This is a genomic window from Nitrospirillum amazonense (assembly GCF_007828045.1).
Classification (GTDB): Bacteria; Pseudomonadota; Alphaproteobacteria; order Azospirillales; family Azospirillaceae; genus Nitrospirillum; species Nitrospirillum amazonense_C.
The window spans coordinates 223,361-444,349 of sequence record NZ_VITN01000003.1 but is presented as its reverse complement, the minus strand read 5'-3'; the positions used below and the strand labels follow the sequence as shown (position 1 = coordinate 444,349).

223 protein-coding genes, 7 tRNA genes, 1 other RNA gene and 1 pseudogene (2 of these 232 only partly in view) are annotated in these 220,989 nt (G+C 68.0%); 127 read left to right on the top strand and 105 right to left on the bottom strand.

Going from position 1 to position 220,989, the window contains the following annotated elements:
* Nucleotides 1–403: the 3' portion of a TonB family protein gene (locus FBZ89_RS07455; RefSeq protein WP_145749353.1), read on the top strand. It extends 1,358 nt beyond the left edge of the window; the window shows 403 of its 1,761 coding nt (coding positions 1,359–1,761); the start codon falls outside the window, past its left edge; the stop codon is at nt 401–403.
* 192 nt (nt 404–595) lie between these two features.
* Nucleotides 596–1,090, top strand: a complete 495-nt coding sequence (locus FBZ89_RS32030; RefSeq protein ID WP_145749352.1) for an energy transducer TonB — start codon at nt 596–598, stop codon at nt 1,088–1,090.
* Between the two features lie 15 nt (nt 1,091–1,105).
* On the opposite strand, the gene recR is transcribed toward FBZ89_RS32030, so the two are convergent.
* From recR to ffs, 4 genes are all read right to left on the bottom strand, one after another.
* Nucleotides 1,106–1,714, bottom strand: a complete 609-nt coding sequence (recR, locus tag FBZ89_RS07445) for a recombination mediator RecR (RefSeq protein ID WP_145749351.1) — start codon at nt 1,712–1,714, stop codon at nt 1,106–1,108.
* Between the two features lie 266 nt (nt 1,715–1,980).
* Entirely contained in the window at nt 1,981–2,304 is a 324-nt protein-coding gene (locus tag FBZ89_RS07440; protein WP_088870677.1) for a YbaB/EbfC family nucleoid-associated protein, read from the bottom strand.
* 3 nt (nt 2,305–2,307) lie between these two features.
* Nucleotides 2,308–4,269 (bottom strand): DNA polymerase III subunit gamma/tau, encoded by a 1,962-nt coding sequence (locus FBZ89_RS07435; protein WP_145749350.1) that lies wholly within the window; start codon nt 4,267–4,269, stop codon nt 2,308–2,310.
* A 93-nt stretch (nt 4,270–4,362) separates the two neighbouring features.
* An RNA gene (ffs, locus tag FBZ89_RS07430) (signal recognition particle sRNA small type) lies at nt 4,363–4,460 on the bottom strand.
* A 132-nt stretch (nt 4,461–4,592) separates the two neighbouring features.
* On the opposite strand from ffs, the gene nudC reads away from it, so the two are divergent.
* Entirely contained in the window at nt 4,593–5,555 is a 963-nt protein-coding gene (gene nudC / locus FBZ89_RS07425; protein WP_342780584.1) for an NAD(+) diphosphatase, read from the top strand.
* A 30-nt stretch (nt 5,556–5,585) separates the two neighbouring features.
* Complete coding sequence (locus FBZ89_RS07420; RefSeq protein ID WP_145749348.1) at nt 5,586–6,002, top strand: phage tail protein; 417 nt, start codon at nt 5,586–5,588, stop codon at nt 6,000–6,002.
* A 35-nt stretch (nt 6,003–6,037) separates the two neighbouring features.
* Here FBZ89_RS07420 and FBZ89_RS07415 read toward each other — a convergent pair whose 3' ends face one another.
* The 3 genes from FBZ89_RS07415 to FBZ89_RS07405 all read right to left on the bottom strand — a co-directional run bounded on the left by FBZ89_RS07415 (nt 6,038) and on the right by FBZ89_RS07405 (nt 8,149).
* Nucleotides 6,038–6,436, bottom strand: a complete 399-nt coding sequence (locus tag FBZ89_RS07415; RefSeq protein WP_211115134.1) for a hypothetical protein — start codon at nt 6,434–6,436, stop codon at nt 6,038–6,040.
* Nucleotides 6,437–6,689: 253 nt separating this feature from the next.
* Nucleotides 6,690–7,469, bottom strand: coding sequence for a histidinol-phosphatase (gene hisN, locus FBZ89_RS07410; protein ID WP_145749347.1), 780 nt, complete (start codon nt 7,467–7,469; stop codon nt 6,690–6,692).
* Between the two features lie 140 nt (nt 7,470–7,609).
* Nucleotides 7,610–8,149 (bottom strand): c-type cytochrome, encoded by a 540-nt coding sequence (locus FBZ89_RS07405; RefSeq protein WP_145749346.1) that lies wholly within the window; start codon nt 8,147–8,149, stop codon nt 7,610–7,612.
* Between the two features lie 273 nt (nt 8,150–8,422).
* Between FBZ89_RS07405 and FBZ89_RS07400 the strand changes: the two genes are divergently transcribed.
* The 3 genes from FBZ89_RS07400 (at nt 8,423) to FBZ89_RS07390 (ending at nt 11,116) form a co-directional block, all read left to right on the top strand.
* Nucleotides 8,423–9,205: a 3-deoxy-manno-octulosonate cytidylyltransferase gene (locus tag FBZ89_RS07400; RefSeq protein WP_145749345.1), complete on the top strand. Its 783-nt coding sequence runs from the start codon at nt 8,423–8,425 to the stop codon at nt 9,203–9,205.
* A gap of 81 nt (nt 9,206–9,286) precedes the next feature.
* Nucleotides 9,287–10,171 (top strand): prephenate dehydratase, encoded by an 885-nt coding sequence (locus FBZ89_RS07395; RefSeq protein WP_145749344.1) that lies wholly within the window; start codon nt 9,287–9,289, stop codon nt 10,169–10,171.
* A 12-nt stretch (nt 10,172–10,183) separates the two neighbouring features.
* Nucleotides 10,184–11,116: a 2-hydroxyacid dehydrogenase gene (locus FBZ89_RS07390; RefSeq protein WP_145749343.1), complete on the top strand. Its 933-nt coding sequence runs from the start codon at nt 10,184–10,186 to the stop codon at nt 11,114–11,116.
* Here FBZ89_RS07390 and FBZ89_RS07385 read toward each other — a convergent pair.
* From FBZ89_RS07385 to FBZ89_RS07355, 7 genes are all read right to left on the bottom strand, one after another.
* Entirely contained in the window at nt 11,110–11,853 is a 744-nt protein-coding gene (locus FBZ89_RS07385; protein WP_145749342.1) for a cyclic nucleotide-binding domain-containing protein, read from the bottom strand. The genes FBZ89_RS07390 and FBZ89_RS07385 overlap by 7 nt on opposite strands.
* Nucleotides 11,854–12,008: 155 nt before the next feature.
* A complete protein-coding gene (locus tag FBZ89_RS07380) occupies nt 12,009–12,386 on the bottom strand; it encodes a response regulator transcription factor (RefSeq protein WP_145749341.1) in 378 nt (125 codons plus the stop codon).
* 125 nt (nt 12,387–12,511) lie between these two features.
* Nucleotides 12,512–13,156, bottom strand: a complete 645-nt coding sequence (locus FBZ89_RS07375) for a response regulator transcription factor (protein WP_145749340.1) — start codon at nt 13,154–13,156, stop codon at nt 12,512–12,514.
* A complete protein-coding gene (locus FBZ89_RS07370; RefSeq protein WP_145749339.1) occupies nt 13,146–14,696 on the bottom strand; it encodes a PAS domain-containing sensor histidine kinase in 1,551 nt (516 codons plus the stop codon). Before FBZ89_RS07370 ends, FBZ89_RS07375 begins: the two co-directional genes overlap by 11 nt.
* A gap of 127 nt (nt 14,697–14,823) precedes the next feature.
* Nucleotides 14,824–15,693: a C40 family peptidase gene (locus FBZ89_RS07365; protein ID WP_145749338.1), complete on the bottom strand. Its 870-nt coding sequence runs from the start codon at nt 15,691–15,693 to the stop codon at nt 14,824–14,826.
* A gap of 6 nt (nt 15,694–15,699) precedes the next feature.
* Nucleotides 15,700–16,131, bottom strand: coding sequence for a MarR family transcriptional regulator (locus tag FBZ89_RS07360; RefSeq protein WP_145749337.1), 432 nt, complete (start codon nt 16,129–16,131; stop codon nt 15,700–15,702).
* A gap of 220 nt (nt 16,132–16,351) precedes the next feature.
* Nucleotides 16,352–17,779, bottom strand: coding sequence for a leucyl aminopeptidase family protein (locus FBZ89_RS07355; RefSeq protein ID WP_145749336.1), 1,428 nt, complete (start codon nt 17,777–17,779; stop codon nt 16,352–16,354).
* Between the two features lie 186 nt (nt 17,780–17,965).
* On the opposite strand from FBZ89_RS07355, the gene FBZ89_RS07350 reads away from it, so the two are divergent.
* A complete protein-coding gene (locus FBZ89_RS07350) occupies nt 17,966–18,643 on the top strand; it encodes a glutathione S-transferase family protein (RefSeq protein ID WP_145749335.1) in 678 nt (225 codons plus the stop codon).
* Between the two features lie 4 nt (nt 18,644–18,647).
* Here FBZ89_RS07350 and FBZ89_RS07345 read toward each other — a convergent pair whose 3' ends face one another.
* Nucleotides 18,648–19,691, bottom strand: a complete 1,044-nt coding sequence (locus tag FBZ89_RS07345) for a TAXI family TRAP transporter solute-binding subunit (protein WP_246172079.1) — start codon at nt 19,689–19,691, stop codon at nt 18,648–18,650.
* Nucleotides 19,692–19,929: 238 nt separating this feature from the next.
* Nucleotides 19,930–20,556 (bottom strand): PAS domain-containing protein, encoded by a 627-nt coding sequence (locus tag FBZ89_RS30755; RefSeq protein ID WP_186457241.1) that lies wholly within the window; start codon nt 20,554–20,556, stop codon nt 19,930–19,932.
* A 35-nt stretch (nt 20,557–20,591) separates the two neighbouring features.
* Between FBZ89_RS30755 and FBZ89_RS07335 the strand changes: the two genes are divergently transcribed.
* Nucleotides 20,592–21,248, top strand: coding sequence for a glutathione S-transferase family protein (locus FBZ89_RS07335; RefSeq protein WP_145749333.1), 657 nt, complete (start codon nt 20,592–20,594; stop codon nt 21,246–21,248).
* A 24-nt stretch (nt 21,249–21,272) separates the two neighbouring features.
* Here the strand turns inward: FBZ89_RS07335 and FBZ89_RS07330 are convergent, their stop codons facing one another.
* Nucleotides 21,273–22,034: an SDR family NAD(P)-dependent oxidoreductase gene (locus FBZ89_RS07330; RefSeq protein ID WP_145749332.1), complete on the bottom strand. Its 762-nt coding sequence runs from the start codon at nt 22,032–22,034 to the stop codon at nt 21,273–21,275.
* A gap of 247 nt (nt 22,035–22,281) precedes the next feature.
* Between FBZ89_RS07330 and FBZ89_RS07325 the strand changes: the two genes are divergently transcribed.
* The 6 genes and pseudogenes from FBZ89_RS07325 (at nt 22,282) to FBZ89_RS07300 (ending at nt 27,363) form a co-directional block, all read left to right on the top strand.
* Nucleotides 22,282–24,222, top strand: coding sequence for a di-heme-cytochrome C peroxidase (locus FBZ89_RS07325; RefSeq protein WP_145749331.1), 1,941 nt, complete (start codon nt 22,282–22,284; stop codon nt 24,220–24,222).
* A gap of 135 nt (nt 24,223–24,357) precedes the next feature.
* Nucleotides 24,358–25,641, top strand: coding sequence for a hypothetical protein (locus FBZ89_RS07320; RefSeq protein WP_145749330.1), 1,284 nt, complete (start codon nt 24,358–24,360; stop codon nt 25,639–25,641).
* A 2-nt stretch (nt 25,642–25,643) separates the two neighbouring features.
* Complete coding sequence (locus FBZ89_RS07315; protein ID WP_211115133.1) at nt 25,644–26,258, top strand: T6SS immunity protein Tdi1 domain-containing protein; 615 nt, start codon at nt 25,644–25,646, stop codon at nt 26,256–26,258.
* A gap of 13 nt (nt 26,259–26,271) precedes the next feature.
* Nucleotides 26,272–26,532, top strand: a pseudogene (locus FBZ89_RS07310) (suppressor of fused domain protein); the annotation flags it as partial.
* Between the two features lie 19 nt (nt 26,533–26,551).
* Nucleotides 26,552–26,995: a hypothetical protein gene (locus FBZ89_RS07305; RefSeq protein WP_145749328.1), complete on the top strand. Its 444-nt coding sequence runs from the start codon at nt 26,552–26,554 to the stop codon at nt 26,993–26,995.
* Complete coding sequence (locus FBZ89_RS07300; protein WP_145749327.1) at nt 26,992–27,363, top strand: hypothetical protein; 372 nt, start codon at nt 26,992–26,994, stop codon at nt 27,361–27,363. The genes FBZ89_RS07305 and FBZ89_RS07300 overlap by 4 nt, the downstream gene beginning before the upstream one ends.
* 12 nt (nt 27,364–27,375) lie before the next feature.
* On the opposite strand, the gene FBZ89_RS07295 is transcribed toward FBZ89_RS07300, so the two are convergent.
* The 3 genes from FBZ89_RS07295 to FBZ89_RS07285 all read right to left on the bottom strand — a co-directional run bounded on the left by FBZ89_RS07295 (nt 27,376) and on the right by FBZ89_RS07285 (nt 30,428).
* Nucleotides 27,376–28,002 (bottom strand): ParA family protein, encoded by a 627-nt coding sequence (locus FBZ89_RS07295; RefSeq protein WP_145749326.1) that lies wholly within the window; start codon nt 28,000–28,002, stop codon nt 27,376–27,378.
* Nucleotides 28,003–28,039: 37 nt separating this feature from the next.
* Nucleotides 28,040–29,728, bottom strand: coding sequence for a CYTH and CHAD domain-containing protein (locus FBZ89_RS07290; protein WP_145749325.1), 1,689 nt, complete (start codon nt 29,726–29,728; stop codon nt 28,040–28,042).
* A 115-nt stretch (nt 29,729–29,843) separates the two neighbouring features.
* The gene (locus FBZ89_RS07285; protein WP_186457240.1) at nt 29,844–30,428 is read right to left on the bottom strand and encodes a hypothetical protein; all 585 of its coding nucleotides are present in this window, start codon (nt 30,426–30,428) and stop codon (nt 29,844–29,846) included.
* Between the two features lie 338 nt (nt 30,429–30,766).
* Between FBZ89_RS07285 and FBZ89_RS07280 the strand changes: the two genes are divergently transcribed.
* Nucleotides 30,767–31,963, top strand: a complete 1,197-nt coding sequence (locus FBZ89_RS07280) for a phosphoglycerate kinase (protein ID WP_145749323.1) — start codon at nt 30,767–30,769, stop codon at nt 31,961–31,963.
* A gap of 210 nt (nt 31,964–32,173) precedes the next feature.
* The gene (locus FBZ89_RS07275) at nt 32,174–33,028 is read left to right on the top strand and encodes a hypothetical protein (RefSeq protein WP_145749322.1); all 855 of its coding nucleotides are present in this window, start codon (nt 32,174–32,176) and stop codon (nt 33,026–33,028) included.
* 37 nt (nt 33,029–33,065) lie between these two features.
* On the opposite strand, the gene FBZ89_RS07270 is transcribed toward FBZ89_RS07275, so the two are convergent.
* Nucleotides 33,066–33,779, bottom strand: a complete 714-nt coding sequence (locus FBZ89_RS07270) for a M48 family metallopeptidase (protein WP_246172078.1) — start codon at nt 33,777–33,779, stop codon at nt 33,066–33,068.
* Nucleotides 33,780–34,505: 726 nt separating this feature from the next.
* Between FBZ89_RS07270 and glpK the strand changes: the two genes are divergently transcribed.
* The 4 genes from glpK (at nt 34,506) to FBZ89_RS07250 (ending at nt 39,553) form a co-directional block, all read left to right on the top strand.
* Nucleotides 34,506–35,993, top strand: a complete 1,488-nt coding sequence (gene glpK / locus FBZ89_RS07265; protein WP_145749321.1) for a glycerol kinase GlpK — start codon at nt 34,506–34,508, stop codon at nt 35,991–35,993.
* Between the two features lie 270 nt (nt 35,994–36,263).
* Entirely contained in the window at nt 36,264–37,208 is a 945-nt protein-coding gene (locus FBZ89_RS07260) for a retropepsin-like aspartic protease (RefSeq protein WP_145749320.1), read from the top strand.
* A 105-nt stretch (nt 37,209–37,313) separates the two neighbouring features.
* Nucleotides 37,314–38,393, top strand: coding sequence for a retropepsin-like aspartic protease family protein (locus tag FBZ89_RS07255; RefSeq protein ID WP_186457239.1), 1,080 nt, complete (start codon nt 37,314–37,316; stop codon nt 38,391–38,393).
* Between the two features lie 176 nt (nt 38,394–38,569).
* On the top strand, nt 38,570–39,553 hold the full coding sequence (locus FBZ89_RS07250; protein ID WP_186457238.1) for a retropepsin-like aspartic protease: 984 nt from the start codon (nt 38,570–38,572) through the stop codon (nt 39,551–39,553).
* Between the two features lie 189 nt (nt 39,554–39,742).
* On the opposite strand, the gene gltB is transcribed toward FBZ89_RS07250, so the two are convergent.
* Both gltB and FBZ89_RS07240 read right to left on the bottom strand, forming a co-directional pair.
* Nucleotides 39,743–44,314 (bottom strand): glutamate synthase large subunit, encoded by a 4,572-nt coding sequence (gene gltB / locus FBZ89_RS07245; protein WP_145749413.1) that lies wholly within the window; start codon nt 44,312–44,314, stop codon nt 39,743–39,745.
* A 21-nt stretch (nt 44,315–44,335) separates the two neighbouring features.
* Complete coding sequence (locus FBZ89_RS07240) at nt 44,336–45,784, bottom strand: NAD(P)-dependent oxidoreductase (protein ID WP_145749317.1); 1,449 nt, start codon at nt 45,782–45,784, stop codon at nt 44,336–44,338.
* Between the two features lie 455 nt (nt 45,785–46,239).
* On the opposite strand from FBZ89_RS07240, the gene FBZ89_RS07235 reads away from it, so the two are divergent.
* A complete protein-coding gene (locus FBZ89_RS07235) occupies nt 46,240–47,055 on the top strand; it encodes an undecaprenyl-diphosphate phosphatase (protein ID WP_145749316.1) in 816 nt (271 codons plus the stop codon).
* 217 nt (nt 47,056–47,272) lie between these two features.
* Here FBZ89_RS07235 and FBZ89_RS07230 read toward each other — a convergent pair whose 3' ends face one another.
* On the bottom strand, nt 47,273–48,277 hold the full coding sequence (locus FBZ89_RS07230; protein ID WP_145749315.1) for a complex I NDUFA9 subunit family protein: 1,005 nt from the start codon (nt 48,275–48,277) through the stop codon (nt 47,273–47,275).
* Nucleotides 48,278–48,587: 310 nt separating this feature from the next.
* Between FBZ89_RS07230 and FBZ89_RS07225 the strand changes: the two genes are divergently transcribed.
* From FBZ89_RS07225 to ptsN, 9 genes are all read left to right on the top strand, one after another.
* A tRNA-Leu gene (locus FBZ89_RS07225) sits at nt 48,588–48,674 on the top strand.
* Nucleotides 48,675–48,957: 283 nt separating this feature from the next.
* Nucleotides 48,958–49,044, top strand: a tRNA-Leu gene (locus FBZ89_RS07220).
* 146 nt (nt 49,045–49,190) lie between these two features.
* Nucleotides 49,191–49,802, top strand: a complete 612-nt coding sequence (locus tag FBZ89_RS07215; RefSeq protein ID WP_145749314.1) for a ribonuclease D — start codon at nt 49,191–49,193, stop codon at nt 49,800–49,802.
* Between the two features lie 228 nt (nt 49,803–50,030).
* Nucleotides 50,031–50,843: an LPS export ABC transporter periplasmic protein LptC gene (gene lptC, locus FBZ89_RS07210; protein WP_186457237.1), complete on the top strand. Its 813-nt coding sequence runs from the start codon at nt 50,031–50,033 to the stop codon at nt 50,841–50,843.
* The gene (locus FBZ89_RS07205; protein WP_145749312.1) at nt 50,840–51,889 is read left to right on the top strand and encodes an LptA/OstA family protein; all 1,050 of its coding nucleotides are present in this window, start codon (nt 50,840–50,842) and stop codon (nt 51,887–51,889) included. Before lptC ends, FBZ89_RS07205 begins: the two co-directional genes overlap by 4 nt.
* A complete protein-coding gene (gene lptB / locus FBZ89_RS07200; RefSeq protein ID WP_145749311.1) occupies nt 51,886–52,695 on the top strand; it encodes an LPS export ABC transporter ATP-binding protein in 810 nt (269 codons plus the stop codon). The genes FBZ89_RS07205 and lptB overlap by 4 nt, the downstream gene beginning before the upstream one ends.
* A gap of 61 nt (nt 52,696–52,756) precedes the next feature.
* Nucleotides 52,757–54,292, top strand: coding sequence for an RNA polymerase factor sigma-54 (gene rpoN, locus FBZ89_RS07195; RefSeq protein WP_145749310.1), 1,536 nt, complete (start codon nt 52,757–52,759; stop codon nt 54,290–54,292).
* A gap of 138 nt (nt 54,293–54,430) precedes the next feature.
* A complete protein-coding gene (hpf, locus tag FBZ89_RS07190; protein ID WP_145749309.1) occupies nt 54,431–55,075 on the top strand; it encodes a ribosome hibernation-promoting factor, HPF/YfiA family in 645 nt (214 codons plus the stop codon).
* A 202-nt stretch (nt 55,076–55,277) separates the two neighbouring features.
* Complete coding sequence (gene ptsN, locus FBZ89_RS07185) at nt 55,278–55,736, top strand: PTS IIA-like nitrogen regulatory protein PtsN (protein WP_088870640.1); 459 nt, start codon at nt 55,278–55,280, stop codon at nt 55,734–55,736.
* Between the two features lie 159 nt (nt 55,737–55,895).
* On the opposite strand, the gene ubiG is transcribed toward ptsN, so the two are convergent.
* Nucleotides 55,896–56,639 carry a bifunctional 2-polyprenyl-6-hydroxyphenol methylase/3-demethylubiquinol 3-O-methyltransferase UbiG gene (gene ubiG, locus FBZ89_RS07180; RefSeq protein WP_145749308.1) on the bottom strand — a complete coding sequence of 248 codons (744 nt, stop codon included), beginning with the start codon at nt 56,637–56,639 and terminating at the stop codon, nt 55,896–55,898.
* A gap of 340 nt (nt 56,640–56,979) precedes the next feature.
* On the opposite strand from ubiG, the gene FBZ89_RS07175 reads away from it, so the two are divergent.
* The 10 genes from FBZ89_RS07175 to leuC all read left to right on the top strand — a co-directional run bounded on the left by FBZ89_RS07175 (nt 56,980) and on the right by leuC (nt 70,732).
* A complete protein-coding gene (locus FBZ89_RS07175; RefSeq protein WP_145749307.1) occupies nt 56,980–58,215 on the top strand; it encodes an aspartate kinase in 1,236 nt (411 codons plus the stop codon).
* Between the two features lie 171 nt (nt 58,216–58,386).
* Nucleotides 58,387–59,484: an NAD(P)H-dependent flavin oxidoreductase gene (locus FBZ89_RS07170; RefSeq protein WP_246172077.1), complete on the top strand. Its 1,098-nt coding sequence runs from the start codon at nt 58,387–58,389 to the stop codon at nt 59,482–59,484.
* A 155-nt stretch (nt 59,485–59,639) separates the two neighbouring features.
* The gene (gene ptsP, locus FBZ89_RS07165; RefSeq protein WP_145749411.1) at nt 59,640–61,847 is read left to right on the top strand and encodes a phosphoenolpyruvate--protein phosphotransferase; all 2,208 of its coding nucleotides are present in this window, start codon (nt 59,640–59,642) and stop codon (nt 61,845–61,847) included.
* Between the two features lie 162 nt (nt 61,848–62,009).
* Nucleotides 62,010–63,233, top strand: a complete 1,224-nt coding sequence (locus tag FBZ89_RS07160; RefSeq protein WP_145749306.1) for a helix-turn-helix domain-containing protein — start codon at nt 62,010–62,012, stop codon at nt 63,231–63,233.
* Entirely contained in the window at nt 63,233–64,834 is a 1,602-nt protein-coding gene (locus FBZ89_RS07155; RefSeq protein ID WP_186457236.1) for a GH39 family glycosyl hydrolase, read from the top strand. Before FBZ89_RS07160 ends, FBZ89_RS07155 begins: the two co-directional genes overlap by 1 nt.
* Nucleotides 64,835–64,974: 140 nt before the next feature.
* Entirely contained in the window at nt 64,975–66,111 is a 1,137-nt protein-coding gene (gene ispG / locus FBZ89_RS07150; protein WP_088870635.1) for a flavodoxin-dependent (E)-4-hydroxy-3-methylbut-2-enyl-diphosphate synthase, read from the top strand.
* Between the two features lie 177 nt (nt 66,112–66,288).
* Complete coding sequence (prfA, locus tag FBZ89_RS07145; protein ID WP_145749305.1) at nt 66,289–67,374, top strand: peptide chain release factor 1; 1,086 nt, start codon at nt 66,289–66,291, stop codon at nt 67,372–67,374.
* A 20-nt stretch (nt 67,375–67,394) separates the two neighbouring features.
* The gene (gene prmC, locus FBZ89_RS07140) at nt 67,395–68,273 is read left to right on the top strand and encodes a peptide chain release factor N(5)-glutamine methyltransferase (protein ID WP_145749304.1); all 879 of its coding nucleotides are present in this window, start codon (nt 67,395–67,397) and stop codon (nt 68,271–68,273) included.
* Between the two features lie 323 nt (nt 68,274–68,596).
* The gene (locus FBZ89_RS07135; protein ID WP_145749303.1) at nt 68,597–69,052 is read left to right on the top strand and encodes a DUF4167 domain-containing protein; all 456 of its coding nucleotides are present in this window, start codon (nt 68,597–68,599) and stop codon (nt 69,050–69,052) included.
* Nucleotides 69,053–69,322: 270 nt separating this feature from the next.
* Nucleotides 69,323–70,732, top strand: coding sequence for a 3-isopropylmalate dehydratase large subunit (gene leuC, locus FBZ89_RS07130; RefSeq protein ID WP_145749302.1), 1,410 nt, complete (start codon nt 69,323–69,325; stop codon nt 70,730–70,732).
* A gap of 65 nt (nt 70,733–70,797) precedes the next feature.
* On the opposite strand, the gene FBZ89_RS31875 is transcribed toward leuC, so the two are convergent.
* Nucleotides 70,798–70,932, bottom strand: a complete 135-nt coding sequence (locus FBZ89_RS31875) for a hypothetical protein (RefSeq protein WP_281292006.1) — start codon at nt 70,930–70,932, stop codon at nt 70,798–70,800.
* Between the two features lie 45 nt (nt 70,933–70,977).
* On the opposite strand from FBZ89_RS31875, the gene FBZ89_RS07125 reads away from it, so the two are divergent.
* Entirely contained in the window at nt 70,978–71,433 is a 456-nt protein-coding gene (locus FBZ89_RS07125) for a GFA family protein (protein WP_145749301.1), read from the top strand.
* A gap of 20 nt (nt 71,434–71,453) precedes the next feature.
* Here the strand turns inward: FBZ89_RS07125 and FBZ89_RS07120 are convergent, their stop codons facing one another.
* Nucleotides 71,454–71,999, bottom strand: coding sequence for an NUDIX hydrolase (locus FBZ89_RS07120; RefSeq protein ID WP_145749300.1), 546 nt, complete (start codon nt 71,997–71,999; stop codon nt 71,454–71,456).
* Between the two features lie 206 nt (nt 72,000–72,205).
* On the bottom strand, nt 72,206–72,694 hold the full coding sequence (locus FBZ89_RS07115; protein ID WP_145749299.1) for a DUF1178 family protein: 489 nt from the start codon (nt 72,692–72,694) through the stop codon (nt 72,206–72,208).
* Between the two features lie 142 nt (nt 72,695–72,836).
* On the opposite strand from FBZ89_RS07115, the gene FBZ89_RS07110 reads away from it, so the two are divergent.
* A complete protein-coding gene (locus tag FBZ89_RS07110; protein WP_145749298.1) occupies nt 72,837–73,442 on the top strand; it encodes a class I SAM-dependent methyltransferase in 606 nt (201 codons plus the stop codon).
* Between the two features lie 68 nt (nt 73,443–73,510).
* On the opposite strand, the gene FBZ89_RS30750 is transcribed toward FBZ89_RS07110, so the two are convergent.
* Complete coding sequence (locus FBZ89_RS30750; RefSeq protein WP_186457234.1) at nt 73,511–73,915, bottom strand: hypothetical protein; 405 nt, start codon at nt 73,913–73,915, stop codon at nt 73,511–73,513.
* A gap of 338 nt (nt 73,916–74,253) precedes the next feature.
* Here FBZ89_RS30750 and FBZ89_RS07100 point away from each other — a divergent pair, with 338 nt between their 5' ends.
* Entirely contained in the window at nt 74,254–75,072 is an 819-nt protein-coding gene (locus tag FBZ89_RS07100) for a hypothetical protein (RefSeq protein WP_145749297.1), read from the top strand.
* Nucleotides 75,073–75,092: 20 nt separating this feature from the next.
* On the opposite strand, the gene FBZ89_RS07095 is transcribed toward FBZ89_RS07100, so the two are convergent.
* A complete protein-coding gene (locus tag FBZ89_RS07095) occupies nt 75,093–75,941 on the bottom strand; it encodes a tetratricopeptide repeat protein (RefSeq protein WP_145749296.1) in 849 nt (282 codons plus the stop codon).
* Nucleotides 75,942–76,129: 188 nt separating this feature from the next.
* On the opposite strand from FBZ89_RS07095, the gene FBZ89_RS07090 reads away from it, so the two are divergent.
* A complete protein-coding gene (locus FBZ89_RS07090; RefSeq protein WP_145749295.1) occupies nt 76,130–77,026 on the top strand; it encodes an SDR family oxidoreductase in 897 nt (298 codons plus the stop codon).
* On the opposite strand, the gene FBZ89_RS07085 is transcribed toward FBZ89_RS07090, so the two are convergent.
* Nucleotides 77,014–77,745: a hypothetical protein gene (locus FBZ89_RS07085; RefSeq protein ID WP_145749294.1), complete on the bottom strand. Its 732-nt coding sequence runs from the start codon at nt 77,743–77,745 to the stop codon at nt 77,014–77,016. The two genes, FBZ89_RS07090 and FBZ89_RS07085, sit on opposite strands and share 13 nt — an antisense overlap.
* A gap of 171 nt (nt 77,746–77,916) precedes the next feature.
* The gene (locus tag FBZ89_RS07080) at nt 77,917–78,588 is read right to left on the bottom strand and encodes a glutathione S-transferase family protein (protein ID WP_145749293.1); all 672 of its coding nucleotides are present in this window, start codon (nt 78,586–78,588) and stop codon (nt 77,917–77,919) included.
* Nucleotides 78,589–78,658: 70 nt separating this feature from the next.
* On the opposite strand from FBZ89_RS07080, the gene FBZ89_RS07075 reads away from it, so the two are divergent.
* Entirely contained in the window at nt 78,659–79,141 is a 483-nt protein-coding gene (locus tag FBZ89_RS07075; RefSeq protein WP_342780583.1) for a GNAT family N-acetyltransferase, read from the top strand.
* Between the two features lie 48 nt (nt 79,142–79,189).
* On the opposite strand, the gene FBZ89_RS07070 is transcribed toward FBZ89_RS07075, so the two are convergent.
* The gene (locus FBZ89_RS07070; protein WP_145749408.1) at nt 79,190–80,455 is read right to left on the bottom strand and encodes a polyhydroxyalkanoate depolymerase; all 1,266 of its coding nucleotides are present in this window, start codon (nt 80,453–80,455) and stop codon (nt 79,190–79,192) included.
* A gap of 491 nt (nt 80,456–80,946) precedes the next feature.
* Here FBZ89_RS07070 and recQ point away from each other — a divergent pair, with 491 nt between their 5' ends.
* From recQ to acnA, 5 genes are all read left to right on the top strand, one after another.
* Nucleotides 80,947–82,998, top strand: a complete 2,052-nt coding sequence (recQ, locus tag FBZ89_RS07065; RefSeq protein WP_145749292.1) for a DNA helicase RecQ — start codon at nt 80,947–80,949, stop codon at nt 82,996–82,998.
* Between the two features lie 279 nt (nt 82,999–83,277).
* Nucleotides 83,278–83,352 (top strand) — tRNA-Thr (locus tag FBZ89_RS07060).
* Between the two features lie 178 nt (nt 83,353–83,530).
* Nucleotides 83,531–84,229, top strand: a complete 699-nt coding sequence (gene phoU / locus FBZ89_RS07055) for a phosphate signaling complex protein PhoU (protein ID WP_186457233.1) — start codon at nt 83,531–83,533, stop codon at nt 84,227–84,229.
* Nucleotides 84,230–84,995: 766 nt separating this feature from the next.
* Nucleotides 84,996–85,634: a TerC family protein gene (locus FBZ89_RS07050; RefSeq protein WP_145749290.1), complete on the top strand. Its 639-nt coding sequence runs from the start codon at nt 84,996–84,998 to the stop codon at nt 85,632–85,634.
* 363 nt (nt 85,635–85,997) lie between these two features.
* A complete protein-coding gene (gene acnA / locus FBZ89_RS07045; RefSeq protein ID WP_145749289.1) occupies nt 85,998–88,706 on the top strand; it encodes an aconitate hydratase AcnA in 2,709 nt (902 codons plus the stop codon).
* 93 nt (nt 88,707–88,799) lie between these two features.
* Here the strand turns inward: acnA and FBZ89_RS07040 are convergent, their stop codons facing one another.
* From FBZ89_RS07040 to FBZ89_RS07030, 3 genes are read right to left on the bottom strand one after another with little or no spacing between them, the layout of a single operon-like run.
* Nucleotides 88,800–89,090, bottom strand: coding sequence for a hypothetical protein (locus tag FBZ89_RS07040; RefSeq protein ID WP_145749288.1), 291 nt, complete (start codon nt 89,088–89,090; stop codon nt 88,800–88,802).
* 8 nt (nt 89,091–89,098) lie between these two features.
* A complete protein-coding gene (locus tag FBZ89_RS07035; RefSeq protein ID WP_145749287.1) occupies nt 89,099–90,499 on the bottom strand; it encodes a hypothetical protein in 1,401 nt (466 codons plus the stop codon).
* A gap of 38 nt (nt 90,500–90,537) precedes the next feature.
* Nucleotides 90,538–91,614, bottom strand: coding sequence for a hypothetical protein (locus FBZ89_RS07030; protein WP_145749286.1), 1,077 nt, complete (start codon nt 91,612–91,614; stop codon nt 90,538–90,540).
* Nucleotides 91,615–92,388: 774 nt separating this feature from the next.
* Between FBZ89_RS07030 and FBZ89_RS07025 the strand changes: the two genes are divergently transcribed.
* Nucleotides 92,389–94,644, top strand: coding sequence for an ATP-binding protein (locus FBZ89_RS07025; protein WP_145749285.1), 2,256 nt, complete (start codon nt 92,389–92,391; stop codon nt 94,642–94,644).
* Between the two features lie 42 nt (nt 94,645–94,686).
* On the opposite strand, the gene FBZ89_RS07020 is transcribed toward FBZ89_RS07025, so the two are convergent.
* Genes FBZ89_RS07020 through FBZ89_RS07010 form a run of 3 tightly spaced genes read right to left on the bottom strand, consistent with a single transcriptional unit; the run spans nt 94,687 to nt 96,633 of the window.
* A complete protein-coding gene (locus tag FBZ89_RS07020) occupies nt 94,687–95,406 on the bottom strand; it encodes a periplasmic heavy metal sensor (protein WP_145749284.1) in 720 nt (239 codons plus the stop codon).
* The gene (locus FBZ89_RS07015; RefSeq protein ID WP_145749283.1) at nt 95,403–95,963 is read right to left on the bottom strand and encodes a hypothetical protein; all 561 of its coding nucleotides are present in this window, start codon (nt 95,961–95,963) and stop codon (nt 95,403–95,405) included. The genes FBZ89_RS07020 and FBZ89_RS07015 overlap by 4 nt, the downstream gene beginning before the upstream one ends.
* 10 nt (nt 95,964–95,973) lie before the next feature.
* The gene (locus tag FBZ89_RS07010; protein ID WP_145749282.1) at nt 95,974–96,633 is read right to left on the bottom strand and encodes an RNA polymerase sigma factor; all 660 of its coding nucleotides are present in this window, start codon (nt 96,631–96,633) and stop codon (nt 95,974–95,976) included.
* Between the two features lie 447 nt (nt 96,634–97,080).
* Between FBZ89_RS07010 and FBZ89_RS07005 the strand changes: the two genes are divergently transcribed.
* The 4 genes from FBZ89_RS07005 to phoB all read left to right on the top strand — a co-directional run bounded on the left by FBZ89_RS07005 (nt 97,081) and on the right by phoB (nt 102,964).
* Nucleotides 97,081–99,366, top strand: coding sequence for an NADP-dependent malic enzyme (locus FBZ89_RS07005; protein ID WP_145749281.1), 2,286 nt, complete (start codon nt 97,081–97,083; stop codon nt 99,364–99,366).
* 284 nt (nt 99,367–99,650) lie between these two features.
* Nucleotides 99,651–101,159 carry an ATP-binding protein gene (locus FBZ89_RS07000; protein ID WP_145749280.1) on the top strand — a complete coding sequence of 503 codons (1,509 nt, stop codon included), beginning with the start codon at nt 99,651–99,653 and terminating at the stop codon, nt 101,157–101,159.
* Nucleotides 101,160–101,399: 240 nt separating this feature from the next.
* Nucleotides 101,400–102,164 carry a phosphate signaling complex protein PhoU gene (gene phoU / locus FBZ89_RS06995; RefSeq protein WP_145749279.1) on the top strand — a complete coding sequence of 255 codons (765 nt, stop codon included), beginning with the start codon at nt 101,400–101,402 and terminating at the stop codon, nt 102,162–102,164.
* A 95-nt stretch (nt 102,165–102,259) separates the two neighbouring features.
* Nucleotides 102,260–102,964, top strand: coding sequence for a phosphate regulon transcriptional regulator PhoB (gene phoB, locus FBZ89_RS06990; RefSeq protein ID WP_004272237.1), 705 nt, complete (start codon nt 102,260–102,262; stop codon nt 102,962–102,964).
* An 86-nt stretch (nt 102,965–103,050) separates the two neighbouring features.
* Here phoB and FBZ89_RS06985 read toward each other — a convergent pair whose 3' ends face one another.
* A complete protein-coding gene (locus FBZ89_RS06985; protein ID WP_145749278.1) occupies nt 103,051–103,440 on the bottom strand; it encodes a hypothetical protein in 390 nt (129 codons plus the stop codon).
* A 32-nt stretch (nt 103,441–103,472) separates the two neighbouring features.
* Nucleotides 103,473–104,678, bottom strand: coding sequence for an FAD-dependent oxidoreductase (locus tag FBZ89_RS06980; RefSeq protein ID WP_211115132.1), 1,206 nt, complete (start codon nt 104,676–104,678; stop codon nt 103,473–103,475).
* Between the two features lie 183 nt (nt 104,679–104,861).
* Here FBZ89_RS06980 and FBZ89_RS06975 point away from each other — a divergent pair, with 183 nt between their 5' ends.
* The 5 genes from FBZ89_RS06975 (at nt 104,862) to FBZ89_RS06955 (ending at nt 109,986) form a co-directional block, all read left to right on the top strand.
* Nucleotides 104,862–105,671 (top strand): AraC family transcriptional regulator, encoded by an 810-nt coding sequence (locus FBZ89_RS06975; RefSeq protein WP_246172075.1) that lies wholly within the window; start codon nt 104,862–104,864, stop codon nt 105,669–105,671.
* Nucleotides 105,672–105,784: 113 nt separating this feature from the next.
* Nucleotides 105,785–106,639 carry a class I SAM-dependent methyltransferase gene (locus tag FBZ89_RS06970; protein ID WP_246172074.1) on the top strand — a complete coding sequence of 285 codons (855 nt, stop codon included), beginning with the start codon at nt 105,785–105,787 and terminating at the stop codon, nt 106,637–106,639.
* Between the two features lie 2 nt (nt 106,640–106,641).
* Complete coding sequence (gene ubiB, locus FBZ89_RS06965; RefSeq protein WP_145749276.1) at nt 106,642–108,180, top strand: 2-polyprenylphenol 6-hydroxylase; 1,539 nt, start codon at nt 106,642–106,644, stop codon at nt 108,178–108,180.
* 284 nt (nt 108,181–108,464) lie between these two features.
* Nucleotides 108,465–109,469: an aspartate-semialdehyde dehydrogenase gene (locus FBZ89_RS06960; RefSeq protein ID WP_145749275.1), complete on the top strand. Its 1,005-nt coding sequence runs from the start codon at nt 108,465–108,467 to the stop codon at nt 109,467–109,469.
* Between the two features lie 256 nt (nt 109,470–109,725).
* Nucleotides 109,726–109,986 carry a hypothetical protein gene (locus FBZ89_RS06955; protein WP_145749274.1) on the top strand — a complete coding sequence of 87 codons (261 nt, stop codon included), beginning with the start codon at nt 109,726–109,728 and terminating at the stop codon, nt 109,984–109,986.
* Between the two features lie 206 nt (nt 109,987–110,192).
* On the opposite strand, the gene FBZ89_RS06950 is transcribed toward FBZ89_RS06955, so the two are convergent.
* The 4 genes from FBZ89_RS06950 to FBZ89_RS30745 all read right to left on the bottom strand — a co-directional run bounded on the left by FBZ89_RS06950 (nt 110,193) and on the right by FBZ89_RS30745 (nt 114,304).
* Nucleotides 110,193–111,146, bottom strand: a complete 954-nt coding sequence (locus FBZ89_RS06950) for an acetyl-CoA carboxylase carboxyltransferase subunit alpha (protein ID WP_145749273.1) — start codon at nt 111,144–111,146, stop codon at nt 110,193–110,195.
* A gap of 125 nt (nt 111,147–111,271) precedes the next feature.
* A complete protein-coding gene (locus FBZ89_RS06945) occupies nt 111,272–112,315 on the bottom strand; it encodes a site-specific tyrosine recombinase XerD (RefSeq protein ID WP_145749272.1) in 1,044 nt (347 codons plus the stop codon).
* Between the two features lie 5 nt (nt 112,316–112,320).
* Nucleotides 112,321–113,865, bottom strand: coding sequence for a hypothetical protein (locus FBZ89_RS06940; protein ID WP_145749271.1), 1,545 nt, complete (start codon nt 113,863–113,865; stop codon nt 112,321–112,323).
* A 298-nt stretch (nt 113,866–114,163) separates the two neighbouring features.
* A complete protein-coding gene (locus FBZ89_RS30745; protein WP_157999514.1) occupies nt 114,164–114,304 on the bottom strand; it encodes a hypothetical protein in 141 nt (46 codons plus the stop codon).
* A gap of 416 nt (nt 114,305–114,720) precedes the next feature.
* Here FBZ89_RS30745 and FBZ89_RS06935 point away from each other — a divergent pair, with 416 nt between their 5' ends.
* The 3 genes from FBZ89_RS06935 (at nt 114,721) to FBZ89_RS06925 (ending at nt 117,075) form a co-directional block, all read left to right on the top strand.
* Nucleotides 114,721–115,317, top strand: coding sequence for a shikimate kinase (locus FBZ89_RS06935; protein ID WP_145749270.1), 597 nt, complete (start codon nt 114,721–114,723; stop codon nt 115,315–115,317).
* Complete coding sequence (gene aroB, locus FBZ89_RS06930; RefSeq protein WP_145749269.1) at nt 115,314–116,426, top strand: 3-dehydroquinate synthase; 1,113 nt, start codon at nt 115,314–115,316, stop codon at nt 116,424–116,426. Before FBZ89_RS06935 ends, aroB begins: the two co-directional genes overlap by 4 nt.
* Before the next feature lie 85 nt (nt 116,427–116,511).
* A complete protein-coding gene (locus FBZ89_RS06925; protein ID WP_145749268.1) occupies nt 116,512–117,075 on the top strand; it encodes a DUF2889 domain-containing protein in 564 nt (187 codons plus the stop codon).
* Nucleotide 117,076: 1 nt separating this feature from the next.
* Here FBZ89_RS06925 and FBZ89_RS06920 read toward each other — a convergent pair whose 3' ends face one another.
* A complete protein-coding gene (locus FBZ89_RS06920) occupies nt 117,077–117,349 on the bottom strand; it encodes a BolA family protein (protein WP_145610651.1) in 273 nt (90 codons plus the stop codon).
* Nucleotides 117,350–117,531: 182 nt separating this feature from the next.
* Between FBZ89_RS06920 and FBZ89_RS06915 the strand changes: the two genes are divergently transcribed.
* The 3 genes from FBZ89_RS06915 to cobT all read left to right on the top strand — a co-directional run bounded on the left by FBZ89_RS06915 (nt 117,532) and on the right by cobT (nt 121,104).
* Nucleotides 117,532–118,110 (top strand): J domain-containing protein, encoded by a 579-nt coding sequence (locus tag FBZ89_RS06915; protein ID WP_145749267.1) that lies wholly within the window; start codon nt 117,532–117,534, stop codon nt 118,108–118,110.
* A 97-nt stretch (nt 118,111–118,207) separates the two neighbouring features.
* Entirely contained in the window at nt 118,208–119,200 is a 993-nt protein-coding gene (cobS, locus tag FBZ89_RS06910; protein WP_050898122.1) for a cobaltochelatase subunit CobS, read from the top strand.
* A gap of 17 nt (nt 119,201–119,217) precedes the next feature.
* Nucleotides 119,218–121,104, top strand: coding sequence for a cobaltochelatase subunit CobT (gene cobT / locus FBZ89_RS06905; protein WP_145749266.1), 1,887 nt, complete (start codon nt 119,218–119,220; stop codon nt 121,102–121,104).
* 69 nt (nt 121,105–121,173) lie between these two features.
* On the opposite strand, the gene FBZ89_RS06900 is transcribed toward cobT, so the two are convergent.
* Nucleotides 121,174–121,725: a hypothetical protein gene (locus FBZ89_RS06900; RefSeq protein ID WP_145749265.1), complete on the bottom strand. Its 552-nt coding sequence runs from the start codon at nt 121,723–121,725 to the stop codon at nt 121,174–121,176.
* Between the two features lie 211 nt (nt 121,726–121,936).
* Between FBZ89_RS06900 and murI the strand changes: the two genes are divergently transcribed.
* Entirely contained in the window at nt 121,937–122,821 is an 885-nt protein-coding gene (gene murI / locus FBZ89_RS06895) for a glutamate racemase (RefSeq protein WP_145749264.1), read from the top strand.
* Here murI and FBZ89_RS06890 read toward each other — a convergent pair.
* The 7 genes from FBZ89_RS06890 to FBZ89_RS06860 form a co-directional block, all read right to left on the bottom strand.
* A complete protein-coding gene (locus tag FBZ89_RS06890; protein WP_145749263.1) occupies nt 122,818–123,522 on the bottom strand; it encodes an RES family NAD+ phosphorylase in 705 nt (234 codons plus the stop codon). The two genes, murI and FBZ89_RS06890, sit on opposite strands and share 4 nt — an antisense overlap.
* A complete protein-coding gene (locus FBZ89_RS06885) occupies nt 123,494–123,880 on the bottom strand; it encodes an MbcA/ParS/Xre antitoxin family protein (RefSeq protein WP_145749262.1) in 387 nt (128 codons plus the stop codon). The genes FBZ89_RS06890 and FBZ89_RS06885 overlap by 29 nt, the downstream gene beginning before the upstream one ends.
* Before the next feature lie 82 nt (nt 123,881–123,962).
* A complete protein-coding gene (gene nadC, locus FBZ89_RS06880; protein WP_145749261.1) occupies nt 123,963–124,820 on the bottom strand; it encodes a carboxylating nicotinate-nucleotide diphosphorylase in 858 nt (285 codons plus the stop codon).
* Entirely contained in the window at nt 124,817–126,472 is a 1,656-nt protein-coding gene (locus FBZ89_RS06875) for an L-aspartate oxidase (protein WP_145749260.1), read from the bottom strand. Before FBZ89_RS06875 ends, nadC begins: the two co-directional genes overlap by 4 nt.
* A gap of 77 nt (nt 126,473–126,549) precedes the next feature.
* Nucleotides 126,550–127,560 (bottom strand): quinolinate synthase NadA, encoded by a 1,011-nt coding sequence (nadA, locus tag FBZ89_RS06870; RefSeq protein ID WP_145749259.1) that lies wholly within the window; start codon nt 127,558–127,560, stop codon nt 126,550–126,552.
* Nucleotides 127,561–127,987: 427 nt separating this feature from the next.
* Nucleotides 127,988–129,178 (bottom strand): class I SAM-dependent rRNA methyltransferase, encoded by a 1,191-nt coding sequence (locus tag FBZ89_RS06865; protein ID WP_145749258.1) that lies wholly within the window; start codon nt 129,176–129,178, stop codon nt 127,988–127,990.
* Between the two features lie 102 nt (nt 129,179–129,280).
* Entirely contained in the window at nt 129,281–129,751 is a 471-nt protein-coding gene (locus FBZ89_RS06860; RefSeq protein ID WP_145749257.1) for a hypothetical protein, read from the bottom strand.
* A 326-nt stretch (nt 129,752–130,077) separates the two neighbouring features.
* Here FBZ89_RS06860 and FBZ89_RS06855 point away from each other — a divergent pair, with 326 nt between their 5' ends.
* Nucleotides 130,078–130,764: a Crp/Fnr family transcriptional regulator gene (locus tag FBZ89_RS06855; RefSeq protein WP_088872405.1), complete on the top strand. Its 687-nt coding sequence runs from the start codon at nt 130,078–130,080 to the stop codon at nt 130,762–130,764.
* A 240-nt stretch (nt 130,765–131,004) separates the two neighbouring features.
* Complete coding sequence (locus FBZ89_RS06850; RefSeq protein WP_186457231.1) at nt 131,005–133,053, top strand: methyl-accepting chemotaxis protein; 2,049 nt, start codon at nt 131,005–131,007, stop codon at nt 133,051–133,053.
* A gap of 5 nt (nt 133,054–133,058) precedes the next feature.
* Here FBZ89_RS06850 and FBZ89_RS06845 read toward each other — a convergent pair whose 3' ends face one another.
* Entirely contained in the window at nt 133,059–133,877 is an 819-nt protein-coding gene (locus tag FBZ89_RS06845) for an alpha/beta fold hydrolase (protein ID WP_246172073.1), read from the bottom strand.
* 160 nt (nt 133,878–134,037) lie between these two features.
* On the opposite strand from FBZ89_RS06845, the gene rlmN reads away from it, so the two are divergent.
* The 3 genes from rlmN (at nt 134,038) to FBZ89_RS06830 (ending at nt 136,003) form a co-directional block, all read left to right on the top strand.
* On the top strand, nt 134,038–135,252 hold the full coding sequence (gene rlmN, locus FBZ89_RS06840) for a dual-specificity RNA methyltransferase RlmN (RefSeq protein WP_145749254.1): 1,215 nt from the start codon (nt 134,038–134,040) through the stop codon (nt 135,250–135,252).
* 247 nt (nt 135,253–135,499) lie between these two features.
* Complete coding sequence (locus tag FBZ89_RS06835; protein ID WP_145749253.1) at nt 135,500–135,772, top strand: hypothetical protein; 273 nt, start codon at nt 135,500–135,502, stop codon at nt 135,770–135,772.
* A gap of 6 nt (nt 135,773–135,778) precedes the next feature.
* The gene (locus FBZ89_RS06830) at nt 135,779–136,003 is read left to right on the top strand and encodes a hypothetical protein (protein ID WP_145749252.1); all 225 of its coding nucleotides are present in this window, start codon (nt 135,779–135,781) and stop codon (nt 136,001–136,003) included.
* A 1-nt stretch (nt 136,004) separates the two neighbouring features.
* Here the strand turns inward: FBZ89_RS06830 and FBZ89_RS06825 are convergent, their stop codons facing one another.
* Nucleotides 136,005–137,342 carry a HipA domain-containing protein gene (locus FBZ89_RS06825; RefSeq protein WP_145749251.1) on the bottom strand — a complete coding sequence of 446 codons (1,338 nt, stop codon included), beginning with the start codon at nt 137,340–137,342 and terminating at the stop codon, nt 136,005–136,007.
* On the bottom strand, nt 137,339–137,641 hold the full coding sequence (locus FBZ89_RS06820; RefSeq protein ID WP_145749250.1) for a helix-turn-helix domain-containing protein: 303 nt from the start codon (nt 137,639–137,641) through the stop codon (nt 137,339–137,341). Before FBZ89_RS06820 ends, FBZ89_RS06825 begins: the two co-directional genes overlap by 4 nt.
* A gap of 220 nt (nt 137,642–137,861) precedes the next feature.
* Between FBZ89_RS06820 and FBZ89_RS06815 the strand changes: the two genes are divergently transcribed.
* Nucleotides 137,862–139,073, top strand: coding sequence for an argininosuccinate synthase (locus FBZ89_RS06815; protein WP_145749249.1), 1,212 nt, complete (start codon nt 137,862–137,864; stop codon nt 139,071–139,073).
* 163 nt (nt 139,074–139,236) lie between these two features.
* Nucleotides 139,237–139,578 (top strand): hypothetical protein, encoded by a 342-nt coding sequence (locus FBZ89_RS06810; protein ID WP_145749248.1) that lies wholly within the window; start codon nt 139,237–139,239, stop codon nt 139,576–139,578.
* A 131-nt stretch (nt 139,579–139,709) separates the two neighbouring features.
* On the opposite strand, the gene FBZ89_RS30740 is transcribed toward FBZ89_RS06810, so the two are convergent.
* The 3 genes from FBZ89_RS30740 to FBZ89_RS06800 form a co-directional block, all read right to left on the bottom strand.
* Nucleotides 139,710–139,880 carry a hypothetical protein gene (locus FBZ89_RS30740; RefSeq protein ID WP_186457230.1) on the bottom strand — a complete coding sequence of 57 codons (171 nt, stop codon included), beginning with the start codon at nt 139,878–139,880 and terminating at the stop codon, nt 139,710–139,712.
* Between the two features lie 139 nt (nt 139,881–140,019).
* Nucleotides 140,020–140,340, bottom strand: a complete 321-nt coding sequence (locus FBZ89_RS06805; protein WP_246172071.1) for a DUF167 domain-containing protein — start codon at nt 140,338–140,340, stop codon at nt 140,020–140,022.
* Between the two features lie 4 nt (nt 140,341–140,344).
* Nucleotides 140,345–140,653 (bottom strand): YggT family protein, encoded by a 309-nt coding sequence (locus tag FBZ89_RS06800; RefSeq protein ID WP_198924909.1) that lies wholly within the window; start codon nt 140,651–140,653, stop codon nt 140,345–140,347.
* Between the two features lie 254 nt (nt 140,654–140,907).
* Between FBZ89_RS06800 and FBZ89_RS06795 the strand changes: the two genes are divergently transcribed.
* Nucleotides 140,908–140,983, top strand: a tRNA-Ala gene (locus tag FBZ89_RS06795).
* 153 nt (nt 140,984–141,136) lie between these two features.
* Here the strand turns inward: FBZ89_RS06795 and FBZ89_RS06790 are convergent.
* The 5 genes from FBZ89_RS06790 to FBZ89_RS06770 form a co-directional block, all read right to left on the bottom strand.
* Nucleotides 141,137–141,784 carry an acyloxyacyl hydrolase gene (locus FBZ89_RS06790; protein ID WP_145749247.1) on the bottom strand — a complete coding sequence of 216 codons (648 nt, stop codon included), beginning with the start codon at nt 141,782–141,784 and terminating at the stop codon, nt 141,137–141,139.
* A 129-nt stretch (nt 141,785–141,913) separates the two neighbouring features.
* Entirely contained in the window at nt 141,914–142,603 is a 690-nt protein-coding gene (locus FBZ89_RS06785; RefSeq protein ID WP_145749246.1) for an ABC transporter permease, read from the bottom strand.
* Nucleotides 142,600–143,310: an ABC transporter permease gene (locus tag FBZ89_RS06780; protein WP_145749245.1), complete on the bottom strand. Its 711-nt coding sequence runs from the start codon at nt 143,308–143,310 to the stop codon at nt 142,600–142,602. The genes FBZ89_RS06785 and FBZ89_RS06780 overlap by 4 nt, the downstream gene beginning before the upstream one ends.
* A 379-nt stretch (nt 143,311–143,689) precedes the next feature.
* Nucleotides 143,690–144,577 (bottom strand): transporter substrate-binding domain-containing protein, encoded by an 888-nt coding sequence (locus FBZ89_RS06775; protein WP_145749244.1) that lies wholly within the window; start codon nt 144,575–144,577, stop codon nt 143,690–143,692.
* 86 nt (nt 144,578–144,663) lie between these two features.
* Nucleotides 144,664–145,464 (bottom strand): ABC transporter ATP-binding protein, encoded by an 801-nt coding sequence (locus FBZ89_RS06770; RefSeq protein ID WP_145749243.1) that lies wholly within the window; start codon nt 145,462–145,464, stop codon nt 144,664–144,666.
* Nucleotides 145,465–145,779: 315 nt separating this feature from the next.
* Between FBZ89_RS06770 and FBZ89_RS06765 the strand changes: the two genes are divergently transcribed.
* A complete protein-coding gene (locus FBZ89_RS06765; RefSeq protein ID WP_145749242.1) occupies nt 145,780–146,751 on the top strand; it encodes a hypothetical protein in 972 nt (323 codons plus the stop codon).
* Between the two features lie 160 nt (nt 146,752–146,911).
* On the opposite strand, the gene FBZ89_RS30735 is transcribed toward FBZ89_RS06765, so the two are convergent.
* From FBZ89_RS30735 to mtgA, 4 genes are all read right to left on the bottom strand, one after another.
* The gene (locus FBZ89_RS30735) at nt 146,912–147,064 is read right to left on the bottom strand and encodes a hypothetical protein (RefSeq protein WP_186457229.1); all 153 of its coding nucleotides are present in this window, start codon (nt 147,062–147,064) and stop codon (nt 146,912–146,914) included.
* Nucleotides 147,065–147,074: 10 nt separating this feature from the next.
* Nucleotides 147,075–148,979, bottom strand: a complete 1,905-nt coding sequence (gene feoB, locus FBZ89_RS06760) for a ferrous iron transport protein B (protein ID WP_186457228.1) — start codon at nt 148,977–148,979, stop codon at nt 147,075–147,077.
* A complete protein-coding gene (locus FBZ89_RS06755; RefSeq protein ID WP_246172070.1) occupies nt 148,976–149,281 on the bottom strand; it encodes a FeoA family protein in 306 nt (101 codons plus the stop codon). The genes feoB and FBZ89_RS06755 overlap by 4 nt, the downstream gene beginning before the upstream one ends.
* Nucleotides 149,282–149,515: 234 nt before the next feature.
* The gene (gene mtgA / locus FBZ89_RS06750) at nt 149,516–150,271 is read right to left on the bottom strand and encodes a monofunctional biosynthetic peptidoglycan transglycosylase (protein ID WP_246172069.1); all 756 of its coding nucleotides are present in this window, start codon (nt 150,269–150,271) and stop codon (nt 149,516–149,518) included.
* On the opposite strand from mtgA, the gene FBZ89_RS06745 reads away from it, so the two are divergent.
* Nucleotides 150,270–150,920, top strand: coding sequence for a glutathione S-transferase family protein (locus FBZ89_RS06745; RefSeq protein WP_145749240.1), 651 nt, complete (start codon nt 150,270–150,272; stop codon nt 150,918–150,920). The two genes, mtgA and FBZ89_RS06745, sit on opposite strands and share 2 nt — an antisense overlap.
* A gap of 22 nt (nt 150,921–150,942) precedes the next feature.
* On the opposite strand, the gene FBZ89_RS06740 is transcribed toward FBZ89_RS06745, so the two are convergent.
* Both FBZ89_RS06740 and FBZ89_RS31170 read right to left on the bottom strand, forming a co-directional pair.
* Nucleotides 150,943–151,368: a hypothetical protein gene (locus tag FBZ89_RS06740; protein ID WP_145749239.1), complete on the bottom strand. Its 426-nt coding sequence runs from the start codon at nt 151,366–151,368 to the stop codon at nt 150,943–150,945.
* Nucleotides 151,365–152,732, bottom strand: coding sequence for a hypothetical protein (locus tag FBZ89_RS31170; RefSeq protein ID WP_211115131.1), 1,368 nt, complete (start codon nt 152,730–152,732; stop codon nt 151,365–151,367). Before FBZ89_RS31170 ends, FBZ89_RS06740 begins: the two co-directional genes overlap by 4 nt.
* Before the next feature lie 232 nt (nt 152,733–152,964).
* Here FBZ89_RS31170 and FBZ89_RS06730 point away from each other — a divergent pair, with 232 nt between their 5' ends.
* Nucleotides 152,965–155,850 carry an ATP-dependent DNA helicase gene (locus FBZ89_RS06730; protein WP_145749238.1) on the top strand — a complete coding sequence of 962 codons (2,886 nt, stop codon included), beginning with the start codon at nt 152,965–152,967 and terminating at the stop codon, nt 155,848–155,850.
* Nucleotides 155,851–155,992: 142 nt separating this feature from the next.
* On the opposite strand, the gene FBZ89_RS06725 is transcribed toward FBZ89_RS06730, so the two are convergent.
* On the bottom strand, nt 155,993–156,211 hold the full coding sequence (locus FBZ89_RS06725) for a hypothetical protein (RefSeq protein ID WP_145749237.1): 219 nt from the start codon (nt 156,209–156,211) through the stop codon (nt 155,993–155,995).
* A gap of 277 nt (nt 156,212–156,488) precedes the next feature.
* On the opposite strand from FBZ89_RS06725, the gene FBZ89_RS06720 reads away from it, so the two are divergent.
* From FBZ89_RS06720 to FBZ89_RS06620, 23 genes are all read left to right on the top strand, one after another.
* Entirely contained in the window at nt 156,489–156,848 is a 360-nt protein-coding gene (locus FBZ89_RS06720; RefSeq protein WP_145749236.1) for a DUF952 domain-containing protein, read from the top strand.
* A complete protein-coding gene (locus FBZ89_RS06715) occupies nt 156,848–157,915 on the top strand; it encodes a quinone-dependent dihydroorotate dehydrogenase (RefSeq protein WP_145749235.1) in 1,068 nt (355 codons plus the stop codon). Before FBZ89_RS06720 ends, FBZ89_RS06715 begins: the two co-directional genes overlap by 1 nt.
* A gap of 151 nt (nt 157,916–158,066) precedes the next feature.
* Nucleotides 158,067–159,302: an EAL domain-containing protein gene (locus FBZ89_RS06710; RefSeq protein WP_145749234.1), complete on the top strand. Its 1,236-nt coding sequence runs from the start codon at nt 158,067–158,069 to the stop codon at nt 159,300–159,302.
* Between the two features lie 18 nt (nt 159,303–159,320).
* Nucleotides 159,321–160,223: a TIGR01459 family HAD-type hydrolase gene (locus tag FBZ89_RS06705; RefSeq protein ID WP_145749233.1), complete on the top strand. Its 903-nt coding sequence runs from the start codon at nt 159,321–159,323 to the stop codon at nt 160,221–160,223.
* Between the two features lie 164 nt (nt 160,224–160,387).
* Nucleotides 160,388–161,542, top strand: a complete 1,155-nt coding sequence (locus tag FBZ89_RS06700; protein ID WP_145749232.1) for a DUF2807 domain-containing protein — start codon at nt 160,388–160,390, stop codon at nt 161,540–161,542.
* A gap of 147 nt (nt 161,543–161,689) precedes the next feature.
* Complete coding sequence (locus FBZ89_RS06695; protein ID WP_145749231.1) at nt 161,690–163,447, top strand: sensor histidine kinase; 1,758 nt, start codon at nt 161,690–161,692, stop codon at nt 163,445–163,447.
* Between the two features lie 47 nt (nt 163,448–163,494).
* Nucleotides 163,495–163,770: a hypothetical protein gene (locus FBZ89_RS06690; RefSeq protein ID WP_145749230.1), complete on the top strand. Its 276-nt coding sequence runs from the start codon at nt 163,495–163,497 to the stop codon at nt 163,768–163,770.
* Between the two features lie 95 nt (nt 163,771–163,865).
* A complete protein-coding gene (locus FBZ89_RS06685) occupies nt 163,866–165,743 on the top strand; it encodes an ABCB family ABC transporter ATP-binding protein/permease (RefSeq protein WP_145749229.1) in 1,878 nt (625 codons plus the stop codon).
* 81 nt (nt 165,744–165,824) lie between these two features.
* Entirely contained in the window at nt 165,825–166,850 is a 1,026-nt protein-coding gene (gene meaB / locus FBZ89_RS06680; protein ID WP_145749228.1) for a methylmalonyl Co-A mutase-associated GTPase MeaB, read from the top strand.
* 2 nt (nt 166,851–166,852) lie between these two features.
* Complete coding sequence (locus FBZ89_RS06675; protein WP_145749227.1) at nt 166,853–167,350, top strand: DUF6265 family protein; 498 nt, start codon at nt 166,853–166,855, stop codon at nt 167,348–167,350.
* Between the two features lie 44 nt (nt 167,351–167,394).
* Entirely contained in the window at nt 167,395–167,655 is a 261-nt protein-coding gene (locus FBZ89_RS06670; RefSeq protein ID WP_145749226.1) for a hypothetical protein, read from the top strand.
* Nucleotides 167,656–167,657: 2 nt separating this feature from the next.
* Complete coding sequence (locus FBZ89_RS06665; RefSeq protein ID WP_145749225.1) at nt 167,658–167,924, top strand: type II toxin-antitoxin system RelE/ParE family toxin; 267 nt, start codon at nt 167,658–167,660, stop codon at nt 167,922–167,924.
* A gap of 165 nt (nt 167,925–168,089) precedes the next feature.
* Nucleotides 168,090–168,386 carry a 50S ribosomal protein L28 gene (gene rpmB, locus FBZ89_RS06660; protein WP_145749224.1) on the top strand — a complete coding sequence of 99 codons (297 nt, stop codon included), beginning with the start codon at nt 168,090–168,092 and terminating at the stop codon, nt 168,384–168,386.
* A 145-nt stretch (nt 168,387–168,531) separates the two neighbouring features.
* On the top strand, nt 168,532–169,332 hold the full coding sequence (locus FBZ89_RS06655; RefSeq protein ID WP_145749223.1) for a queuosine precursor transporter: 801 nt from the start codon (nt 168,532–168,534) through the stop codon (nt 169,330–169,332).
* Nucleotides 169,333–169,367: 35 nt separating this feature from the next.
* Entirely contained in the window at nt 169,368–170,645 is a 1,278-nt protein-coding gene (gene tgt, locus FBZ89_RS06650) for a tRNA guanosine(34) transglycosylase Tgt (RefSeq protein ID WP_145749222.1), read from the top strand.
* Nucleotides 170,646–170,751: 106 nt separating this feature from the next.
* On the top strand, nt 170,752–172,359 hold the full coding sequence (locus FBZ89_RS06645; RefSeq protein ID WP_145749221.1) for a lysine--tRNA ligase: 1,608 nt from the start codon (nt 170,752–170,754) through the stop codon (nt 172,357–172,359).
* A 57-nt stretch (nt 172,360–172,416) separates the two neighbouring features.
* The gene (locus tag FBZ89_RS30730; RefSeq protein ID WP_186457227.1) at nt 172,417–172,671 is read left to right on the top strand and encodes a hypothetical protein; all 255 of its coding nucleotides are present in this window, start codon (nt 172,417–172,419) and stop codon (nt 172,669–172,671) included.
* 3 nt (nt 172,672–172,674) lie between these two features.
* Nucleotides 172,675–172,848, top strand: coding sequence for a type II toxin-antitoxin system RelE/ParE family toxin (locus FBZ89_RS30725; protein ID WP_186457226.1), 174 nt, complete (start codon nt 172,675–172,677; stop codon nt 172,846–172,848).
* Nucleotides 172,845–172,973, top strand: a complete 129-nt coding sequence (locus FBZ89_RS30720; RefSeq protein WP_186457225.1) for a type II toxin-antitoxin system RelE/ParE family toxin — start codon at nt 172,845–172,847, stop codon at nt 172,971–172,973. The genes FBZ89_RS30725 and FBZ89_RS30720 overlap by 4 nt, the downstream gene beginning before the upstream one ends.
* A 33-nt stretch (nt 172,974–173,006) precedes the next feature.
* Nucleotides 173,007–174,017 carry a low-specificity L-threonine aldolase gene (gene ltaE, locus FBZ89_RS06635; RefSeq protein WP_145749219.1) on the top strand — a complete coding sequence of 337 codons (1,011 nt, stop codon included), beginning with the start codon at nt 173,007–173,009 and terminating at the stop codon, nt 174,015–174,017.
* A 96-nt stretch (nt 174,018–174,113) separates the two neighbouring features.
* Nucleotides 174,114–174,773 (top strand): MarC family protein, encoded by a 660-nt coding sequence (locus FBZ89_RS06630; RefSeq protein WP_186457224.1) that lies wholly within the window; start codon nt 174,114–174,116, stop codon nt 174,771–174,773.
* Nucleotides 174,774–174,786: 13 nt separating this feature from the next.
* Nucleotides 174,787–175,290 (top strand): hypothetical protein, encoded by a 504-nt coding sequence (locus tag FBZ89_RS06625; RefSeq protein WP_145749217.1) that lies wholly within the window; start codon nt 174,787–174,789, stop codon nt 175,288–175,290.
* A 54-nt stretch (nt 175,291–175,344) separates the two neighbouring features.
* Entirely contained in the window at nt 175,345–177,063 is a 1,719-nt protein-coding gene (locus FBZ89_RS06620; RefSeq protein ID WP_145749216.1) for an acyl-CoA dehydrogenase family protein, read from the top strand.
* Between the two features lie 51 nt (nt 177,064–177,114).
* Here the strand turns inward: FBZ89_RS06620 and FBZ89_RS06615 are convergent, their stop codons facing one another.
* Both FBZ89_RS06615 and pspF read right to left on the bottom strand, forming a co-directional pair.
* On the bottom strand, nt 177,115–179,394 hold the full coding sequence (locus FBZ89_RS06615; RefSeq protein WP_246172068.1) for a transglycosylase domain-containing protein: 2,280 nt from the start codon (nt 179,392–179,394) through the stop codon (nt 177,115–177,117).
* A gap of 379 nt (nt 179,395–179,773) precedes the next feature.
* Nucleotides 179,774–180,853, bottom strand: a complete 1,080-nt coding sequence (gene pspF, locus FBZ89_RS06610; protein WP_145749215.1) for a phage shock protein operon transcriptional activator — start codon at nt 180,851–180,853, stop codon at nt 179,774–179,776.
* A gap of 247 nt (nt 180,854–181,100) precedes the next feature.
* Here pspF and FBZ89_RS30715 point away from each other — a divergent pair, with 247 nt between their 5' ends.
* The 7 genes from FBZ89_RS30715 to FBZ89_RS06580 all read left to right on the top strand — a co-directional run bounded on the left by FBZ89_RS30715 (nt 181,101) and on the right by FBZ89_RS06580 (nt 184,358).
* Complete coding sequence (locus FBZ89_RS30715) at nt 181,101–181,271, top strand: hypothetical protein (RefSeq protein WP_157999463.1); 171 nt, start codon at nt 181,101–181,103, stop codon at nt 181,269–181,271.
* 14 nt (nt 181,272–181,285) lie between these two features.
* Nucleotides 181,286–181,957 carry a phage shock protein PspA gene (gene pspA, locus FBZ89_RS06605; protein WP_145749214.1) on the top strand — a complete coding sequence of 224 codons (672 nt, stop codon included), beginning with the start codon at nt 181,286–181,288 and terminating at the stop codon, nt 181,955–181,957.
* Between the two features lie 7 nt (nt 181,958–181,964).
* On the top strand, nt 181,965–182,195 hold the full coding sequence (gene pspB / locus FBZ89_RS06600; protein WP_040845458.1) for an envelope stress response membrane protein PspB: 231 nt from the start codon (nt 181,965–181,967) through the stop codon (nt 182,193–182,195).
* On the top strand, nt 182,192–182,728 hold the full coding sequence (gene pspC, locus FBZ89_RS06595; protein WP_145749213.1) for an envelope stress response membrane protein PspC: 537 nt from the start codon (nt 182,192–182,194) through the stop codon (nt 182,726–182,728). The genes pspB and pspC overlap by 4 nt, the downstream gene beginning before the upstream one ends.
* A 233-nt stretch (nt 182,729–182,961) precedes the next feature.
* Entirely contained in the window at nt 182,962–183,198 is a 237-nt protein-coding gene (locus tag FBZ89_RS06590; protein WP_138918615.1) for a hypothetical protein, read from the top strand.
* Nucleotides 183,199–183,212: 14 nt separating this feature from the next.
* Nucleotides 183,213–183,428 (top strand): hypothetical protein, encoded by a 216-nt coding sequence (locus FBZ89_RS06585; protein ID WP_040845461.1) that lies wholly within the window; start codon nt 183,213–183,215, stop codon nt 183,426–183,428.
* 108 nt (nt 183,429–183,536) lie between these two features.
* Nucleotides 183,537–184,358, top strand: a complete 822-nt coding sequence (locus FBZ89_RS06580; RefSeq protein WP_186457223.1) for a substrate-binding periplasmic protein — start codon at nt 183,537–183,539, stop codon at nt 184,356–184,358.
* Between the two features lie 60 nt (nt 184,359–184,418).
* Here FBZ89_RS06580 and FBZ89_RS06575 read toward each other — a convergent pair whose 3' ends face one another.
* Nucleotides 184,419–185,084 (bottom strand): 3-oxoacid CoA-transferase subunit B, encoded by a 666-nt coding sequence (locus FBZ89_RS06575; RefSeq protein ID WP_145610706.1) that lies wholly within the window; start codon nt 185,082–185,084, stop codon nt 184,419–184,421.
* 12 nt (nt 185,085–185,096) lie between these two features.
* Nucleotides 185,097–185,801 (bottom strand): CoA transferase subunit A, encoded by a 705-nt coding sequence (locus tag FBZ89_RS06570; RefSeq protein ID WP_145610707.1) that lies wholly within the window; start codon nt 185,799–185,801, stop codon nt 185,097–185,099.
* A gap of 213 nt (nt 185,802–186,014) precedes the next feature.
* On the opposite strand from FBZ89_RS06570, the gene FBZ89_RS06565 reads away from it, so the two are divergent.
* The 3 genes from FBZ89_RS06565 to FBZ89_RS06555 all read left to right on the top strand — a co-directional run bounded on the left by FBZ89_RS06565 (nt 186,015) and on the right by FBZ89_RS06555 (nt 187,477).
* Nucleotides 186,015–186,701: a MarC family protein gene (locus tag FBZ89_RS06565; RefSeq protein ID WP_145749211.1), complete on the top strand. Its 687-nt coding sequence runs from the start codon at nt 186,015–186,017 to the stop codon at nt 186,699–186,701.
* Nucleotides 186,702–186,803: 102 nt separating this feature from the next.
* Nucleotides 186,804–187,058 carry a FitA-like ribbon-helix-helix domain-containing protein gene (locus FBZ89_RS06560; RefSeq protein ID WP_145749210.1) on the top strand — a complete coding sequence of 85 codons (255 nt, stop codon included), beginning with the start codon at nt 186,804–186,806 and terminating at the stop codon, nt 187,056–187,058.
* Nucleotides 187,055–187,477 carry a type II toxin-antitoxin system VapC family toxin gene (locus FBZ89_RS06555; protein ID WP_145749209.1) on the top strand — a complete coding sequence of 141 codons (423 nt, stop codon included), beginning with the start codon at nt 187,055–187,057 and terminating at the stop codon, nt 187,475–187,477. The genes FBZ89_RS06560 and FBZ89_RS06555 overlap by 4 nt, the downstream gene beginning before the upstream one ends.
* Here FBZ89_RS06555 and FBZ89_RS06550 read toward each other — a convergent pair whose 3' ends face one another.
* The 4 genes from FBZ89_RS06550 to FBZ89_RS06535 are packed head-to-tail and all read right to left on the bottom strand — an operon-like array spanning nt 187,478 to nt 189,794.
* Nucleotides 187,478–187,918, bottom strand: a complete 441-nt coding sequence (locus FBZ89_RS06550) for a gamma-butyrobetaine hydroxylase family protein (RefSeq protein ID WP_145749208.1) — start codon at nt 187,916–187,918, stop codon at nt 187,478–187,480.
* Between the two features lie 11 nt (nt 187,919–187,929).
* The gene (locus tag FBZ89_RS06545) at nt 187,930–188,115 is read right to left on the bottom strand and encodes a Trm112 family protein (RefSeq protein WP_040845462.1); all 186 of its coding nucleotides are present in this window, start codon (nt 188,113–188,115) and stop codon (nt 187,930–187,932) included.
* Nucleotides 188,116–188,155: 40 nt separating this feature from the next.
* Nucleotides 188,156–188,821, bottom strand: a complete 666-nt coding sequence (locus FBZ89_RS06540) for an LON peptidase substrate-binding domain-containing protein (RefSeq protein WP_145749207.1) — start codon at nt 188,819–188,821, stop codon at nt 188,156–188,158.
* A 40-nt stretch (nt 188,822–188,861) separates the two neighbouring features.
* On the bottom strand, nt 188,862–189,794 hold the full coding sequence (locus tag FBZ89_RS06535; RefSeq protein WP_145749206.1) for a thioredoxin family protein: 933 nt from the start codon (nt 189,792–189,794) through the stop codon (nt 188,862–188,864).
* 294 nt (nt 189,795–190,088) lie between these two features.
* Here FBZ89_RS06535 and FBZ89_RS06530 point away from each other — a divergent pair.
* From FBZ89_RS06530 to FBZ89_RS06520, 3 genes are all read left to right on the top strand, one after another.
* Nucleotides 190,089–190,163, top strand: a tRNA-Gly gene (locus FBZ89_RS06530).
* Nucleotides 190,164–190,262: 99 nt separating this feature from the next.
* Nucleotides 190,263–190,337 (top strand) — tRNA-Gly (locus FBZ89_RS06525).
* Nucleotides 190,338–190,576: 239 nt separating this feature from the next.
* Nucleotides 190,577–191,827, top strand: a complete 1,251-nt coding sequence (locus tag FBZ89_RS06520) for an MFS transporter (RefSeq protein WP_211115130.1) — start codon at nt 190,577–190,579, stop codon at nt 191,825–191,827.
* A 19-nt stretch (nt 191,828–191,846) separates the two neighbouring features.
* Here the strand turns inward: FBZ89_RS06520 and FBZ89_RS06515 are convergent, their stop codons facing one another.
* The gene (locus FBZ89_RS06515) at nt 191,847–192,743 is read right to left on the bottom strand and encodes a LysR substrate-binding domain-containing protein (RefSeq protein WP_211115129.1); all 897 of its coding nucleotides are present in this window, start codon (nt 192,741–192,743) and stop codon (nt 191,847–191,849) included.
* Nucleotides 192,744–192,878: 135 nt separating this feature from the next.
* On the opposite strand from FBZ89_RS06515, the gene FBZ89_RS06510 reads away from it, so the two are divergent.
* A complete protein-coding gene (locus FBZ89_RS06510; RefSeq protein ID WP_145749203.1) occupies nt 192,879–193,268 on the top strand; it encodes a tautomerase family protein in 390 nt (129 codons plus the stop codon).
* Between the two features lie 24 nt (nt 193,269–193,292).
* Complete coding sequence (locus FBZ89_RS06505; protein WP_145749202.1) at nt 193,293–193,694, top strand: hypothetical protein; 402 nt, start codon at nt 193,293–193,295, stop codon at nt 193,692–193,694.
* On the opposite strand, the gene FBZ89_RS06500 is transcribed toward FBZ89_RS06505, so the two are convergent.
* Entirely contained in the window at nt 193,685–194,503 is an 819-nt protein-coding gene (locus tag FBZ89_RS06500; RefSeq protein WP_145749201.1) for an SDR family NAD(P)-dependent oxidoreductase, read from the bottom strand. The two genes, FBZ89_RS06505 and FBZ89_RS06500, sit on opposite strands and share 10 nt — an antisense overlap.
* 128 nt (nt 194,504–194,631) lie before the next feature.
* Between FBZ89_RS06500 and FBZ89_RS06495 the strand changes: the two genes are divergently transcribed.
* Nucleotides 194,632–195,297, top strand: a complete 666-nt coding sequence (locus FBZ89_RS06495) for a TetR/AcrR family transcriptional regulator (RefSeq protein ID WP_145749200.1) — start codon at nt 194,632–194,634, stop codon at nt 195,295–195,297.
* Between the two features lie 35 nt (nt 195,298–195,332).
* On the opposite strand, the gene FBZ89_RS06490 is transcribed toward FBZ89_RS06495, so the two are convergent.
* The 3 genes from FBZ89_RS06490 to FBZ89_RS06480 all read right to left on the bottom strand — a co-directional run bounded on the left by FBZ89_RS06490 (nt 195,333) and on the right by FBZ89_RS06480 (nt 197,804).
* On the bottom strand, nt 195,333–196,331 hold the full coding sequence (locus FBZ89_RS06490) for a transporter (RefSeq protein ID WP_145619794.1): 999 nt from the start codon (nt 196,329–196,331) through the stop codon (nt 195,333–195,335).
* A 165-nt stretch (nt 196,332–196,496) separates the two neighbouring features.
* Nucleotides 196,497–196,916: a CopD family protein gene (locus tag FBZ89_RS06485; protein ID WP_186457222.1), complete on the bottom strand. Its 420-nt coding sequence runs from the start codon at nt 196,914–196,916 to the stop codon at nt 196,497–196,499.
* A gap of 132 nt (nt 196,917–197,048) precedes the next feature.
* Nucleotides 197,049–197,804: an SDR family oxidoreductase gene (locus FBZ89_RS06480; protein ID WP_145749197.1), complete on the bottom strand. Its 756-nt coding sequence runs from the start codon at nt 197,802–197,804 to the stop codon at nt 197,049–197,051.
* Nucleotides 197,805–197,940: 136 nt separating this feature from the next.
* On the opposite strand from FBZ89_RS06480, the gene FBZ89_RS06475 reads away from it, so the two are divergent.
* The 3 genes from FBZ89_RS06475 (at nt 197,941) to FBZ89_RS06465 (ending at nt 200,477) form a co-directional block, all read left to right on the top strand.
* The gene (locus FBZ89_RS06475; protein WP_145749196.1) at nt 197,941–198,858 is read left to right on the top strand and encodes a LysR family transcriptional regulator; all 918 of its coding nucleotides are present in this window, start codon (nt 197,941–197,943) and stop codon (nt 198,856–198,858) included.
* A gap of 66 nt (nt 198,859–198,924) precedes the next feature.
* Nucleotides 198,925–199,479, top strand: a complete 555-nt coding sequence (locus FBZ89_RS06470) for a flavin reductase family protein (protein WP_145749195.1) — start codon at nt 198,925–198,927, stop codon at nt 199,477–199,479.
* Nucleotides 199,480–199,580: 101 nt separating this feature from the next.
* Nucleotides 199,581–200,477, top strand: a complete 897-nt coding sequence (locus tag FBZ89_RS06465; protein WP_211115128.1) for a DMT family transporter — start codon at nt 199,581–199,583, stop codon at nt 200,475–200,477.
* Nucleotides 200,478–200,483: 6 nt separating this feature from the next.
* Here FBZ89_RS06465 and FBZ89_RS06460 read toward each other — a convergent pair whose 3' ends face one another.
* Nucleotides 200,484–201,353, bottom strand: a complete 870-nt coding sequence (locus FBZ89_RS06460; RefSeq protein ID WP_145749193.1) for an NAD(P)-dependent oxidoreductase — start codon at nt 201,351–201,353, stop codon at nt 200,484–200,486.
* A gap of 25 nt (nt 201,354–201,378) precedes the next feature.
* Complete coding sequence (locus tag FBZ89_RS06455) at nt 201,379–202,089, bottom strand: SDR family NAD(P)-dependent oxidoreductase (RefSeq protein ID WP_145749192.1); 711 nt, start codon at nt 202,087–202,089, stop codon at nt 201,379–201,381.
* A 262-nt stretch (nt 202,090–202,351) separates the two neighbouring features.
* On the opposite strand from FBZ89_RS06455, the gene FBZ89_RS06450 reads away from it, so the two are divergent.
* A complete protein-coding gene (locus tag FBZ89_RS06450; RefSeq protein WP_145749191.1) occupies nt 202,352–202,690 on the top strand; it encodes a GIY-YIG nuclease family protein in 339 nt (112 codons plus the stop codon).
* Here FBZ89_RS06450 and FBZ89_RS06445 read toward each other — a convergent pair.
* The 3 genes from FBZ89_RS06445 to FBZ89_RS06435 form a co-directional block, all read right to left on the bottom strand.
* Complete coding sequence (locus tag FBZ89_RS06445) at nt 202,683–203,009, bottom strand: hypothetical protein (protein WP_145749190.1); 327 nt, start codon at nt 203,007–203,009, stop codon at nt 202,683–202,685. The genes FBZ89_RS06450 and FBZ89_RS06445 overlap by 8 nt on opposite strands.
* A 4-nt stretch (nt 203,010–203,013) precedes the next feature.
* Nucleotides 203,014–203,721, bottom strand: a complete 708-nt coding sequence (locus FBZ89_RS06440; protein ID WP_145749189.1) for a glutathione S-transferase N-terminal domain-containing protein — start codon at nt 203,719–203,721, stop codon at nt 203,014–203,016.
* Between the two features lie 141 nt (nt 203,722–203,862).
* Nucleotides 203,863–206,340, bottom strand: coding sequence for a glycoside hydrolase family 31 protein (locus FBZ89_RS06435; RefSeq protein ID WP_145749188.1), 2,478 nt, complete (start codon nt 206,338–206,340; stop codon nt 203,863–203,865).
* Between the two features lie 237 nt (nt 206,341–206,577).
* Here FBZ89_RS06435 and FBZ89_RS06430 point away from each other — a divergent pair, with 237 nt between their 5' ends.
* A complete protein-coding gene (locus tag FBZ89_RS06430) occupies nt 206,578–207,429 on the top strand; it encodes a pirin family protein (protein ID WP_145749187.1) in 852 nt (283 codons plus the stop codon).
* 140 nt (nt 207,430–207,569) lie between these two features.
* Here FBZ89_RS06430 and FBZ89_RS06425 read toward each other — a convergent pair whose 3' ends face one another.
* Both FBZ89_RS06425 and FBZ89_RS06420 read right to left on the bottom strand, forming a co-directional pair.
* The gene (locus tag FBZ89_RS06425) at nt 207,570–207,779 is read right to left on the bottom strand and encodes a helix-turn-helix transcriptional regulator (RefSeq protein WP_145749186.1); all 210 of its coding nucleotides are present in this window, start codon (nt 207,777–207,779) and stop codon (nt 207,570–207,572) included.
* Nucleotides 207,779–208,174 carry a hypothetical protein gene (locus FBZ89_RS06420; RefSeq protein ID WP_145749185.1) on the bottom strand — a complete coding sequence of 132 codons (396 nt, stop codon included), beginning with the start codon at nt 208,172–208,174 and terminating at the stop codon, nt 207,779–207,781. Before FBZ89_RS06420 ends, FBZ89_RS06425 begins: the two co-directional genes overlap by 1 nt.
* A gap of 350 nt (nt 208,175–208,524) precedes the next feature.
* Here FBZ89_RS06420 and FBZ89_RS06415 point away from each other — a divergent pair, with 350 nt between their 5' ends.
* Nucleotides 208,525–208,995 (top strand): hypothetical protein, encoded by a 471-nt coding sequence (locus tag FBZ89_RS06415; RefSeq protein ID WP_145749184.1) that lies wholly within the window; start codon nt 208,525–208,527, stop codon nt 208,993–208,995.
* A gap of 76 nt (nt 208,996–209,071) precedes the next feature.
* Nucleotides 209,072–209,148: transfer RNA gene (locus tag FBZ89_RS06410), tRNA-Arg, on the top strand.
* Between the two features lie 165 nt (nt 209,149–209,313).
* Here FBZ89_RS06410 and FBZ89_RS30710 read toward each other — a convergent pair.
* The 8 genes from FBZ89_RS30710 to FBZ89_RS31455 all read right to left on the bottom strand — a co-directional run bounded on the left by FBZ89_RS30710 (nt 209,314) and on the right by FBZ89_RS31455 (nt 216,108).
* Entirely contained in the window at nt 209,314–210,498 is a 1,185-nt protein-coding gene (locus FBZ89_RS30710; RefSeq protein ID WP_211115127.1) for an HNH endonuclease, read from the bottom strand.
* A 253-nt stretch (nt 210,499–210,751) separates the two neighbouring features.
* Complete coding sequence (locus FBZ89_RS06400; protein WP_145749182.1) at nt 210,752–210,943, bottom strand: hypothetical protein; 192 nt, start codon at nt 210,941–210,943, stop codon at nt 210,752–210,754.
* Nucleotides 210,940–211,161, bottom strand: coding sequence for a hypothetical protein (locus tag FBZ89_RS06395; RefSeq protein WP_145749181.1), 222 nt, complete (start codon nt 211,159–211,161; stop codon nt 210,940–210,942). Before FBZ89_RS06395 ends, FBZ89_RS06400 begins: the two co-directional genes overlap by 4 nt.
* Nucleotides 211,161–211,949, bottom strand: coding sequence for a PDDEXK family nuclease (locus tag FBZ89_RS06390; protein ID WP_145749180.1), 789 nt, complete (start codon nt 211,947–211,949; stop codon nt 211,161–211,163). Before FBZ89_RS06390 ends, FBZ89_RS06395 begins: the two co-directional genes overlap by 1 nt.
* 113 nt (nt 211,950–212,062) lie before the next feature.
* Nucleotides 212,063–213,427, bottom strand: coding sequence for a VapE domain-containing protein (locus tag FBZ89_RS06385; RefSeq protein WP_145749179.1), 1,365 nt, complete (start codon nt 213,425–213,427; stop codon nt 212,063–212,065).
* 839 nt (nt 213,428–214,266) lie between these two features.
* A complete protein-coding gene (locus FBZ89_RS06380; RefSeq protein WP_145749178.1) occupies nt 214,267–214,851 on the bottom strand; it encodes a recombinase family protein in 585 nt (194 codons plus the stop codon).
* A 624-nt stretch (nt 214,852–215,475) separates the two neighbouring features.
* Nucleotides 215,476–215,631: a hypothetical protein gene (locus FBZ89_RS30705; RefSeq protein ID WP_186457221.1), complete on the bottom strand. Its 156-nt coding sequence runs from the start codon at nt 215,629–215,631 to the stop codon at nt 215,476–215,478.
* A gap of 222 nt (nt 215,632–215,853) precedes the next feature.
* Nucleotides 215,854–216,108, bottom strand: a complete 255-nt coding sequence (locus tag FBZ89_RS31455; protein WP_246172067.1) for a hypothetical protein — start codon at nt 216,106–216,108, stop codon at nt 215,854–215,856.
* A gap of 463 nt (nt 216,109–216,571) precedes the next feature.
* Here FBZ89_RS31455 and FBZ89_RS06370 point away from each other — a divergent pair, with 463 nt between their 5' ends.
* Nucleotides 216,572–216,841, top strand: coding sequence for a hypothetical protein (locus FBZ89_RS06370; protein WP_145749176.1), 270 nt, complete (start codon nt 216,572–216,574; stop codon nt 216,839–216,841).
* 131 nt (nt 216,842–216,972) lie between these two features.
* Here FBZ89_RS06370 and FBZ89_RS06365 read toward each other — a convergent pair whose 3' ends face one another.
* Together FBZ89_RS06365 and FBZ89_RS06360 are read right to left on the bottom strand one after the other, a co-directional pair.
* On the bottom strand, nt 216,973–217,386 hold the full coding sequence (locus tag FBZ89_RS06365; RefSeq protein WP_145749175.1) for a hypothetical protein: 414 nt from the start codon (nt 217,384–217,386) through the stop codon (nt 216,973–216,975).
* A 31-nt stretch (nt 217,387–217,417) separates the two neighbouring features.
* Nucleotides 217,418–218,803, bottom strand: coding sequence for a tyrosine-type recombinase/integrase (locus FBZ89_RS06360; protein WP_186457220.1), 1,386 nt, complete (start codon nt 218,801–218,803; stop codon nt 217,418–217,420).
* A gap of 399 nt (nt 218,804–219,202) precedes the next feature.
* On the opposite strand from FBZ89_RS06360, the gene FBZ89_RS06355 reads away from it, so the two are divergent.
* Entirely contained in the window at nt 219,203–219,433 is a 231-nt protein-coding gene (locus FBZ89_RS06355; RefSeq protein WP_145749173.1) for a hypothetical protein, read from the top strand.
* A 62-nt stretch (nt 219,434–219,495) separates the two neighbouring features.
* On the opposite strand, the gene FBZ89_RS06350 is transcribed toward FBZ89_RS06355, so the two are convergent.
* The 3 genes from FBZ89_RS06350 to FBZ89_RS06340 all read right to left on the bottom strand — a co-directional run.
* Nucleotides 219,496–219,846: an STY0301 family protein gene (locus tag FBZ89_RS06350; RefSeq protein ID WP_145749172.1), complete on the bottom strand. Its 351-nt coding sequence runs from the start codon at nt 219,844–219,846 to the stop codon at nt 219,496–219,498.
* Nucleotide 219,847: 1 nt separating this feature from the next.
* Nucleotides 219,848–220,291, bottom strand: coding sequence for a BPSL0067 family protein (locus tag FBZ89_RS06345; RefSeq protein WP_145749171.1), 444 nt, complete (start codon nt 220,289–220,291; stop codon nt 219,848–219,850).
* Nucleotides 220,292–220,417: 126 nt separating this feature from the next.
* A protein-coding gene (locus tag FBZ89_RS06340) for a S9 family peptidase (protein ID WP_211115126.1) crosses the window boundary here: on the bottom strand, nt 220,418–220,989 show its end. Its footprint extends 1,444 nt past the window's final position; 572 of the gene's 2,016 nt are visible here — the last part of the coding sequence; its start codon lies beyond the right edge, outside the window — the gene reads right to left on this strand; its stop codon occupies nt 220,418–220,420.

The following is a 220,989-nucleotide window of genomic DNA, read 5'->3' as shown; positions in this document are numbered from 1 at the left end:
CGCGCAGCTGCGCACCACCGGGCAGCCAGTGGCCGCCTGGACGGCCTACCGCCAGTATTTCGGCCGGCCCGCCGGCGCCCCGCCGCCCGATGACGAGCCCGTGGGGGCGGCGGTGGACCCCGCCTCGCTGGTGGCGCCGGGCCAGGCCCCGGCGACCGGCGCCCACCGTAAGCAACCCAAGGCCTGGCTGCGCTTCTGGTGCGGCGCCAACGGCCAAATCCTGACGCCCAGCCTGTTCCGCAGTTCCGGCAACCCGCACCTGGACGCCGACCTGATAACCCAGGCGCGTTCCGGCAAATGGCGCTGCCTGACCTATCAACGCCCCGGAACCCACACCGCCGTTCCCGCCTGGGGGTTCTTTCCCTACAGCGGCCCGGCGCCGGAGGTCGGCGCACGGAAATAGGACCGGCCAGCGCCTTCCTCGACCTTCTTCGACCCGCCAACCCCGCCTGGACCCATGCGCCTCCACCACACGCTCGCCCTTTCCGCCCTGATCCTGCTGCCGGCGCGCCCCTGAGAGCGCTCATTTATCCGGCGACAGCGCACCCCACTTCTGCAACCATCGCCCTAACGGGTTCATGGCTTGGGGAAAGTCATGCGGACAAGCGCGGGGCATGCGGTTCTCAGTGGGATGATGGTGGTTTTGGCTTTGTGGCCATTCAGCCCGTCTCCGTCACGGGCGCAGGCGGCGGAAAGGGTTTTTCTGCCGGTAATTCCACCATTCATGGTCATCGACTTCGAGTATGCAACACCCACCACCTTCCAACCACCTTTACGGCCCCTCACCAGGATTGATCCGGAGTCCTTTCGCCGCTTTCCTCCCACTTATCCAGCGGCGGCGATAAAGCGGAGCGAGGAAGGTAGGGTGGTTTTCATTGCCTTCTGTAACGCAAAAGGCCGCGTCTATAATGCCAGGGTCGTAGAAAGCAGTACTCACGATCAATTGGATGCAGCCCTGGTAAAGGCCGCACGATCCCGCCGGTGGCGATGCACCCCAGCCGTGGAAAATGGCCAAGCGGTCCCATCTGCTACGGTAAAATTGGCCTATCGCTTCCGACTTCCCGATGACGGCAAGAGCCAGCATCGATAGCCGCTCCGTCAGCCCTCACCCCAACGTCCGCCGCGCCCTTAAGGCGGCGGTGAGGGTGCCGTCGTCCAGGTAGTCCAGTTCACCGCCCACGGGGACGCCGTGGGCCAGGCGGCTGATGGCGACATTCAGGCCGGAGAGGCGATCGGTCAGGTAGTGGGCGGTGGTCTGGCCGCCGGCGGTGGCGTTCAGGGCCAGGATGACCTCGCGCACCGGCGTGCCGTCCGTCCCCTGGGCCACGCGGGCCAGCAATCCCGGCACGGCCAGGTCATCGGGGCCGATGCCGTCCAGCGCCGACAGGGTGCCGCCCAGCACATGGTAGAGGCCGCGATAGGCGCCCGTGCGCTCCAGCGCCCAGAGGTCGCCCACCTCCTCCACCACGCACAGGGTGGCGCGGTCGCGGGCGGGGTCGCGGCAGACGCCGCAGGGGTCCACCGTGTCCAGGTTGCCGCAGACGGGGCAGGTGCGGATGCGGGCGGCCGCCCCGGCCAGCGCCTCGGCCAGCGGGTCCATCAGTTGTTCGCGCTTCTTGATCAGATGCAAGGCGGCGCGGCGGGCCGAGCGCGGGCCCAGGCCCGGCAGGCGCGACAACAGCTGTATCAGGCGGTCGATTTCAGGGCCGATCATGGCCCCAAGATAGGGGCTGTGCCGGCTTTGTTCCAGCGGGGAAAAAGGCCATCGGCACGAGATAGGCTCGTGCCGCTGTAGCCCGCGACTGCGGGCGCCGGAGCGAGTACCGCAGGGCGCAGTGAGGAAGCCAAGGGCGCGGATGCGCCCGCCCGGCGTTTGAGGGGCATTTGAGAGGTCACGATCAAATGCCGCACATATAAGAACGCCGGGCCCGTCGCCAGGCCCGGCGTTCAAAACCACAACACCCTGACAGGTGGCGCCGATCAGAACGGCAGCTTCATGCCCGGCGGCAGCTTCAGGCCGCCCATGAGCTTGTTGGTCTCTTCGGCGATGTGCGCCTCGACCTTGCCCTTGGCGTCGTTGAAGGCGGCGACCAGCAGGTCCTCCAGCACCTCGATGTCCTCGGGGTCCACGACGGACTTGTCGAGCTTCACCTTCTTCAGCTCGCCCTTGCCGTTGACCACGACGCGGACCATGCCGGCGCCGGACTGGCCGTCGGCCTCGATCTCGCCCAGCTTGCCCTGCATTTCCTGCATCTTGGCCTGCATCTGCTGGGCCTGCTTCATCATCTGGCCGATGTTCTTCATGGCCTAAAAATCTCCTTCCCAGTCGCCGTCGCTCATATCGGGCGGCGCATCGAAATACGGGTTGTCCGGGGCATCCATACCGCCATCGCCGTAAGAAGGGAAGGCGGGGGTGAGGGCGGCCTCCTCGGCGGCGGCCTTGGCTGCCGCCGCGGCCACCTGGTCCAGGTCGCGCACCGCCGCCATCCTGGCGCCGGGGAAAGCGGCCATCAGGGCCTGCACCAGGGGGTTGGCCGCGGCCTGTTCGCGGGTGCGGTTCTCCGCCGCCCGGTCCTGGTCGCTGAGCGTGGGTTCGCCGGGGGCGCTGGAGACGGTGACGATCCAGCGCCGCCCGGTCCATTCCGTCAGCAACTGGCCCACGCGGCCGGCCAGGTTGGGCACGGCCATGGCGGTGGGCCGCAGCTCGATCAGCCCCGGCTCGAACTTCACCAGGTGGACCATGCTCAACAGGTTGCCCTGCAGCATGCCCTCGCGCCGGGTGCCGAACAGCTCCGCCACGTCGCGGAAGGATTTGGGATCGGCCGGGGGCAGATCCGGCACCGGTTCCACCGCCGGGGTCGGGGCCACCGCAGGCGCCACCTTGACCGCGCCAGCCAAGCCGCCGCCCAAGCCGCCACGGAGCACAGCCATGGGCGCGCCACCGCCGTTCGCGACGCCGCTGGACAGGGACGTGCCCCGCGCCGTGGCGCCACCGCCGCCGTTGCCCCCCAGGGAGCCGCCGCCCATCGGCGCACCGCCGCCATTCCCACCCGTGGCGGGCACGCCGCCCTCCATGAGCTTGCGCACCAGGTCGCCGGGGCTGGGCAGGTCGGCGGCGTAGGCCAGGCGGATCAGCACCATTTCCAGGGCCTGCATGGGCACCGGGGCCTGCTGCACCTCCGACAGGCCCTTCAGCAGGATCTGCCAGGCGCGGGCCAGGGCGGGCATGCCCAGCTTGGCCGCCAGGTCGCCGCCGCGCACCCGCTCCATCTCCGGGATGCCCTGGTCCTGGGCGGTGCCGGGAACCACGCGGGCACGGGTCAGGAAATGGGTGAAGTCCAGCAGGTCCTGGGCGATGACCACCGGGTCGGCGCCGCGCTTGTGCAAATCGTCCAGCACGGCCAGGGCGTCGGCCGGCTTGCCCGACAGGGTCGATTCGAACAGGTCCACCACCAGGGTGCGGTCGGCCAGGCCCAGCATGTCGCGGACCTGAAGCCCGGTCACGGCACCACCGCCCAGCGCGATGGCCTGGTCCAGCAGCGACAGGCCGTCACGCACCGAGCCGTCGGCCGCGCGGGCGATGAGGCTCAAGGCCTCCGCCTCCACCGGTACCGACTCCTGCTCGGCGATGCGACCGAAATGGGCCTGCAGCGTGCCCTGGTCCACCCGGCGCAGGTCGAAGCGCTGGCAGCGCGACAGCACCGTCACCGGCACCTTGCGGATCTCAGTGGTGGCGAAGACGAACTTCACATGCGGCGGCGGCTCCTCCAGCGTCTTCAGCAGCGCGTTGAACGCGTTGCGCGACAGCATGTGGACCTCGTCGATGACGTAGACCTTGTAGCGGGCGCCGGCCGGGGCGTAGCGCACGCCCTCGATGATCTCACGGATGTTATCGACCGAGGTGTTGCTGGCGGCGTCCATCTCGATGACGTCGACGTTGCGGTCCTGCGAGATGGACACGCACTGCTCACACACGCCGCAGGGGCTGACGGTGGGGCCGCCCTGGCCGTCGGGGCCGACGCAGTTCAGGGCGCGGGCGATGATGCGGGCGGTGGTGGTCTTGCCCACGCCGCGCACGCCGGTCAGCATATAGGCCTGATGGATGCGCCCCGACTGGATGGCGTTGCGCAGGGTGCGCACCAGGGCGTCCTGGCCGATCAGCTCATCGAAATTGCGCGGGCGGTACTTGCGGGCCAGGACGCGGTAGACGGCGTTCCCGGCGGGGGCGGGGGACTCGGCGTCGGGGGAAAGCGTGCTCTGATCGGTCACGGGATCGCTCAACCCTTCCGGCACTGGCTGCCGCCGGCCATGTGCGGGCCGGACCTTGTGACCGGCCAAAAGGCGGCGTTCAGATTTTATGAGGTGGGAGGCTGGACATGCGACCCGCGCCGAAACTCGTTACGGCTGCTTCCTTCCGGACCTGACCGGGTTGGCGAGGGACACGTCCGCCGCCAACCTCCCGCCGCCATATATCGGCATCGACCCACCCCATAGCAAGTGAAAAGGCGGCAGGGCCGCCCCGCCTGTTCCGATGCGCCCGCGACCCGGGGTGGCCTTGCCCCCTCCGGTTGGTCATGAGACGAATGGTGATCATGACGAACCGGTCCCAAAACAACTTCTACACCGGCGCCGGCCTGGACCGCGCCACCGTCGCCCGCAAGCAGGCCGACTGGCTGGCCCAGCGCCTGGCGGCACCCGAAAGCCGTTTCCTGGCCGTCTGGCGCGGCCAGTTCCTGGTGGCATCGCCGCCGGAAGGGGCCGAAACGCCGGAGGGGCCGCCGGTCCGGCCCGTCTACCTGGACCCGGGCAGCCCGTGGTGGCGCGAGGCCGCGACGCTGGCACCTGCCTTCCTGGGCGTGGAGGGCGACGTCGCCCATTTCGCCGTCGATCTGTCCAGCCTGGAGGAAGGCCATCCCCACCTGCTGGGCCTGGGCACGCCGACGGAGCTGCGCACCCTGGCCCACCAGGTGGACCGGCCCACGGCCAGCCTGCTGGCCTATGTGCGCGGCCTGCTGGGCTGGCACCAGCGCCACCGCTTTTGCGGCGTCTGCGGCACCGTGACCGAGGTGATCGAGGGCGGGCACGTCCGCCGCTGCACCAACCCCGACTGCAAGACCCTGCACTTCCCCCGCACCGATCCGGCCGTGATCATGCTGGTGCATGACGGCGACCGCTGCGTCATGGGCCGGCAGGCCCGTTTCGGCCAAGGCATGTATTCCACCCTGGCCGGCTTCGTCGAACCGGGCGAAAGCCTGGAGGAGGCGGTGGCGCGCGAGGTGATGGAGGAGGCGGGCATCCAGGTGACGGACGTGCGCTATCAATCCTCCCAGCCCTGGCCCTTCCCCTCCTCCCTCATGCTGGGCTTCCACGCCCGCGCCGTGACCACCGAGCTGAAGGTGGATTTGGAGGAGCTGGAGGACGCGCGCTGGTTCAGCCGCGACGAGGTCTACCAGGCCAGCCTGCGCCGTGGGCCCCTGGATGGGTCCTTGCGCCTGCCGCCGGCCGACAGCATCGCCCGCCGCCTGATTGAGGATTGGCTGGCCGGCGACGTGTGAAACGCGAACCGATTCGGGGGGGAAGGCATCATGTCGGGCGAGACGCAAACCAGCACCTGGCCGCTGCCCAAGTTCTATTTCTCGGCCCAGCTGGGCGGCACCGTCACGGCCACGTTCCAGGAAGTGACCGGGCTGGACACCGAGGCCACCCCCGCCGCCACAATGCCGGGCTCGCGCAAGGTCGGAAACGTCACCCTGCACAAGGGCCTCTTCGCGAACGACACCGCCCTGTGGGACTGGTTCAACCAGATCAAGCTGAACACCATCGCGCGCAAGACGGTGGTGATCAATCTGTTGGACGAAACCGGCGCGCCCAAGAGGGTCTGGACCCTGGACAACGCCTGGCCGACCAAGATCACCGGCACGGACCTGAAGTCCGAAGGCAATGAGGTGGCCGTGGAGTCGGTGGACATCGCCTATGAGACGATGGTGATCTCCGCCCCGTAAGCGTCAGCCAGCGTGGCCTGGTACCTGGCTGATCTTCATCGGCCTGGTGCGGAGCATGCGTAGGCATCGGCATAAGGCTTGGCGAAGCAAGCGGCCAAACCATCTACGACACTCATGTTCATCGGCCAGGATGACGGCGTCATGGTGGCACCCGACTCCGGTGGCGGCGGCGGAACGTGGCTCAGACGGTCGCGCGCCGCCAGCAGGGTCGATAGGTCACGGCGCAGGAAAGCCAGGGTGGCATCGACATAAGCGTTCCAGGCCTGGGCCCGGGACGTGTCCCTCATGTCGCGTGACTGGTCCAGCAAAGGGAGGGCGCCAGCGGTATCACCCGCCATGGCCCGCAACTGCCCCTCATGCCAATATAGGATACGGGCGGGCTCCTGGGGGTGGACAGCCCGGTAATCGCGCAACAGGTCGGCGGCCGCCGTCATACAGCCCGGCTTATCCGCGATAGGGCGCCACCCCCCGTTCATATCCTGGTCGAATGCCTGCCCATCCAGCGCCAACAGCGCTGAGCGATCGGGAACGCAGGCGTCGGCAGCAGTGGCATCGGCAGCAAGCGCGAATCCCCCCACCATTGGCAAGCCAGGAAAGGGAACCGATACCAGCAGCAAGGCCAGGCGCAACGCTCTCATGTGAATACCATCAACGCGATTGATGGTGGCGATACTAACCCAAAAGGTGTCAGCCACCCATGATGGCCAGCGCCTCGGCGTGCGCCCGGGCGTCGCCGGAGGCCACGACCTCACCCACCGCGCCCAGCACCAGGTCGCGGCCCTGCCAGTCGGTCATGCGGCCGCCGGCGCCCTCGACCACCGGCACCAGGGCGGCCCAGTCCCAGGGCGCCAGGTCGCGCTCCACCGAGATGTCCAGCCAGCCATTGGCAACCTGGGCGTAGCCATAGCAGTCGCTGCCGTAGACGACGTAGCGCGAGGCGGCTTTCAACTGGGCGAAGCGCTCCGCCTCCACGCCCTTGAACATGTCGGGGCTGGTGGTGGTCACCGTCGCCTCCGCCAGGGTGGCGCAGGCGCGGGTGCGCACGGGCGTGCCGTTGAAGCGGGTGGGATATCCCGCGCCACCGATCCACCGCTCCCCCAGGATGGGCTGGTCGATGACGCCCAGCACGGGACGGCCATGGCGCAGCAGGCCGATCAGGGTGCCGAAGATGGGCCGGCCGGTCATGAAGCTCTTGGTGCCGTCGATGGGGTCCAGCACCCAGACATACTCCCGGTCCAGACCGTGGGTGCCCAGTTCCTCGCCCAGGATGCCATCGTCGGGGCGCTCGGCCGCCAGGATGGCGCGCAGCGCCTCCTCCGCCTGGCGGTCGGCGATGGTGACGGGCGTCAGGTTGGACTTGGCATCGATCTCCACGTCCGCCCGGAAATAGCGGCGGATGACGGCACCCGCCGACTCGGCCATGCGATGGGCCAGGGCGATGAGGTCGTCGGACACGGGCGAGGTCATGGGGCGCTTCCTGGCTTGGGACTGGCTGGGGCACATGCAAAGAGGGGCGGCCCCGGCTGGGACCGCCCCTGCTTTTATACCGGAGAGGCCGCCGCCTCAAACCCAAGGCGGCCGGCTATCCCTTAAGCGCACCCGCCCTGTCAGGGCAGCGGGGCCGGGCTGTCGGCCTGGCTGCGCAGATAGGCGATGACGTCGGCGCGGTCCTTGACGGACTTGAAGCCGGCGAAGGTCATCTTGGTGCCCGGGGCGTAGGTCTTGGGGCTGGCCAGGAACTCGTTCAGCTTTTCGTAGTCCCAGGTGCCGCCCAGCTTCTTGATGGCGTCGGAGTAGGCGAAGCCCTCCATATGGCCCTGCTTGTTGCCGATGATGCCCCACAGGTTGGGGCCCACCTTGGCCGGGCCGCCCTTGTCGAAGGTGTGGCAGGCCTGGCAGACCTTGGTCAGCTTGGCGCCGTTGTCGGCGCTGGCGCCGGCCAGCAGCGGGCTGACCGGGTCCGGCTTGGCCGGTGCCGCCGGCTCACCACCCGCGGCCGGGGCCGCCTCAACGCCTTCGATCTTGTACACGTTCTCGGTCAACATCGTCGGGTGCACGGCCTTCTTGGCGATGAACCCCGCCAGCAGGGCGATCAGCGCGCCCAACAGAATGGCCATGGAAATCTTGTTGAAGAAGCTACCCGCCATCAGATCAAGCCCTCATGTCCCACGCTGTTTGCCATTCGCGTGCTGGTTATGGTTCCTGCGCGTCCACGTTAACGCCAGGTGGTGACGCTTGTCGATGCCCGGGGCCGTTATGGTCCGGCCATCACTCTCCCAAATTCCGGGCGACGATAAGCGGCCTGTTCAACCAGGGCAAGATAGTTCGGCGCCCTGCCTGCAAACCGGCTTGACCATGGGAGGTAAATGTCGCACGCCTGCCCCAGCCATGAGCCAAATCAAATCGTAGGCCGAAGCCCCATGTCTTCAAGCCCCGCCGTCTTTCCCGTGGGCGCGCCCAAAGCCCCCATCGTGATCATTCCGGCACGGATGGCCTCCACCCGCCTGCCCAACAAGCCGCTGGCCGACATCGGCGGCGCGCCCATGATCGTGCAGGTGTGGCGGCGCGCGGCGGAGGCCGACATCGGCCCGGTGCTGGTGGCGGCGGCGGAAAAGGAAATCGTCGAGGCGGTGCGCGACGCCGGCGGCCAGGCGGTGCTGACCGACCCTGACCACCCCTCCGGCTCCGACCGCATCCACGAGGCGCTGCGCCTGGTGGACCCGGAGGGGCGGCACGACGCCGTGGTCAACGTCCAGGGCGATTTGCCGACGGTGGAGCCGGCCACGGTGCGCGCCGCCTTCGGCCCGCTGGCCAATCCGGCGGTGGACATCGCCACCCTGGCGGTGGAGATCACCGTGGAGGAGGAGCGGCACAACTCCAACGTGGTCAAGGCTGTGGTCGAGCTGGCGCCCGGCGCCCGCGTGGGCCGCGCCCTGTACTTCACCCGTACCACCAGCCCCTGGGGTGCCGGCCCGCACCATCACCACATCGGCCTGTATGCCTATCGTCGCGAGGCCCTGGCCCGCTTCGTCGCCCTGCCCCCCGCCGCCTTGGAGCAGCGCGAGAAGCTGGAGCAGCTGCGCGCGCTGGCCAACGGCATGCGCATCGACGTGGCGGTGGTGGACGCCGTGCCCCTGGGCGTGGACACGCCGGAGGACCTGGAACGCGCCCGCGCCCTCATCGGCCGCATAGGCGCCCCCTAAAACCAACGGCATGAGATTCCGGCTCATGCCGTTGTAGGATGCGGTCGCGCCGTCAAGGGGCGGTCCAAGAAAGGGAAAACAATGTCCAGCAGTGAGCGGGGCGCGGAGAACACCATCGCCTACCAGGGGGCGCCGGGCGCCAATTCCGACATGGCGTGCCGCCAGGTGTTTCCGGACATGGCTCCCCTGCCCTGCTACTCGTTCGAGGACGCCTTCGCCGCCGTGACGGAGGGCCGCGCCCGCCTGGCCATGATTCCCATCGAGAATTCGGTGGCCGGCCGCGTGGCCGACATGCACCACCTGTTACCCCAGGGCGGCCTGCACATCATCGGGGAGCATTTCCAGCGCGTGGTCCATTGCCTGGTGGCGCCCAAGGGGGCGACCATCGCCGGCCTGAAACAAGTGCATTCCCACATCCAGGCGCTGTCGCAGTGCCGCGGCTATCTGCGCGCCCACGGCATGGCGCCCATCACCCACGCCGACACCGCCGGCGCGGCCGCCGACGTGGCCACGTGGGGCGACCCGACCCAGGGGGCTATCGCCTCGGAACTGGCAGCGCAGATTTACGGGTTGGAGGTGCTGGCGCGCGGCATCGAGGACGCGGAGCATAACACCACCCGTTTCCTGATCCTGTCGCGGGAGCCCAAGCCGGCGCCGCGCGGGGCGGGCCCCGTCATCACCAGCTTCGTCTTCCGCGTGCGCAGCGTGCCGGCGGCCCTGTACAAGGCCATGGGCGGATTCGCCACCAATGGCGTCAACATGACCAAGCTGGAAAGCTACATGGTGGGCGGCCGCTTCACCTCCACCCAGTTCTACGCCGACGTGGAAGGCCACCCCGAGGACCGGCCCCTGCGCTTGGCGCTGGAAGAGCTGGACTTCTTCGCCCGCGAACTGAAAATCCTGGGCGTCTACCCCGCCCACCCCTTCCGCTCCGAAAGCAGCCAGCGCGACGACGGGCAGGATTAAGGAGCCTTCCCGATGGCCCTGCTGTTCGTCTCCGCCCACGATCATGCCGAGGACTGGGCGAATGAGTTGAACGCCCAATTGCCTGAGCTGGATGTACGCGTATGGCCGGACGGCATGGGCGACCCGGCGGAGATCGACTATGCCCTGGTCTGGAAGCCGCCGGCGGGCCTGCTGGCCAGCCTGCCCAAGCTGAAGGTCATCTTCTCGCTGGGCGCCGGAGTTGACGCCCTGCTGGCCGATCCCACCCTTCCCGACCTGCCCCTGGTGCGCATGGTGGAACCGGGCCTGACCGAGGGTATGACCGAATATGTCTGCCTGCACGTGCTGCGCTGGCACCGCGACGCCCCCCTGTTCGAGGCGCAGCAGCGGGCGGGGCAGTGGAAGCAGCTGACCCATCAGCACCTGGCGCGGGAGCGCAAGGTGGGCATCCTGGGCCTGGGCGCCCTGGGCAGCGACGCGGCGCATGCCCTGAAGGCCCTGCGCTTCGATGTGGCGGGCTGGAGCCGCTCGCCCAAGCAACTGGACGGCATCGCGACATATCACGGGGCCGGGGGCCTGGCGCCCTTCCTGGCGCGCACGGACATCCTGGTCTGCCTGCTGCCCCTGACGGCGGACACGGAGAACATCCTGGACGCGGGCCTGCTCGCCCAGTTGCCCCGGGGTGCCGTGGTCATCAACGCGGCCCGGGGGCGCCATCTGGTGGAGGAGGATCTGCTGGCGGCGCTGAACAGCGGCCACCTGGCCGGTGCCACGCTGGACGTGTTCCGCACCGAACCGTTGCCGGCCGACCATCCCTTCTGGACCCACCCTAGGGTGACCGTCACCCCCCACGTCGCCGCCATCACCCAGGCGCGCACGGCGGTGGAACAGGTGGTGGGCGGGCTGAAGCGCCTGGCCGCGGGCCAGCCGCTGATCAACCTGGTGGATCGGCGGCGCGGCTATTGAATGAGGCTGGACTGGCCGCCGCCTTCCGACAAATCGATCAAGGCCTCGACATCCACCAATTCCACCATCTGGTCGGGCAACAGCCGGACGAGGTGGGTGGTCTTGAGCTTGGTGAAGGCGCGGGAGACCGTTTCCATGGTCAGCCCCAGGAAATCCGCAATGTCGGTGCGGGTCATGGGCAGCGAGATGCGGCAATGGTCCTCAGGTTCGGGCGTTACCCGCCGGGCCTGGCGCAACAGAAAGCTTGCCAGCCGCTCCGGCGCTGTTTTGCGACCCAACAACAGCATCTGCTCCTGCGCCACCTGCAGTTCGGTCGCGGTGGCCGCCAGCAGGCGCAGGCGCAATTCGGGATCCCGTTCCAGCAGCGTGTCGAACTGCGTGCGGGACAGGCGCCGCAAGGTCACGGGCGTGACGGCCTCGGCGGAATAGAGATAGGTGCCGCCCATGGCCAGCCCCAACATGTCGCCGGGCTGCAGGAAGCCCACGATCTGCCGCCGGCCGTCAGCCATCATACGCAGGATGCGGACCATGCCGGAGGTGATGATGCGCACGCTGCTGGCCGTGTCGCCTTCCGAAAAGATCACTTGGTCCCGGCTGTAGGTGGAGGCCTCGTCCGCCCAGGGGGCGAACGGGCCGGCGGATGCGGCCCGGCTGGCGGACGGCGCCGACAGGGCGTTGAAGACGGCCAGGCTGGGCTGGCGGGCGGCGGCCGGGGCGGTGGCGAGCGATGGCGTCATCTGGGGGCTCCCGTTCGTGTCGGGCCTGAACCAGCCCGTCGTCGTTCCATGGGAGGACGGTAGCGCCTGACGTTCCACCTGATGAGTTCGGTCTTCTACCTACGTAAAACCCCTTATGGGCGTAAAACCCCTTATGGGCGCACAACCACGGTCCCTCAGGCGGGGCCGCCCAGCAGCAGCCGCAACTCATCCAGCAGCCGGCCGGTATCGACGGGCTTGTCCAGGAAACCGGCCACCCCCGCCCGAAGGGCCCGGTCGCGCGTCTCCGCCTCCATATTCGCGGACATCATCAGGACAGGCACGTCGCGCAGCAGGGCGCGGTGCCCCTCAACGAACTCGACGCCCGTCATGTCGGGCATATGCTGGTCAAGCAGCAGGCACCCCGGACCGCCATCGAAATCGGCGGCGAAGTCACGGCAAGAGGCGTGAAGATCAACCTCGAAGCCGTACAGCCGTAGCAGGAACTTTAAGGAGTCGCGGACGGACTCGTCGTCATCGACGATATGGATCCGTCCCGCCGCGATCTCGGCCACATCACATCTCCTAGAGGCGTTACACCAGCGGCGGTGATGCCAACCCCGCCACCCCCAACGTTAAGGTGTCGGCGCCTACTGGAGTAATAAGGGTTTCCCCGTATTCCGGCCGGGTTTGACGCGGATCAACCCGCGTCCGGGCGAATACCTGCCGCCAGCGCCAGCCGCACCAGATGGGACAGGCTGCCGGCGCGCATCTTCTCCATCACCCGGGCGCGGTGGATTTCAACGGTGCGCGGGCTGATGGACAGATCGAAGGCGATGATCTTGTTGGGCTTGCCATCGACCAACCCCCGCAACACGTCCAATTCCCGCGGCGTCAGCGCGTCCAGGCAGGCCAGCGCCTCCGGCGACGGCGTCTCCGCCCCGGCAGAGGAGGAGTCCGCGTCGGCCATGGCACGGGGCCGGGACAGCGCCGACTGGAGGGATGCGAGCAGCGTCTCCTCCTCGAACGGCTTCTCGATGAAGTCCAAGGCCCCGGCCTTCATCGCCGCCACCGCCAGGGGGACGTCGCCATGGCCGGTCATGATGATGACCGGCAGGGTGGATCCCCGCGCGACCAGCCGTTCCTGGACCTCCAGCCCGCTCAGGCCGGGCATGCGCACATCCACCACCAGGCAGGCGCAGCGCGCGGGCGCGTCGGAGTCCAGGAACTCCAGGGGTGAGGAAAAGACCGCAACCTGGTAGCCCGACGCCATCAGCAACAGCCGCAGCGAATCCCGCACGGCGGCATCGTCATCCAGCACGGCGATGATCGACTCAGGCGTCATGGTTTCTCTCGGTCTCAGGCAGCAGGGGCAGCGTGAAACGGAAGGTCGCGCCGCCGTGTTCATTACGTTCGGGCCACAGCCGCCCGCCATGGGCCTCGACGATGGACCGGCTGATCGACAGCCCCACCCCCATGCCCCGTTCCTTGCCGGAAACGAAGGGCTGGAACAGGCGGGCCATGGTGGCGTCATCCAGCCCATGGCCGGTATCAGCCACAGCGATCTCCATGAACCCCGCCCCGTCCGGGGCCGTCGCGGGGGCCGTCGCGGGGGCCGTCGCGGGGACCGCGATGGGGGCCGCCGTGATGGACAGGATGCGTTCCGGCTGGCCTTCCATAGCCTCGACCGCGTTGCGGATGAGGTTGAGCAGCACCTGTTGGATCTGGATTTTGTCGATGACGGCGCGAAGGTCCTGCCGCTGCAGGCGCAATTCCATGCGCACGCCGCTTTCCCGCGCCCCGACCAGGGCCAGGGCGGCCGCCTCTTCGATCAGGCCATCCAGGCTTTCCGCACGCCGGTCGGTGCCGCCCTTGGCGATGAAGTCGCGCAGCCGCCGGATGATCTGCCCGGCCCGCAGGGCCTGCGCCGACGCCTTTTCCATGGCCTCCCGCGCCAGGGGCATGTCGACGGTTTCCGGCCGCTCCAGCAGCCGCAGGGACGCCTTGATGTAATTGACCACCGCCGTCAGCGGCTGGTTCAGCTCATGTGCCAGGGCCGACGCCAACTGCCCCATGACGCTGACCCGACCGACGTGCAGCAGTTCCGCCTGCAACTGCTGCAGCCGCCGCTCCACCGCCTGGTGTTCCGTCAGGTCGTGGACGAAGCCGGTGAACAGGCGCTCGCCCTCCAGGTCCACGGCACCGACCGCCAGTTCCATGGGGAACACGGTTCCATCGCGGCGCTGGCCGGAGACGATGCGGCCGACGCCGATGATGCGCTTCTCCCCCGTGGCGAGGTAGCGGGCGATGTACTGGTCGTGCTGCTCCCGGTAGGGCGAGGGCATGAGCATGCTGACGTTCCGCCCCTGCACCTCCGCCTCGGCATAGCCGAACAGGCGCTGGGCGGCCGGGCTGAACGAACGGATCAGCCCCTGTCCATCGATGACGATGAGGGCGTCCGGGATGGTCTCGATGATGGAGGCCAGGCGCGCCTCGCGGTTGCGCAAGGCCTGTTCCGCCGCCCGCCGGTCGCTGATGTCGCGGATGATGCCGATATAGGCCGTCGGCCCGTCCTGCAGCGCCTCGCCCACCGACAGTTCCATGGGGAAGGTGGTGCCGTCCCGGCGCAGGCCCGTGGCCTCGCGGCCGATGCCGATGATCCGTTTTTCCCCCGTGGCGCGGTAGCGGGCCAGATACTGGTCGTGTTCGCCCTGGTAGGGGGCGGGCATCAGCATCTTGACGTTACGGCCCATCACCTCCGCCGCCGTCCAGCCGAACAGGCGTTCGCAGGCGGGGTTGAAGGATAGTATCGTACCCTGGCCGTCGATGACGATCACGCCATCGGGCACGGTGTCCATCAACGCGCGGAAGTGGGGTGACAGCATGGGGGTCTCCGTTCGTCACACCATATGTCGTGATCCGAACGTTTCCCATCCCTAACAATTCCCCATCCCGAGCTGAGGTGGAAATGCATCGGAATGTTCGCCGAAAGCGTGCCCCCGGGGGGCGCCCTCACCCCAGGCGCTTCACCGCCGTGACGCCCTTGCCCGCCGCCGCCCGCGCCAGGACGTCGGCCAGGGGTTCGCGCACCGTGGCCATGTGATGGGCGTTGGCGTGCACCAGATGGGTTTCATCCGCCATGATGCCGACATGGCCGGGGAAGAACACCAGGTCGCCGCGCTGGTAGGCGTGGCCGACGCCATCGGCCGAAACCAGGGTGCCCAGGGCCGCCTGCTGCTGGTCGCTGTCGCGCGGGCACGGCAGGCCGGCGGCATCCAGCGCCAGCTGGACCAGGCCGGAGCAATCGATGCCCACGCTGGTGCGGCCGCCCCACAGATAGGGCGTGCCCAGCAGGCGCAGGGCGGTGTCCACCGGGTCGGCTTTCAGGGAACCGATCTCCGCCACATGGACCAGGGGGACCCAGCCGCCGCCAGCCACGCCGGCGAAGCCGTTCTCCACCTCCACCACGCACAGGGGCGCGCCCAGGCTGATCATGTCCAGCGGCGGGGTTTTCAGGTCCGGCTCGGGATGGAAGAAGCTGCGCAGGGCCGTCAGCTTGTGCGTCGGCTCCGCCAACTCGTCATCCAGGGCCTCCAGCTGCAGATAGCCGACATAGCCGTCGGTGGCGTTCTGGCCCCAGACCCAGCCATCCTTCTCCTCGAACACCGTGAACACCTCGCCGAACAGCAGCTGGGTGGACTGGCGGGCGGTGAAGGTGGGTTCTTCCTTCAGGCTGACGTAGCCGGCGCGCACCTGGCAGGGCACGCCATCGACATAGCGCTCGGCCGTGACCTTGCCGTAAAGGTGGGCGGAGGCGAGGTCGGAACGGTAAGGGTTCACGCGCGGGTCTAGGGCCGGCGTGGTCTTCGCTTTGCTGGACATCTCACATCATACCGGCGCTGAAACCGGCTCCGAAGCTGACGGGGGGGCGACGGGGGTCGCGGCGGCCGGCCGGGATGCCGCGGCGCGTGCCCCGTCCAATGCGCCCTGCACGGCGCCCGCGTCAATCACCATCTGCCCGAACTCATGCAGGAAGACGGAGCCCTTGACCGTGCGCTGGACCAGGACGTTGCGCCGATCCTCCGCGTCCCGCTTGCGCTTGGTGAAGCCCAGGCGACCCAGCCGGTCCAGGGCGCGGGTGATGGCGGGCTTGGACACGTTCAGCGTCGCCGCCAGGCCGCGCACCGTGTGGGGCGGTGGGGTCATGTAGACGGTCAGCAGCAAAGCCAGCTGGCGGGCCGAGAGATCCGGGCTGGCGGCCCGCACGCTGGCCACCAGCGCGCCGCGCCAGAGTTCCAGGGCTTCGAGATTACGCGACATGATGCCCCCCGCATCCGGAAACGTTTATCCGGCCCGCCCGTTGTTCCGGCCCGCCGTCATTCCGACAGCGTATCGGCCAGCCGCAACTGTCGGGAGTGTGCCGAAAGTCCCGCCCAGCGGCAAGGGCCTGCCACCCCCGAAGGGGTAGCGGAACGCTACATAATTATTTTTTATCCAAGCCGGCGCCTCCCGGTCGTTTCCCGGGAGGCGCCGGAGGATTTCAGGCCTGGGCCGGGTACCGGCGGCTCAGCATGGCGAAAGCGGCGCGCAGGCCCATGGCCTCACCCCCCTCCGGCCGGCCGGGCTTGGCGCTGGCGTTCCAGGCCATCAGGTCGATGTGGGCCCAGGGCGTGCCCTTGGTGATGAACCGCTCCAGGTACAGGGCCGCGGTGATGGCGCCGCCATAGCCGCCGCCGGGCGCGTTGTTCAGGTCGGCGATCTTGCTGTCCAGTTGCTTGGCGTAGCCCTGCCACAGCGGCATGCGCCACAGCGGGTCGCCCGTTTCCTTGGCGGCGGCCAGGATGTCGTCGGCCAGCTGGTCGTCGTTGGCGAACAGGGCCGGCAGCTCGGTGCCCAGCGCGATGCGGGCGGCGCCCGTCAGGGTGGCGAAGTCCAGGATCAAGGCGGGCTTGGTGCTGTCGGCCTCCGCCAGGGCGTCACACAGGATCAGGCGGCCCTCGGCGTCCGTGTTGCCGATCTCCACCGTCAGGCCCTTGCGGGTGGTGATGATGTCCATGGGGCGGAAGGCGTTGCCGGAGATGGCGTTCTCCACCGCCGGCACCAGCACGCGCAGGCGCACCGGCAGCTTGGCCGTCATGACCAGGCGCGCCAGGCCCAGCACATGGGCGGCACCGCCCATGTCCTTCTTCATCAGCAGCATGCCGCCCGCCGCCTTGATGTCCAGGCCGCCGCTGTCGAAGCACACGCCCTTGCCCACCAGGCAGACCAGCGGGTTGGCGGCGTCGCCCCAGGTGAGGTCGATGAAATGCGGCTTCTTGTCCGCCGCCCGGCCCACGGCATGGACGGTGGGGTAGTTGTGGGTCAGCAGGTCGTCGCCGACGATGACCGAGACCTCGGCGCCGAACTCCGCCCCCAGTTCCTTCGCGGTGGCGGCCAGGTCGGCCGGCCCCATGTCCTCCGCCGGGGTGTTGATCAGGTCGCGCACCAGGTAGACGGCGCGGGCCATGCTGTCCACGGCATGGGCGTCGGCACCAGCCGGCAGCACCAGGCGCGGCAGGTCCTTCGTCGCCTTGCGGTACCGGGTGAAGCGGTAGCTGGCCAGCGCCCAGCCGATGGCGGCGGCCGTCGCCTGCTCGGGCGTCAGGCTGTCGTCCAGAGCATAGCTGGCCAGGGCATAGCTGGCACCGCCGCCCTTGGACGTTTTAGGGCCCGCCGGCAGCGTCGTCGGCAGGCCGGCGAAACTCCACAGATCCAGCGTCTCGCCCACCCCCACCAGCACCCGGTCCAACCGGCCGTCGGCCGAGGGCAGCAGCGCGGTGGCGCCCGGCTCGGCCGTGAAGCCGACGCTGCGCACCCAGGCGGCGGTGGCGGCCGGGGCGGTTTCCAGCCAGGCGTCCAGCCCATCCTTGCGCACAGGGATCAGGGTGACGGTATCGGCGGCCTTCTGGGCCAGGAAGCAGGACAGCACGGGTGGAACCTTTCGGCTTCGGAAAGTCAGGCGCGCAGGGTTCCACATCCCAAGCCCGGTTTCAAACACCCGGTTTCAAACAGGACGGTGCCGGGTGCGACGCCCCTGGCGCGGGGCGCCGTCGCCCGCTACCCTTCCGCCCCCACCCTATGGCCCCTGCCTCCCGCCCGACGCTGAGGAAACCCCATGTCCGCCGACCTGACCCTGATCCTGGGCAGCAAGACCTATTCCTCCTGGTCGCTGCGCCCCTACCTGGCGCTGCGCCACGCCGGCCTGGCCTTCGAGGAGGTGGTGATCCCCCTGCGGCAGGCGGACAGCAAGGCGCGCATGCTGGCCCACAGCCCGGCGGGCAAGGTGCCGGCCCTGATCCACCACACGGGGCCCCACCGCGCCGCCGGCGGCGACGTCACGGTGTGGGACAGCCTGGCCATTTGCGAATACGCGGCCGAACTGGCGCCCGAAGCCCGGCTGTGGCCACGGGACCAAGCCACCCGCGCCCACGCGCGCTCCATCAGCGCCGAGATGCACGCGGGCTTCATGGACGTGCGCCGCAACCTGTTCATGGATCTGGCCCGCACCATCGACCGTCCGGAACGGCTGGCCAAGGCCGCCGGGGACATCGCCCGCATCCAGGCCATCTGGGCCGATTGCCTGGACCGGCATGGCGGCCCCTTCCTGTTCGGCGCCTTCGCCATCGCCGATGCCATGTACGCGCCCGTGGTCACCCGTTTCCAGACCTGGAAGGTGCCGCTGACCGAAGCGTCCCAGGCCTATGCCGCCGCCATCGAGGCCCTGCCCGCCATGAGGGACTGGCGCGCGGACGCGGCGCGGGAGACGGTGGTCTTGGACATGTTGCTGGATTAAGGGCTCAGCCCGACGTGGCCAGCGTCACGTCGAAGCCCTGCTCCCGGTAATAGCGCGCGGCCCCCGGGTGCAGGGGCACGGCCAGGCCGGTCAGCGCCGCTTCCTTGCGGATGCTGTCGCCCCGGGGATGGCCCGCCACCAGCAGGCGATGGGTGTTGGGGTGCCACAGCGCCTTGACGATGCCGTAGGCCAGCTCATCCGGCAGGGCGGTGGTGGCCAGCCACTGGGCGCCCACGCCCAGGGTCTTGGTCTCCGGCACGCCGACATAGGCGCCGTCCCCGCCGATGGTGGTCTCGGTGAACAGGGGCAGACCGGGGCTGAGGCGCGGCAGACGGGCGTCGATAATGGAGATGAGGCGCACCGGCAGGCGCGCCGCCACGTCGGCCACCGCCGGCAAGGGGTAGCCGCCAATGATGAAGAAGGCGTCCAGCTGGCCCGAGGCCAGGCGGTCCCCGGCCGTGCCGGGGTTCAGGTAGAAGGGCTGCACCGTCTTTTCCGACAAATCGTGCGCCTGCAGGATCAGCAGCGCGGTGGGCAGGGTGCCGGAGCCCTTCTCGCCCAGGGCCACGCGCCGGCCCTTCAGGTCGTTCACCGTCTTGATGGGACTGTCGCCCCGCACCACCAGGTGCACCGTCTCACTGTACAGGTTGGCCAGGGCCCGCAGCTCGGTGAAGGGCGGCTTGCCGGCGTAGGGGCCCTTGCCCTTGTAGGCCAGGAAGCCGATGTCGGCCTGCACCAGCCCCGTCTCATACCGGGCGGCGCGCAGGGCCTCGATATTCTCCACCGCGCCGGAGGTGGTCTGCGCCACGGCGATGACGCCGGGAATGCCGCAGCTGCCGCCCCGGTCGCAGCCCGGGCTGCCCGGCGGGTTGCTGATGGCGTTGGCCAGGATGCCGCCGATGGGAAAGTAGGTGCCGCCGGTGGTGCCGGTGCCAATGGTCAGGAAGCGGATGGATTCAGCGTGGCCGCCCCGGCCGCCGCCGCCCCACCCCAGCCCAGCCGCCGCCAGGGCGCCGACGGCACCCACCAGAATATGTCGGCGCGGCACAGGGCGACGCGAGGATGCCGCGGACGCCTCGCGGCCCTCCCCCGGTGACGGGGCCCCTTCCGGCGGCGGAAGGGGGGACCGGGTGTGCGGTGCCTCAGACACGGGAGAACATCCTTCGACGGACGGCGCGGCGGCGCCCCGCATGGGGCGCTATCCGGGTAATTATTATCGCGCTGGAGGTGCATTTCGCGCAACGTTCGAATGCCGCGGCCGCACACTTCCTTCGGCCACTGTGGCCTTAAAGCGCCACCAGCCGCAATTCGCGCCGCAGCAGCCGGGCACGATCCTGGAATATCCGCAACCGCACCTTGAAGTTCTCCGGCGTCGGTTGGTAGTGCATGACGATGGCCAGCCGGTCCAGGCTGCCGTCGGCACCCTGGAAGGGCAGGCCGATGCGGGGCACATGGTACATCACGCCCTCGTCCGTGCCCACCTGGTCCTGGCCGAAGATGGGCTGGGCATCGCGCACGATGGCCGCCTGGAACCCCAGCGCCGCCTCCAGCATGTCAGGCGGATAGAATTCATCAAAATAGCGGCCCGTGGGGTCGCTGCCGGCGGCCAACGCGGAAAGGGAGCCACAAAACACCACCCGCACCCGGCCATCGGCGCGGAAGGCGGTGGTCACCGCCAGGTGGGGCAGGAAGCTGTCCGGCACCGCCGCCAGATCCAGTGCCGCCGAGGGCGGCGGCACGGCCCCGCCCCCCAGCCCCCGCCACCACGCATAGGCATGGGCGATGGGGCCGTCGGGCAATTCATCGGCACCGATGAAACCCGCGATATCCGGCAAGGGTTGGCAGGCATTCAGTGGCATAATGGAATGACCATACCGTCCGGCCCCGCTGACCGCCAGCAGCAAGACCATCATGCCTGGTCCACCTTTACGGTTAGAGGAGACAGCCCTTGAAACTTTACGGCGCCGCCCTGTCCCCCTATTCCGCCCGCGTCGTGCTGGCCATCCGCGCCAAGGGCCTGGCAATCCCCCTGGTGGAGCCGCCCGGTGGCCAGAAATCGGCCGCCTTCCAGGCCATCAACCCGCTGGGCAAGACCCCGGTGCTGGACGCTGATGGCGCCCACATCCTGGAGTCCGCCGTCATTTGTGAATTTTTGGAGGATGCGTTCCCCAAGCCAGCGCTACTGCCGGCCGATCCGGTGGCGCGGGCGGCCCAGCGCACGGTGGCGCGCCTGCTGGACCTGTATGTCCTGCCGCCGCTGTTGTCGCTGATGGCCCAACGGGCGACGGCCCAAAGCGGCGATGCCGGCGGCGGCGCCAACCGGGTGGCAGAGCTGACGCGGGGGCTGGACGCGCTGGAGGTGGTGGTGGAAAGGGGCGCGCTGCCGGCTCCCTCTCCAGGCACGCTGAGCCTGGCCGATTGCGCGCTGGCCCCCACGCTGATCTTCCTGGCGCGCTTCCTGCCCCGCTACACGCCACAGGACATGCTGGAAAGGCGGCCGGCGCTGGCGGCCCTATGGACCGCCTACGCCGCCCACCCCTTGGTCACCCCCATCGCGCGGGAAATGGAGGACGCGCTGGAGGCGTTCCGCCAGCGGCGGGGCTAACGCCCCAACCGCCATTGCGGAGCCTTACTTCGCGTTCATTCTGACCGCGCCATCCAGGCGGATGGTCTCGCCGTTCAGCATGACGTTGCGGACGATGGTCAGGGCCAGTTCCGCGTATTCCTCCGGCTTGCCCAGGCGCTTGGGGAAGGGGATGGAGGCCGCCAGGCTGTCCTGCACCTCCTGCGTGAAGCCCGCCACCATGGGGGTCCAGAAGATGCCGGGGGCGATGGTCATGACGCGAACGCCCACGCGGGCCAGTTCACGGGCGATGGGCAGGGCCATGGCGTGCACGCCGCCCTTGGACGCGCTGTAGGCGGCCTGGCCCACCTGGCCGTCGAAGGCGGCGACGGAGGCGGTGTTGATGATCACGCCGCGCTCGCCATCCTCCAGCGGGTCCAGCGTGCTCATGTCGGCGGCGGCCAGGCGCAGGATGTTGAAGCTGCCGATCAGGTTGATCTCGATGACCTTGCGGAAGGCGTCCAGGGCCAGCGGACCCTCGCGGCCCAGCACGCGGCCGGCGGTGGCCACGCCGGCGCAGTTCACGGCGATGCGGGCGGCGCCATGGGCCTCGCGCGCGGCGGCGATGGCGGCGGTGGCGCTGTCGGCGCTGGTGACGTCGCAGCTGAGCGCCAGGCCGCCGATCTCGGCGGCAACCGCCTCGGCCGCGGCCAGGTTCACGTCCAGCAGGGCCACCTTGGCGCCCTCGGCCGCCAGCCGGCGCGCTGTGGCGGCGCCCAGACCCGAACCACCGCCGGTGATGATGGCGGCAACACCTTGAACCTGCATGCTTCTCTCCCAATGGTTAGGCGGGTGACCAGTCTTCCCCGGCTTTTACCCGCCTTTCTGGCAAGGATGGGGGCCCGCGTCCAGCGGGCATCCGGCACGCCGGCTGTGCGTGGAACCAAATGCGACACCGTGCGCAACGGGGCGCACGCATACGCACGGTTGAAAAAACCCCTTGCCATTCCGTACGGCACGGCGCAAAGGCACGGACGGGGACCAAAGCGCGATGACGGCGATGGGGGACGGTGCCATGCGGGTTTTCAATGCGCGGCGGCGCATGGTGGCGGCCTTGGCCGGCCTGGGTCTGCTGGCGGCCGGCCATGCCGGGGCGCCCCCGGCACAGGCGGCCACACCCGCCCCCTTTCCCACGGCGCAGGCGCCCGAGGTGGTGCACCTGCTGGAACAGAACTGGCCGCAATCGGTGCGCGAAGGCTTCTACACCACCAGCCAAGGCTCGCAGCTGATGCCGTACGGCTGGTTCAAGGCGCTGGAGCGGCCGGCCTCGACCGAACTGTTCTTCGCCGACCGGCTGGCCCGCTTCAACTACCTGCCCAACGACGTCTCGGCGCAGAACCCGGAAGGGCTGCCCGTCGGCTTCGCTTTGGACCGGGGCACCGGTCCCACCTACATCGGCATGACCTGCGCCGCCTGCCACACCCGGCAGATCACCTACAGGGGCACGGCCTTGCGCGTGGACGGCGGCCCGGCCGACGCCGATTTCCAGGGCTTCCTGGTGGAGCTGTCGGCCGCCCTGGCCGATACGGTGTCTGACCCGGCCAAGTTCAACCGTTTCGCCGCCCGGGTTGGCGGGGACAAGGCCGCGCTGAAGGCCACCCTGGCCGCCTTCTCCACCGCCTGGGGAACGTTCTTCAGCGCCGCCCTGGACGGACAGGCCTGGGGCCCGGCGCGGCTGGACGCCTTCAGCATGATCTTCAACCGCCTGACCGGCCTGGATTTCCGCGTGCCCGCCAACGTGCTGCCGGCCCATGCCCCGGTCAGCTACCCCTTCCTGTGGAACGCCCACCAGCAAGATGCGGTGCAGTGGAACCTGTCCGCCCCCAACGGCAACTACATCAAGGCGCTGGCCCGCAACACGGGTGAGGTGCTGGGCGTGTTCGGCGCGCTGAACGTCTGCGTCGCCGGGAAGGATATCGCGGGCAAGGCCTGCCCGGGCGACCGGCGGCGCTTCGCCTCCAGGCTGTTCCCCCACATCCCCTTCTACGACAGCTCGGTCAGCGTGCCGGGCCTGATGAAGCTGGAATGGGCCATCACCCAGCTGGCGCCGCCCGCCTGGCCGTCCACCGTCTTCGGCGCAATCGACGCCGGCAAGGCGGAACAGGGGCGCCAACTGTTCAACGAGGTCTGCGCCGACTGCCACCACATGACCCGGGCGGCCCTGAGCCAGGACGTCTGGCCGGTCATGGACCAGCGCCCCACCGATACCGACCCGACCACGTACCGCAACGCCCTGCGCTGGGCGAAGACCGGGCCGCTGCAAGGCACCCGCGCCCTGCTGTTCGGCGACGGCGGATCGGTCAGCGTGGGCGACATGCCGGCGGAGGCCCAGGCCGTCAGCGTCCTGACCAACGGCGTCATCGGCAGCGTGGTCAACGGCCTGCTGAACCAGAAGGGCGGCACGCTGAACCATGACGACTACGCCAACCTGGGCCTGACGCCGCTGAGCCTGATCAAGCTGGCCATCGACCAGAAGACCGGCTCGGTCAACGATGTCGAGCAGGCCATGGGCCCGGCCTTCAAGGCCGTGCCGCCCGCCGGCCCGCCGGCGCACAAGACGTCCTGCGTCACCGGCGACGGTGCCGCCGGCGACCAGACACCGCCGGTCTATGAGGCACGACCCCTGTTCGGCATCTGGGCCACCGCCCCCTACCTGCACAACGGGTCCATCCCCACCCTGTGGGGGGTGCTGAAATCCGCCGCCCGGCCGAACGCCTTCGCCGTGGGCGCCCGGGAGTTCGATCCCGTCCAGGTGGGCTACGTCAGCGCCCTGGGCACGTCCGGCACCGCGCAAACTTGGGTCTACGACACCACCCTGCCCGGCAACTGCAACCGCGGCCACGACGATTATCGCCGTGCCGACGGCACCCAGCTGACGGACGATCAGTTGTGGGCCGTCCTGGAATTCCTGAAGATGCTGACCACCAAGGACCAGCTGTGGCGCAGCGTGTACTGAGGTAAGGGGGCGCCACCGAGCCCTATGCCGGGCGGCTTACCCCTGAGGGAAAGCCCCTCATCCGGCCCCTTTCCGTCCCCCGTCGCCGCCTTAGTTCATCCGCCGAGGCCGGCTGAACCAGAGGCGGGAGGGGCGGTGCCTGACAGTTTTTCCAGCCACGCGCCCTTCGCGGCGGCGCCCGGCCAGGCCATGCCCGGCTGGGTGGAGGCCACCGTTCCCGAGGGGCGCCTGCTGATCGGCCCCACCCTGGCCGTGCCCGCCGGCATGCGGCGCTATGCCATCACCGTGCCCTTCCGCCCCTGGCAGGACGGCCGCGTCGTCCAGGCCCTGAACAGCCTGGATGACATTGGGCGCCAGCGGTTGCGCCTGGTGGTGGACGGCGTGGACCATCGCTGCAGCACCGGGCAGTTGATGGCCCGCGTCATGGCCGATTTCACCAACGGCAGCCTCACCGCCTATCTCATCCCCCACGCCACGCCGCCCATATCCCCGCCCACCACGCCCCCGCCCCACCCCACGCTGCAGGGGGAGCAGGACGGCGACCCACCGGGCCAGCCGGCGCAATGGTCGATGATCCAGCGCGTGGTCGGCATGCTGCGCCGCAGCATCCCCTACCTGCCGCGCGACATGCAGCAGGCGGCGAAAAGCCTGTTCACGCTGGAGACGCTGTACTGGCTGGCGGGCTTCCTGGCCGCCTGGGCGGTGGGCCACGCCGCCGGTTATGGCGAGGCCATCGACGTCATCCTGTTGGGCGTGGGCTATGCCATGGTGGGCTGGTCGGTGTTCGGCGGCCTGAACGACCTGGGCCACGGCGTGGCCATGGCCACCACCGCCAAGACCGAGCACGACCTGGACGAGGCGGCGAAACGCACCGCCGCCGGCCTGACCGTGCTGACCATCAACGCCCTGATCGTCCTGATCGCCAAGGTGAAGCCGGCCTCCGGCGGCAAGCGCCCGCCCGTGGTGGAGGAAGAACCGCCGCCACCGCCACCGCCGCCAGACCCGCCGGTGAGGCCGGTTGAGCCGCCACCACCTCCACCGCCTCCCTTGAAGGCGGCCACCTCGGAAACGGAGGGGGTTGATTTGGCTTTAAAATACAAGCCAGGATGGACTGATGCTCAAAAAGCTGAAGCCGACGCCAAGGTTCAGCTCCTTAACGACGCGGACACCGTTGTTACGCGAAACTACACACGCAGCGGAACTTCCGCCTCCAGCCGATATCGCAGCGCCGGAAATGATATTCCGGCCAATAGCGATATTGACCACATGGTTGACCTTCAACTTGGCGGCGAAGATACACTAAGAAACATGTGGCCTTTGGATTCTAGCGTAAATCGCAGCCTCGGGTCCCAGATTCACCACCAGATAAAGAATCTTCCCGATGGTACTAAAATCGACAATGTCACAATTGGAGACTAATAGTGTTTGATAAGTTCAAAAAACACTTCCAGCGTGACAATCAGGCCATCGCCGGAGATGTCGCAGGCGTGACGACGTCCGATCCGATGATGCAAGAGTTCTTCAAAGAGATTGGCGGATTATCCTTTAAGTCCGGCCTTTATCGCACCCTGCATCCAACCCATGTGGGGGACTGGAATGCCCGTGTGCTAGCCGCCTTTCCCGCATTCAAAGGCCGCATTCTCTGTTTTGCGTATGATTGGCTCGGGCGGGCTTTCGCGCTCGACGCCGCACGCCTTGAGGACAAGAAGCCCGGGGTGATCCTGTTCGAGCCGGGCACCGGGGAGGCCATGGAAATTCCCGCCAATTTAACCTCCTTTCACGAGGCCGAACTCATCGACTACGGCGACGCTGCATTGGCCGAGAGCTTCTACAGGCAATGGCGGGCATCTGGCGGATCACCGCCAGCCTATGATCAGTGCGTGGGATATCGCAAACCGCTGTTCCTTGGTGGAGCCGATACTGTAGATAATCTGGAAACCTCCGATCTCGACGTCTACTGGCACCTTGCCGCGCAGTTGATCCGAAAGACCCGCGCCCTTCCGTCCGGAACGCCGGTACACCTCAACCTCACCTAAGGGGGAAGGGCACACGGTTTTGCGCCAGCTCTCCAACACGGCCAAGACCACGGCCTCCGCTTTCGGCGTCGAGAAGCCGCCGGTCCTGCGCGTGTGGGGCGACGGCTTCAGATCAAGGAAAATTGCGGATCGAACCACCGCCTGGCTGCTGGCGGTTCCGGTCTCAAAGAAAGAGATCGAGTACGCGGCAGCAAACGGCCCCGCTAAGCTGGAAAAGCTGTTCGCCGAACGCGATACCGACATCTATAACTTGAACCGGCTGTCCGTCGACTAGAGGAACACGCGAGTCTTGAATGGCGGCGGATGACGATCAATTCCAAGTTTGGCTAATGGACATGGAGGACGCTATCGGGCGTTTCCTTCAGTCCATACCAACCGAAACCGCCGCCCGACTGGATTACTCCCCTGAATCACTCGACGTGATCGAAAGGCATGCCCTGGGCACGTACGCCACGATCGACGACATCAAGAAGCGGAGCGAAGCCAAAACCATCGACGGCATGGCACGCTATGTCGGCCAGGTGTTCCGCAAGCACTTCGGCGGAAGCTGGATCATCGACGTCTCCGATAGGAAGAACACATTTCACGGCCTCCCCCAGCTGTCGGGCATGAAGGGGCAGCGGACGGCATCCTGCCCGCTGACCTTGGTGACGGCATCAACTGATCGGCGGACCGGGAGGTTCATTCGAACGGTGTTCGAGAACTACCGCCAGAGAATCGCGCAGGCCCCGGAATGAACGACGCGGCATCGGCGCTGGTCATCGACCTCGCGCGGGAATTCATCGCCTTCCTGAACAGCCACAGCCCCGGCTGGATCAAAGGCTATTACCGGTTTCGGGCGGAGGAGGGCCGGCATGGTGCCAACGCCTCCTATACCACCGCTTCGGATGTCCTGCTCATCGGCGCGGTGAGGGCCAGCGCACTTTACGCCACGATGAACGAAATGGCGGCTGCATTGCTCCGCGCCCTGGAGAGGGAAACGGGTGTCTTCCTACTGACGGTGGACGCCGGCGCTCAATACGACATCCAGTTCGACTGGGATGATCTGGATCGGTGGCGGATCACCAAGCTGGACGGCGGCACGGGCCTGCCAGTGGGGGCGTGACGCCCCCGCCCCTTAGCTCGGATCCTCGATGAACGCGATCAAGGGGGCCCAGTCCTGGCGCAGGTCGGCCAGGCGCTTGGCCTTCTGGTCGAACAGGCTGAGGCCGGCGGCGGCCGCGTCGGGGTAGGCCTGGCTGTCGCGCAGGCGGGTCACCACGCGGTGGCCCACCGTGCCCAGGAAAGTGTCCAGCCGGTCGGCGGCGCGGGTGCGGGCGCGCACGCGGTTGCCCACCACCGCCACGGCCTTGCGGCTTTTACGGATGGGCTTCAGCTCGTCCAGCTTCTTCAGAAAGCGTTCCGTCGCCTGCTCGTCGAACGCGCCGGGCAGCAGGGGCAGCACGATCACGTCGGCCTCGGCCACCAGCTGCTCCACCTCCTTGGGCTTCAGGGCGGCGGGCGCGTCGATGACCAGCACCTCCGCCCCCTTGGGCACGCTGTCGATCTCCTTGGTCCAGTCCAATGCTGCGATGACTGGGGCGGTCACCGGCCGGCGGGCCAGCCAGCCCAGGGACGATTTCTGCCGGTCAACGTCGGCCAGGACGGTCTGACGGCCGGTGGCGGCGAAGGCGGCGGCCAGGTGGGTGGCGACCGTGGTCTTGCCGACGCCGCCCTTGATGTTGGCCACGAGAATGGAAAGCATGGGGTGCCAGTTCCTTGAGATACAGCGATAAGGAGGGTCAGGAGGGCGGGTGCGGCCAGTGGTCCACCGGCGTCCAGAAGGGGTCGGCGTCCAGGAAGTCGTCCACCGCGCGGCAGAGCGCCTCCTCCCCCACGGCCATGTGGGCGGCGTGCCAGCCCAGCACCAGGCCGGCGCCCATGTCCCAGCCGGCCATATCCCCACCGGTGGGGCTCACGTCCTTAGCGGCGGCCAGGTCGGCCCGCAGCTCGCGGATCAGCGCGTCCATGGTGGCGACGTCGTTCAGATGGCCCAGCCCGTCCTGCAGGCCGGACAGCCGCTCCAGATACTTGCGCACGGCCTTCTGCGGGTACAGCTCGCGGAAGAAGTCCACGGCGTAGCGCAGCTTCTTCATGGCGATGCGCAGGCCATGGCGGGCGGGCGCGTCCAGCCGGGCGAAATGACGGCTGCGCTTCGCGGCACGGTGGCGCTGGCGGGTCAGCACGGCGTCGGCGAAGGGCAGCAGCGGCTGGCCCAGCCAGGCCAGGCGGTCGGCCGGGGCATCGTCGCGCCAGCAGCGCCCATCCACCCAGCGGCCCAGGGTCAACAGCAGCTCGGTATAGCCCGGGCCCGACACGGCGGCCCGCGCCGCGGTATGGCCCCGGCCCCGCGCACCCTGCGCCGCCACGGCCAGCGCCCGCAGGCTTTCCTGCTCCGGCATCGCCGTGGTCACCGGCGCCAACAGTTCATCCAGGAACACGTCCCAGGAACGGGCGGGACCCACGGCGTCGGCCAGGCCCTTCAGCGCCACCTTCAGGGTGGCGGCCTGGGCCTCGGGCAGGATGGCCTTGAACAGGGTGAGGGCGGAGCGCAGGCGCCGCACCGCCACCCGCATCTGGTGCACACCCGACGGGTCGCCGGCCAGCACCGCGCCCTCGTTCGCCGCCATGTGGTGCAGGCAGGCGCGGGCGACCCCGGCCAGCGCCGCCTCGACCGTGTCGTCGGGATGGAAGTTCAGGGGGCCGGCCTTCACCGCCTTGGGCGCCGCCGCCTCCCCCTGTGCCAGGGCGTAGCCGCGCTCCGCCTTCGTGCGCAGTTCCAGGCGCAGGGGCACGGCCCGGTGCAGGGCCAGCGCCAAATCATAGAGCACGCGGCGGTCCTGGCCGGCGGCCAATTCCAGCTCCAGCTCCGCGATCGGCTCTTCCCGGCCATCGGCCGCGCGGGTGACGCCCTGGTCCACCGCCACGTCCACCGCCAGGCCGGCGGCCAGGGGCAGGGTGCGGGTCCAGCGCTTGACCTCGTTGCTGAAGACGGGGCCCAGGCGGCGCAAGTCCACACCGTCCAGCAGGGCCTGGGCGGCGGCGTCGGTGAAGGCCTGGGGCACCAGATGCCCGTCAGGCGCCGGGATTTCCCATTCCGACCGGGCCAGGGCCATGCCCCCGCCGGCTGATGGGCCCTTCAGCGTCTGCACCACCTTTCCCGCGCCCTGGGGCCCCGAATGGCGCAGGCGCAGGCTGATGCCCCGGGCGGCGAGATCGCCCCCCGGCGTGTCGAAATAGGTGTTGCGCAGCGTCTTGGTGACGGCGCGCGGGCCGGCCAGAACCGGCGCCGTCTTCAGCCGGCCGAGATGCCGGGGATCGACCGCCAGCTTCAGCTCGATCTCCTGCGGGGCGGCCGCGGGCACGGAAACGGGCGCACCCTCCGCCGGATGGGCGGGGGGAACGGGTGACGTCGACGGGGATTCGGGCATCTAGGCGGGGTCCGGCATTGCCAGGGGCGGCGGCCGCTGGGGCGCGCCCTTGTCCCCCAACGCTATAGGACGCCCCGCACGGCGACAATATGGTGAATGGTTAAACTTTGAGCGCTCACAGGTGGCCGTGGCGCACGATGGCCAGGTTGATGGCCAGGTGCACCACCACCGTCAGCACGAACCACAGCGTGCGCGCCGCCGGATATGTGGCCCGCACCGCCCACAGCTGGCCGAAGGACAGCGCCACGTGCAGCAGGCTGGGAACCGAGCGTGCCACCAGCACCGTGCCCAGGGCCAGCAGCGGCGGGAAGCCCAGGCTGAGACAGTGGACATTGCCGGCGGCGCACAGCGGCAGCATGCCACGCGCCAGCGCCCAGACGGCGACGCCCAGCTCCCACGCCGCCCAGGCGTAGCCGGCGCTGACCGCCGCCCGGGTGTCGCGGTTGCTGAGCGACAGCAGCAGGTAGCGCCCCGCCTCCTCCACGCAGGCCCCCAGGATCAGCAGCAGGGTCACGGGGCCGACATGGCCGCCGGACAGGCCCAGGACGCCCATGTCACGGGCGGCCCAATCCTCCATGGCCGTCACGCCGGGCAGGACCAGCAGGCCGGCGGCCAGCACCCGGCCCTCCAGCACGCCGCGCCGCGCCAGCACCAGGGTCACCAGGGCCAGGACGATCAGGAACAGGATGTAATAGATCACGCGGCGCTTCCCCATGCCGTTTCAGTACGTGGCATTTGATCGGTCATGATCAAATGCCCCCTCAGTCGCCGGGCGCCAGCATCCGCTGGCTTGGCTTCCTCAATTTCCAGTCCGCTGACGCTCCCCGGAAATTTCCGGCGGCCGCAGTCGCGGCCTACAGCGGCATGAGTTGTAATCTCGTGCCGCTGACACTTGAGCCCTGATGAGGTAACGCGGGCTCCGTCTTTCGGCCAGAGGGGTGTAACGGGCGGCCTGTGCGGTTGCAACAGGGTCCCGCCTATGCTTCCTTGGCCCCGTCTCACGCCATTCCACCTTGATACGGGCCGGGAACCGACGCCATGACTTTCAAGACCCTAGACGATATCGCCCCCGCCAGCCGCACCGTGCTGGTCCGCGCCGACCTCAACGTCCCCGTGCAGGATGGCCAGGTCACGGACGCCACCCGCCTGGTCCGTCTGGTCCCCACCTTGAAGGAACTGGCGTCCAAGGGCGCCAAGGTCGTCGTCCTGTCGCACTTCGGCCGGCCCAAGAACGGCCCGGACGAGAAGAATTCCCTGCGCCAGGTGGTGCCGACCCTGTCGGATGCCCTGGGCGCCCCGGTGGCCTTCGCCGGCGACTGCATCGGCAAGCCGGCGCAGGACGCCATCCGCGCCCTGGAAAAGGGCCAGGTGCTGGTGCTGGAAAACCTGCGCTTCCACGCCGGTGAGGAGAAGAACGATCCCGCCTTCGCCGCCGAGCTGGCCAAGCTGGGCGACATCTACGTCAACGACGCCTTCTCCGCCGCCCACCGCGCCCATGCCTCGACCGAGGCCCTGGCCCGCCTGCTGCCGGCGGCCGCCGGCCGCCTGATGCAGGCCGAGCTGGTGGCCCTGTCCAAGGCCCTGGGCCAGCCGCAGCGGCCGGTGGCCGCCGTGGTCGGCGGCGCCAAGATCAGCACCAAGCTGGACCTGCTGCTGAACCTGGTGGGCAAGGTCGACATCCTGGCGCTGGGCGGCGGCATGGCCAACACCTTCCTCTACGCCCAGGGCGTGGACGTCGGCGCCTCGCTGGCGGAGAAGGACATGGCCGACCAGGCCCGCGCCATCCTGGCCAAGGCCGAGGCCGGCGGCTGCCAGATCCTGCTGCCCAAGGACGGCGCGGTGGCCAGGCAGTTCAAGGCCCACGCCCCCTCGCGCATCGCCGCCCCCGGCGACATCGCCGCCGATGAGATGATCCTGGACGCCGGCCCCGCCACGGTCACCTATTACGGCGAGAAGCTGGCCACCGCCAAGACGGTGGTGTGGAACGGCCCCATGGGCGCCTTCGAGATCGAGCCCTTCGACGCCGCCACCAACGCCGTGGCCAAGATCGTGGCCGACCTGACCAAGGCCGGCACCGTCCTGTCCGTGGCCGGCGGCGGCGACACCGTCGCGGCCCTGGAGCATGCCGGCGTGGCCGACGCGTTCAGCTACATCTCCACCGCCGGCGGCGCCTTCCTGGAATGGCTGGAAGGCAAGGAACTGCCCGGCGTGAAGGCGCTGGAAGCGGCGGCTTAAGGCTTCAGAAGAAACGCAACCCATGGCATGAGGTCCTCCTCATGCCATGGGTTCAATAGCGACAGCAGGGCGACCAAGAAATTTTCTAATTCCTGCGGCGCAATAAAGAGAAAGTGCCCCACAATCAAAACCTATGGGTGTATTTTGATGGCGCCGCACCGCAAATTGGAATACACGTATTAGGATATCCAGCATCACTGGAGGTCCTAAATGCGGGTGCAATTCATGATTGGGCTTGCGGCAGCGGGTGCCTTGGCCTTAGTGAGCGGTTGCGGGACGACCAGCCTCTTTTCTAATCTTTCAAATGGCGGTCCGGTTATTGACGATAGCGTCTGGCTCTTTCAATCCAACACAACTGGGACGAAAAGCTCTCAGATGGTTGAAGACTCTGGTTATCTGCCTGCCGCATGCGCCACAAGCATTCAATCATCAGCCGATAATCCAGCCATCCAAGCGTGCGCCTGGGCATTAAAACAGCTAATTGATGTAAGGTTCCAACACTACGCCGACAGCTTGATGACGGCCTTTAATGATGGAAACACATTAGTCGACGTTGCCAATATTGGTTTGGGCTCCGCTGGTGCGTTGACTGGAGGAACGACATCCCAAATATTAAGCGCAATCATGGCGGGACTCACCGGTACTCAGGCAAAAGTCAACAGCGACATCTTATACTCAAAATCAATCCACCTTATAATAGCCCAGATGATCAAGGACAGAGCAAATCAAGAAGCAGTATTTCTTGCAAGAGTCGATAAATATACCAACATGTGGCAGGCGGCGAATGATTTGCTAATCTACACACAAGCAGGAACATGGACGCACGCAGTAGTACAAATGCTAAATGATAGCGCAGCGCAGACTGTTGACTGCCAACAGCAGACACAAAATGCGAGAATCGCATCGGCGGATGGCGGCAGTTCAGCTGTCATAAAAGCGCTGGCCGGTCAAGGCACCGGAGAGACGAGCGGAAATTCACAGACGGCGGGCGATGGGTTAGAAAGATCGACCAAATGCAAACTTTCCGGCAGCGCCATCATACAAGCCGCAGCTAAATCTAAATAATAGCCCTCTATTTTTTGAACACTCATAAGACAATAAATCACCCATAGCGGTGAAGCCGGCCCCCGTGCGCTTTCAACCACGCGCGGGGCTTGTCCACGTCGCCGGCCAGCACTGCGCACAGGGCCCAGAAGTTGGGACCGTGGTTCATCTCCTTCAGGTGCGCCACCTCGTGCGCCACGACGTACGCGACGATCTGCGGCGGGGCCAAGATCAGGCGCCAGGAATAGCTGATGCGGCCGGTGGCGGAGCAGCTGCCCCAGCGGCTGCGGGTGTCGCGCACGGAAACGCCGCTGGCGCGCAGGCCGGCGCGGGCCGCCGTTTCCGCCGTCAGGGCCGACAGGTGGCGCCGCGCCTCCGCCTTCAGGAAATCGGTGACGCGGCGGTTCAGGAATTCCGCCTCCCCGCCCACGCGCAGCTCCAGGCCGGCCAGCCCCTCGACCAGGCGGGCGCCGCCCCGGCGGCCGGGGTCGTGGTGAATGATGGCGGACCGGCCCAGCAGGGGCACGGCCATGCCATCGACAAAGGGTTGGCGCGGCGGCAGGGCGGCCAGGCGGGCGTTCACCCAATCTAGGTGGCGGCCGACGAAGCCCGCGACCTCGGCGTCGCCCACGCGGGGCGGCACGGTCACGCGCACGGTGTCGGTGGCGCCATCGACCTTCAACGACAGGCGGCGGGCGCGCGGGCTGCGCCGCACCTCAACCGGCTGGTCGATGCCGGCGACGCGCAATTGCGATACGGTGGTCGGCGCCACCCGCGCCTTCGTCCTGGTTCTCGGCGCGGGCTTTTTCGGGGCCGTCAGCCCCATGCCGCGCAACAGGCCCATCAACCCCATTGGTCCCGGCCCCTCGACATCCTTCGGCGGCCACACCAAGGACCCGCCCTCACCTCTATATACGGGGTCCCGGCACGGCGCGCACCCCCATATGCGTCGCCGCTGGCGTGAATGGGGTTGGGCGGATGACCGCCGCGACGCGACTGGGGGGATTGAAGGGGTCGTCGGCGCGCCCGGGGCCGGCCCCATAAAAGCGAACCCCCGTGCCGGTCAGGGCAACGGGGGTTCTGTTGGCTTCAGCGAAGCTCAGATAGTCCATCGAGCGATACACCGGTCAGAAACCGGCATTAGCTACCGCTATATGTGTGGAGCTGTCACACAGCTCATACAGTACGCGTCGGTGGAGTCATGATTTGACACACCCTCCTGGTTACGGGCAACACATCGAATACTGCGTGCATTCGACGATTTACCTGATCTGGTGGGCTAATCTGGTTTCTGATGCCTCCTGAGTGCTTCGGTAAGACAGATGGTGCGCCTGTTACAGTTCGGCGTCAACCCCATTACGCAGCACTTTTCGCTCCCCTTCTGGATAGCTTTTCCGGGTCCCACCGTTGACAGGTCGGTGCCCGCGACGCACCGTCGGCGTACCGCGCACGGGCGGCCGACCGCCGCGATAACAAGACCTTGAGGGAGGGGCCCGCCATGCCCGCCGACCTGATCCTGGCCATCGACCAGGGTACCACCTCCACCCGCGCCATCCTGTTCGACGCCGCCGGCCGGCCCCTGGCCACGGCCCAGCGCGAGCTGCCGCAGCATTGCCCCGCCGACGGCCAGGTGGAGCATGATCCGGAGGACATCTGGCGCGACACGGTGGCGGTCTGCCGGGGGGCGGTGGACAAGGCCGGGGTGGAGGCCACCCGCGTGGCCGCCATAGGCATCACCAACCAGCGCGAAACCACACTGGTGTGGGACCGCCGGACGGGGGAAGCCCTGCACCCCGCCATCGTCTGGCAGGACCGCCGCACCGCCGGCCTTTGCCAGGCCCTGCGGCGGGAGGGGGCGGAGGCCATGGTGAGGCAGCGTACCGGCCTGCTGCTGGACCCCTATTTCTCCGCCACCAAGCTGGCCTGGATCCTGGATACCGTCCCCGGCGCCCGGGCGCGGGCCGAGGCGGGGGATCTCGCCTTCGGCACCATCGACTGCTTCCTGCTGTGGCGCCTGACCGGCGGCCAGGTGCACGCGACCGACGCCACCAACGCCGCCCGCACCCTGCTGTTCAACCTGCAGACCCTGGACTGGGATCCGGAGCTGTTGCGCCTGTTCGGCATCCCGGCGGCGGTCCTGCCCCGGGTGCTGGACAACGCCGGGTCCTTCGGCGTCGCCAGCGCCGACCTGCTGGGCCGGCCCGTGCCCGTGCTGGGCATGGCGGGCGACCAGCAGGCCGCCGCCATCGGCCAGGCCTGCGTGGGCCCCGGCATGATCAAGAGCACCTACGGCACCGGCTGTTTCGCCCTGATGAACATCGGCGACACGCCGCGCCCGTCCAACCACCGCCTGTTGACCACCCTGGCCTACCGCCTGGACGGCCGCGCCAGCTACGCGTTGGAGGGGTCGATCTTCGTGGCCGGGGCGGCGGTGCAATGGCTGCGCGACGGGCTGCGCCTGATCCCCGACGCGGCATCCAGCCAGGGCCATGCCCGGGCGCTGGCCGACACCGGCGGCGTCTACCTGGTGCCGGCCTTCACCGGCCTGGGCGCGCCCTATTGGGACCCCGACGCGCGCGGCGCCATCCTTGGCCTGACGCGCGACAGCGGCATCAGCCATATCGTGCGCGCGGCCCTGGAGTCCGTCTGCTATCAGACCCGCGACCTGATGGACGCCATGGCGGCCGACAGCGGCTGCGCCCTGACAGCCCTGCGCGTGGACGGCGGCATGGTCGCCAACGACTGGCTGATGCAGTTCCTGGCCGACCAGCTGGACCTGACGGTGGAGCGGCCGGCGGTGACGGAGACGACGGCCCTGGGCGCCGCCTTCCTGGCCGGCCTGGCGGCGGGCCTGTTCCCCAGCCTGGACGCGATATCCACCCTGTGGCGGGAGGAACGGCGCTTCGAGCCCGCCGCCGACCCGGCGGCGCGGGAGCGCTTGTATGACGGCTGGAAACGGGCGGTGGGCCGGGTGCGCAGCGCCTGACCCAGACTGCGGCATTTTGTCGCGAACTATCGCTTTACGTACAAATTTACGGCGGCATCCTTACACCATCATTGCAAACGATGGCGCCGAAACCCATGCGGGGGAGCGGCCAGGGTGGGGACCCCGGCCATCATCAGCGAGGTGGGGGCAATTTTGGTTTGCTTGTTGGGGCGCGTGGCGGCCATCGCGGGAATCGCTTTAGCCGGGGTGCTGTGTTCTTGCTTACCGGGGGTCACCGGCACCGCCCGGGCCGCGGAGGCCCAATGCACCTTGAGCCGGTGGATCGTCCCCATCGTCATGGAGGGGAACCAGCCCCTCATCCCGGGTGAGATCAACGGGACGCCCGTCAAGTTCCTGATCGATACCGGCGCCAACGACAGCTTCATCCTGCAAGGCGCCGCCAAGCGCCTGGATCTGCCCAAGGGCAGGCTGCGCGGCTACGCCTACGGCGTGGACGGCAAAAGCGAGATCAACGACACCATCATCAAGACGCTGACCCTGAATGGCGGCAGCGCCAGCGATGTGCCCATGACCATCGCTGGCCAGGGAAATAACCTGGGCCACCCCGACGTGGTCGGCGTGTTGGGGGAGCGTTTCTTCAGTCATTATGATGTCGAGTTGGACTTCGCCCACAGCCGCATCGTGCTGTACACGCCCCATAACTGCGCCGACGCCAATCTCAAGACCTGGGAGGGCGACTACTCGGTGGTCGCCATCCGCCGTATGACCTCTTTCCTGCCGCAGGTCATCCTGGATCTGCAGATCAATGGCGCCCCGATCCAGGCCCTGCTGGACACCGGCGCCTACTATTCGGTGCTCACCATGGATGCCGCCAAACGGTTGGGGGTGACGCCGGACTCCCCCGAAGCCAGGCCGGTGGGCGCCGCCAACGGCGTCAACGGCAAGCAGGTCTCCACCTGGATCGGCGCCTTCGACAGCTTCAGTCTGGGCGACGAGACCATCCGGCATCCCAAGATGCGCTTCGGCAATCTGCGTGGCGGCTATGAGTCCTTCAACGCGCGCGACGCGATGACGGAGGCCGGCATGCAGATGCTGCTGGGCGCGGACTTCTTGCGCAGCCACCACGTGCTGATCGCCCACAGCCAGCACCGGCTGTACTTCAGCTATGTGGGCGGCCCCGTGTTCCAGACGGACGCGCCGCCGCCTGCCGCGACGGCGCCCGTCGCCCCAGCGGCCGAGCATCAAAACGAGTAGCGTACTGGCCTACACCGGGCGCGGGCGCACATAGTCAACGGCAACGCGAATAGGAACCCTGGAAACCGGGGTGGGGGAACGGGTGACATCATGGATATCCGGGCGATGACGACGAAAATGCGCGCGGGCGCGTCGATACTGGCTTTGTCGGCGTTGGCCATCTTGTCACTGGCCGCCACAGCCCAGGCGGCCTCCTCCTGCAAGCTGGCCCAGGTCGCGGCCATTCCCCTGGAAATGGACGGCAATACACTGCTGGCCCGCGTCGCCATCAACGGCAAGCCTGTCCACATGCTGATCGACACCGGGGCCTGGATGTCGGTGCTGAATCGGTCGTCGCTGGCCCCCTTGGGTCTGAAGGCGGTGGACGCGCAAGGCGAGATGATCGGCGTCGATGGGACCAGCCGGCTGCTGCAGACCACGATGGACAGCCTGGAACTGGGCACTTGGCGTGGCCGCGACGTCCGCGTCTATGTCGGCGGCTATGGGTCCCTGGGGAGCGATACCGTCGGCGCCCTGGGCATGGACCTGCTGGAACGCTACGACATGGAGTTCGACCTCGCCCACAACCTGCTGAACCTGTTCAAGCCGGAGAAGTGCGACAAGGACATCCTGGCCTATTGGTCGAACAGCTACAACGTCACCGCCATGGACGACGTGCGCGGCAACCGCGCCCGTATCCGCGTTCCCGTGCTGGTCAACGGCCAGACCGTGCATGCCGAGTTGGACAGCGGCGCCAGCATCACCGTGCTGGATGAGGGCGTGGCCCGGCGCGTGGGCGTCGATGTCGTCGCCGGTGATGGCGCGAAAGCGGGAAACATACAGGGCGCCAACGGCTATACCGTCGAAACCCATATCGGCACCTTCGACAGCTTCAGCATCGGCGATGAAACCATCCGCCACGCCAAGCTGCGCGTGACCGACCTCTACAACCGTGTCGGCACGACCTATGTCGGCAGCCGCCTCAGCACCTCCTACGGCGACACCGACATGTACCTGGGCGCGGATTTCCTGCGCAGCCATCGCGTCTATATCGCGTCCAGCCAGCGCAAGGTCTACTTCACCTACCAGGGCGGGCCGGTGTTCCAGGTGGTGGGCCCGGCTTTGAGCCCGGCGTCCCGCGGCACCCAGGCGGACGAGGAGACGGAGCCGTCCGCCGGCCCCACCAAGAAGGCCCAAGGTCAATAGCGACGGCGACCCATTTCCCGTCGGGAGCGCTTGATCCCCACACTGTTTGCGTGCACTCCTGTTGGTGCATAAATGCGAATACCGTTGGCTGACAGGGTGGGAAACGGATGCGCGTCATATCCAGGGCCGTACTTGCAGGGGCCGCGCTAGCAGGGTTCACCCTCGCGGCCCTGTCCATGATCGGTGGAGCGAGGACCGCCCGGGCCGCCGACACCTGCCAGATGATCAAGTCGGACAGCCTGCCGGTGACCATGGATGGCAACCAGCCACTGGTGAAGGTGGAGATCAACGGCCACCCCGTCTATTTCCTGGTCGACACCGGCGCCGCCCTCAGCATGATCCTGCGCAGCAAGGCGGAGGAATTGGACCTACCGGGCTTCAGCGGCCGCAACGGCACGCTGAGCGGCGTGGGTGGGCGCAGCGACATCCAGACCACGCTCATCAAGACCTTCACCCTGGGCAAGCAGACGGTCACCGACATGGCCCTGAACCTGGCGGGGGAGCGCAGCCTGGGCCGCGACGACGTCGTGGGCCTGCTGGGCGAGGATGTGTTCCGCAAGTTCGACGTGGAACTGGACCTGGCACACGACATCATCAACCTGTACCAGCCGCGCGGCTGCGAGAACGCCTTCCTGGGCTTCTGGTCGGACGCGGCGATGACCGCCGACATCCACACGGTGAACCCGCAGAACCCCCATATCGTCATGGACGTGACCTTGGGCGGCCAAGCGCTACTGGCCATGCTGGATAGCGGTGCCACCCATTCGGTCCTGTCGTCGCAGGCGGCCGCCCGCATCGGCGTGACGCCCGAGACGCCGGGCGTGGTCATGGCCAACGCCGCCCGAGGCGTGGGCGCCAAAACAGTGCAGGAATGGGTGGGGGTCTTCGACGGTTTCACCCTGGGGGATGAGACCATCAAGCACGCCAAACTGCGCTTCGGTGATCTGTTCGGCAGCGGGACCTTTACAGATAGCGGATCGCGTGTCGCCCGCACCACCCAGGCCAACACGGACATGCTTCTGGGCGCCGACTTTCTGCGCGCCCACCATGTCCTGATCGCCCACAGCCAGAACAGGCTGTACTTCACCTACAACGGCGGCCCGGTGTTCCAGGTTACCGGCCCGGCCCTGAAGCGCGCCGGGGCCGACACCGCTGAGTGATCCGGCCCCAGTTCCCAAAAGAAAAACCGCCACCGGAATTCCTCCCGGCAGCGGTCGCGTTTTCCGGGGGGCGGTGGTGGCCTCGGATGAGACCCCGTGCCCCCTCTCCTTCGTCCCTCTTCGTGGGGCTCCCTTCGCGGGAGGCGCCCCGGCCCGAGGACCGGGGCGCCCAAAGGCGTGCTCGTTACCTTACTCCGCGCTGAGCGCCTGCGGCGGGACGACGGGCACCGCCAGGCGGTGCAACATCTCCTTGGGCACGACCTGCCAGAAGTGGCCGCGCACCAGCGGCCAGTCGTTCAGCAGGGTCATGGCCCAGCGGCTTTGCGTCCGCGCCACATGCTCCTCGATCAGGGACACCAGCATGTCCTCGTAATGCTGGACCTCGATGCGCTGGTAGATGACGCTGTCGGGGTTGATGTGCAGCGGCAGGGTGCCCGTCTGGTCATAGACGAAGGCCATGCCGCCGGTCATGCCGGCCGCGAAGTTGTCGCCCACGCCGCCCAGGATGACCACCATGCCGCCGGTCATGTACTCGCAGCCGTTGGAGCCGCAGCCTTCCACCACCACCGTGGCGCCGGAGTTGCGGACGGCGAAGCGCTCACCCGCCTGGCCGGCGGCGAACAGCTTGCCGGCCGTGGCCCCGTACAGCACCGTGTTGCCGATGATGGTGTTCTCGTTCGACTTCAACGGCGTGGCCGTCATGGGCCGGACGATGATGGTGCCGCCCGACAGGCCCTTGCCGACATAGTCGTTGGCGTCGCCGAACACCTCCAGGGTCAGGCCCTGGACGGCGAAGGCACCCAGGGACTGACCGGCGGAGCCGCGCAGCCGCACCGTGCAGTGACCGGGCTGCAGGCCGCTCATCCCGAACTTGCGGGTGATCATGGCCGACATCCGGGTGCCGATGGCGCGGTGCGTGTTCTGGACGTTGTAGGCCAGCTGCATCTTCTCGCCGTCGTCGAACAGCTGGCGGGCGTCGCGGATCATCTGGGCGTCCAGTGTGTCCGGCACCTCATTGCGACCCACCTGGGTGCAATACCGCGCGCTGTCGCCAGCGGGGTCGGCCTGGGCCAGCAGCGGGTTCAGGTCCAGGTCGTCCAGGTGGACGGCGCCGCGGCTGACCTGGTGCAGCAGGTCGGTGCGGCCGATGACCTCGCGCAGGGTGCGGAAGCCCAGGCTGGCCAGGATCTCGCGCACCTCTTCCGCCATGAAGCTGAACAGGTTCACGACCTTTTCCGGCGTGCCCACGAACTTCTGCCGCAGGCTTTCATCCTGCACGCACACACCCACCGGGCAGGTGTTGCTGTGGCACTGGCGCACCATGATGCAACCCATGGCGATCAGGCTGGCGGTGCCCACGCCGAACTCCTCCGCCCCCAGCATCGCCGCCATGACGATGTCGCGCCCGGTCTTCAGGCCGCCGTCGGTGCGCAGGGTGACGCGATGACGCAGGCGGTTCAGCGTCAGCACCTGCTGCACCTCGCTGAGGCCCATTTCCCACGGGAGCCCCGCGAACTTCACACTGGTCTGGGGCGAGGCGCCGGTGCCGCCGACATTGCCCGACACCAGGATGACGTCGGCGCCGGCCTTGGCCACGCCGGCGGCGATGGTGCCGATGCCCGAGCGGCTGACCAGCTTCACGCAGACCTTGGCGTCCGGGTTGATCTGCTTCAGGTCGTAGATCAGCTGCGCCAGATCCTCGATCGAATAGATGTCGTGGTGCGGCGGCGGGCTGATCAGCATGACGCCGGGCGTGCTGTGCCGCAGGCGGGCGATCAGTTCCGTCACCTTGAAGCCGGGCAGTTGCCCGCCCTCGCCGGGCTTGGCGCCCTGGGCCACCTTGATTTCGATCTCGCGGCACTGGTTCAGGTATTCGGCGGTGACGCCGAAGCGGCCCGACGCCACCTGCTTGATGGCGGAGTTCCAGTTGTCACCATTGGCGTCCGGCTTGAAGCGCGCCGGATCCTCGCCGCCCTCGCCGCTGTCGGACTTGGCGCCGATGCGGTTCATGGCGACGTTCAGCGTGCCGTGCGCCTCGGGGCTGAGGGCGCCCAGCGACATGGCCGGGGTGATGAAGCGCTTGCGGATGGCGGTGATGCTCTCCACCTCGTCCACCGAGACCTTGCCCTTGGACGGGCGGAAGTCCAGCAGGTCGCGCAGCTGCAGGGGCGGGCGCTTGTGCACGCCTTCGGAGTAGCGCTTGAAGGTGGAATAGCTGTCGTTGGACACCGCCTGCTGCAGCAGGTGGATCAGGCCGCCTTCCCAGGCGTGGCGGTCGCCGCCCTTGCGGAACTTGTAGAAGCCGCCGATGGGCAGGGCCACGACCTCCTCGTTCCAGGCCAGGGCGTGCTGTTCCAGAACGTCCTTCTGGATGCCGACCAGGCCCAGGCCGGAGATGCGGCTGATCATGCCGGGGAAGTGCTCGGCCACCAGCGAGCGGGACAGGCCCACCGCCTCGAAGTTCAGGCCGCCGCGATAGCTGGAGACGATGGAGATGCCCATCTTGGACATGATCTTCAGCAGGCCTTCGTTGATGGCCTTCTTGTACCGCTCCAGGCACTTTTCCAGGGGCATGTCGCCGAACAGGCCGCGCCGCTGGCGGTCGGCGATGGCCTCCTGCGCCAGGTAGGCGTTGACCGTGGTGGCGCCCACGCCGATCAGCACGGCGACATAGTGCACGTCCAGGCACTCGCCCGCCCGCACGTTCACCGAGGTGAAGGTGCGCAGCTGCTGGCGGATCAGGTGGGTGTGGACGGCACCCGTGACCAGGATCATGGGCAGGGCGGCGCGGCCGGGGCCCATGGCCTCATCCGTCAGGATCAGGTGGGTGGCGCCGCCGCGCACCGCGTCCTCCGCCTCCTGCCGCACGCGGCGCAGGGCGTCGGTCATGGCGAACTCGCCGCCCTCGGGATCGAAGGTGCAGTCGATCTCCGCCGCCGTGTCGCCCATGTAGCGGCGCATGGCGGTGAATTCCGCCGTCGTCAGGACGGGGGTCTCCAGCTGCAGCAGGCGGGTCTGGCTGTCATCCTCGTCCAGGATGTTGCCCAGGTTGCCCAGCCGCGTCTTCAGGCTCATCACCCGCTGCTCACGCAGGCTGTCGATGGGCGGGTTGGTCACCTGGCTGAAGTTCTGCCGGAAATAGTGGTGCAGGCCCCGGTAGCGGTCGGACAGCACGGCCAGGGGGCTGTCGTCGCCCATGGAGCCCACGGCCTCCTTCGCGTCCTCCACCATGGGGTGCAGGATGGTCTCCACATCCTCCATGGAGATGCCGTAAGCCACCTGGCGGCGGCGCAGCTGGTCGCGGCTGAGCTCGGCCGTGGCGGCGGGCGCCCCCTTCACCAGGTCGTCCAGCACCGTGATGTGGCGCACCCAGCTGCCGTAGGGCTTGCCGGCGGCCAGGGTGTCCTTGATCTCGCGGTCCTTGTAGAGGCGGCCCTCCGCCAGGTCCAAGGCGATCATCTGCCCGGGCCCCAGGCGGCCCTTTTCCTGCACCGAATATTCCTCGACCTTGGTCATGCCCGTCTCGGAACCGGCGATCAGCAGGCCGTCGCCGGTGACGACGTAGCGCATGGGGCGCAGGCCGTTGCGGTCCATGCCGCCCACGACCCAACGGCCGTCATACATGGCCAGGGCGGCCGGGCCGTCCCACGGCTCCATCACCGCGTTGGCGTAGCTGTACAGGTCGCGGTGGTTCTGCGGCATGGTCTCGCGGTCGGACCAGGCCTCCGGCACCAGCATGGTCTTGACCATGGGGGCGGAGCGGCCGGAGCGCACCAGCACCTCGAACACGGCGTCCAGGCAGGCGCTGTCCGACCCGCCGGCGGGGATGATCGGCTTCACGTCCTCGATCAGGTTGCCGAAGATCTCGTGACCCATGCGGGTCTCGTGCGCCTTCATCCAGTTGACGTTGCCGCGCAGCGTGTTGACCTCGCCGTTGTGCGCCAGCATGCGGAAGGGCTGGGCCAGCCACCAGGTGGGGAAGGTGTTGGTGGAATAGCGCTGGTGGTAGATGGCGAAGTTGGACTCGAAGCGCTCGTCCAGCAGGTCCGGGTAAAAGGACGTCAGCTGTTCCGCCAGGAACATGCCCTTGTAGATGATGGAGCGGCAGGACAGCGTGCAGATATAGAAGTCGCTGATGCTCTCCGCCTTCACCGCCTTCTCGATGCGGCGGCGGATGACGTAGAGGTCACGCTCCAGCTGGTCTTCCGGGATGTTGCGCGGGTTGCCCACCATGATCTGCTCGATCTCGGGGCGGGTGGCGTTGGCCTTCTCGCCGATGATCTCGATGTTGATGGGAACCTGGCGCCAGCCGTAGATGGTGTAGCCGAACTTCAGGATTTCCGTCTCGACGATGCAGCGGCAGCGCTCCTGCGCCTCCATGTCGGTGCGGGGCAGGAAGACCTGACCGACCGAGATCAGCCCGTCGGGCGGCAGGTGGCCGCTGCGGGCCACATGCTCACGGAAGAAGCTCTGCGGGATCTGCAGATGGATGCCGGCGCCGTCGCCGGTCTTGCCGTCGGCGTCGACGGCGCCGCGGTGCCACAGGGCGCTGAGCGCCTCCACCGCCTTCTCCACGACGGAGCGGCGGGGCTTGCCGTCGATGGCCGCGACGAAGCCCACGCCGCAGGCGTCATGCTCCATCTCCGGCGACCAGACGTGCGCCGCTTCCAGGCGGGCGGCGCTGGCACGGTAGCGCTCGACGAACTCGGCGCCAGTCTCGGTTCCATTGGAAGCGGAAAGGGGGCTGCCGTTCTCGATCATCTCGCTCATCTTCAATCCCCCTTACTCGGCGGCCAGCGGCGCGGCGGCGGCGCGGGCGGTGATATAGTTATGGATGCCGGCGGCGGCGTCGCGGCCGTCGCGGATGCCCCAGACGACCAGCGAGGCGCCGCGCACGATGTCGCCGGCGGCGAACACACCCTCCAGGTTGGTCATCAGGGTGCGCGGATCGGCCATGACGGTGCCCCAGCGGCTGACCTTCAGGCCCGGCTCGCCGAACAGGGTGGGCAGCGGCTCGGGATCGAAGCCCAGGGCCTTGATCACCAGGTCGGCCTCCAGCGTGAAGGCGGAGCCCTCGATGGGCTGCGGCGTCTGCCGGCCGGAGGCGTCGGCCACGCCCATGTGCATGCGGTGGGCGCGCACGCCCGTCACCTGGCGGTCGCCCAGAAAGGCGTCCGGGGCGGCCTGCCACACGAACTCCACGCCCTCTTCCTCGGCATGGGCCACCTCGCGCTGGCTGCCCGGCATGTTGGCGCGGTTGCGGCGGTACAGGCACTTCACCGACTTGGCGCCCTGGCGGATGGCGGTGCGCACACAGTCCATGGCGGTGTCGCCGCCGCCGATCACGACGACGTTCTTGCCCTTGGCGTTCAGGCGGCCGTTCTCGAAATCCACCACCGTGTCGCCCAGGCCGGTACGGTTGCTGGCGGTCAGGTAGTCCAGCGCCGGGACGATGCCGTCCACGCCGCTGCCCGGGCCTTCCAGTTCACGCGCCTTGTAGACGCCGGTCGCGATCAGGATGGCGTCGTGCTGGACGCGCAGCTGGCCCAGCGTGGCGTGGCGGCCGACCTCGAAGCCCAGGTGGAAGACCACGCCGGCGTCGGCCAGCAGCTTGGCCCGGCGCTCCACCACCTCCTTCTCCAGCTTGAAGCCGGGGATGCCGTATATCAGCAGGCCGCCGACGCGGTCGTAGCGGTCGTAGACATGCACCTGATAGCCCTTGCGGCGCAGCTGGTCGGCGGCGGCCAGGCCGGCGGGGCCAGCGCCGATGATGCCGACGCTCTGCGAGCGCTCGCGCACCGGGGCGGCCGGCTTCACCCAGCCGCGTTCCCAGGCGGTATCGGTGATGTACTTCTCGACGGCGCCGATGGTGACGGTGCCGTGGGTCGATTGCTCGATGGTGCAGTTGCCCTCGCACAGCCGGTCCTGCGGGCAGATACGGCCGCAGATCTCAGGGAAATTGTTGGTGGCCTGCGAAACCTCGTAGGCCTCTTCCAAGCGGCCCTCGGCGGTCAGCTTCAGCCAATCGGGGATGTTGTTGGAGACGGGGCAATGCACCTGGCAGAAGGGCACGCCGCACTGGGAGCAGCGCGAGGCCTGGGTGGCCGCCTGGTCGTCCGCGAAGCGGGCGTAGATCTCATCGAAATCCCGCCGGCGCAGCGCAGGCTCGCGTTTGTCAGGCATCTGCTGGTCCGTGTGGACGAACTGGAGCATCTGCTGCTTCTGCGCCATGGCCTTTATCCTTCGTGCTCTGCCCCGACGGCCCGTGCGGTGGCCGGCGGAGATGTTCCCCGTCTCGCCCGCGCCGCAGCGGAAGGCCGCCGGGTCATGGGCTTGCGCACAAGCGGGTGCGCCGAGTTCATATAAGTCGTTACGCCCCATCGCTCCAGCACTTTTTTCACGTTAGGTCAGGTTGGTTGTCTTATTGTGCATCGGGCGTATGACTCAGGTGTGGAAAAGCGGTGACTGCTCCATTCGCATTCGCAGTATATAGTACTCATCTGTTTACCATATTCATGTAGTCAATTGATTCACATTGAAACATGTAAGGGCAATCCCGGTCATACGATGGCCTCCGCTTCCCCAAGCGGCTGTCGCCGCCCGGCACGACCGCTGCTATAAGCAGGCTGCCATCCAGCGGCCGGGTCCCGTCCGGCCGCCCAATCGCCCCTAGACGTTGAGGCGCCATGTCTTTTTTGCAGACCCTGATCTTCGCGATCATCCAGGGCATCACCGAGCTTTTCCCCATCAGCAGCGTCGCCCACGGGGTGCTGACGCCCTTCCTGCTGGGCTGGGGTCTGGACCAGGCCTTCCTCAAGGAACACTTCCTGCCCTATCTGGTGATGCTGCACCTGGGCACGGCGGCGGCCCTGCTGGTGTTCTTCTGGCGCGACTGGGTCAACCTGCTGGCGGGCGTGATCAAGGGGGGCCCGGACCGCCGCGTGCTGGCCCTGCTGGTGGTGGGCACCATCCCCGCCGCCATCCTGGGACTGGCCTTTGAGAAGGTGCTGCGCGCCGCCTTCAGCGACCCGTTCAACGCCGCCATCTTCCTGATCGTGAACGGCTTCCTGCTGTTTTTTGGTGAGCGGCTGCGCGGCCGGGGCGAGCGCACGCTGGCCGACCTCAGCTTCGTCCAGGCCCTGATGATCGGCCTGGCCCAGTCGCTGGCCCTGATCCCGGGCTTCTCCCGCTCCGGCGCCAGCATGGTGGCGGGCTTCTGGGCCGGCCTGAAACATGAGGAGGCGGCGCGCTTCTCCATGCTGCTGGCCACCCCCATCATCGCCGGCGCCAGCCTGCTGGTGGTGCCCAAGATGCTGCGCCAGGCCGAGGGCGACGTGATCCAGAGCGCGCTGGTCGGGGGCGTCGTGTCCGGCGTCTGCGCCCTGGTCGCCGTCTGGGCGCTGATGCGCTGGTTCAAGCGCAACGAGATCGACGCCATGCGCCCCTTCGCCTTCTACTGCTGGGCCCTGGGCGCCGTCGTGTTAGGCATGATTTATATTTAAAGGAGCTCAACGCTCCGAATCGTCAGCGAAAAGGGCGCCTCCCCACCCGGGAAGGCGCCCTTTATCTTATTTTCTGAAGCTCATACCAGCGGCATGAACCCCATGCCGCTGTAGGATGCGACCGCATCCGCCGCAGGTTTACGGGGAGCGAACTGGACTGGAAACCGAGGAAGCCAAGCCGCCGGATGGCGGCGCCCGGCGCCTGAGGGACACTTAATCAATAATGCGTGCCGTGGGCGTCGATCTTGGTCAGCACCGGCAGGGACGGACCCTGGCGATGGCTGTCGTAACGGCCGGCCAACTGGAAGCGATCCAGGTAGGTCGGCAGGATCACCTCGGCGGCAGTGGGCGCGATGCCCAGGTCGGCCAGGCCCGGCAGCGTGCCGGACAGGACGTTGTCGCTCTTCAGCAGGGTCACCTGGTCGCGGGTCAGCGGCTTGCCGGGCACCATCTCCAGAAAGGCGGCCTGCAGGCTGGCCAGGCCCCAGGGCAGGGACACCAGGCGGGTCTTGCGGCCGGTCAGGTCCAGGACCAGCTGGATCAGTTCGCGGAAGCTGTAGGCGCGGGGGCCGCCCAGCTCGAAGGTCTTGCCCTCGGCGCCGGCGCGGGTCACGGCGTTGATGATGGCATCGGCCACGTCACCGACATAGACGGGCTGGAAGCGGGTGGCGCCGCCGCCGATCAGCGGGACGAAGGGCAGCGTCTTGGCCATGCCGGCGAAGCGGTTGAAGAAATTGTCCTCGGGCCCGAAAATCACGCTGGGGCGCAGGATGGTGGCCTCGGGGAACACGGCGCGGACCGCCTGCTCCCCCGCCGCCTTGCTGCGGGCGTAGGCGGAGCGGGAGTTGGCGTCGGCGCCCAGGGCGGAGACATGCACCAGGCGGGCGACATCGGCCCCCTTGGCCAGGCGGGCGATGCGGCCGGCGGCCTCGGCATGCACCAGGTCGAAACGCTGGCGTCCGCTCTCGGCCAGGATGCCCATCAGGTTGATGACGACGTCGGCGCCCTGGATGGCGCGGGCGACGGAGGCGTCGTCGGCGATGTCCACGGCCATGGGGACGATCTGGCCCACGGCGCCGTTCATCTTGAGGAAGGCGGCCTCGCCCGGGTGGCGGGCGGGCACGCGGATGACGCAGCCCGTCTTGGCCAGGCGCCGGATGACATGGCGGCCGATGAAGCCGGCCCCGCCGAACACGGTGGCGATACGAATGCTAGTGCCCATCCTCTTAGACCCTCTGCCCACTAAACGAATGACCCGCCGGACCTGTTGGTTCCGACCATCGCCACATGCGGGCGGGTGACCGGGGCCGGCGGCGGCCGGAGACCCAAGCTTATAGCGAAGCCCGCGGGCCAGGGCTAGGCGCTTGGCCAAGGCCTGAAATGCAAGGAGGAGGACGCGCCCATGCACGGGTGTGCGCGGGCGTGGCGGGACGCCGGACGCCCCTTCCCGTGCCCCTGGACCAAAAACGAAAAAAGCCAAAAGAAGCGTATTGACAGGCCCTGGCCATAATCGTACTTAGGCGGCCCGCGCTGCCCAGGTGGCGGAATTGGTAGACGCGCAGGTTTCAGGTACCTGTGGCAGAGATGTCGTGGAAGTTCGAGTCTTCTCCTGGGCACCAATTACAGCGCGGGTTCAACGCAGGGCCGCCGTGTTCCAAATGGAACCGGCGGCCCGCGGCGTTTCTGGGGTCCGCTGACGCATCGGACCGTCCATCCTTCCCGTCGAATACCTGCCGGGCCGCCTCTCTCCCTCATCCTGGCCTCCCTCATCCTGGCCGAGCGGTTCGGCGTCGCGCACAGGATCGTCCCCGCGCTTGGGCGCCACCGTCGAGAAAATTCAAAGGTGCCAAAAGAAGGGTGTTGACAGGCCCCGGCCATAATCGTACTTAGGCGGCCCGCGCTGCCCAGGTGGCGGAATTGGTAGACGCGCAGGTTTCAGGTACCTGTGGCAGAGATGTCGTGGAAGTTCGAGTCTTCTCCTGGGCACCAATTCAGCGCGGGTTTAAGGTCGCAGGGCCGCCGATGTTCCGATGGAACGCCGGCGGCCCGCGGCGTTTCTGGGGTTCGCTTTCGCGGGCGCCCCTGGCGCCGGCGGGCCTTCCTCGGCAGCCCCTCCAGCATGAAGGACCGGTTTGATGCCCATCGATCTCTATGACGGCGATTTGCCCGACGGCCTGGACCTGGGCCCGGTGGTGGCCATCGACACCGAAACCATGGGGCTGAACCCGCACCGCGACCGCCTGTGCCTGATCCAGCTGTCGTCCGGCGACGGCCGCTGTCACCTGGTGCAGCTGCGCCAGGGCCAGTACGACGCCCCCAACCTGAAGCGCCTGCTGACCAATCCGGAGCAGCTGAAGCTGTTCCACTTCGCCCGCTTCGATATCGCCGTGCTGAACCAGTACCTGGGCGTCGTGACCGCCCCCGTCTACTGCACCAAGATCGCGTCCAAGCTGGTGCGCACCTACACCGATCGCCATGGCCTGAAGGATCTGTGCCGCGACCTGCTGGGCGTGGAGCTGTCCAAGCAGCAGCAGTCGTCCGACTGGGGTGCGGAGGAGCTGACGGCCGAGCAGCTGAAGTACGCCGCCTCCGACGTGCTGTACCTGCATGACATCAAGGCGAAGTTCGACGCCGTGCTGGCCCGCGAAGGCCGCACCGAGCTGGCGCAGGCCTGCTTCCGCTTCCTGCCGCACCGCGCCCTGCTGGACCTGAGCGGCTGGGACGAGCCGGATATTTTCGCCCACTGAGGCGCCCGTTGAGTCGCCCCTTGGGGGGATGTGCGGGCCGCCTTTCCCTTTCTTCCCATCCCGCGCGGGCGCGCCGCATGGGTGGGTGGCGCGCCGGCCCCCTGGAAAAAGGGACGGCGCATGACGATTTGACCGTGGAATCCCGGCTCAGTTAGATTGGGCCTCAACCGGTGGCGGTGGCCGCCGGACATGCCTGCGCCACAATTGGTGGCCAAACCCCGTGGAACCATGACCCTGCCCCCCCCTTCAGAAAACCCCGGCGCCGACAACGGCGACGCGGGCGGGATTCGGCAGCCGGCACCCCCGGCCGGTTCCGCGCCCCCATCCGGCCGTGCCCCGGACCAGCGCAGCCAGGAGCAACGGGGGCGGGGCGCCAGCGCCCGGCACACCCGCCGCGTCAACCAGGCCAAGGTGGTGTTGCCCACCCTGGCCGGCCTGACCATCGCCGCCATCGCGCTGTGGCCCCTGATCAAGGAAACTACCACCCCCCGCCCCGCCGACCCCGGCACCGGCCAGCTGGAAATGCTGGACGCCCATTTCCTGGGAACGGACAAGACCGACCGGCCCGTGGAAGTACGCGCCGACCGGGCCATGCAGGAAAGCAATCAGGACAACCTGATCGATCTTGTTTCGCCCGAGGCGGAGATCACGCTAAAGAATGGGCAGTGGGTGACCCTGAATGGGGACACCGGGCGGTACGACAAGCAGTCTGGCCACCTGACGCTGGAGGGGAGGGTCACGCTGTTTCACGACCACGGCTATGAGTTCACCACCGACAAGGCGGAAGTGGACACCAGCAAGAACATCGCCTGGGGCAACGCGCGCGTGGCCGGCCAAGGCCCGTTCGGCGACATCGACGCCGGCGGCTTCCGCATGACCGACAAGGGCAGCACCATCGTCTTCACCGGCAAGGCGCGCCTGCGCCTGGTGGAGAAGGAGCACCATGCCGATGGCGCCGCGCCCGCAGGCCCCATCCCTGCACCCCCCACCATGACATCCCCCACCACGGCACCGTCGCGGACCGGAGGCAAGAAACCTTGAGTACCCGGTTCACGAAGACGGTCCCGGTGATGCGGACCCTGATGCTGGGCGGCCTGGCGGTCGCGGCCACGGCCCTGGTCGCCTTGGCCCCATCCTCCCGCGCGGAGGAAGCGGCGGAGGCCAAGCCCGCCGCCGAAAAGCACGCTGCCGCAAAGACCGCCAAGGCCAGGAAGCCCGCCGCCCCGCCCGCGCAGAACCCCGCCGCGCCGGGCGAGCCTGGCCTGCTGCCCTTCACCCCCGCCGAGGTCACGGCGTCCCCCCCGGGCGCCATCGACATCACCTCGGACGAGACGATGGAGTGGCACAACGACCAGTTGGCCGCCGTGGCCCGGGGCCACGTCATCGTGACGCGCGGGGAGGACACCCTGCACTGCGACACCCTGGTGGTCTACTACCGCAAGGCCAATGACGGCTCGACCGAGATGTACCGCATGGCCGCCGACGGCCAGGTGGTCATGACATCGCCCAGCCAGCAGGCGTTTGGCGACCACGGCGTCTACGACGTGGACCAGGACGTGACCGTGCTGACCGGCGACCACCTCCACCTGGTCACGCGCAGCGACACGGTTTACGCTCGCGACACCCTGGAATACTGGAAACAGCAGCAGTTGCTGGTCGCGCGCGGCAACGCCATCGCCATCAACGACAAGGGCGACCGCATCCGCGCCGACGTGCTGGTGGGCATCATGGAAGAGAACGCCGCCAAGCAGCTGGAGATGACGCGCATGGATGCCAAGGGCAACGTGCTGATCGTCACCCCCAAAGATGTCGCGCGCGGCAGCGAGGGCACCTATAACGTGAAGACGCGCATCGCCATCCTGACGGGCGATGTGAAACTGACCCAGGGTCAGAACCAGGTGAACGGCCACAGGGCCGAGGTCAACAACGCCACGGGGGTCAGCCGCATGCTGCCCGACGAGACCGTCAAGGGTGGGCGCGTGCATAGCGTGCTGATACCCAAGAAGTCCGACCAGCCGGCAGCCCCGGCCCCCGCCGCGCCGCCCGCTGGCGGCGCCAACCCCCCCGGCGGCGGAGCACAGCCATGAGCAAGACGTCCGAACCCGCGAAGGTGCCGGCGGCACCCAGGGAACCCAAAGCGGGAGGCCCGCGCCTGGTGTCCGACAACCCTAACAGCGGCCTGACGGCCACCAAGCTGGGCAAGAGCTACAAGGGCCGCCCCGTGCTGCGCGATGTCAGCGTCAGCGTCCGCCGGGGCGAGGTCGTGGGCCTGCTGGGCCCCAACGGCGCCGGCAAGACCACCAGCTTCTACATCATGACCGGGCTGATCATGCCCGATTACGGCACCATCACCCTGGATGGGCTGGAGGTCACCGACCTGCCCATGTACCGCCGCGCGCGCTTAGGGATAGGCTACCTGCCGCAGGAGGCCTCGATCTTCCGCGGCCTGACGGTGGAGAACAACATCCGCGCCGTGCTGGAGGTGGTGGAGCAGGACCGCGACAAGCGTGAAGCCACGCTGGACGAGCTGCTGGCCGAGTTCTCCATCAGCCATCTGCGCCGCACCTCGGCCCTGGCCCTGTCGGGCGGTGAGCGCCGCCGCGTGGAAATCGCCCGTGCCCTGGCCTCCCAGCCCAACTTCATCCTGCTGGACGAGCCGTTCGCCGGCATCGACCCCATCGCCGTCAATGACATCCGCGAACTGGTCAGCCATCTGCGCGAGCGCGGCATCGGCGTGCTGATCACCGACCACAACGTCCGCGAAACCCTGGACATCGTTGATCGCGCATACATTCTTCACGATGGTATGGTATTGATGGAGGGTGAACCGTCCGAGATCGTGGCCCACAAGGACGTGCGCCGCGTATACCTTGGCGAACGGTTCAGTCTGTAATCAAGTATAAGCGCGTTTTGCGCAATTTCATTTCGGGCCACTGTTCTTATTCGGGCGGGTGATGGCGCTTCAACAACGCCTTGATCTTCGGCAGACCCAGGCGCTGGTGATGACTCCCCAGCTGCAACAGGCGATCAAGCTGTTGCAGCTGTCTAACCTGGAGTTGGCCGACTACGTCGATCGTGAGATGGAGCAGAACCCGCTCCTGGAACGCGATGATGGCGACCGTAACCGCGATCCGGCCCCCGACGGGGTGGATCGGGAGGAGGTGGTCGCGCGCGCCGACGACCTGCCCGTGCGCGACACGGCCGACCTCACGTCTTCCGACCACATGGGCTCATCCAGCGACGCGCCGCTGGACACGGACTTCGAGAACGTCTGGACCAATTCCAGCGCGGTCGACATGGCGGCCGATGGCATGGGCGAGGGTGGTGAGGCCTTCGGCAACTGGTCGGGACGCGGCGGCAGCTTCGAGGATGACGAGAACTCGTTTGAGCAGACGCTGTCCGGCAGCGTCTCGCTGCGCGACCACCTGACCGAACAGATCACCATGGACATCGCCGATCCCCTGGATCGGATGGTGGCCTTCGCCCTGATGGACTACCTGGACGAGGCCGGCTATTTCACCGGCGACATCGCCCTGGTGGGGGATCAGCTGGGCTGTACCGAATCGCAGGTCGTTTCGGTTCTGGAACGATTGCAGCGCCTGGACCCCGTGGGCATTTTCGCCCGGTCGCTGAAGGAATGCCTGGCGCTGCAGCTGCGGGAGCTGGACCGGCTGGACCCCTGCATGCAGGCCCTGCTGGACAACCTGCCCCTGTTGGCCGCGCGCAATGTGCCGGCCCTGCTGAAGGTGTGCCAGGTGGATGCCGAGGATCTGGCCGACATGGTCGGCGAGATCAAGGCGCTGAACCCCAAGCCGGCCCTGGCCTTCGACCATGAGCCGGTGCAGACCGTGGTGCCGGACATCGTCATGCGCGCCCAGCCCGGCGGCGGCTGGCTGGTGGAACTGAACAGCGACACCCTGCCCCGCGTGCTGGTCAACCAGCGCTACTACGCCCGCATCCAGGGGGCCGCCCGGAACAAGCAGGACAAGGAGTACCTGACCGAGCAGTTCCAGTCGGCCAGCTGGCTGGTGAAGTCGCTGCACCAGCGCGCCAACACCATCCTGAAGGTGGCGACCGAGATCGTGCGCCAGCAGGATGCGTTTTTCCTGCACGGGCTGCAGTTCCTGCGCCCCCTTATCCTTCGGGATATAGCGGAGGCGATCGGCATGCACGAATCCACCGTCAGCCGCGTGACGACCAACAAGTTCATGGCCACGCCCCGCGGCCTGTTCGAACTGAAATACTTTTTCACATCAGCCATTTCCGGAGCGGACGGCCAGGCCTCGCATTCGGCCGAGGCGGTGCGTTACCGCATCAAGGTGCTGATCGACGCGGAAAAGCCCGACGAGATCCTTTCGGATGACCGCCTGGTCGAGATCCTTCGGGATGAGGGGATCGACATTGCACGGCGGACGGTCGCCAAGTATCGTGAAGCCATGAAGATCCCTTCCTCAGTCCAGCGTCGCCGGGAGAAGGCCCTTGGGATCTGAACCATGCGCCCGATGGATGGCGCATGACGGCTGGCCTTCCCAGCAGCAAAAGGCCGGCCGCGGGCTATTGTAAAGGCCGACGGCAAGGCACCACGCCGCCGCCACTCCTGGCTTCCAACCAAGCGAGACGGACAGGCCATGCATATAATCGTCAAAGGCAAGCAGCTAGACGTTGGCGAGTCCCTGCGCACCCATGTCGAGACCACACTGACAGGGTTGGTGGAGAAATATTTCAGCAGTCCGCTTGAGGCGACCGTCGTGCTGTCGCGCGAGGCGCACCTCTACAAGGCGGATATCCAGGCCCACGTCGGACGCGGCATCCTTCTGCAAGCCTATGCCGAAGCCACGGAACCCTATCCCGCCTTCGATGAGGCGGCGGAGCGCGTCGCCAAGCGCCTGCGACGCTATAAGCGCCGGTTGCGCGACCATCACCAGCGCGTGCACGGCGAGGCCGAGGCCGCCGTGCCGGCCCGCAAATACATCATCAACGCCGATGCCCACGACGACGAGGCCGATGAAGGCGGTCATGGGGCCGGCAGCCACAACGGGCACGCGGTGAACGGCAACGGCGCCGACCACCACCCCATGATCATCGCCGAGATGCAGACCAACATCGACATGCTGACGGTCAGCGAGGCGGTGATGCGCATGGACCTGGCGGACCTGCCGGCCCTGCTGTTCCGCAACCGGGCGCATGGCCATCTGAACATGGTCTATCGCCGGCCCGACGGGAACGTCGGCTGGGTCGATCCCTCCGACGGCAAGCCCGCGGCCGCCAACTGATCGGAACCCGCTGATCAGGATAAGCTTCCAGAGCTATCCCCGCCGGCCTTGGCCCCATTGACCTCGGGGCGGGGATAGCCGAAGCTTGGGACCGGGGGTTGGGCGGAAAAGTTTGGTAAACCTTTCCGCCCTATAACACTTCAAGCGAAATACCGAGTAAGCGAGCGTGGTGGCAATGCCGTCCCAGTTTTTGTTGACGCCGATGGTCGAGCTTTTGAGGCCGGACGGCATTGTCGCCAATCTCAAGGCCTCCTCCAAAAAGCAGGTGCTGCAGGAACTCGCCAAACGGGCCGCCGACCTGACCGGCCAGCATGAGCGGGCCATCTTCGACGTGCTGCTGGAGCGGGAACGCCTGGGCACTACCGGCGTGGGCCGGGGCATCGCCATCCCCCACGGCAAGCTGCCCACGTTGCCCAAGGTCTGCGCCCTGTTCGCCCGCCTGGAACGGCCGGTGGATTTCGATTCCATCGATGAACAGCCGGTTGACCTGATCTGCCTGCTGCTGGCCCCGGAATCGGCCGGCGCCGATCACCTGAAGGCCCTGGCCCTGGTCTCGCGCATGCTACGCAATCCGCTGTTCTGCGAGAAACTGCGCGGCGCCGACACCGCCGACGCCATCTACGCCCTGCTGACGCACACGGAAGCCAGCAACGCGGCTTAACGTGTCCCTCAGGCGCCGGCGGGACGTCCGTCCCTTGGCTATCCTCACTTTTCAGTCCGCTCACGCTCCCCGAAAAGTTCTGGCGGCCCCGGTCGGGGCCTACGGCGGCATAGGATCATGCCGCCGCTTGGCGCGTTTCTAATTTGGGTGTGAATTGCCTCAGCGGCTGGCCCAGAGCAGATAGTTCACGTCCAGGTCGCGGGCATCCAGGCGGAAGCTGTCGTTGAAGGGGCTGTAGACCAGGCCCATGACCTCGCGCACCGTCAGGCCGGTGGCGCGCAGGCCGGCGGCCAGTTCCGACGGCCTCAGGAACTTGCGCCAGTCGTGGGTGCCGCGCGGCAGCCAGCGCAGGACGTACTCCGCGCCGATGATGGCCATCAGGTAGGATTTGGGCGTGCGGTTCAGCGTCGCCATGGCCAGCAGGCCATCAGGCTTCATCAGGGCGGCCAAGCTGTCCAGGAACAGCGGCACGTCGGCCACGTGCTCCACCACCTCCAGCGACAGCACCGCATCGAACGTCTCGCCGGCGGCCACCAGATCCTCCGCCGTGGTGTGGCGGTAGTCGACGGGGGTGCCCGTCTCCATGGCATGGGTGGCGGCGGTCTTCACGTTGCGCTCGGCCGCGTCGATGCCCACGACGTCGGCCCCCATGCGGGCCAGCGGTTCCGACAGCAAACCGCCGCCGCAGCCGATGTCCACCAGGCGCAGGCCCCGCAGCGGCTGGGGCGCCAGCGGGTCGCGGCCGAAATGGGCGCAGATGCGGTCGCGCAGATATTCCAGGCGCACCGGGTTCAGCTTGTGCAACGGCCGGAACTTGCCCGCCTCGTCCCACCATTCGGCGGCGATGGCCGAAAAGCGCTGGATTTCCCCGGGATCGACGGTGGTCGTGGCGGTCTGGCTCATCATAGGCACCCTTGGACGGAAGGCGCCGGATTATGGGCCGCCGCCCAACCCAACTCAACACCGGCCGACGTATGGCTGTACCCGGTTGGAAGAGCACAAGAAACCCAGACAGCGGATACCGGTGCCCCAGCCCGGGGGCGCGGAAAACAAGAAATAGAAATGCTCTGTCGCCCGGTTTACGCAACCCTGACCTTTTATTACCCGTTTATTGCCTGCGCGCGCCCGACAGGGTAAGGATAGCGCGCTTCCGGAACGCCCTGCGGACCCTGCCGCGCGGCCGGAAGCCCCCTTGCATCCACCGGCTGGCGCCTGCCGGCCTCTCACAAGGCAGACACGGGTTATGGCACGCCTCGTTTTGAAGTTCGGCGGGACATCGGTCGGCACCATCGACCGGATCAAGAATGTCGCCCGCAAAGTGAAGCAGGAGGTCGACGCCGGCCATGAGGTGGCGGTGGTCGTCTCCGCCATGTCGGGCGTGACCAACCAGCTGGTGGACTATGTGAAACAGGTCAGCCGCCTGGCGGACGAGCGCGAATACGACGCCGTGGTCGCCTCGGGCGAGCAGGTGACCAGCGGCCTGTTGGCCATCGCCCTGCAGGAGATCGGCATCCCGGCCCGGTCGTGGCAGGGCTGGCAGATCCCCCTGATCACCGACGACGTGCATGGCAAGGCCCGCATCGAGCGCATCGAGTCCGGCGACCTGGTGACCCGCATGTCCACCGGCGAGGTGGCCGTGGTGGCGGGCTTCCAGGGCGTGTCCAAGGATGGGCGCATCGCCACCCTGGGACGCGGCGGTTCCGACACCTCGGCCGTGGCCCTGGCGGCGGCGGTCCAGGCCGAGCGCTGCGATATTTACACCGACGTGGATGGCGTCTACACCACCGACCCGCGCATCGTGACCAAGGCCCGCAAGCTGGGCCGCATCACATACGAGGAAATGCTGGAGATGGCGTCCCTGGGCGCCAAGGTCCTGCAGACCCGGTCGGTGGAAATGGCCATGAAGCACCGGGTGCGTGTCCAGGTGCTGTCGACCTTCGAGGAAGCGGCCGGCAGCGCGTTGCCGGGAACTCTTGTCGTTGATGAGGACGAAATCGTGGAACAGGAACTGGTCAGCGGCATCGCCTACAGCCGGGATGAGGCGAAGGTGACCCTGGTGGGCGTGGAAGACCGGCCGGGCGTGGCGGCGGCCATTTTCGGCCCGCTCACCGACGCCGCCATCAACGTCGACATGATCGTGCAGAACGTGTCGGAGGACGGCACCACCACCGACATGACCTTCACCGTCACCAAGGCCGACCTGGACCGCACCGTGCAGGTGCTGGAAGGCGCCAAGGACGACCTGAAGTTCCGCCGCCTGATCGCCGACAGCAACGTGGTCAAGGTCTCAGTCATCGGTGTGGGCATGCGCAGCCACGCCGGCGTGGCCCAGCGCATGTTCAAGGCCCTGGCCGACCGCGGCATCAACATCCAGGTTATCTCCACCAGCGAGATCAAGGTCAGCGTTCTGATCGCCGAGGAATACACCGAACTGGCGTTGCGCGCCCTGCACACCGCTTACGGCCTGGACCAGGCATAAGCATCTGAGCGACACTCTGCCCCGGGGGACTGGAAGACCGTCCCCCGGGGCATTGTTGTTTTCAGGGGTTGTTTTAGGTTAGGGATCGGCGTCGTTCCCCCGCGGCGGGGCACCGGCCGCCGCGTCATGCCGCGGGTGACGTATTTTTTCCGCCAAAAGGAAGCGTTTTTGATGTCGACCACCACCACGATTGGAACCGCTCGCGACAAGCTGGACGCGCTGTGGACCCGTGGGCGCGATTTTCTGGGCACGGAGCTGGCCGTCATGGGCGGCGCGATGACCTGGGTGTCGGACGCCGGCCTGGTGGCCGCCATTTCCAACGGCGGCGGTTTCGGCGTGCTGGCCTGCGGCGCCATGACGCCCGAGATGCTGGCCCAGGAGATCGACGCCACCCGGGCGCTGACGGCGAAGCCCTTCGGCGTCAACCTCATCACCATGCACCCGCAGCTGGACACGCTGGCCGCCGTTTGCCTGGACCACGGCGTGCACCATGTCGTCCTGGCCGGCGGCCTGCCCCCCGCGCCGGTGATCAAGCAGCTGAAGGACGGGGGCGCCAAGGTGGTGTGCTTCGCACCGGCGCTGGTCCTGGCCAAGAAGCTGGTCCGCATGGGCGTGGACGCCCTGGTCATCGAGGGCATGGAGGCCGGCGGCCATATCGGACCCGTCGCCACCTCGGTCCTGGCGCAGGAGATCCTGCCGGAGATTCGGGACGTGCCCGTGTTCGTGGCCGGCGGCATCGGCCGGGGCGAGGCCATCGTGGCCTACCTGGAATTGGGAGCCGCCGGTGTGCAGCTGGGCACCCGCTTCGTCTGCGCCACGGAGTCCCGCGCCCACCCCAATTTCAAGCGCGCCTTCATCCGGGCCAGCGCGCGCGACGCCATGCCGTCCGCCCAGCTGGACAGCCGCTTCCCCGTCATCCCGGTCCGCGCCCTGCAGAACGAGGGCACCCGCCGCTTCATGGATTTCCAGCGCGAGGTGGTGGAGCGCTTCAACCGCGGCGAGGTGGAACAGAAGGACGCCCAGCTGGAGATCGAGCATTTCTGGGCCGGCGCCCTGCGCCGCGCCGTCATCGACGGCGACGTGGAGAATGGCAGCCTGATGGCCGGGCAGTCGGTGGGGATGGTGACGCGCGAACAGCCGACGGCCGATATCCTGGCCGAGCTGGTGGCCCAGGCGGAGGACGCCCTGGCCGGCCGGTACGGGCATGCCAAGGACTCAAGGACCCAGGAAGCGGGACCGGCGCTGGCGCTGGCGGGAGCGGCAGGCTAGTGGCACCGCATTCCGGAACTCCCCCCACCCTCATCGACCCGGGGCTTGAGGTTCCGGAAACCGGTACCATTACCACCGGTACCGCTACCGAACTCCGCCGGTCCGCCGATGCGGCGGGTGGCGCCCGGCGCCTGCTGGCCCGGCTGCGCGACGTCATGGCCGCCGGGGGCACTGCCCAGTCGCGGCTGGACAAGATCGTCATGCTGATCGCCGCCGAAATGGGGGCGGATGTCTGTTCCTGCTACGTCATGCGGGCGGGGGAGGTGCTGGAGCTGTTCGCCACCATCGGCCTGAACCTGGACGCCGTGCACAAGACCCGCCTGCGGGTGGGCGAGGGCCTGGTGGGCGACATCGCCGCCCACGCCCGGCCGGTGGCCCTGGCCAACGCGCCCAGCCATCCCAACTTCGCCTACCGTCCGGAAACGGGCGAGGACCCGTTCGACAGCTTCATGGGCGTGCCCATCCTGCGCGGCGGCCGCGTGCGCGGCGTGCTGGCCATCCAGCACATCGCCCGCCGCGCCTATGACGAACAGGACGTGGAGACGCTGGAGACCATCGCCATGGTGGTGGCCGAGCTGGTGGCCACGGGCGAGCTGGTCGACAACCGCGAACTGCAGGTGGCCAACGACCTGGTGCTGCTGCCCTCGCGCCTGGACGGCGTCAGCCTGAACCGGGGCATCGCCATGGCCGTGGCCGTGCTGCACCGGCCGCAGCTGACCATCCGCCAAATGGTGGCCGACGATCCGGAGCTGGAGCTGCGCCGCCTGCGCGAGGCGGTGGACAGCATGCACTCCGCCATCGACCGCCTGCTGATCCTGTCGGGCGAGACCGGCGGCGAGCATCACGAGATCATTGAAACCTATCGCATGTTCGCCACCGACCGTGGCTGGCTGTCGCGCATCCGCGAGGCCATCCGCACCGGCCTGACGGCGGAGGCGGCGGTGCAGCAGGTGCAGAACGACAACCGCGCCCGCATGGCGTCGGTGACCGACAGCTACATCCGCGAACGCCAGCTGGACCTGGACGACATCACCAACCGCCTGTTGCAGCACCTGGCCGGCCGCCAGGACAAGGCGGACGGCGGCACCCTGCCGGACGCGTTCGTGCTGGTCGCCCGCAACCTGGGGCCCGCCGAACTGCTGGACTACGACAGCACCCGCCTGCGCGGCTTGGTGCTGGAGGAAGGTGCGGCCTACAGCCACGTGGCCATCGTGGCCCGCGCCCTGGACATTCCCGTGGTGGGGCAGTGCACCGGCGTGCTGAGCCGCGTCGACCCGCTGGACTTCGTCATCGTCGATGGCGACCACGGCCAGGTCTTCGTGCGTCCCGCCGAAGACATCACCGAAGCCTTCCTGAAAAGCATCGAGGTGGGGGAGGAGCGCAAGCGCGAGTTCGCCGCCGCCCGCGAGCTGGAGTCGGTGACACGCGACGGCGTGCCCGTGCGCCTGATGCTGAACGCCGGCCTGCTGATCGACCTGCCCCACCTGCACGCCACCGGCGCCGACGGCATCGGCCTGTACCGCACCGAAATCCCCTTCATGGTGCGGCACACCTATCCCGACACGACGGTGCAGAAGGAAACCTACGCCAAGGTGCTGGATGAGGCAGGCGACAAGCCCGTCACCTTCCGCACCCTGGACGTGGGCGGCGACAAGACCTTGCCCTACTTCCCCGACTTGGGCGAGGAGAACCCGGCCCTGGGCTGGCGCGCCATCCGCATCGGCCTGGACCGCCCGGCCATGCTGCGCAAGCAGTTGCGGGCCTTGCTGTGGGCGGCCTCGGGCCGCGACCTGCGGGTGATGTTCCCCATGGTGGCCGAGGTGTCGGAGTTCCTCCGCGCCCGCCGCGTGCTGGATCTGGAGCTGCGCCGGCTGGAGCAGGACGGCATGGCCCCGCCCCGCGACCTGAAGGTGGGCGTGATGATGGAGGTGCCGGCGCTGCTGTTCCAGCTGGACGCGCTGCTGCCCCACATCGACTTCATGTCCGTGGGGTCCAACGACCTGCTGCAGTACCTGTTCGCCAGCGACCGCGGCAATCCCATGCTGAACAACCGCTATGACCTGCTGTCGCCGGCCATGCTGTCGGTGCTGCGCATGCTGGTGCACCGGTGCGACGCGGCCGGGGTGCAGCTGTCGCTGTGTGGCGAGATGGCCAGCCGGCCCCTGGACGCCATGGCCCTGCTGGGCTGCGGCTTCCGCACCCTGTCGATGAGCCCGGGCGCCTTCGGCGAGATCAAGACCATGATCCGCTCGGTCGACGTGGGCGTGCTGCAGCGGTTCCTGGACAGCCTGCTGGGGCGCCCCGACCGGTCGTTGCGCCAGCACCTGCTGGCCTTCGCCCGCGATCACGGCGTGCGGCTTTAGCCTATCTAATTAATTCTGACGGCACGATGGTTGCGGTACCGCGGCGCCCTTGATAAGACTCCCCCGTCAACGACGGTTGGGTAATATTCGAACCGGCGGTTGGGACAATTCAAATACGAATTCCGGGTGCCCCCTGGGCCCTTCTGTGCTGGGACAGCCGTCATGACTGAACGCCGCGACCGTTATCGGGACATGATCGACGCTGGCCGCGCCGCCGAACCGCAGGCGCCGCGCGAAACCGTGGGCGACATCCTGCGCATGCGGCGCGAGGAACTGGGCTATGACCTGGCGGACGTGGCCAACGTACTGCGCATCCGCCGCCCCTATCTGGAGGCCATCGAGGACGGCCGCTACGGCGACCTGCCGGGCCAGGCCTACATCCTGGGCTTCCTGCGCAGCTACGCCGATCTGCTGGGCATCGATTCGGGCGACCTGCTGAACCGCTTCAAGGATGAGACGGCGGGCCACGTCCGCCCGGCGGAACTGTATCTGCCCATCCCCGTCAGCGAGAACCGCGTGCCCAGCGGCGCGCTGATCGTGGGCGCCGTCGTGCTGGCGGCGGCGCTTTACGGCGGGTGGTACCTCTATTCCTCCGCCGACCGCAGCGCCCTGGACCTGGTGCCCAAGCTGCCGGAGCGGCTGGCCCACCTGACGGGCAACAGCGACGCCTCCCCGCCGCCGGCCAACGTGCTGCCGGCCCCCGCCGTGCAGGCCCTGCTGAACCAGGCGCAGCCCACCGCACCGGAAGTGGGGGCCGCCCCCGATGCCACCGCGCCGCTGCCCGACGCCATGCCCGGCCCCGTGCCCGCGGCCCCCGGCACCGCCCCGGTCGCCGCCCCGCAGGCGCCGGCGACCAATGCCCCCGCGGGCCAGGGAAGCGCCGCGCCGGGCAAGATCGCGGCGGCGCCGCAGCCGGCCGCCCCGGCACCGGTCGCGTCCGAGGCACCGGATGACGAGGCGCCGCAGATGCCCGACCTGGGCCAGCCCAAGACCGCCGCGGCCGATCCGGACGCCGCCCCGGCCGATGCCAGCATGCGCCCCGATACCACCGCCCCTGACACCACCGCACCCGGGGCGGCGCCGGCGCCCGCCAAGGGCCGCGTCTTCGGCCAAACCGGCCCGGCCCGCGTGGTGGTGCGCGCCACGGACGAAAGCTGGATCCAGGTGCGCGACGCCAAGGGCACGCTGTGGGCGTCCCGCGTGCTGCACCCGGGCGACAGCTTCCGCGCCCCCGATGTGCCCGGCCTGACCCTGGAAACCGGCAATGCCGGCGGCGTAGTGGTCAGCCTGGATGGCAAGGACCTGGCCGCCCTGGGCGCCAAGGGCCAGGTGGTGCGCAGCTATCCCCTGCAACCGGATGATCTACAGGCTCGGGTGACTCACTGATGGCTTCCCTGTTTCGCAGCAAGGCGGCCGTCGCCGCCTGTCTTTCCGCCTGCGTGGCCCTGGCCGTGGGCCTGGCGCCCAAGGCGGCCCGGGCCGAAGGCCGCATCCGCCAGGTCGAGGTGGACGTGGCCAAGGCGACCCAGCCGCTGGACCGCTTCTACGACCTGTCCATCGGGTCCGATTTTCCGGGCACCCTGATGCGGCCGGACAGCATGGCGCAGTTGAAGACCACGCAGGATGAGCTGGGCTTCCGCTACATCCGCTTCCACGCCATCTTCCATGACGTGCTGGGCACGGTGAAGGTCGAGAACGGCACCATCACCTATGACTGGAGCAAGATCGACCAACTGTACGACGACCTGAAGGCGCGCGGGCTGAAGCCCTTCGTCGAGCTGGGCTTTACGCCCAAGGCCATGGCAACGTCGGAGAACAAGATTTTCTATTGGGAGGGCAACACCTCCCACCCCCGGCCCAACGCCTGGCGCGACCTGATCACCGCCTTCGTCCAGCACATCGAGGCGCGCTACGGCCAGGCCGAGGTGCGCAGCTGGTTCTTCGAGGTGTGGAACGAGCCCAACCTGGCGGGCTTCTGGGAAGGCGGCGACCAGCAGGCGTATTTCGCGCTGTACGACCTGACGGCCAACACCATGAAGGCCATCGACCCGGAACTGCGCGTGGGCGGCCCCGCCACCGCCGGTGCCACCTGGGTGCCGGAATTCCTGGACCATGTGGCCAAGAGCGGCGCGCCCGTGGACTTCGTCACCACCCACACCTATGGCGTGGACGGCGGTTTCCTGGATGAGGCCGGCAAGGCCGACACCAAGCTGTCGCCCTCGCCCGATGCCATCGTGGGCGACGTGCGCAAGGTGCGCCAGCAGATCGCCGCCTCACGCTTCCCCACCCTGCCGCTCTATTTCACGGAGTGGAGCACCAGCTACACCCCGCGTGACCTGGTACACGACAGCTACATCAGCGCGCCCTACATCCTGGCCAAGCTGAAGGCCAGCCAAGGCATGGTCCAGGGCATGAGCTACTGGACCTACAGCGACCTGTTCGAGGAACCCGGCCCGCCCACCGCCCCGTTCGAGGGCGGCTTCGGCCTGATGAACCGCGAGGGCATCCGCAAGCCGGCCTACTTCGCGTACAAGTACCTGCACGCCCTGCAAGGCCAGGCGGTGCCGGTGACGGACGGCGAGGTGATGGCGTCCGCGACGGAGGGCAAGGCCGCCGCCCTGGTGTGGGATTTCCAGCAGCCACACCAGCCGGTCAGCAACCGGTCCTTCTACAACAAGGTCATCCCCAACAAGGCGGCCCCGCCGGTCAAGGTGTCGTTCCGGGGCCTGAAGCCAGGCACCTACCGCCTGGCCGTGCACCGCACCGGCTTCCGCGCCAACGACGCCTATTCCGCCTACATCGACATGGGCGCGCCCAAGACCCTGTCGGCGGAGCAGCAGGCCAAACTGACCGACCTGACGCGCGACCTGCCCGAGGCGGACAAGACCGTTACCGTGGGCGCCGATGGCCGTTATGCCACCACCCTACCCATGCACAGCAACGACATCGTGCTGGTCACGCTGGATAAGGCCGCCGGCGGCAAATAGGGCAATCGCGTCGGCCGCTTAACCATTATGCACCGCGCCGTCCCGCACACGGCGCGGTGAAGCCTTGTGCGATGGCCTCTTGATCCCGGGGCCTTCCGGCAGCACTTTACCGATCAAATTCCCCCATGAGGCCAGTTCCCATGTCCACCTCCCATCGTGCGTATCGCCAGATCCTGCGCCGGACCTCCCGTCAGATTCGTGTCGGCAACGTCCTGGTCGGTGGCGACGCGCCGATTTCCGTCCAGACCATGACCAACACCCTGACCGCCGACGCCAAGGCGACGATCGAGCAGGTGTTGCGGGCCGAAGAGGCCGGCGCCGACATGGTCCGCGTCTCCTGCCCCGACGAGGAATCGACGGCGGCACTGAAGGAGATCGTGAAGGCGGTGCACGTGCCCATCGTGGCCGACATCCATTTCCACTATAAGCGCGCCATCGAGGCCGCCGAGGCGGGTGCCGCCTGCCTGCGCATCAACCCCGGCAACATCGGTTCCGCCGATCGGGTGCGCGAGGTGGTGCAGGCCGCCAAGGACCATGGCTGCGCCATGCGCATCGGCGTCAACGCCGGCTCGCTGGAGCGCGAGCTGCTGGAGCGCTATGGCGAGCCCTGCCCCGAGGCCCTGGTGGAAAGTGCCCTGACCCACGCCAAGATCCTGGAAGACCATGACTTCCGGGAGTTCAAGATTTCCGTGAAGGCGTCGGACGTGTTCCTGGCCGTGGCCGCCTACCAGGGCCTGGCCGAGGCCTGCGACTATCCCCTGCACATCGGCATCACCGAGGCCGGCGGCCTGCGCGCCGGCACCGTGAAGTCCTCCATCGGCCTGGGCATGCTGCTGTGGTCGGGCATTGGCGACACCATCCGCGTGTCGCTGTCCGCCCCCCCGGAGGAGGAGGTCAAGGTCGGCTTCGAGATGCTGAAGTCGCTGGGCCTGCGCCGCCGCGGCGTCACCGTCATCTCCTGCCCGTCCTGCGCCCGCCAGCAGTTCGACGTCATCAAGACGGTTGAGGTACTGGAGGAGCGGCTGGCCCACATCACCACCCCCATGACCGTCTCGGTCATCGGCTGCGTGGTGAACGGCCCGGGCGAGGCCACCATGACCGACATCGGCTTCACCGGTGGCGGCAAGGGCGTGCACCAGGTGTTCCTGGCGGGCCAGCCGGCCCATCGCCTGAAGGACGAGAGCATCGTCGACCACCTGGTGTCGCTGGTGGAGAAGAAGGCCGAGGAGATCAAGGCCGCCCAGGCCGCCGAGGAAGCCGCCGCTGCCGCCGAGTAGTATGAGAATGCCCGCGGCATGGGCCTTTGCTCATGCCGCCAGGCTGCCACCGCAGCCGCCGGAAGTTTCTGGGGAGCGTCAGCGGACTGGAAACTGAGGACAAGCCAAGCGGCCGGATGGCCGCGCCTGGCGCTTGAGGGGCTTTAGTCAGCCCGGACACGGGATGACGGAACGACCATGACCACATTGGAAGAACGGTTCGGGGACACGCTGGCCAAGCTGTCGGCCCGGCATGACGAGCTGCGCGACGCCCTGGCGACGGGCACGCTGGCGGCCGACGCCTACACCCGCATGAGCAAGGAGTTCGCGGAGCTGACGCCGGTAGCGGAGTCGATCGCGGACCTGCGCCGCGCCCGGTCCGACCTGGCGGATCTCGCCCGCATGGCGGAGGCGGAGGCCGATCCCGAGATGCGCGAGCTGGCGCAAGAGGAACTGATCCAGGCGGAGAAGGCCCTGCCCGGACTGGAGCGCCAGGTCATGCTGGCCCTGCTGCCCAAGGATGCCGCCGACGACAAAAACGCCATGCTGGAGGTGCGTGCCGGCACCGGCGGCGACGAGGCGGCCCTGTTCGCCGCCAACCTGTTCGACATGTACCGCCGCTATGCCGGCATCCAGGGTTGGCGTTTCGAGGTCATCGAGATCTCGGAGACCGGCCTGGGCGGCTACAAGGAAGCCATCGCCAGCATTTCCGGCCGGGGTGTGTTCCGCCGGCTGAAGTTCGAATCGGGCGTGCACCGGGTGCAGCGCGTGCCGGCGACGGAAACCCAGGGGCGCATCCATACCTCCGCCGCCACCGTGGCCGTCCTGCCCGAGGCGGAGGAGGTGGACATCCAGATCGACGAGAAGGACCTGCGCATTGACGTGTTCCGCTCCAGCGGTCCCGGCGGCCAGTCGGTCAACACCACCGACAGCGCCGTACGCATCACCCACCTGCCCACCGGCCTGGTGGTCAGCCAGCAGGATGAGAAGTCGCAACACAAGAACAAGGCCAAGGCCCTGCGCGTGCTGCGTTCCCGTCTGTATGACCTGCAGCGCAGCGCCCTGGACGCGGAACGTGCCGCCAACCGCAAGAGCCAGGTGGGCAGCGGCGACCGTTCCGAACGCATCCGCACCTACAACTTCCCCCAAGGCCGGGTGACCGACCACCGCATCAACCTGACGCTCTACAAGATCGACAAGGTCATGGCGGGCGAGGCCCTGGATGAGGTGGTGGAAGCGCTGATCGCCCAGGATGAGGCGGAGCGCCTGGCCGAACTGCAGTGAGCGGGCCCGTGGGCGCCCCGTTGCCCCTTCGCGATGTCCTGAAGGCGGCCGAGGAACGCCTCGCCGCCGCCGGCTGCGCCAGCCCCCGGCTGGATGTGCGCCTGCTGGCGGAGGAGGCGCTGGGCTGGTCGCGCACCGCCCTGCTGCTGGACGGCGACCGGCCGGTGCCGGTCGAGGCCCAGGCCGCCCTGGCCACCCTGGTCGACCGTCGGGCGGCGCGCGAACCGGTGTCGCGCATCCTGGGCAGGCGGGAGTTCTGGAGCCTGGAGTTTCGCCTGGCGCCGGACACGCTGGATCCCCGCCCCGATACCGAGACCCTGGTGGAAACCGCGTTGCGCCACCTGCCCGACGGCCAGCGCCCCCGGCGGCTGCTGGACCTGGGCACGGGCAGCGGCTGCATCCTGCTGGCGCTTCTGTCCGAGATGCCGGGCGCCTGGGGCCTGGGCGTGGACATCGTCCCTGGCGCCGCCCGCGCCGCCGCCGCCAACGCGGGGGCCCTGGGATTCGCCGGCCGCAGCGCCTTCGTGGTCGGCAGTTGGACGGACGCCCTGGGCGGCGGGACCCGCTTCGACGCCATCGTTTCCAACCCGCCCTACATCCCGGCCGCCGACATCGCCGGCCTGGAGCCGGAGGTGCGGACCTTCGACCCCCTGCGCGCACTGGACGGCGGCGCCGACGGGCTGGCCCCGTACCGTCACCTGGCCACGGTGGCCGGTGGCCTGCTGGTGCCCGGGGGCCTGCTGGCGGTGGAGCATGGCGCCGGCCAGGGGGCGGACGTGGCGGCCCTGTTCACCGCCGCAGGCCTGGAGGTGCTGGAACGGGTGGACGATTTGGCCGGCCACGACCGGGTGGTCGCCGCCCGGCGGCCGCCTGATTCCCCAAAAGACCAAGGCCCCTGACCGCTTGCGCCTACCGCGCAGGGCGGCATCGCCAAAAAAAATGTTGGATTAGCGGGATTCAGCGTTTAGGGTCATTTTGCGTGGTGAAGGCCGAAGGGGCGACGCGCCAGGTTCGAAACGGGGGACACCGTTATAGAAGCCGGGCTAGCGTTCATGGGCCAATGATGATCACCACGGCATGCCAGTTTGCCCAGCATGGCCGATCCGGTTTCCTTCCGGGTTACGGTGTGGATTCCGGGATCGGATGCGGTGGCGCGGATGATGATGTCCGCCCCCTTGGCACGGCATGCATCGAACTCCAACGGGGCTAGAGCAGCAGTCGGATGAGACAGGGACCGAACTCCAGGCGTTCGCGTGGACGCGGCGGTAACAACGGTGGCAATGCCGGCGGCAACAGCGGCGGCAATGGCGGCGGCAACAATGGTGGCGGCAACAACCGCCGCCAGAACGTGCCCCTGCGCCACCAGACCTTTGACAGCAACGGCCCGGATGTGCGCATCCGCGGCAACGCCTTCCAGGTGCATGAGAAGTACCTGGCCCTGGCCCGTGACGCCCAATCGTCCGGCGACCGGGTGGCGGCGGAAAACTATCTGCAGCATGCGGAGCACTATTTCCGCATCATCACGCAGATCAACGAGTCCGAACAGCGCCAGCGCGGCGGCGAGCCCCGGCCTTATCAGCCGCAGACGGGCTACGACGACGCCGAGGGCGGCGAGACGGGCGACGACGGCGAGGGCGATGCCCAGGCCGAAGACGAACGCGAGCCGCTGAGCGCTTAGTTGATAAAAAGCCCCGCCCGAAAGGCGGGGTTTTTATTGCCAGCTGTTTGGTTGCCTCGGACGCCGGCGGCCCTGGTCGGGGCTGGGGCCTGGGGGGTCTTCGCCGGTGCTGGGGACGCAAGAACAAATGACCGCTATGCGATCCATGGCGGTGTGCGACCCTTGTCCGCGACAGGACCGGTCGTTATTCTGCGCCTCCGTGAAACAAAAAGACCCACCGCATGGGTTTTCGTGTTTCGGAAATGTCGGTCCGCATCAGAGTGAAGATCCATGGGCAAGCCGCGCACCCTCTATGACAAGATTTGGGACAGCCACGTCGTCCACCGCCAGGAGGACGGCACCTGCGTGCTCTACATCGATCTCCACCTCGTGCACGAGGTGACCAGCCCGCAGGCGTTCGAGGGCTTGCGCATGGCCGGCCGCAAGGTGCGCCGCCCGTCCGCCACCCTGGCCGTGGCCGACCACAACGTCCCCACCAGCCATGACCGTCTGGCCGGCATCAAGAATGAGGAAAGCCGCATCCAGGTGGAGCAGCTGGCCATCAACACCCAGGAATTCGGCGTCGACTACTACGACATGTCCGATATCCGCCAGGGTATCGTCCACGTCGTGGGGCCGGAGCAGGGGCTGACCCAGCCGGGCATGACCATCGTCTGCGGCGACAGCCACACCGCCACGCACGGGGCCTTCGGCGCCCTGGCCTTCGGTATCGGCACCTCGGACGTGGAGCACGTGCTGGCCACGCAGACCCTGCTGCTGAAGCCGTCGAAGAACATGCGCATCACCGTGGATGGCGAGCTGCCCGTGGGCGTGACCGCCAAGGACGTGGTGCTGGCCATCATCGGCAAGATCGGCACCGCCGGCGGCACCGGCCATGTCATCGAGTTCGCGGGCTCCGTCATCCGCGGCCTCAGCATGGAAGGCCGCATGACGGTCTGCAACATGGCCATCGAGGCGGGCGCCCGCGCCGGCCTGATCGCCCCGGACGAGACCACGTTCGACTACCTGAAGGGCCGCCCGCAGGCGCCCAAGGCGGCGACCTGGGAACAGGCCGTCAACTGGTGGAGGAGCCTGCCCTCAGACGAGGGCGCTGTGTACGATCGCGAGGTCGTGCTGAAGGCCGAGGACATCGCCCCCATGGTCACCTGGGGCACCAGCCCGCAGGACGTGCTGCCCATCACCGCCGCCGTGCCCAACCCCGCCGACGAGGCGGATGAGCACCGCCGCGCCGCCATGGAACGCGCACTGAAGTACATGGGGCTGACGGCCGGCACGCCGCTGGACGCCATTCCCGTGGACAAGGTCTTCATCGGCAGCTGCACCAACAGCCGCATTGAGGATCTGCGCGCCGCCGCCAAGGTGGTGGAAGGCCGCCATGTGAAGGACGGCATCTACGCCATGGTGGTCCCGGGTTCCGGCCTGGTGAAGGAACAGGCCGAGTCCGAGGGCCTGGACAAGGTGTTCGTCGCCGCCGGCTTCGACTGGCGGGAGCCCGGCTGTTCCATGTGCCTGGCCATGAACGACGACAAGCTGAAGCCGGGTGAGCGCTGCGCCTCCACCTCCAACCGCAACTTCGAGGGCCGCCAGGGCCCCGGCGGCCGTACCCATCTGGTCAGCCCCGAGATGGCCGCCGCCGCCGCCCTGACCGGCAAGCTGACGGACGTGCGCACGCTGAACTGAGCGGACGCACCGGCGTGTTATGAGCGACGGCGCGGGTCCTTCGGGGGTTCCGCGCCGTTGGCGTTTCAGGCCATGCGCTTGCGGTCCAAGAGCGGCATGCGCGCCACCTGATTGATGTCGGCGGCGAACTCCAGGAAACTGGAGAATAGCCCCCAGGGACTGGATTGCGCCGCCAACACCCGCCGGGTGCTGGATGGCATCAAGCGGACGGACATCAAGGAAACGGCGGCCAAGGAGGCAGCGGAATGAGCGACGGCAAACCCGAAGGCGTCACCGGCGGCTGCCAATGCGGCGCCGTGCGTTATCACAGCACCATGACGCCGGAGGGCGTGCACTTCTGCCATTGCCGCATGTGCCAGCGCGCCGTGGGCAACGTCTTCGCCGCGCTGGCGGGGGTGCGCAAGGACACGGTGACCTGGAGCGGAACGGGCCGGCCCACCTTCTACGCCTCCTCCTCGGTGGCGGAGCGGGGATTCTGCGCCCAGTGCGGCACGCCGCTGACCTTCGCCTATCCCGACAGCGACTGGATGAGCGTCACCATCGGCAGCCTGGACAACCCGGAGGCGGTGGCGCCGGAGGTGCATTGCGGCGTGGAAAGCCGGCTGTCCTGGCTGCGCGTCCAGGACGGCCTGCCGGAGGAATACACCGATCCCAAGAGCGACCGCCTGCGCGACATGGTCAGCCACCAGGTGTATTTCTGACCCTCAGGACGTGGTGCGTCCTACAGCCCGTCCACCGGGTTGGTGGCGGGGGCGAAGGGTTGGCCGGCGCGGATGACATCCCGCCGCGCCTCATACTCGCGCAGCGCCCAGTCCACGCTGGGGAAGGCCAGGTCGGTCCAGGGGATATCGTCCCAGGCGAACAGGGCGACCGCCTGGCTTTCCGGGCCGGCGGCGATCTCCGGGCTGGTCAGCCGCGCCAGGTAGATCAGTTGCACCTGGCTGATGCGGGGGATGTTGTAGACGGCCAGCAGGGGGCCGATGGCCAGGCGGGCGCCCGCCTCCTCCCACGCCTCGCGGGCGGCGCCGTCCTGCGTCGTCTCCGCCAGTTCCATATAGCCCGCAGGCAGGGTCCAGTAGCCGATTCGCGGCGGGATGGCGCGGCGGCACAGCAGGATGCGGTCCTGCCACAGGGCGACCGAGCCCACCACGATCTTGGGATTGTCGTAGGCGATGTAGCCGCAGTCGGGGCAGACCAGCCGCTCCCTATCCTCCCCTGGCGGCACCGTGACCACGCGGGGGCCGAACGTCGGCACGGGATCGGACATGGGGCGCTCTCCCTCGCTGCTTTCCGCCACTATAGCGGGCCTGGCGCCGATACGAAGCGCTTCAAAGAGCACCTGCCCCCGAAGGCGCCAGGCGCGAAGCGCTGGCCCGCGACCGCGGGCGCCGGAACTTTCCGGGGAGCATCAGCGGACTGGAAAGTGAGGACAAGCCAAGGGGCGGATGCCCCGCCGGCGTTTGAGGAATACGATCAAGTATCGTGCTTTGGCACCCAGGGGATGCGGGCGAAGGTCACACCCTCATCCACCAGCTCCGCCGCTTCCTCGTCCGTGGTCTCGCCGTAGATGGCCTTGGCCTCGGCCTCGCCATAGTGGATCTTGCGCGCCTCCTCGGCGAAGCGGTCGCCGACATGGGTGGCGTTGGCCTCCACCTGGCGGCGCATCTCGCGCAGCAGGGACATCACCGCCGCCGGACCCTGGGCCGCGGCCTCCGCCACCGCTGCGGGCGTCACCTCGTGTGCCGGCTGCGGTGGGGCCGGAACTGGCGCCGGCGACTCTTCCACGCGGGCGCCCCGGCCCTTGGCGATGCGGGGCGCCATGGGAGCCTTGCCCACCGTGTGGTCGCCGCAAACCGCGCAGGCGACCTCACCGGCCGCGACCTGCTGGTCGCAGGCGTCCGCGTTGCGGAACCAGACGTCGAAGGTGTGGCCCTGGCCACATTTCATTTCGTAAAGGATCATGGGTGCGCGGCGGCCATCGATAACGGCCCGCCCGGTTCGGGCGGGAAAATGTCATATACAGTCTGGATGTGGGTGGGGAAAGCCACGCCCGCAACATACCCCGGCCGATGCAGCGGCCCCCAGCGCATAAGGCCCATGCCCCATGAGTCCCACACCCCCGATTTCCACGCCGCACCATGACCCTCGGGGCCAGCCCAGCGCCTGGGTCGCCCGCTTCGCGCCGCTGGTGGCCCGGGGTGGCGCCGTGCTGGACGTGGCCAGCGGCGGCGGGCGCCATGCCCGCCTGTTCCATGGACTGGGTCATCCGGTGACGGCCGTGGACATCGACCCGCGCGGCGTGGCCGACCTGGCGGGCCAGCCCGGCATCACCATCCTGCAAGCGGACCTGGAGGGCGAGGCGCCGGTGGCGCTGGGCGGACCTTACGCCGGCATCGTCGTCACCAACTATCTGCACCGGCCGCTTCTGCCCCGCCTGCCCGGCCTGCTGACGCCCGGCGGAGTGCTGCTGTATGAGACCTTCGCCCAGGGCAACCAGCGCCACGGCCGCCCGTCCAGCTCAGCCTTCCTGCTGCGCGACGGGGAGCTGCTGGACCTGGCGCGGGAAACGGGCCTGCAGGTGGTGGCGTTCGAGCAGGGGGAAACCGCCCTGCCCCGCGCCGCCGTGGTGCAGCGCCTGGCGGCGGTGCGGCCCCTGGCGGCGCCGGACCTGGACGGCGATCCGGAGCCGCGTCCGTTGCCACTGGCCTGAAACAGGAACGGCCCCGACCGTTGGGGCCGGGGCCGTCCTGGTAAGACGGGTGGGAAGGTCGGGCGCGCTTACTTCTTGGGCGCGGCCGCTTCGGTGGTCTTGGCCACCTCGGCCTTGGCCTTCTTCACATGATGGTGGGCGACCTTCTTGGTCTCGGTCGTCGCGCCCTCAGCCTTAGCTTCAGTCTTGGCCTCGGCGGTCTTCGCCTCGGTCTTCACCGCCGCACCCTTCGCCTCCACCGCCGGCTTGGAGGCTTCCGCGGTCTTGGCGACATCGGCCTTGGCGGCCGTGGCGGCGGCCTCGGGAGCCTTCTGCACCGGGGCGGCCGTGGTTGTGGCGGCCTGGGTCACGGCGGCCTGGGCGGCAGGCGCCGGGGCGGCGGGGGTGTCTGCCGCGAACGCCCCATAAGACACCATCACGGCCGCAGCGGTAGCGAGGGCCAGCAGGGGACGGCGGTGGGCGAACATGCTCATGGTCGTGATCCTTAATGATCAGAGGGGGTTTGATCGGGCGTCCCACCATCGGGGCGCAGGGTCATAGTCCCAATGGAAGGGGGCCGCCGTTCGACCGGATTGTGGCGAAGGCGGGATATGATCGCGGCCTTTCCGCCGAACTTCTTGCCGGAAGGTTAAGACTCTTCTCCGTCCCTGCCCCCGCGCCACGTGGCGGGGCAGGCACCCCACCCCGGCGGAAACGGCCCCTTCGCCGGACGGCTGAGGTCCGCTTAAGCCTTCCGGCCGCGGCCCAATTTCCACGGAACCCGCCAAAACCGCCGCCGTTAACCCAGCGCACCATCTCTTGAGGCGCCGGCATGACGACCGACAGTGACACCGACAATGAACAGGCCAATCGCGAGCAGGTGGCGAAGCTGATCCGCCTGCTGGGATCGGATTTCGAAGGCGAGGCGGTAACGGCGCTGGCCAAGCTGCGCCGCCTGCTGCCCAAGCGGGGCTTGGGCTTCAACGACGTGGGCCAGTGGATCCAGTCCCCGGCCAAGGTGGTCTATCGCACAGCCCCGCCCCCGCCGCAGTCTGACACCCGGTCGCTGGAAGACCGCATTTTGGCCTTGGAGCGCCAGCGGGAGGAGGCCTTGCGCGCCCTGCGCGTGGCCCAGACCCGCGCCGATAAGGCGGAGGGCCAGGCGGGCCAACTGGTCAGCGAGCTGGCGGCGGCCCGGCACCAGGCCCGTGCCGTAGCCCAACCGACTCGGTCGGCCAAGATGAAGCCGCGCGGCCGCTGGCGCGGCTATGTCTTGGCGGCCCTGGTGGGTGTCGCCGGGACCGTGGCGGCGCGCGCCTATATAGCCCCCGCCGGTGCCACGGGCACGGACAAGGGCCAGGCCCTGCTGTCGCGAGCCGCCCTGCTGTTCACCCCGGCCAAGGCGCATGCCGCCGTGGCGGGGCGCAGCGCCTTCCTCTATCCAGCCCCCACCAACCAGCAGGCGGCCGTGGCCCTGTTGCCCCCCACCACGGAGCTGGAGGTGCTGGCGGAAGACGTGCCGGCTGGCGGCGTCCCGGGGGGCTGGGTCAAGGTGCGCGCCCGGACCGACCGGGGCACGACCGTGGGCTATGTCGAACGGCGGCGGCTGGGTCAAGCCACCGAAATGGCGATTCGCCGCGTCCCGGGATAAGGCCCTTCAGATAAGGCCGGTCACTGGGCCTTGGGCTTGTCCTCGGTCTTGGCATCCGCCTTCGGGGCCGCCTTGGCCGGCGCGTCATCCTTCATCGGATCCTTGCCGTCCAGCCGGGCCAGGTTGTCCTGGGCCGCGGCGCCGGCGGCACTGTCGCCCGCGACCTGCGCGGCGTGGGTCCAGTCGGCCTTGGCCCCCGGCTTATCGCCCCGGTCGGCCTTGATGTTGCCGCTGAGCAGCAGGCCCTGGGCATTATCCGGATCCAGCGACAGGGCCATGCGCAGATCGCGCCCGGCCTCCACGTCACGGCCCAGTCGGTGCTTGGTCTCCGCCCGCATGACCATGGCGTCGACGCGGCCGCCATCCAGGCTGAGCGCCCGGTCCAGGTCGCGCAGCACGTCCCACCAGCGCTCCGCCCCCGCCCGTTCCGTGGCGCGGTCGATCAGCAGGTCGGGATCCTCGGGCTGCAGGCCGATGGCCTTGGTGTAGTCGGTATCGGCCTTGGCGTGTTCCTTGGCGTTGAACCAGGCCCAGCCGGCCTTGCCCCACAGTCCCGCCGTCACCTTGGGCGGCAGGCCCAGGACGGGAATCACCGCCTCCAGCGCCACCGCCGATTCCTTGTATTCCCCCCGGAACAGCTGGGCCATGGCCTGGCACAGGCGGGCATCGTTGCCGCCGCCCTTCTTTTCCCACAGCTGCGCCTCGGCATAGGCGAAGTCGGGCAGTTCCTTGGCCCGCTGCAGGCAGGTGTCGCGGTTCAGCGCCACGGGCACGGCCCCGGCGCCGGTGGCGATGCCGCATAGGATGGCGGTTATGGCCGGGGCCAGAACGCGGCTGGAAAGGTGGGGAAGCTTGAGGGTAATCATCATGGCGCCTAGAGTCCCGAACGGCGGATGGATCGCAAGTGCTTTCATCCCGGGGCCGGCCTTACGTGGCGCGGCCCCGGGTCACAGGATAGCACGGGCGGGGCCCGCCCCGGCAGGCGCGGGTCCCTGCCATCCTGAAGGTGCGGGGGTCACGGGCAAGCACCCCAATTGGTTAACGGAGCCTGGTCGCCATGTCGCATCCCCCCCTCCCCGGCCGCCTGTTCTGCTTCGGCCTGGGCTTCAGCGCCACGGCCCTGGCCCGCCGCCTGCTTGACGCCGGCTGGCAGGTGGCCGGCACCTGCCGCACTGCGGAGAAGGCGGCGGCCCTGCGCGCCCAGGGCATCGAGGCCCACGTCTTCAGTCCCGACAAGCCGTTGGAGCCAGGCGCCCTGGCCGGCACCACCCACCTGCTGGACTCGGTGCCGCCCACGGCGGAGGGCGACAGGGTGTTGGCGGCCCTGACGCCCGACATCCTGGCCCTGCCCAACCTGCGCTGGGTGGGCTATCTCTCCACCACCGGGGTCTATGGCAACAAGGACGGCGGCTGGGTGGACGAGTCGGCGCCCGTTCAGCCGGCGACGGAGCGGGGCAGGGCCCGTGCGATGGCGGAGGCGCAGTGGATGGCCCTGCATGACGCCCACGGCCTGCCCGTCCATCGCTTCCGCCTGCCCGGCATCTACGGCCCCGGCCGCAGCGCCTTGGACCAGATGCGAGCGGGAACCGCCCGGCGCGTGGACAAGAAGGGCCAGGTGTTCAGCCGCATCCACATCCACGATCTGGGCAGCGCCCTGATGGCCAGCATGGAACGGCCCAACCCCGGCGCCATCTACAACGTGGCCGACGACCACCCCTGCCCCTCCCCCGACGTGGTGTCCTACGCCGCCGAGTTGCTGGGACTGGAGCCGCCGCCGCTGGTGCCCTTCGACCAGGCCAACCTGTCCCCCATGGCCACCAGCTTCTATGGCGAGAACAAGCGCATCGCCAACGCCCGCATCAAGGCGGAGCTGGGGGTCAGTCTGCGCTACCCCAGTTATCGCGAGGGGTTGGCCGACCAGCTGGCGGCCGAAAGGGCGGCTCACCGCCCCTGAGGCGCCGCCGGGGCGTAGGCCGAGAAGGTGACGCGGGCCGTCTGCGTCGCCTTCTGCGCCACGTCCAGCCCCCCGCCCTCGGCCAGGGCGCCGTCCGCCGTCTTGGCCATGGCCATCATCGGTGCGCGAGGCGCCATGCCGCCGCTCATCACCGGGGCGTTGAAGTCCACCCGGCCGACGCGGAAGTCGCGGCCGGGAAAGGCGGCGTTCAGGCCCTTCATCTCCTCCGTCACGCGGCGGTACAGCGCCTCTCGCAGGCGGGTGCGCACGGCCTCCTGCTCCGCCAGGGTGGGGGTGAAGTCCACGCCCTCCACGCGGATCTGCAGGCCGGCACGGCTGGCCTGGCGGGCGCGGTCGGCCAGGCCGCCGAGCTGGGCCTCCGGCAGGCGGGCCTCAAGCGCCGCCCGCCAATGATCCAGGCCGGCGGCGTCCTGCTGCCGGTCGAAGGAGACGACGCGCCACTCTCCCTTGTCGGACACGGCCTGCGCCGCCTTCAGCACATCGGCGCGGGCGGAGCCGGCGTTGCCGCCGCCGGCATCCACCGTCAGCGACACCCGCGCCGTGTCGGTCTTCACCCAATCCTCCGCCGTCAGGGTCAGGGTCACCTGGTCCTGCACCGGCTGGGCCGCCATGACCTGCGCCGTGGCGGGGGCGGCGGCCAGGGGCAGGGCCGCCAGGCTGGCGGTCGCGATCAGGGATGCGGCGATCAGGCTACGCATAGGGGTTCCCATCCGTTCTTGGGCCGGCGCGGAATGCACCGGCGGCCCCCTGCTTGTGGCAAAGGGTCGCGGCGGATTTATGGCGGGAACAAATCAGAGGGATGGCTCACCAAAAACGACCAGCGGCATGAGCCTCATGCCGCTGTCCGGCGCCTGAGGGCGCGGCAAAAACTAAAAATCCAGATCCGCGTAGTGCTTGGGCGGCGGGGCGCCCGGCAGGTGGTCGCCCAGCAGGGGACGGAAGCTGGGGCGGCACTTGATGCGCATGTACCAGTCCTTGGCCTCGGGATGCTGGTCCCAGGGCACGTCACCCAGATAGTCGATGGTCGACAGGTGCGCCGCCGCGGCGATGTCGGCCAGCGAGAAGTCGTCCCCGGCCAGCCATTTCCGCCGGTCCGCCAGATAGGCGATGTAGTCCAGGTGGTAATGGATGTTGGCCAGGCCGGCGCGGATGGCCTGGGCATGGGGCGTGCCGGAACCGGAGAAGCGCTTGATCAGCTTCTCCCCCACCAGATTCTCCGTCACCTCCTGGTTGAACTTCACGTCGAACCAGGCGGCCAGGCGCCGCACCTCCGCCCGCAGCAGGACCTCGCGGCCCAGCAGCGTGGGGGCGTGGGGGTAGGCCTCTTCCAGGTAATTGCAGATGGCGGCGTGTTCCACCACCGTCGCCCCGTCATCCTCGACCAGCACCGGCAACTCGCCAGCCGGATTCAGCGCCAGGAACTCCTCACGGCGTTCCCAGGGCTTTTCGACCTCGAGGTCGACCTCGAGGCGCTTTTCCGCCAGCACGACGCGGACCTTGCGCGCGAAGGGGGACAAGGGATGGTGGACAAGTGTACGCATGTGGGCCGGCAATCTAACGTAAGCGCGTGGATTTCAATAGAGCCTAAAGGCCTTAAGCGGAGATCACCCGATGGCCATGCCTGAGTCACCCCGCCCGGAAATTAAGATAGAGCCCATCGGCCCCGATGACGAGGCCGCATGGTGCCCCTTATGGGATCAATACTGCGCTTTTTACCAGGTCCGCGTTGATCCGGGCGTGACAACCACGCTATGGGCGCGCTTGCAGGACCCAAATTCGGCCGTGAAGGCACTGGTAGCGCGCGATGCGGCCGGCCGCATCCTCGGCTTCTGCCACTACGTCCTGCACCCCAACACCTGGGGCACCGGCCTGATCTGTTACCTGGAAGACCTGTTCACCGACCCCGCATCGCGCGGCCAGGGCGTGGGCCGGGCCCTGATCGAGCGGCTGGTGGCGCTTGGCCGGGAGCACGGCTGGGGCCGCGTCTACTGGCACACGCAAGAGACCAACGCCACCGCCCGCCGCCTGTACGACAGCGTGGCCCAGGGCGCGGATGGCTTCGTGCGCTATGTCATCCCGATCCAGCACCAATGAAAAAGGGCGGCCCCTAAGGACCGCCCTTTTTCATTCCGTGTCCGCTGATCAGACCGCCGCGCCCCGTCGCGGCGTGGCCGCAGCCGCACGCTCATGGCTGCGGATGAAGTCGCGCACGCGCGGCATGATGTGCTCGCGCCAGCGGCGGCCATTGAAGATGCCGTAATGGCCGACGCCCTGCTGCAGGTGGTGCTGCTTCATGCCGCCCTCCAGGCCGCTGCACAGGGCGTGGGCGGCCACCGTCTGGCCGGGGGCGGAGATGTCGTCCAACTCACCCTCCACCGTGAACAGGGCCGTCTTCTTGATGGCCGACGGGTCGACGCGCATGCCCCGGTATTCCAGGGTACCCTTGGGCAGGTCGTGGTCCTGGAACACGATCCTGACGGTCTGCAGGTAGAACTCCGCCGTCAGGTCCATGACCGACAGGTATTCGTCGTAGAAGCGGCGGTGCGACTCCGCACTCTCGCCATCGCCACGCACCAGGTGCTTGAACAGATCGACGTGGGCGCCGACGTGCCGGTCCAGGTTCATGGACATGAAGCCGGTCAGCTGGATGAAGCCCGGATAGACGTGGCGCATGGCGCCCGGATAGTAGACCGGCACCGAGGTGGTCACCGTGCGCTCGAACCAGCCGATGTCACGGGTCTCGGCCAGCTGGGTCACCTGGGTGGGCGACACGCGGGTGTCGATGGGACCGCCCATCAGGGTCATGCTGCGCGGCTGGCAGGTATCTTCCATCTGCGCCATGACGGCCGCGGCCACCAGCACCGGCACGGCCGGCTGGCAGACGGCGACGACATGGGTGTCCGGCCCCAGGAAGCGGATGAAATCCATGACGTATTCGACATAGTCGTCGAAGTCGAAGCGACCGCGCGACAGGGGCACCAGCTTCGCGTCCACCCAATCGGTGATGTAGACGTCGTGGGACGGAAGCAGCGCCTCCACCGTGCCGCGCAGCAGGGTGGCGTAGTGGCCCGACATGGGGGCCACCACCAGCACCTTGGGGTCGCTGTGCGGCGTGGCGCGCTGGAAATGGCGCAGGACGCAGAAGGGCTTGCGCAGCGCCGCCTCTTCCGTCACCGCGACCTCACGGCCGTCGATGTGGGTGATGTTCAGGCCGAATTCCGGTTTGCCCCAACGGCGCGTCGTGCGCTCGATAAGCTCACCGGCGGCGGCCATGGCGCGGCCCATGCCGGTGTAGGAAGCCGGGACCAGGGGATTGCGGAAGGTCGCCTGCGTCGCCTCCGCCATCAGGCGGAGCGGGGTCAGGGCGGCATGGTGCATGTCAAACAGCTGGTACAGCACGCGGATCATCCTCGTCATTGGACGTGGCGGCGCCGGACATCCCTTGCGGTGGGTTGGGCGGCGTCTCGGGGACACGAAGGCTTGCCGCGATGGCGGCCCCAGGCGCGCCGCTTACCCAACTGCCGGCCTCGGAGCTATATCCGAGGGGGTAGGCGGCCATTCAACTACGCCTCGTCCCTTATCCTACGTAGGTAAGGATGAAAAGGCCCTTAATGAAGGGAGCGAACGATACCGGTCACATGTTCGCAATGGAAGACCGATTTCTTCAAGCTGTCTGGTGGTTCGGGCCTCTCCTCAAAAAGAAGGACGGCGGCTCTTGCGCCGGGTGGTCCATCCTTAAACCGCCGGCGTTCCCGCGATGTTCCGGCCATGATGGGGGAAGCCGCAGGAAGCAGTGGACAGGGACCCCGCAGCCCCCCTAGATATGGGCTTATTCTAGCTCCGCACCGCTATCCCTGGCCCTGCCTGCACCTTACGGCGGGCCACGCCCCAGAGCCGTCATGTCCCACGCCCGGCCCCTTTCCGCCAGCCTGTTCGATCAGGAGCCTGATTTTCCGGATACCGGTTATCCGGAGGCCGGCTTTCACGACTCCGGGCATCCGGAGGCCGGCGACTTCGTGCCCGACCATTACGCCGACGCGCCGGAGCCCAGCATCGTCCATGGCGACTGGCCGGAGGATGAGGGGGCCCCGGGAACACCCCCGGGAACACCCCCGGGAACACAGCGTGACCCGGTGGCGACGGCGCGGGACATCCTGAAGCGCGTCTACGGCTATTCCGCCTTCCGCGGCAACCAGGAAGACATCATCACCCACGTCATCCAGGGCGGCGACGCCCTGGTGCTGATGCCCACTGGCGGCGGCAAGTCGCTGTGCTTCCAGATCCCGGCCCTGGCGCGGCCGGGCGTGGCCATCGTCGTCAGCCCCCTGATCGCCCTGATGCGCGACCAGGTGGACACCCTGCGCCAGGCCGGCGTGCGCGCCGCCTACCTGAACTCCACCCTGGACTGGCGTGAGGCGCTGGACGTGGAGCGGGCCTGCGAGCGCGGCGACCTGGATCTGTTGTACGTGGCGCCGGAGCGGCTGGTCACCCCGCGCTTCCTGGAATTGCTGGACCGGTCGCGCATCAGCCTGTTCGCTCTGGACGAGGCGCATTGCGTCAGCCAGTGGGGCCATGATTTCCGGCCGGAGTACCTGCAGCTGTCGGTGCTGCATGAGCGCTTCCCCACCGTGCCGCGCATCGCACTGACGGCCACGGCCGACGCGCAGACCCAGGCCGACATCGTGGAGCGCCTGGCCCTGGGCGAGGCGCGACAGTTCGTCTCCAGCTTCGACCGGCCCAACATCACCTATCGCGTGGCGCCCAAGGACAATGAGCGCCGGCAGTTGCTGGACTTCATCCGCCGCCACCATGCCGAGGATGCGGGCATCGTCTATTGCCTGTCGCGCGCCCGGGTGGAGGCGCTGGCCCACTGGCTGAAGGAACAGGGGCTGGACGCCCTGCCCTACCATGCCGGGCTGGACGTGTCCGTGCGGCAGGCCAACCAGGACCGCTTCATCAAGGGCGAGGGCGTCGTGGTGGTGGCGACCATCGCCTTCGGCATGGGCATCGACAAGCCCAACGTCCGATTCGTCGTGCACATGGACGCGCCCAAGAGCCTGGAGGCCTACTACCAGGAAACCGGCCGCGCCGGCCGCGATGGCCTGCCCGCCAATGCCCTGATGCTGTACGGCCTGCAGGATGTGGTCATGCTGCGCCAGATGATGGACGCCTCGGACAGCAGCGCCCAGCACAAGCGCACGGAACGGCGCAAGCTGGACGCCCTGCTGGGCTTCTGCGAGACCGCCCATTGCCGCCGCCAGGTGCTGCTGACCTATTTCGGGGAAGATCATCCGGGCAATTGCGGCAACTGCGACACCTGCTTCGAGCCGGTGGAGACCTGGGATGGCACGATGGCGGCGCAGAAGGCGCTGTCGGCCGTCTACCGCACCGGCCAGAAGTTCGGCGTGGGCCATCTGATCGACGTGCTGCGCGGCGGCGCCACGGAGAAGGTGGTGCGCTTCGGCCACGACCAGTTGAAGACCTTCGGCTGCGGCGCCGATATTTCCAAGGGCGACTGGCAGACGGTGTTCCGCCAGTTGGTGGCGCTGGGCCATCTGACGGCCGATCCGGAGGGCCACGGCGGCCTGATGCTGACCGACCAGGCGGCATCGGTGCTGAAGGGGCAGGAGACGGTGCGCCTGCGTCGCGACCGCGCCGTGCTGTCGGGTGACGCGCGACGCAGCGGCGGCCGCGCCGGTGGCGGGCGCACGGGCCCCTCGCTGGCCCCGCCGGACGACAAGCTGTGGCATCGCCTGAAGGCCGTGCGCCTGGAACTGGCCAAGACCCAGGGCGTGCCGCCCTACGTCATCTTCCACGACAGCACGCTCATGGAAATGGTCATCAACCGCCCCCGCGACCTGACCGGCCTGGGCCTGCTGCCCGGCGTGGGCGTGCGCAAGCTGGAACGCTACGGCGCGACGTTTTTGGACGCCATCCTGGCGGATGGCTGAGCGTCTGTTTTCCCACCTTCAAACGCCGGGCGCCGTCATCCGCTGGCTAGGCTTCCTCGCTTTGCCCCCCAGCGTCCAGTGGAGCGCCCTGGAGCGAAGCGGTAGAGGACGCGACCGCGTCCGCCGAGCCTTTCGGGGAGTGAGCGGACTGAAAGGCGAGGATGAGCCAAGGGGCGGATGCCCTGCCGGCGCCTGAGGAAACTAAATAGACTCAAAACCTCACCGCGCTGTTGCCATCCGCGTTTCGGTCTGCTAATACCCCCCTCCATTCCAAGGGGCGCCCCAATAGCTCAGTGGTAGAGCAACCGCTTCGTAAGCGGTAGGCCGTTGGTTCAAATCCGACTTGGGGCACCATCCTTCCATCATCCCCGCATCATCGATCTGTCGAACGCCCAACCGGCGAACGTCCAGCCGGCGAACGTCCAACTGGGCGCGGAATTGCCATTCCCTGCGACGCACGGTCGCACGATTGCAATATGATGACGGTATGGTGGCGCCACCTTGGTTTCCACCCATCCTGGATGCACCGCCCATGTCCGAGCAGTTGCCCCGTCACATCGTCACCTCCTACGAAAACGAGCTGCAGCGCCTGGACGCACTGCTGGCGGAAATGGGCGGCCGGGCCGAGCAACAGCTGCAGCAGGCGACCCGCGCCGTGCTGGACCGCGACGACACGCTGGCGCGTGAGACCGTGGCGCAGGACCAGGTGCTGGACGCGCTGGAGCATGAGGTCGAAAGCCTGATCATCCGCCTGTTGGCCCTGCGCCACCCCATGGCCATCGACCTGCGGCACACCCTGGCCGCCCTGAAGGCCGCCAACGCGCTGGAACGCGTCGGCGACTATGCCAAGAACATGGCCAAGCGCGCCCTGGTGCTGAACAGCGTCCCCACCATCAGCGCCACCGCCTCGGTGGGTCGTCTGTCGGATCTGGCGCGCAAGCAACTGGCCGGCGCCATTGAGGCCTTCACCCGCCGCGACACCGCCTTGGCCGCCGAAGTCTGGCGCCGTGACGCGGAGTTGGACGACATGCACGCCGGCGTGACGCAGGAGATTTTCGCCTTCGTCGCCAAGGACGCCAGCCTGATCGAGGCCTGCACCAGCCTGCAGTTCATCGCCAAGAACCTGGAACGCGTGGGAGATCTGGCCACCAACATCGCCGAGATGGTGCAGTTCGACGCCACCGGCACCCTGGTGGACCCCGTCCGCCCGCGCGGCGGCGAGGCGCACTGATCCACTGACCGCTTGTACCGGCCGGGACCAGGCGCTGCCGGTTCGCGGTTGATGGCTTTCCGGGCCGCCGCTCGCTTTTCCGAGTCTGGCGGCCCGGCGTTTTTGCACGGCCGTCCTGCGCGGGGCGGCGCTGGCTGGCGCGTGCCCTTGCCGCGCCAACGCGCGACGGCCGCCCAAGGCGCGGCAGGCTGGCTGCGACGAGGCTACCCCCATAGCCTAGTTTCCGGTTCCCGGGAGGCGTGTGCCCCGGCGTCTTGCCCTCATCTTCTTTTTCTTTTCCGGCGAGGCATTTAGCCTAATTTCGCGACGCCGGAGCCTGTCAAGGTTGCCAAATCAACCCCAACCACAGGTTCGGATTATATGAATTAACCCGTTCATCATTTGGGTAATGAGCTACGATCTTAGGAAAGGATTTGAAAACGCGGCGTCGCGTAAAAGAATACATATCCTTTTGCTACCGGTTCATTGCTTGACATCTTTTACGCCATGAGCTTTAGGTAATGTGTCCTGTATCACAGAGCAGGACCCAACTGCCAAAACTCTCGGCCCGCCACTTCTTGAAGTGTGCGGGCCGTATTTTATCCAAAATACACTTCACCCTTCCCGGTCGTTTCTGAACGGCACCGCAACCACGCCAGGTAAAGCACGCGGTGACTTGGGGCCGTTGCGCCCCCGGTCCGGCGAGGACGGGGTGCAATCCGGCGCGCGCTTATGCCGCAGCCGTGCTATGAAGGGTCGATCCACGACCGGAACGGCTGCCTTCTCCATGCTGCTTGCTGAATTGACCGCCCTGATCCAGGTATTGCTGATCGACCTCGTCCTGGCGGGGGACAACGCCCTGGTGGTGGGCATGGCGGCCAGCGGCGTACCGGTGGAGAAGCGCCGCAAGGTCATCTTCTGGGGGATCAGCGTGGCCGTGCTGATGCGCATCGGCTTCGCCCTGCTGGCCACCCGCCTGCTGGACATCATCGGCCTGACCCTGGCCGGCGGCATCCTGCTGCTGTGGGTATGCTGGAAACTGTGGCGCGAACTGCGCCAGCACAGCAAGGAACAGGCGGAAGCGGCCGGGGGGGAACCCCACGTCCCGTCGCTGGCGGGCAAGAGCGTGGGCACTGCCATCCGGCAGATCGCGCTGGCCGACGTCTCCATGTCGCTGGACAACGTGCTGGCCGTGGCGGGCGCCGCCGAGGACCACACCTGGGTCATGGTGCTGGGCCTGGTGCTGTCCGTTGCCCTGATGGGGGCGGCCGCCACCCTGATCGCCCGCCTGCTGGCCCGCTATTTCTGGATCTCCTACATCGGCCTGGCCATCATCGCCTACGTCGCCTGCCACATGATCTGGGACGGCGGCACGGAGGTGGCCCCCTTCGCCCAGCCCCTGATCGACATGATTCGCCGCATTTGACACCCGCGGCGAATGCCGCCTGCGCGGCGGGCAGCAGGCACCGCCTGGCGGCGGCGGCGGGCTTCCAGGTTGTTCCGTCAACGCGCCGGGGAATCTCGGCAGGGGAGGCATGCGATGTAGCCCCCGCCGCAACCGTCCGGGCATTTGATCGCAGGCGCAAAAAGCGGTAAACCTCGCGCGCGCGCCTTTCCGCGCAAACCTTCGATTACGCACGTCCCCAGCCCGGTATTCTTAATTTCATAAGGGTTTCATAAGGGGGCGTCGCGAAGGGTGTCGGAATGGCCGTCCGCATCGTTGGCCATGACACCCGCTGAAGGGTGCCGGCGGCGCGGTACCATCCCCTTCCCCTAGGAGGCCACTCCTGTGTCCACGATCACCGGTCACGACACGCTGAAAACCCGCCGCAGCCTGAGCGTCGGCAGCAAGAGCTATGACTACTTCAGCCTCAAGGCGGCTGAGGAAGCCGGCCTGGGCGACCTGTCCCGCCTGCCCTACAGCCTGAAGGTGCTGCTGGAGAACCTGCTGCGCTTCGAGGACGGCCGCACCGTCAGCGTCGACGACGTGAAGGCCGCCGCCCAGTGGCTGGTCGATCGCCGCAGCGACCGTGAGATCGCCTACCGCCCCGCCCGCGTGCTGATGCAGGACTTCACCGGCGTTCCGGCCGTGTGCGACCTGGCCGCGATGCGCGAGGCCATGGTGGGCCTGGGTGGCAAGCCCGAGCGCATCAACCCGCTGACCGCCGTCGATCTGGTCATCGACCACTCGGTGATGGTGGACTACTTCGGCGGCCCCGACGCCTTCCAGAAGAACGTCGACGTCGAATTCCAGCGCAATGGCGAGCGCTATGCGTTCCTGCGCTGGGGCCAGAAGGCCTTCAACAACTTCCGCGTCGTGCCGCCCGGCACCGGCATCTGCCACCAGGTGAACGTTGAATACCTGGCCCAGACCGTGTGGACCGATGGCGACCAGACCGGCGCCACCGTCGCCTACCCCGACACCCTGGTCGGCACCGACAGCCACACCACCATGGTGAACGGCCTGGGCGTGCTGGGCTGGGGCGTGGGCGGCATCGAGGCCGAGGCGGCCATGCTGGGCCAGCCCATCTCCATGCTGATCCCGGAAGTCATCGGCTTCCGCCTGACGGGCAAGCTGAAGGAAGGCGCCACGGCGACCGACCTGGTGCTGACCGTCACCCAGATGCTGCGCAAGAAGGGCGTGGTGGGCAAGTTCGTGGAGTTCTACGGCCCCGGCCTGGACGCCCTGACCCTGGCCGACCGCGCGACGATCGCCAACATGGCCCCGGAATACGGCGCCACCTGCGGCATCTTCCCCATCGACGCCGAGACCATCCGTTTCCTGAACTTCACCGGCCGCGACGCCGACCGCGTCGCCCTGGTGGAAGCCTACGCCAAGGCGCAGGGCATGTGGCGCGACGCCAACAGCCCCGAGCCGGTGTTCACCGACACGCTGGAACTGGACCTGAACAGCGTCGAGTCCTCGCTGGCCGGCCCGAAGCGTCCGCAGGACCGCGTGCTGCTGTCCAACGCCAAGACCGAGTTCGAGGGCGTGTTCGCCAAGGACTACGCCGGCAAGCCCGCCAGCAACCCGGCCAAGGTCGCCGGTGAGGACTTCACGGTCGATCACGGCGACGTGGTGATCGCGGCCATCACCAGCTGCACCAACACCTCCAACCCCAACGTGCTGGTCGCCGCCGGCCTGCTGGCCAAGAAGGCGGTCGAGGCCGGCCTGGCCACGAAGCCCTGGGTGAAGACCTCGCTGGCCCCCGGCAGCCAGGTCGTGACCGACTACCTGAACGCCGCCGGCCTGACCCCGTTCCTGGACAAGCTGGGCTTCAACCTGGTCGGCTACGGCTGCACCACCTGCATCGGCAACTCCGGCCCGCTGCCCGACGCCATCGGCGCCGCGGTGGATGCCAACGACCTGTTGGCTTGCTCGGTCCTGTCGGGCAACCGCAACTTCGAAGGCCGCGTGAACCCGCAGGTGAAGGCCAACTACCTGGCCTCCCCGCCGTTGGTGGTGGCCTACGCCCTGGCTGGCACCTTGCGCAAGGACCTGACCACCGAGCCGCTGGGCAAGGGCAAGGACGGCAAGGACGTCTTCCTGAAGGACATCTGGCCGAGCAGCGCCGAGATCGAGGCCGCCATCTCCCAGTCCCTGACGCCGGAGATGTACCGCTCGCGCTACGCCAACGTGTTCCTGGGCCCGCAGCAGTGGCAGTCCATCGAGACCGCCACCGGCCTGACCTACAAGTGGGAAGACGACAGCACCTATGTGAAGCTGCCGCCGATCTTCGAAGGCATGACCACCACCCCGGGTGCGGTGCATGACGTGAAGAAGGCCCGCCCGCTGGCCATCCTGGGCGACAGCATCACCACCGACCACATCTCCCCCGCCGGTTCGATCAAGAAGACCAGCCCCGCTGGCACCTACCTGATCGGTCACGGCGTGGAGCCGGTGGACTTCAACGGCTACGGCGCCCGCCGCGGCAACCACGAAGTCATGATGCGCGGCACCTTCGCCAACATCCGCATCAAGAACGAAATGGTGCCGGGCGTCGAAGGTGGCGTGACCAAGTACATCCCCACCGGCGACGTCATGTCGATCTACGACGCCGCCATGAAGTACCAGGCCGACGGCACCCCGCTGGTGGTGTTCGCCGGCCAGGAGTACGGCACCGGCTCGTCCCGCGACTGGGCGGCCAAGGGCACCCGCCTGCTGGGCGTCCGCGCCGTGGTGGCCGAGAGCTTTGAGCGCATCCACCGGTCCAACCTGGTGGGCATGGGCGTCCTGCCCCTGCAGTTCAAGGACGGCGCCAGCCGCAAGACCCTGGGCCTGGACGGCACCGAGGTCATCGACATCACCGGCGTCGAGGCCGGCCTGAAGCCCCGCATGGACCTGACCCTGACCATCACCCGCGCGGATGGCAAGGTCGATACCCTGCCGGTGTTGTGTCGCATCGACACCCTGGACGAGGTCGACTACTTCAAGCACGGCGGCATCCTGCAGTACGTGCTGCGCAACATGCTGAACCAGCCGCAAGCGGCTGAGTAAAGTGTGATATCGGCTCCGGTGGTCTTCGGACCGCCGAGGCCAAAGGGAAAGGGGCGCTACCCGGCTAGGTAGCGCCCCTTTTTCATGACGCGATCAGTGCGGCGGGCCTTTGAAAAATCTATCCGCCGCGACTTCCTCCGGCGTTTTACCGGGCATGGGAAGCAAAGGCAGGAACCGGTTGATTGCCATCCCTAAGGCGGCGATACCGAGGACAAGTCCATAGATGAAGCGCATGCCGGGCCAATCGCCGAACAGCGATTTCCATGCGACAGCGGCCCCCATCAACAGGAGCACCTCAATGCCTAGGAATGCCGCAATGGCCGTGTAGGCCCGACGTGCTTTATGCCGTCGACGTTGGTGAGCGAAAGACAGCCAGTCGCCCACCCCATCCCTCAATCGAACTGTAGGTCGCTGACGGCGCCGCCGACCTCGGACACGGGCAGCAGGCCGGCCGCCGTCAGGTCGCCCGCCGCCACCAGCAGGGTGCGGCCGGCGGCGGCGGGGATGCCGGCGGCCTGGGCCAGGGTGGCCAGGGCCTCACGCGTCGGCGCCTGGCTGATGACGCCGTTGCCGTAGATGAGGATGGACACGGCCAGGGTGCCCGGCCGGCTCTGTTCCACCAGGGCCGCCGCGTTCATCAGGCCGCGCAGGGTGGAGACGCGGGGGAAGCCGCTGTCGCTGAGGGTGTCGCCCTCCTCCCCCAGCACCCAGTGGCGGCCCACCAGGTCCTCGACCCCCACCAGGATGGCCAATTGCATGCCCCGGTGACGGCCGGTGGCGACGGCCACCAGGCCGCCGTCCTGCGGTGTCTGCGGCAGTTGCACGATACCGCCCAGGATGTGCTGCACACTGTCCAGGACCGAGGCCACGGCCTGGGCCAGCGCCTCCGCCCCTGTGGGGCGCATCAGGCTGGGCCAGGCACTGAACACCAGGGACGCGAGGCCGGCGGTACCGCCATCGGCCCGGTCCGCCGTGGGGGCCGACGCGGGCGCGCGGCGCAGCTTTTCCTCCACGGCGTCCAGCCGGCCGGCCAGGGCCTGGACGGCGCCGGCGTCGCCAGCCTGCCTGGCCGTGTCCGGGGACTTGGCCTCACCGCTGGTGGGCGCCGGCAAGGCGGGGAGGCCGCCTTTCACCTGGTCGCGCAGGTCCCGCACGTCCAGCTGGGTGGTGCGCACGGCGTTGACCACGCGCAGCAACGATTCATGCAGATGGTCGACCAGGCCGCTAAGCTGCTCCGGCAGGGGGCCGGGCGGCAGGTCTGGCAGGCGGACGCCGTTCACCGCCTTGGCGTGGCTGAGCCAATTCTCCAGCACGCCCACGCGCTGGGTCACATCGTCCAGGGTGTGCTTCAGCTCGCCCACGCCCCGGGCCAGACGCTCCGCCTCTTCCGCCGGGCGGCCGGCATGGTGACTGACCACCCCCGTCAGGTGGGCCACACGTTCACGCAGTTCCTGGATGGACTGGCCCAGGGCATTGATGCGCATCGTTTCCGGTAGCGAAACGACGGCGGAATGCATGGCCGTCAAATCGTTACGCAAATCGCGCAACCGGCTGCCTACATGCAGCGCCAGATCGCGGACGATGGATTCGGCGTAATCGAAAGGGTCGACGCCCTCTTCGATCTCACCTTCCCGCGCGCCCCCGTCCTGCACAGCCGGCGTCACGACCTCGGCGTCCACGATGGGCGCATCAGCGGCGGGCGCATTAGCGGCGGGCACATCGGCGGCCGGGCTATGGGTGCCCGGACCGGCGTCGCCATCGGGGCCTGGGGCGTCACGGTGCTCGTCGGTCATGGCATCGCTCACGAGGATCGGGGAAAAGGGACTGGCGTCTAAAGATCGCCGGCAATGGCTTCTAGCAGACGGGCGCGGCGCTTGTCCGCCTGTTCGCGTGGTAGACGCGGCACGGCCGCGGCCGGGCGCCGCGACACTGGTGGCTGGGGCGGCGGCACCGGCGCGTCGGAAGATGCCTGGGGCGGGGTCTGCACCACCACCGGCGTCACCAGCGACGGCGCCTCGGCCGTTTCCGCCACGGGGGGCGGAGGTGGGGGCGGGACGGACACCGCCGGCGCGGGCTGGGCCGGCGTTGACGTGAATGAATGCAGCGTCACCCGGGCCGCGGCGGCAGGGACGGAGGCCATGCGGATCGCCCCGGGCACGGTGACGACGGCGGCAGGGACGCGGGGCGGTATCGGCTGGCTGGGCGTGGACAGGGGATGGGCCGGCAGGGGGCCGGCGACGGCCGACGGGCGCACGGGCGTGGGCGGCGCGGCGCGGAGCGACATGGCCCCCGGCACGCGGGGGGTGGGCGTGGGCACGGCCCGCATCTCCGCCTGGCCGGCCGAAGCGTCGCGGCCCTTGGAGGCCAGGCTGGTGAACAGCGGCCCGGCGCGTGACGGCTGCGGCCCGGGCGCGGGCTGGGCCGCGGCCGCGAGGGCCGGCTGGACGGGGACCGACAGGGGGGCGGTGCCCACGGCGGCGCTGGGCGGTGCCGGCGGTGCGATGGGCGCCGGTGCCGGAGACATTTCCGCTTCCGTCCGGACGGCGGAAACCGGTGCGGGCACCGGAGAGGCGGCCGGGGCTTCATTCGGACCCCTGACGCCATCACTGACATCGGTCAGCAGGCGGCGCAGCACCGTGGCGACGGCGGAGCGCGGTTCGCCCACCCGGTCGACCGCCTTGGCGGTGAGGGCGGGGTCGATGCTGATCTGCAGGAAGCCGAACTGCTCGGTCGACAGCGACTGGAGCTTGCGGGTCAGGCCCTCGGCCTGTTCCTCGCCCGCGACATAGCGGCGGATGGTCTCAATGGTGGAGGTCACGACAGCGGCGTCGCGCACGGCACGGGAGGAGAAGACGGGGCTGCGGCCCCCATCGGATCGGCCGCCCCCATCGGATCGACCAATGTCCATGCGCGCAGGCTCCGCCCCAGCGCCCGCTTGGCCGGACGCCCCGGGTCCATGCGATGCGTTCCGCCCGGACATCTCCCCCTGGGGCCCGTTGCCGTCAGGCCCGTTGGTGGGAAGGAGAGCATCCGGCGAGGCGGACGCATCATCCCCCTTGCCGGCGATCCAGCCCATCACCTTCCGAAACATGCCACCCTGCCCCCTGCAAGAGACCGGATTATGACCCCGCGGGTCCCGGCACGGCAAACGGTTTGCACCGGCCGTAAGTTCTCGACGGACTAATGGTTACCACGGCCTGTCAGGCCGATTCAATTTTCCATCCCCTGCGAATTCTTCGGGCTCTTGAGCCCTGTAATGCAAGAAAAAAGGCGTCTTCTGCCGAGCTTCATCCCATTTCTCCGCGCCGGCGTGACAAGTGGGGGACAGCAATCGTGGATTGATCCATCCAACACCCGGATTCCACTTATCCCTCGGGTTGTGGGCAGAACCCTGCCGGAACGAATTTTAAAATTTTAGGGGTTTCGTCTGGCCGATAATTGCGCACCCCATTCGCAAATATGATTGGCCGATTCCCACCACCGTCGTACAGTCCCGCGCGGGGATGGGGTTCTGGCCGCCACCGGATCAGGAACAAATCGACACCCGCACCCCACGTGGCAGTGGACCAATTGGCAGTGGAATCGCCGGCGCCAAAGCCGGCGGATCGATCCGGATCGGACTACGGGGTAACCGGACGTGCGGCGCTTGAAACGGGGATTGCGGCGATGGGACCGCCCGCTGATGGGGCGTCCCCCCTCTGGCGTCCGCCGTGCCGACCCCCTGGAGGCCCTGGGCCGCCGCGCCGACTCCGTGCCGCGTGGGCAACTGATCGAACTGGGCCAGCTGATCCTGATGGCCCTGAACCATCGCGAGGACGCGTGGCTGGTGCCGGTGCTGACGGCGGTGGTGGCCGGCGGCGCCGCCACCTGGGCGCCCTGGCCCGCCGTCGCCGCCTGGGCCCTGCTGTCGGTCGCGACGGTGGGCGTGTCGCAGCTGGCCCTTCATCGTTTCCTGGCCCAGGCCGACCACCTGACCGATTCCCGCCCCTGGCTGCGGCTGCTGGCCACCGCCCGCCTGCTGCCCTCGGTGGTGTGGAGCCTGCTGCCCCTGTTCGCCTGGCCGGGCGACCACATGGCCGGCCGCTTTTTCCTTATCCTGGTGCTGGGGGCTGCCATGGCCCTGCGCACCAGCGGCACCGCCCCCCATCCCCTGGTGCTGAGGCTGCAACTGGTGCCGCCCGCCCTGGCGCTGCTGGTCCTGACGGGCACCGCCCTGGCAGGCCCCCGCGCCGGCGTCCATGCGGACGCGCCGGGCCTGGCCCTGGTCCTGAGCAGCCTGCTCTATCCCGTGTTCCTCTATCGCATGGGGCGGCAGACCTGCCTGCGCATGCGCCACATGCTGGAGCTGCAGCTGGACCTGACGGCGGCCAAGCGCGCCGCCGACCAGGCCAACGGCGCCAAGTCCGGCTTCCTGGCGACGCTGAGCCATGAAATCCGCACCCCCATGACCGGCATTCTGGGTCTGACCCAGCTGCTGCTGGAAACGGGCCTGTCGATGCGCCAGCGCGACTATGTCCGCACGGTGCACGAATCCGGCGAATCCCTGCTGGCGATCTTGAACGATGTGCTGGACCTGTCGAAGGTCGAGGCCGGCAAGCTGGAGATCGAGCGGACAGCCTTCGACACCGGCCCGCTGCTGGACGGCGTGCGCAACCTGATGGCCGGCCGCGCCGCGGAAAAGGGGCTGGACCTGCAAATCCGCAAAGGGCCCGGTTTCCCCGAACGCCTGATGGGCGACCCCTTGCGCCTGCGCCAGGTGCTGCTGAACCTGGTGGGTAACGCCATCAAGTTCACCGAACGGGGCTGGGTGCGCATCAGCGCATCGGCCGATCGCCTGGCCGACGGCCGGCTTCAGTTCGGTATCATCGTGTCCGACACCGGTGTCGGCGTGCCGGAGGCGGCGCAGGGCCGCCTGTTCGAGACCTTCAGCCAGGCCAGCGCCGAGGTCACCCGCCGCTACGGCGGCAGCGGCCTGGGCCTAGCCATCGCCAAGCAGCTGATCCAGGCCATGGGCGGGGAGATCGGCTTCCACAGCCGGCCGGGGGACGGCAGCCATTTCTGGTTCACCATCCCCACGGCGGAACCGGAGACGCGCACCGCCGCCGGCGCGATGGCCCCCCAGGCCGCCGCCCTCCCCCTGCCGCCGCTGGCGGTGCTGGTGGTGGAGGATGTGACCGCCAACCAGGTGGTGCTGGACGCCCTGCTGCGGGCGCGGGGACACAAAGTCACCGTGGCCGCCGACGGCGCCGCCGCCGTTCGGCTGGTGGCCCGCGGCCGTTTCGACCTGGTGCTGATGGACATGCAGCTGCCCGGCATCGACGGGCTGGAGGCCGCGCGCCGCATCCGCGCCCTGCCCGACGCCACCCGCGCCCAGGTGCCGGTGGTGGCCACCACCGCCAACACCGACGCCGCCGACGGCGGCCGCTGCCTGGCGGCGGGCATGGACGGCTTCGTCACCAAGCCCCTGCGGCCGGAGGCGCTGGCCGAGGCCATGCACCAGGCGTGGGTGGCGCGCGGCGCGCGGGTATGGGCGGAGGAGACGGCGACGGAAGGCCCGGCCCAGCTGGACATGCGCCAGATGGACACGGTCGCCCAGGCCATCGGGCCTCATGACATGCCGGAATTCATCGCCATCACCGCCCGCACCCTGGTGGAGACGGCGGAACGCTTCCTGGAGAAGGTGTCGGGTGGCGACCTGCCGGGTGCGGGCCAGGCCGCCCACACCCTTTATGGCGTGGCCGCCAACGTCGGCCTGACGGGGCTGTCGGCCGACGCCCGCCGGGCGCAGCAGGCCCTGCGCGACGACCACCCCGAAATCCAACGCGCCCTGGCCACCCGCCTGCGGGACGACGCGGAAGAGGCGGCGGAGATGCTGGGCCGCTGGCTTGGCGAATGGCTGGGCGGCCAGCCGCCCGCCACGGACAGCGCCGTCGCCTGACAAAAGCGGCCTTTGACCGTGGCGATCAAAGGCCGGCACCTGTCAGTGCGGGGTCACCGGGGTCGCGGTGGGAGCCCGGGGCGTCAGGGGGATACCGCCGTCGTTGTGCGGCGTCACCGCCGGATTCGCGGCCGGGCTGCCGGCCGGGCCGGGCCCGTCCGGCCCCTCATCGGGCGGCGGCGGCGGGCCATCGGGGAAGGGCGGATGATCGAAACGGCCGTCCGGCCATCCCTGCCCGCCCGGACCGCGCCCATCAGGCCCCCGGCCGTCAGGACGGCCCCCGTCCGGACGGGGGCCGTGCATACCGCCCAGGATGAAGGGGGACTTCATCTCCGACAGCTTCTTGCGGCCTTCGGGCGACATGCGGGACAGGGCGTCGACCACGGCCGCCTGGCGCGACGCCTCGAAGGCGCGGCGGCTGTCCGCCACCTCGCGCAAGGCAGCGGCGAAGGCCTGGGCGTCGAATTGGTCGGCCGCCAGCAAGGGCTGGATTTCAGCCCAGCTTTCCCGGGCCTGCTTCTCCAGCGCCTGGAAGTCGGCGCGGTCGGGCGCCATGGCCTTCTGCAACAGCTCGGCATCCGCCGGCGGCAGGATGTCGGACAACGGACGCGGCCGGTAGTTCAGGCCGGGCGCCGGCCCACGCTCCGGCCCCACCTCGTGGTGCCGTAAAAGATGGGGGACGAAGGTGCCGGCCAGGAACAGGTTCACACCGACCGACGCGATGAGCAGGGGCCCACGCCACCGGCTGGAAAACACACTCATCGGGCGTGGGTCTCCACGGTGTAGGAGGTGAACAGCAGGCTGGGCATGTCCGTGACGTCGGCCTGCGCCGTCTCCACCGTCGCGCCGGCTTGGGCCGTCGCGGTCTCCGTGGCGGGCAGCGTGGCGGACGGCATGGTCATGACGCCTACCAGGATACCGGCCGCCGTGGCGCCCGCCAACCACCCGGCCTGCGGCGCCCGCACGCTGAGCCACGACAGGGCCGTGCGTACCAGGTCGAAGGGCGAGGGCAGGAAGGTGTCCAGCTTGCGCGGCGCGGCCTTGGCCGCCGGCGCGGTCACCGCATCCAGCCGAGCCAGGGCGCCGGCCACCACGCTGTCCACCCGGGCGGCGGAAATCTCCGGCTCCGCCACCATGGACAACAGGGCGTCCAGCCGCGCCTCGTTCACCACCAGCTCATGCGCGGCACCGTCCATGGCCAGCGCGCGCACCGCCGCGGCCCGGCGATCCGCCGGCCAGCGGGCGGGGTTGCCGCCGTACACGGCCGTCAATGCCGCGACATCCTCCACGTCCACCGTGGACCATTCCCTGTCAGCCATGACCAACCCCCTAGACCTCACCCGTATCCTGAACCACACCGGACAGGCGCACCCGCAACGCGCGCCGGGCCCGGGCCAACAGCGACTCAACCGCCGAAACAGACAGGGACAGGATTTGCGCGGCGTCGGCGGCGCTGCGCTCCTCGTAATAGCAGAGCGTGACGGCCAACCGCTGCCGTTCCGGCAGCTCCGCCAAGGCCTGCGACACCAATTTGGCCGTCTGTTGCCGCGCCATCACATTCACCGCGGATGGCGTCGGGTCGGGCGGCTCAGGTATTCCTTCCAAGCCGGCGAAGGCGGGACGCCGGCGCCGGTCCACACACAAGTTCACCACCACCCGGTGCAACCAGGTGGAGAAGCGGGCGCGGCCGTCGGGGATCCAGTTCTTGGCCCCCGTCCATACCCGCAGCATCGCCTCCTGCACCACCTCGTCGGCGTCGGCCGCGTTGCCCAGGACGCGCTGGGCCAGTTTCATGGCCTTGGGCGCGTGGCGGGCGGCCAGCAGGGCGAAGGCCTGCCGGTCCCCCTGGGCGATGCGGGCCAGCAGGGCGTCGTCACCCGGCTCCGGCCCCAGCCCCGTCAAGGTGCCGGCCGGGTTGCCCGCGTATGGGGCGGCGGCGGAAGCCGCAGCCGTGCCCACGCGCGGCGGCGGCTGGACAGATTCGTCCATCAGTTTCCCTGAAGAGTGACCCGGGACGTCTATGTCGCGAAGAGCATACATGACCCCTTATACGGGCCATGGGCAATGCCCTGTCGGCGAGGGTGCCGAATAAAATCTGGGCGGGCCACAGACTGGATCCAAGGTTGGCGACCGTAAAAGGTATGTCACGGGGGCGGTCCTGCCCCAAACCGCCACCCCCGCGACGCCCGGCCCCGCCAGCCCCGATTGGGCGGGACCATGCGGATGCGCGCCCCCGCACGCATCCCGGCGCCGCCCCCGACCTACCGCGATTGCAGCCCCGCCCGCGGAACAGAGGTCGGGGGCGGATTTGCCCGTGACCCCGCCCGGATCGCTCAGCTACCATCGCGCGCAATAATCACAAGGGCCGGCACCGGCCGGCCCGGCAATCAAAGGGCCGGCGAAGACCAGCCCGTAAACGCGCTGGAGAGAGAACGTATGGCTGATACCGAGAAGCGCGTCACCGACGCCGAGGCCCTGCACCTGCACGCCAGCGGCCGTCCGGGCAAGCTGGAAATCACCCCGACCAAGCCCCTGACGACCCAGCGCGACCTTTCGCTGGCCTATTCCCCCGGCGTCGCGGTGCCGTGCTTGCGCATCCATGAGGATCCGGCCACGGCCTATGACTACACCGCCAAGGGCAATCTGGTTGCCGTCATCTCCAACGGTACCGCCGTGCTGGGCCTGGGTGACCTGGGGGCGCTGGCCTCCAAGCCGGTGATGGAAGGCAAGGCCGTCCTGTTCAAACGCTTCGCCGATGTCGACGGCATCGACCTGGAGGTCGACACCCGCGACGTGGACGAGTTCATCAATTCCGTGCGCTACCTGGGCCCCAGCTTCGGCGGCATCAACCTGGAAGACATCAAGGCGCCCGACTGCTTCATCATCGAACAGCGCCTGCGCGAGCTGATGGACATCCCCGTCTTCCACGACGACCAGCACGGCACCGCCATCATCGCCGCCGCCGGCCTGATCAACGCCCTGCACCTGACCGGCCGCGGCATGACCGATGCCCGCCTGGTGGTGAATGGCGCCGGTGCGGCCGCCATCGCCTGCGTGGAACTGATCAAGTCCATGGGCGTGCCGCATGAGAACGTGACACTGTGCGACACCAAGGGCGTCGTCTACCAGGGCCGCACCAACGGCATGAACCAGTGGAAGTCGGCCCACGCCATCACCACCGACGCCCGCACCCTGGCCGAGGCGGTCAAGGGCGCCGACGTGTTCCTGGGCTTGTCGGTCAAGGGGGCCCTGACGGCCGAGATGGTGGCCACCATGGCGGCCAAGCCCATCATCTTCGCCATGGCCAACCCCGATCCGGAAATCACGCCGGAAGAGGTGAAGTCGGTGCGTGACGACGCCATCGTCGCCACCGGGCGGTCCGATTATCCCAACCAGGTGAACAACGTCCTGGGCTTTCCCTACATTTTTCGCGGCGCCCTGGACGTGCGGGCCAGCACCATCAACGACGCCATGAAGATCGCCGCCGTCAACGCGCTGGCCGAGCTGGCGCGCGAGGACGTGCCGGATGAGGTGGATGCCGCCTATTCCGGCCGGCGCCTGCGCTATGGCCCGGAATACATCATCCCCGTGCCCTTCGACCCGCGCCTGATCGTGAAGGTGCCGGCGGCCGTGGCCCAGGCGGCCATGGACACCGGCGTCGCCAAGCGCCCCATCACGGACATGGAGGCCTACGGCCGGGCCCTGCGCCTGCGCCTGGACCCCACCGCCGACAGCCTGCAGCAGATCTTTGACAAGGTGAAGGCCAGTCCCCGCCGCGTCGTCTTCGCCGAGGGTGAGGAGGAGCGGACGATCCGCGCTGCCCTGGCCTTCCGCTCCGCCGGCTACGGCACGCCCATCCTGATCGGCCGCGAGAAGGTGGTGGCGGAACAGATGGCCGCGCTGGGCCTGCCCCAGGGCAGCGCCCCGCTGGAGGTGCGCAACGCCCGCCTGTACCAATCCACGGAAAACCAGCGCTACACCGACTTCCTGTACGCGCGCCTGCAACGTAAGGGCATGCTGCACCGGGACTGCCAGCGCCTGGTGAACCAGCACCGCAACGTCTTCGCCGCCTGCATGGTGGCGCTGGGCGACGCCGACGCCGTGGTCACCGGCCTGACCCGCGACTTCTTCACCTCGTATGAGGAGATCGGCCACGTCATCGACCCGCGCGAGGGGGCGCCCGCCTTCGGCCTGTCGGTGCTGGCGCTGCGCAAGCAGACGGTGTTCATCGCCGACACCACGGTGCATGAGCGCCCGACCGCCCAGCAGCTGGTCTGCATCGCCGAGGGGGCGGCCCGCATGGCACGCCAGATGGGGCATGAGCCGCGCGTGGCCTTCCTGTCCTTCTCCAACTTCGGCCAGCCGATGCGGGAGCGGGCGCAGCATGTGCGCGACGCCGTCGCCCTGATGGACCAGCGGGGCGCCGACTTCGAGTATGAGGGCGAGATGTCGGTGGACGTGGCCCTGGACCACGACCTGATGAAGCGCCTGTACCCGTTCAGCCGCCTGTCCGGCCCGGCCAACGTGCTGATCATGCCGGCGCTGCACACCGCCAACATCGGCGCCAAGCTGCTGCAGAAGATGGGCGGCGGCACGCTGATCGGCCCGCTGCTGATCAACCTGGAGAAGCCGGCGCAGATCGTGCAGATGGGCGCCACGTCCAACGAATTGCTGACCGCCGCCGTCATGGCCGCCCACGACAGCCTTCATACCGCCGGCTGACTGCGGCCGGCGGAACGGAAAAAACGTATCCAGTATACGGATGGTGCCGGCCTGGCATCGATTTCAAGTAAAAGCGGGCCGTGGCTGGCGGGTGTGCGCCCGAAGGCCACGGCCTTTTCTTATGAAGCGGGATGGCTCCACGGCCGGTCCCGGGATTAAACTTCCATGACGTGGGTTCCCGGCGCCATTCCTGCGCTATGTTCGGTGCAATGAACGGGAAGGCGCACTTTTGACCTGGCCTGTTTTGGCCAGGTCATGGGAATCAGCATGGGTGGGTTTGGGAGATGAGTCGTTTGGAAACGCGTCCCGATCGTTTTGTCGCCATCGCCGTGCTGATGCTGGCGCCGACGGCGGCGTTGCTGGGCGCGCTGGTGATCGCCGGGCGGCTCAACATGATGCTGGCGCTGGCGGCCTTCGCCCTGGTGGCCGCCGTCACCGCCGTGGCCCGCCACCTGGTGTTGCGCGACAGCCGGCTCATCGCCGCCTACCTGGACCAGGTGCGGGACCGCCGCACGCCCCTGTCCCCGCCCCAGGCCCGCACCCTGACCGGCGCCGCCCTGCTGGAGGACATCGCCCAGCTGCACCAGAACTGGCTGCGCCACCGGGAGGAGATCGAGCACCGCCTGGCCGCCGACGAGGCGGTGGTGGAGGCCCTGCACGACCCGCTGATGCTGGTCGACGACAAGCGCAAGGTGGGCCGCGCCAACAGCGCCGCCCGCGCCCTGTTCGGCGACCGCATGCTGAACCGCGACCTGGCGGTCAGCGTGCGCAACCCCGATGTCCTGGCCGCGGTGGACGCCGTGCTGGCCGGCGGCGACAGCCGGCGGGTTGAATTCACCCTGCCCCTGCCGGTGGAGCGCGTGCTGGAGGTGCGGGTGACGCCCTTCCGCCCGGCGGCGGAGGACGGCGCCCCGCAGCATGAGATCACCGCCATCGTCACCCTGCACGACATCACCGCCATCAAGCGGTCGGAACAGATGCGGGCCGACTTCGTGGCCAACGCCAGCCATGAGCTGCGCACGCCGCTGTCCACCCTGGTGGGCTTCATCGAGACGCTGCGCGGCCCCGCCCGCGACGACGCCGACGCCCGCGACCGCTTCCTGGCCATCATGCAGGAGCAGGCCGGCCGCATGTCGCGCCTGGTGATGGACCTCCTGTCCCTGTCGCGCATCGAGCTGGATGAGCACACCCACCCGACCGGCGAGACCAACGTCGCCCAGCTGGTGCAAAGCGTGGTCGCCATGCTGGAGCTGAAGGCGGCGGCACGCAAGATCACCATCCGCGTCCAGGGGGGCGAGGATCTGCCGCGCGTGCAGGGGGACGAGGACCAGCTGACCCAGGTGTTTCAAAACCTGATCGACAACGCCATCAAGTACGGGCGCGAGCAGACCGACGTGGTGGTGTCGCTGGAGCGGGCGGAGGCGCCGCCGGCGCCGGGCGCCACCGGCATCCGCGCCCGCCAGGCGCCGCAAAAGGTGGCCGGCATCAAGGTGTCGGTGACCGACAAGGGCGAGGGCATCGCCCGCACCCATCTGCCCCGCCTGACCGAACGCTTCTACCGCGTGGACGCCGCCCGCAGCCGCGCCCTGGGCGGCACCGGCCTGGGCCTGGCCATCGTGAAGCACATCGTGAACCGCCACCGCGGTCGCCTGACCATCGACAGCGAGGTGGGCAAGGGCAGCACCTTCACGGTGCACCTGCCCGGCGTGGAGAAGGCGGCGGAGAAGCCGGAAAAGCCCGTACCCCAATCTGCCCCGAATCTGTCACAGGAAGGCGGTCGGGGGGCCGCTTGAGGGTGGGCCGGCGCCGGCCATGCCCACGGCAGCGCTACGCCCGTATGAGATAAGCCACTGAGGCGGCGTGGCTTTCAGGGAACGGCCTGTTCGGGCGCACTGTCATAAAACTGTCGCTTATCTGTAGCAATTCCATAGCGACCTGTCGTTATGGTCCACCCTGCCCGACCGGCGATGTGTCCCGCCGGCCGCCGTTTTTCATGCCCCGGCCAGGACCGCCGGGGGTGGGGTGGTAAGAAAATGCCGGCCGAGCATACGGTTAAGTCGTTCGAGCAGCAGCTGCAGCGCCTGTCCAACCTGATCACCCAGATGGGTGGCGTGGCCGAGGCCCAGGTGGATGGCGCCGTCCAGGCGGTGGTGCGCCGCGACGTAGACCTGGCCGCCCGGGTGATGCAGGCCGACCATCAGCTGGACGATTATGAACGCGGCATCGAGCAGGAGGCCGTGCGCATGCTGGCCCTGCGCCAGCCCGTGGGCAGCGACTTGCGCGAAATCCTGGCCGCCCTGAAGATTTCCGCCGACCTGGAACGCACCGGCGACTATGCCGCCAACATCGCCAAGCGCAGCATGGCGCTGGCCAAGCTGCCCGCCGTGCGGCCCGTCAGCGCCATTCCGCGCATGGGCAAGCTGGTGGAAAGCATGCTGAAGGACGTGCTGGACGCCTATATCGACCGCGACGTGGGGAAGGCCATCGACGCCTGGAACCGGGATGAGGAGCTGGACGACCTGTACACCAGCCTGTTCCGCGAGGTGCTGACCTATATGATGGAAGACCCGCGCAACATCACCCCTTGCACCCACCTGCTGTTCATCGCCAAGAATCTGGAGCGGGCAGGCGACCACGCGACCAACATCGCGGAGACCATCCACTTCCTGGTGCTGGGCCAGACGCTGACCTCCGACCGGCCCAAACATGACCAGTCCAGCTTCCTCGTCGGCCCCACGGCCGATGTCGATCTGCACGGCAGCGGCCTGCACGGCGCCGACGCCGTGGACGATCTGTGAGCCCTTTCCCCGGCCCCCTCCGCGCCCGGGCCTGCAAACGATTAGAGTCGCCACCGCTTACCCCGACCCGGGACAGCCAGTTTTAGGGACACCCCATGAACGCCTCGTTGAAGCCCTTGGTTCTGATCGTCGAGGACGAAGCCGACCTCGTCACGCTGCTGAGCTACAACCTGGAGAAGGAAGGCTTCCGGGTGCTGACCGCCGGCGACGGCGAGGAAGCGCTGCTGCTGGCCGACGAGCAGGCGCCGCACCTGGTGCTGCTGGACTGGATGCTGCCGCTGATGAGCGGGCTGGAGGTCTGCCGCCAGATGCGCCGCAACCCCAAGACCCGCGAAATCCCCATCATCATGCTGACCGCCCGGGGCGAGGAGGCGGACAAGGTGCGCGGCCTGAACTCCGGCGCCGACGACTACATCTCCAAACCCTTCAGCCCGACCGAGCTGGTGGCCCGCATCCGCGCCGTGCTGCGCCGGGCCGTGCCCTCGCTGGCCGAGGAATTGCTGCGCTACGGCGACATCAGCATGGACCTGGCGGCCCACCGCGTGCGCCGCAACAGCCGCGACATCCACCTGGGCCCCACCGAGTTCCGCCTGCTGCGCCACTTCATGCAGCACCCGGGCCGCGTGTTCTCGCGTGAGCAGCTGCTGGACATCGTCTGGGGCCACGACGTCTATGTCGAACCCCGCACCGTCGACGTGCACATCCGCCGCCTGCGCAAGGCCCTGAACGAGGATACCGAGCTGGACATGATCCGCACGGTGCGCTCGGCCGGCTATGCCCTGGACATGAAGTCGGCTTGAGTATTGGAGGGTGCCCTCAGGCGGCGGGCGCAGTCACGCCCCACAGTGGCCCGAGTTGGCGTTCGGGCCACTGCCTGGTGTTTGTATCAGGCGGCGAGCAGGGCCGTCGCCAAATTCGCGGCCTCCTCCCCTGTGGCGGCGACCTCCATCGCCACGCCGAAGGCCTTGACCGCGATGGCGGCCTGGACCTTGAAGGCGGCCCGGCGCACCGCGTCCGGCTCCACCGTGATCACCGCGCGGCACAGCGCCGCCAGGGTGTCGCGGTTGCGCTTCAGCCACATCCCCCGCAGACGCCGGTCCTCGTGCGCCTCCTCCCCCTGCGGCGGGTCGGGCATGAGGATGACGAAGGGGAGGCCCCGCCGCAGCAGGGCGTCCATCTCCCGTTCCCATTGCGGCGCATAACCGGGCCGGGCAGCGCCGGGCCGGGTCGTCACCACGGGAAAGCGGCTGACGTCGTGAATCTCGAACTGATCCAAGCCTGATCTCCTTGGTTTAGTCGGTAAAGATCCTAGAACACGTCCGCGAACAGGGCCGCGGCGCCCACTTCCGAGAGGTGGATGGCGCGGGCGGCGCGCACACGCATCTCCGCCTCGTATGCGCGCGCCGCCGCCGTGGGGAGCGCGGTACCGGCCAGGCTGGCCGCCAGCACGGCGGCATCACGCAGGGTCACGTTGGCGCCCAGGCCGCCGGCGGGGCTCATGGCATGGATGGCGTCGCCCAGGAAGGTGACGGGCCCCGGCGTCCAGCAGGGCCAGGTGCGGGCCAAGCGCGCGCTGCGCACCGGCAACAGCGCCATGCCCTCGGGATCGGCATGCCGGAACAGGCCGCGCAGATGGGGGTGCCAGTCCCGCGCCAGGCTTTCGGCCACCGCCGCCGGCGCAGCGCTCGGGAAGGCCCCCATCAACCGGGTGCGGGGCCCGATCAGCGCCCAGTAGAGATAGTCGGCCACGGGGCTGAGCCCGGCCGGCGTGCCGCCCCAATCGAACAGCATGGGCTCGATGATGCCGGCATAACCGTCGGCGAAGACCACGCTGGTGCCGGCGCAGAGGTCGTCGCCCACCGCCGCCCGCACCGCCGCCGTCAGGGGGGTGCGGCCATAGAGGCAGACCGCGCCGACATCCAACGGCTCCGCCTGGGGCGCCAGCTGGCGGCGGACGGCGGAATTGATGCCGTCAGCCGCCACCACCAGGTCGGCGCGCACCGATGTGCCGTCGGCGAAGGCGACATGGGCCCGGCCGTCGGCACCCACGGCCAGCGCTTGGAAGGCGGCGCCGAAGCGCACCCGGCCCGCCACACCCGTCAACAGGATTTCCCGCAGGGTCTGGCGGTGGGCGCAAAGGTCGTCCGCCGCCTCCCGGTTGGGGGCGCCGTCGTCAGCCGCACTCCATACCGCCGGCGCCCGGCCGCTCACCGGCGCCAGCTGACCGTCCAGGAAGCGGGTGCGCGGGGCGGGCACGGCGCAGGTGCGCCGGAAAAGGCCGTACAGGGCGGGGGAAAGGCAGCGGGCCAGGGCATCGGCACCGTCCGCGTCGATGCGCAGGCGATAGCCCTGGGACCGGCTGTCCAAGGCCGCATCCCGCTCGTACACCATGCAGTCGATACCGGCGCGCGTCAGCGCCTGCGCCAGGCACAGGCCGCCCAAGCCCGCGCCGATGATCGCCACCCGCGTTTCGTCCATCTCGTCCACCATCTCCGCCATCATCTCTGCCATCATTTCTGCCACCATCGCCGGCAAACCCTGGGCTGAACCTTTCCACCGGCGATTCGATAACGCGGAACACGGGAAGCTTGATAACGACAGTCGGACGAAAAATAATGCGAAACGGCCAAACCGTTCGCCAACCGTCAGCCCGCCCGAGGAAAGCCCATGCACCCCGCCGCCAGTGACATCCCCCGCATGAGCAAAGAAGCCTTCCTGGAGATGTGCGAGCGGGCGGACGGCCCGCCCGTCCTGACCTTCTGGGGCAGCCATTCGGCGGAGGACCGGACCCGCATGGGCACGCGGGAGATCGACTGGCACGCCCATCGGCGGGGGCAGCTGTTCTGCATCGCCAACGGCCTGGTCCATATCCGCACCGCCCACGGGTCCTGGATGCTGCCGCCGCAACGGGCCGGGTGGATGCCGCCCGGCATGATGCACAAGGTGACCATCAGCGGCGTGCTGGACGGCTGGGGCATGATGCTGACGCCGGAGGCCAGCGCCGGCCTGCCCGATCGTCCCTGCGTCATGGGCATCAGCGACCTGCTGCGGTCCCTGGTGCGGCGGGTGGCGGAATGGCCGCTGGAGGCGACGCTGACGCCGGAGCAGGAGCGGCTGCTGGCCGTGCTGCTGGATGAGGTCCGCCTGGCCCCGGATGAACCGCTGCACCTGCCCATGCCCACCGACCCCCGCCTGTTGCGCCTGGCCCTGCGCCTGCTGGAGGCGCCGGACGACGACCGCACGCTGGACGTGCTGGCGCGCGACGCCGGCCTGTCGGAACGCACCGCCCGCCGCTTGTTCATGGCGGAAACGGGTCTGAGCGTGATCCAGTGGCGCCAGCAGGCCCGCCTGACCCAGGCCCTGGAACGCCTGGCGAAGGGGGAACCGGTGGCGGAGGTGGCGGACGCCCTGGGCTATGCCACGCCCAGCAACTTCATCGCCATGTTCCGCCGGGCCTTCGGCGAGCCGCCCGCCCGCTATTTCGCCCGAAGGGGGGTGGCGGCCTGACCTTCCGCCTAGGGAGGCCAAACAGATAAGCCGCTTATCCTGCCGCGTTTTCAGGGCAGGGCTGCCCACCAAGCCCGCTACCCAAGCGCCCGTCCCGACGTTATGGTGCCGCCATGGTCGACCATCCCACGCCCCCGCCCTTCACCGCCGACACCACCGCCACCGACGCCCTGACGGCGCAGGAGCGGGAGGCGCGATCCTTCGGTTTCCGCGCCATCAACCCGGCGGAGAAGGCGCCGCTGGTGCAGGGCGTGTTCTCCAGCGTCGCCAGCCGCTACGACATCATGAACGACCTGATGTCGGTGGGCATCCACCGGCTGTGGAAGGCGGATTTCGTCGGCCTGGTGAACCCCCGCGCGGGCGAGACCATCCTGGACGTGGCCGGCGGCACGGGCGACATCGCCTTCCGCATGGCGGCCAAGGCGCCCGCCGCCCGGATCATGGTCTGCGACCTGACGGAAGCCATGGTGCGTGTGGGCCGCGACCGCGGCATCGACAAAGGGTCCATGCCAGGCTGGGACCAGACGCCGGAAACGCGCGGTGGCCTGCCCACTGGAGGGTTACAGTGGACGGTTGGAAATGCCGAGTCGCTGCCCCTGCCCAACCGCTCGGTCGACGCCTACACCATCGCCTTCGGCCTGCGCAACGTCACCCATATCGACAAGGCTCTGGCCGAAGCGTATCGGGTGCTGAAGCCCGGTGGGCGCTTCTATTGCCTGGAATTCAGCCAGGTGAACCTGCCCATCCTGCGTGAGCTGTATGATCGCTATTCCTTCGAGGTGCTGCCCCGCATCGGCCAGGTGGTGGCGGGCGACCGCGACAGCTATCAGTACCTGGTGGAAAGCATCCGCCGCTTCCCCGAGCGGGAGGCGCTGTGCCGCCGGCTGGAGGCCGTGGGCTTCAGCCAGGCCAAGGCCCGGCCGCTGACGGGTGGCGTGGCCGCCATCCATTCCGCCTGGCGCGTCTGACCATGCTCCGCATCCTGCGCAACCTGCGCCGCCTGTACATCATCGGGCGTACGCTGGGCCGGCATGGCGCCCTGTTCCCGGAGGAGTTCCGCGACGTGGCGCCGGGCGTGGCCCTGATTCTGCGCCTGATGAACAACAACCGCGCGCCCGGCCGCAAGGGCCAGCGCCTGGCGGCCGCCATCCAGGAGCTGGGCCCCAGCTTCATCAAGCTGGGCCAAGCGCTGTCCACCCGGTCCGATCTGGTGGGCGACGCCGTGGCCGAAGACCTGGCCCTGCTGCGCGACCGCCTGCCCCCCTTCCCCACGCCCCAGGCCGTGGCCATCATCGAGGAGCAGCTGGGCCGCCCGCTGGGTGAGATTTTCCAGAGCTTCGAGCCCGAGTCGGTGGCCGCCGCCAGCATCGCCCAGGTGCATTTCGCCGTGACGGCGGAGGGCAAGGAGGTGGCGGTGAAGGTGCTGCGCCCCGGCGTGGAGCTGGCCTTCCGCCGCGACATCGACCTGATGTTCTGGCTGGCCGGCCTGGCCGTGCGCGTCCTGCCCCGCCTGAAGCGGCTGAAGCCGGTGGAGGTGGTGGAAACCTTCGCCGAGACCGTGCGCATGGAGATGGACCTGCGCATGGAAGCCAGTGCCGCCTCGGAACTGGCCGACAATTTCAAGGGCGACGTCACCTTCAACATCCCCAGGGTGGATTGGGACCGCACCAGCCAGCGGGTGCTGACCATCGACCGTATCCACGGCATCCCCGTGGACCAGGTGGACGCCATCCGCGCCGCCGGCTTCGACCCTGACGACGTGCTGCGCCAGGCGGCCAATTCCTTTTTCAACCAGGTGTTCCGCGATGGCTTCTTCCATGCCGACCTGCACCCGGGGAACATGTTCGTCAACATGTCCGGCCATCTGGCCCCGGTGGATTTCGGCATCATGGGCCGGCTGGACCGGCAGACGCGGCTGTTCCTGGCCGACATGCTGCTGGGCTTCCTGAACCGCGACTATCGCCTGGTGGCCGATGTGCATTTCGATGCCGGCTATGTCCCCGCCCACCAGTCGCGCGAGCTGTTCATGCAGGCGGCCCGCGCCATCGGCGAGCAGGTACACAACAAGCCCCTGCACGACATCTCCGTCGGCCGGCTGCTGGCCCAGCTGTTCGCCGTGACCGAGCAGTTCGAGATGGAAACCCAGCCCCAGCTGCTGCTGCTGCAGAAAAGCATGCTGACGGCGGAAGGGGTGGGCCGCGCCCTGAACCCCAAGCTGAACATGTGGGAAGTGGCCCGCCCCCTGATCGAGGAATGGATGCGGGAGAACCGGGGGCCGGAGGCGCGCCTGGCCGAGGCGGTGCGCAACCTGAGCGCCACCGCGCATAAGCTGCCCCTGTTGCTGCGCCATGCCGACCGGCTGGCGGAGCACCTGGACAAAGGCGGCCTGCCCATCGACCCGCGCAGCATCGACGACCTGGCCACCCGCTTGGGGCGTGGCCGGGGCGGCTGGCAATGGGCCGCCATCATCGCGCTGACCGTGGCCGTCACCGTCCTGGCCTTGCGTTAAGTCGTCCCTCAGGCGCCGGGTGCGGCCGTCCGGCCGCTTGGCTTCCTCAGTTTTCAGTCCACTGCGTTCCCCGAAAACTTCCGGCGACCGCGGTCGCGGTCTACAGCGGCATGAGGGCTGCTGGTGGCGCGGCGTGGCGCGGCACCCTAACCAAAACTTGCGCGGCGCGGCCTTGGCCACAAGGCAGCCCTGCGAGTCGTCCGCTTGACGCGGGTACGAAACGAACAAGAGGATGGCGCCTCTCGTTCCAAATGTTTCACCCTTCGCCTTTGAGGATTTAGGTCATGGCCTTGCCCGTCGTTGCCATCGTCGGCGCTACCGGCGCCGTTGGCGTCGAGCTGCTTGAGTGCCTGGAGCAGCGTGATTTCCCCCTGTCGGAGCTGCGCCTGCTGGCGTCGGCCCGGTCAGCCGGCAAGACCATGACCTTCAAAGGCAAGGAGATCACCATCCAGGCCCTGGATGAGAACAGCTTCGACGGCGTCAACATCGCCCTGTTCTCCGCCGGCGGCTCCATCTCCAAGGTCTACGGCCCCATCGCCGTCAAGGCCGGCGCCGTCGTCGTCGATAATTCCAGCGCCTTCCGCCAGGACCCGACCGTTCCCCTGGTGGTGCCGGAGGTGAACCCGGAGGCGGTGAAGCAGCACCGGGGCATCATCGCCAACCCCAACTGCTCCACCATCATCGCGCTGGTCCCGTTGTGGCCCCTGCACGTGAAGAACCGCATCACCCGCTTCATCGCCGCCACCTACCAGGCGGCGTCGGGCGCCGGCGCCGCCGCCATGGAAGAGCTGCGCGAGGGCACGCGGGCCTATCTGGAGGGCAAGCCCTTCACCCCCACCGTGCTGCCGCACCCCTACGCCTTCAACCTCTTCAGCCACAACGCCAAGGTCGACCCGGCCAACGGCTATAACGAGGAAGAGATGAAGATGGTGAAGGAGACGTGGAAGATCTTCGGCGACGCCGACATCCGCATCTCCGCCACCTGCGTGCGCGTGCCCGTGCTGCGCGCCCATTCCGAGGCGCTGACCGTGGAGTTCGAGCGGCCCATCACCCCGGCGGAGGTGAAGGACATCCTGGCCACCGCCCCGGGCGTGCGCATCGTCGACGACGCGGAGAAGAACTACTTCCCCATGCCGGTGGACGCCTCCGGCCAGGGCGACATCCTGGTGGGCCGCATCCGCCAAGACATCAGCGACCCCAGCGGCCGCTCCATCCAGCTGTTCGTCGCTGGCGACCAGCTGCTGAAGGGCGCCGCGCTGAACGCCGTGCAGATCGCCGAGTTGCTGTAAGAACGGTTCGTCCCATGAGAGGGGCCGCCGATGAAATACCGGCGGCCCCATCCTTTTGGGGTAGCGATAACCTGATGGGGCCAGGTCGGCCTCACCCTCATGGAAAAATCGGCCGCAGGCCCAACTTTACGGTCGCGGAAAAGCCTCAATTGGTCGCAATATCCTGGTTGTCCGGGGTCGTTCCCGGGCGAACCCCAACCAGGGACCTCGCATGCATCCGCATGAGGCGACCGGAGCCCCCAATCCGGAACCCGGCATGGCCGCCGCCGTGATGGCCGCCACCCCCAGCACCTTCGATATTCCGCCGCCCCAGTCCCGTTCCTCCGTCGCCCCCGCCCGCCAAATCCTGGACGCGGTCACGCGCTTTCGGAAGATGGGGTGCCGCAACGTCAGCCTGACCCTGACCCGGTCCACGGACACCATCCTGGATGTGCAGGCCATGCTGACCCTGGCGGGGCTGGCCAGCGACGTGCAGCCGGCCGGCGGCGGTTGCTCCCGCCTGGTGCTGCGCAGCTAGTTGGGGTTCCCCCAACCCCTTTCGGTCCGCCGGCCCCCGGGGCCCACGCCCCTGTCACCGGCGACAGCGCCGGGGATAAGTCTCGGGTTTTTGCTCCCTGATCGGCGGCGGACACTGCGCATGGCAAAAAGGGCGCCTCCACAGCGGGAAGCGCCCTTTCTCGTTCATGCGAGCGCCCAGCCTCAGCCCAGGCCCTTCCGGCAGTCTTACCCCAGGCCCTTCTGGCCCATGCTCAGGTACTTCTCGCGGCGGCGGGCGATCAGGGTGCCGCCGTCCTGGCCGCGCATGGAATCCAGGCTGTCGTCGATGGCATTGCCCAGCGCCAGGATGGTTTCCTCGCGCCGGCGGTGCGCGCCGCCGATGGGCTCCATGACGATGCGGTCGATGACGCCCAGTTCCTTCAGGTCCTGGGCGGTCAGGCGCAGGGCCGCGGCCGCGTCGGCGGCGTTGGTGTTGGTGCGCCACAGGATGCCCGAGCAGCCTTCCGGCGAGATGACGGAGTAGATCGAGTGTTCCAGCATCAGCACGCGGTCGGCCGTGGCGATGGCGATGGCGCCGCCCGAACCGCCTTCACCGATGACGGCGGAGACGATGGGAACGCGGGCGCGCAGGCAGGTCTCGATGGACTTGGCGATGGCCTCCGCCTGGCCGCGCTCTTCCGCGCCCACGCCGGGATAGGCGCCGGCCGTATCCACCAGGGTGATGACCGGCAGGTTGAAGCGGCTGGCCAGTTCCAGCAGGCGCTGGGACTTGCGGTAGCCTTCCGGCTTGGCCGAGCCGAAGTTGTGCCGGATGCGGGTGTCGGTGTCGTGGCCCTTTTCCTGGCCGATGACCACCATCGACCGGCCGCGGAAACGGCCCAGGCCGCCGACGATGGCGCGATCCTCGCCGAACACGCGGTCCCCCGCCAGCGGGGTGAAATCGGTGATCAGGGCGTTGATGTAATCCAGGCAGTGCGGCCGGTTGGGATGGCGCGCCACCTGGACCTTCTGGGCCGGCGTCAGCTTGGCGTAGGTCGAGCGCAGCAGCTTATCGACCTTGTCCTCAAGCTTGCGGACCTCGTCGGCGATGTTGAGACCGCCGCCATCGGACAGGTGGCGGAGTTCATCGATCTTGCCTTCGAGTTCGGCGATCGGCTTTTCAAATTCAAGGAAATGCATGGGTTCGGCTTACAACTGCTTGTAAGAGGTGCGGCGCCGGGGGGCGGGCCGCACTAAGGTCGAAGGCGGCTGATTACCATGAGCGCGGGTCAGGGGCCAGCGCTATCGAGACCCGCATCTTGCGCCTACCCCTTGCGTGGGCCGCGACCCCCAGGGTTTCCCTTGGCGAGAGGGTGGTGGTCCTCCACCGTGCGGCGCAGCCGTTCGCCCACCACGTGGGTATAGATTTGGGTGGTGCCGATGTCGGCGTGGCCCAGCATCTTCTGGACCGAGCGCAAATCGGCGCCATGGTCCAGCAGGTGGGTGGCGAAGGCGTGGCGCAGCACGTGGGGGCTGACCTTGGCCGGGTCCAGGCCGGCGGCCAGCGCCAAATCCTTCAGCAGTTGGCCGAAGCGCTGGCGGGTCAGCGTGCCGCCGGAACTGCGCGAGGGGAACAGCAGGCTGGCCTGCCTGGCCTCCCGCCCGGGGGAGAAGAAGGCGGCGCGGTGGGGCAGGTAGGCCGCCAGCGCGTCCCGGGCCGGGGGAGACAGGGGCACCATGCGTTCCTTCCCGCCCTTGCCCTTGACCACCAGCACCCGGCCATCGCGGCTGAAGGCCGACAGCGGCAGGCCCACCAGTTCGGAAACGCGCAGGCCCGTGGCGTAGAGCAGTTCCAGCAGGGCCGCCAGGCGCAACCCTTCCGCCCCGCCCTGGGCCGCCGCCGTGTCCAGCATGCGGCCGACGTCGTCCTCGGACAAAATTTTGGGCAGGGGGCGGCCCAGGCGCGGGCCATCCAGCACGGCGGCCGGATCGATGTCGCGCCGTCCTTCCGACACCAGGAACTTGTAGTACTGGCGCAGGGCCGACAGGCGGCGGGCCACGGTGCGCACCGCCGCCTGGGTGCCGTCGCGGCCCAGATGGTCCAGGTAGGCGCGCAAATCGTCGGTGCCCGCCTGGTCCAGAGCGGGCCCCTTGCCGCCTTTTTGGCCCGCGATGAAGCGGGCGGCGTCCACCAGGTCGCGGCGGTAGGCGTCGCGGGTGTTGGCCGCCGCCCCCCGTTCCGCCACCAGCATGTCCAGGAAAGCGTCCACCCCCGGCGGCAAGGCCAGGGTGGCGCCGCGCGGCCGGCCGGGGGAGCGTTTTTTCGGCGCGCCCCCGGCGGCCTCACCCTTCGGGATGCGCGGCGCCATGGCCGTTACGGCCCAGCCAGGACGGCCACCGCCTCCAGCGCCAGGCGCCGGGCGTCGTCCTTCAGGCCAACGCCGGTCAGCGCCGACAGGGCATGGGCCGTGACCGTTGGCGTGGTGGCGGCGGGACCGGCGTCCGCCAGTTCCGCCAGGGCCAGCACCGCCACCTCGCCCCGCCGGGGCACGGTGACCGACTGGTCCAGGCGCAACCACGACGCGGCGTCGGGGATCACCCCCGGCGCCTCGACCACCGGCGCCGTGCGGGCCAGCAGCAGCGGATCCACCTTCTCCCCCGCCGCGGTCAGCAATGCCAGGATGGAGGCGGCACGCAGGCGGGACGGGGCGTCGGCATCCGCCTTCACCGCGTCCAGCCACTGGGCCCAGTTGGCGCCGTCGCTGGGCAGCAGGCCGCCCAGCACGGCCAGGGGCACCAGGCGCAGGTAGGCCTGAAGCGGCTTGCCTTCCTTGGCGTCTTGCGCCGACTGGCGGGCCAGCTCGAACCACGGCTGGGCCAGGTCGCGCCGGTTCTGCAGCAGCAGCAGGCGGGTGGCGGCCGGGGCCAAATCCTTCAGCGCCGGCCCGGGGGCCAGCCCTTCCAGCTCCTGGGCCAACAGGTCGCCCCAGGCACCGGCCAGCAGGGCCGGGTCGCTGACGTCCACCGCCTTGGCCAGGATGGCCCCCTTCAGCGACGGGATCGTCTCCCCCGTCAGGGCCTGGTACAGGATGGCGCGCTGGTCGGCGCCCTGGCGCTTGTCCGCCACGCCCACGGCGTTCTTCAGGTCGTTCGGGCTGACCTTGGCCGCCTTGTAGAGGGGGGCCAGCGCCGCCGGCGGCAGGGTGCCATAGCTGGCGGCGCGGTCGCCCGCCGCAAGCTTCAGCGCCGCCGCCGTGTCGGGCAGGTCGGCCACCGCCGCCGCCGCCGCGGGGTTCAGCGCCAGGATCTGCGCCGACGGCACCTCCGCCGGCAGGCCCCGGTTCATGGCGCGGGCCAGCGCCACCGCCTCGGCCGACACGGCAGTGAAGCCCTTGAGGGCGCCCTTCTGCCCACCGGCCGCCACTTCGGCGAGGCGGGAGAAGCCGTCGTCCTTCACGCCCTGTTCCCGCATGATGTCCAGCGAGAACATGATGTTGTCGGTGGAGCCGCCACGCACCTGGCAGACGACGCCCAGCATCTGGATCTCGCCGTCGCTGAAGCGCTTCTGCAGGTCGGCCATCTGGTCGCAGGCGGCACCGTCGCCGGTCAGCAGTGACAGGCGGGCCCAGGCCTCCGCCCCGCCGGCATCGTCCAGCGCCGTGGGCAGGGTGGCCATGGCGTCGGCGTGCTTGCCATCGCCCAGCAGGGCCAGGCGTTCCAGCCGAAGGCCCAGGAAATTGCGCGCGTCCTTACCCGCCTGCGGCGCGGTGCCGGAGGACATCAGCACCCGGCCCAGCAGGGCGCGCACGGCCGGCGAGGGGCTGGACTGCGGCAGCGAGGCCAGCGCCCTGTCCACCAGGCCGCGCGGACTGTCCGCCCACAGCGCCTGGCCCAGGCCACCCTGCCCCGCGTCCAGCAAGCCGCCCCCATCCGGCGTGACCGCCGCCAGGGTCTTGACTTCGAAGGAGGAGGCGCGCGGCGGGGGCGGCGCGTAGGCCCCCAGGGGCGTAGGACCGGGCGTAGGACCGGGCGTAGGACCGGGAGTGGGACCGGACGCGGCCGTGTCGGTTCCGGCCGGTGCGGTTCCAGCCGGGGGCGCGACGGTAGGGGAGGTCGCCGGTCCCTGCGGCCATAGCGGCGTGGGCCCGGAAGAGCTTTGCGCGAATGCCACCGGCGCCGTCATCAGGCCGGTGATCAGCGCCAAGCCCCAAAATGCCTTACTGCGGGAAGCGGTCATTGGAGATCACCCGTTCGGTGGGCGCGGACGGCGCCGGGGAGGTGGTGGCGGCCACGACCAGGGCGGCGCCGGCACCGCCAAGGACAACCAGGGCGATCAGGATCAGGAGGAGCTTTTTCATCGTGGGATCGGCATCAATCGCTGATAGGGAAGGGCGAATTCAGAAAGAAAGTTGCGAGACCATGTCGGCTGAAGCAAGGCCGCAGTGCACGAGCCCCCGGTGGAGTTAAGGGACAGGCGGGGTCGACTGTGTTATGCAGTCCCCCCGAACCGTTTCCCCCTGTGGTGGCGCCCACCAGACTGGCACGGGAAAACGGGGGCCGGACAGTCCGCCTGAAGCCGCAGGGCCAGGGTGGACGGCCGGGTCTAGGGATGAAGAACAACCCCCGGAACGGGGCACGGCTTTCAGGTCTCGGCTGGAATGGATGACACGGCAAACATGGTGTTAGCGCTCGGCACTGTAGCGTCCGCCCCCCCGGCGCGCAACGCCACCCCGACCCGCCGGGTGCCCGCCCCCGCGCTGCGGGGGAACCGGTGATGCGCCCCATGCTGCGCCAGCGCCCGCCCCGCACCCTGGTCCTGGTGGGCCTGATGGGGGCCGGAAAGACCAGCATCGGCCGACGCCTGGCCGCCCGCCTGGGCCTGCCCTTCGTCGATGCCGACCAGGAGATCGAGCGCGCCGCCGGCTGCAGCATCCCTGAATTCTTCGAACGTTATGGCGAGCCCGCCTTCCGCGAGGGGGAACGCCGGGTAATCGCCCGCCTGCTGGACCAGCCGCTGCAGGTGCTGTCCACCGGCGGCGGCGCCTTCATGGACGCCGACACCCGCGCCCTGGTGCGCCAGCGCGCCCATTCCATCTGGCTGCGGGCGGAGTTGGACCTGCTGGTGCAGCGGACGGCGCGGCGCGGCAACCGCCCCCTGCTGAAGGACAGCGACCCGCGTGAAACCCTGCGCAAGCTGATGGAGCTGCGCCACCCCTACTACGCCCAGGCCGACATCACCGTGGACAGCGGCGACCGCCCGGCGGAGGACACCGTGGACCGGGTGGTGGAATCCCTGCAGGCCTACCTGGATAACGAGGCCGATACCCAAAACACGGAGACGCGGCCCCAGCCGGCCGCGGTGCAATCATGAACGAGGCCGTTGCCGTCAGCTTGGGTGAGCGTTCCTACGACGTGGTGGTCGGTTCCGGCCTGATCCAGGGGGCGGGATCGCTGGTGGCGCCCATGGCGGGCAAGCGGCCCCTGATCATCCTCAGCGATGAGACGGTGGCGCCCCTGTACCTGGGCACCCTGACCCGCTCGCTGGAGGCCGCCGGGGCCCGTGTGCTGGACCCCATCGTGGTGCCAGCGGGCGAGGCCACCAAAAGCTTCCACCATCTGGAAGCGGTCTTGGAAATCCTACTGTCGCGTGGCATCGAGCGGGGCGCCATGCTGGTGGCCCTGGGTGGCGGCGTCATCGGCGACCTGGGCGGCTTCGCGGCCGCCATCGCCCTGCGCGGACTGGACTTCATCCAGGTGCCCACCACGCTGCTGTCGCAGGTGGACAGCAGCGTGGGCGGCAAGACCGGCATCAACAGCCGCCAGGGCAAGAACCTCATCGGCGCCTTCCATCAGCCGCGCCTGGTGCTGGCCGACATCGCCGCGCTGGACAGCCTGCCCCGGCGCGAGGTGCTGGCGGGTTATGCCGAGGTGGTGAAGTATGGCCTGATCGACCGTCCGGACTTCTTCGCCTGGCTGGAAGAAAACGGCCCGGCCCTGGTGGCCGGCGACGCCGCCCTGCGCACCGCCGCCGTGAAGGAGAGCGTGGCCGCCAAGGCCGCCATCGTCGCCCAGGACGAGCGCGAGGGTGGCGTGCGCGCCCTGCTGAACCTGGGCCACACCTTCGGCCATGCCCTGGAGGCGGAGATGGGCTATGGCGGCGAACTGCTGCATGGCGAGGCCGTGGGCATCGGCATGGTCATGGCCTTCGACCTGTCGGTGCGCCTGGGCCTGTGCCCGCCGGACGACTTGGCCCGCATGCGCCGCCACCTGGCGGCCGTGGGCCTGCCAACGGGCGCGGCGCACCTCAGCAAGGGCCGCTGGACCGTGGACGCCCTGATGGCCCACATGGCCAAGGACAAGAAGGTCAAGGACGGCGGCATCACCTTCATCCTGGCGCGCGGCATCGGCCAAGCCTTCACCGCCCGGGGCATCGACGCCGAGCCGGTGCGGGACGTGGTGGCGGCGGCGCTGGCGGCGTGAGACGCGGGTTTCTTGACCGGAGCGAGGACCGGCGCCCATGATGGCCCCCGCGTCCGTGACCTTGCTTTAAAAGTCCCCCTGCCCCATGCCCCTCCCCCCCGCCGCTGAGCGCAAGCCGCTGCACACCCGCCGCGTCACGTGCCAGGGATACGAACGCGCCGATGGCCTTTGGGATATCGAAGGCCACATCACGGACGAGAAGCACTACGCCTTCGACAATGAGTGGCGCGGCACCATCCAACCCGGGCAATTCCTGCATGAGATGTGGGTGCGCCTGACGGTGGACGACACGCTGACCGTGCGGGCGGTGGAGGTGTCGACCGACAACTCCCCCTTCCCGCATTGCCCCGCCATCCTGCCCAATTTCCAGCGCCTGGTGGGCCTGAGCATCGCGTCCGGCTGGACCAACGCGGTCAAGCAGCGCCTGGGCCGGACGGAGGGATGCACCCACCTGGTGGAGCTGCTGGGCCCGGTGGCCACCACGGCCTTCCAGACCCTGGCCCCGGTGCTGAGCGCCCGGCGCAACGGCGGCGCCGGCGGCCCGCCGCCCGTGCTGAACACCTGCCACGTCATGGCCAGCGACGGCGCGGTGGTGAAGCGCTGGTACCCTGAGCACTACACCGGGCCGGAAGAACCGGACGGCGCCTAGACTAAGCCGCCTCTTCCGGCGTCAGGGTCTTGACCGACAGGGCGTGGACGCGCTCGGCCAGTTCGTCCTTCAGGATGTCGTAGACCAGGCGCTGGCGCGCCACGCGCGACTTGCCGGCGAAGGCGGCCGAGACCACCGTGACCTCGAAATGAGTCTCGCCACCCGGGGCGGCGCCGCCGTGGCCGGCATGGGCGGCCGACTGGTCGTCGACGATCAGCGTCACGGGCGCCAGCGCCTGGGTCAGCTTGGTGTGGATGCGGTCGGCGTAGCGCATGGAAAATGCCCGGAATGGATGGAACGTCCTATCCCCCTGAGGTGCGACGCCGGGGCGGCGCTGTCAATGGCCGGAAGGTGATTTCCGGCACCCGGGACAGCAGCCCAGCTTTGCCGCCGCAATGGTGGCGCGGGCGACCCGCCGCGCTTGTCACGGCCGGGACCTGACCCCATACTTTCGCGATGCAGAAACAGCGCCCCGGATTCTCCTTCTCGTTCGACGATCCGCCGCAGGTCCAGGTCAGGGCCTGCGACCATCCCGGCTGCGCCGAGGTGGGGGAGTACCGCGCGCCCAAGAATCGCAGCCAGCTGAACGACTATTACTGGTTCTGCCTGGACCACGTGCGGGCCTACAACAAGGCCTGGGACTATTACCAGGGCATGAGCACGGAAGAGATCGAGCGCGCCATGCGCTACGACACCACCTGGCAGCGCCCCACCTGGCCCATGGGCGACTGGCGCACCCGGGAACGAAATCTGCGCGACAGCATGAGCCGGGGCCATAGCTTCGGCGCCGACTGGGAAGCCGGCGCGTCGCATCGCCCGCCGCCGCCCGCCCCCCGCACACCGGAGGATGACGCGCTGGACGTGCTGGGCCTGAAGGCGCCCATCGGGTTCGCCGAGGTCAAGCAGCGTTATCGCGAGCTGGCCAAGCAGAACCACCCCGACACCCACGGCGGCGACAAGGACGCTGAGGAGCGCCTGAAGCGCATCAACCAAGCCTACAATGTGCTGAAAGCCGCCTATGCCGACCATGGCTGAGGCCCGCCGCCGGCGCCCAAGCCCCAGTCTCCAAGCCGTTGAAACAATAACCAAGACCAACCGTTCTGTTCGATCTCGCAGGAAAGCCGACCGTCCCATGTCCCAGGAACCGACACCGATGAACGCCGCCTCGCTGCCCGACATCAAGATCTCCGTCCGCCAGACCTTCGGGATCGACAGCGATATGCAGGTGCCGGCGTTCAGCTCCCCCACGGAACATGTGCCGGAGATCGACAGCACCTATCGTTTCGATCGCGAAACGACCATGGCCATCCTTGCCGGTTTCGCCTACAACCGCCGCGTCATGGTCCAGGGCTATCACGGCACGGGCAAGTCCACCCACATCGAGCAGGTCGCCGCCCGCCTGAACTGGCCCTGCCTGCGGGTCAACCTGGACAGCCACATCAGCCGCATCGACCTGATCGGCAAAGACGCCATCGTCCTGCGCGAGGGCGTGCAGGTGACGGAGTATCGCGAGGGCATCCTGCCCTGGGCCCTGCAGCACCCCTGCGCCATCGTGTTCGACGAGTACGACGCCGGCCGGCCGGACGTGATGTTCGTCATCCAGCGCGTGCTGGAGGTCGAGGGCAAGCTGACCCTGCTGGACCAGAACAAGGTCATCCGCCCCCACCCGGCCTTCCGCCTGTTCGCCACCGCCAACACCATCGGCCTGGGCGACACCACGGGCCTCTATCATGGCACGCAGCAGATCAACCAGGGCCAGATGGACCGGTGGAACATCGTCTCCACCCTGAACTACCTGCCCCATGACGCCGAGGTGAAGATCGTCCTGGCCAAGGTGCCGACCTACGACACCGATGACCGCCGGGTGCTGGTCAACGCCATGGTGCGCCTGGCCGACCTGACCCGCGCCGGCTTCATCGCCGGCGACATCTCCACCGTCATGAGCCCGCGCACGGTCATCACCTGGGCCCAGAACGCCGATATCTTCGGCGATGTCGGCTTCGCCTTCCGCGTCACCTTCCTGAACAAGTGCGACGAGGTGGAGCGCGCGGCGGTGGCCGAGTATTACCAGCGCTGCTTCGGCACCGAACTGCCCGAGAGCGGCGTGCGCGCCACCCTCGCCTGACGCGGGGGAACGAACCCATGTCTTCCGACCGGGAATCGCCGCTGGAGGCGTTCAAGCGGGCCACCGGGGCCGCCGTCCGGGCTATCGCGGAGCGCGGTGACCTGACGGTGGGGTTTTCCGCCGAGCCGCCGGGCTATTCCGGCACGCGGGTGCGGGTGCCCCTGCCCACGCGTGACCTGAACGTGCGCGACGTGGCGCCGGTGCGGGGTGCCGCCGACGCCGCCGCCCTGCGCCTGCGCCACCATGACGCCGCCGCCCACGCCCGCCTGTTGCCCACGGGCGACACCGCCCGCCTGGCCTTCGAGGCGCTGGAACAGGCGCGGTGCGAGGCCATCGGCGCCAACGCCATGGCCGGCGTGGCCGACAATTTGACGGCGGCGCTGGAGGAACGCTTCCGCCGCCAGGGCCTGGACCGGGCCACGGCGCGGGACCAGGTGTCGCTGGCCGATGCCCTGCGCCTGATCGCGCGCGAGGCCCTGACAGGCGCCCCCGTCGCCCCGGCCACCCAGGCGGCGCTGGACCTGTGGCGCCCCTTCATCGAGGAGAAGGCGGGCGCCGACCTGGTACAGTTGAAGGCGGCCATGGCCGACCAGCAGGCCTATGCCCGCGAGGCCCGCCGCATCCTGGCCGACCTGGATCTGGAGGTGGGCGGCGATCCCGAAAAGTCGGAAGAGGAGGAGACCGCCGAGTCCGGCGACGCCCAAAGCCCCGAGGGCGCCGACAATGACGAGGCCGGCGGCGGCCAGTCCGACGATGCCGAACCGGAAGCGACCGGGGAGCAGCAGCAGGCTGGCGGCCAGACGGAGGAGACCGCCGGCGCCGCCGAAAGCAGCGAGGGCGAGCAGCAGGAAATGGAGGGCGCCGGGGCCGAGCAGTCGGGCGAGCCCGGCGAGCCGTCCCGCCCCGATTTCGGCCGCAACAGCCTGGACAGCGGCAACTACCGCGCCTTCACCACCGAATTCGACGAGGTGGTGGGGGCCGCCGACCTGTGCGACGCGGATGAACTGGCCCGCCTGCGCATGATGCTGGACCAGCAGTTGCAGCACCTGCAGGGCGTCATCGCCAAGCTGGCCAACCGCCTGCAGCGCCGGCTGATGGCCAAGCAGACGCGCGCCTGGGTGTTCGACCTGGAGGAAGGCATCCTGGACGCGGCCCGCCTGGCCCGCGTGGTGGCCAATCCGGTGTTGCCCCTGTCGTTCAAGCAGGAAAACGACACCAACTTCCGCGACACCGTCGTCACCCTGCTGATCGACAATTCCGGGTCCATGCGCGGCCGGCCCATCACCATCGCCGCCATGAGCGCCGACATCCTGGCGCGCACCCTGGAACGCTGCGGCGTGAAGGTGGAGATCCTGGGCTTCACCACCCGGGCATGGAAAGGCGGGCAGAGTCGCGAGCGTTGGCTGGCCAGCGGCAAGCCCGCCGCCCCAGGCCGCCTGAACGACCTGCGCCACATCGTCTACAAGGAAGCCGACGCCCCCTGGCGCCGGGCTCGGCGCAACCTGGGCCTGATGCTGCGCGAAGGCATCCTGAAGGAGAACATCGACGGCGAGGCCCTGTTGTGGGCGCACACCCGGCTGATCGCCCGGCCGGAGCAGCGGCGCATCCTGATGGTCATTTCCGATGGCGCGCCGGTGGACGACAGCACCCTGTCGGTCAACAGCGGCAGCTACCTGGAAAAGCACCTGCGCAGCGTCATCGAGTACATCGAGACCCGCAGCCCGGTGGAGCTGATCGCCATCGGCATCGGCCATGATGTCACGCGCTATTACCGGCGTGCTGTCACCATCGTGGATGTGGAGCAGCTGGGCGGCACGGTCATGGAAAAGCTGGCCGAGCTGTTCGACGAGGACGACCGCCGCCCCGGGGGCTCCCGGCGCCAGGCGCGGGGCGGCCGCCGTTAAAGCTCAACCCCCATAAGAAAAGGGCCGCCACGCGAGTGTGGGGCGGCCCCTGATTCTTGTCCCGAGGGCTTACTTCCCGGCCGGCTTGGTCGCCGGCGCCGGGGCGGCGGGGGCCGGCGCGCCACCGGTGCGCGCCTTGTAGACATGCAACTGCTCGTTAAAGCGGGCCGCCAGGATCTGCATGTTGGAGACCACGGCGTCCTGCACGTTGGTCAGCTGCAGGAACTTCGCCACCGTCACCTTGTCCGGATGCTGGGTCACCAGCTGATCGACGCAGGCGATGAAGCCTTGGCCGCTGTTGACGTAGGACTGCATCTCCTCATGCGCCTTGCGCATGTCGGCCTCGGGCGCGGTCTTGCCGTCGGGAATGGTCGGCACCTTCTTGGGGAAAGGGCAGGTCCAGCCGTCGTCGTCACCCGCCTTGGCACCGGCGGCCGGGGCCGCGGCGGCGGGTGCCGTCTTGGGCGCCGACGGCATGATGGGCGCGGAACCGGCCGTGGGTGCCGCCGGTTTCGCCGCCTGGGCTTGGGCGGGTGTCGCGCCAACGAACGCAAGGGTTGTCGCCGAGGCGAGGACGGGCAGGATCAACAGGGACCGGCGGACGGCGACACGCAGGCTCACGGGCAAGGTTCCTCAAGACGAAGGGCAAAGGGCGCCAGCATAATGGCGGCAGCATAGTAGACCGGCGCACTAAGGCATAGCCGACATGCGTTGGCAAGACGGGGCGGCAACCAGCCGCAAGGGCGTTGCCGCCGCCCCGGCGGATCGTGCTAAACCGGTGGTGACGGGTGCGCCTGCGCACCCCCCCAAGCGAACGGTGCGGTTGCGAGCGATGATCGGCGTTTTCGATTCAGGCCACGGCGGATTGACGGTGTTGCGCGCCCTGGCCGACCAGATGCCCGACCGCCGCTTCGTCTACCTGGGCGACCATGCCAACGCCCCCTACGGCAACCGCACGCCGGAGGAAATCTACCGCTACACCGTGGCCGGGGTGGAACGCCTGTTCGGCCTGGGCTGCCCCCTGGTCATCCTGGCCTGCAACACCGCCTCGGCCCAGGCCCTGCGCCGCTTGCAGCAGACTTGGCTGCCTACCGCCTACCCGGACCGCCGGGTGCTGGGCGTGCTGGTGCCCATGGTGGAAGCCATCACCGGCGTGCCGTGGATGGCGGACGTGGCCGCCGGGTCGCGCGCGGGGGAGCCGCGCACCGTCGCCATCTTCGCCACCCAGCACACGGTCAGCAGCGGGGCCTACCCCACGGAGATCGCCAAGCGCGCACCGGAGGTGCGGGTGGTGCAGCAGGCCTGCCCCGACCTGGTGCGCCTGATCGAAGCCGACGCCCCGGTTGAGACCATCCGCGCCGCCATCCAGGACTATACCGGGCAGTTGATGGCCCAGTTGGACGGCGTGCCGCCGGACGCGGTCGTGCTGGGCTGCACCCACTATCCCCTGGTGGCCGACCTGTTCGCCCACGCCCTGCCGGCCGGCGTGGAGATCCTGGACCAGCCCAACCTGACGGTCAGCAGCTTGCGCGCCTATCTGGAACGCCACCCGGAATATGAGCTGCCCAGCCGCGCGCGGGAGCAGGGTGGTGTGGAAGCGTTCCACACCACCGGCGCGGCGGAGCCCATCACCCGGCTCGCCACCCGCTTCTTCGGCGGCGAGGCGCGCTTCCACAGCGTGGGGCCGGATCCCATCCCGGCCAGCCTGAAAGGCTAACGCGGGAATTCCAGCTTTATGGCGGGAAATTCGCACCAGACCTGGACGGCCTGGGGACGAATGAACAGATGCCAGCTGGATAGCCGCTTTGGCCTTTTGGCGCCGAAGCCCCGGGGCGTCAGCAGGGCCACGTTGGCGCCGGCCAAGGGGTCGCGCACCGACTGATAGCGGATCAGCTGAGCCCCCGCTTGACGGCCGGCATCGGCGAGATCCTGGCAGGCAGTATAGTTGGCCTTGTCTGTCCACAAGGCTTGGTCACGGTCCAGCGGTGGCGCCGTCAAATCGATCGCACGCTCCACGGCGCAAGGAACCTCGATGCCTGTGCGCTCCATGGGCCGGGCGGGAAGCTGGGTGTCGGGCGATTCCAGGAAGAACAGCAGGGCGTAGTGCGCCGCCTCGGCCGCCGCGGTTTCCGGCCGCTCCGCCGCGTAATAGACGCCCTCGGCCTGGTGCATGCGACGGAAGCGCGAGCCGTGGGGATAGGGGCCATAACGGAAGGGTGTGGCCAACAGGAAGTGCAGGCCATCGCATTCCGCCGGCATGGGCGGCTTGGTCTCCTCCAGCATCTCTTCCAGCAGGGCCTGATCGGCCAGCGTGCCCACCAGTCGGATGGTGGAGGCGCGCGCCTGGTTTTCCACCAGCCGCCAGAGATCATGCTTGTAGGGATGGGCCTCAGACGCGAGCGCGGCGGGCGTCCACATAGCTCACCAGAGAGGCCAGGCCGACAACGGTTTGGGCAAGATCGATAGGCCGACCGCGCAGCGCCAGATTCTCCGCCCGCATCCACGAGCGGGAGCTGGCGTCGTCGCCGCCGGTGATGGCGTCCAAGCCGCGAAACATCCGGATGAACAGCAGGGCCAGTTCGAAGGCCTTGTCCTTGCGGGTCAGCCTGAAGGCGCCCTTGCGCAGGCGGCTGAGGGAGGGCGGCGATACGCCGATGATGCGGGCCAGCGCGGTATCGGACACGTCCAGGATGTCCGCCGCGCGGCATAGCGCCTGCGCCAGCACCGCTCCCTCACGCTCCTCGGACCGTTCCAGTTCCTCACGCGGCTGGACCATTGTCATCTCCATAGAAAGATTTTTTGGCCAATCTTTCTATAGAAATTTAAGGCCGCTAGGGCGCCGGGTCAATGAGTTCTACTCATAAACTCTCGAAATCCAGGCCGATGTCGAAGTTGGTGACGGAGTGGGTGAGCCAGCCCAGGGAGATCAGGGTCACGCCCGTTTCCGCCACCGCCCGCACCGTTTCCGGCGTGATGCCGCCCGAGGCCTCGGTGATCAGGCGGCCGGCCACCATGTCCACGGCCTGGCGCAGGGTGGCGGGGGTCATGTTGTCCAGCAGCACGGCGTCCACCGGCAGGGTCAGCAGCTCTTCCAGCTGGGCCAGGGTGTCGACCTCCACCTCGATCTTCACCATGTGGCCGACATGCGCGCGGGCGCGCTCCACCGCGGCGCGCAGGCCGCCGGCCGCCACCAGGTGGTTATCCTTGATCAGGACGGCGTCATCCAGGCCGAAGCGGTGGTTGCTGCCCCCGCCCACGCGCACGGCGTATTTCTCCAGCGCGCGCAGGCCGGGCGTGGTCTTGCGGGTGCAGACGATGTGGGCGCCGGTGCCCGCGATGGCCTCGACCAGCTCCGCCGTCTTGGAGGCGATGCCGCACAAGCGGCCCAGCAGATTCAGGGCCGTGCGCTCGCCCGACAGGATGGGGCGGGCCGCGCCTTCCACCACCGCCACCGCCTGGCCCGGCGCCACGCGGGCGCCATCGGCCACCAGGGCCCGCACCGACAGGCCGGGGTCCAGCAGGGAAAAGGCGGACAGCGCCGGGGCTAGACCGGCGACGACGCCAGCGTGGCGGGCCTGGAACAGGGCGCGGGCCTGGGTTTCCACCGGGATGCAGGCATCGGCGGTGACATCCCCCGCCCGGCCCAGATCCTCCAGCAACGCAGCGCGGACCAGACCTTCGTACATGACGGGATACAAGGGGGCAGGCGTGCTCATGAACGGGTTTCCCGGGTGGTGGCGGGCTCAACCTCGGCCACGCGGCTGAGGTCGGAGTAGGTCAGGATCTGGTGATGGCGCCAGGCGTCGCGGGTTTCCGGATGATCCGCCCGGGTATGGGCGCCCCGGCTTTCCTCCCGCCGCTTGGCGGCCTCCACCACCAGGCGGGACAGCAGCAGGCGATTGCGCAGTTCCAGGCCGGCGCGGATGCCGGCGTAGTCGCGCGCCGGCACCAGGCGCTGGGCAGCCAGGGTCAGGCCTTGCAGGCGCAAGGCGGCCTCGGCCAATCCCATACCGTCGCGCACCAGGCCAACCTTTTCCGCCATCAGCAGCTGGGCTTCGGCGGCGAGGTCGGCGGTGGCGGCGCCACCGGGCACCATGGGCGCGTGGGGCACGGCCACCGGCTGGGGGGCAGCCGGTTCGGCCATCAGCGCCGCCGCCACGCGGCCGGCGAACACCACCGCCTCCAGCAGCGAGTTGCTGGCCAGACGGTTGGCGCCGTGGACATGGGTGCAGGCGACCTCACCCGCCGCCCACAGGCCGGGGATGGAGGTGCGCCCATCGGCATCCGTCAGCACGCCGCCCATGTGGTAGTGAGCGGCGGGCGCCACGGGCACGGGGGCGGCGGCGGGGTCCAGGCCGGCCTCGGCGCAGATGCCGGCCACGGTGGGGAATTTCCGGGCGCCGCCGGCCGCCCAGATCGGGCGCAGATCCAGGAACACCTTCTCCCCCCGCGCCACGCGGCGGCCGATGGCGCGGGCCACCACGTCGCGGGGCGCCAGCTCGGCATCGGGATGTTCATCGGCCATGAAGGCGTGGCCGCCGGCGTCCAGCACCTTGGCGCCGGCGCCGCGCAAGGCCTCCGTCAGCAGGGGCCGGCGGCCGGGCGGGCCGGCGACGGCCAGGGCGGTGGGATGAAACTGCACGAATTCCAGGTCGGCCAGGTGGGCGCCGGCGCGGGCGGCCAGGGCCATGCCGTCGCCCGTGGCCTCCGGCGGGTTGGTGGTCACGGCCCACAACTGGCCGGTGCCGCCGGTGGCCAACACCACGTGCGGGGCGACGTGCAGCACCCAGCCGACACCATCCTCATAGGCCAGGACGCCCTGCGCCCGCCGCCCGCGCCCGGTTTCACGCACGACCAGGTCGGCGGCGGCGGCACGGGTGTGGATGCTGATGCCGGGGGTGGCGCGCACGCGGTCGGCCAGGAAGGTCACCAGGGTGCGACCGGTAGCGTCGCCGCCGGCATGCAGGATACGGTGGCGGCCGTGCGCCGCCTCACGCCCCAGCAGGGGCTTGCCATCCGCCCCCCGGTCGGCGGGCAGGCCGGCCTCCAGCAAGGCCGACATCTCGGCGATGCCGGCCTCGGCCAGCAGGCGGGCCATCGCGGGATCCGTCAGTCCCGCCCCTGCGACCACCGTATCGGCGGCATGGTCGGCAGCGCTGTCGCCGGCGCCCAGCGCCACGGCGACCCCGCCCTGGGCCCACAGGCTGGACCCGCCGGGCAGGTCATCCGTCTTGGTCAGCAGCCGCACCCGCCGCCCAGCCTGGGCCAGGGCCAGCGAGGCCGCCATGCCGGCGGTGCCGGACCCGACCACCACCACGTCGCTGTGGACAACCTGCACAGGCGATACCGGATAAGACGCGCCATCCATGGCATCAGGCTCCGTCACCAGGGGAATGGGAAGGAAGGCCGGCCCGACGCCGGCCTAGCGGATAAAGACGCAGGCGATCAACGGCCTACGGCCAGCATGCGCTCCACCGCCAGGCGGGCGCGATCGGCCACCGTGGGATCGATCTCCACCGTGGGCTCCAGGGTGCGCAGCGACTCCAGGATGTTGGAGAGGCTGACCCGCTTCATGTGGGGGCACAGGTTGCAGGGGCGGATGAATTCCACGTCCGGATACTCAGTGGCGACGTTGTCGCTCATGGAGCATTCGGTGACCATCAGCACCCGGTTCGGCCGCGCTTCGCCCACATACTCCACCATGCGGGCGGTGCTGCCCACGAAGTCGGCCTCGGCCAGCACCTCGGGCGGGCATTCGGGGTGGGCGATGATGGTCAGGTCCTTGAAGCGGGCGCGGTAGTCGCGCAGTTCCGCCCCCGTGAAGCGCTCATGCACCTCGCAGTGGCCCTTCCACTTGATGATCTTCTTCTTGGTCTGGGTGGCGACCCAGCTGGCCAGGTATTCGTCGGGCAGGAACAGCACGCTGTCGCTGTCCAGCGATTCCACGATCTCCACCGCGTTGCCGGAGGTGCAGCAGATGTCGCTTTCCGCCTTCACCTCGGCCGAGGTGTTCACATAGGTCACCACCGGCACGCCAGGATGCGCCTCGCGCAGCAGGCGGATGTCGGCGGCGGTGATGCTGTCCGCCAGCGAGCAACCGGCGCGCATGTCGGGCATCAGCACCGTCTTGGACGGGTTCAGGATCTTGGCCGTCTCGGCCATGAAGTGCACGCCGGCCATGACGATGACGTCGGCGTCCGTCTGCGCCGCCTTGCGCGCCAGCGCCAGGCTGTCGCCCACGATGTCGGAAACGCAGTGGAAGATTTCCGGCGTCTGGTAGTTGTGCGCCAGGATGACGGCGTTGCGTTCCTTCTTCAGCGTGTTGATGGCGTGCACCAGCGGCGCATGGAAGGGCCACTCCACCTCCGGGATCACCTTGGCCACCCGCTCATACAGGGGGCGGGTCGCGGCGGCGACGGCGGGGGTGTATTCGAGATCGATCTCGGCAACGGACATCGGGACACCTGGCAAGCGAACGCGCCCACGAACGATATCGGCCCGCATGGCCGGCCCCCGCGGCGCGACAAGCGGGGGCGTCCTCCCTGTAACCTCACCCCTTATGCTCTATTTGAGCATTAGGGTGACTAATGCTCGCTCGGAGCATAAGGGGTGTCAAGCCCGCTTTAAGGGCCCATTCATGTAACTGTCACAGGGGTGACCCGGGTCCACCGCATCGCTGCGGGTGCGAAGAAACGCCACCGGCCAACAGAAAAATCGGCCGATATCAGCCGCTTATTTATATTTCCTTAGGCGCCGGGCGCCCGCATCCTCGGGCTGGTTTTGTCCTCGCCTTCCAGCCCGCTGACGCCCCTCGGAAAGCTCCGGCGGCTCCGGTCGGGGCCTACAGCGGCAGGAGACACGCCCCTGCCGCTGGGAGGGGATGTCAGTCCAGCGCGAAGACCTCGGCCTTGAGGTAGGCGCTTTCCGGCAGCAGGGGGTGCACCGGATGGTCGGGGCCGGCACCAGAGAAGCGCAGGATGCGCCCCTGGCGGCGGGCATCGCCCAGGCCCTTGGCCACCAGCTCGGCAAACAGCTCGGGCGGCATGTTGTGGCTGCAGCTGGCCACCAGCAGGATGCCGCCGGGGGCGGTGATCTGGGCGCCCAGCTTGGCCAGCTTGCGATAGGCGCGGCTGCCGTTGGCCAGGTCCTTCTTGGACTTCACGAAGGCCGGCGGATCGCAGATCACCACCTCGAAGGTCTCGCCGGCCTCTGCCAGGCGTTCCAGCTCGGCGAAGGCGTCAGCCTTGCGCAGTTCCACCGTGTCGGCGACACCGTTGGCCGCCGCCGCCTTGCCTGCCAGTTCCAGCGCACCGGCCGAGCGGTCGACCAGCACGGTGCGCGCGGCACCGCGCGTGGCGGCCAGCACGCCGAACCCGCCGCAATAGCTGTAGAAGTCGATGACCGAGCGGCCCTGCGCCAGGCTGGCGACGAAGGCGCGGTGGTCGCGCTGGTCATAGAACCAGCCCGTCTTCTGCCCGCCCGCCGGATCGGCGAAGAAGGTGGCGCCGTTCTCTTCCACCTTGATGGGGCCGTCGACCGCGCCCATGGCCACGCGCACCTCTTCCCCCACGCCTTCCAGGCCGCGGGCGGCGCTATCGTTGCGCAGGATGACGGAAGCGCCGGGGAACACCGTGGCAAGGCCGTCCAGGATCTGCGGCAGCAGGCGGTCCATGCCGGCGGAATTGGCCTGCACCACCAGCACGTCGCCATAGCGGTCGACGATCAGCGCCGGCAGGCCGTCGGCCTCGGCATGCACCAGGCGATAGTAGGGCCGCCCGATCAGCCGGTCGCGCAGCGCCGCCGCCGCGCGGAAGCGGTCGGCGAAGAAGCCGGCGTCGATGGTCGCCGACAGGTCGCGGGTCAGCACGCGCGCCGCGATCAGGGTGTGGGGGTTGAAGGTGGCGATGCCCAGCACGCCGCCGCCGGCGTCGGCCAGCCGCACCAGCCCGCCCTTGGGCAGGGCCTTGGCGGCGGCGTCCATCTGGATCTCATTGGAATAGGCCCAGGGGTGGCCACCGGCCACGCGCTTGTGCCGGCCCGCCTGGAACAGCAGGGTGGGAAGCTTTTCAGTCATGGGCCGGAGCATAGCGCGCGGCCCCGAAGGCACAACGGCAAAGGGCGCAAGGGATCCCGTCGCCGGGAACGCATCTCGTCCTCAGGCCGGCGCGGCCATGGATCAGGCCGGCGCGGCCATGGATTCGGCCAGCAGGTGCTTGCACAGGCGCCGCCCCTCGGGCAAATGCCCCAGGGCGCGGAAGCGCGCCAGCGACGGATGGGCCTTCACCTGGCTGTCCGGCAGGGTGATGTGGATGGCGTCGCAGCCATGCCGCCGGGCGATCCGGTCCATTTCCGCCAGCAGCGCGTCCCCCGCCCCTTCCGGATCGAAAAGGTCCAGCGCCACGAACACGTCCACCTGCAACCCCAGGCGGTGATCCAGGTCCGGCACCAGCAGGTAGGAAAACAGGCCGTGCATGTAGCGGTGGTCCAGCTGCACCGTGATGATGCCGCCGCGGCTGCCGGGCGCCAGCAGGGCCTGGGCATGGTCGCGCCAGCGCCCCACCGTCAAGTCCGGATAGAACGGGCGCATCAGGGCGTAGGCCTGGTCGATCTGTCGGGCGTCCAGCGGACGGGTCACGAAGGTGGGCATGAAGGCACAAATCCGAGACTGAGGGATAGCCATCCTGATGCCAGGCCCCGAACCGCCGCCATGACATGGATCAAAGAATAAACGCGGGGATGGAGTAAGCCAGTCATCGCCATGTCTAGGCTTTTCCTCAGTCGTTTCCTGGCTATATGCTGATCTGGCGGCACTGATTGGGGAACGAAAGATCGGCCGCATCCCTCACGACCGCGATCCGCGCGGGCTCCGGAGGTGACGGCTGACAGCGGAGTGCGGCGATGACCCACATCGATTTTGCCTATCCCAGGGATTCGAACACCCAAACCAACGGGAAGACCGACCCGGCGGGCGAAATCCACCCCTGCAGCGCCTGCACCGTCCGTACCCTGACCGTCTGCGCCGCCCTGGAGGCGGAGGAACTGCGCCGCCTGGCCGAGATCCTGCAGACCACCCGCTTCGACGCCGGCCACACCGTGTTCGGCGAGGGCGACCCGGCGGAAACGCTGTACAACGTCACCTCCGGCACGGTGAAGGTCTACAAGCTGCTGCCCGACGGGCGGCGCCAGATCACCGGCTTCCTGTTGCCGGGCGACTTCTTCGGCCTGTCGGTCAACGACAGCTACGCCTACACCGCCGAGACGGTGACGCCCGTGTCGCTGTGCCGCTTCCCCCGGCGCCGCATGGAGGCGCTGCTGGATGAATTCCCCAAGATGCAGCGCCGCTTGTTCTCGATGGCGTCGAATGAGCTGGCGGCGGCGCAGGACCAGATGCTGCTGCTGGGCCGCAAGACGGCCAAGGAGAAGATCTGCTCCTTCCTGCTGTTGCTGTCCCAGCGGGCCAGCCGGCGCGGCCACAAGACCAATCCGGTGCACGTGCCCATGAGCCGCGCCGACATCGCCGATTATCTGGGCCTGACCACCGAAACCGTCAGCCGCACCTTCACCCAGCTGAAGACCAGCCGGGTCATCAGCCTGCTGGAAGGCAACAAGGTGCAAATCCAGGACATGGACGACCTGCTGGATCTGGCCGAGGGCGCCTGAGTCATAAGGGGCGATGATCACGAGCGGGTGATTGCAGCTGCCGCGCCTACTTGCGCAGACTTTCCAGGGCTTTGCCTTTTTGTCCGGTTCCAATCGAGTCATTTTGACGGCCAACGGCGCAATAAAGAAACGCAACGCCTTATTTGATAAATCAAACTTATAATTAACCGCTCTTTTGGATTCTCGATCCTATCCGCTTGCATTAGCGTGCTTTTTTCAGAAAAGCCAAAGATGCGACCGATGACTCGATTCAGGATCGTGCACCGCGTGGTGCTGGCGTTGCTGGTGCCGTCGCTGGGACTGCTGCTGGCCGCCGCCCTCATCCTCGCTGAAAAACAGGCGACGGTATCCCAGATGCGGACACTGTCGCGGTTGACGCAGCTCGCCACCACGGTGGGCGACCTCGTGCACGAGATGCAGCGCGAGCGGGGGGCGTCGGCCGTGTTCCTGGGCAGCAAGGGCGCCCAGCTTCAGCGTGAGTTGCCGGAGCAGCGGGCCCGCACTGATCAGCGGCGGCAGGCGCTGGAACTGGCGCTGAAAAACGACGCCACCGCCCCGACTGGCGGTGCGCTGGCCCAGATCCTGGCGGACGCCACCCGGCGGCTGGCGCAACTGGACGAGATGCGGCGCAAGATCGACGGCCTACAGATACCGGCGGCCGAGTCGAGCGCCTATTTCACCGCGACGATCCTGCGCCAGTTGGACGTAGACATCGAGATTTCCAAGTCGGTCACGAACCCGAGCGTGGCGCGCGTGCTGTCGACCTATGTCAACTTCACCCAGGCGAAGGAGCGCGCGGGGGAGGAGCGGGCGAACGGCGCTGCGGCCTTCGCCGCCGGCAAGTTCGACATCACCCAATATCGGCGCTTCCTCGGCACGCTCGCGGAAGAGGCCACCTATTTCCGGCTGTTCGCCGCCAGCGCCTCCCCCGAGGACCAAGCCTTCCTGGACCGGACGGTGACCGGCGAGGCGGTCAGCGAGGTCGAGCGGATGCGCAAGGTCGCCGTGGAGACGGCACCGGGCGACGCGCTGGGCAGCATCGACGGCGCCTATTGGTTCAAGACGGCGACCGCGCGCATCGACATGATGAAGACGGTCGAGGACTATCTGGCCCGCAACCTGCTGGCGCAGGGGGATCGCGTCCGGGACGAGGCGCAGGGCGTGCTGTGGGCGGCCCTGGCGGCGACGCTGGTTCTTTTCGGTGTCACCGGCGTGCTCAGCACCGTGATCGTCCGCGACATCACCCGGCCGGTGGCCGGCATGACCGACGCCATGACCCGGCTGGCGGGGGGTGACCAGTCGGTCGATGTGCCCGGTATAAGCCGCAGGGACGAGATCGGCGACATGGCGGCGGCCGTTCAGGTGTTCAAGCGCAAGATGACCGAGGCGGAACGGCTGCGCGCCGAACAAGAGGCGATGGAGCGTCGGGCCGAAGATGAAAAACGCACGGCGATGACCAAGCTGGCCGATGAGTTCGAGGCCAGCGTCAGGGGCGTGGTCGGCACGGTGTCCTCCGCCTCCGCGCAGTTGCAGTCCACGGCGCAGTCCATGTCGTTCACGGCCGCGCAGACCAGCCAACGGTCCACCGCCGTGGCGGCGGCGGCCGAGCAGGCGTCGGCCAATGTGCAGACGGTCGCCTCGGCGGCGGCGGAGCTGTCCTCTTCCATCGGGGAGATCAGCCGGCATGTGGTGGAGTCGACCCGCATCGCCAGCCAGGCGGTGACCGACGCCGGCCGGACGAACGCGCAGGTGCAGGCCTTGGCGTCCGCCGCGCAGAAGATCGACGACGTGGTGAAGCTGATCAACGGCATCGCCGGGCAGACCAACCTGCTGGCCCTGAACGCGACCATCGAGGCGGCGCGCGCCGGCGAGGCGGGCAAGGGCTTCGCCGTCGTCGCCTCCGAGGTCAAGCTGCTCGCCACCCAGACAGCCAAGGCGACCGAGGACATTTCAGCCCAGGTCAAGGCCATCCAGCAGGCCACCGCCGATTCGGTGCAGGCCATCGATGGCATCACCGGCACGATCACGCGGATCAACGAGATCGCGACCACGGTGGCATCGGCGGTTGAGGAACAGGGGGCCGCCACCCAGGAAATCGCCCGCAGCGTCCAGCAGGCATCCTCCGGCACAGCGGAGGTCGCCACCAACATCACCGCCGTCACGCAGGCGGCCGGTGAGACGGGGGCCGCCTCCAGCCAGGTCCTGACGGCGGCGGCGGACCTGTCGCGTCAGTCGGATGCGCTGCGCGCCCAGGTCGATGCCTTCATCTCCAAGGTGCGCGCGGCGTAAGGTGATCAAACCTGGCGGGCGAACGCCGCCACGTCGGCGTCGAAGCGCCGGGGCGCCTCGATGAACGGGGCGTGCCCGACGCCCTCATACAGGTGCACCCGCGCCTGGGGCAGGGTTTCCGCCAGCCAGTCGGCCATGGCCGGCAGGATCACCGGGTCCGCCCCGCCATGGACCACCAGGGCGGGACGGTCGAAGGACGCCAGGGCGGCGCCGTCCATCTGGCGGCCCATCATGGCCCGCCGCGCTGCCAGGGGCACCGACAGGGTATCGGCCGCCGCCGTCTCCGCCTCATCCCCTGGCGTCTCCCCCAGGGCCAGGGCCTGGGCCAGCGCCCGGGCGCCGGCCGCCTGCGCCGCCGGGTCGTCGGACAGCAAGGGCGGGAAATAGGCCTTGGCGGCAGGGCCCAGATAGGGGGCGGCCGCCTTGCCCAAGCGGGGGCAGGCCCCGACGAAGACCGCGCCGGCGATGCCCTCCGTCCCGTAGGCCGCCACATGGTCGGCCAGCACGGCACCGCCATAGGACCAGCCCACCAGGATCACATCCGCCAGACCCAGGGCGCGGCGCACCGCCATGACATCGCCGCCCCAGTGCGGGCCGTCGCCATAGGCGGCCGGATCCTCCGGCCGGCCGGACCGGCCGTGCCCCCGCAAGTCCAGCGCCAGCAGGCGGAACTCCCTCGCCAAGGGACCGGCGAACTGGACGCGGAAGGCGCGATGGCTCTGGCCGAAGCCGTGGAGGAACAGCAGCGGCCGTCCGTGGGGCACGCCGCCCTCCGCCATCGCCAGCAGGGTTCCATCGCCCGCCGTCACCTGATGCAGGGTCATGGCCCCGGTCCTCTCGTCCGTTCTCCTTATCCACCCGCGACAGCGGGGTCTGGGTCCACCCGCGATAGCGGGGTCTGGCCCCGCACGCAACCCCGCCCCGCGCATTTTTTCCGAGTCCCCCCTTTGACTCGAGGGCCGATCTGGCCCATCTATCGCCGCCATGGGCGTGGAAAATCACATGAAGGAATTCGCCCCGCCGCCTCCTCGGGCGGACGGGCGGGTGAACCTGGTCGGCCTGTCGCGGGACGATCTGGAGGCTGAGGTCGCGAAGGCCGGGCTGGAGCGCTTCCGCGCGCGCCAGCTGTGGCACTGGATCTATCATCGCGGCGCCACCGATTTCGCGGTGATGAGCACGCTGGCCAAGGGCGTGCGCGAGACGCTGGCCAACCTCTACGTCATCGACCGGCCCACCGCCGTGAAAGACCTGAAAAGCGAGGACGGCACGCGCAAGTGGCTGGCCCGCATGCCCGACGGCCAGGAGATCGAGACCGTCCACATCCCCGAGGAAGACCGCGGCACGCTCTGCGTTTCCTCCCAGGTGGGCTGCACCCTGACCTGCCGCTTCTGCCACACCGGCACCCAGCGCCTGGTGCGCAACCTGGACGCCACCGAGATCGTGGGCCAGGTCATGCTGGCGCGCGACCACCTGGACGAATGGCCGGCCCCGCCCGACGGGCGCATGCTGAGCAACATCGTCATGATGGGCATGGGCGAACCGCTGTTTAATTACGCGCATGTCGCCAAGGCGCTGAAGATCGTCATGGATGGCGAGGGCATCGCCATTTCCAAGCGGCGCATCACCCTGTCCACCTCCGGCGTCGTGCCCATGATGCGGCAGTGCGGCGATGAGCTGGGCGTGAACCTGGCCGTCAGCCTGCACGCGGTGAATGACGAGCTGCGCGACCGCATCGTGCCGCTGAACCGCAAATACCCCATCAAGGAACTGATGCAGGCCTGCCGGGACTATCCCGGCCTGAGCAATGCGCGCCGCATCACCTTCGAATACGTCATGCTGAAGGGCGTGAACGACAGCCTGGCCGACGCGCGCGAGCTGGTGCGCCTGCTGCGCGGCATTCCGGCCAAGATCAACCTGATCCCCTTCAACTATTGGCCGGGCGCGCCGTTCGAGTGCTCGACCGACGAGCAGATCACCAAGTTCGCGGACTTCGTGAACAATGCCGGTTACGCCTCGCCCGTGCGCACCCCGCGCGGCCGGGACATCCTGGCGGCCTGCGGCCAGCTGAAAAGCGAAAGCACCAAGCCCACCGCCCAGGCCCGCATCGCGGCCCTGGAGGCGCACAAGGCCCTGCAGGCCGAGTACGCCGCGCAGGTGGCGGAAAAGGAAGCGGGCCTCGCCGCGACGGGGACTCTTTAATTAGGTTCCTCAGACGCCGGCAGGGCCATCCGGCCCTTTGGCTTGTCCTCCATTTCCAGTCCACTTCGTTCCCCGGAAATCTCCGGCGGACGCGGTCGCGTCCTACAGCGGCATGAGGGATCATGCCGCTGGGGCGCTTTCCCAGGCTGGCGCTGAGGCACCTCAAGGCCGCGGGTGACGCCGGCCTGTAATCCCTGCGGCGCTTTGGCTATCATCCGGCCGATAAGACCCTTGGGGGACGCGCGCTTTGGATCTCGGTACCGATCTCGTCAACAGCCTGATGATCCACATCGGCGTCACGGCCCTGCTGCTGTGGCCGGCTTACCGCCTGGTGGTGCGTGCGGGGTTGCCCCGCCGCTGGCCCCTGTGGCTGGCCCTGCCGCTGCTGGGCCCCGTCATCTTCCTGGTGCTGCTGGCCAAGACGCCCTGGCCCGTCCTGCCCGCCCGCCAACCCAAAATGCACCCGCGCGAGCGCCTGAAGCGCGAACGGGCGGCCGCCCAGGCCGCCGCATCGGAGTAAGCGCCCATGCTGCCCCTGGCCTACGCCCCGGCCCTCGGCCTGCTGCTGCCCAACTGGGCCGCCCTGCTGGTCGTCGTCATCCTGGCCACCATCGCCGTCTGCGCCGCCGGCCTGGTGCTGGCCAAGGTGGGCCGCAACCCCTATTGGGCGCTGCTGCTGTACTTCCCCGTCCTGGGCGTTCCCGCCCTGTGGTACCTGGCCTACACACGCTGGCCCCGGCAGGGGGCCTGACTCAACTGGGAATGGCCCAGCCACCCGCGCGTGCAAGATAGGGCGGCGCCTCGGCCGGTATGGTCCAGCCGAAGGCTGCCGCCACGCTGCGCACCACCTCGGCCACACAGCGGCGAATATTCTCATAGGGCTGGATACCGGCGAATTCCGGCCTTTGCCGCAGCGCACCCAGCTTGGAGAGCACAGTCTCCGCCTGCGCCTTCACTGCGGCCTCCAGCCCGGTGAGGGCACCAGGGGTGGCAACCGGCGCCAGTATGAGCCAATCAACCTTGCGGATCTCGTCTGGCCGGATGGCCGCGCCAACAGCCATGGCCATGTCTTCCGTGACCGGAAAGATCCGGGTGCACAGCATGTCATAGGCGGGGGCCAAGGACGGAGCCCGGCCCGGCACGTCGTAGAGCAGGCTGAAATTCTTGGCGTGGGCATCAGCGTTGGCGAGCAGCACGGTGGCAATCACCCGCCGCATCAATTCTGCCCGCCCCAGCAAGGGCGCCGCCGTCTGCTGCATCAGGGCGAGGCACTGGGCCAATCCGGGCCCCACCTTCCGAGGTGCCCCATTGGCGGCGGCGGAAAACTCATACTTGCGTTCCGGCGGATAGCCCAGCGCCTGGCAGAAATCCTCCTGATGGATTTCGTGGACACGGCCGCCCTCGACGCGTCGGTCATAGCGCTCCACCAAAAGGCATTCCCGCCCAGCGAACGAGCGAAGGGTCGTTTCCGCGACATCCACCCCCAAGCTGGCCGCCAGCGCCATTGAAAACGCCTCGGCCCTGGGCACCAAGGCGAAATCCGGCTTTCCGGCGGGGGCTACCTTGATGAGATGGGTAGAGGGGGAGCCATTAAGCGGCCGATGGAAACGTCCGTCCAAAAAAGCCACGGCCGTCTTGGGTTGAGCCCCGGCCACGGATAGGCGCACCCGTCGATCGGCGGCGAAATTCGGCGACGTCGGAATCTCATCAATGACGCGCGCCAGCGCCGCCTCATCCAGCGGCTCATAATCCTGCGGCATATCCGGCTTGCCACCAGGATGCAGCAAGCGGACCGCACCGGCGCATTCGGCGCCATATTCACGTAGCAGGCCAAAGACTTCGTATGGCTGCAAACGGCGCCGGGCGGCGGCGGCGGCCAGGGCGTCCCCTTCGGGCAGCAGTCCAGCGAAGAAGGGGCGGCACTCCGCATCGTTGTACGGCTCGGCCCGAGGCGGCAGGCTGATGGACAGCCGTGACAGAGGGCTGCGGTCGGCATAGGTGAAGGTCAGGCGACCCTGGGTATCGGCCTCAAGGACACCGACACCCCGCTCCCCAAGGAAAACCTCCAGCGCCTGGCCATCCCCGATCACCGTAATCCCCCGAACAGGTCGATGCCTAAAGCCTGCATGTAGGCCATGACCTTGCCCAACTCCGCCGTGGGCTTGCCGTTTTCCACCGCCGACAGGAAGGACAGGCTGAGGCCCGTGCCAGCCGCCACCTCCCGCAATGTCATGCCCAAAGCCTGCCGCCGGGCGCGGCTCAGGGCCCCCAGACGATCGGGGCCATCCAATGGGACGGCGTCGGCCACGTCCTGCACGATGGCGCCAAACTGGGCCAGCGCCGCCTCCCGGCCCCTCTTTCTGTTCGCCGTTCGGCTAACAAAAGCCATCAACCGCCTCAACTCCGAGGGATGTTCGTCGTACGGCTAACATAACCCGACAGCGCTTTTGCACCAACCGATTATTCGTCGTACGACGAACACCTCCACCCAAGCGAGACCGGCGCGGGCTGGGGATGCGGTCGCGGCAGGCGCACTAATCTTGCCAGCCGGGCGGCTGGGGGATAACGTCCGGACGCATTCCACCCTGACCTTTAGCGGGCGTACAGTCATGAGCGTCAAGAAAGTTGTCCTCGCCTACTCCGGCGGTCTCGACACCTCCGTCATCCTGAAATACCTGCAGGAGACGTATCAGTGCGAGATCGTGACCTTCACCGCCGACCTTGGCCAGGGTGAAGAGCTGGAGCCCGCCCGCAAGAAGGCTGAGCTTCTGGGCGTGAAGCCCGAGAACATCTACATCGACGACCTGCGTGACGAATTCGTGCGCGACTTCGTGTTCCCCATGTTCCGGGCCAACACGCTGTATGAGGGCGTCTACCTGCTGGGCACCTCCATCGCCCGCCCGCTGATCGCCAAGCGCCAGATCGAGATCGCCAAGGCCGTCGGCGCCGACGCCGTGGCCCACGGCGCCACCGGCAAGGGCAACGACCAGGTGCGGTTCGAGCTGGGCTATTACGCCCTGAAGCCGGACATCAAGGTCATCGCCCCCTGGCGCGAATGGACCCTGAACAGCCGTACCGCCCTGCTGGAGTTCGCCGAGAAGCACCAGATCCCGATCGCCAAGGACAAGCGCGGCGAGGCGCCGTACAGCACGGACGCCAACCTGCTGCACATCTCCTACGAGGGCAAGGCGCTGGAGAACCCGTGGGAAGAGCCGGACGAGGACATGTACACCCGCACCGTCGCCCCGGAAAAGGCGCCGGACACCCCCACCTACGTTGAGATCGAGTTCGAGGGCGGCGACCCGGTGGCCGTCGATGGGCAGAAGCTGGGCCCGGCGGCCCTGCTGACCCGCCTGAACGAGCTGGCCGGCGCCAACGGCATCGGCCGCCTGGACCTGGTGGAGAACCGCTACGTCGGCATGAAGAGCCGCGGCGTGTACGAGACCCCCGGCGGCACCCTGCTGTCGGTCGCCCACCGCGCCATCGAGAGCCTGACGCTGGATCGCGGCGCCATGCACCTGAAGGACGAGGTCATGCCGCGCTATGCCGAGCTGATCTACAACGGCTTCTGGTTCAGCCCGGAGCGTGAGGCCCTGCAGGCCCTGATCGACCAAACGCAGAAGCGCGTCACCGGCATCGTGCGCCTGAAGCTGTACAAGGGCTCCGCCCGCGTGGTCGGCCGCCAGAGCCCGAACTCGCTGTACCGCCTGGACTACGTCACCTTCGAGGCCGACAGCGTCTACAACCAGAAGGACGCCGAAGGCTTCATCAAGCTGAACGCCCTGCGCCTGCGCCTGGGCGCCATGGCCGGCAAGCAGTAAGCGCCATCGCTGCGAAAAAGCCCCGCCTGGGAGACCGGGCGGGGCTTTTTTGTTGGATACCCTTGCCACCTTGTGGCGTATTTTCTCTCCTGGCGCACAAGGCATGGGATGAACAGCGATGACGGTGGAACAATCCCTCCCATCCACCCCATCCCCGGGGCCCATGGTGAATATCTTCGCCTATGGGTTCGCCATTGTTCCCCTATTCGCCGCCGCGCTGGAGCAGGTCTTGATGCGGCGTCCCGGCCTGTGGTCCAAGGATGCCCTGCAGATCGCCAACATGGCTTCAGGCGTCGGCTACCTTGTCCTGGCCGGCTTTGATCGCAACGTCATTCGGCCCTTCCTGGACAGGGCGGGCCGTAATTTCACCGTCCTCTGGATCTTTCTGCCGCCAGCCTATCTCTGGCGGCGGGCGACCTGCCTGGGCCTCACGCGCACCGCAACCTGGCTCTGGTGCCTCGGCTTCGCCCTTTCCATCGCCCTGAGCGCCGCCCTGTCCCGTTGATCGACAGGCATCAACCATCACCGCTGCAACGACTCCGCCTCGGCCAACCGGCTTGTTGCGGTCGGTCAGCCCGGGGACGATCTTGGGCGATAATTGGCGGCAAGCCGTAAGTCACCGCGCCGCCCCCAGCTTTACTTCTTTTTGAACGCATCCCCGGCGAAGGGCGTTTCGCTCATCGGGGCCGCCCTGTCGTCCTCGCCTTTGAGCGAAGCGGCGTATTTCGCCCGCCATTCCTTGTCGGTCTGGCCGGAACGCTTGCGCGCCTTGGCCTTCTTGACGCAGTCGGCGATCATCTGGTCCATGGCGCTGAGCTTGGCCGAGGGAGGCGGCTTCTTCGGGGGTGGCATGGGGCCTCGCTGCTGGGAAGCCCGATCCTACTCCAGCCAAGGGGGCGGCGATAGTATGACGGTCGCGGCTGCCCCGGCCCCAATGATGCCCCGATCAGCCTTGGCAGGAGGCGTGCACCAGCGCCAGCAGCGGCTCCGCCTCCCCCGCCACCGCCACCACCTTGTTGCGGTCGGTCAGGCCGGCGACGATGGTGAGGCTGGATTTGGGCACGCGCCAGGTCTTGGACAGCAGCTTCAGCACGGCCTCGTTGGCCTTGCCGTCCTCGGGCACGGTGGTGACGGCTACCTTCAGCAACCGACGGCCCTCCGGCCCGTCCATGGCGCCCTGGATAGCGGTGCGGGAGGCGCGGGGGGTGACGCGCAGGTGCACGCGCACCCCACCCGGCACCACCTCGACGAAAGGCTTCGCGTCCACCGCCTTAACGGAACATCAGGGAACTGAACATGTAGTTCTGGATCAGCCGTTCCAGCGCCCAGATGATCAGCATCAGGACGATGAAGGAAATGTCCACGCCGCCCAGGTTGGGCACGACGTTGCGGATGGGGCGCAGCAGCGGTTCCGTCAGGCGGTAGGTGATGTCCATCAGGGTGGCGACGAAGCGGTTGCGGGTGTTGATCACCCCGAACATCACCAGCCAGCTCAAGATGGCGCTGACCATCAGCACCCACCAGGCCAGGTTCAGAACCACGAGCAGCAGTTCCAGGATGGTGCGGATCAAAGGATCCATAGCAGGTCCGTCCCCAATGGTTTCAACGGCATGGCCGCCACCCTACGGGCGGGGCGCCCCCTTGTCCAGCGCGGGCCAGCACTGGACAGGGGCGCCAATCCCCAAGCGGCCCCACCGCCGCAAGCACCCCGGCGCCCGCATGGCCCGCATTCCGTTCTTTTCGCGGAATGGCCGCTTGACATGCCCGGTCGCCCTGAGCATTATCCCGCCCACTTCAGGCGCCCGGGGCTATGCCCGCCGCCGGATTTGAGTGTGGGGCCGTAGCTCAGCTGGGAGAGCGACGCGTTCGCAATGCGTAGGTCGGGAGTTCGATCCTCCTCGGCTCCACCAAATCCCCCTTCCAGGCAATGCATGGTGATGTGGAACGGACCGGTCGGTGCCGGCCCTTTGTCATGTCCGCTGCCTGCCTCGGCCCGCGCGTAAAGAAAAACGGCGCGAGATGAGTCTCCCGCGCCGTTCCGATCCATATCAGCCGATTGAAGATCAGAGGGCGAAGCTGTAATAGGCCACCAGGTTGTTGGCGCCCGGGTTGACCGTGCGGGTGCGCGGGGTGCCGGGGATGGTGACGGTCTTGCCCAGCTCGGCGTTGGAGATGTGGCTGAGGGCGATGGAGAAGCGGTCGCCGTTGCTGAAGCGGTAGCCCGTCTCGATCTGGGTGCGGAATTCCAGGGGGTAGCCCATGTCCTTGCCGTCGCCATGGGCGTAGTAGCCGGCGGCGGCGCTGGGGGTGATGAAGAACGGACCCCAGGTGAAATCGGCCTGCAGGCCGCCATAGCCGTAGAAGCTGCCCTTGAAGGTCTGGATCACGCCCACCAGCGGCTTGATGGCGAACCAGTCGTCCATCTTCACCAGCGACCAGCCGAAGCGGTATTCGGCGGTGACGAACTGGGTGCGGTCGTGGGGGGTGTCGGCGTCCACCTGGAAGAAGGCGGGCGGGTCGATCCAGGACTGGTCATAGATGCCGACGCCCAGGGCCAGCAGGTCGGGATCCCGGTCGGCGGCCAAGGCCGGCGCGGCGATGCCCGCCACGGCGCTGGTCAACAGGGACGTGGCCAACAGGGACCGGGCCAACAGGGAGGTGGCGGCGCGCAAACCACGGCCGCGCAGGGCCTTGCGATGGGTCTTCGTCATGATCCTGCTTGGGAGAGTAAAGGCGGAGGGGTTTCCGCCTTTATGCAGAGCAATCCCGCGCCAACTCAAGGGGAAACGGACAAAATTGTCCAAGGTGCGACGGCATAGACCTGACGCTCCGCTTTCCTATTACCTTTTTACCGGTGTCAGCCGCCGCTCCGCCAGCTGAACACCCCGGGTGATGAGGAAACTCATCCCCAGGTACACGGTGCCGGCCAGGCAGAAGACCTCGATGGGCTGGAAGGTGCGGGCGGCGATGGCCTTGGCCACGCCCGTCAACTCCATCAGCGTGATGGTGCTGGCGAGCGCGCTGCCCTGCAGCATCAGGATAATTTCATTGCCGTAGGCCGGCAGCGCCAGGCGGAAGGCCTGGGGCAGGATGATGCGGCGGAACAGCAGGCCGCCGCCCATGCCGCAGGCCCGCGCCGCCTCCACCTGGCCATGGGGCACGGCCTCGATGCCGCCGCGCATGATCTCCGCCGTGTAGGCCCCGGTGTTCAGCACGAAGGCGATGATGGCGCACCAGTACGGTTCCCGCAGCAGGGGCCACAGCAGGCTCTGGCGCACCGCGTCGAACTGGCCCAGGCCGTAATAGATCAGGAAGATCTGCACCAGCAGGGGCGTGGAGCGGAAGACATAGATGTAGCCGCGCGCCACCCACGACAGGGGCGCCAGGTGTGACAGGCGCATCACGGCCACCAGCGTGGCCAGCACCAGCCCCACCAGCAGCGACAGGGCCACCAGCTGCACCGTCAGCCAGGTGCCGGTGACGAACTGCGGCAGGGCCGCCATCAGGGCGGTGACGAGGGGGGAGTTCATCGGGCGGCCCTCCGCACGCCACGCCCGGCCCACACTTCCGCCCGGGCGAACAGGCGGCCGGACAGGCCGGCCATGGCGAGGTACAGCAGGCCGGCGGTGGTGAAGAACAGGAAGGGCTGGCGGGTGGCGCCCTGGGCCAGATAGGCCACGCGCATCAACTCCACCAGGGCGACCACGGAGACCAGCGAGGTGTCCTTCAGGGTCAGCTGCCAGACGTTGCCGAGGCCCGGCAGGGCATAGCGCAGGGTCTGGGGCAGCATGACGCGGCGGAAGGTCAGCCAGCGATTCATGCCCAAGGCCTTGGCCGCCTCGACCTGGCCATGGGGCACCGCCAGGGCGCCGCCGCGCAGCACCTCGGCGGAATAGGCGCCGGATACCGTCCCCACCGCCAGGATGCCCACGGGCAGGGCCGACAGTTCCACCGGGCCGTTGAAGCCCAGCAGGCCGACGACCCAGGTGGCCGCACTGTTGCCGCCGAAAAACAGCAGGTAGATGACCAGCAGCGAGGGCACGCCGCGCACGATGGTGGTGTAGGCGTCGGCCGCGACCCGGCCGCCCCGATGGCCCGACAGCTTCAGGGCCGCCGCCACCCCACCCAGGCCCAACCCCCACAGGTAGGCTGACACCGCCACCAGCAGGGTCATCCCCATGCCCTGCAGCAGCTGCAAGCCCCAGCCCCGTCCCCCAAAGCCCAACAGGTCCATCATTACCGTGTCAATTCCTCAGACGCCGGCGGGGCATCCGCCCCTTGGCTCATCCTCGATTTCCAGTCCACTACGTTCCCCGGAAATCTCCGGCGGCCCCATCGGGGCCTAGTCGCTACGCTTGTCTCTTATTCGCTCAGACGCCGGCGGGGCATCCGCCCCTTGGCTTATCCTCGATTTCCAGTCCACTGCGTTCCCCGGAAATCTCCGGCGGCCGCAGTCGCGGCCTAGTTTCATTTTCGACTCGAACATCCGGAAACGCTCTAAAATCTAGGCCGCGACCGCGGCCGCCGGAGCGAGCACCGCCCAGTCAACGTAAAGGGGGGCGCAGCGAGGATAAGCCAAGGCCGCGGATGCGGCCGCCCGGCGCCTGAGGGAAAACTCAATGCGCCGACGCGTCGAAGTGGAACCACTGTTCGGCCAGCTTCCTCATGGTGCCATCTTCCTTGGCGGCGGTGATGGCGTTGTTCAGGGCGTCCAGCAGGCGACCGTCGCCCTTGCGCAGGGCGGCGGCGATGCCGGGGCCCAGCAGGCCGCCGGTGATGCCGGGGCCAAAGGTGGCGGCGTTCTGGCCGTCCGTGCCCTCCAGGAAAGGCTGCCAGCCGGTCATGTCGGCCAGGCCGGCATCGACACGGCCGGTCGCGAGGTCCAGCGACAGGTTCTGCAGCGTGTCGTAGCGGCGGACGGTGACGGTGTCGCCCAGGTAGGTGTCCAGGAAGTTGGCATGGATGGTGGCCACCTGCACGCCCACGGTCTTGCCCTTCAGCGCCGCCTTCAACTTGTCCATAGCCTGGGTCCCGGCCTCGTCCATGTTGGCGATGTCCAGCCGCTGCAGGCCGAAGTCGATCTTGGTCAGGGGGCTATCCTTGGGGGCCACGAAGTAGGCCGGGGTCAGCACGTAGGGGACGGTGAAGTCCACCGCCTGCCGCCGCTCGTCCGTGGCGGACATGCCGGCCAGGATGACGTCGTACTTGCCGGCCTGCAGCCCGGGGATGATGCCGTCCCAGGCCTGGGCGGCGATCTCGCACTTCACGCCCATGCGCCGGCACAAATCCTTGGCCAGGTCGATCTCGAACCCCTTCAGGGTGCCGTCGGGCTCCGCCACGTTGAAGGGTGGGTAGGCCCCCTCCGTCGCCACGCGCAGGGGATTGGGCACCCCCTGGTCGGTCACGGTGGGCGCGCCGGTGCCGGACGGCGTACGGTGCGTCGCCAGGTACGCAACCCCGGCGACCACCACCACCGCAATCAGGCCCAAGACCAGCTTCTTCATGAAACCCCCTACGAAACCAATGACGGGACGGTCCGCATCAACACCCCGTGTCCGATCGGCCGCCGCTCTTTGTTGTGCAGTATGCCTTAAGCGGGCCGGGCCAGGAATTGCCGGCAGCGGTCGCTGCGGGGGTTGCCGAACACCTCGTCGGGCGTCCCCTCCTCCTCCACCCGGCCCTGGTGCAGGAACAGCACATGGGAGGAGACGTCACGGGCGAAGGCCATCTCATGCGTCACGATCAGCATGGTGGCGCCCTCATCCGCCAGTTGGCGGATGACGCGCAGCACCTCGCCCACCAGTTCCGGGTCCAGCGCCGAGGTCGGCTCATCGAACAGCATGACGCGGGGCTGCATCGCCAGCATGCGGGCGATGGCGGCGCGCTGCTGCTGCCCGCCCGACAACTGGCTGGGATAATAATCCTGCCGCTGGCCCAGGCCCACCTTGTCCAGCAGGGCCTTGGCCCGGTCCACCGCCTCGGCCCGGGGCACGCCCAACACATGCACCGGCGCCTCGATGACGTTCTCCAGCACCGTCATGTGCGTCCACAGGTTGAAGCCCTGGAACACCATGCCGAGGCGCTGGCGGATGCGGTCCACTTGGCGGCGGTCGGCGGGCACGGCCGCGCCGCGACGGTCGCGCGCCATGCGGATCAGCTCGCCATTCACCCAGACCTGGCCCTCGTCCGGCGTCTCCAGCAGGTTGATGCAGCGCAGCAGCGTGCTCTTACCCGAGCCGGAGGATCCGATGAGGGAGATGACGTCGCCGTCCCGCGCCGTCAGGGAGACGCCCTTCAGCACCTCCGTCTCGCCGAAGCGCTTGTGCAGATCCCGCACAAGGATGGCGGTGTTGGCTTGGTCGGCCACGGCGACAGCCGGCGATTGCGTCATAGGACCCCGAAATTCGTCCGGACCCATCCGGACCTGAAAGCGCACCCGGCCGGCGCGGCGATGGGGGCCGCGCGCCAGCCGGTGACCGTGAATGACCGTGGGACGTTCCCTGAGGAAACCCCGAAGCCGGCAAAACTACCGTGCGCCGCCCGGGACGGAAAGAGGTTTCCTGTCGCGCCCCAAAGCGGGTACTGCAAGCCTTGACGGCACCCATGGCCGATGCAGCCCCCGCCAAACGTGGTAGTGTGGCCTGGCACCCCGGCGCCCGGCGGCGGTGGGGCGCCGTCGTTCATCACCCGGAACAGTCCAGCGCCCATGAGCACAGGCATCCAGCCCACGGCCAACCGCAGCACGCACTTCCTGTTCGACCACAAGGTCTTCACGGTCGATGGCTGCCGCTTCATCCTGTCCAAGACCAACGATGAACCGGTGATGTGCATGAAGCTGGGCAAGCTGGACGTCGAGGTGCCCATCGAGAAGATCTGCACCGAGTTCGGCATTCAGCCCAAATCCTTCGACGGCCAGCTGCTGACCATGGCGGCCAAGGGCCTGCGCTATGTCCGCGAAATCCGCCCCGGCGACACCATCCCCAACGAGCTGATCGACGGCACCGCCAGCTGGCGGGTGGACGAACGGCATTACAATGTGGCCAAGGGCCGCCTGACGGTGCAGCTGGTCACCTGGCTGACGGGCGGTGAGACCGTGGTGTCCAGTCCCGAGCAGCTGGAACAGGTGGTGGAGGACCCCGGGACCAAGGTCCGCGTGCACGAGGCCTTCCGCATGATCGCCAACCGGCTGTCGCTGGCCGGCGACCCGGAGGAGGAGATCGGCCTGCACATCGACAAGCTGGCCAAGGAACTGTCCTATGTCGAGGCGCTGCGCGAGCGGGCCCTGGCCCTGCACAAGGTCCGCCAGGGGCTGGAGACGGCCCACCGCATCTACAAGGCCGAGCGCATGGTCAAGGAAGAGATCGTGCGCATGCAGACCCTGTCGCTGCCGCCCATCGCCGACCTGGAATCCCGATTCGCCCAGGTCGATGCCCAGACGGGCGAGATCCTGGCCATGCTGCGCAAGTTCGACCAGAACATCAGTTACATCCGCGAGATGCGCGACGATTTGCACCAGTCGCTGCTGCCCTGGGACGAGGTGCTGGACGGCTGGCTGACCGTGACGGTGGAAAAGAGCCCGGAGCTGGAGGCGCTGATGAAGCGGACCTACCATTTCCTGGCCAAGCGCTACAGCCAAGCCACCCAGTGGCGTCTGGCGACGAGACCCGCGCCCAAGTGATTGTTCCCTCAGGCGCCGGGCGCCGGCATCCGCCGGCTTGGCTATCCTCGATTTCCAGTCCGCCTTCGGCTCCCCAGAAATCTCCGGCGGCCCCGGTCGGGGCCTAGGCTGGCATACGCCAGCCAGCAGGAGCTTCCGGGCCAGGGTTTGGCTCTTGCGCTCAACTACCGCAGTTGCAGTTGTCGGAGCCGCAGGGCCCGGGGGCCTTGCCGGCGGCGACCTGACGGCGACGGACCATGCGCATCACGGTGGGGCGCAGGACCCAGGCCAAGGCGGCCGCCACGATCAGGCCGACGACGATCTGTTGAGCCATGATGTCCCCCTTACGCCCATCCCAGGCTGGCGGCGATGTGGTAGGTGGCGAACGAGGCCAGGTAGGCCAGGGTCAGCATGTAGCCGAACATGATGAGCGGCCATTTCAGGGAGTTGGTCTCGCGCCGCACCACGCCCAGGGTGGAGGCGCACTGGGGCGCGAAGACGTACCAGGCCAGCAGTGACAGGGCCGTGGCCAGCGACCAGCTATGGCCCAGCGTGTCCATCAGCGCGGTCACATTCTCCTCGCCGCCGCCCCCGGCCCCACCCACGGCGTACACGGTGCCCAGGGCCGCCACCGCCACCTCGCGCGCGGCCATGCCGGGGATCAGCGCCACGGTGATCTGCCAGTTGAAGCCGATGGGCGCCACCAGCGGCTGCAGCCAATGCCCCACCATGCCGGCGATGGAATAGTCGATGGCGGGATCGGTCGCCCCCGCCGGCGCGCCGGGGAAGGAGCTGAGGAACCAGATCAGGATCATGATGCTGAGGATGGTGGTGCCGGCCCGCTGCAGGAAGGCCTTGGCCCGGGTCCACACCCCCATCACCAGGTTCTTCACGTCCGGCACCTTGTAGGCCGGCAGTTCCATCAGGAAGGGTTCCACCGTGCCGCGCCACACCAGGCGCCGCATGACGAAGGCCACCAGCAAGGCGCTCAGGATTCCCGCGGCATAGAGCCCGAACATGACCAGGCCCTGCAGCGAGAACACCCCGCCCACCGTGCGGTCCGGCACGAAGGCGGAGATGATCAGGGTGTAGACCGGAATGCGGGCGGAACAGGTCATGAGCGGCGCCACCATGATGGTGGCCAGGCGGTCGCGCCGGTTGTCGATGACGCGCGTCGCCATGATGCCGGGAATGGCGCAGGCGAAGCTGGACAGCAGCGGGATGAAGGCGCGGCCATGCAGGCCAGCCCCGCCCATGATCTTGTCCATCAGGAAGGCCGCGCGCGGCATGTAGCCGAAATCTTCCAGCAGGATGATGAAGGTGAACAGGATGACGATCTGCGGCAGGAAGACGATGATGCTGCCCACGCCGGCGATGACGCCGTCGGTGATCAGGCTGCGCAGGATGCCGTCGGGCATGGCGCCGTTGATCCAGGCGGCCAGGGCGTCGAACCCGGCCTTGATGCCGTCCATGGCCGGCTGCGCCCAGGTGAACACCGCCTGGAACATGAAGAACAGCACGGTCAGCAGGATCAGCAGCCCCGCCACCGGGTTCAGCAGCACGGCGTCCAGCCGGGTGGTCCAGGTATCGGGCTTGGTCGGCGGGCGCACCGCCAGCTTGATGATGCGGTCGGCCTCGCGGTGGGTGGCGCGCACCTCTTCCGCCGAGGGCTCGTGCCAAGTGTTGGCGCCGGCGGACGCGGCGCCCGCCAATTCCACCGCCACGGTGTCGATATGCTTCAGCAGGTCGGCGGTGCCGGCCTTGCGCACCGCCACGGTGGGCACCACCGGCACGCCCAGCTCCGCCGACAGGCGGCCGATGTCGATCTCGATGCCGCGATGCCTGGCGATGTCGAACATGTTGAGGGCCAGCAGCAGCGGCCGGCCCACCTGCTTCAACTCCAGCACCAGGCGCAGCACCAGGCGCAGGTTGGTGGCGTCGGCCACGCAGACCAGCAGGTCGGGCTCGGCCTCGCCCTTGAAGCGGCCCAGCACGACGTCGCGCGTCACCTCCTCATCCGGGCTGCGGGCGCGTAAGGAATAGGTGCCGGGCAGATCCAGGACCTGGACGCGCCGGCCCTCGGGCGTGGTGAAGCTGCCTTCCTTGCGCTCCACCGTCACGCCGGCGTAGTTGGCCACCTTCTGCCGGCTGCCGGTCAGCGCGTTGAACAGGGCGGTCTTGCCGCAATTGGGGTTGCCGACCAGGGCGATGCGCGGGGCGGTCTGGAGGACGGGGGCGATGGCGTTCATGACCGGCGGTCTTCGGCGACGGCGCGCGGGGTGGCGCCCGACGCGTCCGGCTGTTGCCAGGCGGTGATCAGGATGGCCTCGGCCTCGCGGCGGCGCAGGGCCACACGCATGTCGTCCACCTTCACGGCGATGGGGTCGCGGCCGAACAGGCCCTCATGCAGGATTTCCACCCTGGCCCCCTCGACGAAGCCGATCTCCAGCAGCCGGCGCTCCAGCTCATCCGGGTCCAGGCTGTCGTGCGGGGCGCCGTCCAGGCCCACGCGGATCACCCGGCCCACCTCCCCCTTCGCGGCCCGGCTCAAGGGGCGGGCGTCCGCGGTAAGGGCGGGGGCGGGAAGGGCGTCCTGATCCGGGGCGGGCGCGTCCGAAACGGCGGGGCGGGAAGATAGATGCATCCGAATACGCCTCAGGCCCCGTCGCCGGAGCCCGTCAAAAGGGGGCTACCCCGGGGACCGGCCCGGGGCGTCCCGGAAATTAATAGTTATTCTCACGCCTCTGTACAAGGGACGCGCGCCAAGCCGCCGCACGGGGCGGGGTCAGCGCCGCAGGCAGCCGTCCAGCCGGTCGCGAGCGACGATGGCGGCGCGCTGTTCCAGGATGCCGATGCGCCGCGCGACATAGGGGCCGGGATGCCTCGCGTTCCACTTGCGCGGGCTGGGCAGCACGGCGGCCAACGCCGCCGCCTGCGCGGACGACAGGGCCGATGCCGGCACGCCGAAATAGGCGCGGGACGCCGCCTCCGCCCCATACAGGCCGTCGCCCCATTCCACGATGTTCAGATACATCTCCAGGATGCGGCGCTTGCCCCAGACCAGTTCGATCAGCTCGGTGAAGCCGAACTCCACCCCCTTGCGCAGCCAGGTGCGGCCGGGCCAGAGAAAGGCGTTCTTGGCCGTCTGCTGGCTGATGGTGCTGGCGCCGCGCAGCTTGTGGCCTTCCTCATCCTCGTCCATGGCGGCGTCCACCGCCTCCCAGTCCACGCCATGGTGGCTGCAGAAGCGGCTGTCCTCCGCCCCGATGACGGCGCGCTGCAGGGCGGGGGCGATGCGGTCCAGCGGCACGAAGCTCCAGCCCTGGGTGGGCACGCCCTGCATCCGGCGGATGAGCATCAGCGGCGTGCCCGGCGGATCCGCCACGGCGTAGAGGCAGACCCAGCCCAGGGTGAGCGCCACCCCCGCCAGCAGGGCCACTTGTGCCCAGCGGACGGCCCGCCGTAGCATCGCGCGCCGCGGGGTCTGTCGGCCGGCGCCGGCCTTGGCCGGCCTCGCGTTTACGGAGGGGGTGTCGTCCATGGCCTACACGCTGTTCTATTTCCCGGGAAATGCCAACCTGGCGCCGCACATGGCGCTGGAGGAAATCGGGGCGCCCTATGAGCTGGTGCTGCTGGACCGCGCCAACGCCGAGCATAAATCGGCTCCCTACCTGGCCCGCAACCCCACCGGCCGCATTCCCACCCTGCTGGACGGGGCGGAGACGGTGTTCGAGACCGCGGCCATCCTGCTGCATCTGGCGGACAGGCACCCCGAATCCGAGCTGGCGCCCGCCCCCGGCACGCCCGGTCGGGGGCGCTTCCTGACCTGGCTGTTCCACCTGACCAACACCATTCAGCCGGAATACCGCGTCTTCTATTATCCCGAGCAGCATGTGGGCGATCCCGCCCGCAACCCCGCCCATGTGGCCGACGCCAAGGCCACGGCGGAACGGCGCCTGTGCCAGATGTTTGATCTGGTCGACCGCGAACTGTCCACCCGCCCCTACATCGCCGCCGACCACCTGACCGTCGCCGACTTCCTGCTGCTGATGCTGGTGCGCTGGGGCCGCAATTTCGCCCGCCCACCCCGCGACCTGCCCCACCTGGGCCGCCTCTGCGCCGAGCTTCTGGCCCGCCCCTCCGTACAGCGTGCGTTCGCGCAGGAAGGGCTGGCGGCGCCGTTTATTTGAGGCTGGGCCGCCTTGATGGAATTCAAATAAGGGGGGCGATTTCGTTCGCCGGCGGCAGAGTTGGCCAGGAATACGCCTTAATCCATTCCGTGGATCCACTCAAAATGTCCTGCGCCGCTTTCCGCAAGTGGTTCGCCAAGCTGCGGGTCTGAAGTTCAATGAATTCCGGGTAGCTGTGTGTTGGCGGCTGATTCTTCGCGAAGTCGAGTTGATTGCGGCGCTTGTCCACCAAGAAGCGGAATATATTATAACCCTTTATGGACTTCGCTCTCTTGTCAAAATACACAAGACTAACCCCATCCCTATCCGCAACCACATCAATCGCATATTCGCGCGATTTCAGCAAAACCTCGCTATCGCTGACGGCATGAATTGTTAGGTGATAGGAGGAAATAATGTCGCCCATTTCCCGCTTCACAATCTCTTCCAGTTTAAAAATGGAATTCATTTCACCATCATCCCATCTTGATAGACATATCCAGCCCGACGCATCGTCAAATACTCCCGGCCGAACCCACTAAGTTCCATTTGGCCGGTGACGGGATTGGGGCGCGCCAGAACGCTGGCCCCGGTCCTTATATCGGTCACATCGAACGCCGGCTTCGTGGCCATAAGGAAATTGTCGCCACGGTTAATGGCATTGTTGAGCCACGGTTCGTTGTATTCACTCCAGAACTGCTGGGGAGATTTATACAGCTCATCCGGAACGTTTAAGACGTTAAAATCATTAATGCGCGGGCCGAGATCCGTGCTCTTCACGTTCCCAAGCTCGCCGACGACGGACTTCATGTCGTTGGTGTAGGAGCCAAGAATGGTGGTCGTCTGTCCTGGCTTCGTCTGCAGCAGTACGCCGGATGTCGGTCTATAGGCGAGCGTCTTGACCTCGGGCGACTTTGGAAGCGCCTTTGGTGGCGGGGGCAGCGATTCTGTTTTGACCGGTTCAGGGAGCCTCTTCGGCGGCAGCGGCGGATCGGCCGGCGGCGGGGGCGGTTCCTCCACCACCGGGCGCTTGCCGCCCGAGGCTGGCTTCACCTTGGCGATCAGGGCGATGATGGCGTTGATGGTCAGGATGGTGAGGCCGGCGGCGGTGCGGCGGGCGGCCTCGTCCAGGTCGTGCTGGGTCTTGGCGGTGGTGGCCAGGGCGATGCCGTGGCCCAGGTCGTTCAGGCCCTGGAACACCGACCAGCCCACCATGGCGTAGCCCACGCCCAGCAGGATGAGATCGATGGCCTCGCCATAGCCGGCCAGGTGCCCGCCGGCCCACACCACCAGGAAGCCGGCCAGCCAGTACAGCGTCTCACGCGTGAACAGGCTTTTGGCCGCCTGCTGCATCTCGCGCGGCAGCAGGGGCACGCAGCGGCGCAGCGTGGCGACCACGCGGTCGGTCACCGACCACTGCGCCGGCTGGCCCGGCGGATCCTCGTCCCCCTGGTCGTGCCGGGGCGGGTCCACGGGCGGGGGCGAAAGCGGGGCGACGGCGCGGGGGATGAGGAAGGCGCTGAGGCTGCCCATGGCCAGGTCGCGCATCGCCTGGTCGATGAGTTGGGTGTCGCTGACGCGGAAGTCCACGCCCTGCACCACATGACGCAGGCGCAGGCGGCCGATCGCGTCCAGGCCGTGCAAATACCGGATGACACGGGCATCCCGCCAGATGGGGCCGCTGGCGCCGCCGCCCAGGGCATAGCGCCGCATGCCGGCCGGGATGCCGTGCGTGGGGCCGATCAGCAGGCGGCCCTCTGGGATCTCGGCATCCATCCAGCCGGCCATGGACAGGCCGGCCGAGCCGCCGCCGCCGATGAAACTGTCAGGCACCGTCCCTTCCCCTGCGTTCAACCCGGGCCGCCGCACGGCCCAGGGGGTGAATTAAGACGATCCCCCGCACGGGAAAGGGGCATATCCCAACAGGCCAGCCCACGCGCGACCCACAGCGCGCCCTGAACACGCGCGCGCCCTGAAATGGCGCCGACGCAGCCGTACCGCTTTTGTTCATGAAAAGCCGCGAGTCGCCGTCTATACTCCGGCCCGCCCAACGCCGAAGCCACCGATGACCGATCCGTTTCAACCACCCGCCGCACCGAAGCCGCCGCCCAGCCTGGTGTCCGCCCCCACCGGGCCGCGGCGCCTGCTGGTGCCGGACGCGCCGGCCCTGGTGCCCGGCGCGCGCCAGGCGGTGTGGCTGAGCGCCGACGGCGAGGTGGAGCTCATCGACAAGGCGGAGGCGGTGCGCCGCGCCACCCGCCAGCCGCACCTGCTGTGCCATGCCCGCGCCACCGCCCGGCGGCTGGGCACCGACAAGCTGATCCAGGGTTATGACCTGCTGGAGCTGTACGCCTTCGTGCGGCCCGCCACCTTCTGCCTGCCCACGCCGCGCGGCCTGGCGCAGGCCCTGGACCTGCCCCGGCCGGCGGATGCGGAGGCCGAGGCCCTGACCCTGGTGCGCGCGGCCGAGGCCCTGCTGTGCGACCTGATGGCCCCGGTGGACGACCAGCGTTCCGACCCCATCGGTCTGGCCTGGGCCATGGGCGGCGAGGACAATGGCGGGGGCCAGGTGGGGAGGTGGCTGTGGTCGCCCCTGGTGCTGGCGGCCCTGGGGGCGCCGGCGGGGCCGGAGAAGTCACGCTGGCGCGGCGGCGCCATCCGCGCCTATCAGGTGTGGGCCGGCATGAAGGAATGGCAGGCGGACGCGCCGGAGCCGCCGCCCGGCCATTTGCCGGTGGAACCGGCCGAGGCCCGCCGCCGTCTGGCCGACCTGGTGATGAGCGGCCAACAGGCCGAGCCCCGGCCACAGCAGTCGGATTATGCCAGCGCCGTCTCCACCGCCTTCACCCCCCGCGACGTGGAGGGGGAGCCCAATATGGTGCTGGCGGAGGCGGGCACGGGCGTGGGCAAGACCCTGGGCTATCTGGCGCCGGCCACGGTGTGGGCGGAGAAGAACAAGGGCCCCGTCTGGATTTCCACCTACACCCGCCAGCTGCAGCACCAGATCGATAAGGAGATGGACCGCCTGCACAGCGACCCGGTCACCAAGGCGCGCAAGGTCGTGATCCGCAAGGGGCGGGAAAACTACCTGTGCCTGCTGAACCTGGAGGAGGCGGCCGGTGTGGCCACCGCCAACCCGCAGTACGCCGTGGCCATCGGCCTGATGGCGCGCTGGGCGGCGGCTACCCGCGATGGCGACATGCAGGGCGGCGACTTCCCCGGCTGGCTGGTCGACCTGTTGGGCAAGGGGCGCACCCTGGCGCTGGCCGACCGGCGGGGCGAATGCGTCTACAGCGCCTGCAGCCACTACACCAAATGCTTCATCGAGAAGAGCGTGCGCCGGGCGCGGCGGGCCGACATCGTCATCGCCAACCACGCCCTGGTCATGATCCAGGCGGCCCTGGGCGGCGGGGACGACGCCTATATCCCCACCCGCTATGTCTTCGATGAGGGTCACCACGTCTTCGACGCCGCCGACAACGCCTTCGCCGGCCACCTGACGGGCTTCGAGACGGCGGAGCTGCGCCGCTGGCTGCTGGGTGCCGAAAGCGGCGGGCGCAGCCGGGCGCGCGGCCTGCGCCGCCGGGTGGAGGATCTGATCGGCGGTGACGACCACGCCAACCGCCTGTTGGATGAGATCGCGCGCGCCGCCCGCCTGCTGCCGGGGGAGGCCTGGCCGCAGCGGGTGGGCGGCGGCGAACCGGTGGGCCCGACGGAGGCCTTCCTGGCCCAGGTGCGCGCCCAGGTCTATGCCCGCGCCCACGGTCCGGACAACCCCTACAGCCTGGAGGTGGAGGTCCAGCCCCTGGTGGACGGGGTGCTGGAGGCGGCGCAGGCGCTGTCCGCCGCCCTGGGCGAACTGTCCGCCCCGTTGGAGGCCCTGGCCGACCGGCTGCGCGAGCGGCTGGACGACGAGTCGGATGAGCTGGAGAGCGACACCCGCCGCCGTATCGACGCCATCGCCCGCAGCCTGAAGCGCCGCTCCGCCAACGAGATCGGTGGCTGGCGCCAGATGTTGGCGGCCCTGGCCGAGGAGACGCCCAGCCGCTACGTCGACTGGTTCGGGGTGGAGCGGCAGGACGGCCGCGACCTGGATGTGGGCATGTACCGCCACTGGGTGGACCCCACCTGGCCGCTGGCCCAAATCCTGGGCGCCCAGGCCCACGGCCTGGTCATGACCTCCGCCACCCTGACCGACGGCACCGGCGACGTGGAGGCGGACTGGCAGGCGGCCCATGTGCGCACCGGCGCCATCCACCTGCCCCGCCCCGCCTTGCGGGCCCAGGTGCCGTCCCCCTTCGACTACGCCAGCCAGACGCGGGTGCTGATCGTCAACGACGTGCGCAAGGACGATTTGGCCCAGGTGGCCGCCGCCTATCGCGAGCTGTTCCTGGCGTCGGGCGGCGGCGCCATCGGCCTGTTCACGGCGGTGCAGCGCCTGCGCGCGGTGCATGAGCGCATCGGCGCGCCGCTGGAGGCCGCAGGCCTGCCGCTCCTGTCCCAGCATCTGGACGGGCTGGACGTGGCGACGCTGGTCGATATCTTCCGGGGGGAGGACAACGCCTGCCTGCTGGGCACCGACGCGGTGCGCGACGGCGTGGACGTGCCCGGGCGATCCCTGCGCCTGATCGTCTTCGACCGCGTGCCCTGGCCCCGGCCGGACATCCTGCACAAGGCGCGGCGCGACTATTTCGACCGCACCGCGCGACGGCGGCATTACGACGACATGATCACCCGGCTGCGGCTGCGCCAGGCCTTCGGCCGGCTGGTGCGCCGGGCCGACGACACCGGTGTGTTCGTGTTGCTGGACCCCATGATGCCCAGCCGGCTGAAGGGCGCCTTCCCCGGCGGGGTGGAGCCGCAGCGCGTGGGCCTGGCCGAGGCCGTGCGCATCACGCGCGACTTCCTGCATGCACCGGGCCAAGGGCCGGATCTCACCCTCCACCCCTGACGAAACCCGCGCCGCCAAGGCTGTCGTCACCGCACGACGATCCGTGGGGAGACGAACCTTTCCATCTGCAGGGATTCGACCTGGACTGAAGGCCAGTTGAAGGCCGGCCTGGGGCAGGTCGCCTTCAGCATCCCCGTCGGCTTTATGCCGACTTCAGCATAGACGTGTAGATGGCCCAGGCAGTGGCGACGCTGACGCCGCCGGCGCGGGCGCCGGCCGCCAGCATCTCGGTCGTCGGCTTCAGCGGCACGGGGGTGTGGGTCATCACCGGGCCGGCCAGCGCGGCGCGGCCGCTGCCCACCGTCAGGAAACCGGCGCTCAGGGTTTGGTCATCACGGTGCGGCGCGTCCAGCAGGCTCATCGTTCCATTCCCCTCGATTGCAGGTATGCAGGCGGTGGGACGCAAGACTGATGCCAGTGCAACCGCCGCCTATTTCCTACGGGTAGATTCGGCGTTGCCCTAAGGAATAGGCCGCTTTCCGTTTGCGTCCGCGTGGCGGTCACAAAATTTCAAGGCCGGCGCGGTGTCATTTTGCGACGAGACCTGCGGCATTCGTCTCAATTTGCGACTCCCGCATTTTCCCATCCTGCTGCATAGCGAAATGCTCTAGGGTCGGCGCCAAGATGGGGGCGACAGCATGAGCGATGTGATTTTCCATATGTGCCGCGCGGACGAATGGCTGACGGCCCTGGCGGCCGGCGTCTATCCGGGGTCCTCGCAGGACCAGGCCGACGGCTTCATCCATTTCTCCACCGCCAGCCAGGTGGTGGAAAGCGCCGCCAAGCACCGCGCCGGCCAGACCGGCCTGCTGATCCTGACGGTGGACCCAGCCCCCTTGGGCGACGCCCTGAAGTATGAGCCGTCACGCGGCGGCCAGCTGTTCCCCCACCTGTATGGCGGCCTTCCGGTGAGCGCGGTCCTGCGCGCCGACCCGCTGCCGCTGGGCGGGGATGGCCGCCATGAGTTCCCGCCGCATGTTCTTGAGGGAACGGTCTGATGAGCCTGGCCTATCGCCTCGCCCGTCCCATCCTGTTCGCCATGGATGCGGAGCGGGCGCACGACCTGACCATCAACCTGCTGAAGGTCGGCGCCCTGCCCCCGGCCCTGTTCGGCGCCGGCGGCCCGGATGACCCGGCGCTGAGCCAGACCGTATTCGGTCTGGACTTCCCCAACCCCGTGGGCTTGGGCGCCGGCTTCGACAAGAACGCCCGGGTGCCGGACGCCATGCTGGCCCTGGGCTTCGGCATGGTGGAGGCCGGCACCGTCACCCCCCGGCCGCAGCCCGGCAACACCAAGCCCCGGCTGTTTCGCGCCGTGGAGGTCGAGGGCGTCATCAACCGCTTCGGCTTCAACAACGAGGGGCTGGAGACCTTCGCCCGGCGGTTGGAAGATCGGCGCGGCCTGGGCCGCACCGGCATCGTCGGCGCCAACGTCGGCAAGAACAAGGAAACGGCGGACGCGGCATCCGACTACATCATCGGCATTCGCCGCCTGGCGCCCCTGGCCGACTACCTGGTGGTCAACGTCTCCTCCCCCAACACGCCGGGCCTGCGCTCACTGCAGGGGCGCCAGGCCCTGACCGACCTGCTGGCCGCCTGCCTGGCGGCGCGGGGAAGCCACCGCACGCCCCTGCTGCTGAAGGTGGCGCCGGACCTGACCGAGGATGACAAGGTGGACGTGGCGGAGGTGGCGCTGGCCAGCGGCATCGACGGCTTGATCGTGTCCAATACCACGCTGGATCGGCCGGACGGCCTGACCCCCGCCCACCGCGCGGAGGCCGGCGGCCTCAGCGGCCAGCCGCTGTTCGACAAGTCGACGTCCGTGTTGCGCGATTTCTACCGCCTGACGGGCGGCAAGCTGCCGCTGGTGGGCGTGGGCGGCATCGGATCGGGCGCGCAGGCCCATGCCAAGATTCGCGCCGGCGCCAGCCTGGTTCAGGTCTATTCCGCCCTGATCTACCACGGTCCAGGCCTGGTCGCCGCCATCAAGCGCGACCTGGCCGACCTGCTGCGCCGCGACGGTTTCACCAACGTGGCCCAGGCGGTGGGGGCGGACCATCGGTAGGCGCAGCCGCGGACGTACAAGCGGTACCACGAGCGTAGCGACTAGGCCCCGACGGGGCCGCCGGAGATTTCCGGGGAGCGTCAGCGGACCGGAAATCGAGGAAGCCAAGCCGGCGGATGCCGGCGCCCGGCGACTGAGGGAAGCGAAAAACATGCACGTGCTACGTCACATCATCTTCGCCGCCTGCTATGTCGCCGTGGCGGTGGCCGTGGCCTTGGCCCTGCCGCTGGCCGGCGTGGGCGTCGACCGGTCCTATGGCCTGCTGCTGGGCCTGGTGGTCTTCGTCTTCGGCGGCCTGCTGCATGAATTCTATGCCCGCATGGAGCAGGCGGAGCGGATGGAGCAGCGGTTGGACCGCCTGTTGGATCGCCAACGCGACGTGCTGGCCGCCCTGGACCGGCTGATGCGGCCCAGCGGCGAGGCCGGCGGCGCGGTTGCCGCCGTGGTCAGCGACGCCCGCATGCTGCGCACCCTGGCCGACCAGATGCCGGCGGGGCCCGCCACCGCCATCGAGCCCGCCCCGCAGGCGCCAGCGCCGCAAGTCGCCCCGGCGGCGGCCCAGGCCGCCCGCGCCACCAACGTGCCCAGCCTGGGCTCCGCCTATGGTCCCCTGCCCGGCGAGGCGCCGGCGGCGGAGGACGACGGCCCGGTGATGAACGGCATCCGCGAGGCACTGCGGTCGGACCGGGTGGACATTTTCCTTCAGCCCATCGTCAGCCTGCCGCAACGCAAGCACCGCTTTTATGAAGTGTTCTCCCGCATTCGGCTGGAAGACGGCAGCTATCTTACGCCCGACCGCTATCTGGGCGTGGCGGCCCGCCACAACCTGATGGCGCCCATCGACAACCTGCTGCTGTTCCGCTGCGTCCAGCTGCTGCGTGAGACGGAGAAGCGGCACCAGAACGTGGGCTTCTTCTGCAACATCTCCGCCGCCACGCTGAACGACGGCACCTTCATGCGGGAATTCGTCCAGTTCATGGGCCAGCACCCCAACCTGGTGCAGAAGATCATCTTCGAGCTCAGCCAGGCCGACCTGATGCAGGGCGACATCTTCGCCACCGGCTTCCTGGACGGGCTGCGCAGCCTGGGGTTCCGCTTCTCCATGGACCAGGTCGATCGCTTCGACGTCGACTGGGACCAGCTGGCGGCGCACGAGATCCGCTTCGTGAAGCTGGACGCCGCCCGCCTGCTGGACCCCGACGGCCGCTTCGCCAACCCGGACAAGGTGACGCTGCTGAAACGCCAGCTGGACCGCAACAACATCGACCTGATCGTGGAAAAGATCGAAACCGACCAGCAGCTGCTGGACCTTTTGGATCTGTTCATCGACTTCGGCCAGGGCTACCTGTTCGGCGAGCCTCGCCTGGCCCGCCGCCTGCCTTCCTGAGAGTAGACTGTTCCCCTCATGACCCCTGCTATTCCCTTGTATACCGGCCTGTCGCAGCTGGCGGACCGTTACGACGGATTCATCCTGGATTTGTGGGGGGTCGTGCATGACGGCATCGCCCCCTATCCCGGCGTGCCCGAATGCCTGAAGACGCTGCGCGCCCAAGGCAAGCGCGTCTGTCTGCTGTCCAACGCCCCCCGCCGCGTGGATGCCGCCGCCGCCCGGCTGACCGAGATGGGGCTGACGCCCGACCATTACGACGCGCTGCTGACCTCGGGCGAGGCGACGCACGACGCCCTGCGCGATCCGCCGGACGCCTGGCACCGGGCCCTGGGGCCGAAGCTGCTGCACATCGGCCCCGACCGCGACGCCGGCGTCTACCTGGACCTGGCGGGCCAGGGCCGGGGCACGCGCGTGAAGGTGGACCGGCCCGAGGACGCGGACTTCGTCCTGAACACTGGCATCGTCGATTTCAGCGAATCGCTGGCGGATTACGAGCCCATCCTGTCCGCCTGCGCCGCGCTGAAGCTGCCCATGGTCTGCGCCAACCCGGACCTGGTGGTGCATGTCGGACCGCAGCTGGTGATCTGCGCGGGTGAGTTGGCACGCCGGTATGAAGAGCTGGGCGGCGACGTGCGCCAGCACGGCAAGCCTTACCCCGGCGTCTACGCCCGCTGCTTCGACCTGCTGGGCGGCTTGACGCCGAACCGCATCCTGGCGGTGGGCGACAGCCTGCGCACCGACATGGCCGGCGCCAACGCCGCCGGCATCGACGGCCTGCTGATCGCCGGCGGCATCCACCGCGAGGAACTGGGCGTGGCCGACCCGCTGACCGACCTGCCCGACCTGGATCGGCTGGCGGAGATCGCGGCGCAGGCCGGCCTGCGCATCAGCGCCGTCATGAACCGCCTGGGTTGGTGAGGCGGGGGCGCCTGCCGGAGGTAGACCGCCTGGACGCATCGCCGCCCCTGGCGGTCGTGTAACAGGCGGGTTAAAAGTGTAACGGTTAGGCAAACACTGCGGACAGGCGGGACCAAGTGGCCAATAGTCGGGGGAATTCTACGATGTCGCGCAGGGTGCGCCCTATGGAAACCAGTGTCGCCTCCCCCCGTCCCCGCCTCACGCCCGGCATACCCGCCGGCGGCGTCATCGCCGCCTTGGTGGCGGTCGGCTCGCTGGGCTTCATGCTGCTGGGCAGCCATGGCCACGGCTCGTCGCATTCGGTCAAGGTGGTGAAGATGGATGGCGGCATCCCGCCCATTCCCCCCATCCCGCCGATTCCGCCCATCCCCCCGATATCGCCGGTGTCCCCCGCGTCGCCCGCCGCCCCCATCAGCCGGGCCGACGCCGACCAGATCCGCCGCGACGTGGAAGATGCGATGAAGGGCCTGGACGTCGAGTCCATCAAGCAGGAGGCCAAGGCCGCGGCGATGGCCGCCCGCGCCGCCGCCCGCGACGCCCGGGCCCTGAGCGACAGCACCCAGGAATTTCCGGCGCAGCAGGTGGTGAACCTGTCCAACCTGTCCGGCAACACCATCATCCGCCCATCCAGCAGCGCCACCACCATCGGCATTTCCGCCAGCGGCGGGGCCGTGCGCGCGGCGGCCGAGGACGGCGCCCTGCAGGTGTCGGGCAGCGGACGGTCGACCGAGCTGACCATCACCGTGCCCGCCAAGACCAAGCTGGTGGCCACCGGCCTGTCCGGCGAGCTGACCGTGGACGGCGAACTGGACGGCGACGTGGTGCTGGACCTGCGCAAGGCCCAGGTCTCGCTGAAAAAGGTCAAGTCGCTGCAGGCCAACATCGTTGAGAGCGCCGAGATCAGCGTGGACGAGGTGGCGGAGTCGCTGAAGTTCGTCATCGCCGGCCACGGCGACCTGCATGTGGGTCACGCGTCGGAGGCGGAGGTCCGCGTCATGGGCCAGGCCGACCTGTCGCTGGGCACCATCGACAAGGCGCTGCGCCTGGCCGTCTACGGCAACGGCGACATCTCCGCCGACCGGGTGGACGGCGTCATCGAGGCCGTCATCAACGGCAAGGGCGACGTGCATATCAACGACGGCACCGCCAGCGCCCTGAAGGTCGCCGTCCTGGGCCAGGGCGACTTCACCTTCGACGGCACCGCCAAGGATCCCAACCTGTTCATGGGCGGCAGCGGCACCATCACGGTGGCTAAGCACACCGGCACGCCGCGCATCGGCAAGTCGGGCAGCGGCGAGGTCGTGCTGGGCGGGGAATAAGCCCCCTCTTCCCCCTGTCCTGGCCTTCCGCTGATTGCGCCGGACCGTTGCCCGTGCCTACAGTATGTCCATTGGTAGAACCCAGCCGGCCAAGCACCTGACCTTTCGGGGCAGCGGCCCGCGCCGGAAAAGAGGACGGGACCCAGGGTGCGGTTGGGGGCGGCGACACGGATTTGCCTGGGCTACGCCCTGTTGGGCGGGTTGTGGGTCCTGGGTTCCGACATCGCGCTGGACATGACGCTGGGTCCTGTCCACGCGGCATGGGTGGGGCCGGTCAAGGGCGTGGGCTTCGTCCTGATCACGGCGCTGTTGCTGCACCGCGTGTTGGTGCGCGCCCTGGCCGCCGACGCCCGCAAGACCCGGGAGCTGGCCATCAGCGAGGCGCGCTACAACGCCCTGGCCGACATGGCGCCCGTGGGCATCTTCCATGTCGATTCCACGGGCCAGATCACCTACCGCAATCCCCACCTGCGCGAAATCACCGGCATGCCGGCGGAGCTGGAGCCCGGCGGCAGCTGGGAATGGTGGCTGATCCATCCCGAGGATCACAAGCGGGCGCAGTCCCGCTGGATGACCGCCATCCAGCTGGGTGAGCGCTATGCCGAGGAATTCCGCATCCGCCGCCCCGACGGCCGCATCGTGTGGGTGCTGTGCGAGGCCGTGCCCGTGACGGCGCGCGAGGGTGAGCGCCTGGGCTATGTCGGCATGGCCATCGACCTGACGGCCCAGCATCTGGCGGCCGAGACCATGCGCCAGGAAAAGGAACGGTACGAGCTGGCGACCGGCGGCTCCGCCGTCGGCATTTGGGACTGGCATCTGGGCGACGGCAGCCTGCACCTGTCTGGCCAGGCCCAGACCCTGCTGCGCCTGCCGGCGGGCACCCACGGGCTCCGCCGCGTGCTGGGCATGATCCCGAAGGCGGAGCGGTCGCGGGCCTTTTCCCATATACGCAGCCACCTGCGCCTGCGCCAGCCCTTCGACCTGGAGCTGCCCATGGTCTGCGCCGACGGCGTCACCCGCTGGTTCCACCTGCGCGGCCAAGGCGTCTGGCCGGCGACGGAAACCGGGGACGCCGCCCTCCGGCCGGCCCGCCTGCTGGGCTCGCTCATGGACATCACCGTGCGCAAGGAGACGGATGGCCAGCTGGCCCGCGCCCGGCACGACGCCGAAATGGCCAGCCGCAGCAAGACCGCCTTCCTGGCCAGCATGAGCCACGAGTTGCGCACGCCGCTGAACGCCATCATCGGCTTCAGCGAGTTGATCACCCAGCAGACCTACGGCCCGGTGGGTGACGCGCGCTACGCCGACTATGCCGAGGACATCCGCGTCAGCGGCCTGCACCTGCTGGAACTGGTGAACGACATCCTGGACGTGGCGCGGATGGAGGCGGGCCGGTTCGAGCTGGAGGACAAGGTGGTGGACATCGCGGCCGAGGTCGCGGTGGCGGTGCGCCAAATCCAGGCCGGCAACCTCCAGCGCAAGATCGACATCACCGTGGCCGGCGTCGCCGGCCTGCACGCCATGCTGGACCCCACGGCGCTGCGCCAGGTGCTGCTGAACCTGCTGGGCAACGCTGTGAAGTTCACGCCCGACGGCGGCCGGGTGACGGTGTCGGCCGACATCGGGCGGGAAGGTTTGGCCCTGTCGGTCATCGACACAGGCCCGGGCATCTCCCGCTATGTGCTGGAGAACCTGGGCACCCAGCCCTTCCTGCAGGCGGAGCCCTCGCTGCGCCGGCGCCATGGCGGCAGCGGCCTGGGCCTGTTCATCGTCCGCCGCCTGATGGACCTGCACGGCGGCACCCTGCTGGTGGAATGCCCGCCCGGCGGCGGCACCCGCGTCACCGTCATTTTCCCGCCCGACCGCCAGGTGCCGCCCGGCCCGGCGCTGGCGATGTTGCCGTGACCGGGGCATGATGGGGCCGTTCCGGTCCCCGTGTCCCGAGGGCGCCCATGTCCCCGTTCAAACGGCCGTCCAAGCCGTTGCCCACCAAATCCAAAGGTGCTGCGGCCACCATGACGGCCACGTCGGCGAAGACGGCCGAGGTGCCGTCCACCCTGGACGATGTGCTGGCGGCCGGTGCCCGGGACAGCCTGCGCCGCGACCAGGGTTACGCCCGCTTCCGCGCCCAGGCGGACAAGGCGGCGGCCGCCGCCGACAAGGGCGACGATCGCGCCTACCGCCTGCTGGCCGAAGCCATCCGCCAATTGCTGAACGACAGGCGCTGACGGGTGACGGCCATCGCTGCGCCGCGCCTGGACCGGCCGCAATCACATAGCCGCCCCGCCCTACCCCATCCGTCCCGCCGCCCCATCTAGTGCTGATGACCCAGACCGCCATCCCCACCCATCCGTCCCCCGCCGCGCCGGAACCCCGGCCCACCCGTCCGCAGATGGGGGAGGGCAAGGCGCTGGCCATGCTGATGCCCTATGTCTGGCCCAAGGACGATTGGGGTACCCGGGGGCGGGTCATCATCGCGATGCTGCTGCTGCTCGGCGCCAAGGCGGCCAGCGTCACCATCCCCGTCTTCTACAAGCACGCGGTGGACCAGCTGGGCGAGGGCATCAAGACCAACGCCGCCGTGGTGCCGGTGCTGGCCATCCTGTCTTATGGCCTGGCGCGCGTGTTGTCGCTGGCCTTCGGCGAGCTACGCGACAGCGTGTTCGAGCGGGTGGCCCAGCGCGCCATGCGCAAGGCGGCCCTGAGCGTCTTCCGCCACCTGCACGGCCTGTCGTTGCGCTTCCACCTGGAACGGCAGACCGGCGGCCTGTCCCGCTCCATCGAGCGGGGCACCAAGGCCATCGAGACCCTGCTGTCCACGGCCCTGTTCAACATCCTGCCCACGGTGCTGGAGATCCTGCTGGTCACCGGCATCCTCTGGCGGCTGTTCAACATCTGGTTCGCCTTGGTCACCTTCGTGGCCGTGGGCGGCTACATCGCCTTCACCGTCATTATCAGCAACTGGCGCACCCGCATCCGCCGCCAGATGGTGGAAAGCGACACCAAGGCCAGCGCCCGCGCCATCGACACCCTGCTGAACTATGAAACGGTGAAGTACTTCGGCAACGAGGAGCATGAGGCCCAGCGCTACGACCGCGCGCTGAAGGTCTATGAGCAGGCGGCGGTGCGCACCCAGACCTCGCTGTCCATCCTGAACGTGGGGCAGAGTTTCATCATCGCCGTGGGCCTGGTGGCTGTCATGTGGATGGCGGCCAGCGGCATCGAGGCCGGCACCCTGACCCTGGGCGATTTCGTCCTGGTGAACACCTACATGCTGCAGCTGTACCAGCCGCTGAACATCTTCGGCTTCGTCTATCGCGGGGTGAAAGAAGCCCTGATCGACATGGAGAAGATGTTCGTGCTGCTGGCCGTGGACCGCGAGGTGGCCGACGCGCCGGGGGCCAAGCCCCTGGCCATCAGCGGCGGCGAAGTGCGGTTCGAGAACGTGTCCTTCGGCTATGACCCGCGCCGGCCCATTCTGAAGGGCATCAGCTTCACCGTGCCCGCCGGGCGCACCGTGGCCATCGTCGGGCCCAGCGGCGCCGGCAAGTCCACCCTGTCGCGGCTGCTGTTCCGCTTCTACGACGCCAACGGCGGCCGCATCCTGATCGACGGGCAGGACATCGCGCACGTGACCCAGGCCAGCCTGCGGGCGTCCATCGGCATCGTCCCGCAGGACACCGTGCTGTTCAACGACACCATCCGCTACAACGTCGCCTATGGCCGCACCGAGGCGACGCAAAGCCAGGTGGAGCACGCGGCGGCCCTGGCCCACATCGACGGCTTTATCGCAGGATTGCCCGACGGCTGGGACACCACGGTGGGTGAGCGCGGGCTGAAACTGTCCGGCGGCGAGAAGCAGCGCGTGGCCATCGCCCGCACCATCCTGAAGAACCCGCCCATCCTGATGTTCGATGAGGCCACCAGCGCCCTGGACACCCATACCGAGCGGGAAATCCAGCGCAACCTGCGCGAGGTCAGCCGCGGACGCACCACCCTGGTCATCGCCCACCGCCTGTCCACCGTGGTGGAGGCCGACGAGATCATCGTGCTGGAGGAAGGCCGTGTGCGCGAACGCGGCCGCCACGCCGATCTGCTGGCCCTGGGCGGCGCCTATGCCGAGCTGTGGGCGCGGCAACAGACGGCGGATCCGGCGAAGGAAGCCGTCACCGTCGCGCCGACCAAACCCGTCATCGCTTGACGAGCCGCTTTGACATCAGCATTCGCCCGGACCAAAGTTCTGGGATATGGAGCGACTGAGGACGTTTTCCCGAGGCCGCCTATGAACGCCGACATCCCTCTGCCCCCCGAGTCGCCCGCTGGTTCCCCGGCCGACCCCACCGGCCTGGCGGAACCGTTGCTGGCGGGGGACCGGCGGGCCCTGGCGCGGGCCATCACCCTGATCGAATCGACGCGATCCGACCATCGCGCCCAGGCCGACGCCCTGCTGGCCCGCCTGCTGCCGCACAGTGGGCGGTCGGTGCGGGTGGGCATCACCGGCGTGCCGGGTGTGGGCAAGTCCACCTTCATCGAAGCCTTCGGCCTGCACGTCATCGGCAAAGGCCACAAGGTGGCGGTGCTGGCCATCGACCCGTCCAGCCAGCGCACCGGCGGCTCCATCCTGGGCGACAAGACGCGCATGGAGCAGTTGTCGCGCGACCCGGCGGCCTTCATCCGACCCTCGCCCGCCGGCGGCACCCTGGGCGGCGTCGCCCGGCGCACGCGCGAGGCCATGCTGCTGTGCGAGGCCGCCGGTTTCGACGTCATCGTGGTGGAGACGGTGGGGGTGGGCCAGTCGGAGACGGCGGTGGCCGACATGGTCGATCTGTTCCTGCTGCTGCTGCTGCCGGCCGGCGGCGATGAGCTGCAGGGCCTGAAGAAGGGCATCGTGGAACTGGCCGACCTGGTGGTGGTGAACAAGGCCGATGGCGACCTGGTGGCCCAGGCCCGCCACGCCGTGGCGGAGTATCGCCATGCCCTGTCCCTGCTGCGGCCCGCCACGCCCGACTGGGCCGTGCCGGTGCTGAGTTGCTCCGCCATCACCGGCATGGGCGTGGACGGGGTCTGGGACACCATAGGACGGTTCCGCGACGCCCAGGCCGCCAGCGGCCGGCTGCACAGCCGCCGCGCCGACCAGGCGCGGGCCTGGATGTGGAACGAAATCCGTGAAAGCCTGCTGGCGGCCTTCACCACCGACGCCGCCGTGCGCGCCCGGCTGGGCGGGGCCGAATCGGCGGTGACGGCCGGCACCCTGACCCCAGCCATGGCCGCCCGGTCCCTGCTGGCCCGCTTCCGCCGAGAGGAGTGAGTATGCGCCGTACCGCCATCGCCCTGCTGTTACCGCTGTCGCTGGCGACCGCCCCCGCCCGCGCGGAGGAGTGCACGCTGGAGGCCCTGCATTGGCTGCAGGGCGCCTGGGGCAACACCGCGGTCAACACGGCGGGGGAGGAACGCTGGGTGCTGCTGCCCGGCGGCATGATGGCCGGCAGCGCCTGGGAAACCGCCAAGGACGGCACGCCGCATTTCATGGAGGTGCTGAACCTGTCGCAGGCCGAGGGCAAGGTCACCCTGCGCATGCGCCATTTCGACGGCACCCTGACCCGCGCGTGGGAGGACAAGACCGCCCCCGTCACCTTCGTCGCCAGCCAGTGCAGCCTGCAGACCGTGGTGTTCCAGGGCCAGGGCACCAACACCGGCGAGCGCATCACCTACGCCCGCACCAAGGACAGGCTGAGTTTCGTGGGTGAGTTCATCCACAAGGGCAAGCCCCACCGTGTCGATCTGGAGATGTCCCGGTCCGGGGATTGAGGCTGGGTGTGGACAGTGGGCCGGCGCGTCCTCATATTCCTTCCATGACCCAGCGAATCGACATCATGGACGAGACGGCTCAGCGCCTTGCCCAGTTGCAGGCTTTGACGGGGGAAAGCGTCGAAACGCTGGTCGATTCGGCCTTGCGGGCGCGGTTGGCCGAGGTGGAACTCGGCCTGATCCGGGCTGCGATACAGGTGGGAATTGATGAGGCCGACGCGGGTCTGTTCACTGACAAAAGCGTCGAGGAACTCTTCGAACAAGGAATCGCCCAGGCACGGCAGTCCCAAGCGGGACATGGCTAGTCGTGTCCTATCGCCTGACCCGGCAAGCGGGCGCCAATCTGGTCGCTATCGTGAAATACACCGCCAGTGTGTTCGGCGAAGCCCAGGCGCGGAAGTACCAGAATACATTGGTCAAGGCATTCCAGCGTATTGGTGACAATCCCCTCTTCCCGGAAAGCCGTACGCGGAAAGATCTACAGCCCGGTGTTCGAGTCCTGCGGGTGGAGAAGCATCTCATTGTGTTTCGCCAAAACGCAGGCGTTACCGAGATCATGCGCATCCCTTCATGAGCGCATGGATCTGGCGCTACATCGGCTTGACTGATGGCTGCCTCCCGCTAATCGCGGTTCGGGGCGCCCTTGACTCTCCCGGGTCCCTTCGGTTATATCGCCGCTTCCCTCCGGAGCGGTGTGCGCCCGGGGTCGTAATTCTTGTTATTCCGTGAAGGTGCTCCAATGGCCCGCAAGTGCGATGTGACCGGCAAAGGTCTGCAGTTCGGCAACAACGTTAGCCATGCCAACAACAAGACCCGCCGGCGTTTCCTGCCCAACCTCCAGGAGACCTCGCTGCTGAGCGACGCGCTGGGCACCATGGTCCGTCTGCGCCTGTCCACCAAGGGCATCCGCACGATCGAGCACAAGGGCGGCCTGGACAGCGCCCTGCTGGACATGCGGGATAGCGAGCTGTCGCTGGATGCGCGCCGCGTGAAGCGCCGCATCGCCAAGGTCCTGGCCAACAAGGCCGCCGCCTAAGCATCGCACGCCTTCCGGGAATGGGGCGGCCCCGCCGGGTGCCGCCCCGATCCTTGTGAACGAATGCTGTCTGATGGGGCCGCCTGCGGCCCATAGGCATTCCCGCGTGACGATCGCCTTGCCCGCGGGCTGGGGCCTCACATCCATGACGCTCTCGCCCGCCGCTCTCGTCGAATTTCTGAACGGCCTGCCGCCAGCAGCACTGCTGGTGGGCCAAATGCTGTTCTGTTTCAGCGCCATCCTGGCGCTCGCCCGGCTGTTCGGACAGTCCGGCCTCTACATCTACATCATCGTCGCCATCATCGGCGCCAACGTCGAGGTGTTGAAGGCGGTTCAATTCCCCTTCTATGAACACCCCGTGGCCATGGGCACGATCCTGTTCAGCTCGACATATCTCGCCACGGACATCCTGACCGAGCATTACGGGCGGGAGGCGGCGCGGCGCGGCATCTACCTCAGCTTCGCGGGCTATCTGCTGTTCACGCTGATGATGCTGGTCAGCCTGGGGTTCCGCCCCATGACGGCGGAGCAGGCCGGCGATGACATGGCCTGGGCGCTGTCGACGCAAGACCACCTGGCCGCCCTGTTCCTGCCGGCCCCGGCCCTGTTCCTGTCCGGCATGGCCTCCTACCTGGCCAGCCAGCTGTGCGACGTCTGGATCTATCAGAAGATCCGGGGGGCGACGGGGCAGAGGCACCTGTGGCTGCGCAACAACGGCTCCACCATGGTGTCGGCGCTGATCGACAACACCGTCTTCAGCCTGTTGGCCTGGCGCGTCTTCGCCGAGACGCCGGTGGACTGGCATGCCCTGGTGTTCACCTACATCCTGGGCACCTATCTCATGCGGGTGGTCGCCAGCCTGCTGGACACCCCCTTCATGTACCTGTCGCGCCGGGCCCTCGCGCCGCATCTTGGCGTGCCCCATCTGGCCAAAACCCGCGGCTGACCCCGTCCTTCCCCTTCGTTTCAGAGTCCGTGCCCATGTCCGACCTGCCGACCTCCTATCCCGGGTTCTCGTTCGAGATCACCCACAAGGCCCCCGACAGCCGGGCGCGCCTGGGCCGGCTGACCACGCCGCACGGCACCATCTCCACCCCCAACTTCATCTTTTGCGGCACCAAGGCGTCCATCAAAGGCGTCACGCCGGCGCAGATGCGGGCGGAGAAGACGGACATCATCCTGTCCAATACCTATCACCTGATGATCCAGCCCGGCGCCGACATCGTCGCCAAGATGGGCGGCCTGCACCGCTTCATGGGCTGGGACGGCCCCATGCTGACCGATTCGGGCGGCTTCCAGATCTTCTCCATGGGCCACGGCTCGGTGGCGGATGAGATCAAGGGCCGCCGCACCCAGACGCGCGACACCACCCTGCTGAAGATCAGCGAGAAGGGCGCCACCTTCCGCAGCTACATGAACGGCGAGAAGCTGTTCCTGTCGCCCGAACTGTCCATCGATATCCAGCGCAAGCTAGGCGCCGACCTGATCGTGCAGTTCGACGAGTGCACACCCTTCCATGTCGACCGCGCCTACACCGCCAAGTCCATGGCGCTGAGCCACCGCTGGGGCGACCGCAGCTTGAAGGAATTCGCGAAGGGCGGGGGTATCAGCTACAACGGCCTGCCCCAGGCCCTCTACGGCATCATCCAGGGCGGGGTGTATGAGGATTTGCGCAAGGAAAGCGCCACCTACACCAAGGATCGCCCCTTCTTCGGCACGGCCGTGGGCGGCAGCCTGGGCGCCAACACCGCCCAGATGGATGAGGTGGTGGCCATGACCATGCCCCACACCCATCCCGACCGGCCGGTGCACCTGCTGGGCATCGGCGGCATCCGCGACATCTTCGCCGGCGTGGTCCAGGGCATCGACACCTTCGACTGCGTCAGCCCCACCCGCATCGCCCGCCACGGCTGGGCGCTCGCCCCCAAGGCGAAGGGGGAGCGGCTGAACATGCGCAACTCCCGCTTCCGCGATGATCCAGGCCCCATCGACCCGGTCTGCGACTGCTACGCCTGCAGCAACTTCAGCCGCGCCTATATCCACCATCTGCTGAAGGCGGGGGAGCTGTTGGTAATGCAGCTGCTGTCCATCCACAACGTCGCCACCATGAACCGCCTGCTGCGCGACGTGCGCGAGGGCATCGCCACCGGCACGCTGCCGGAGACGCGCAAGCGCTGGGTTTACGATCCCCTTGAGCAAGCCCCCTATAAGCAAGAAAGTGGCGGGGACGAGCAGGCGGCGCAGGGCGGGACCGCCTAGGCCCCCGATTGACCGTATTCCTGGCAGCGCCTACGGTGCCGAGCCCGACTCGGCATCGCTGTGGAGCCGGGCTTCTTCCACATCCGAATTGACGTGAGTGACCGCGATGGCGACGGAACAGGAACTGGCACGCGAGGCGAAGGCTTGGCCGTTTGAGGAGGCGCGCAAACTGGTCGCGCGCTACGGCGACAAGGCCCCGGCCAAAGGCTATGTCCTGTTCGAAACCGGCTATGGCCCGTCGGGCCTGCCGCACATCGGCACCTTCGGCGAGGTGGCCCGCACCACCATGGTGCGCCAGGCATTCCAACGCCTGGCCCCCGGCGTGCCAACCCGCCTGTTCGCCTTCTCCGACGACATGGACGGCCTGCGCAAGGTGCCGGACAACATCCCCAACCGCGAGATGGTGGCCGAGCATTTGGGCAAGCCGCTGACCAAGGTGCCGGACCCGTTCGGCACGCATGAGAGCTTCGGCCACCACAACAATGCCCGCCTGCGCGCCTTCCTTGACAGCTACGGCTTCGAGTACGAGTTCCAGAGCAGCACCGACTGGTACACCTCCGGCCGGTTCGATCACGCCCTGCTGGCCGTGCTGCGCCACTATGGCGAGATCATGGGCGTGATGCTGCCGACCCTGGGCGAGGAACGCCGGGCGACCTACAGCCCCTTCCTGCCCATCAGCCCCAGCACCGGCCGCGTGCTGCAGGTGCCGATGCTGGAGATCAACCCGGACGCCGGCAGCGTGGTGTTCCAGGATGAGGACGGCAGGAAGGTCGAGACCCCCGTCACCGGCGGCCATGTGAAGCTGCAATGGAAGCCCGACTGGGGCATGCGCTGGTTCGCGCTGGGCGTCGATTACGAGATGGCCGGCAAGGACCTGATCCCCTCCGTCGAGCTGGCCAGCAAGATCTGCCGCATCCTGGGGGCCCAGCCGCCCGAGGGTTTCAATTACGAGCTGTTCCTGGACGACAAGGGCCAGAAGATCAGCAAGTCCAAGGGCAACGGCCTGACGATGGAGGAGTGGCTGCGCTACGCCCCGCCGGAAAGCCTGGCCCTCTACATGTTCCAGAAGCCGCGCGCCGCCAAGAAGCTGTTCTTCGACGTGATCCCGCGCGCGGTCGACGACTACCTGACCTTCGTCGACAAGCTGAAGGGCGAGGATCCGGCCAAGGCGCTGGAGAACCCGGCCTGGCACATCCACAACGGCCAGGTGCCGGAGTGGGCCACCGCCGCCGACCGGCTGAAGACGAACCTGTCCTTCGGCATCCTGCTGAACCTGGCGGGTGCCGCCAACGCCGAGAACGCGGACGTGATGTGGGGTTTCATCAGCCGCTACGCCCCCGCCGCCACCCCGGCCAACAGCCCCTTCCTGAACCGGCTGGTGGGCTACGCCGTCGCCTACTATCAAGACCGCGTGAAGCCCACCAAGGTCTACCGCGCGCCCACCGAGGTGGAGCGTGCCGCCCTGGAGGAACTGCGCGCGGCCCTGGCCCAGTGGCCGGCCGACGACCTGACCAACGCCGAGGCCTTGCAGAACGAGGTCTATGAGATCGGCAAGCGCCATCCCTTCCCCGAGCTGCGCGCCTGGTTCCTGGCCCTCTATGAGGTGCTGCTGGGCCAGAGCACCGGCCCCCGCATGGGCAGCTTCATCGCCCTCTATGGTGTGGCCGAGACCAAGGCCCTGATCGACCAGGCGCTGGGCGACGGGATCAAGTAAGCAGCCTGTCACGGGCGGGAATGGACAAAAGCCGTTCCCGCCCGCATATAATTCAGCATGACGCAGCGCATCGACATCCAGGACAGCACCGCCGAACGGTTGGCCCGCCTGCAGGCGCTAACCGGCCAGGACATTGATACGGTCCTCGATGCCGCTTTGGCCGCGCGTCTGGAGCAGCTGGAAATGGAAGCATTTCGCGCCGCCGTGCAGGAAGGCGTCCGCCAAGCGGATGCAGGTCTTTTCTCCACCCGCAGCGTGGAAGAGATCATTTCCCGTGGCATTGCCCGGGCACGCCAATCCCGACCCAGCTGATCCATGCCCTTCCGCCTCACCGAATTGGCGGAAGCCGACCTCGAGTCCATCGCGGCGTATACCGCCGATCAGTGGGGCGAAGCCCAGGCGCTGGCCTATACCGGGCATCTGACGAAGGCCTTTCGCAAACTAGGCGACAATCCCTCCTCCCCGGCAGCCGAAGGCGGGATGATTTGACTGAAGGTTGCCGCATCCTGGCCGTCGAAAAGCATCTGATCGTCTATCGCAGCGAAGCTGGCTTGACCGACATACTGCGTATCCTGCATCAGCGGATGGACTTGCTTCTGCAGCGCCTGTTTTGACGGGCCGCCTTCGCCTCAAAGGACCCCTTCCCCATGATCCGCCACGACTTCCGCAGCGACACCGTCACCCGGCCCAGCCCCGCCATGCGCCAGGCCATTGCGGATGCGGAGGTGGGGGACGATGTGTTTGGCGACGACCCGACGGTGAAGCGGCTGGAGGAGCGGACGGCGGAGCTGCTGGGCAAGGCGGCAGGCCTGTTCCTGCCCTCGGGAACGCAGTCCAACCTGGCGGCGCTGATGGCGCACTGCGGCCGGGGCGACGAATACATCGTGGGCCAGATGGCCCATTGCTATCGCTGGGAGGCGGGCGGGGCCGCCGTGCTGGGCAGCATCCAGCCGCAACCCATCGCCCACCAGGCCGACGGCACCCTGGCGCTGGCCGACGTCCAGGCCGCCATCAAGCCGGACGATCCGCACTTCGCCCGCACCCGCCTGCTGGCGCTGGAGAACACGCTGGGCGGCCGCGCCCTGCCCCTGTCCTACATGAGGGACGCCGTCGACCTGGCCCGCCGCCACGGCCTGGCCACCCACCTGGACGGCGCCCGGGTGTTCAACGCCGCAACATCCCTGGGCGTGCCGGCGGCCGAGGTGGCGGTGGGCTTCGACACCGTGTCCGTCTGTCTGTCCAAGGGGCTGGGCGCCCCCGTGGGCAGTGTGCTGGTGGGCGAGGCCGACCTGATCCAACGCGCCCGGCGCATCCGCAAGATGTTGGGCGGTGGCCTGCGCCAGGTGGGCATCCTGGCCGCCGCCGGCCTGTATGCGCTGGAACACAACGTCACCCGGCTGGCCGACGACCATGCCAACGCGCAGCGCCTGGCCGAGGGCCTCTCCGCCTTCCCCGCTATGACCGTGACCCCACCCGACACCAACATCCTGTTCGTGGCCGTGGCGCCCGACGTGGCCGACGCCTTCAACGCCCACCTGAAGGCCCACGGCATCGCCGTCACCAGCACCTACGGCCTGCAGCGCTGGGTGACCCACCTGGACGTGGATGCGGCGGCCGTGGACGCGGCGCTGGACATCGTGGCGGCGTTTTTCCATTAGGAAACCGTATGCTGAGCGGTTGAAGCGGCGCCGTCGCCAACGGTACTCTGCCACACCCCCGCGACTGGGCGCGGGGTCAGCGTGGTGGGGGTGGCCTTGGATTTATCGTCGTTCGTGGCGTCGTGGCAGGAATACAGCAAGTTCGTCATCGCGCTGTTCGCCATTCTGACCCCCTTCGCCGCCATTCCCATCTTCCTGGGTTTGACCGAGGGCCGCAGCCAGCGCGAGCGCAACATGATCGCCCGCCAGGCGGTCCTGACCGTGGCCACCGTGCTGATCGTCTCCGCCCTGGTGGGTGACCTGGTGCTGCGCCTGCTGGGCACCAGCCTGGACAGCTTCCGCGTGGGCGGCGGCCTGGTGCTGCTGCTGATCGCCCTGTCCATGCTGAACGCCAACGTCTCCGCCATGAAGCAGACGGAAGGGGAGGCCAGCGAGGCGGAAGGACGCAGCGCCATCGGCGTGGTGCCCCTGGGCCTGCCCCTGCTGGCCGGCCCAGGCGCCATCACCGCTGTCATCATCCAGATGCAGAAGGGGCACGGCCCCATCCATGGCGGCCTGATCATCGGCTGCATCGTCTTCGTCTGCCTGCTGCTGTGGGGCGCCCTGCGCCTGGCCGGCCCCATCGGCAACCGCCTGGGCCAAATCGGCCTGAACATCATGAGCCGCCTGTTCGGCCTGCTGCTGGCCTCGGTCGCGGTGGAGACCATCGCGGCCGGCCTGCGCAACCTGTTCCCCGGCCTGGCCGGCGCCGGCTGAAGCGGCGGCGGCCATGGAGTGGGTGCATATCGCCCTGGGCGCCATCGGGAGCGCGGCGGTGGCCACGGCGAAGGTCGTGGAACAACAGCAGAAGCCCTGCACCGTCACCCGTTCGACCATCATGATCCCCAATGACAAAGAACGGGTCTGGGCGCTGCTGAACGATTATCCGAACCAAGGGGATTGGCGACACTTCGCCATGGTCAAGCCCACCACCGCTGCCGACGGCCAGACAATATGGCGGCTGGACACTGGCGTGCGCACCCAGGGCTTTTTCCGGGTCCGCCGCCGCGAAGCCTTCACTGTGGCGAGTTGCAAGCGGTATCGGCTGGTGCATCGCATGCTGGCGCCGGTGCAGGGCGAGCGCAGCTTCATCCTGGATGAACAACAGGGCCATGGCCGGATCGTGCGCCTCACCCTCACCTGGACGGGCGCCCTGTACCACCGCAAGCGCCTCATCCTGGAATCCGACCGCTTGATCCGGGACCTGACCTCCCATTTCCACCGGGCGCGTTGAACCACCCCGCCGGCCGGCGCACAATGGCGTCAGCCCAGCGTTGGAGGACGCCCCTTGATCGAGCCAGATGAGGTTCCCCGCACCGCCCGGGGCACCAACCTCTACATCGCCGACATCAACCTGCAGCGCCTGTTGGAGCGGCGCGCGCCGGAGGAGTTGCAGCGGCATGAGGACAGGCTGGCCGATTTCGGCGCTTGGGCCGGCGGCCCGCTGGATGAGCAAGCGGAATACACCGACCGCCACGCCAACCCGCAACACACGCCCCAGCCCTATGGCCCCAACGGCCACCAGGGCGCCCCCATCGTCTTCAACCCCCGCTATCTGGAATGCCATGCCGAGGCCTATGCCCGGGGTGCCGTCGGCCTGCCCTATCAGAAGGGCGCCTCGGGCCGGCATCTGGCCTGCTTCACCATGGGCTATCTGCTGAGCCAGGCCGACGTGTCCATCCACTGTCCCGTCACCATGACGGGGGCGGTGGCGCACGTGCTGAACACTGTCGCACCCGACGATCTGCGGACGCGCTTCCTGCCACACCTGATCCGCATGGACGGCCAGGCGCTGTCCGGCGGCACCTGGGCGACGGAGCTGCATGGCGGATCGGATGTGGGCGCCACCACCACGCGGGCCGTGAAAACGGATGAGGCCTGGGCCCTGCATGGCCTGAAATGGTTCACCAGCAACGCCGGATCCGGCCTGGCCCTGGCCACCGCGCGCCCCGATGGGGCACCGGCGGGTGGCCCATCAAGTGGTGGAAGGGGCCTGGGCTGCTATCTGGTGCCCAGCCACCTGGAGGGCGACCAGCCGAATGCTTACAGCATCCGCCGCCTGAAGGAAAAGGTGGGCACGCGCGGCTTGGCCACGGCGGAGTTGGATCTCAACGGCGCCACCGCCTTCGAGGTGGCGGGGCCGGGCGAGGGGCTGAAGGTCATGATGGCCGCCCTGGAGTACAGCCGCATCCACAACGCCGTCGCCTCCGCCGGCCTGCTGCGCCGCGCGTTCGTCGAGTCGCTGGGCTGGTCGGCGCACCGCGCCGCCTTTGGCCAGACCGTGGTCCACTATCCCATGGTGCAAGACCAACTGCTGGACATGCAGATGGAGTTGGAGGCGGCGGTGGCGCTGTCCTTCGAGTCGGTGTTCGCCTTCGACGCCCTGGCGACCGGGGACAGCGATCCGGAACAGGGCGGCGACTGGCTGCGCCTGGTGACGGCCCTGGCCAAGTACCGCACCGCCGACCAGGCGGTGAAGGCCTGCCGCACGGCGGTCGAGATGGTGGGCGGCAACGGCTACACTGAGGAATTCCCCACCGCGCGGCTTTACCGCGATTGCCTGGTGACCGCCGTGTGGGAAGGGCCGGCCAACATCCAGGCGCTGGAGCTGTTGCGCCTGGTGGCGGGCAAGCGGCCCGGCGACCAGATCTTCCTCGGCCGGGTGGGCGCCGCCCTGTCCGACCTGCCGCCCCAGGCGGGCGGCACCGCCGACCTGCTGGAGGGCGCGCTGGAGGAATGCCGGGCCGCCCTGTCCCACCTGCGCCGCAACCCGGACCAGGCGCCGCGCCACGGCCGGCGCCTGCTGGACCTGCTGTCCGACACCCTGGCCACGGCCCTGCTGTGCGAGGAGGCGGTGGCCGACCTGAAGCTGGGCGACCACCGCAAGATGCTGGTCGCCAACCGCTTCGCCGCCCGCGTACTGGCCCACCACAATCCCATCGCCACGGAGATGGAACCAGCCCTGGCCGCGTTCGAGGATGTGATCCTATATCAGCCGGTGGGGTGAGGGGCGCCGGCCAAGGCGCGGATGCGCCGCCGGCGCCTGGGGAACCCCAAACTACTGCTCTTTCTTCAGCTTGTTCAGCAGGTCCCCGATGGGGTCGGGCTTGTTGGACGGGGCCTGGTCGGGGACGTCCTTGTCGTCGTCCTGGTCATCTTCCTTCTGCACCGCCTCGGGCTTGACCTGGCCCGTCGTGTCGACCGCAGGCGTGCCGGCCGCGGTGGGGGCGCCGTCCAGGGGCACGGTCTCCACCGTGGGCAGGGGCGGCACGGCCGGGCCGTCGGGGGCCTGGTCCTGCACGGCGGCGGGCTGCAGCGGGATCAGGTCGCGCACGGGCAGGCCTTGCTCCAGGTCGGTCATGATGGCCTTCCACAGCTTGGCCGGCAGGGTGCCGCCGGTGATGCGCTTCATCTCATCGCCGTCGTCGTTGCCCAGCCAAACGCCGGTGACGTAGTCGGCGGTGAAGCCCATGAACCAGGCGTCGCGATAGTCCTGGGTGGTGCCCGTTTTGCCGGCGATAGGGCGGTCGGCCAGCTGGGCCGACTTGCCCGTGCCCACCTGCACCACGCCCATCATCATGCGCACCAGGTTGGCGTCCTCCGCCGCGGCGATGGCATAGCCGGCACCGCTGCCCTTGCGCTGGTACAGCACGCTGTCGTCGGCGTCGCGGATCTCGGTGATGCCGTAGGGGAAGACGGCGCGGCCACCATTGGCGATGGCGGTGTAGGCACCCGTCAGTTCCAGCGGCGTCACCTCGCTGGTGCCCAGGGCCAGCGACAGGTCGCGGCGTAAGGGTGCGGTGATGCCCAGGCGGCGGGCGACGGCGATGGCGCGGTCGATGCCCACGCTTTCCAACAGGCGGATGGTGGCGGTATTGACCGAGTGGGCCAGCGCTGTGCGCAACGGAATCTCACCCATATAGCCGGGCTCGTAGTTCTTCGGCTCCCACTTGCCGCGCTTGTAGGGGGCGTCCAGGATCAGGTCGTCGGGCGTGCGGCCCGCCTCCAGCGCCGCCAGATAGACGAAGGGCTTGAAGGAGGACCCGGGCTGGCGCAGGGCCTGCGTGGCGCGGTTGAACTGGCTTTCGTCGTAATCGCGGCCGCCCACCATGGCCTTCACCGCCCCGTCCGGCGCCATGATGACCACGGCGGCCTGGTGGACGTTGGCGGCGGCGCCGGGGCCGTTCAGGATTTCCGCCACATGGGCCGTCGCCGCCCGCTGCATCTTGGCATCGTAGGTGGTGTGGACCACCAGGTCGCCATGGTTGGGGCCGATGAAGGCGTTGACCTGGTCAGCCACCCAGGCGGCGAAGTAACGGCCGTCGCCCTCGACCGCCGGGTTGGCGCGCGGCTGGGCGGGCTGGTTCACCACCGCTTTGGCCTGTTCCACCGTGATGTAGCCGGCGTCCACCATGGTGGCCAGCACCACGGCCATGCGCTGCTCGGCCCGTTCGTTGTTGGCGCTGGGCGAGTATTTGGAGGGCGCCTTCAACAGGCCGGCGATGATCGCCGCCTCCCGCAAATTCACCTCGGTCGCCGGCTTGTCGAAATAGGTGCGTGCCGCCGCGTCCACGCCATAGGTGCCGGCACCCAGGTACACCCGGTTCAGGTAGGCGCCCAGGATCTGGTCCTTGGTGTAGCGGTGCTCCAGCATCAGGGCCAGCATGGCCTCCTGCACCTTGCGGCGCATGGTCTTGGCCGGCGACAGGAACAGGTTGCGCGCCAGCTGCTGGGTGATGGTGGAGGCGCCCTGCCGCATGTGGCCGGTGCGGTAATCGGTCCAGGCGGCACGGGCAATGCCGATGGGATCGACACCGAAATGACTGTAGAAGCGCCGATCCTCCACCGCCAGGACGGCGTGGACCAGGTCCGGCGAGATCTCCGACACCTCCAGCGTCTCGCCGCGCATGTCGCCGAAGCGCGCCAGCTTGCTGCCGTCGGCCGCCAACACGGTGACGGCCGGGCGGCGCTGGAACTGTGCCACCTGGCTGATTTCCGGCAGGTCATAGGCGAAATAGGCCACGACGCCGGCGAAGACCATGATGCCCCAGATGCCCAGCACCACCAGCGTCTTCACCCACCACGGCATGCGCGGCCCGCCGGCGCGGCGTTTGGGCGCCGGGCGCCGGCCGGGCGGCGGGCGGCGGCGCGGCGGCTGGCTGTTACCGCCGCCGCCATTGCCACCAGCCCCGCCTTCATCGCCCCCATCGGGGCGCGGGCGGGGGGCCACACGGGGGGAAGCGGCCTTGGCCGGGGCGGCCGGCTTGCGGCGCGGCGCCGGCTGGCTGCCCACGGGGCGGAAGGCGCGCAGCGAGGTGTCGGTGTCGTCAGGGCTCAAGGCGGCGGCTCAACTAAGGCGTCCCTTTGGGAGCGCCGGTCATCGGGGAAAGAGGCGGTGACAGGCCCTATCTAAGGGATGGGTGACCCTGCGGAAAGCGCCGGCTGGTCAACCCTGACCCCTTATCCCTTCGCCATCCCCAGGCGTCCTGCCCGCCCGGTGGTGTGGGCGGCCCCATCGGCCCTGATCCAGGGCTAGAGGGCAAAAAGGGCGTTTTCAGGGCGGCGTTTGGTCGCATGTTTTAGGTGCTCCCTCAAACGCCGGGCGCCGCATCCGCGGCCTTGGCATGTCCTCGTTTTGCAGTCCGCCTGCGGCTCCCCGCAAAACTCCGGCGGACGCGGTCGCGTCCTGGTGAAAAAAAACGTAGAAATGGCGCCGATCACTCGGCGGCGCTGCGGCGGTCCAGCAGCTCATACTTGCGCAGATAGCCGCGGAACTGGTGGTAGTTCAGGCCCAGGTCGGCGGCGGCTCGTTTCTGGTGGAACTGGTTGCGCTCCAGCGCCGCGCGCAGCAGCGCCTTTTCAAAGTCCGCCACCTGTTCCAGGAAGTTGCAGGGACCACTGGGCGCCGCCGTTGCGGGGCCGGGCGCGGTGGGGGTGGCGGGCGTCGCCTCGGCCTCCGCTTCCTCCGCCGGCGCCGGGCCGGCGCGGCGGTCCCCGGGCATGGCCACGGGGCGGAAGGGAGAGTCGAAGGGGTCGAAGACGACCTCGTCGATGGGCCGCTCCGCCCCCTGGGCGCGGTAGACCGCCCGCTCCACCACGTTCTTCAGTTCGCGGATGTTGCCGGGCCAGGGATAGGCCAACAGCTGGCTCATGGCCTTGGGCGCGAAACCGGGAAAGAAGGGCCGCCCCAGTTCGCGCGCCATGGCGATGCCGAAATGGTCGACCAGCATGGGGATGTCGTCGGCCCGCGCCCGCAAGGGGGGGATGGTCACCACGTCGAAGGACAGGCGGTCCAGCAGGTCGGCGCGGAACTTTCCGGCCGACGCCATCTTGGGCAGGTCGGCGTTGGTGGCGCCCACCACGCGCACGTCCACCGACACCGTCTGGGTGCCGCCCACGCGCTCGAACTCCCCATACTCGACGACGCGTAGGATCTTCTCCTGCACCGAGGCCGAGCTGGTGGCGATCTCATCCAGGAACAGGGTGCCGCCGTCGGCCAGCTCGAACCGGCCGACATGGCGCTTGGCCGCGCCGGTGAAGGCGCCCTGCTCATGCCCGAACAGCTCCGTCTCCAGCAGCGTCTCGGACAAGGCCGCGCAGTTCAGCTTGATGAAGGGCTTGTCCCAGCGGGACGACAGATAGTGCAGGCGGGCGGCCACCAGTTCCTTACCCGTGCCGCGCTCACCGATGACCAGCGTGGGGCGGTTCAGCGGGGCCGCCCGCGACACATGCTCCATCAGCTGCAGGAAGGACGCGGCCTGGCCGACCAGGGACGGCGGGGTTGCGGAGGAGGCCATGGGTGATTCGCTCGCGGGGCGGAAACTACCGCATAAGGGGGGCGGCTTGGCTGATCATGGCAGCAGTTGGCGAAATTCGCCACATAATCGTGGATTTGGATAAATCGCCCGGCTTCGCCCAGGATGCAGACTGATGTGTTTTGTTTATTATCAATGACTTATGACAGGAAGATACAATTGGCACGCCCCTTGCTCATGTAGGGACACACGATCGAATGCAAGGAACTCATCGAAGGGGAATGCAGCGATGACCGACCACACGATCCACGACAAGGCCGGCGATGCCGGCTTCTTCGCCAGCCGGGCCCAGAGCCAACTGGCCATGTTGGCGGACGATTTCCGCGCCGTGCCGGCTGAAGCTTGGATCATCCTTGCGGTCGCCACCGTGTTGAGCAACCTTTTCATCGCCCTTGCCTGAAGGAGACCTGACTCATGGGCATCTTTTCGCGCCTCAGCGACATCATCAATTCCAACCTGAACGCCATCCTGGATCGCGCCGAGGACCCGGAGAAGATCATCCGTCTGGTCATCCAGGAGATGGAAGACACGCTGGTCGAGGTTCGCTCCTCCGCGGTGAAGACCGTGGCGGAGAAGAAGGAGATCGAGCGCCGCCTGGTCGAACTCCGCCGTGAGGCCGAGGAATGGCAGCGCAAGGCCGAGTTGGCCCTGTCCAAGGACCGTGAGGACCTGGCCAAGGGCGCCCTGATGGCCCGCGCCAAGATCGCCGAAGCCGCCGACGGCCTGACGACCGACCTGGGCCGCCTGGATGAGGCCCTGGCGAAGACCAACGACGATATCGGCCAGCTGCAGGCCAAGCTGCAGGACGCCAAGACGCGGGAACGCGCCATCGTCGCCCGCCAGAAGACCGCCACGGCGCGTCTGAAGGTCAAGACCCAGCTTCACGACGACCGCATCACGGATGCCTTCTCGCGTTTCGACCAGATCGAGCGCAACCTGGATGTCCTGGAAGGCAAGGCGGAAGTCCTGGATATGGGACGCAAGCGCAGCCTGGCGGACGAGATCGCCGAGCTGGAGAGCAACGACAAGGTCGAATCCGAGCTGCAGGCCCTGAAGGCCAAGCTGGCGACCAAGAACCAGGGGTAATCTGTCCATGGACCTGGACGCACTTGTCGCCGTACCCATCATCTTCATGGTCATCGTGGCGCCGGTGTGGATCATCGCCCACTATGTGACCAAGTGGCGGGTCGCCAAGACACTGTCGGTCGATGACGAGCGCATGCTGTCGGACCTGTGGCACAGCGCCACTGAAATGGACAGCCGCATCCAGCAGCTGGAGAAGATCCTGGATGCGGAGGCCCCGGGCTGGAGGGCACGGCAATGACTGGTAGAGGCTCTAACCCGCCGCCCTTCCCGGGGCGGCGGCCCCCCGGCGGGACCTCCGGTGGCGGTTCGGGCGGGTATGGCGGCGGCAGCCGCTGGACCAACCCCACCGCCGGCGCCCAGGGCGGCACCTACGGGGGCGGCGGCACCTTCGGCAGCCCCAACCCCCACCGTCTGTATCGCAACCCCCGCGCTGGCAAGGTGGCCGGTGTCTGCGCCGGCGTCGCCGACTACTTCAGCGTCGACGCCTGGCTGGTGCGGTTGGGCATGTTCCTGGGCCTGGTGTTCTTCTTCCCGGCCACGATCATCGCCTACATCGTGCTGGCCGTCGTGCTGAAGCCGCAGCCCCAGGGGCTGTATGGCAGCAACGAGGAAGAGGTGTTCTGGCGGTCGGTCACCACCCGCCCCGACCAGACCCTGGCCGGCCTGCGCGCCAAGTTCCGCGACCTGGATCGCGAGATCGGCGCCATGGAAACCGCCGTCGCCTCTCGCGAGTTCGACCTGCGGCGGCAGTTCAAGGATTTGGAGAAGTAAGTCTCCGGGTGTTCATGGGGCGCGCGGGGGGCGGAGGGGACAGACCTTCCGGCCCCCTCTCCCCCGGCGGCGGTCTCCCCGGCCGTTTATTACGGCGGCCCATCCCAATGGTTGCCATGGGCCTGTCACCAGGCACACAATAATCTAAGATTGCGTGGCCTGACGGGATCGGCCAGGTCCCATCGACGCCCCAGGTTTACCCGTCACACGACCCTTAGCAGGTGGCCTTCCCCATGTCGCCGATACTCGTCCCCCTCTTGGCGCTGTGCATTCCCATCGTGGCCATCGTCTTGCGGGCGATGCAGAAGCTGCAGGATATCGAGGCCATGGCCCAGGCGCGCCGCGGCCAGCAGGACCAGCGCTTTCGCTGCTACGATGATCTGGAGCGCCGGGTGACCCAGATGGAGCGGCACGTCACCAGCCCCGAATTCGACCTCAACCGCAAGCTGAGCCAGCTGGCGCAGCGCTGATAGGACGAAGCCTCATGTCCCCCCTGCTGATCCCCCTCGCCGCCCTGATGATCCCCATCGTGGCCCTGGTGACCCGTTACATGATCCGCGCGCGCGAGCTGCAGGCCCAGGGCCTATCGGATCACGCCGCCGGCGACCTGCTGGCCCGCGCCGACCGGCTGGAGCAGCGGGTGCAACAGCTGGAACGCCTGCTGGACGCCGAATCCCCCGGCTGGCGCGCCCGCGCCTGACCCCGTTCCCCTATCCCTTCGCCCCGCCACGGCGCGCTTGAACGGCACCGCGGCGGGGCCTTAGATGGGAAGATCGTCATCTTCCCCGCGATAGGACACCCAGCCCCCGTGCCGCGACCCACCTTTGCCGGGGCTGTCTTGCTGATCACGGCCGCAGTGGCCGGCTTGGCGGCGTTGTTTTCCGATGGCGCCAACGCCCAGTCCCCCGCCCCCCGGTCCCCGGCCCCCCAGTCCCCCGCCCTGGTCTTCGGCATCCTGGAGACGGAACAGCCGCCGCTGGTGGACCTGCGGAACGGCGAGGTGGCCGGCGGCCTGATCAAGGCCATTGGTGACGAGGTCGCCCGGCGCACGGGCTTGAGGCCCCTCTACCGCCTGGTCCCCCGCAACCGTCTTGAGGCCGACCTGGCCGACGGCCGGATCGACCTGGCCTGCGGCTACAGCCCCGACTGGCTGCCCAAGGTGGCCGCCACCCGCTTCTCCACCCCTATCCTGGTCAGCCACAGCGTGCTGGTCGTCCGCCGGGCCGACAGCGAGCGCTTGCGCACCCTGGGCGACCTGGCCGGGCGGCCCATCGGCGCCATCCTGGGTTTCCGCTACCCGCGGGAGGTGGAGGCGGCCTTCATCGACGGCACTTGGCAGCGGGAGGACGCACCGTCCGCGGAAAGCAACTTCCTGAAGCTGCGCAACCGGCGGGTGGACGCCATCCTGACCACCGACCTGGAGGCCGACTACCGCCAGACGGCGGACAGGACCTGGGCACAGGCGCTGATGGTCCTGCCCCAGATGGTGGGCGATCATGAGGAACGCTGCGCCAACGCCCCCCGGTCGCCCTTGCCGATGGAGACGCTGGACGCCGCCATCGAGGCCATGCGGGCCGACGGTACGCTGACCCGCCTGCGCCTGGCCGCCACCGGACGGGCGGGAAGTTGAAAGAAAACGGGCCGCCCCTCAAGGGACGGCCCGCTGCCAGCCACGCGACAAGTCGAAGTCTTAGAGACCCGGCCCCACCTTGAACTCGGCCTCGGTCTTCTGGCGGATCTCGTCCACCGTCACACCGGGCGCGACCTCGGCCAGGGTAAGGCCGCTGCCGCCTTCCTTGTCGACCTGGAAGACGCCCAGGTCGGTGATGATCATGTCCACGACCTTGGTGCCGGTCAGCGGCAGGGTGCAGGCCTTCAGGATCTTGGGCTCCAGCGCGCCCGTCTTCTTATCGACGGCGCAGTGTTCCATGACCACGACCACCTTCTTCACGCCGGCCACCAGGTCCATAGCACCGCCCATGCCCTTGACCATCTTGCCCGGGATCATCCAATTGGCGAGATCGCCGTTGGCCGCCACCTGCATGGCGCCCAGCACCGACAGGTCGATGTGGCCGCCGCGGATCATGGCGAAGCTGTCGGCGGAGCTGAAGAAGCTGCTGTACGGCAGTTCGGTGATGGTCTGCTTGCCGGCGTTGATCAGGTCCGGATCCTCCTCCCCCTCATAGGGGAAGGGGCCCATGCCCAGCATGCCGTTCTCGCTCTGCAGCGTCACGTGCACGCCGTCGGGGATGTAGTTGGCCACCAGGGTCGGGATGCCGATGCCCAGGTTGACGTAGAAACCGTCGCGCAGCTCCTTCGCGGCGCGGGCGGCGATGTCCTCACGGGTCCATGCCATAGGTCAGCTCCTTCACGCGCGCGGACGGGTGGTGCGCTGCTCGATGCGCTTTTCGAACTTGGCGCCCTTGATGATGCGCTGGACGAAGATGCCGGGGGTATGGATGTGGTCGGGGTCGAAGCTGCCCGGTTCCACCAGTTCCTCGACCTCGACCACCGTCACCTTGCCGGCCGTGGCCATCATCGGGTTGAAGTTCCGTGCCGTCTTGCGATAGACGAGGTTGCCCTCGGTATCGCCCTTCCAGGCCTTGACGATGGACAGGTCGGCGACGATGCCGCGCTCCATCACATAAGTCTCGCCGTCGAACTCGCGCAGCTCCTTGCCCTCGGCCACCAGCGTGCCCACGCCCGTCTTGGTGAAGAAGGCGGGGATGCCGGCGCCGCCGGCGCGGATGCGCTCGGCCAGGGTGCCCTGCGGGTTGAATTCCAGCTCAAGCTCACCGGACAGGTACTGCTGGGCGAACAGCTTGTTCTCACCCACGTAGCTGCTGATCATCTTCTTGATCTGCTTGGTTTCCAACAGCACGCCCAGGCCGAAGCCATCCACACCGGCGTTGTTGGAGACGACCGTGAGCCCGGTCACGCCCGAGAGGCGGATGGCCTCGATCAGGTTTTCCGGGATGCCGCACAGGCCGAAGCCGCCGGCCATGACGGTGATGTCGTTGCGCAACAGCCCGGCCAGGGCGGTTACGGCGTCGGGGTAGACCTTCTTGCTCATCGTGTCTCCGGACGGCCCCCTAGAATGTTTGGATTATGGTGCCGCCCCTCTCCCGGGCACGAATGCACCGCAGCATTGCTTACGGCCCCGATGGGGGTAAGTCAACTTGAACGGCCCTTCAACTTCGGCAGCCCTGACCCTTGCCAGCCGCTGCTTGCAGCAGGCGCCCCAACGCGCTAGACCCAGAGGGGTCTTCCGGGACGCCCGCGACTCATGGTCCTGCCTCCCACGGCCTACCCCCTTTCCTCAGGCCCGTTCCCCGTGCTGGACCTTATCCTCACCACCGCCGTAGCCCTGTTCGTCACCATCGATCCGGTGGGGTTGGGCCCCATGTTCGTGGGCCTGACGGTGGGCATGGACCAGCGTTACCGCCGGCGCATGGCCATCAAGGGCACGGTCATCGCGGCCCTGATCCTGTTCTTTTTCGCCTTCGCCGGCGATCTGCTGCTGCGGGCGCTGGGCATCGGCTTCGCCGCCTTCCGCATCGCCGGCGGCGTGCTGCTGATGCTGGTCGCCATCGACATGGTGTTCGCCCGCGAAAGCGGCGTGCGCACCGCCACGGCGGACGAGCGGGAAGAGGCGCGTCACCGCGCCGACATCTCCGTCTTTCCGCTGGCCATCCCGCTCATCAGCGGCCCCGGCACCATGACCACCATTGTGCTGTTCATGGGCCGCGCCCACGGCGATTTCGCCAAGCAGGCCGTGGTGCTGGGCGTCCTGGCCGGCATCCTGGCCCTGACCCTGTTCGTCCTGATCTTCGCCACCAAGGTCAGCCACATCCTGGGCCGCACCGGCATCACCGTGCTGAACCGCGTGCTGGGCATTTTGCTGTCGGCCCTGGCCTGCCAGTTCGTGATCGACGGGATTTTGGCGAGCGGTCTTATCCCCGGAAAGGGTTAGCACCACCCGCCGTGGCACCGGCCATGATCAATACCGGATTGCGCGCCCGCTTGCATTTTGTAAAAATGCAGGCATCGTCAGCGCTATCATCGAAGAGCAATCATGCCATCCATCACCGTAAGAAACGTGCCGGATGAAGTGCATCGCGCCCTTCGGGTACGTGCGGCGCAGCACGGCCGTAGCGCCGAAGCGGAAATCCGCGACATTTTGGAACGCGCCGTCAAACCGGAGAAACGCCTCCAGTTGGGAGACGCGCTGGCGGCGCTAAGCCGAGAAGCTGGGCTAAGCAATGATGACTTCACCATATTTGACGAAGTCCGGGACAGAACGCCGGCAGAACCGATGACTTTCGAATGATCGTTCTGGACACGAACGTCGTTTCAGAAGCGACGAAGCCGGAACCGAATCCGGCCGTCCGCGCTTGGCTGAACAATCAAGCGGCCGAGACATTGTATATCAGCAGCGTGACCCTTGCAGAATTGTGGTTCGGCGTTGAGGCGCTACCGGAAGGCCGACGAAAAGCCGCATTGGCTCAAACCTTGAGCGGGCTGCTGGCGCTGTTCGAAGGACGGGTGCTCCCCTTTGACGCCGGGGCGGCTCGACACTACGCAACGCTGGCTGCCGCGGCGCGAAAGCGCGGCCTGGGTTTTCCCACACCTGATGGGTATATCGCCGCCATCGCCGCCTCGCACGGGTTTGCCGTGGCCTCACGCGATACCGCCGCATACGAGGCGGGCGGCGTGAAGGTGATCAATCCCTGGCAAGAGCCGGCCTGATCAGCCGCAGCCCCCACCCGAGCCACAGCTGGGGCCGTGGCGGTGGGGGGCGGTGTCGCGGTTGAGGCCTTGCGCCTCCAGCTCGGACAGGTAGCGGGCCCAGCGCTCGTCGTACTCCATACCCAGCTCGTACAGGTACTTCCAGGAGAAGATGCCGGTGTCGTGGCCGTCGTCGAAGATCAGGCGGACGGCGTAGTTGCCGATGGGCTCAAGCTCCGCCACCGCGACGGCGCGCTTGCCCGGCACCGTCTGCTTCTGGCCGGGGCTGTGGCCCTGCACCTCGGCCGATGGGCTTTCCACCCGCAGATACTCGGCCGGCAGGGTGGCGCGGGCACCGTTGTCGAAGGTGATGACCAGTTCACGCTCCGCCCGCTTGTAGCGGATCTCGGTCGGCCAGTGCTGGGTGCCGTGGGCGTCGGTGGCGAAGTTTTCCTGGGTCATGGCTGTCCGCCTCAGTCGTCGAGGGACCGGGCCTCGTCCACCAGCATGATGGGGATGCCGTCGCGGATGGGGTAGGCCAGGCGCGCCTGCTGGCTCACCAGTTCCTGGCGCTGGGCATCATAGCTGAGCGGTCCCTTGGTCAGGGGACAGACCAGGATCTCCAGCAGCTTGGGATCGACCTTGGCGGTATCGGACATGGGAATGGGTCCCTCAGAAAATAAAATGACTGAAAGAAAATCAGTGGCGCGCGGCGTCGCCGTCCGCCGATTCATGCACCGCCATCTGCACCAACGCCAGCAGCATCGACGCGCGACTGATGAAATCCGGCGCCTCCAGCAGGGCCTGCTTCTCGGCCGGCGTGAAAGGGCACAACATGGCGATGGTGGCGACCAGCTGCTCGTCCGACGCCGTCCCCAGCGCCTGCCAGTTCACCGTCAGCGATCGCCGGGTGAAATAGGGCCTCAGCGTCGCCATCAGGCCGGCGCGGTCGAAGCCGCCCTCGGCCGGGGCCACGAAATCGCCGGCGAAGGGCGACCAGTCGGCCATGACGCGGCGATAGCCCCGCATGGTGGACACCTCTTCCCGGATGCGGAAGCGGCACAGGCCGGACAGGGTGATGAGATAGCGGCCGTCGTCCGTCTCGGCGAAGGCCGTCAGCCGGCCGCAGCAGCCCACGCCGGCCAGCGGCGGGTCGACGCTGCTGTCCGTTTCCGTTCCCGGTTCCACCGGCTGGATCATGCCGATCAGCCGGTCACCGGCCAGGCTGTCCTGCACCATGGCCAGGTAGCGCGGCTCGAAGACGTTGAGCGGCAGGCGGGCCCGGGGCAGCAGCAGCACCCCCGTCAAAGGAAAGACGGGGATGCTGGCCGGCAGCTGCTCGAAGGTGGGGGCGAAGGGGCTCATCACACCGTTACGATAGCGAAATCACTTAGGAGAGCGGGCCCTAAGCGAAAAGAATGGAAGAGAGCTTGCGCCGCCCCGCGATGGCCAGCGGGTGCTTGAAGCCCAGGGCCTCGAAGAACTTCACCAGCTGCTTGCGGGCCGCCTGCTCGTTCCATTCGCGGTCGCGCTTCACGATGTCCAGCAGGTGGTCCACCGCCGCTTCCTGCTGGCCGCCGGCATACAGGGCCAGGGCCAGGTCGTAGCGGGCCTGGTGGTTGTTGGCGTCGGCCGCCACTGCCCGTTCCAGGTCGCCCACCGGGCCCATGTCCGCCGCCTGGCGGGCCAGGTCCATCTGCGTGCGCAGGGCCACGATCTCCGGCGCCTTGGCCAGGGCCGCCGGCGCCTGGTCCAGCATCTCCTGCGCGGTGTCGGTCTGGTCGGCGGCCAGCAGGCAGCGGATCAGGCCGGCATAGGCGGCGGCGTTCTCCGGTTCCTCGCCCAGCACTTCGTTATAGAGGGCGGCGGCCGTCTGGGCGTCGCCCGACTCCAGCAGTTGGCCCGCCTCCTCCAGCACGGCGGCGATGTCGGCGGCGCCGGGCACGCCACCCGCCGCCTGCACCAGACGGTCGATGAACTGCTTCACCTGGCTTTCCGGCAGGGCGCCGGTGAAGCCGTCCACCGGCCGGCCCTGGAAGAAGGCGTAGACGGCGGGAATGGACTGGATGCGCAGCTGGCCGGCGATGGCCGGGTTCTGGTCGGTATCGATCTTGACCAGCTTCACAGCACCCTTGGCGGCCAGCACCGCCTTTTCGATGATGGGGCCCAAGGTCTTGCAGGGGCCGCACCACGGCGCCCAGAAGTCCACGATCACCGGCACCTCGCGTGAGGCTTCGATGACATCGGCCATGAAGGTGCGGTCGCTGCCGTCCTTGATCAGGTCGGACTTGTCCACCGGGGCGTTGCCACCGGGGGCGGCGTTGGTCGGAAACTGCATGGCCTCGTATCCCTTCTCAGCCGCAGGAGCCGCCGCCCACCCTGGGCACGGCATGGGGCCCCCGCGCGTAGGTCCCTGAAATGAGTCCGCCGGATCGCCGCCGCAAGGGGCGTGCGCGCCCCACGCGCCGTCGGGGCGGGTGACCGGTCCCTTATAGCCGCCCCCGCGCGGGGAAAAAAGGCGCCCGATTTTTCCTGAAAAAAGCGCTTGCATTCGATCGGCACCTGCATATTATCCGCGCTCACCGCCGGGGGGCACTGATCGCGAGGTCGGTGCCGAACGTCGGAATGGAGTGCGGGCGTAGCTCAGGGGTAGAGCACAACCTTGCCAAGGTTGGGGTCGAGGGTTCGAATCCCTTCGCCCGCTCCAATCTTCCTCCGGGAAGAGCAAGCGAGAAAAGGCCGGGCCGGCTGGTTCGGCCTTTCGCTTTTAGGTGAGCCTTCCCTGTGAGGGCGGAGAGTTGGGTACGCGGGCGTAGCTCAGGGGTAGAGCACAACCTTGCCAAGGTTGGGGTCGAGGGTTCGAATCCCTTCGCCCGCTCCAGTCTCTCCAGAACACGGCAAAGAACGCAAAACGCATCAAAGGCGCCCACTCGGGCGCCTTTTGCGTTTCCGGCGTCAACTTTCCCTCCTCGCCGCATCCTGCTGCCCGTCCTCGTCATCCCACCTATCTGACGCGCGACGCTCGCGAAAGCCGCTGGAAGGCGGCGCCCTCTCCTGCTTTCCTGTGCCCGGGCATTCGCGGCGGGGCTTTGGGCAATGGCGGCGTGGGGGCGGTCACTGGTGGGATGGTCGTTGGGCGGACGGTCGCTGGGCCCGGAGTTCAATTGGCTGTGGACGGCCTACGCCGTCAGCGTCGCGGGCACCTGGCTGGCCTGGGGCGGCTTTCCCCTGATCGCGGTCACGGTGTTGCACTGCGGGCCCGCCGCCGTGTCCCTGATGATGGCGGGAGGCCTGGCGGCGGGGGCGGTCGCCGCCATTCCCATGGGGCCCTGGGCCGAGTTCCGGGCCAAGCGGGGCGTGCTGATCCTCATGGATATGGTCCGCTTCGCCGCCATCATCACCGTTCCCGTCGCCTATCCGCTGGGCTGGCTGAGCTATGCCCAGTTGCTGGTCGTCTCCATCATCGTCGCCACCGCCAACATCACCTTCACCGCGGCCAGCGGTGCCTACATCAAGGCGCTGGTTCCCCGGGAGGATCTGATCACCGCCAACGCGGTGCTGGAATCCACCGGCTGGGTCGCGACCATCGCCGGGCCGCCCCTGGGCGGGATGGCCATAGGCCTGATGGGTCCCGTGACCACCGTCCTGGTCGATGCCGTCACCTATCTGCTGTCGGCCCTGGGCATCGGCATGATCAAGGGGCGGGAGCGTCCGCCGACGCGGGCCCCCGGGCCCAGCCGGCGGCTGGCCGAATTGCTGGACGGCTGGCGTTTCATTCTGGCGCATCCGACGCTGCTGCGGCTGTTTCTCAACACCGTGCTGGTGAACGCCATGATCATGGTCAGCGCGCCGCTGATGGCCTTTCTGATGCTGGGGCCGCTGGCCTACACGCCCTGGCAGTACGGCTTGGCCTTCGGCCTGCCTTGTGTCGGCGGGCTGATCGGGTCGCGCCTGGCGCGCCCGCTGGCGGGGCGCCTGGGCCAGCGCACCACCATCCTGGCCACGGGAACCCTGCGGGCCGCCTGGTCCCTGGGCCTGGCCTTCATCGGCCCCGGCACCCCCGGCCTGGTCCTGGTCATCGCCGTCCAGTTCGGGCTGGTGCTGTGCTGCGGCGCCTTCAACCCGGTCATGGCCTCGTTCCGCCTGGAACAGCTGGCCGCCGACCGGGTCGCCCGCACCCTGTCCGCCTGGTCGGTCACCAACAGCCTGACGACGGCGGCGCTGATCGCCCTGTGGGGCCTGCTGGCCGACATGACCAGCCCCCGCGTCGCCATCGCCATCGCCGGCATCCTCATGCTGGCGACGCCCATCCTGCTGCCCTGGCGCCAGATGCGGCCGACCGCCGGCCTGGCCCCGGGCCTGCCGTCCTGACGCGTGGCGGGGACGGCGGTCAGCCTTCCGCCGGCAGCCCCAGTTCATCCCGGATGGTGTCCAGCAGGATGTCGGCCAGACGGGCGGCGGCCGGGGACGGGTCCGCCTCCGCCCGGTGCAGGGCCAAGGGAACGCGCGGCAGGGGCGGCAAGCCGGTGGCGGCGGGGTCCAGCACGGACAAGGTGCGGGGCATGGTGACGGTGGTGCGCACCGTCAGGCCCAGCCCACCCTCCGCCGCCGCCCATAGTCCGGACAGGCTGGGGCTGGTGAAGGCCAGGCGCCAGGGCAGGCCGGCGCCATCCAGCGCCGCCACCGCGGCGGAGCGGAAAGCGCAGGGGGCCGGCAGCACGGCCAGCGGCAGGGGCTCCCCCTCCAAGGCCGCCAAGCCGGGCCAATCAGGCCGCCCGATCCAGGCGATGGGCAGCTCGGCCACCTGCCGGGCATGGGGGATGCCCCGGCCATCACCCCAGATGAGGGCCAGGTCCAGTTCGCCCTTCACCGTTTTTTCCGTCAGGGGGGTGCTGCGGTCCACCTGCACCTCCACCCGCACCTTGGGATGGGCCCGGTTGAAACGGTTCAACACGCCGGGCAGCCAGGTTTCGGCGAAATCCTGCGGCAGGCCCAGGCGCACCCAGCCCGCGACCTCCGCCCCCCGGATGCCGTCCACAGCCTCATCATTTAAGTCCAGGAGGCGCTTGGCGTAGCTCAGCAGGCTTTCGCCGGCAGGGGTCAGGGCCAGGCCGCGCCCGGATTTCTGAACCAGGGGCCGGCCGATCTGATCCTCCAGCTTGCGCAGCTGGGTGCTGATCGCGGATTGCGACCGGCCCAGCCGTTCAGCCGCGCGGGCGAAGCTGCCCAGCTCGAAGCCTGTCACGAAGGTCCGCAGGACATCCATGTCGAGGTTGACGCGCGCCACCAAAGCCGGGCTCCAATAGTTCGATTATATGGATGCATTTGTTTGTAAGTTTCAAATTTTCGGAATGATTGTGCCCCCCTACCTTCAAGAACGTCAAGCGGGTCCGCCCGCCCCTTTTGAAGAACGGAGCGCACCATGCCCCTCGTCCGCATCTCCCTGATCAAGGGCAAGCCGGCCGCCCATATCCGCGCCATCGCCGACGGCGTGCATCAGGCACTGGTCGACACCTTCGGCGTGCCGGCCGCCGACCGCTTCCAGCTGATCGACCAGCATGAGTGCGACGCCTTCCACTACGACGCTGACTACCTGGACGGACACCGCACCGACGACTTGGTGATGATCACCATCCTGGCCAGCAACTGGCGTGACACCGCGCAGAAGCAAGCCCTGTACCGCGCCATCGCTGAGAATCTGACCCGCGCCCCCGGCCTGCGGCCAGAGGACGTGATGGTGGTGCTGGCGCCCAACCAACGGGACGACTGGTCCTTCGGCAACGGCCTCGCCTCTTACGTCAGCCCCACCTGAACCCATACACGCGGGAGAACCGCCATGAACGCCCTCGCCCATGACAGCCTGGCCCGCGAAGCCTATGCCCGCAGCCCCCTGGCCAATTTCCCCTTCACGCGCCTGGGGCCGCTGTTCCCGCCCCTATCGTCCATCGCCGGCGGCCTGGCCCTGATGGCCTCGCGTCACAATCCGCATGGGGCGGGCGGCGTGGAAATGGCCGCCTACGCCATCGCGGCCCTGGCCGGCCTGGCGGCCACCCGCCAGCGGTTGAGGGGTGGCGGCCTGTTGCTGGCGGCCCTGGCCCTGCTGGTGGCCGCCGCCGCCGCGCTGGTGGGCATGGCGCTGGACGACGCCGCCTTCCTGCTGGCGAGCACCAGCGCCGTGACCGCCCTGGCGCTGGGGTCGCTGGCCGCCGGAGCCGGGCTGGAGGCTCGTCAGCGCTGACCGTGGGCTGCGGCCGAGACCTCCGCCCATTCCTCCCACGCGGCCAGGCGGCGGGCGTAAACCTGGCGGATCAGGGGCAGCGGCCCCGTGCCCAGCAGCAGGCGCAGGGGCGGGGTCTCGGCATCCACCACCTTCAGGATGGCATCCGCGGTGGCCTGGGGATTTCCCGACATTTCCGGTTTGAAGTTGGCCATGACGGCGGCGCGCACGCCGTCATAGTCGGCCATCGCCGGCGCGTGGGCGATGGAGGCGCGGAAATCGGTGGCGAAGCTGCCGGGCTCGATGATGGTCACCTTGATGCCGAAGCCCGCGACCTCTCCGGCCAAGGCCTCGCTCAACGCCTCCACCGCATGCTTGGTGGCGGTATAGACGCCGGCGGTGGGGAAGCTGACCACGCCGCCAATGCTGGATACCGTCAGGATATGGCCATGCCCCTGGGCCCGCAACAACGGCACGGCCGCCTGGATGACAGACAGCGTGCCGAAGACGTTGGTGTCGAAATTGGCGCGCGCCGCCTCTACCGTCATCTCCTCCACAGCACCCATGCAGCCATAGCCGGCGTTGCTGAGCACCACGTCCAGCCCGCCGAAATGCGCGTGGGCCCGCGCCACCGCCCGGAACACGCCGTCACGGTCGGTGACGTCCAAGGCCAGGGGCGCCAGCCGGTCGCCATACGCGGCGGCCAGGTCGGTCAAGGCCCCTATGTCACGGGCGGTGGCGGCCACCCGGTCGCCGCGCCGCAGGGCCGCCTCCGCCCAGATACGGCCAAAGCCGCGATTGGCGCCGGTGATGAACCAGGTCTTGGTCATTGTGCCTCTCCGATAAATTTACACCATGCGTAAATTCGCACTGAGTGCGATATTGGATATCGCACCGAGTGCAACATTTCAAGGCCAAGCCGTTTCAAGGACAGGCCGTTCATGCGATAAGAGCCGCCATGGACACCGCCCCCCCATCCGCCCTCCCATCCGCCGCGACGCCGGGCAAGACCGAAGGCCTGCGCGACCGCAAGCGCCGGGAGACGATGCAGCGCATCGCCGATACCGGCCTGAGGCTGTTCATGGAGAACGGGTTCGAGGCGACGACCCTGGATGCCATCGCCGCCGCCGCCGGCATCGCCCGGCGCACCTTCTTCTATTATTTCAAGTCCAAGGAAGACGTGCTGCTGGCCTGGCAGGGCAGCGGCTTCGTGGAGGCCATTGGCCCGGCCCTGCGGCAGGAGCCGACGGACCAGTCCCCCCTGGCCGCCGCGCGGCACTGTCTGCTGACGCTGGTCGCCCGCTTCGAAACCAAGGTGGCCATCGCTGCCGACGCCCTGCTGCGCTCCACCGAGACTCTGCGCGCCCGCAAGCTGGCCAAGATGGTGGATATGGAACGCGACCTGGCCCAGGTGATGGCGGAACGGTGGCCCGACCGACCACCCGAGGATGTGCGCATGGCGGCCATGCTGGCGATCGGTGCCCTGCGCCTGGCCCAGGAGGACTGGCGCCGGGACCATGCGGCCCATCCAGACACCGCCCGCCCCCTGGCTGATCATCTGAACGCCACGTTCGCCCTGTTGGACCGGCAGGTGCCGCCGGTTCAGGGCGAGGAGCGGCCCTAGAGTTCCTCCGACGCTTCAGCGAAGGTCGGAAACGCCTAGAACAGCCGGCGCCAGTGCAGCACCACCAGGGACACCAGGATGGTGAAGACCATGACGCCGCACACCCACATGAAGCCGGCGTCGTGGCCGCTCCACGGCAGGCCGCCCACGTTCATGCCGAAGATGCCGGTGATCAGGTTCACGGGCAGCAGGATGGTGGTGACGATGGACAGGATGTAGAGGTTGCGGTTGGTGGCCTCGCTGAAGCGGTTGGACAGTTCGTCCTGCAGCAGGCGGGCGCGTTCCTGCACCAGATCGAGATCCTGGCCGACGCCGTCCAGCCGGTCGATACCCTGGCGCAGGCGGGCCTGGTCCTCGCCCCCGCACCAGCCGGGCAGGCGGCCCAGCGCCACGTTCAGCGCCGTGCGCTGCGGGCCGATGTGGCGGCGCAGGCGAGCGGAGGTGCGGCGGATGCGCCCCAGCTTCTCCCCCTCATCCTCCAGCCGGTCGGCCAGCAAGGCGTCCTCCACATCGTCGACATCGTTGGCCAGCTCGCTGACCTCCGCCGCCACCGTGTCGGTCAGGTGGAACATGAGGTGGGCGATCAGATCGACGGCGCTGGTGGGCGCCAGGCCTTGGCTGATGGCGCGGCGCAGCTGGTCCACCGCCATCAGCGGCTGGCGCCGGGCGGTAATGACCAGATGGGAATCCATATACAGGCGCAACTGACCCAGGCCGCCGGCGGGATCATCGAAGCGGTGGTGCAGGTCGGCCAGCACGCCGGTGAGGCCGTCACCCACCGGTTCCAGGCGGAAATGGCTGTCCTGGCCCAGCAGGGCCTGGCGGGCACCGCGCGGCAGGGTGGGCATGGCCTCGATCCATTGCCGGGCGCGCACGTCCACCAGGTTGAAATGCAGCCAGACCAGGCCGCCGGGTTCCGCCATGGCGTCGTTGATGCCGGGCCAGGGGACCGGCGCCACCGTTCCGTTGCGGATCAGGAATCCGCAGATCAGCCCGTGTTCCTCGCTGATGTCCGACGCCGCGCGCGTGCCCATGGCCCCTCCGCCTATCGGGGCGGCCCCACCGCCGCCGCCCATCCTGTGATGCCGGGCGGGAACGGCCAACGTCAATGCCTTGGACTCTTACGACTTTGTGACAAGGCCGCTCCAGGCCCTGCGACGCGATGGCATGCGTCCCTTTGCCGCAACAAAGCGCCCGGATCAGAAGGGCTTGCCGATCACAAGGAACAGGATGCCCACCACCGCCAGCACGATCAGGGCGGGCATGAAACGGCCCAGGGCGGTGCGGCGGCGCCCTTCCCCGGCCGCCAGGCGGCGCAGGGCGCCGGCCTGGGCGCCGTGCAGGCCCGACAGCGCCGTGACCAGCGCCAGCTTGGCCCACAGCCAGCCGGCGGACGGCAGCCAGCCGCCCGTGACCGCCAGGGTCAGGCCCAGGCCCCAGACCGGCAGGATGGCCGGTCCCGTCACCCAGCGATGCCAGGCCCGCGCCGCGCGCCAGAAGGCCGGCGACAGCGCGTCGGCGCTGGGCACGAAGGCCAGCAGCAGGGCCGCCGCCAGCAAGCCCGCCACGAAGGTGACGGCGGCCGCGGCGTGCAGCGATTCCAGCCAGAGGTAGGGCATGGGTCCGGGTTCCCGATCTGAAGTCCGCCCCCTTGATACACCAGCCGGCCCCCGCCGGACGGGGCGAATTTGACCAGGCGAAACGGCCCCGGATCGCTCCGGGGCCGTCAATCGCATCATGCCGGCGGCTTCTTAAACCTGCGCCAGGCCGCCATCGGCGAACAGTTCGGCGCCAGCGACAAAGCTGCTGTCGCTCGAGGCCAGGAACAGGGCGGCCTTGGCGACCTCCTCCACCTCACCCACGCGGCCCAGGGGCACCTGGCTGGCCATGTAATCCAGCAGGCCCTGCTGCTGGGCGGCGTCGGGGCCGGCCAGTTCCACCAGGCCCGGCGTGCGGATGGGGCCGGGGCTGAGGACGTTCACGCGGATGCCGCGTTCCTTCAGGTCCAGGGTCCAGCTGCGGGCGAAGTTGCGCACCGCCGCCTTGCTGGCGCTGTAGACGCTGAAGGCCGCCGTGCCGGTGCTGCCGGCGGTGGAGCCGGTCAGGATGACCGAGGCGCCGTCCACCAACAGGGGCAGGGCCTTCTGCACCGTGAACAGCACGGCCTTCACGTTGCGGCCGAAGATGTCGTCATAGTGATCTTCGGTGATCTGGCCCAGGGGCAGCATGGTACCGCCGCCGGCATTGGCGAACAGAACGTCGATGCGGCCGGCCTGGGCCTTCACCTGCTCATAGAGGCGGTTCAGGTCTTCCGCCTTGGCGCTGTCGGCCTGGACGCCGGTGGCGTTGGGGCCGATGGCCGCCACCGCCGCCTGCAGTTCCGGGGCGCGGCGGCCGGTGACGAACACCCGGGCGCCCTCGGCCGCGAAGGCCTTGGCGGTGGCGAGGCCGATGCCGCTGGTGCCACCGGTGACGACCGCGACCTTGCCTTCGAGTTTGCGAGCCATTTTATCTTTCCTTTCAGTGCCTTGATTTGTGCCGCCCATCTTTGTCCGCTATGGGCGGCGGCTGATGGACAAAAGATGTCGCCAAACTCGGACTTCCAAAATAGAAATGACTGAAAACTATTGTTGCAGGTTTGATATGACCAAGGTGCCGGATTTCGAAGGCTTGGCCATGTTCGCCAAGGTGGCGGAGGAACGGTCGTACGCCGCCGCGGCCCGGGCCATGGGCGTGTCGGTCGCCACCGTGTCGCGCGGCGTCAGCCGGCTGGAGGACAGGCTGGGCGCCCGGCTGTTCAACCGCACGTCCCGCCGCCTGGCCCTGACCGACGTGGGCGCCGCCCTGGCCGCCCGGGCGTCCCAGCTGTATGCCGAGGCGGAGGCTGTGGAGGATGCGGCGCGGGAACTGTCCAGCCGCCCGCGTGGCACCATCCGCCTGGCCGTGCCCATGTCCTTCGGCGTGCGCTGGGTGGCGCCGCTGCTGCCGGCCTTCCTGCGCGCCTATCCTGAAATCACCATCGATTTGCACCTGAGCGACGCCACGGTGGACCTGATCGGTGAGGGGTTCGACGCTGCCCTGCGCATCGCCGTGCTGACCGACAGCTCGCTGGTGGCGCGCCAGCTGTGCCCCATCGCCCGGCACATCGTGGCCGCCCCGGCCTACATCGCCCGCTATGGCCGGCCGCACCATCCGGGCGAGCTGGCGGCCCACCATTGCCTGGGCTACGCCTACCGCGCCCGGCAGGACGTCTGGCGCCTGACCAACGGCGCGGGGGACGAGGCGGCGGCGGCGCCCACCGGCCCCCTGCGCGCCACCAATGTGGAGGCGCTGCTGCCCACCGTGCTGGACGGGCTGGCCATCGCCGAATTCCCGGAGTTCGTGGTGGCGGAGCACCTGGCCGACGGCCGGCTGGTGGAGTTGCTGGACGGCTGGTCACTGCCCCCGGGCGGACTGTATCTGGTGACCCCCACGACCCGCGCCCGCCCCGCCAAGGTGGAGGCACTGGCCGATTTCTTCATCGAGCACATGGCCCGCCCCGCGTGGCGCCAGCCGCGATAGGAACTCAAGCCACCGCCCGGGGTTCACAGCCCGGGGTTCACAGCGGCAAACCGCGGGAGACGAGACATGACCGAGAAAGCGGAGTTTCCAGTGTCCAAGGTGCGCCGCTATCTGGAACCGGGGCCCATCGTGCTGCTGTCCAGCGCCCATCGGGGGCAACGGGACATCATGGCGCTGGGCTGGCATACGATGATGGAGTTCACGCCGGCGCTGGTGGGCTGCGTCATCGCCGCCGACAACCACAGCTTCGAGCTGGTGCGGGGCAGCGGCGAATGCGTGCTGAACCTGCCCACCGCCACCATGATCGACACCGTGGTGGGCATCGGCAACACCAGCGGGGCCGAGGCCGACAAGTTCGAGCATTTCGGCCTGACGGCGGGCCGGGGGGTGGATGTGGACGCCCCGCTGATTCGCGACTGTCCCGTCAACCTGGAGTGCCGGCTGGCCGACGCCAGCCTGGTGGACCGCCACAACTTCTTCATTTTCCAGGTGATGAGGGCCCACGCGGTACCGCAGCCGGAACACCATGAGACCCTGCACTACACCGGCGACGGCGTGTTCATGGTGGCAGGCCAGATCGTCAGCCGGCGGGAGCAGTTCCGGCCCGAACTCCTGGATTGACCGCCAGCGGGCCGATAGCTGCCGTCGCAAAGTCGCTCTACAGCCGTGGCGCGTCCGGCATTAGGGTCACCATCCCAAGGACGATGCCCTGCGCCGAGCCCATGTCGCCCCGCCTGTACCTGACCTTCCCCTTGCTGGCCGTGCTGATTTGGACCGGCAACAACCTGGTGACCAAGGCGTCGGCCGGGGCCATCCCGCCCAGCGTCATCGCCTTCGACCGGTGGTTCCTGGCCTTCGTTCTGCTGACGCCCTTCTGCCTGCGCGGCGCCTGGGCGCGGCGGGCCGTCATCCGCCAGCACCTGCCGCAAATCGCCCTTCTGGGCCTGCTGGGCATGGCCCTGTACCAGGGGTTGGCCTACTACGCCGCGGCCAGCACCAGCGCGACCAACATCGGCATCTTCGTGGCCTTGGTGCCGCTGCTGACGCTTGGCCTCAGCAGTGTCTGGCTGCGGCAGAAGCACGGGCCCCTGGCCCTGGTGGGCGGGGTGGTATCGCTGGCCGGCATCCTGTTCGTGCTAGGACAGGGCGATTACGGCCGCCTGCTGTCCCACGGCGTGGGCCGGGGTGACGCCTTCATGCTGGGCGCCTGCGTCGCCTATGCCGCCTATGGCGTCTGCCTCAAGCGCTGGCCCCTGCCCTTGCCGGTATGGACCTCGCTTTACGCCCAGGTGGCGGCGGGCCTGGTCTTCCTGTTGCCGGGCTATCTGCTGGCGCCATCGGCCCCGGCCACGCCGGCCACCATCGCCATGATCGCCTATGCCGGCATCCCGACATCCATCCTGGCGCCGGTGCTGTGGATGCAGGGGGTGAAGCACCTGGGACCGGGCCGCACCGCCATCTTCATGAACCTGCTGCCCATCACCACCGCCGTGCTGGCAGCCCTGCTGCTGGGCGAGGTGCTGCACTCCTATCATCTGGTGGGCGGCGGCCTGGTGGTGCTGGGCATCCTGCTGACGCAGCGCCCGGCCCGGCCGCGACCGGCCACCGCCCCATCCTGAACGGTCTCAGCCGCCGGTGTAGAGACGGATGAGGGCGGAGACGTTCTCGGCGCCGTGGCCGGCCTCCCGCGCGCGCTCCAGGACAGACAGGGCCGCGTCCGCCACGGGGGTGTCGGCCTTCAGCGCGTCCGCCGCCTGGGTGGCGTAGCGGAAGTCCTTGGCCATCAGGTCCACCGGGAAGCGCACGGCGAAGTCGCCGGCCTGCATCATGCGGGCATAGCCGGCGGCGGCCGGGCTGGCCACGGGCAGGGTGGTCAGGACATCCAGGGCGGCGGCACCGTCGAAACCGGCCCTGTCCAGGAAACCCATCATCTCCGCCCAGGCGGCCAGCTGGATGCCCAGCAGGCCGTTCACCGCCAGCTTCATGGCGGCACCCCGGCCCACCGGGCCGACGTGGCGGACGGCCGCCGCCAGGGGCGCCAGCACCGGCTGCGCCCGGTCGAAGGCATCGCGCTCACCCCCGGCCAGGACGATCAGCTTGCCATCCTGCGCCTGGGGCAGGCTGCCCACCACCGGTGCCTCCAGGAAGGCCGCCCCGGTGGCGGTCACCGCCGCCGCCAGCTGGGCGGCCCAGGCGGGGGAGACGGTGCTGCACTCGACGGCGACGGCGTCCTTGTCCAGGCCGGCCAGCGCGCTCGCCTTGTCATCCAGCCACACGGCCCGGGACGCCGTATCGTCGGCCACCATGGTGATGACGAAGTCCGCCCCGGCCGCGGCCGCGCGCGGGTTGGGGGCGGTGGTGGCGCCGAGCGCTGTCAGGTCCGCCGTTGCGGCGGGGGAGCGGTTCCACACCGTGACGGCGTGCCCCGCCTTGACCAGGTTCGCGGCCATGCGGGCGCCCATGGCGCCCAGGCCCAGGAATGCGACCTTGCTCATGCTTTCATACTCCTCGACGGATAGCTCACCACGGAACGGTGGCGCCCCGATAATCCAGGTACTGCAGGCCGGGCTTGCCGGCCTGGGCGGTCACCACGTCGATGACGCGGGGAATGCTTTCGGACACGTCCAGGCTGGCGGCCGGCCCACCCATGTCGGTGCGCACCCAGCCGGGGGCGATGACCAGCAGGGTACGGCCGTGCGCCGGCTGCCGGGCGGCGTAGGAGCGCATGAGGGTGTTCAGCGCCGCCTTGCTGGCGCGATACACCTCCCACCCGCCACTGACGTTGTTGGCCACGCTGCCCAGGCCGGAGGACATGACGGCGATGGTGCCCTTGGGCGTCACCAACTGGCCCAGCACCTCGACACAGCGCATGGGCGCCAGGGCGTTGGTCACCTGGACGCGGACGAATTCCTCGGTCGACACCCCGCCGATGGTCTCTTCCGGGTTGTTGGTGACGCCGGCGTTGACGAACAGCACATCGACCCGGCTGCCCTCCAGGCGCCGGCGCAAGGCCGCGATCTGGTCGGCATGGACGATGTCCACCGTCTCCACCGTCAGGCGGCCCTGGGCTTCACCGGCCAGCTCATGCAGGGGTCCGGGCTCGGCGCCGGGGCGGACGGTGGCGATGACCTGCCAGCCACGGCTCAGATACTCCTGGGCCAGGGCCAGGCCCAGGCCACGGGAGGCACCGACGATGAAGGCGGTGGGGGAACCGGTGAGGGATGCGGACATGGGGGGGAGGACCCTTTCTGCTAGGGGCGCCGGCCGCCCCGGTGCGCGCCGGGATCGGGCCATGAAGGGAAAGGAGACGCCTGATATGGGGCGGCCCCCATAAAAGTCAGGGGCCACAGTCCAAGATGCCGTAACCTGGATCATGCGGGCGATTGCCGATCCGTCATCAGATGACTGACCGGGCGGCATTGTCGCTTGATCTTATTTTACCCGGGTATTATATCGTCACCCAGATATCACCCGGGTGAAATAGGATCGCATCATGCAGGGCCAGGACAGGAAAGCGGCCATCGCCGACTATAAGAAGCGGGAGGATGAGCCCGGCATCTACGCCCTGCGCTGCGCCGCCCTGCCGGACAAAGTGTGGGTGGGCCCCACGCCGACCCTGGACACCATCCGGAACCGGCTGTGGTTCAGCCTGCGCCACGGCGGCCACACCCACCGGGGCCTGCAGGCCGCCTGGACCGCCCACGGCGCCGACGCCTTCACCTTCGAGGTGCTGGAACGGCTGGAGCCGGAGGAGAGCCCCTACCTCGCCCGCGCCCAACTGAAGGATCGCGCCGCCCACTGGCGGGCGGCGCTGAAGGCGGAGGCTATTTAGGCTTTGCCACCTCCCAAAATGGGGTGTTTACGCCCTGTTCCCATAGGGCTTCAAACGTGTCTTGGCTGATGAGCTGCAATACACCCTGTTCGATTGTCTGAACAAAGGAATCGCCAACCAAGGAGAAGCATGGCGCACCCCATTGCTCTTCCAAGGCAATGCTGTTTCGCTTGCTCGACCCACCGGGGAAAACTTCCACGTAGCGCAGGACGATGTCCGCCTGGCGATCAACCTCGTAGTACAGCCATTCAGGGCATCCCTTCGGAATGACCTCTTCCGGCCAACGTCCCCGATAGTAACTGAGGCTGGCTTTGGCCATCCCCTCACCCCGGCCGCTTCGGAATATCGAGGCCACGCTGCACTGCGGGGCGCGCCAGGCCGCGTTCCAGCCAGGCGGGCACGTTCTTGAGGCTGGCGTAGTCCACCAGTTCGCCGGCGCCGTAGAAGCCCACCAAGTTGCGCACCCAGCCCAGGCAGGCGATGTCGGCGATGGTGTACTCATCGCCCATGATCCAGGGGCGGTCCGCCAAGCGGCCCTCCAGCACACCCAGCAGGCGCTTGGATTCGTCGGCGTAGCGCTTCAGCGGACGCTTATCCTCATAATCCTTGCCGGCGAATTTGTGGAAGAAGCCCACCTGGCCGAACATGGGACCGATGGCCGCCATCTGGAAGAACACCCATTGCAGGGTCTCATAGCGGGCGGTGGCACCCGCGGGCAGGAACTTGCCGGTCTTTTCCGCCAGATAGACCAGGATGGCGCCGGACTCGAACAGGGCGATGGGCGCGCCCTCCGGCCCGTTGGGGTCGATGATGGCCGGGATCTTGCCGTTGGGGTTCAGCGACAGGAATTCCGGCGTCCAGCTCTCGTTCTGCATGATGTTGACGAGATGCGGCTCATAGGGCAGCCCGGTCTCCTCCAGCATGATGGAGACCTTCACGCCGTTGGGCGTGGGTAGCCCATAGAGCTGGATGCGGTCGGGATGCTGGGCCGGCCAGCGGCGGGTGATGGGGAAGGCGGACAAGTCGGTCATCGGGGCTTCTCATCAGTCGGCGGGGGGACCGGCATTGAACCGTCAATCCGCCCCCGCTTCAACGATGCGGGTCACAACTTCAAAGGAAAGGGCGGCTGCCACCTGTCCGCCCCCTCCCTCACGCTTTGACGTGCCGGCCGCTTACTTGGCCTGCACCACCTCCACCACCTTGGCGTCGGGCTCGCTCCAGCCCTTGGCGCCGGTGTGGCCCAGGCTGTGGCCGGCCTCGCTCCAGCTCAGCTCGGTGACCTTGCCGCCACCCTGCTCATAGGCGTAGGTGAAGCCGTCGTCCTGGAACAGGGTGAAGCGGCCATCGGCGCCCGGATAGACCTTCACCTTCGCGATGGCCTGCTTCTGGTGCGTGTTCTCGATGGGGGAGCCCAGGGGCAGGATGGACCCCGCCTTCACAAACACCGGGATGCGGTCGATGGGCGCCGCCGCCGTCACCGTCTGGCCGCCGGCGTAGCGCTTGTCCGTCCAGAAGTCGTACCAGTCGCCGCCCGCCGGCAAATACACCTGCCTGGTCGTCGCCCCCTGCTCCGTCACCGGGGCCACCAGCAAGGCGGGGCCGAACATGTATTCGTCGCGCATGTCGGTCACGGCCGGGTCGTTGGGGAAGTCCAACGGCAGGGCCCGCAGGAAGGGCGCGCCGGTCTTATAGGTCTTGTAGCCCAGGGAGTAGATGTACGGGATCAGCTGGTAGCGCAGCTTCACGTACTTTTCCAAGATGGCCTGGGCGTCGGGCCCATAGGACCAGATCTCGTTGGCCGGCCGGCTGCCGTGGGTGCGCAGCACCGGCAGGAAGGTCGCGTACTGGAACCAGCGGGTGTACAGCTCGGGATAGTCGTCATAGCCGCCGACCACGCCGCGCGCCGGCGTCGGGTCCAGCAGCGGCGCCTTGGCGGGCTTGTGCTCCTCCGGCAGGTATTGCCAGCCGCCGGTGTCGTTGCTCCAGTAGGTGATGCCGCTGGCCGCGAAGTCCAGGCCGGTGGGTACCTGGCGCTTGAAGGCGTCCCAGGTGGGGGTGATGTCGGACGACCAGACGATGGCGCCGTTGCGCTGCACGCCCAGATAGGCGTCGCGGGACAGGATGACGGTGCGCTTGTCCTTGAAGTCGCGGCGGAAGCCGTCATAGAGCGCGCTGGTGTGGAACAGCGGGTAGACGTTGAAGTACTTCGTGCCCGGCCCGATGTGGTAGTAGCTGCCGTTGGGTGGCAAATCCGGCTCCGTCTCATCCGACCACAGGCTGTCGAAGCCCTGGCTCAGGATGGTGTCGCGGATGGTGTTCCAGTACCACTTGGCGGCATCGGGGTTGGTGGTGTCGATGTCCGACCCGGCCTTGTCATAGGGCAGGCCGTTGGTGGGCGTGCCGTCCGCCTGGCTCAGGAACCAGCCGTTCTTCTTCAGCAGGTCATAGTAGCGGCCGTCGGAGGTGAAGCGCGGCCACACGCTGATCATGGTCTCGAAGCCCATGTCGTGCAGCTGCTTGTTCATGGCCTTGGGGTTCGGCCACAGCTCCGGCACGAAATCGAACTGGCCCATGATGGTGTAGTAGAACCAGTCCACCACCAGCACGTCGGCCGGGATGTGGCGCTCGCGATAGCCCTTGGCCACGTCCAGCACCTCTTGCTGCGAGCGATAGCGCTGCTTGGACTGGATGTAACCGTAGGCCGACTTGGGCAGCATGGGGGTGGCGCCGGTCAGCTGGCGGTAGCCGGCGTAGATTTCATCCGGCGTCTTGCCGGCGATGACGAAGAAGGAGACGCGGTCGCCCACCTCCGACGTCCAGCGGGTGACCTCGTTGAAGCCGGGCTCGATCGTCGTCTTCGACGGGTTGTCCCACAGCAGGCCATAGCCGTAGTTGGTGATCATGAAGGGCACGCAGGTGCTCTGCCCGCCCGAGGCGTTGTAGTCGTTCCAGCAGCGCACCACATGGCCGCGATGGTCCAGGAAGCCCTCCTGGTTCTGGCCCAGGCCGTAGTAATGCTCATCCGCCGGCGAGGCGAAGACGCCGTTCACGGTGTAAAACGGGTCGTCCGTGGGCCGGCGGTCGTGCAGCAACTGGCTGTTGCCGTCCTTGAAGTTGGGAATGCCCATGGACCAGCCGGTGAAGTCCAGGATGGTCTTGCCCGCCGCGTCCTTGAACAGGATGTGGGCACCGTTGGTGGTGCCGCCGAAATAGCGGCTAATGTCCACGGCGGTCTGCTGCGCCGGCACGGCATGCGGCGGCGGGTGCCAGCCGACGATGGTGGCCGACATCTGGCCGGACTTCAGCACGGTGTCGCCACGCTCATCCTGGCCCTGCGTCCAGCCGGCGGGGTTGACGCCGGGGATAATGCCATAGCCGGGCCCGGCCAGGGCGGCGTCCTTCTTCAGGCTGAGGGTGACACGGACGATGTTGGGGCCATAGGGCTCCAGCACCAGGGTCTGTTCCTGGGTCTTGTTGGACTGGTCCACCACCACAGGGGCGGTCACACCGCCGTCATTCGCCGGGGTGGCCGCCAGGGCGGGCGCGGTCAGGGCAACGGCCGCGACACTCAAGCCGAAGGCCAAGCCGCCCCAGTAATTCCGCATGGATTTCGGTGTGGCGCCCCGCATGGGCTGCCCGCGCGTCTTCATGGTCCGTATTCCCCCTGGAGATTCTTATAAATCATATGATAGCGGTACCATCTGTCAGGACCGGGCCGGGGTCAACCCGAAAACCACCCCTCATCCATGCGGCCCATCGTTCCGAAACGGCAACGGTCTGTGCCGCCCAGGGGCCTATCGCGCGAGCCCGCCACCGCTTAGACGTAGGACGATGACGGGCGCGCCGATGCCGCGCCCCCGTGAGATTTGCCCCGGAAGGACCGGCCAATGAGCCCGCTGAAGACCCTGAAACGCCTGCACGCGGCCTATCGCGACGACATCGCGGACCTGACGACGCGCCGTCCCCTGCCCGGCCCCGCCCTGCCGCAGCTGAGCCCCTTCCTGTTCCTGAACCACCATGGGCCGCAGGTCTATCCGCCCAACAATAACGGCCTGCCCTTCGGCCCCCACCCCCACCGGGGGTTCGAGACGGTGACCTTCATCCTGGAGGGGGAGCTGACGCACGCCGACAGCGCCGGCCATGAAAGCGTTATCAGGGCCGGCGGCGTGCAATGGATGACGGCCGGGCGCGGCGTCGTGCATTCGGAGCTGTCGCCTGCCGAATTCCGCCGCAAGGGCGGGCCGCTGGAGATATTGCAGCTGTGGGTGAACCTGCCGGCGCGGCTGAAGTTCGCCGAGCCCGGCTATACCGGCCTGCAGCGCGACGCGATACCGGCCCTGCCCACCCCCGATGGGCGCGGCACCGTCAACCTCATCTCTGGGACCTGGGGCGGGGGGAGCGGCCCCGTCACCTCGCTTACCGGCGTGTTCATGAGCACGGTGACCTTGGCCGCCGGCGGCACCGTGCGCTTTGACGGCGCCGCCGGCCGTACCATCTTCCTCTATGTCGTGCGTGGCGACGTCTCCGTGGCTGGCGGCACCGCCCCCGCCCATCACCTGGTGGAACTGAGCCTGGAGGGCGACGCGGTGGAGATCACGGCGCGGGAGGATGCGGTGCTGCTGTTCGGCCATGGCGAGCCCATCGCCGAACCGGTGGTGGCCCATGGCCCCTTCGTCATGAACACCCGGGAAGATATCATCGCCGCCATCCGCGATTACCAGGCGGGACTCTTTGAATAGTTCCCTCAAACGGCGGGCACGGCCATCCGACCGCTTGCCTTGTCCTCGATTTCCAGTCCGCCTTCGGCTCCCCGGAACTCTCCGGCGTCCCCGGTCGGGGCCTATACCGGCATGAGTCAAAATCTCATGCCGGTGTCAGATCAGGCACCGGCCGGCCGGTGGGGGTTGTGAAAGATGGCCTCCACCGGCAGACCGAACAGCGCGGCGATACGGTAGGCCAGGTCCAGCGACGGGTCGTGCTTTTCCGTCTCCAAGGCGTTGACCGCCTGGCGGGACACGCCCAGCCGCTCGCCCAGATCGTTCTGTGTCCAACCGCGCTCGGCCCGCAGGACCTTCAACGTGTTCCGCATCAGCGCGTACTCCGGATGAAGGGCGAGACGATGCAGAAGGCCATCCAAAAGATGGCGTAGACCATGTAGCCCGGCAGGTGGTCCACCCGCGCGAAGGTTTCCAGGAAGCCCCAGGCGCTGGCGACGATGAAGGCCAGGCAGGCTGCGATGATGAAGCGCCGGGCCAGCAGCGCGCGCATGAATTCATCCACCTGGGTCATAAGCCTTAGCGTCGCCCACAGCTGCACGGCGATGCAGCCCACCGGCACCAGGATCGCCCCCCACAGCAAGGGCCCGCCCAGCTGCGATTGGCCCCAGCTGATGGCCTTGATGGAGACGACATAAAGGACCGAGGTGATGACCGAGGTGAGAATGTAGCGCCGCGAGGCGGGCGGAAAGAGTACGGCGACAGACATGATGTCATGATCTCCTGACGTTTTGTCAGGTATACATGACTCGATCTCCGTGTCAGGTCAACCTGACTTTTATAGTCGAGCGGCCCCGGGAAAGCTTTTCCCCGAGTCGCGGCCCGGTACAACCGGCACAGGCGGGCAAATCCACATCTTTTGGATAGGTTCGCCCGCTAAGGAAGCCTTAAGGAAGGCGTCCTAATATCCCGCATACCAGGTGGGATAAGACTCGGGCTTCCTCCTGGAACGCCCGTGCTAGACTGAATAACCCGCCCGGTTTTGAACCGTGAACCGTTGCCGTCCCAGTATTCACCCCGGTTCCAGCCTCACGGCTGGCCATAGGAACTCGCCCCGGAATGACCCGCGACGACGAACGCCTGCCCTGTGACCGCCGCTGCGGCGCCCCGCTGCGCGGGGTACTGGCCGCCGCCCTCCTGGCGCTGGCGGCTGCCGCGGCCCTGCCGCAGGCGGCCTGGGCCGGCGAGGGCGGCGGCCAGAAGTCGGAAGATCCGGAGGTGCTGCGCAAGATCAAGATGAACCCCATGCTGCTGCCGGGGAAGGACCGCTTCTCCTACGTCCGGCTGCAGGTGATGCTGGTCGTGCGCATGAGCAAGCATCTGAATGAGGACGTGGACCTGGTCACCAACCTGAAGCCCCGCATCAATGGCGAATTGACCGAAGCCCTGACCGTCGACCACCTGACCCGTAACCGCCTGAACACCGCCGACGTCCAGGCCCTGAAGGGCCGCATCATGGACGTGGCCAACGAGGCCGTGGGCAAGCCCTTGGTGGATGAGGTTCTGATCGTCAGTCTGCTGGTCGGCTGATTGACTTCCGGACGCCTGTGCCCTGCGCGCCCCGGGGCTGTGCATCCGGCCCAAACCTGCTATAACCCGCCCCGGCGTCTCCGTAGCTCAGCAGGATAGAGCACAGGATTCCTAATCCTGGGGCCGTGGGTTCGAATCCCGCCGGGGACACCATTTCCCACACCATAAATAAAATCAAGTACTTAAGCGGTGTTTCGCGACACCGTGTGTACCAGGTCTGTGTACCAGCTTGTGTACCAGGCGCGGGCACGAACGGGGCTCGGCTCACACTTCACTGTCCCGATTCGTTCGCGTCCACGGGAAGAAGCTCCGGACACTTCAGGCCCTCCGCTGTCTGACTTCATGAAATAGCTGTCGGAGACTGCTGGCCTCTCGCCCGAAGTGGGCCTCCTTATGGTGGCCAGGACATAAACAGATGGCATTTTCCAGCGTGTCCACACCACCTTCGGCAAGCGGCAGTATGTGATGGACCTCGACGTAGGGGCGGCCATCCAGCCCCGCGAACAATGGATGGGGGCAGTCCGGAATCTCGCAGCGATGACCTGCCTGCTTCTTGGTGATGGCGACCACATAGGGATCACGGTCATAAGCCCTGCTCTCCACCGCCCTTACCGCAGGTTTCGCGGAACTCTGACCTTTCCGGCGCGCATCGTAACGCGTCAGTAGGTCGGATAGATCCAAGCCTTCTGCTTCACGGGATGCGTCCTCAAGCTGCTGATGCGCCTCCCTGGCGCTGGCGGGAACCATGTGGGTGTCGCCCCAGAGGCGGGCGAACTCCCGTTCCACAGCGTCAACGTTTATCCGCTGTGCGGCAGGGTCGAAAAACTCATCCCAGACCCGGCGATCCGTCACCCCGCCACCAGACAAGCCCTTACGGGGGTCCGTGGGGTCCAGCGCCCGGAAGTTCATCACCTTGTTATAAACTCCCGTGGGAACCCGGCCGATCCGAAGCGCCATCTCCACAACCGGCGAACCCGGTTGACGCGAGATTTCTCCGCCCTTGGTTCGGATGTACGTCACCAGCCCACCCAGGGACTCGCCACGATTCCAGGGTCGCCCCGTGTTCATCCATAGGGCATCCAGCCGCGTGGCTTCCGCCGTGGTCACCCGGTAGTTGGTCGCCCTCGGCATCGCGAGAATGCCCAGCGTCCGCAACACAGGGTCTTCTCTCAACCAATCCGCCTTCAGCGCCTCGTCCGGGGTGGCGACACGCAGCAATTCCAGCATAACCCGTGGCGCCGCCACATTGATCTCGCCGGATGCCCAGAACGGCACGGACGCTTCGTCATCCGGGACGATGGACGGCAGTTCGACAATCTTGGTCTTAGCGACAATCGCGGCCACTCCGCGTGCCCCCTTCGCACGCCAGAGATAGATGTCATCGCCTATCGCCATTAGGTCGGCCTGCTGTTGAGCGGACCACCGGAAACGGGTCGGTCGGGTCGCCAAGAAGCCATCGACGTCGAAACGGTCTGGATTGGCTTGGAATATCCACGTGGTCATACTTCCCCCGTTCTTGGCAGCGCCCACCCCGTTGCGCTGTAATCGCCCCGGCCCCCTGAAACTCAGGCACACCGGGGCGAAGGCACGTTGCATGGCTTATACGATCACAGCAACATTCAACTGTGATCCCTAAGACGGGCTGGCGTCCCCTAGGGGAAACGACGGGATGCACAGAAAGTCCAGGGTTTCTGCCAGTTTCCGGCCGCTTCCTCCCAACGGTTCCCTGTGAAAAATCCCGTCGTTTTCACCATCGTCAAGCCGCCATGTCGGCCATGCCGGACACCAATGACAGTGCCGGGCGGGGTGCGTTGCGTCGGTCGTGAAGCTCCACCATCATGGCTGTGAGAACGGACGCGGTGATGGGCGGAAGGTCGCGTGTATGGGCCAGGATGTGGGCCAGAGCGTCGGCTATGTGGCGGCGGTAGGCGGTAGCGCGGTCAATCATTGGGCACCACCGCCCCGGTACTCGCGCCTGATATCGGTGTCCTCCCTGAACCAAGCGAACCGGGCTTCCATGCGCTCCCATTTGGCCTCTGGAGATTGGTCAATAGGGGCGAACTGGAGCTTACCGTGGGCATCCACTCCGGTGGCCAGGGAGGTGCCGTTGCGTCCATCGAACATGACGCGAGCGCCTACGCGGACACCTTTGCGCTTGAAAGCCATCAGGCGGCCCCCTCACCGGTCATGAACGCTAGTTCCGCTTCCGCTTTCTTCCTTTCCCGGTACCGCTTCGCCGACGCCTTCCACCGTTCCCGTGTCTCTGCCCGTTTCGTCTCTTGCTGTCGCCATTGCTCATACCGTTCGGCCATGTCCTGGTACGCCGCCAGTAGCTCCGGGTCAGGTGGATCAAGCACGGGCACCGGGGGTTTACGGGCCTTCCACACCTCGGCCCATTCGGTGTCTGTGAAGCCCTCTGGCGCTGGCGGGGCGGGTTCGTCCGGGTCCCACGCCGCCACCTCATCAGGGCAACGCCCCAGGCGTTCCAGGAAGCTCCCTAACTCGGCCGTGGTGGTGATCATGAACCCGTGGGCATTGGCCCAATCCAGGGCCGACACCCCATCGTATCCGTCCCCCGTTCGGGTGCCTGTCAACTCATACTTGGAGTCCATACAGATGATGATGGTCCACTCAGGGTTATCGTGGCGCACATCAAGTAGTTTCTGGCGGTCTTTGTGCCACGTCAGTTGTCCCTTGACTTCCAGTAATGTATTTCCAAGGTCTTTCAGATGAAAGTCAGGTTTCCACTTGCGTATTTTCTTCTCAATCGTGTTGTAATAGTCCAGCCGGACGGACTCGTAATCCACGTCAAGCCAACCATGCTTGATCAGTTCAAAGATGGCACGTAGTTCGGCCCCTGAGTTGGTGTTATGACTGAGCCACATCTGTTGCCGGGTGCTGGTGGCGCCCATCTTGACGCGGCCATTGGGGGTGCGGGAGTAATCGCGAGGCATCTCGTTCTCTTAAAATCGAAGGTAGGGCAGGTGTCTGGTGAAGCAGGCCCAAGGCCCAAGGTGAAATCAGGGTTTCCAACAACGTGTACGCGGGAAGCCATCTTCCAGAAGGGTCAAAATGGCTGATTTCCGCCAGTTTCGGGGTATAGACCGGTGACGCGATTAGACGTGATTTCGTCCGGCCAGCGCCATTCCATGGGGCCTTTCACGCCGCTTACCTTGGGCCGTCGTGAGACCATCCCCAAGTCCCGCAGTGCATCCTTGACAACCTTGCGTGCCTTGGGGGAACCCAGGCTGATCCTGACGCCCTCCGTCTGCGGCACATCATCAATCCGCAGGATCAACCCAAGCACCCCACCGGGTTCCTGGGCGGCCCTGCGCGTCTCATCGGCCACCCATAGGCCAACGTGATCGGCAAGCGGGTTGTCCTCGGCAAGATCACCCATGGCGACCGTCAGGGCCTCCCTGGTTTCCGCAAGGTCCATGTACAGCGCTTCGTCCCGCCACTTCGCTACAGCCTCGGCCAGGATTTGCTCGCGGTTTTCCCGCAGCCCCTCAACGTCAACTTCACGGATCACCTCAACGGGCCACCATCGCCGCTCGCCGCCTACATCATGCATCCATTCCGTCTCGTTGGTTGTCGCGGCAAGCACCCACCGCCTGGGTATGTTGACGAACGTTCGCGCATACGGCGGCTTTGTCCGGTCCTCCGTTTTGGTGATCCATGCCTTGAAAGCCGCCGCGTCCCTGGCAGTGGCCACCACACGGTCAACCTCGGGCACCTCAGCCATCCATGCGCCGTGCATGGCGTGGTTGCTGCGGCCATCCCTCAGCCCCAGGGCGGGAGCTTCCGCGAACCACTCACCGCCCATAACCTTCAACGCGGTGGACTTGCCCAGCCCCTTGCGCCCATGCATCAACAATACGCTGTCAAACTTCAAGCCGGGCGTCATGACCCGCCCTACGGCAGCACACAGCCATTTCCGACCAATCACCCGGTTCAGGGGGGTGTCGTCGGCGCCGCCCCACATGCCAAGCCATAGGTCCAGACGCTCTTGCCCGTCCCACGTCAGGTCCATCAGGAAATCCCTGAGTGGGTCGCGGCGGTTCTTCCGACCGATCCTGACCAGCGTGTCCCACACGGTGGTTGCCTTGATGCCGCTCCACCGCCTCAGACGCATCGTAGTGATCACGCACGACACGAACGCATCATCTACAAGGGCGCCCTGGGGCCATTCCAGGTCATCCAGCGTCACCGCCGCCCCCAGCCGAAGCTCCCCCGTGAAGTCATCCAGATAGACCGCTGTACAACCGAACGCATCCACCGTGGTCAGCGCCCGAACGTGGTTGGCTTCGTTGGACTTCGCCACGCGTCCCTTGCTCGTCACCCACGGTGATTGAACGGGCATTGACGGTGTGTTTAAAGGGACCGCAGCGGGCTTGCCTCCTTCGATCACGCGTAATGCCGTGGCCGTCATGAGGCGCCATCTGTGTTCGCGCTCTCACTATCACTATTCATGCTTACTTTTTTCTCACTCAATGTTCTGTTCTCCAATTGCCAAATGTGTACAGACTTAAAGATAACTCAACGTCACCAAATGGTTACTTAATATCACCTAAGTTTCCTTAACGAATTCCTCAATCCCCCAGGAACGGGGTGTACCGCGAAGCGGGGCGGGGGCGACCTGATCGAACGCATCCCCTTGTGGTGGCCCTGTGCTCACGACCATGAAAAAAACCTCCATCCTGCCAATTTCCTGCCACCGTGCCCGTACTCCTCACTCGAAAACTCCAGCGTTCCTGCGCCTTTCCGTCACCCATCGAATATCCAACCAGGATAATGGATGTCGGGCTTGACACGCCCCATCTGCACGTCTATAACTGCGGACAGTTCAGTGACATTGTTAAATACTTTTTAGGCTCGCCACCGGCGGGCACATTTGCGTTTCGGCGTGCACCGTACACAATGGTTGACGGCGCTACAACAGTTTTGCGGCCCCGACCCACTACATCTAGTCAAGGGACCCTGCCAGCACTACATCTGGTGTGTCGCTAGGTATCTTAAGACCACCGAGGACAGGCGCCAGGAAGCCCATGGGCAACTGCCCCAGGAAGCCCGACGCCCATCCCATCATCCATCATGTGTCGCGCCGCCCGTCCTGGGCCTGTCTGGCGCTTCCTGGCGCTCCCCGCTACGCCCCTTCCTACGGCCCTCTACGGCCCCCTGGAAGGATGCGGCACTATCCGCACCTATACGACAAGGGCGCCAAGGTCACCCCTGACGCCCCCTCAGTCCATACTGGTGTCCCGCGTCCGCTTACCGCTCGGCCTTCACGTCCACCCCGGCTTCCCCCAAGATGCGGTAGACGCTCCGGCGCGACATCTCCAACGCCTTGGCGATCTCTGTGGCGCCGCGCCGCTCCCCCCACATCCTCACCACATCGTCCGCCTGGTTCTTTGCAGTCGGCTTCCGGCCCTGGTACTTGCCTGCCGCCTTAGCCTTGGCAATCCCCTCGCGTTGGCGTTCCAGCATGATCGAGCGTTCAAACTCGGCCACACCCCCCAACATGGTCAGCATCAACTTGCCGGTAGGTGTGCTGGTGTCCACGCCCAAGTCCAGGATGCGCAACGCGGCGCCCTTGCCCTCGATCACCTGGACGATTTCCATCAGGTGGGCCACGGAACGCGCCAGACGGTCCAGCTTCGTGACCACCAACACATCACCGTCGCGGATGTAGTCCAGGGCCGCCGCCAGCTCCGTCCGGTTGGCGATGTCCACCGATGAAACCTGCTCCACGTATAGCCGGGCTTCCTCCACGCCTGCCGCTAGAAGGTCGCGGCGCTGGGCGTCCAGTCCTGCCGTCTGGTCCAAGGTGCTGGTGCGGGCGTAACCGATGAACATGCTGTGGTCCTTCAATGTGCGGCGTTGTCGTCTAAAGCCCTATGCACCAATGTGCGGCAAAATAGTCAAACCACTTCATTGGCACACCTAAATGCCTCATCCCGGCCCATCCGCCAGTGAGTCACACGACCTTGCCCTATTGGCACACTGTGCCCATCCTGCACACGCCCCGGCAGATGCTGGCGGCCGCCCCACCAGTCACCTTGGTGATCCCCCAAGCCCCCGCGAAGTCATTTTATGGACACGTCACGTTAGTGCACACAATGAATGATGCTCACTCGGGGCAATGTTGGTCAACGTCATGTCATATCTCGAAGTTCGCAGGAAAAAAGGCGTCATCATGCGACAGATACTCGAAAAATCGTGAAATGACCCCCAGGGCCTTCGCAAAGAATCACTTTCAATCCTTCTTCGGTGTTTGTTGTTCTTGTTGTTATTCAGCCATGTGATGTCATAAAGGTCTCGCCAGAATTTACCGGACTGAACCTAGGGGGTGCCCTGCCCCCTGCCGTAGGAAACCGTGGGGCTACTTTGGTGTCCGGACGGGTCCCATGGCCGTCGATTGGTCCGGCGCTTAAAACACCGGATAGACCCGGGCATCCACGGTGGCGATTTTTTGGGCGGCTATGTCGGTTCGCGCATTAGCCACCACCAGCGCCCCCAGGATTTCCCGAGGCGGACTTGCAGCATCACCAGGTCGCGGACACCGAAGTCCAACTCGTCAATGGGATCGAAAATCACCATCACAGCGGTGGTGCCGGTGATCTCGTACGCCTGCATTGAGGCAACGCCCAGGTCGCGAAACTCGACTTCATGGTGCCGCAGTAGGCCTATATGAGCCGCATAAGGTTCAGCGTCTTGTACGAAGCCAGGTCGCAGGAGCGACGCGCGCTCCTAGCGGCCATCTAATATAAGGCGTGCCCATGTGAGATGCTGCACCAGCACCGCCACGATGGTTCACATAGATGCGCCTCAATGGGACGCCCGCCTTGCAAAGGCGCGTCACACGGTGTCCCACACCGCTGCGATGAACCGGCACGCATTCTCTACGTCGGTCATACGCCTGGCATTCGCGTTCTGAGAAGCGAAGACCTCCCCATGCTGGATATCAATCGACATACAGAGCCGCGAGGCCACTTCGCGAGTGAGGTTGTTGAAGTTCCTCTCAAGATGCATCTGCGCCAGAGCGGCCACGTACAGCCCCATATTCCGACGCCTTTCCCGCGCATCCACGGTTTCAGCATCATCCTGGGTCATGCGAAGTATGGCCGCACCAATCTGGGTTCGTCCCCGAGTGGTACCATGCACCAACAAGTCAATCCGGACTGATACCTCAACACCTCCAATAGTCAGCCTCGGTTGATCGCCGGGAGGAGGTTGGAAGTCGTAGGCTGCCAGCTGGTTCCCCATACCTTGCAGGGCGTGGATCACCTCTATTGACTGTCGAGCATCATCTTTACGTAGAGGAGTTTCCGCCGTGTCCTGTGTCCGCTGAAGGAACATTTGCTCCGCAGCGACTAGGGGATTCAAACCTCGGCGAGGGTCTGCTAGATATGTGCAGATTGGTGGCCTAACATCCCGATAACGGATGACGGGCGCTGTCAAAGGGGTTTTCGCGCGACGAATAATGCCCATACGGGCCGTGTCAGACGAAACCATATACCGCGCCAAATCGTTGACTGAGATGCGCGGGGTTACACGCGTAGGGGGATACTGGAACATGGATGACATCCTTGCCAGCATAGATATCGGCGATGGCAGAAGCGTCTACGTTGCAACCCTATCACGTCAAGCCCTCATCGAATCTTCTGCTGAACACCTAGGCTTTGGCGGCTTCTTTCTCTTCGAGACCTGCGATGAGCCCGGGCGGGATGGTATCTCTGTCCTAGCCAAGGCGAGTTCATTCGAGGCCGCCCTTCGTCTTGCCGATCTTTGGCTGAACAGCCATGCCACGGCACAGCCTCAAGAGAAGCCAGCGCTCGTTTGCTAACCACCCCCAGGGGGTTCAGGAAAGCCCTCTTTCAAACTTCCTCTGGGGTTTATCGACGTTGTTGTTCACCCGCGCGCAGTCGTGCTGACCATCTCAGCCGAAATCAGCGGATCAGTCGCCTGGCCTCAGAGCTATCGCTGAAGCCACGCACGATGCTTGGCCAAGACATCACGAATCGTCAGGGAAACTCTAAACGTCTCCCGACGCGCGTCGTTCTCTGGTGCGGACCAGTACCATATGGAAGGGCCGTGAAGACCGACATTTCGGTCAAGCAATCCGAGGACGTGCGCCCATCGTGGGTCACGTTCAGGCGCCTGGTCGCCATCCTCAAATGACTGGATGATGGTTTCCATGAGCGTGAAACGCTCGTCCTCGCTCAGCCCTCCCGCCTCGTAAGCGGCGATGAACTCATCCAGGCGGGATGGGTCTGCCACCTCCCATTCCCAGTCCTGCATACCGGGGTGGTTCGGAAGGTCGAAGCGCGCCGCCAGGGCGTCAATGGCCTGCCGGGTGGAATGCCGCCGCAAATGATCGGGAATGGTCATGGTCTCATCCGTGTCCGCTCATACGCCGACCTTAGTTGAACACGCCCACCACCTGCATCTTCTCGATCTCCGTCCGCAGTTCCACAAGACTGCCCTTGCTGTAGCGGCCGAAGGTGATGTCATCGCGCCGGTGTCCGACGATTAGCTTCACGGTGCTGAGCGGTACCCCTGCGGCCTCCAGATGCTCAATGAACGTCGACCGCAGGCCGTGCAGAACCGGCGCCAGATTCAGCGCTCCGGTCATGTCGCGCCACAGCTTGCCCACATAGTTTGCCCGGGCGCTGGCGGTCTTTCCGATGATCCCCGGGCCGGTGAACAACCAGGCATCTGCCGGACGGTCCTGGATCATCTCCCGCACCAGGGGTTCAATGGCGCTGTGTACGGGGATGTCGCGGGTAGCCGCCTTGGTCTTGCCCCGGCGCACCACCAGCCATAGGCCAGCATCTCCCCTCGACTCCACATCGCCAACCTTGAGACCGGCCAGATCGCCCCGCCGGGCGCCCGTGTACAACGCCACCTTCCCGAACCGCAGGAGGGTGGCCCGGGTCGCCGAACGCATCCCAGGGGCCGCCGGATCGGCGTTAAACAGGGTCCTCAACTCGTCCGCCGTCCAGGCCCGATGGTTGGTGTCCTCGTCCTCCCCGTTGGCCTCGGGGTTGATGGTGTAGTTCTGCCCCATCCAGGGGTTCACGCCGTCGTCGTCCAGGTGACCGCGCCTGTCCAGCCAACGCCACCAGGACGACAGGTGCGATATATCCTTGTTGACCGTCGCGGGCTTCACCCCGCGCCCGGCGATTTCCTCCCGGACATAACGCGCGGCAATCCGGCGGGTGATGTCACCCACCAGCACGAACCGCTGGGTCACCATCCAACCCAGGAACGCTTGGGCCACCTTGCGCTTTTCCGCGAGGGTCTTGGGGGCCCCCTTGGTCTCGCCCAACCACGGGTCCAGCAGTTGCTTCAAGGGCTCCGTCGTGCCGTGGCTCACGCGGTGATACAGAGCCATGTTCTCAGCATACTCGGGATCATCGGGATCATCTGTGCCGATCACCTGGAATATGACGTGCTCGGCCGTATCCCGCGCCATGTCAATGGCATGCTCCCGCTCCGTCAGCCGCTCATGGCCTGTGTCCACGACAACCAGGGTGTCGCTGGCCTCAGCAATCCGCCGCCTCGCGCCGAGAGCGTTGACCAGCACCAGGTCTCCTGCCCGATTGTCGCGCCGATACTGGTCGAACTCCCGCCGGTACCGTCCAAGCAGCACGTCACGCTCAAGCCGGGCTCGAACCACCGAGTGCGTCTGAAGGCTCTTGTGGATTTCTTTGATGCCATACCTGACGCGCAGGTCAGCGGGAACACGGAGGCGGAAGAACCAGGTCTGGTGCTTCAGAGTCAGATGGTGGTTAGGATCAGGCATGGGCATTTTCAGCAGATGTGTACCATGTCTGTGTACCAGCCCCACCATTCTAAAGCTATGATCTTATTAGATTCAGTTAGTTGGCGATCGGTTCCGCACCCATCCCGCCGGGGACACCATTCATCCCAGACACGCGCAGAATGCCTAAGTTATTGCCTCATCTGGCCCTGGGCCGCTGGGACTTTCGTTGGGATTCTGCTGGGATTTCTCAGGCCCCCCGCCCACGGCGCTTGACGTTTGACCATCGCCATCTACTTGACCGTCATAGCTGAGAAAGCACGAAAGAAGTTTCGCGGTATGGCAAGGACGCGAATTGCATCGTCTATTAGCGCAGCCGGTTCAGGAGTGACGTGGTTGTCACCGCCTGGTTGAGCTATCCCGTTCCCAGGGACACATCCCATGACGCCCCGGAAAATCGCTGAGAAGGCGTGGACCTACATCCTATATGAAACCGGCACTGGCCATGTACTGTCGGTGTTGTGCGGCGGCGTCGGCATCTATGAGCTGAACATTCCGCTGATGGCGATGGAAGCGGCGCGGGCCCTGGCCGACAGCGCCTACTTGGACGGCCTGGCGGCGGAGATCCGGATGCGTCCGCAGCAATTCGCCGGACAATCCGTGACATTGTGAGCAGCCTTTTCCGGGCAGGATGAGGGACCCGCTGCCAACGCGGCCCATCCATAAGATGGGCTTCAGTGGCACCGAATTGTCACCTCACCCGTCTTCCCCCTCGATGCCGTGCACTGTTTAACCGGATCTTTCAGCTCCACATCCGTGATCGCGCCACTTTCGTACTTGCACCGGATGGTGGCCACTCGACCGCCCTTGTAGATATAGTCCAGCGTGAACTTGTCCTGCTTTGGATTTTTATCGGTTTCATCATCGGGGGCGAGATTTACCAAATCCTCGGGTTTTCCATTGTACACGCTTATATATTTAACGGGATCGTTGCCGCGAACGGGACATACGCTGGGCGTTGTCGCCAATGCCGAGCCCGCCGACATCAAACCAACAAGTAATGTAAGTAAGGACAGTCGAGCCATATCAGTGCTCCACAACAAAGAATTTATTGCCGGTGTTTGAGACACCTCTCCCCTGCCACAAAATGAGTCGAAGCGAAACCGCTTGAGGGGCAGTACCGGTGATCCACTGATCATATACATAAATCCCATCATCGGTCTGATGGTCGTAAATAGCGGCATGCCCATAATAATGGCCATTCGAATCGAATGTCGCTATCACAGTTCCGGCAATAATATTCTTGTTTCCCTTTACAGGGTCGCCCATTCTCCACAACCCTGTTCTTACCGGAAGGGAGGGGCAAACCTGCGTCACGTAGGAAACGCATTGCCCACAATAATCAGGGTTGTGTTGGGTGTCGTCGGGGGGCGGGGTGTCATAAGGCCCCAGCGCCGATGTGCGGGTGCAAGCCCATTTCCCGATGGGCGCCTTGGGATTGGCGGTATAGCCGATGGCCACGAACGGCATGAGGTATTGCTCCGAAATCCGAACCTGCGACATGAGGATCGGTCGAAATTCCGGCGCGACAATGGCCTTGGGAAAAAATGTCCCTGCCGCCAAGGGGCGGGCGCTTTTACCAGCCCTGTCAGTTCCTCACTTCAGATTATCGATCGCCACCCCCGGCAGCGTATCAGCCGGCGTAAAGCCGAAGATGCGGCCGTAGAAGTATAGCTCCGCCTCTTGCGCGCGGATGATGCTGTCGGCCTTGCGGAAGCCGTGCTGTTCGCCCTCGAACTCGATGTAGGCGACGGGCACGCCCTTGGCCTTCAGCGCGTTGACGATGCTGCGCGACTGCGCCGGCGGCACCACGGCGTCCTCCGCCCCCTGGAAGGTGATCAGGGGGGCGGAGAAGCCGTCAAGATGGTGCAGGGGGCTGCGGGCGTCGTAGACGGCCTTGCCCGCCGGGTAGGGGGCCACCAGGCTGTCCAGGTAGCGGCTCTCGAACTTGTGGGTGTCCTTGGCCAGGGATTCCATGTCCGATACACCGTAATAGTTGGCGCCGGCCTTGAACACCTTGGTGAGGGCCAGGGCCGCCAGCGTGGTGTAGCCACCGGCGCTGCCGCCCCGGATGGCGGCGCGGTTGGCGTCGGCCAGGCCGGCCTTGTCCAGGTAGGCCACCACGGCGGTGGCGTCCTGCACGTCGGTGATGCCCCAGGTGCCGCGCA

What these genes read in the sequence shown, in the direction of transcription:
- FBZ89_RS32030 (WP_145749352.1), top strand. Translation starts at nt 596, where the DNA reads ATGCGGACAAGCGCGGGGCATGCGGTTCTCAGTGGGATGATGGTGGTT.
- recR (WP_145749351.1), bottom strand. Translation starts at nt 1,714, where the DNA reads ATGATCGGCCCTGAAATCGACCGCCTGATACAGCTGTTGTCGCGCCTG.
- FBZ89_RS07440 (WP_088870677.1), bottom strand. Translation starts at nt 2,304, where the DNA reads ATGAAGAACATCGGCCAGATGATGAAGCAGGCCCAGCAGATGCAGGCC.
- nudC (WP_342780584.1), top strand. Translation starts at nt 4,593, where the DNA reads ATGACGAACCGGTCCCAAAACAACTTCTACACCGGCGCCGGCCTGGAC.
- FBZ89_RS07420 (WP_145749348.1), top strand. Translation starts at nt 5,586, where the DNA reads ATGTCGGGCGAGACGCAAACCAGCACCTGGCCGCTGCCCAAGTTCTAT.
- FBZ89_RS07415 (WP_211115134.1), bottom strand. Translation starts at nt 6,436, where the DNA reads ATGACGGCGGCCGCCGACCTGTTGCGCGATTACCGGGCTGTCCACCCC.
- hisN (WP_145749347.1), bottom strand. Translation starts at nt 7,469, where the DNA reads ATGACCTCGCCCGTGTCCGACGACCTCATCGCCCTGGCCCATCGCATG.
- FBZ89_RS07405 (WP_145749346.1), bottom strand. Translation starts at nt 8,149, where the DNA reads ATGGCGGGTAGCTTCTTCAACAAGATTTCCATGGCCATTCTGTTGGGC.
- FBZ89_RS07400 (WP_145749345.1), top strand. Translation starts at nt 8,423, where the DNA reads ATGTCTTCAAGCCCCGCCGTCTTTCCCGTGGGCGCGCCCAAAGCCCCC.
- FBZ89_RS07395 (WP_145749344.1), top strand. Translation starts at nt 9,287, where the DNA reads ATGTCCAGCAGTGAGCGGGGCGCGGAGAACACCATCGCCTACCAGGGG.
- FBZ89_RS07390 (WP_145749343.1), top strand. Translation starts at nt 10,184, where the DNA reads ATGGCCCTGCTGTTCGTCTCCGCCCACGATCATGCCGAGGACTGGGCG.
- FBZ89_RS07385 (WP_145749342.1), bottom strand. Translation starts at nt 11,853, where the DNA reads ATGACGCCATCGCTCGCCACCGCCCCGGCCGCCGCCCGCCAGCCCAGC.
- FBZ89_RS07375 (WP_145749340.1), bottom strand. Translation starts at nt 13,156, where the DNA reads ATGACGCCTGAGTCGATCATCGCCGTGCTGGATGACGATGCCGCCGTG.
- FBZ89_RS07370 (WP_145749339.1), bottom strand. Translation starts at nt 14,696, where the DNA reads ATGCTGTCACCCCACTTCCGCGCGTTGATGGACACCGTGCCCGATGGC.
- FBZ89_RS07365 (WP_145749338.1), bottom strand. Translation starts at nt 15,693, where the DNA reads ATGTCCAGCAAAGCGAAGACCACGCCGGCCCTAGACCCGCGCGTGAAC.
- FBZ89_RS07360 (WP_145749337.1), bottom strand. Translation starts at nt 16,131, where the DNA reads ATGTCGCGTAATCTCGAAGCCCTGGAACTCTGGCGCGGCGCGCTGGTG.
- FBZ89_RS07350 (WP_145749335.1), top strand. Translation starts at nt 17,966, where the DNA reads ATGTCCGCCGACCTGACCCTGATCCTGGGCAGCAAGACCTATTCCTCC.
- FBZ89_RS30755 (WP_186457241.1), bottom strand. Translation starts at nt 20,556, where the DNA reads ATGATGGTCTTGCTGCTGGCGGTCAGCGGGGCCGGACGGTATGGTCAT.
- FBZ89_RS07330 (WP_145749332.1), bottom strand. Translation starts at nt 22,034, where the DNA reads ATGCAGGTTCAAGGTGTTGCCGCCATCATCACCGGCGGTGGTTCGGGT.
- FBZ89_RS07325 (WP_145749331.1), top strand. Translation starts at nt 22,282, where the DNA reads ATGCGGGTTTTCAATGCGCGGCGGCGCATGGTGGCGGCCTTGGCCGGC.
- FBZ89_RS07305 (WP_145749328.1), top strand. Translation starts at nt 26,552, where the DNA reads ATGGCGGCGGATGACGATCAATTCCAAGTTTGGCTAATGGACATGGAG.
- FBZ89_RS07300 (WP_145749327.1), top strand. Translation starts at nt 26,992, where the DNA reads ATGAACGACGCGGCATCGGCGCTGGTCATCGACCTCGCGCGGGAATTC.
- FBZ89_RS07295 (WP_145749326.1), bottom strand. Translation starts at nt 28,002, where the DNA reads ATGCTTTCCATTCTCGTGGCCAACATCAAGGGCGGCGTCGGCAAGACC.
- FBZ89_RS07290 (WP_145749325.1), bottom strand. Translation starts at nt 29,728, where the DNA reads ATGCCCGAATCCCCGTCGACGTCACCCGTTCCCCCCGCCCATCCGGCG.
- FBZ89_RS07280 (WP_145749323.1), top strand. Translation starts at nt 30,767, where the DNA reads ATGACTTTCAAGACCCTAGACGATATCGCCCCCGCCAGCCGCACCGTG.
- FBZ89_RS07275 (WP_145749322.1), top strand. Translation starts at nt 32,174, where the DNA reads ATGCGGGTGCAATTCATGATTGGGCTTGCGGCAGCGGGTGCCTTGGCC.
- glpK (WP_145749321.1), top strand. Translation starts at nt 34,506, where the DNA reads ATGCCCGCCGACCTGATCCTGGCCATCGACCAGGGTACCACCTCCACC.
- FBZ89_RS07255 (WP_186457239.1), top strand. Translation starts at nt 37,314, where the DNA reads ATGACGACGAAAATGCGCGCGGGCGCGTCGATACTGGCTTTGTCGGCG.
- FBZ89_RS07250 (WP_186457238.1), top strand. Translation starts at nt 38,570, where the DNA reads ATGATCGGTGGAGCGAGGACCGCCCGGGCCGCCGACACCTGCCAGATG.
- gltB (WP_145749413.1), bottom strand. Translation starts at nt 44,314, where the DNA reads ATGATCGAGAACGGCAGCCCCCTTTCCGCTTCCAATGGAACCGAGACT.
- FBZ89_RS07240 (WP_145749317.1), bottom strand. Translation starts at nt 45,784, where the DNA reads ATGGCGCAGAAGCAGCAGATGCTCCAGTTCGTCCACACGGACCAGCAG.
- FBZ89_RS07235 (WP_145749316.1), top strand. Translation starts at nt 46,240, where the DNA reads ATGTCTTTTTTGCAGACCCTGATCTTCGCGATCATCCAGGGCATCACC.
- FBZ89_RS07230 (WP_145749315.1), bottom strand. Translation starts at nt 48,277, where the DNA reads ATGGGCACTAGCATTCGTATCGCCACCGTGTTCGGCGGGGCCGGCTTC.
- FBZ89_RS07215 (WP_145749314.1), top strand. Translation starts at nt 49,191, where the DNA reads ATGCCCATCGATCTCTATGACGGCGATTTGCCCGACGGCCTGGACCTG.
- lptC (WP_186457237.1), top strand. Translation starts at nt 50,031, where the DNA reads ATGACCCTGCCCCCCCCTTCAGAAAACCCCGGCGCCGACAACGGCGAC.
- lptB (WP_145749311.1), top strand. Translation starts at nt 51,886, where the DNA reads ATGAGCAAGACGTCCGAACCCGCGAAGGTGCCGGCGGCACCCAGGGAA.
- rpoN (WP_145749310.1), top strand. Translation starts at nt 52,757, where the DNA reads ATGGCGCTTCAACAACGCCTTGATCTTCGGCAGACCCAGGCGCTGGTG.
- hpf (WP_145749309.1), top strand. Translation starts at nt 54,431, where the DNA reads ATGCATATAATCGTCAAAGGCAAGCAGCTAGACGTTGGCGAGTCCCTG.
- ptsN (WP_088870640.1), top strand. Translation starts at nt 55,278, where the DNA reads ATGGTCGAGCTTTTGAGGCCGGACGGCATTGTCGCCAATCTCAAGGCC.
- ubiG (WP_145749308.1), bottom strand. Translation starts at nt 56,639, where the DNA reads ATGAGCCAGACCGCCACGACCACCGTCGATCCCGGGGAAATCCAGCGC.
- FBZ89_RS07175 (WP_145749307.1), top strand. Translation starts at nt 56,980, where the DNA reads ATGGCACGCCTCGTTTTGAAGTTCGGCGGGACATCGGTCGGCACCATC.
- FBZ89_RS07170 (WP_246172077.1), top strand. Translation starts at nt 58,387, where the DNA reads ATGTCGACCACCACCACGATTGGAACCGCTCGCGACAAGCTGGACGCG.
- ptsP (WP_145749411.1), top strand. Translation starts at nt 59,640, where the DNA reads ATGGCCGCCGGGGGCACTGCCCAGTCGCGGCTGGACAAGATCGTCATG.
- FBZ89_RS07160 (WP_145749306.1), top strand. Translation starts at nt 62,010, where the DNA reads ATGACTGAACGCCGCGACCGTTATCGGGACATGATCGACGCTGGCCGC.
- FBZ89_RS07155 (WP_186457236.1), top strand. Translation starts at nt 63,233, where the DNA reads ATGGCTTCCCTGTTTCGCAGCAAGGCGGCCGTCGCCGCCTGTCTTTCC.
- ispG (WP_088870635.1), top strand. Translation starts at nt 64,975, where the DNA reads ATGTCCACCTCCCATCGTGCGTATCGCCAGATCCTGCGCCGGACCTCC.
- prfA (WP_145749305.1), top strand. Translation starts at nt 66,289, where the DNA reads ATGACCACATTGGAAGAACGGTTCGGGGACACGCTGGCCAAGCTGTCG.
- FBZ89_RS07135 (WP_145749303.1), top strand. Translation starts at nt 68,597, where the DNA reads ATGAGACAGGGACCGAACTCCAGGCGTTCGCGTGGACGCGGCGGTAAC.
- leuC (WP_145749302.1), top strand. Translation starts at nt 69,323, where the DNA reads ATGGGCAAGCCGCGCACCCTCTATGACAAGATTTGGGACAGCCACGTC.
- FBZ89_RS31875 (WP_281292006.1), bottom strand. Translation starts at nt 70,932, where the DNA reads ATGCCATCCAGCACCCGGCGGGTGTTGGCGGCGCAATCCAGTCCCTGG.
- FBZ89_RS07125 (WP_145749301.1), top strand. Translation starts at nt 70,978, where the DNA reads ATGAGCGACGGCAAACCCGAAGGCGTCACCGGCGGCTGCCAATGCGGC.
- FBZ89_RS07120 (WP_145749300.1), bottom strand. Translation starts at nt 71,999, where the DNA reads ATGTCCGATCCCGTGCCGACGTTCGGCCCCCGCGTGGTCACGGTGCCG.
- FBZ89_RS07115 (WP_145749299.1), bottom strand. Translation starts at nt 72,694, where the DNA reads ATGATCCTTTACGAAATGAAATGTGGCCAGGGCCACACCTTCGACGTC.
- FBZ89_RS07110 (WP_145749298.1), top strand. Translation starts at nt 72,837, where the DNA reads ATGAGTCCCACACCCCCGATTTCCACGCCGCACCATGACCCTCGGGGC.
- FBZ89_RS30750 (WP_186457234.1), bottom strand. Translation starts at nt 73,915, where the DNA reads ATGAGCATGTTCGCCCACCGCCGTCCCCTGCTGGCCCTCGCTACCGCT.
- FBZ89_RS07100 (WP_145749297.1), top strand. Translation starts at nt 74,254, where the DNA reads ATGACGACCGACAGTGACACCGACAATGAACAGGCCAATCGCGAGCAG.
- FBZ89_RS07095 (WP_145749296.1), bottom strand. Translation starts at nt 75,941, where the DNA reads ATGATGATTACCCTCAAGCTTCCCCACCTTTCCAGCCGCGTTCTGGCC.
- FBZ89_RS07090 (WP_145749295.1), top strand. Translation starts at nt 76,130, where the DNA reads ATGTCGCATCCCCCCCTCCCCGGCCGCCTGTTCTGCTTCGGCCTGGGC.
- FBZ89_RS07085 (WP_145749294.1), bottom strand. Translation starts at nt 77,745, where the DNA reads ATGCGTAGCCTGATCGCCGCATCCCTGATCGCGACCGCCAGCCTGGCG.
- FBZ89_RS07080 (WP_145749293.1), bottom strand. Translation starts at nt 78,588, where the DNA reads ATGCGTACACTTGTCCACCATCCCTTGTCCCCCTTCGCGCGCAAGGTC.
- FBZ89_RS07075 (WP_342780583.1), top strand. Translation starts at nt 78,659, where the DNA reads ATGGCCATGCCTGAGTCACCCCGCCCGGAAATTAAGATAGAGCCCATC.
- FBZ89_RS07070 (WP_145749408.1), bottom strand. Translation starts at nt 80,455, where the DNA reads ATGATCCGCGTGCTGTACCAGCTGTTTGACATGCACCATGCCGCCCTG.
- recQ (WP_145749292.1), top strand. Translation starts at nt 80,947, where the DNA reads ATGTCCCACGCCCGGCCCCTTTCCGCCAGCCTGTTCGATCAGGAGCCT.
- phoU (WP_186457233.1), top strand. Translation starts at nt 83,531, where the DNA reads ATGTCCGAGCAGTTGCCCCGTCACATCGTCACCTCCTACGAAAACGAG.
- FBZ89_RS07050 (WP_145749290.1), top strand. Translation starts at nt 84,996, where the DNA reads ATGCTGCTTGCTGAATTGACCGCCCTGATCCAGGTATTGCTGATCGAC.
- FBZ89_RS07035 (WP_145749287.1), bottom strand. Translation starts at nt 90,499, where the DNA reads ATGACCGACGAGCACCGTGACGCCCCAGGCCCCGATGGCGACGCCGGT.
- FBZ89_RS07030 (WP_145749286.1), bottom strand. Translation starts at nt 91,614, where the DNA reads ATGGACATTGGTCGATCCGATGGGGGCGGCCGATCCGATGGGGGCCGC.
- FBZ89_RS07025 (WP_145749285.1), top strand. Translation starts at nt 92,389, where the DNA reads ATGGGGCGTCCCCCCTCTGGCGTCCGCCGTGCCGACCCCCTGGAGGCC.
- FBZ89_RS07020 (WP_145749284.1), bottom strand. Translation starts at nt 95,406, where the DNA reads ATGAGTGTGTTTTCCAGCCGGTGGCGTGGGCCCCTGCTCATCGCGTCG.
- FBZ89_RS07015 (WP_145749283.1), bottom strand. Translation starts at nt 95,963, where the DNA reads ATGGCTGACAGGGAATGGTCCACGGTGGACGTGGAGGATGTCGCGGCA.
- FBZ89_RS07010 (WP_145749282.1), bottom strand. Translation starts at nt 96,633, where the DNA reads ATGGACGAATCTGTCCAGCCGCCGCCGCGCGTGGGCACGGCTGCGGCT.
- FBZ89_RS07005 (WP_145749281.1), top strand. Translation starts at nt 97,081, where the DNA reads ATGGCTGATACCGAGAAGCGCGTCACCGACGCCGAGGCCCTGCACCTG.
- FBZ89_RS07000 (WP_145749280.1), top strand. Translation starts at nt 99,651, where the DNA reads ATGAGTCGTTTGGAAACGCGTCCCGATCGTTTTGTCGCCATCGCCGTG.
- phoU (WP_145749279.1), top strand. Translation starts at nt 101,400, where the DNA reads ATGCCGGCCGAGCATACGGTTAAGTCGTTCGAGCAGCAGCTGCAGCGC.
- phoB (WP_004272237.1), top strand. Translation starts at nt 102,260, where the DNA reads ATGAACGCCTCGTTGAAGCCCTTGGTTCTGATCGTCGAGGACGAAGCC.
- FBZ89_RS06980 (WP_211115132.1), bottom strand. Translation starts at nt 104,678, where the DNA reads ATGATGGCAGAGATGATGGCGGAGATGGTGGACGAGATGGACGAAACG.
- FBZ89_RS06975 (WP_246172075.1), top strand. Translation starts at nt 104,862, where the DNA reads ATGAGCAAAGAAGCCTTCCTGGAGATGTGCGAGCGGGCGGACGGCCCG.
- FBZ89_RS06970 (WP_246172074.1), top strand. Translation starts at nt 105,785, where the DNA reads ATGGTCGACCATCCCACGCCCCCGCCCTTCACCGCCGACACCACCGCC.
- ubiB (WP_145749276.1), top strand. Translation starts at nt 106,642, where the DNA reads ATGCTCCGCATCCTGCGCAACCTGCGCCGCCTGTACATCATCGGGCGT.
- FBZ89_RS06960 (WP_145749275.1), top strand. Translation starts at nt 108,465, where the DNA reads ATGGCCTTGCCCGTCGTTGCCATCGTCGGCGCTACCGGCGCCGTTGGC.
- FBZ89_RS06955 (WP_145749274.1), top strand. Translation starts at nt 109,726, where the DNA reads ATGGCCGCCGCCGTGATGGCCGCCACCCCCAGCACCTTCGATATTCCG.
- FBZ89_RS06950 (WP_145749273.1), bottom strand. Translation starts at nt 111,146, where the DNA reads ATGCATTTCCTTGAATTTGAAAAGCCGATCGCCGAACTCGAAGGCAAG.
- FBZ89_RS06945 (WP_145749272.1), bottom strand. Translation starts at nt 112,315, where the DNA reads ATGGCGCCGCGCATCCCGAAGGGTGAGGCCGCCGGGGGCGCGCCGAAA.
- FBZ89_RS30745 (WP_157999514.1), bottom strand. Translation starts at nt 114,304, where the DNA reads ATGAAAAAGCTCCTCCTGATCCTGATCGCCCTGGTTGTCCTTGGCGGT.
- FBZ89_RS06935 (WP_145749270.1), top strand. Translation starts at nt 114,721, where the DNA reads ATGCGCCCCATGCTGCGCCAGCGCCCGCCCCGCACCCTGGTCCTGGTG.
- aroB (WP_145749269.1), top strand. Translation starts at nt 115,314, where the DNA reads ATGAACGAGGCCGTTGCCGTCAGCTTGGGTGAGCGTTCCTACGACGTG.
- FBZ89_RS06925 (WP_145749268.1), top strand. Translation starts at nt 116,512, where the DNA reads ATGCCCCTCCCCCCCGCCGCTGAGCGCAAGCCGCTGCACACCCGCCGC.
- FBZ89_RS06920 (WP_145610651.1), bottom strand. Translation starts at nt 117,349, where the DNA reads ATGCGCTACGCCGACCGCATCCACACCAAGCTGACCCAGGCGCTGGCG.
- FBZ89_RS06915 (WP_145749267.1), top strand. Translation starts at nt 117,532, where the DNA reads ATGCAGAAACAGCGCCCCGGATTCTCCTTCTCGTTCGACGATCCGCCG.
- cobS (WP_050898122.1), top strand. Translation starts at nt 118,208, where the DNA reads ATGTCCCAGGAACCGACACCGATGAACGCCGCCTCGCTGCCCGACATC.
- cobT (WP_145749266.1), top strand. Translation starts at nt 119,218, where the DNA reads ATGTCTTCCGACCGGGAATCGCCGCTGGAGGCGTTCAAGCGGGCCACC.
- murI (WP_145749264.1), top strand. Translation starts at nt 121,937, where the DNA reads ATGATCGGCGTTTTCGATTCAGGCCACGGCGGATTGACGGTGTTGCGC.
- FBZ89_RS06890 (WP_145749263.1), bottom strand. Translation starts at nt 123,522, where the DNA reads ATGTGGACGCCCGCCGCGCTCGCGTCTGAGGCCCATCCCTACAAGCAT.
- FBZ89_RS06885 (WP_145749262.1), bottom strand. Translation starts at nt 123,880, where the DNA reads ATGGTCCAGCCGCGTGAGGAACTGGAACGGTCCGAGGAGCGTGAGGGA.
- nadC (WP_145749261.1), bottom strand. Translation starts at nt 124,820, where the DNA reads ATGAGCACGCCTGCCCCCTTGTATCCCGTCATGTACGAAGGTCTGGTC.
- FBZ89_RS06875 (WP_145749260.1), bottom strand. Translation starts at nt 126,472, where the DNA reads ATGGATGGCGCGTCTTATCCGGTATCGCCTGTGCAGGTTGTCCACAGC.
- nadA (WP_145749259.1), bottom strand. Translation starts at nt 127,560, where the DNA reads ATGTCCGTTGCCGAGATCGATCTCGAATACACCCCCGCCGTCGCCGCC.
- FBZ89_RS06865 (WP_145749258.1), bottom strand. Translation starts at nt 129,178, where the DNA reads ATGACTGAAAAGCTTCCCACCCTGCTGTTCCAGGCGGGCCGGCACAAG.
- FBZ89_RS06860 (WP_145749257.1), bottom strand. Translation starts at nt 129,751, where the DNA reads ATGCCCACCTTCGTGACCCGTCCGCTGGACGCCCGACAGATCGACCAG.
- FBZ89_RS06850 (WP_186457231.1), top strand. Translation starts at nt 131,005, where the DNA reads ATGACTCGATTCAGGATCGTGCACCGCGTGGTGCTGGCGTTGCTGGTG.
- FBZ89_RS06845 (WP_246172073.1), bottom strand. Translation starts at nt 133,877, where the DNA reads ATGACCCTGCATCAGGTGACGGCGGGCGATGGAACCCTGCTGGCGATG.
- rlmN (WP_145749254.1), top strand. Translation starts at nt 134,038, where the DNA reads ATGGGCGTGGAAAATCACATGAAGGAATTCGCCCCGCCGCCTCCTCGG.
- FBZ89_RS06830 (WP_145749252.1), top strand. Translation starts at nt 135,779, where the DNA reads ATGCTGCCCCTGGCCTACGCCCCGGCCCTCGGCCTGCTGCTGCCCAAC.
- FBZ89_RS06820 (WP_145749250.1), bottom strand. Translation starts at nt 137,641, where the DNA reads ATGGCTTTTGTTAGCCGAACGGCGAACAGAAAGAGGGGCCGGGAGGCG.
- FBZ89_RS06815 (WP_145749249.1), top strand. Translation starts at nt 137,862, where the DNA reads ATGAGCGTCAAGAAAGTTGTCCTCGCCTACTCCGGCGGTCTCGACACC.
- FBZ89_RS06810 (WP_145749248.1), top strand. Translation starts at nt 139,237, where the DNA reads ATGGTGAATATCTTCGCCTATGGGTTCGCCATTGTTCCCCTATTCGCC.
- FBZ89_RS30740 (WP_186457230.1), bottom strand. Translation starts at nt 139,880, where the DNA reads ATGGACCAGATGATCGCCGACTGCGTCAAGAAGGCCAAGGCGCGCAAG.
- FBZ89_RS06800 (WP_198924909.1), bottom strand. Translation starts at nt 140,653, where the DNA reads ATGGATCCTTTGATCCGCACCATCCTGGAACTGCTGCTCGTGGTTCTG.
- FBZ89_RS06790 (WP_145749247.1), bottom strand. Translation starts at nt 141,784, where the DNA reads ATGACGAAGACCCATCGCAAGGCCCTGCGCGGCCGTGGTTTGCGCGCC.
- FBZ89_RS06785 (WP_145749246.1), bottom strand. Translation starts at nt 142,603, where the DNA reads ATGAACTCCCCCCTCGTCACCGCCCTGATGGCGGCCCTGCCGCAGTTC.
- FBZ89_RS06780 (WP_145749245.1), bottom strand. Translation starts at nt 143,310, where the DNA reads ATGATGGACCTGTTGGGCTTTGGGGGACGGGGCTGGGGCTTGCAGCTG.
- FBZ89_RS06775 (WP_145749244.1), bottom strand. Translation starts at nt 144,577, where the DNA reads ATGAAGAAGCTGGTCTTGGGCCTGATTGCGGTGGTGGTGGTCGCCGGG.
- FBZ89_RS06770 (WP_145749243.1), bottom strand. Translation starts at nt 145,464, where the DNA reads ATGACGCAATCGCCGGCTGTCGCCGTGGCCGACCAAGCCAACACCGCC.
- FBZ89_RS06765 (WP_145749242.1), top strand. Translation starts at nt 145,780, where the DNA reads ATGAGCACAGGCATCCAGCCCACGGCCAACCGCAGCACGCACTTCCTG.
- FBZ89_RS30735 (WP_186457229.1), bottom strand. Translation starts at nt 147,064, where the DNA reads ATGGCTCAACAGATCGTCGTCGGCCTGATCGTGGCGGCCGCCTTGGCC.
- feoB (WP_186457228.1), bottom strand. Translation starts at nt 148,979, where the DNA reads ATGAACGCCATCGCCCCCGTCCTCCAGACCGCCCCGCGCATCGCCCTG.
- FBZ89_RS06745 (WP_145749240.1), top strand. Translation starts at nt 150,270, where the DNA reads ATGGCCTACACGCTGTTCTATTTCCCGGGAAATGCCAACCTGGCGCCG.
- mtgA (WP_246172069.1), bottom strand. Translation starts at nt 150,271, where the DNA reads ATGGACGACACCCCCTCCGTAAACGCGAGGCCGGCCAAGGCCGGCGCC.
- FBZ89_RS06740 (WP_145749239.1), bottom strand. Translation starts at nt 151,368, where the DNA reads ATGAATTCCATTTTTAAACTGGAAGAGATTGTGAAGCGGGAAATGGGC.
- FBZ89_RS06730 (WP_145749238.1), top strand. Translation starts at nt 152,965, where the DNA reads ATGACCGATCCGTTTCAACCACCCGCCGCACCGAAGCCGCCGCCCAGC.
- FBZ89_RS06725 (WP_145749237.1), bottom strand. Translation starts at nt 156,211, where the DNA reads ATGAGCCTGCTGGACGCGCCGCACCGTGATGACCAAACCCTGAGCGCC.
- FBZ89_RS06720 (WP_145749236.1), top strand. Translation starts at nt 156,489, where the DNA reads ATGAGCGATGTGATTTTCCATATGTGCCGCGCGGACGAATGGCTGACG.
- FBZ89_RS06715 (WP_145749235.1), top strand. Translation starts at nt 156,848, where the DNA reads ATGAGCCTGGCCTATCGCCTCGCCCGTCCCATCCTGTTCGCCATGGAT.
- FBZ89_RS06710 (WP_145749234.1), top strand. Translation starts at nt 158,067, where the DNA reads ATGCACGTGCTACGTCACATCATCTTCGCCGCCTGCTATGTCGCCGTG.
- FBZ89_RS06705 (WP_145749233.1), top strand. Translation starts at nt 159,321, where the DNA reads ATGACCCCTGCTATTCCCTTGTATACCGGCCTGTCGCAGCTGGCGGAC.
- FBZ89_RS06700 (WP_145749232.1), top strand. Translation starts at nt 160,388, where the DNA reads ATGGAAACCAGTGTCGCCTCCCCCCGTCCCCGCCTCACGCCCGGCATA.
- FBZ89_RS06690 (WP_145749230.1), top strand. Translation starts at nt 163,495, where the DNA reads ATGTCCCCGTTCAAACGGCCGTCCAAGCCGTTGCCCACCAAATCCAAA.
- FBZ89_RS06685 (WP_145749229.1), top strand. Translation starts at nt 163,866, where the DNA reads ATGACCCAGACCGCCATCCCCACCCATCCGTCCCCCGCCGCGCCGGAA.
- meaB (WP_145749228.1), top strand. Translation starts at nt 165,825, where the DNA reads ATGAACGCCGACATCCCTCTGCCCCCCGAGTCGCCCGCTGGTTCCCCG.
- FBZ89_RS06675 (WP_145749227.1), top strand. Translation starts at nt 166,853, where the DNA reads ATGCGCCGTACCGCCATCGCCCTGCTGTTACCGCTGTCGCTGGCGACC.
- FBZ89_RS06670 (WP_145749226.1), top strand. Translation starts at nt 167,395, where the DNA reads ATGACCCAGCGAATCGACATCATGGACGAGACGGCTCAGCGCCTTGCC.
- rpmB (WP_145749224.1), top strand. Translation starts at nt 168,090, where the DNA reads ATGGCCCGCAAGTGCGATGTGACCGGCAAAGGTCTGCAGTTCGGCAAC.
- FBZ89_RS06655 (WP_145749223.1), top strand. Translation starts at nt 168,532, where the DNA reads ATGACGCTCTCGCCCGCCGCTCTCGTCGAATTTCTGAACGGCCTGCCG.
- tgt (WP_145749222.1), top strand. Translation starts at nt 169,368, where the DNA reads ATGTCCGACCTGCCGACCTCCTATCCCGGGTTCTCGTTCGAGATCACC.
- FBZ89_RS06645 (WP_145749221.1), top strand. Translation starts at nt 170,752, where the DNA reads ATGGCGACGGAACAGGAACTGGCACGCGAGGCGAAGGCTTGGCCGTTT.
- FBZ89_RS30730 (WP_186457227.1), top strand. Translation starts at nt 172,417, where the DNA reads ATGACGCAGCGCATCGACATCCAGGACAGCACCGCCGAACGGTTGGCC.
- FBZ89_RS30725 (WP_186457226.1), top strand. Translation starts at nt 172,675, where the DNA reads ATGCCCTTCCGCCTCACCGAATTGGCGGAAGCCGACCTCGAGTCCATC.
- ltaE (WP_145749219.1), top strand. Translation starts at nt 173,007, where the DNA reads ATGATCCGCCACGACTTCCGCAGCGACACCGTCACCCGGCCCAGCCCC.
- FBZ89_RS06625 (WP_145749217.1), top strand. Translation starts at nt 174,787, where the DNA reads ATGGAGTGGGTGCATATCGCCCTGGGCGCCATCGGGAGCGCGGCGGTG.
- pspF (WP_145749215.1), bottom strand. Translation starts at nt 180,853, where the DNA reads ATGGCCTCCTCCGCAACCCCGCCGTCCCTGGTCGGCCAGGCCGCGTCC.
- FBZ89_RS30715 (WP_157999463.1), top strand. Translation starts at nt 181,101, where the DNA reads ATGACCGACCACACGATCCACGACAAGGCCGGCGATGCCGGCTTCTTC.
- pspA (WP_145749214.1), top strand. Translation starts at nt 181,286, where the DNA reads ATGGGCATCTTTTCGCGCCTCAGCGACATCATCAATTCCAACCTGAAC.
- pspB (WP_040845458.1), top strand. Translation starts at nt 181,965, where the DNA reads ATGGACCTGGACGCACTTGTCGCCGTACCCATCATCTTCATGGTCATC.
- pspC (WP_145749213.1), top strand. Translation starts at nt 182,192, where the DNA reads ATGACTGGTAGAGGCTCTAACCCGCCGCCCTTCCCGGGGCGGCGGCCC.
- FBZ89_RS06590 (WP_138918615.1), top strand. Translation starts at nt 182,962, where the DNA reads ATGTCGCCGATACTCGTCCCCCTCTTGGCGCTGTGCATTCCCATCGTG.
- FBZ89_RS06585 (WP_040845461.1), top strand. Translation starts at nt 183,213, where the DNA reads ATGTCCCCCCTGCTGATCCCCCTCGCCGCCCTGATGATCCCCATCGTG.
- FBZ89_RS06575 (WP_145610706.1), bottom strand. Translation starts at nt 185,084, where the DNA reads ATGGCATGGACCCGTGAGGACATCGCCGCCCGCGCCGCGAAGGAGCTG.
- FBZ89_RS06570 (WP_145610707.1), bottom strand. Translation starts at nt 185,801, where the DNA reads ATGAGCAAGAAGGTCTACCCCGACGCCGTAACCGCCCTGGCCGGGCTG.
- FBZ89_RS06565 (WP_145749211.1), top strand. Translation starts at nt 186,015, where the DNA reads ATGGTCCTGCCTCCCACGGCCTACCCCCTTTCCTCAGGCCCGTTCCCC.
- FBZ89_RS06560 (WP_145749210.1), top strand. Translation starts at nt 186,804, where the DNA reads ATGCCATCCATCACCGTAAGAAACGTGCCGGATGAAGTGCATCGCGCC.
- FBZ89_RS06555 (WP_145749209.1), top strand. Translation starts at nt 187,055, where the DNA reads ATGATCGTTCTGGACACGAACGTCGTTTCAGAAGCGACGAAGCCGGAA.
- FBZ89_RS06550 (WP_145749208.1), bottom strand. Translation starts at nt 187,918, where the DNA reads ATGACCCAGGAAAACTTCGCCACCGACGCCCACGGCACCCAGCACTGG.
- FBZ89_RS06545 (WP_040845462.1), bottom strand. Translation starts at nt 188,115, where the DNA reads ATGTCCGATACCGCCAAGGTCGATCCCAAGCTGCTGGAGATCCTGGTC.
- FBZ89_RS06540 (WP_145749207.1), bottom strand. Translation starts at nt 188,821, where the DNA reads ATGAGCCCCTTCGCCCCCACCTTCGAGCAGCTGCCGGCCAGCATCCCC.
- FBZ89_RS06535 (WP_145749206.1), bottom strand. Translation starts at nt 189,794, where the DNA reads ATGCAGTTTCCGACCAACGCCGCCCCCGGTGGCAACGCCCCGGTGGAC.
- FBZ89_RS06510 (WP_145749203.1), top strand. Translation starts at nt 192,879, where the DNA reads ATGCCCCTCGTCCGCATCTCCCTGATCAAGGGCAAGCCGGCCGCCCAT.
- FBZ89_RS06505 (WP_145749202.1), top strand. Translation starts at nt 193,293, where the DNA reads ATGAACGCCCTCGCCCATGACAGCCTGGCCCGCGAAGCCTATGCCCGC.
- FBZ89_RS06500 (WP_145749201.1), bottom strand. Translation starts at nt 194,503, where the DNA reads ATGACCAAGACCTGGTTCATCACCGGCGCCAATCGCGGCTTTGGCCGT.
- FBZ89_RS06495 (WP_145749200.1), top strand. Translation starts at nt 194,632, where the DNA reads ATGGACACCGCCCCCCCATCCGCCCTCCCATCCGCCGCGACGCCGGGC.
- FBZ89_RS06490 (WP_145619794.1), bottom strand. Translation starts at nt 196,331, where the DNA reads ATGGGCACGCGCGCGGCGTCGGACATCAGCGAGGAACACGGGCTGATC.
- FBZ89_RS06485 (WP_186457222.1), bottom strand. Translation starts at nt 196,916, where the DNA reads ATGCCCTACCTCTGGCTGGAATCGCTGCACGCCGCGGCCGCCGTCACC.
- FBZ89_RS06480 (WP_145749197.1), bottom strand. Translation starts at nt 197,804, where the DNA reads ATGGCTCGCAAACTCGAAGGCAAGGTCGCGGTCGTCACCGGTGGCACC.
- FBZ89_RS06475 (WP_145749196.1), top strand. Translation starts at nt 197,941, where the DNA reads ATGACCAAGGTGCCGGATTTCGAAGGCTTGGCCATGTTCGCCAAGGTG.
- FBZ89_RS06470 (WP_145749195.1), top strand. Translation starts at nt 198,925, where the DNA reads ATGACCGAGAAAGCGGAGTTTCCAGTGTCCAAGGTGCGCCGCTATCTG.
- FBZ89_RS06465 (WP_211115128.1), top strand. Translation starts at nt 199,581, where the DNA reads ATGTCGCCCCGCCTGTACCTGACCTTCCCCTTGCTGGCCGTGCTGATT.
- FBZ89_RS06460 (WP_145749193.1), bottom strand. Translation starts at nt 201,353, where the DNA reads ATGAGCAAGGTCGCATTCCTGGGCCTGGGCGCCATGGGCGCCCGCATG.
- FBZ89_RS06455 (WP_145749192.1), bottom strand. Translation starts at nt 202,089, where the DNA reads ATGTCCGCATCCCTCACCGGTTCCCCCACCGCCTTCATCGTCGGTGCC.
- FBZ89_RS06450 (WP_145749191.1), top strand. Translation starts at nt 202,352, where the DNA reads ATGCAGGGCCAGGACAGGAAAGCGGCCATCGCCGACTATAAGAAGCGG.
- FBZ89_RS06445 (WP_145749190.1), bottom strand. Translation starts at nt 203,009, where the DNA reads ATGGCCAAAGCCAGCCTCAGTTACTATCGGGGACGTTGGCCGGAAGAG.
- FBZ89_RS06440 (WP_145749189.1), bottom strand. Translation starts at nt 203,721, where the DNA reads ATGACCGACTTGTCCGCCTTCCCCATCACCCGCCGCTGGCCGGCCCAG.
- FBZ89_RS06435 (WP_145749188.1), bottom strand. Translation starts at nt 206,340, where the DNA reads ATGAAGACGCGCGGGCAGCCCATGCGGGGCGCCACACCGAAATCCATG.
- FBZ89_RS06430 (WP_145749187.1), top strand. Translation starts at nt 206,578, where the DNA reads ATGAGCCCGCTGAAGACCCTGAAACGCCTGCACGCGGCCTATCGCGAC.
- FBZ89_RS06425 (WP_145749186.1), bottom strand. Translation starts at nt 207,779, where the DNA reads ATGCGGAACACGTTGAAGGTCCTGCGGGCCGAGCGCGGTTGGACACAG.
- FBZ89_RS06420 (WP_145749185.1), bottom strand. Translation starts at nt 208,174, where the DNA reads ATGTCTGTCGCCGTACTCTTTCCGCCCGCCTCGCGGCGCTACATTCTC.
- FBZ89_RS06415 (WP_145749184.1), top strand. Translation starts at nt 208,525, where the DNA reads ATGACCCGCGACGACGAACGCCTGCCCTGTGACCGCCGCTGCGGCGCC.
- FBZ89_RS30710 (WP_211115127.1), bottom strand. Translation starts at nt 210,498, where the DNA reads ATGACCACGTGGATATTCCAAGCCAATCCAGACCGTTTCGACGTCGAT.
- FBZ89_RS06400 (WP_145749182.1), bottom strand. Translation starts at nt 210,943, where the DNA reads ATGATTGACCGCGCTACCGCCTACCGCCGCCACATAGCCGACGCTCTG.
- FBZ89_RS06395 (WP_145749181.1), bottom strand. Translation starts at nt 211,161, where the DNA reads ATGGCTTTCAAGCGCAAAGGTGTCCGCGTAGGCGCTCGCGTCATGTTC.
- FBZ89_RS06390 (WP_145749180.1), bottom strand. Translation starts at nt 211,949, where the DNA reads ATGCCTCGCGATTACTCCCGCACCCCCAATGGCCGCGTCAAGATGGGC.
- FBZ89_RS06385 (WP_145749179.1), bottom strand. Translation starts at nt 213,427, where the DNA reads ATGACGGCCACGGCATTACGCGTGATCGAAGGAGGCAAGCCCGCTGCG.
- FBZ89_RS06380 (WP_145749178.1), bottom strand. Translation starts at nt 214,851, where the DNA reads ATGTTCATCGGTTACGCCCGCACCAGCACCTTGGACCAGACGGCAGGA.
- FBZ89_RS30705 (WP_186457221.1), bottom strand. Translation starts at nt 215,631, where the DNA reads ATGCAGGCGTACGAGATCACCGGCACCACCGCTGTGATGGTGATTTTC.
- FBZ89_RS31455 (WP_246172067.1), bottom strand. Translation starts at nt 216,108, where the DNA reads ATGACCCAGGATGATGCTGAAACCGTGGATGCGCGGGAAAGGCGTCGG.
- FBZ89_RS06370 (WP_145749176.1), top strand. Translation starts at nt 216,572, where the DNA reads ATGGATGACATCCTTGCCAGCATAGATATCGGCGATGGCAGAAGCGTC.
- FBZ89_RS06365 (WP_145749175.1), bottom strand. Translation starts at nt 217,386, where the DNA reads ATGACCATTCCCGATCATTTGCGGCGGCATTCCACCCGGCAGGCCATT.
- FBZ89_RS06360 (WP_186457220.1), bottom strand. Translation starts at nt 218,803, where the DNA reads ATGCCTGATCCTAACCACCATCTGACTCTGAAGCACCAGACCTGGTTC.
- FBZ89_RS06355 (WP_145749173.1), top strand. Translation starts at nt 219,203, where the DNA reads ATGACGCCCCGGAAAATCGCTGAGAAGGCGTGGACCTACATCCTATAT.
- FBZ89_RS06350 (WP_145749172.1), bottom strand. Translation starts at nt 219,846, where the DNA reads ATGGCTCGACTGTCCTTACTTACATTACTTGTTGGTTTGATGTCGGCG.
- FBZ89_RS06345 (WP_145749171.1), bottom strand. Translation starts at nt 220,291, where the DNA reads ATGCCGTTCGTGGCCATCGGCTATACCGCCAATCCCAAGGCGCCCATC.